This window comes from Cobetia sp. 2AS (assembly GCF_029846355.1).
Lineage (GTDB): Bacteria > Pseudomonadota > Gammaproteobacteria > Pseudomonadales > Halomonadaceae > Cobetia > Cobetia amphilecti.
Genome location: NZ_JARWKQ010000002.1, coordinates 576553 through 807238, shown reverse-complemented (window position 1 = coordinate 807238; position 230686 = coordinate 576553). Strand labels below are relative to the sequence as shown.

The window sequence follows — 230686 nt, the reverse complement described above, 5'->3', positions numbered from 1 at the left end:
TGGACGTGAAGGGTGACTCCTGCGTGATTCCGCCCAACTCCTTCGCGCTGGCCCGTACCATCGAGTACTTCCGCATTCCGCGTAACGTGCTGACCATCTGCCTGGGCAAGTCCACCTACGCGCGTTGCGGCATCATCGTCAACGTGACGCCGCTGGAGCCGGAGTGGGAAGGCCACGTCACCCTCGAGTTCTCCAACACCACCAACCTGCCGGCGCGTATCTACGCCAACGAAGGCGTGGCGCAGATGCTGTTCCTCGAGTCCGATGAAGTCTGCGAGACCAGCTACAAGGATCGCGGCGGCAAGTATCAGGGCCAGCGTGGCGTGACTCTGCCGCGTACCTGATACCCCTTGCTGCACGCCTGGGTATTGCGTTTACGCAAGTGACCTGCACGCGGCAAGACAAGAGTGTGGTAAGCCAGGAGCGCCTCCTTCGGGAGGCGCTTTTTTTGTGTCTGCTTGTGCCTGCTCGTGGCGACGTGTGACGACGGTGGCAAGAAAGAGACAACGGTGGCAAGAAAGAGACAACGGTGGCAAGAGAGACGCCGGTGGTAGGTAGCGAGAACGTGACACGCTCACAAGGCGCTGAGTCTTAGCCGGAAGTTGAACAAAACACGTGATTCAATCACTCGTTTTATTGCCTATGCTTGTCTGCAGGCCACCCCCAGAGTGGCTGCAGGACGGATACCTCCCACAAGCAAGGGGCACGCCATGCCATCGCGTTCACATCGCGCTGTATTCCCGCCGGCCAGCACCAGCGGCCTGGTCCGACGTTTCACCCTCAGCGGTCTCGCCCTCGCCATCAGCACCACCTTGCTGGCGACTCCCGCGCAGGCCTATTCCAATCTCTATCTCTTCGGCGACAGCCTGAGCGATTCCGGCCAGTTCCCCGATACCACCCTGGGTGGCCTCAACAGCCTGCGTTTCACCAACCGCAGCGGCCCGGATTATGAGAACTCGGCCTATGGCAGCGTCTCGACCCAGCTGCTGGCCACGGAACTGGGGCTGGCGGCAGAGCCTTCCACCTCGGTGATCTATCAGCTGGCCGGCTTCAGTGACGGCACCAACTACGCGGTGGGCGGCTATACCACGGCGCAGATTCTGGCCTCGGTGACCGACGAGAATGGCTCCGAGGTGGTCATCCCGCCGGGCAGCACCGGCGCGGGCACGGTGCTCAGGGTCGAGGATGGCTATCTGGTCAGCACCGGCGGCAGTGCTGACCCGGACGCCCTCTATTACGTCAACGGCGGTGGCAACGACTTCCTGCAGGGCGTGATCACCTCGCCGGCCACTGCGGTCGCCTCCGCCGGCAATCTGGCCTCCGCGGTGGAGGCGCTGGCAGCGGCGGGTGCCACCACCATCATGGTCTCCAACCTGCCGGATGTCGGCAGCACCCCGGCCGGCCAGTCGGCGGGCGCGGCGCAGGCGGCGGGGACCTCCGCGCTGGTAGGCGTCTTCAATGATGCGCTGGGCGCGCGGCTGGCGGCGCTGGATGGCGAGGTCAACATCATCCGCCTGGATACCGTCGGCATTCTCGAGGAGGTGCTGGCATCGCCGGCCGAGTTCGGCTTCGCCAGCGACGTGCCGCTGACCCAGGTGTGTTTCTCGGACAGCTGCAATGTCACGCCCTACGGCCTGGGCGGCGCAGCGGAAGACCCCGACAAGCTGCTGTTCAATGATGGCGTGCACCCGACCACCGCCGGCCAGGAGATTCTGGCCGACTACGCCTATGCGATGCTCGCCGCGCCCTCGGTGCTGGGGCTGGCGCCGCAGCTGGGCACGGGCGCGCTCAATGCCAGTCAGCGCAGCCTCGCCGATGAATTGCGTCCCGGTGCGCAGGACAGGCGCTCAGGGGAGGGCGTGCGCGTGTTCGCCATCGGCTCGGCGAGTGGCGGCACCGGCGATGGCGAGACCTCCAGCGGCCAGCAGGGCTTTGACAGCGAGCAGCGCGGTGCGGGTGTCGGCGTGATGCTGCCGCTGGACAACGCACTCGGCCAGGCCTGGGGCGGCGTTGCGGTCAGTCAGCGCAATGCGGACTTCGATGTCGATGATGGCAGTGAGCTTGAACTGGAAGGCCAGGTGTTCAGCCTGTTCGCGCGTCAGCAGCTGGGCAGGTTTGGCGTCCAGGCGGTGGCCAGTTACGGCGACTTCGATTACGACCTCGACCGCCATGTCGCACTGGGTCAGTCATCGCGCACCCTGTCCGGTGAGACCGATGGCGATGGCTTCAGCGCCGAGGCACGACTCGATTATCGCCTCACCGCCGCCGACTCGCTGTGGTACAACGCGCCCTTCGTGGCCTACCGCCATACCGAGTCCGACATCGATGGCTATACCGAATCCGGCTCCGCCGCCAACGCCCTGAGCGTCTCGGATCAGACGCTACGCGATCGCCGTGTCGAGGCCGGCTTCATGGTCGACCGCGCCATCACGGAGGGCTTCGGCCTCTACGGTGAGCTGGCCTACGGCAAGCGTCTGGATGACGACGCCGACAGCGCCGAAGTGCGACTGGCGAGCCTGCCGACCAATGCCTACCGCGCCGAGGATTTGGATCGCGGCAGCGACAACTACCTGCGTGTCGATGGCGGCTGGCGCATGCAGCTGGGCCGCAATGCCATGCTGCATCTGGGCGCCGGCATCGAGACCTGGGATGAGGTGACGGCGCGCGGGGAGGTGGGGGTGAGTTACACCTTCTGAAAGCGAAAGCCATCGAGAGAGAAGTGAAGCTTTAAAAACAAGAAGACCCCGCGACATCGGCATGTCGCGGGGTCTTCTGTTTTCAGCTCGCTGTCAGCTCAGTCGGCCTTGCCAGCAGACTGATCAGTCTTCTTCGCCTTCCGGCAGCTCATCGCTGAGCTCTTCTTCCACATCGGCGTGGGAGAGGCGCAGGCCGCCCACCGGCAGGTTGTGGCCGTCGAGCTTGGCCACTTCACCGTCGAGCTTCAGGCGGCCTTCGAGGAACCAGCGCACCGCGATCGGGTAGATCAGGTGCTCACGCGTGTGCACGCGCTCCTTGAGGCTGGCTTCGTCATCGCCTTCCAGCACGTTGGCGACGGCCTGGATCGCGACCGGGCCACCGTCGAGCTCCTCGGTGACGAAGTGCACGCTGGCGCCGTGTTCCTTCTCGCCGGCTTCCAATACCTTGCGATGGGTATCAAGCCCCGGCCAGGCCGGCAGCAGCGACGGGTGAATGTTCATCAGACGCCCGAAGAAGTACTGCACGAACAGCGGCGACAGGATACGCATGAAGCCGGCCAGCACGATGAGGTCCGGTTCATGACGCTCGATCACCTTGATCAGCGCGGCGTCATAATGCTCGCGGGACTCATACTCCTCATGCGGCAGCGCCACGGCATCGACGCCGGCGTCACGCGCACGCACCAGACCATAGGCATCGGCCTTGTTGGAGATGACCGCGACCACGTCGCCGCCCAGCTCGTCGTGTTCCTGTGCTTCCAGCAGCGCCTGCAGATTGCTGCCGCTGCCGGAAATCAGTACCACGACGCGCGGGCGAACCGGCGCATCGTCTGCCTCGAAACCGTTGCCGAAGCCGCCGAGAGTGTCACCGTTGGAGGCGTTGGTATTCGGTTCGATCATGCGGACAGATTCTCCAGCTGGACCTGCTCTTCCATGCCGTTGCGGGCGCGGATGCTGCCGAGGGTGAAGACGGTCTCGCCCTGGGCTTCCAGGTGAGCGCGCGCGGCGGTGGCGTCGGATTCAGCGACGACCACGACCATGCCGACACCACAGTTCAGCACGCGGTGCATCTCGTGTTCTTCGACGTTGCCCTGCTGCTGCAGCCAGTCGAAGACCGCCGGACGCTTCCAGCTGGCGACGTCGATCTCGGCGGTGCAGTCTTCCGGCAGCACGCGCGGGATGTTCTCGAGCAGGCCGCCACCGGTGATGTGGGACATGGCGTGCACGGACAGGCCGCTTTCCTTGAGCAGCGACAGCAGCGGCTTGACGTAGATGCGCGTCGGCGCCATCAGGGCGTCAGCCAGCGGCTGGCCGTCGATTTCCTGCTCCAGCAGGGAGGCATCGGCGACTTCGAGGATCTTGCGGATCAGCGAGTAGCCGTTGGAGTGCGGGCCGGAGGAGGCCAGACCCAGAATCACGTCGCCTGCGCCGACCTTCTTGCCGTCGAGGATCTCGGACTTCTCGACCACACCGACGCAGAAGCCGGCCAGGTCGTAGTCGCTGCCTTCGTACATGCCCGGCATTTCAGCGGTTTCGCCGCCGACCAGCGCGCAGCCGGACTGCAGGCAGCCTTCGCCGATACCGGTGACGACGTCAGCGGCGATATCGATGTCGAGCTTGCCGGTGGCGTAGTAATCGAGGAACTGCAGCGGCTCGGCGCCAGCGACCACCAGATCATTGACGCACATGGCGACCAGATCGATGCCGATGGTGTCGTGACGGTTGAGGTCCATGGCCAGGCGCAGCTTGGTGCCCACGCCATCGGTGCCGGTGACCAGCACGGGCTGGCGGTAGCCTGCCGGCAGTTCGCACAGGGCGCCGAAGCCACCCAGACCACCCATCACTTCCGGGCGGTGAGTGCGCTTGGCGACACCCTTGATGCGTTCGACGAGGGCGTTGCCTGCATCGATATCGACACCTGCATCCTTGTAGCTCAAGGAAGTCTTGCTGGGCGAGGAGTCCTGGGGGCGTTGCGTCATGTGAGGTTCCTGTCGGTGCGGCCTGGGCGGTGAGACACGATCGATCGCGGGAAAAGAAAGGCGGCCATTGTAGCATTGCGCTTCGCGGCTGACACTGTGCCGATTCACAAAACCTCATCAAAATGTGAAAAGGCCGCCACGCCAGTCATGGCAGGCCTTGTCGCGTCTTGGGTGGCGCCGGGGGAGGCAATGTCAGACGCGTGAGCGGCGCGTGTCTTGTGGGTGACTCGGCGACAGGCAACAATGGGTGATGCGTGCGCCGTCGGCAGTCAGCCGTCACGAGTGCCCCACGGCTTGTCTCAAGGAGTGAAGATGCAGCGTAAATGGTGGTTGCTGGCCGCAGGCGTGGCCTTCCTCGGCCTGTTGGTGATGCTCGAACCGATTCTGATGCCGTTCTTCATCGGCATGATTCTCGCCTATCTGGGTGACCCGCTGGCCGACTGGCTGGAAGACAAGGGCCTGTCGCGCCATCTGGCGGTCACGCTGGTGTTCAGCGTGCTCTCGGTGGTGCTGTTGATCGCACTGCTGGTGCTGGTGCCGCTGCTCGGGCGTCAGCTGGCGCAGTTGATCAGCTTCATGCCGGTGGTCTTCAACTGGATACGCGAGACGGTGCTGCCGGAAATCCAGTCATTCACCGGGCTGGATTTCAGCGCCGACTTCGATCAGGTCCGCTCGCTGCTGCTGGGCAACTGGAAAGAGACCGGCACCTTCGCCGCCGCGCTTCTGGGCACCGTCTCCAAGTCCGGGCTGGCGATGGCCATCTGGCTGGGCAATCTGGCGCTGATTCCGGTGGTCACCTTCTATCTGCTGCTCGACTGGGACCGCATGAAGGAGAAGCTGCAGGGCCTGCTGCCGCGCCATATGGAGCCCACCGCCACGCGTCTGGCGCATGACTGTGATGAGGTGCTGGGCGCCTTCCTGCGCGGGCAGCTGCTGGTGATGCTGAGTCTGGGCATCGTCTATGCCATTGGCCTGGCGATCATCGGGCTCAAGTTCGCGCTGTTGATCGGCCTGGTGGCGGGGCTTGCCAGCATCGTGCCGTATCTGGGCGTCATCGTGGGGATCCTGATCGCGGCCACGGTGGCCTTCTTCCAGTTCGGCGAGTGGTGGGCGCTGCTGGCGGTCGGCGGGGTCTTCGCGCTCGGTCAGCTGCTGGAAGGCGTGGTGTTGCAGCCGCTGCTGCTAGGCGACAAGATCGGCCTGCATCCGGTCGCGGTCATCTTCGCGGTGATGGCGGGCGGCCAGCTGTTCGGCTTTACCGGCATTCTATTGGCCCTGCCGGTGGCGGCCGTGATCATGGTGCTCTTGCGTTATCTGCATGATCGCTATAAAAACAGTACTTTATATGACCAACAGCGTGATTCTCGCCCCGCGGTGGCAGCAGATCAGCCAGCGCCGCCGGCGGCAGAGGATACCCAGTGATCGAGAGACGAGATCACGGCAACAACAATCAGCATGACGGATGGCAATGACTCAGGGACAGATGGCACTCGGCGTCGGGGTACGTGACGCCGCGACCTTCGACAACTACCACTTCACCTCGACCTCGCTGGCGGAGGCCCTCAAGGGGCAGCTTGCCGACGGTGGGGAGCCCTTCGTCTATCTGTGGGGCGGCGAGCAGAGTGGGCGTAGCCACCTGTTGCAGGCGGCCTGTCATCTGGCAGGCGAGCAGGGCAAACGTGCCTTCTATCTGCCGCTCAATGAGCTGGGCCACTTCCCGCCGCACATGCTAGAAGGGCTGGATGAGATGGACCTGGTCGCCATCGATGACCTGGATGTGGTGATCGGTCGTCAGCGCTGGGAAGAGGCGCTGTTCCACCTCTACAACCGCTTGCGCGACGGCGGGCGGCATCTGCTGGTCAGCGCCAGCTGCGCACCGCGTCTGCTGCCCGTCATCCTGCCGGATCTCGCCTCGCGGCTCTCCTGGGGCGTCACCTTCCACCTCTCGGGGCTGGATGACGCCCAGCGCCTCGAAGCGCTCAAATTGCGTGCACGTGACCACGGCCTTGCACTGCCCGACGAAGTCGCCCGCTACATCCTGCATCGCGGGCCGCGCAGCCTGCCGGGCCTGTTCGCGGCGATGAGTGAACTCGACAACGCCTCGCTCTCCGCCCAGCGCAAGCTGACCATTCCCTTCGTCAAGCAGACGCTCGGCTGGTAGGGCTGCGCCTGCGCGGGCCCGGTGGCCCAATCTTGCCTTCATCACGACCGCGGCACCGATATTGCAGTCTCTTTCCATCATCTCTGTCTGAGGACACGCGGCATGAACAGGTTAGATAAGCATCGGGAGCGCATGCACAAGCAAGCCAACTCGATCGGCAACTTCCTGGTCGAAGGCTTTCACTATCTCGGCCTGTTCGCCATCGGCGGCGCGATTGCCATTGCCTCGGTATCGGCCTTCTTCGAGATGTTCGCCAAGGGCTCGGCCAGCGTCGATGACATCCTGCTGCTGTTCATCTATCTCGAACTCGGCGCGATGGTCGGCATCTACTTCAAGACCAACCACCTGCCGATCCGCTTTCTGCTCTACATCGCCATCACCGCGCTGACGCGCTACCTCATCGGCGATGTCTCCCACCACAAGGCCCCCGATATCGGCCTGCTCTACCTCTGCGGCGGCATCTTCTTCCTCGCCCTCTCGGTACTCGCCGTGCGCTTCGCCTCCTACAAATACCCCTCCAGCAAAGCCATCGACCCGATGGGCGGCACGGTAGGGGACGAAGACTCGACGCGATAAGCCCGTGTTTCAGTAGCTCCTGAAGACTATCTGGATTCAAGTTGACAGTCTGGCACCGCTGATCGCTGCATGACTAAGCGCACGGGGTTTCTTGTTCTGGTGCTCTGCTTGGATGAACAAGATCTGCTTCATAAGATGGCTATGTCAGACGGTGGCGAGATGGTCAGATTCTACCCCGCCGGCGGTGATCCGGCGGTTACGGCGTGCTTTGTGTAGTGTTTCCCTAAATGACACTTCATCGGATATAATCATTCTTGTGAGCTCTCTATTTTTAGTGTGCGGAAATGACACTCAAAAAATTCTGACTCATCCCTTGGAGGGCCCATACATCGAGAGCTCCCTGCGGTAGCTATTCTAAATTGTGTAAAGATGTACGATTCTTATACACTTTTGTTATTTTATTATAGGGTTTTTACATTTATCTCTGCTACTGCAAATAGGTTCGCGCTGAGTTTATAGATATGATCGTACCTAGATGCTTAAGGCTAATGCTGACGGCTTAAGATAAAGATGAAATAGCTTTAAAGTGACTCAGACCATAGAGCCTCTCTGTAGCAGGAGTTTATGTTGAAAAAATCATCTGGTACTAACCGTTCAAAAATAAGAAAGCGTCAATATAGAACAAAAAAGTTTAAGTTAAAAAAAGCATTGGAGAGAAGTTATCTTGGTTCTTGGAATGAAGTTGAGAAAGCTAGAGATAATCTAAGGTTATTAAAGTACCCGAGGCATAGAGTTGTAAGGAAGAATGGGTTTTCATCCAATAGGCGAGTTAGATTTCTCGTTCCTGAAAGGATTGATTATTATCAAAAGAAAAAATGCGAGCTAATGAATTCTTTTTTGTCTCAAGTAAAAGATTGCGCTCTAGATAATAATCGTAAAATTTACTTGGATTTTACCAATACTACATATGTTAGTGCGGCTGCTATGCTTTCAATGTTAGCAGAGGTTGATCTTATTATTAGGAAAAGTGGATATGCGGCAAATGCCGTAGCATTTAATCATCCTAAAGATCCAAAAGTTGAAAGTATCTTGAACCAGGTTGGGTTTTATGATCTTTTGAAAAAAAACAAGCGTGTTACTAAAGAGTATGAAGATGTAACTTTCTGGAAGTTTACTTCTGGCATTTGTTCAGAGCCAATGTTGGCAAAACTGATGTTTAGCGAGATTAAAAGTGAGCTAAATGGTCCCGCAAGTAAGAAGTTGTATAGAGGTTTTGTGGAGGCGATGTCTAACTCTGTTGAACACGCTTATAGTTACGATAATGAAAACGGCGAGCAAGACAAAACAGCTAAATGGTGGACGTTTGCCGGTATAAAAGATTCCAAGTTGACTGTAGTGATATGTGATAAAGGTGTGGGGATTCCGAATACATTGCCTATAACTCAAGGCCCAAGTAAGTTGAGAGAATTATTTAGAGCGCTAGGGTTAAGGCCTGTTAAAGTTAAGGATTCAACCTTTATAAAAGCAGCATCGAGCCTCGCCAGCACTAGCACTGGAAAATCTAATAGAGGTAAAGGGCTTACCGATATAAAGTCTGTTATTGATTCTATTGGAGATGGAGTTCTCTCTATTTTCTCGAATCATGGGAGATATATTTACAAAGGAGATAATGGCGCCGTAAAAGAGATTATGCACGACTATAAACACTCAATTTCTGGCACTATTATTGAATGGTCCTTCCCTCTTAAGAGTGTAGAAAAATGAAAACTATCAAAGTGATGGATAGGTATCCTTGTCCCGGTCCTAGATATGCTTCCTTAGGCCCAAGCTCGGGTGAGGAATTCAAAAAGTGGCTTAAAAAAGAGTTAGAAAATAATGAGGGCTTAACCGTTGATCTTGATGGTACCGAGGGTTACGGTTCTTCATTCTTGGAAGAAGCATTTGGAGGATTAATTAGAGACGGTATAGATGCTAGTAAGGTCTTAGCCATTAAGTATGTTTCCAAAGAAGAGCCAGAGATAATAGATGAAATCAATGAGTATATAGAGGACGCAATAGGATTACAGGGCGATTCTAATGGATGAAGTTAAAAAATGGGTTCTTGTAGATGATGGTTGTCAGCTTGAAACTGAATGGGTTTGTGATATTTTAGTTCTATTTCAAGACGATAGTCAGTATGTTACATGGTTTCTTGTTTTTGTTGGGTGGGTTATAACTGCTCTTATTGCTTATTTGCAGTTTAAAAAAAGCGATGAATCTTCGAATAGCATTAGTCATAACGAGTGGGTGAGAGAATTTAGAGAAAAGCTCGAGGTTCTTGAAGATAATGCTTTGATATTTTGGACGAACAAAGCTAAGGCTGAAGATGATCTTATAACTTTAGAAAAACTCATTCGAAGCATAAAAGAGATTACGACGATTGCCGGGGATATAGAAAAAGTTGGTGGGGTTGAATATCCAAAGGAGACGTTTATGGAGCTGAGAAGAGCTATTACAAGTGATACAGAACTTGAAGACCGTCCGCTTCCAACTCATCACTCTAGGCCGGAATCTATTGTAAGATATAGCAAAAGCTTAAGGCGGCTATACAGGCGTAAATGTAGCTGAGCAGGATTTTATATAAGTAAATGTTGAATCTCATATGGCTAGCTATTGCGTGAAGGAATTATTCCAATGGCTTGAAACATCATCCATTGTCAATGGTTGATTGTAGGGGTATGCTTAATTAATAAGTGCGGCGCCCGAGGTGTCCAAGGCTCCAGCGACTTTTTGTCGACTAAGCTCTACATCACGACGTGCATGAATTTGGTATCTTCGGGTCTGGTGTAGCTGATGATCGTACATATTCCGTTTCACGTTGGTCGGTAAAGTTGAGAGGGTATCGGCACTGGTCCTATTGCTTCTACCGGATGACCTAAAGTGCTGCGCTTATTTTGTGAATTTAGGGGGGGGAGTTAACTTCAATGACCTTTTATAAGTCTTTTAATATCTCAAATTAGTCCCCTCACCCCTCACCCCTCACCCCTCAGCGTCAGACATAACCTGCGGCTGCCGCCGTGGTCGCGGTGTTCACCCAGCCAGATGCCTTGCCAGGTGCCGAGGGCGAGGCGATTGACGCCGCGGCGGGCTTCGACAGGCAGGGTGAGCTGGGTGCCGAGCAGGCTGGCGAGTACGTGGGCGGGCATGTCGTCATCGCCTTCCAGTGTGTGGCGGAAGTAGGGCAGGTTGCCAGGCACCAGGCGGCGCAGGAAGGCGTCCATGTCGTGGCGCACGTCGGGGTCGGCGTTCTCATTGAGCGTCAGCGAGGCGGAGGTGTGCAGCAGTTGCACATGCAGCAGGCCGACACTGACCGGCGACATTTCGGCCAACGCCTGCTCCACCTCGTCACTGATGAGGTGAAAGCCGCGCTTGCGGGCGGAGAGGGTGAGAGTGTCGCGTTGCCACATGAGAAGCCCTGCCTGTCGTTGATTCAGTACATGCTAAACATGACAAGCCAGAACGCAAAAGGCCAGCCCCTGAGGGCTGGCCTTTTTGCTGCGTGCCGCGCTGATACATGTCACCGCGAGGGTGAGGGCCAGCGTTGCACAGCTTGAATCAACCGGCAGTGGTGGCGGCTTCGCTGACGGTGCGGCGGGCGGCCTTGGCGGTGACGCGCTCCGGCTCTGACTTGCCGATCTCGCGAGCGAGCCAGTCGGCGAGCATGCGCACGCGGGTCGGGATCGGGCCACGCGGCAGCAGCATGCCGATCTCGACCGGCGGGATCTCGCTGCATTCCAGACGCTTGAAGGACTGGCCGTTGCGCTCGCTGAGGGTGTTGACCCAGTCGGTCGGCAGCACGGCACGAATCAGGCCATCGGCCACGTAGTCAGTGAGGACTTCGAGGTCATCTGACTGGATGTGATTCGGGCGCGGGTCTTCCGGGTGACGCGAGAGGGAGGTGCCGGACACCAGCGGTTCCAGCTCGCCCCACGGCAGTTCTTCCGGGTTCTCGACGTGAGAGGCCGCGTAGGCCGCCTGATGCCAGTGGGTCAGCGGGCGGAAGACGTGGGTACTGCCGGCCAGATGCGGGAAGCCGATCACCAGGTGCGGCTGGTTCTCGAGAATCTCGCGACCGTTGTGCCACAGCTTCAGCTTGATATCGACGCCTTCGTGTTCCGACAGGAAGCTGGTCAGCGCGTGACCCAGGAAGTGACGACCCAGCGACGGCGTGGCGTGGATACGGATGGTACCGGTGAGGTCTGACTGGCGGTCTTCGATGGCGCGGTGCGCTTCATCATCGAGATTGGCCATCGAGCGTGCGTAACGGTAAAGGGTCTCGCCGGCTTCTGACAGGCGAATGCCACGATGACCACGCTCGACCAGGCGAGTGCCGAAACGGCCCTCAAGGGCGTCGAGGCGACGGCTGACGGTGGACTTGGGCAGGCGCAGACGTTCTGCTGCGCGGGACAGGCTGCCGAGGTCTGCGACCATCAGGAAGGTGTTGTAGGCGTCGATATCGCTCATCGAATAGGTCCGGTTGTTCAGAGGGTCGGGGTGTGCCGTCAGGGAAACACCCACCTTGTACGGGCCAAACGGGCCCGTTGCAGCGCCAGTCGCTGCACAACGGATTGCCTGTCGATGACCGTGCCCCTCAGGCCGCAGGGGGATGCCCCCGGGCAAAGACGCGCTCATCGATCAACAACCGTCACTGCCAGCCGAGCACCTCAGCGCGCGGCGACAGGTCTTGCATCTGCTGCAGATATCCTCAGGGCCGAAGCCATGAGAGGGCACTGCCTTGGCGTGACAGCAAGCGCCCTTAATCTGAGCACGCTAACTATATCACTCTGCTCGTAGTGTTGCATCTAAAGTCGCATGCATTGCGCAAATCCGATCTCCGCAGGATGAAACTCTGCCGTGAAGCGAGAAATTTGCGTGGGTCAGGCACTTGTCGAGGCATGTCGGCTAAGACGTCAGTGGCTGGCGATGGTTCCGTATCTGATGACAGACAGGTGATAAAAAAGTGAATTTGGTGGCTGCATGGGTGAAAAAGTGTGCAAATCGGGCCGTTTTTGGCAGTTGAGGCACAATCCGGCGCTGCAAGAGGCGAGAAATGACGTGGCCAGATTGCAGAAGTTGCAGAGCGGCGTTGCAGGAAGTGTTGATGACGCAAATGTGCAAACGCGTGCATTATCTCGTTCGCAAAGAGAATCATTATTATTATTAATCTTGGGAACCCTCCGCTCATGATCGATCGCCTCTCTCCGTGCGTGGCAGCCAGCGCTTCCCGCGCCGCTGCTTTCACTCCGCGTCCGCTGGTGGCAGCCATTGCGCTGCTGTGTGCCAGTACTGCCAATGCAGAGACGCTGCAGATGGACACGTTGCAGATCGAGGACGATCGCCTCAACGCGACCGCGGTCATCGATAGCGAAGAGATCGCGCTGCATCAGGCGCATGATCTCAAGGATGTGTTCCGTGATACGCCGTCCGTCACCGTCGGCGGCACCACCGCCTCATCCGAGATGATCTACGTGCGCGGTCTGGAAGACACCAACCTCAACATCAGCGTCGATGGTGCCAGCCAGAACGGCTACCTGTTCCACCACAGCTCCAGCTTCAACATCGAGCCGGAACTGCTCAAGCGCGCTGAAGTCCAGGCCGGACCGGGCGCCGCCGACAATGGCCCCAACGCTCTGGGCGGCAGCATCAAGTTCGTCACCAAGGATGCCCAGGACCTGCTCGAGCCGGGTGAGACCTTCGGCGGCATGGTCAAGGGCAGCACCGAGTCCGCGGCAGATGCCGTCAAGGGCACGCTGTCCGTCTACGGTGAAGTCGCGCCGAACGCGGGCCTGCTGTTCTCGACCAGCGCACGCAACAGCGATGACTACCGCACCGGCGGCGGTGATGAAGAGGAAGGTACCGGCGGCCATCAGCGCAGCTACTTCGGCAAGTTCAGCCTGCTCGACCAGGGCGCGCACAGCCTGCGCATCAGTGCCGAGCACAACGAGGACAGCGGCATCTACTGCACGCGTCCCAACATGGAATGTCAGCCGTTCAACAACGTGAAGGTCGACACCGAGCTGAGCCGCGACACCTATACCGCCAACTATGACTATGAGCCGGGCTCGCGTCTGGTGGACGTGCACACCAACGTCTTCCACACCAAGACCGAGCTGGACCGCACCACCGTCTCCACCGGCGATAAGTTGAACGCCGATGTCGAGAGCTACGGCGGTGATCTGAACAACACCTTCCGTTTCGGCCCCGAGGACATGAACAACCGTCTGACGCTGGGTAGCGATTACGTCTACGACGAATCCAGCACCGGCAGCTTCGACGAGAAGGCCCGCAACCTCGCGCTCTACGCCCAGCACCGCATGACGCTGGGCGCGGTGGACCTGTCCTTCGGCGCGCGTGTCGATGACTACAAGACCGAATACGCCAATGGCGAGACGCTGGATGACACCGATGTCAGCCCGAACGCGAGCCTCAACTGGCGCGTCGGCGGCGGTGTCGAGCTGTTCACCGGTTACTCCACGGCAGTGCGCGGCAACAAGGGCCGTGAAGCCATCCTGGCCGACGATGGCGTCGGTGTCGGCGAGACGCTGACCGTCGAACCGGGTCTCGAGGCCGAGACCTCGCGCAGCACCGAAGTCGGCGCGCGCTGGAAAGGCAATGACCTCCTCACCCAGCGTGACCGCGCTGGCCTGGAAGTCACCTACTTCGATACCCACTTCGACAACTACATCACCGATGAGACCGTCGGCAGCGAAACCACCATCTACAACATGGAAGGCATCGTCACCAGCAAGGGTGTCGAGGCGCGTGCCACCTACGGGATCGGCGGCTGGGACATGACGCTGGGCTACCTGACCATGGACCTGGAAGACAATCAGGGCGAGACCGTGGTCGACGACATGGGCCTGGGCAACCAGACCGGTGATCGCTGGAGCCTGGACAACCGCTACACCTTCGTTGACCCGCAGATGACGATCGGCTGGACCGTGACCGCCTACGAGCGCCTCACCGACCTGCCGGATGATCAGAGCGAGCGCGCCGGTTACGCCACGCACGATGTCTACGCCAGCTGGGTGCCGCGTGACATGCAGGACCTGACCCTGACTGCCGGTATCTACAACCTGTTCGACAAGGAATATACCGACCAGAACACCTACTTCCTGGAACCCAACGATCGTCGCGGCATCACCACGGGCGCCATCACCAGTCCGGGGCGTGACGTGCGTCTGTCAGTGGCGTATCGCTTCTGATCAGAAGGCTCTGAACCCGCAAGTTCGCACCTGACAGGGATTCATCGCCAGCGGTCGTGATCCAGGCTCGCAACGCAGGATGCTTCACTGGCAAGACCCTCGCAGCGCCATCGTGTTCTTCACGGTGGCGCTGTTTTGTTTGCGGGGCGCACAGAAGGGCGGGGCTGCCAGCTCCTGCTGCCTGCTGCCTGCGTCTCGCGGCCACGCTGTGCTATCGATTCATCAGACCAGGCCCGCCTGCGTCTCGCAGGCGCGCTGTGCTATCGATTCATCACACCAGGCCCGCCTGCGTCTCGCAGGCGGGCTGTGCTACCATCGCGACCAAATGTCGGAGAGCGTCTGCGCGACTCTTCGCACTGCACTCACGTTCCCGTCACTGGCGGGTGATCGTTCGAATAAGGAAGGATGCATGGCGCTTCTGAAGATTTTTGTCGGCACGATGTATGGCGGTTCACTGGATGTGGCCGAGCAGGTTCAGCCGTTGTTCGAGCAGGCAGGCTACACGGTCGAGGTGCTCGACCAGCCGACACTGGCCGACCTGACTGACGCGCGCCCTGATCTGGCGCTGTTCGTCACCTCCACTACCGGCAGTGGCGATGTGCCGGGCAACCTGACCGGCTTCCTCAATGCGCTGTCTGCCGAGTCCCCGGCGCTGGATTGGCTGCGTTACGGTCTGATCGCCCTGGGCGACAGCTCCTACGGCGAGACCTACTGTGGCGCGGGGCGTCATCTGGATGAGCGTCTGGCCGACCTGGGTGCCACGCGTCACGGCGAACGCCTCGAGATCGATGCCATGGAAACCTTCATGGCCGACGACGCGGCGCTGCCGTGGGTCGAGAGCTGGATTCCGACCCTGCCGGCCACGGCCTGATCCTGCGGCGGTGGGGTCGCCCGCCGCCTGCTTCTTCTGTTGTCCGTTCTTTCATCGAGACTGCTTCACATGCCGAAACTGAATCCTGATCATCCGCGTGCCCGCAACCTGACGCCGCAGCGCGTTTCCGTGCTGGCGGGTCTGGCGGTGGTAATGGTCGCCAATATTCCGCGTTTCCTGATGAGTGGCGAGAATACGCGTCTGATGCTGATCGTCGGCTTTGCCGTCGCCGTCAGCGCGCTGGGCATCTATATCTATCGCCAGCTGTCAGAGACCGCCAAGGCCAAGGTGCCGACGATGATGCGTCGCCTGCTGGTCTGGCTGGTGGTGGGGCTCGCGGCGATGGCAGCGTTCAACTTTGCCGCGCCGATGCTCAACCGCCCTCAGGAAGGTGCGCTTGAGGTGCTGGTCGATGGCCTGACGCTGGGTCTGCTGGCGCATGTGATCAGCATGTGGATGCAGCGCCGTCGTGGTGAGGAAGGCTGAGCCTCGATTCTTGCGGCTCATGAGATGCTGTCAGCAAGATCTTCCCTACCAACAAGAACGCCCCGATCAGCGATGATCGGGGCGTTCTTGTGATGGCGCTCTTGTGATGGCTGATGAGGTAACGACACGCCTCAGCGTGCCATCACCGGGCCACTTACTTGCACAGGGTGTAGCAGGGCACGTAATCGCTGCCCGGCAGCTTCATGCGGCCCTGGGCGACGAAGGAGGTGAGCAGGGCGTCGAGACGCTCCATCAGCTCGGCTTCGGCGGTCAGGCGGAAGGGGCCGTCGCGCTCGATCTCCTCGATGCCTTCCTTCTTGACGTTGCCGGCGACGATGCCCGAGAAGGCGCGACGCAGGTTGGCCGCCAGTTCATGCACCGGCTGGTTGCGGTGCAGCGCCAGGCCCGACATGTTGGCGTGGGTCGGCGCGAAGGGCTGCTGGAAGTGCGGGGCGATATGCAGGCGCCAGTTGTAGTAGAAGGCATCCTGATGCTGGCGACGGAATTCCGCCACCTCGTCGATGCCACCGCGCATGGTGCGTGCCACCTCGACCGGGTTGTCGATGATGATGGTGTAGCGCGAGCGCGCTTCCTCGCCCAGGGTGTAGGCGATGAACTCGTCGATCTGCTTGAAGTACTCGGCGCTGGACGCCGGGCCGGTGAAGATGACCGGGAACGGCAGCTCGCTGTTTTCCGGGTGCAGCAGAATGCCGAGCAGATAGAGAATCTCTTCGGCGGTGCCCACGCCGCCCGGGAAGACGATGATGCCATGTGCGGTGCGCACGAAGGCTTCAAGGCGCTTCTCGATGTCCGGCATGATGATCAGTTCATTGACGATCGGGTTGGGCGATTCGGCGGCGATGATGCCCGGCTCCGAGATGCCCAGATAGCGACCTTCGGTGCGACGCTGCTTGGCGTGCGCGACGTTGGCGCCCTTCATCGGGCCCTTCATGGCGCCCGGGCCACACCCGGTGCAGATGTCGAGATCACGCAGGCCGAGGTGGTAACCCACGTCCTTGGTGTACTCGTACTCCTCGCGGTTGATGGAGTGACCGCCCCAGCAGGTGACCAGACTCGGCTCACGCGAGGACTTCAGCGCCCCGGCGTTGCGCAGGATATGGAACACCGCATTGGTGGTGCCTTCGGTGGTCGTGAGATCGAAACGCGGGGTGTTCTGGATCTCGTTGGCCACATAGACGATGTCACGCAATACGCTGGAGAGATGCTCGCGAATGCCGCGGATCATCTTGCCGTCGACGAAGGCATCGCCGGGCGCATTGTCGAGCTTGAGGCGAATGCCGCGGTCCTGCTGCAGCACCTCGATCTCGAAATTCTTGTGTGCGTTGAGCACCGCGACGCTGTCATCGGTCTGGCTGCCGCAGTTGAGCACGGCCAGCGCACAGCGGCGCAGGATGTCATGCAACCCGTTGGAGGAGGTATCGCGCAGGCGATTGACCTCATCCTGGGAGAGCACTTCCAGGCTGCCTTCCGGCGAGATGATGGTCGAGACCAGCATGGAGCTGGCATCACGTGAATAGGTCGTCGCTTCGCTGGTGACAGAATTCATGACTGTCTTCCTTGTGTCAGGCGCCCACGGTGGTCTGGGCGCGTTTCCGGGCTTCTGCCCAGAGTTCAGCAATGCGCTCGCGGTCGTCCACGCTCATGCTGTCCTGGGCAAAGGCGTGCTGCATCCACTCTTCAAAGGTGGCGTCAAAGTCTTCCGCGACCACATCCTCGGGATCGTAATCGGCGTTTTCCAGCACCAGTTCCACCTGGGGGATCATGTACCCCAGCGGGAACAGGTCATTTTCGGCACAGTCGCTTTCCATGGCGAGCAGCGCCTTGTGAATGGCTTCGCCGCGTGCAGCCAGAGCATCAGACATCTAAAGCATCTCGTGTTTCGGGCCAGTCCGAAGATTGGCCAGGACAGGGGTAAAGCGCCGGGCCCTGGCGCGTCGCCGTGGCGTTGAACACGGCAGACGCAGCCAAGGTGGCAGCTGGCATTGTCCATGATGCTAACACGCGAGAGTGGCGGGGCGCAGCGCTGCGCATGGCGGCCAGCTCTGGTAGAATCATGTGCTTTGCGGGTCGGTGGCACCTGTGCAGACATGGCAGTTGCGTCATGCAGGTCGTCGCCGGCAACACGATGCGCCGAGTCGCGTCCCCCGTTCGTGAGTGGTCAGTGCCTTCATGTTCAACGCCCAGTATTTTCGTACCTTCATCACACTGGTGGAGACCGGCAGCTTTACCCATACCGCGCGCAAGCTGGAGATGACCCAGCCCGGCGTCAGCCAGCATATTCGCAAGCTGGAGCAGTATCTGGGCCGCTCGCTGCTCAATCGCCAGGGACGCAAGTTCTCGCTGACCGCAGCGGGGCGTCGCTGCTATGACTACTCCATCAAGCTGTTCGCCGAGCACACCCAGTTCATGCACTCGCTGGATGATGACTCCCCGGACAGCGGCGAATGTCGCGTGGCCAGCCCCTCAAGCGTCGGGTTGATGTTCTACCCGTTCACGCTGGGCTATCAGCAGCAGCATCCGGGGCTGACGGTCAGCTACAGCTTCGCCTTCAATTCCGAGATCGTGCAGGACGTGCTGGCGGGTCGCTTCGACCTGGGCATCGTCACCGAGCCGGTCAAGCATCCGGACCTGAACTTCGAGCTGTGGCATCAGGAGCCGCTGTGCCTGGTGGTGCCCGCCGATTTCGCCGGCAACAGCCTCAATGAGCTGATGGCGCTGGGCTTCATGAATTACGCCGATGGCGTCAACAATGCCAGTGCCTTGTTGCGTGAGAACTTCACCGGTGAATTCCGTTCCATGAGCCACTTCCCGCAGCAGGGCTTTACCAACGATATCGGCATGGTGCTGGACGCCGTGGCGCGTGGTCTCGGCTTTACCGTCGTCTCGCGCACGGTGCTGGAGACCTCGCCGTGGCAGCGTCAGGTGCGCGAGATGCCGCTGACCGAAGCCGTCTACGAGAACCTCTACATCGTCACACGTGACAATGCCGAGGTGCCGCGCCGCTACGAGCAGCTGCTGGGTGAATTCCGCCTGCAGCGTCGCAACACGCTCTACGGCTACGCCGATGCGCCGGAAAGCTTCGACAACATGGACTTCGACAGCATGGTGTAACGCCTCGCGTCGTCATCTGCGCTTCCCGAAAGCCCGCTCTTCATGAGCGGGCTTTTTCGTGTCTCGCCGTCGCCATCTGCGCCGCGTGCTGCGTCGCCCTTTGTGCACCGCCTGGTTCCAGCCGCTGCCGCCGCCTTGCGACCAAGGCCTGATGCGGGGGCGGCGTACTGCATGGGATGCTGAAAGCCAGCGCCTGGTGATTACAGCTCTGGCTATTACAGACCTGTTTATTACAGCCCTGGCTATTTCAGGCTTGGCTATGCTGGGTCTTGCCAGCGCCTTGTTTGCTCATTTCGTGGTGTCTTGCCCATCAGGAGGTTCTGCCGTCGTGTCTTCATCCGGTTCTCGCTCCAGTGTCACGCCTCATGCTCCGTCAGCCTCCGCAGCCTCCCCATCTCCCGAGGCATCAGCCGCGCCTGCCGCATCAGCTGCATCAAGCGAGGTCTTCTCGCTGCTGGCGCGTATGGAGGTCGGCGAGCTGACCCCGGAGCAGCATGCCGAGGTCGCGCGTCGCTGCCGCTTGCCTGACTGGCAGTCGCGCCAGATGAGCGCCAGTAAGGCCGCCGAACTGATTCACGATGGCATGACGGTGGGCATGAGCGGCTTCACGCGGGCGGGGGAGGCCAAGGCCCTGCCGCTGGCGCTGGTTGAGAAGGCGCGCCGCGAGCCGTTCTCCATCACGCTGATGACCGGCGCCTCGCTGGGCAATGACCTCGACGGCCAGATGGCGGATGCCCACATGCTGGCGCGGCGCATGCCGTTTCAGGTCGACCCGGTGCTGCGCCGGGCCATCAATGCCGGCGAAGTCATGTTCATGGACCAGCACCTGTCCGAGACGGTGGAGCTGCTGCGCAATCACCAGCTGAGCGACATGAATGTCGCGGTGATCGAGGCCAGCGCCATCACCGCCGATGGCGGCATCGTGCCGACCACCTCGGTGGGCAATTCGGCCAGCTATGCGATTCTCGCCGACAAGGTGATCATCGAGCTCAATCTCGAGTCGCCGGCGGCGCTTGAAGGGCTGCACGACATCTACATCCCGCAGATGCGCCCCAGCCGCCAGCCGATTCCAGTGGTCGCGCCGGATTCGCGCATCGGCACGCCGTATATCCCGATGGATCCTGCCAGGATAGCGGCCATCGTGCTGACGCGTGGCAGTGACAGTCCTTCGACCTGCACGCCGCCGGATGACGGCACCCAGCGCATGGCGGGCCATCTGGTCGAACTGCTCAAGCAGGAAGTCGCATTGGGGCGTCTGACACCGGCATTGCTGCCGCTGCAGGCAGGCATCGGCAGCATGGCCAACGCGGTGATGAGTGGCTTGAAGGAAGGGCCCTTCGAGCACCTGACCATGTACTCGGAGGTGCTGCAGGATTCCACCTTCGATCTGCTGGATGCCGGCAAGCTCGATTTCGCCTCCGGCTCCTCCATCACGGTCACCGAGGAGCGTGGCCGCACGCTGTGGAAGGACCTCGAGCGCTATCGTGACCGCCTGATCCTGCGCCCGCAGGAGTTGTCCAATCATCCGGGCATCGTGCGACGCCTCGGCGTGATCGCGGTCAATACGGCGCTGGAATTCGACATCTACGGCAACGTCAATTCCACCCACGTCTGCGGCACGCGGATGATGAATGGCATCGGCGGTTCCGGCGATTTCGCGCGCAATGCCCAGCTGTCGGTGTTCATCACCAAGTCACTGGCCAAGGGCGGTGATATCTCGAGCGTGGTGCCGTTCGCCAGCCACGTGGACCACACCGAGCACGATGTCGATATCCTGGTCACCGAGCATGGGCTGGCGGATCTGCGCGGTCTGGCGCCACGCGAGCGGGCGGTGCAGGTGATCGAGAACTGCTCGGACCCGAGCTATCGCCCTGCGCTGCGCGCCTACTTCGAGGAGGCGTGCCAGCGTGGCGGCCATACGCCACATTGTCTGGAGCAGGCGCTGAGCTGGCATCGCGAGGTAGAGGTGAAGGGGCATATGCGCGCCATGCGCACGGCAGCCGAGCCAAGCCCGAGCCTTGCAGGAGCGGCCCCGTCGCTGCCGGACGCCACTGCCTGAGATAGCACATCAGGCAGGGCGCTCTCAGGCAGGGTGTTTGGGAGAAACAACCAGGACGAGCGCTGGCAGGCGGCCTACTGATCGAGGCCGTTTTCCAGGCGCTCGTCTTCGCATTCGGGGCTGCCCATCTCGTAATCGCGGCACAGCTGCGGGCGCCGGTCGTAGATGGTGCACATCAGCGTCTCGCGGTCGACGGCGGCACACCAGCCATCGTCGAGGCGGCGCATGACTTCGCCGCCCCATTCATCCTCGTCGATCAGGTAGTCCGGCACGCCGGTATCGGTGAGCAGGATGACCTCAAGCCGGCAGCAGCAGGCCTGGCAGTTGCTGCAGGCGATCTCGTGATTGGCGGGTGTCGCAGCGCCGGCAGTGGCCGGCGAGACGTCGGTAATCGGAATATTCATCGGGTCAGGGTCAGCCACAGTGAGTCAGGCGCCAACATCGGCACGCTTCAGCCGGCAGTGAAACACACTCACGCGCGGATTACTTGTAGACCTTGTCGATGCCTTCCCAGTAAGTCTCGGGATCACGATCGCGCGTCATGTCATACAGCTGATAGCGGCGGTTGAGGCGTGCGCCACCATCACGGGTCAGCGGTGCCCAGGCAAAGCCGGTGCTGCCCTTGCTCGATGTCGTGAAGAAGGCATCCAGCGGGATGCTGACGTAGAGTCCCTTGTCGAAGCTACCCTCGCCGTAGTCATCGCCGGCATCGGTCAGGGTCGCCCAGGCGCCGACGCTGACCCCGTTGGAGAAGCTGCGCGACAGGTCCAGCGTCGCGCCGACATCACCGGCCAGATAGCGCCCCACCGAGCCCTTGACCAGCACATCGTGCCAGCCGGACTGCCAGTAGGCGGTGGCGTGACCGGTGGTGACCGAGTAGTCACGCAGACCGAATTGCTGGTCGAACTCGCGCTGGCGGACGCGGTTGATGTCCAGCCCCAGCGCCAGCGAGCTGTTCATCGGGCGATAGAGCAGCTCGGCGCCGACCCCGGCATACATCATCTCGAGAATGCCGCCGTAGGCCTGGGCGTACCAGTCGCGCCCGAACTGGTGGGTGCGGTTGTACTGCAGGCTGGTGATGCCCAGGTCGGTTTCCTTGATGTATTCCCCGACGTAGGTGCGCACGCGCGGCAGCTCGGAATCGGCGATGTACTCGTAGCTGTCGAAGTTGTCGGCGAGCTGATAGGTCGCCACGCCGGTGAACCAGCCATTGCGGTCGGTGCGCCACAGGGCATCCAGCTGCAGGTTGAGCTGATAGAGGTAGCCATCGGGGCCGCCGAAGTTCTGCTTGAGACTCGGCGAGAAGCCCCAGCTGAAGCCGAACGGCTCGCGTGCCAGCTTGACGCCATCCCCTGTCGCCTGGCGTGTCTCTTCGTCTGAGCTATGAGGCGAGGCGGCATGGGCGGTGATGGAGTGCTCGTATTCGGCGCCGAAGCGACGGTCATTGGCGGCGGCCACGAAGGGCTGGCGCGGATGCTCATCTTCACGCAGCGCCAGACCATTGCTGCTCAGGCGATAGCGGAAGGTGGTGATCTCGGCGGGCAGGCGGTTATGCAGCACGCGGTTGGCGCGGCCTTCGGCCTGCAGGTCATCACGGAAGCGCGTCGCCTCGGCCTCGACGATCAGGGTGTCGCCCTCGACCCGCAGCTGTGACACCTCAAGGCCGCTCTGGGCGCGCAGGGTATCGGCCAGCGCGTCCCAGTCGACGTCGGCAAGGCGCGGGAGATCTTCTGCCTCTGGGCCGTCAGCTGCGCCCGGCTCGAGCGGGGAGTCCGCGGGCGCGCCGCCGAACGAGTCGAGTGTCAGCAGGCGGCCTTGCTGATCCTTATTCGCTGATGGCTTCTTACTTGCTGAAGGCTCTCCATGCGCTGATGGCTTTCTGTTCGCTGACGGCTCTTCATGGGCCGACGGCTCTGCAGCCACGCCTGCCGGTTGGGCCGTGCTGGCGGTGGAGGGCGCCGTGCCCGAGGAGGCGTCCGCATTGAGCGAGCGCACGCGGAAGGCCTCGGGTGTCTGGTCGTTGCGATAACGGCTGTGGGTGCTGGGGGCGACCGCTTCCGGCGTGCCGTCGTCCTTGGCCTGGGCGAGCCCGGCCAGATTGGTCGACAGTGACAGCCCCAGCATGGCGGTGTTGCCTCGCTCCCAGCCGCCATGCAGCGACAGGTTGTCATTGACCTTGACGGTCGCGCCCAGATTGACCGGCGAGTCCTGCTCGATCTCCACCGTCAGTGGCTCGTCGGAGTAGTCGTTGCCTTCGTATTCCAGCATCAGGGTCAGCGGGTCCCAGGGCGTCTGGTATTCGATGCCGCCGAAGACGGCCGGGCTGCCGCTGAACATGCTGCCGAGCTGGAAGTCGCCGCCGTCATCGCTGGTCGAGTCGCTGCGCGTCTCGAGGCTGCTTCTCACCACTGCCAGCGGATTGCTGAAGTCGCCGCGCGTGCCCAGATAGCCCCAGCCGAGGCCCAGGCTGAAGTCGAGGTCGCCGTAGCGCTTGCTGGCGACCAGGTACTCGGAGCTGAACAGGCCCGTACCGCCGAGATCTCGCAGGCCCACCGCGACTTCGGGCTGATAGCGGCCTTCCTGCAGCAGGCGGAACTTGGTGTCGAAGGATTTATCCAGGTAGTCGCGGTCCGGGGCGGCCGCGCCATAGCTGACGGTTTCCACCGAGACATAGCGAAAGCCCAGTTCCATCCAGTCGAAGGGCGCCGCATTGACGCTGAAGCGCTTGTAGGGCTGGGTGCGGCTGTAGGTGAAGCTCAATTCGCCCTGGGGCGCAAAACGCGCCGTGGGCGTCTGCATCAGGCCCACGCCACCGAAGTCGCTCTGGGATTCGCCAGTCGCCGCGTGGGCGATCTGCGCGCCCAGCAATCCGCCTGCCATGCCGAGTGCCAGCCAGCCATTGCGTGCCAGGGCAGGGCGCTGCTCGGGGCGTGAGTGCGTAACGTGATTGGCAGGGCGAAAAGGACTCGACATGGGCGTCTCGCATGCACGCAAGCCAGCGGCTCACGTACGTGAATAAGGGATTGGGTTCGCGGCCAAGCGCAGTGTGCTGCGCTGGGGCAGCCTCGCCGGCTAGCGCGGGGGCGTCGGCAGCTTCGCGGCGTCCAGCTGCCAGCTCTGGCAGGCATGGCCCGGCAGGCGGCTGGCAAGCCAGGCCGGTAGCGCCTCGTTCACCCACTGCTGCGCGGTGTCGATGCCCGGCGTGCTGATCACCACGCTGGCGCCGGGGGCAACGGGCAGGTCGGCGTCGCCGCTGGTCAGACGATTCCAGCTCGCCACCGGACGGGTCAGCACCTGGCCCTGTGGCGTCACCAGGCTGACCTCGATGGCTGGTCCGATGCCGCCGGCAGCGGCGCGCTCATCAATCAGCGCGTCCAGGCTGAGATTCGGCGTCCACTTGCGCTCGTGAACGCCGGTGGCGTCCAGAATCACCACGCTGCGCGGCGCCTGACAGGCCCCGACCACCATGCCCGGGGCGATGCGGATCGCCTGCGGGCCATCGCGCATGTCGCGGCGCGGGTCGAGCTGACCGGGCAGGCGTGCCACCACGGCGTCAGTGTCCGGCGCGCGGCCCTGCTCGACATAGGCCTGCCAGGCCTGCAATGCCTCGGCGTAACGCGCCTGAGGGCTGTCGTCCTTCGCGCCGACGGCGTAGCGCGCCGCGATCAGTTCGAGCTCGGCGCTGACGCGGTTGGCCCGCGTGGCCATCTGCTGGCGAATCAGCGGCGTGCTGACGAAGCTGTAACGCCAATCCAGCGCTTTGGATGTCGCCAGGCCATCCCATTGCGCCTGCAGCACCTGACTGGCCAGCGGCGTGCTCGCGGCGCTGAACGGCAGCGGCGTGTCATCGGCGCTCGCCAGGGGCGCGGCCAGCAGTGCGCTCAGCCCGAGTGGCAGCAGGAGGGCGGTGCTGTTCAGGCGGGCCAGCGATGACAGACGGGCCAGCGATGAGAAGACGGGGATCACCATGCCTTGGCGACCTCCCAACCGAACCGCGGGCCGTCGGGCCAGGCCGTCATGTCGGCCGCCCAGACGCGATTCTCGTCGCGCCACAGGTCATTGCGCGTGGTGCTGCCGTCGTCCCAGCTCAGAATCTCGCGGCAGTGCTGCAGCGGCAGTTCTGCCAGCGGCAGCGAATAGGGGGCGGCGGTCTCGCATTCGAGTCGCGCCGTGGCCTCGTGTACCTGCATCACGGCGACGTCGTCCTGGCGCTGGCTGCCGGTGGAGGCGGCATCCTGACGCTCCAGCCGACGCGGGTAGGGGGACAGCGCACTGACACTGACCTGATAGGTCGTGCCACTGGCCATCAACCAGGCCGGACGCGCCAGAGCGCGCCCGGTAGTACTTTGCTCACGCCTGTCTGCCACATCACGCGCAAAGCCTGAAGTGGCGGACAGGACGCCATCGCGCAATTCGAGGATGCCGCGGTCGCGACTCTCGAAACGCGCGATGCGCCCATTGCCTTCCAGCGTCGCCAGAACCACCAGCGCGGTGCTGTTGGCATGCTTCAGCTTGAGAGAGGCATAGGGCAGCTCGCTGGCACGTGTGGCGTCAAACTCGTCCTTGCCCATCACGTCACCGAGCGAACTCGAGACGATCTGGGCACAGCCGGAAAGCGACACCAGGCACGCGAGGGTGCCGAATGCCGCCAACGACCTGCTGCGCAGAGCACGGGAGACCACCGAGGTAGCCGCCGCGCCCCACGCAGGGCTTGAGAACGTGAAGCGTTGCGTCGCACGTGCCGTCTTCATCAGCGAGTCCCGGTTGAACCAGTGGTGCCGGTTGTCCCGGTGGTACCGGTCGTGCCAGTGCCGCCGCCGACGGTGCCGGTGGCCGCACCTGCAGCGACGCTGCCGCTGCTGGCGCTCGGCGTCACGCTGCCGGTGGCATTCTGGCTGGCAGTGCCGGTGCCGGCTGCGCTACCTGTCGGCACAGTGCCGGTAGTCCCAGTGGTGCCAGTTGTACCGGTGGTACCAGTAGTCCCAGTCGTGCCGGTAGTCCCGGTGGTGCCGGTAGTGCCAGTCGTGCCGGTAGTCCCAGTCGTACCAGTCGTACCAGTTGTGCCGGTAGTCCCAGTCGTGCCGGTCGCACCCTGAGGCGCTTCTTCTTCCGCGATGGCATTGCCAGCGAGAAGCAGGGCACCTGTCAGTCCGATGATGGCTCCGAGATGTGTCTTGCGCATGGATAACTCTCCTTGATGAGCATTGTCGGCGGTCAGCCGACCAGGAAGGGATGTCAGACCACGACGTGATGACTCAAGGACTGAGGCATCGGCGTCGAGGCTGCCAGCAGATGCTGGCGATCATCCAACCTGCTGCTGAAGATATCGATAGAGGAGAAGAGCGCCGTCCCTGACACCATCCCTGGCATCCTCCGTGGCGCGACCTCGTCCTGAGGTGTTCCTGTCATGACCGTATTCCCTGGTCATGCGCTTGCCGAAATTCATCGTTGCGCCTTGCTGTCTGCGTCTGACAGTCCTGTCAGGTGTCAGCCGCTGAGCGGTTGATGCAGGAAGTCCTTCTCCGCACAGACACAAAGCCGATGAGTCGTGGCAAAGCGAGGCTCATGTTAACGAGAATATGTGAACTGTCTAGCGTGAAGCCTTGCGTATTATTCGCGTTGATCGCTTGAGGATTATTTATGTAAAAAAGAGTAATCGGGGTGTGGATGATTGGCGACGTGGCTGTCGATGTTCCACCGGGCGCTACGCCAGAGGGGGCCCGCGTGGCGACTGGAATCCTGCGTTTGAGTGTGTCGCATTGCCGACGAAATGGGGCTTGGGGTGTCTGTAATTGGCAACGCGTCTTTCGTGGAAGTGGCGACATCGAGCGTACTTGCGGTGCTACAAACCAATGTTTTTATTGGATTTTTGTAACAGGGCGCTGATTGGCGGGAGACGTGTATCAGGTAAAATGCACGGCAGACAGGGTTTGGTCACCTTGCCAAAAACGCCACGAATGGCGTGATCCAATGCACGGCGATGCCACGGCATTGGCATTACTGATTCAGCGGTAAATCTTCTGGCAGCTCCATGGGTCGTGGGCTGCGGTCGAAAGAGGTGTGCCGCATTTCGGTAAAAAACTACAGAAAGTTTGCTCTGCAATGGCGCTGAAGATATTGCCCGAATGACAGCAAGAGTGGCATGAAGGCCGCCATGCAGAGAGTGGTGTCAGAGCCGCAAGTGGAAAGCGCATTGAATGCACCTGCCGTCTGAGCATCGTCGGTTGCGGTTCAGGGTCGTGTTCTGAGCATCTTGAACGATACGCCTACATTCTGACTGGGGATGACGGCGGGATATGACAAGCCATGTGCATGATTCATATGGCGGAAATATCGCTGTAAGCGTTGCGGATCACACTGGCGCAGCGTGAATGAGATCGCAGCAGCCAGTCGAAAAACGCAAGACGCAAGACGCAAGACGCAAGACGCCGAGACCGCCAGGGTCCGGTACCTAAATGCACGAGGGCCCACCCTCGGCAGCCGCGTGACAGCCAGGCAAGGCCGGCGACACGCATGACGCAGCAGGAACTGAAGACGTTATCGAATCCATCCCGGCGGCCATGTGCGGCGGGGGAAGGCGCGATGATCATGGCACTGGGGTGCCGGGTCATCGGGCCTGTCGACTCAACGGACTTCAGATGAAAAATGCACTGATAGCACGACTTCTGGGCGCCAGCTTGAGCATCGGCGCCCTCACCGGGCTCGCCGGGTGCGTCTTCGCCCCCGGTGGCAACATCGACTACGACACCAGCGCTGCGCCGGTGGACGACATCGTCGATGTGGAACCGATCACCTTTGGCCTGATCAAGGCCCAGGCGCGCGCAGACGCCGAATCACGCCAGTCCAGTGGCGATGACAAGCAGCGTCGTGAGCTTGAAAAGGCGCTGGCCCAGGAGCTCAACAGCAGCACGCGCGCCAGTCTGGCACCGGACTATCAGTACCGTGTCGGCCCCGGCGACATCCTGACCATCATCGTCTATGACCATCCCGAGCTGACCTTGCCGACCGGTTCCGAGCGCAGTGCGCAGGAAGCCGGCAACGTCGTGCACGCCGATGGCACGCTGTTCTATCCCTATGTCGGTCGCGTCAAGGTCAGTGGCATGACGCTGGACCAGATTCGCCGTGATCTCGGCGAGAAGCTGCAGCCCTACCTCAATGCGCCGCAGATCGACGTCAAGGTCGCCGCCTTCCGCAGCCAGAAGGTGCGGATTACCGGCGAGGTGCAGTCTCCCGGCGTGCAACCGATCAGCGATGTGCCGCTGAGCCTGCTGGACGCCATCGCGGCGGCGGGCGGTCTGTCCGAAGACGCCGATTGGCACAACGTGGTGCTCAAGCGCAATGGCGAAGAGACCACCATCTCCCTCTATGAGCTGCTGGCCGAGCGCAATGGCGCCAACGATGAGGCAGGCAATGATCGACTGCTCAAGGATGGCGACACCCTCTACGTGCCGGACGTCGGTACCCAGAAGGTGTTCGTGATGGGCGAGGTGGACAAGTCCATCAGCCTGCCGCTGGGCAGAAGCCCGATCTCGCTGACCGATGCCATCGCGCGTGCCGGCGGCATCAAGGAAAACTCCGCCGATGCGTCGGGCATCTTCGTCATCCGTCGTGATCGTGAAGACCCCGAGAAGCTGGCCACCGTCTATCAGCTGGATGCGCGCAATTCCACGGCGCTGATTCTGGGCGCGGACTTCGGCCTCAAGCCGCAGGACGTCGTCTATGTCACCGCCGCACCGGTCTCGCGCTGGAACCGTGTGATTACCCAGCTGCTGCCGACGGTGAGTTCCATCTACTACAGCACCGAAATCCAGGACAACCTCGATACCCTCGGCCAGTAAGGCGAGGGGTCGTCAAGGCGTCCCTGCCCGGCACCGCCGTGGCCGGGCAGGACACCAGGAGAGTGACCCAACGATGTCGAACCGCAATTCCCACACCACGCGTCAGGCCTCGGCCAGCGAGTCGTCAAGCGTGCCCGCGCGCACCAGTCTTGATCTCGGCCGCATGCTGGGCCAGCTGTATGACAGCCGTCTGACGCTGGCGCTGATCACCGGCACCTTCACCGTGCTGGCGGTGCTCTATGCGCTGCTGGCCACTCCGATCTACAAGGCCGATGCGCTGGTGCAGGTCGAGGAGGGCGGCGGCAACATGAACCCGCTGCGTGATGTCTCCAGCCTGCTGCGTGGCGAGGCGCCGCCGTCCGAGTCCGAGATCCAGATCATCACCTCACGCCTGGTGCTGGGCGAGACGGTCAAGAAGGAGCAGCTGGATCTGGTGGTCAAGCCGTATCAGTACCCGCTGATCGGCACCTTCCTGCGCACCCACGAATTCGCGCGTCCGAGCTGGCTTGCCGGGTCCAGCATGGTCTGGGCAGGCGAGTCGATCGACGTGGCCAGCCTGGAGGTGCCGGCGGCCTGGGACGATGTGCCGCTGACGCTGGTGTCGCTGGGAGAGGGTGGTGAGTACGAATTGCAGTACGACGGCGATGCACTGGGCACCGGTGTGGTCGGCGAAGCCTCACGCTTCGATGGCCCGCTGGGCGAGGTGACGCTCAAGGTCAGCGCACTGGACGCGGCCAGGGGCGCTGAATTCACGCTGATGCATCAGTCGACCCTGGAAGCGACCAACGCGCTGCGTTCGCGCTTCGCGGTGGCCGAGATGGGCAAGGAAACCGGGGTGCTGGGTCTGGCGCTGGTCGGCGAGGACCCGCTGCGCACCCAGCAGACCCTGCAGCGCATCACCGATACCTACAAGCAGCAGAACATCGAGCGTCAGTCCGCCGAAGCCGAGAAGTCGCTCGAGTTTCTCAAGAAGCAGGTGCCGACGGTGCGTGAGCGCCTCGAAGTGGCCGAGAACCGTCTCAATGCCTATCGCGGCAAGAGCGATAGCGTGAATCTGGATCTCGAGACCAAGTCGGTGCTCGAGCAGCTGGTCAATATCGACAATCAGATCAACGAGACCCAGCTGGAAGAAGCGGAGCTGTCCGGCAAGTTCAACCCCAGTCACCCCAACTACGTGGCGCTGCGCAAGAAGCGTGCGGACCTGCAGCGCACCCGCAAGGAGCTGGAGAAGCAGGTCGGTGATCTGCCGGACACCCAGCAGGAAATCCTGCGTCTGGAGCGTGAAGTCGAGGTCAATCAGCAGATCTACGTGCAGCTGCTCAACAAGACCCAGGAAATGAACATCGCCCAGGCCAGCACCATCGGCAATATCCGCATTCTGGACGAGGCTGTCGCACAGCCGCATCCGATCAGCCCGCGCAAGGCGATGATCGTGGTGATCGCGACTTTGCTGGGCGGCATGCTCGGAGTGGTCTTCGTGCTGCTGCGCTCCATGCTGCATCGCGGTATCGAGACGCCGTCGGAGCTTTCCGACCTGGGTCTCAATGTCCACGCGACCCTGCCGCTCTCCGAAGAGCAGGCCCGCCTCAACCGTCGTCTGGCGCGTGGCTTCAAGCGCTTCACCGGGCGCGGTGTCGCCGCAGCGGCCAATGACAACGTCGCGCCGGGTCTGCTGGCGATCCGCAATCCGGCGGATCTCTCCATCGAGGGCCTGCGCGGTCTGCGCACCAGCCTGCACTTCGCGATGATGGAAGCCCCCGACAATCGCCTGATGATCTGTGGCCCGAGCCCGGGCATCGGCAAGAGCTTCGTGTCCGCCAACCTGGCCGCCGTCTGTGCCCAGGCCGGCAACCGGGTGCTGGTCATCGATGCCGATATGCGCCGCGGCCATGTCCACCAGAGCATGGCGGGTGTCCAGCACAGCGACGCCGCACCGGGCCTGAGCGACTTCCTGCTCGGCAAGGCCGACCGCGACAGCATCGTGCGTGGCATCACTGATCCGAGTCTGGCGATGTCCGAGACCGCCGCTGCGGCGCTTGGCGAAGGGGTGGCCGCCAATGGCGCGCCGAGCAACCTGTGCTATGTGGCACGCGGCACCTCGCCCTCCAATCCGTCGGAGCTGCTGCTGCAGTCACGCTTCAGCGACCTGCTGACGTGGGCCAGCGCCAACTTCGACATGGTCATCGTCGATACACCGCCGATCCTGGCCGTCACCGATGCCGCCATCGTCGGCAAGCAGTGCGGTGTCAGCGTGATGGTGACGCGCTTCATGCATAACTCGCCCAAGGAAATCGAAGCAGCGCTGGAGCGCTTCGCCTCCAGTGGCGTGCACGTCGATGGCGCGATTCTCAATGCGGTCGAGCGCAAGGCCACCACGACCTACAGCTACGGCTACAGCTATCACGATTATCAGTACCAGGGTGGCGCCAAGGGTTAGCGGCCACTTGTATTAGAGCCCGCGAACCCGATGTCTGAGACTGCGTGCCTCGTTGGCAGTGGGGATCGGCAGTCGAGGCGAGAGCCGAGGCAGTACGGGTGAAGCATCGGGTAGCACGCCGTCGAGCGACGGCACCAGCGGCTCCGAGCGTGATGAACGGAACCACAACACGAACGCAAGCCAAGGGGGTAACGGCATATGAATACCACGACGAACCATGCAAGCTCCGGGCTGGAAGGGCGTCAGCGCCACTCCCGCATGTACGAGCGACTGATGTTCAACTCGCTGTGTCAGGCCATCGTCGGTCTGATTCTGGCAGTGGGTGTCCCGCTGCTGCTGATCAATGGCCTGCGCCCGTGGGTCAGCGATATGCGCATGCACAGCGTCATCGCCGCCAGCGGCGGCTTCCTGCTCGCATTGCAGGCGATTCGTCACATGTCGCGCTACCCCGGCGCCAAGGCCTTCGCCTATGTGCTGCCGGCCATCACCATCAGCTATCTGCTGGCGATGAGCGTGCTGATCGCGCTGGATCTGCGCTTCAGCCGCATCGTGCTCGGCAGCTCCTGGCTGGCGGCGATGCTGATCTGCTCCATCGGCTTCTGGGCCGAGCAGCGCACCCGCATCCGCAAGCTGGCCGTGGTGCCCTTCGGTGACTATCGCAGCCTGTTCACCACCCGTGGGGCACGCTGGAACCTGATGCGCGCGCCGGATCTCGGCGAAGAACGCTACAACGGCGTGGTCGCCGATCTGGAAGCCGACATGCCGGCAGAATGGCAGCGTTTCCTGGCCAACTGCGTGCTGCATCGCATCCCGGTCTATGACGCCAGCGAAGTCCGCGAGTCGCTGACCGGCCGTGTCGAGCTCGATCAGGTGCGTGAGAACAGTTTCGGTCAGCTGGCCCCCAACAGTGAATATGAGCTGTTCAAGCGTCTGTTCGACATGCTGGCCGTGCTCGCCGTGGCACCGTTCGTGCTGCCGATCTGCCTGGTGACCGCCGTGCTGATCCGTCTCGATTCGCCGGGTGGCGTGTTCTTCGTCCAGGAACGTGTCGGCCAGGGCGGTCGTCCGTATCGCATGTTCAAGTTCCGCAGCATGTGCCACGACAGCGAGAAGACCGGCGCCCAGTTCGCCCAGGCCAATGACATGCGCGTGACCCGCATCGGTCGCGTGATCCGCAAGACCCGCATCGATGAGCTGCCGCAGTTCATCAACGTGCTCAAGGGCGAGATGAGCCTGATCGGCCCGCGTCCGGAGCAGGTCAAGTTCGTGAATGAATTCGCCGAACAGATTCCGTTCTACAACTACCGTCACGTGGTCCGTCCGGGCATCACCGGCTGGGCACAGGTCACTCAGGGCTATGCCTCTGACGCCGACGAGACCCGCGAGAAGCTCGAGCACGACTTCTACTACATCAAGCGCTTCTCCGTGTGGCTCGACCTGCTGATCGTCGGCCGTACCATCAAGACCATGCTGACCGGCTTCGGGGCACGCTGAGCATGCTGACCGTCAGTGGCTATTACGTCGGCTTCATGGCCCTGCTGGTGGCAATCCTGCCGCTGGCCGCCAACGAGCGCACCCGCATGGTGGGTGCCTGGTTGGCCGGTGGGCTGTGTCTGGCGTTCATGGCATTGCGTTACGACGCAGGGTACGACTACTTCTCGTACCGCCAGATGGCCACCTGGCAGGTCGACCTGAGCTTTCTCGAGCCCGCACCTGCTGCCCTGGCACGCATGGCGCGGGCCTGGGGCGAGCCGCAGCTGTTCTTCATCATCACCGCCATCCTCTACGTGTCATGCTTCGTCTCGGCACTGGTGATGAGCCGTCGCAATCTGGCCTGGTGCCTGCTGTTCTTCGTCTGCCTGCCGCTGATCTATCTGTCGGCCTTCGGGTTCGTGAAGCAGCACGTGGCGATTGCGCTGTTCATGCTGGCGATGGCGTGTCTGGAGCGCGGCATGCGGCTGCCCGCGCTGGTGCTGATGCTCGTCGGCACCAGCTTCCACTACACCCTGGCACTCTATCTGCCCCTGCTGGTGATCTATCCGCTGCTGCGCCGTGCCTACCCGTTCTGGCTCTACCTGGGGCTGCTGCCACTGTGTTTCGTGGCCGGGCCGCTGGCCAAGAGCATTCTCAGTGCGCTGGGCCTCTATGCGCATTATTTCGAGGATTTCTCCGGCGGTGGCGAGAAGCTCTACGTCATCTACCTGTTGATCTGCCTGGGCACCCTGGTGCTGTGGAAGCACTTCCGCCTGTCACTGGACCCCTGGGCCTTCAACCTGATGTTCATCGGCGTGGCGCTCTACACCCTGTTCATCACCTACGGTGAGCATGTGGCACGTGCCAGCTATTATTTCCTGCCGTTCGCCATCTTCGTCATCTGTGACGTGATCGAGCATTTCCGCGACAAGCTGTTGCCCAGCCTGATCAGCGGCGTGCTGATGATGGCGCTGTTCTTCATGTCGCTGAAGGTGGCGGCCGGCAATCAGGACCACGATTTCTTGAACAACTACGAGTTCTATTTCCTCAGCGATGAAGCCCTGGTCGTCGGCAACGGAGGCCAGTCATGAGCGAAGCGCTGATCTTCTCGCTGTTCAATCTGATGGCGCGCGGCCTGTCCTCCGCCGCGGGCCTGCTGCTGGCGCGTGCCGTGGCGCCGGAGGCCTTCGGTGAATACGCGCTGGCCCTCAACTACGCGGTACTGCTGGGCGTACTGGCGCGCATGGGCGGCAACGAGGTGTTGCTGGTCACCCGCGACGGTGCCAGCGCGTCGGCACTGCGCCGCTGGATGGGCGTCGGCATCTCGCTGTATGCCTTGCTGGCGATCGGCTTCGCCGTCGGCATCGCGCCGCTGCTGGGCCTGTCGGCCTTCATCTTCGCCTTCTGTGCGCTGCGCGCCGCGGCGGAGCAGGTCGGCCTGCAGATGATCAACTCGCGCCTGCAGCGTCAGGAGCGCCTGGGTCGCGTCAATCTGATGACGGTGCTGATCTCGCTGGCGGTGGCGATCGCCGTCGCCTGCGCCGCGGGCCCGGCGCTCTATCATCAGGGCGTCGAGCTTGTGACCGGCGCCGAGTTCAGCGCTGACCTGACCACCCCCGCCGGCATGTTCGGCCTGGCGCCGGTGCCGACCTTCGTGATGGTCAGCGCCATCGCGCTGGTCATCGTGATGGCGCTGGGCATGTGGCTGTCGCGTGATGCGCTAGCGGATGCCCGGGCCGAGGCCGACGCGGCGGCTGGCCATGAGGGCGTGGGCCAAGAGGGCGTGGGCCAAGAGGGCGCGGGCCAGCGTCGCCTGCCGAGCAAGGCCGATTTCGCACGCGGTCGCGGCTTTCTCTACAACAACCTGATGTCGTTCGCCTACCTGCAGGCCTGGGTGATTCTGGCCGGGCTGGCGTTTGCGCCCGCTCAGGTGGCCAGTGTCTCGGTGGTGACCTCCATCGTGTTCGCGCTCTATGTGTTCCCCACCAGCCTGTATCGCTACTACCTGCCCAAGCTGACCCACGGTGATGCGCGCCTCAAGGAGTACCTGGTCATCGCCAGTGGCTTCGCGCTGCCGGTGGCGGGAGGACTGGCGCTGATCGCGCCGTGGCTGGCGGAACACTTCCTGAGCGGCGCCTACCCGCGCCTGACCCTGACGCTGCGCGCCTTCGCGCTGGTCTATCTGGTGCACGCCTTCGTCACCTGCGCCTTCACGCGCCTGGCCGCGCTGCGCCTCAACGGCAAGCGCCTGCTGTGCCAGAGCACCGGCGCCACGCTGGTGGTCGGCGGGGGCCTTGCGATCGCGGCGCTCAATCACTCGCTGGGCAACGCGTCCGGCGACACCGGCAGCCTTCTGGGCGTCGATCTCTACAGCCTCTTCCTGTGTGTGCCGGTCGCCGCCGAAGTGGTGATGCTGGCGATGGCGATCCTCTTCCAGCCATCCCTCTCCCGCGGGGGCAAGGCACACGAAGACAACGCTGCGGCGAGTGCCTGAGCCTGACCGGGCTTCACGAGCGCAGCAGGAATCGGAAGGTCAGCATCTGTGCCTTCCGGTTGATGACATGACGGCGATGCCGGGCATGCAGACACAGCCCTCAGGCATCGCGCGTTCGAATCGCGACATTACGGACAGAAGGACGAACAGCATGGCCAAGATATGCATGACGCACGGATGGCATGACGACAACAAGGGCGACTCCGCCATCCTGATGGGCACCATCGACTTCCTCGATCAGCTGATCGATGCCGAACAGGGCCGCAGCGATGTCTCCGGCGCCGGTGTGGCCAAGGCCGAAGGCCACCGCATCGACATCCTGCCCATTGATGATCAGGTGTTCGCCACCGAGCGCGGCCCGTTCCGCCATATCCGTCGCCGCTATCGTGAACGCGTCACCGTCGGCCAGCCGCTGATGCCGCCGATGCGTGACAAGCTGCGCTTCGTGACCTCGCTGCTTGGCCTGGGCGCCAAGATGATGTTCGGCAAGCAGGGCAAGAGTGGCAACGACATCATCGACGCCGCGGACCTGGTGGTCGTCAAGGGTGGTCATATCTTCCACAACGGCAGCTTCAAGAAGACGCTGTCCTCGTGGCTGGCGCTGATCGGCTATCTGGCGCCGGTGATGCTGGCCCGCAAGGCCGGCAAGCGCGTCTTGCTGCTGGGTCACTCCTTCGGCCCGTTCAAGACCCCGGCCCAGGAGCGCTTCTTCCTGCGCACCCTGAGCGATTGCCTGGTGGTCTCGCGTGAGGAAATCACCCACGCCATGACCCAGAAGGCCGACCCGAAGCTTCCGCACGCGCTGCTGGGCACCGACATGGCCTTCGCCATGGCCCCGCGCGCCAGTGACGAGCATGCCGCGGTCAAGGCGCCGAATGGCGTGGCCTCGCCGTACGCCGTGATCACCCTGCGTGACTGGTGGGGGCTGGATCAGCAAGCCTTCGCCGAGCGTGTCGAGGTGCTGTCGCGCTCACTGCTGGAATCCCGCGAGCGTCTGGGCATCGAGCGCCTGCTGGTGGTACCGCACGTGCTGGGCCCGACCGATATCGAGAATGACCAGCGCATCTCCCAGCTGGTGTTCGATCATCTGCAGAAGGCCTTGGCCTCGGCGGGCGGTGAAGACCTCGCCACGCGTATCGAGCTGGTGCAGGGCGACCCGAGCCCGGACGCGCTGGTCGATCTTTACCGCGATGCCCAGTTCCTGGTCGGCACCCGCTTCCACTCGGTCATCTTCGCGCTGATGTCCGGCACGCCGGTCTACGCGCTGTCCTACTGTGGTCCCAAGGCGCCGGGCATCATGCGTGACTTCGGTCTCGGCGACAGCGTGCAGGACATCGAGAACTTCGACCCGGCACGCATCGTGGCCGATATCGAACAGCTGGTCGCCGATAAGGCCTTCCCTGCGCTGGCCGAGAAGGTCATCGCCGAGAAGCTGGCGATCACCGCCGATATCACGCGTGACTTCCTGCGTCGTGCACCGGGACGTGCCGGCGTCTGGGGCCAGCGTGAATTGAAGCTCAATGACGCTGCCTTCCCGGCACCGGTGGCACCCAAATCAGCCACTGCTGAGGCGGCGGCCGCTGCCGTGGCAGCGGATGCGCCTGCCGGCGACAACAGCGCGACTGCCGCTCATGACAGCGAGCCTGTCGTACGAGGAGCCTGATATGGCACATGTCGCTCTGTTGATTCAGGACATCAGTGCCTGTGGTGGCGTCGAGAAGGTGATGCATGGTCTGGCGCGGGATCTGAGCGCCAGCCACCGGGTCACGCTGGTCTCGGTGCGCGAAGGCGAGCCGTACTGGGGGCGTCTGGAGGGTGTCGAATATCGCACCCTCGGACTGCCGGCCACCGGCACGCGCCAGAACTTCCGCCATTGGGTGACGCATCTGCGTCGCCTGATGCTGGAGGAGCGGATCGAGGTGATGGTCAGCGGCTATTTCGCCTTCCATCTGGCGGCGCAGCTGGCGGCACGCGGCACCGGTGGCGTCGATGGCGAGGGGCGTCCGCGTCCGCGCACGCGCATCATCGCCCAGGAGCACAGCGCCTATCATCACGACCGCCGTGCCAAGCGCATCGTCAAGCAGCTGGCCTATCGCCACCTCGACGTGCTGCAGGTGCTCAATGAGGTCGATGCCGAATGCTGGCGCCGCCGCGGCCTCACGCCGACGGTGATTCCCAATTATCTGGATGACCAGCGGGCGGACGAGGCACGCAGCGGCTGCGAGCATCAGGTCGATGTGGTGATGGTCGGGCGTCTGGCGCCGATCAAGCGCCTCGACCTGGCGATTCGTGCCTTCGCGGATTCCGGCTATCGTCGCGGTCGCCTGGTGGTGGTCGGTGACGGCCCGGAGCGTGAACGTCTGCTGGTGCTGTGCAACGAGCTGGGCCTGCGCGTCTTCCAGGGCGCCAACGACAGCACGGTGCCTGCCGGCACTCAGGTGCTGTTCACCGGCGCGCTCAGGGATGTCTCCCACGAGCTGCGGCGTGCACGCCTGTTGCTGCTGACTTCGGAGCGCGAATGCCTGCCGATGAACGTGATCGAGGCCAAGCGTGAGGGGCTGCCGTGCCTGTCGCGCCCGGTGCGTTCCGGTCCGCTGGCGCTGATCGAGCATGGCCGTGACGGGATGCTCAGCGCGGAAGCGGATGGCAGTGAGGATGCCGCCATCATCGCGGAGCTTGCCCACGAGCTGGCGCGCCTCGAGTTCGATGACGAGCTTCTGCTGCGTCTCTCGAACGGTGCCTGGCAGAGCTTTGACCGCTACAGCGCACACGCGGTGCTGCCGCAATATCAGCGTCTGATCTCGCGTCTCGCGCCGCCGACGCCCGGCGATGCGGCGACTACCGAGCAGGCGCGTCAGGATTCATCCGCAGACACGCGCCCAGACACACACTCGCGTCGCGTTCAGCGACAGCCGCTTGAGGAGAAGGCCCATGGCTGATGTCTCCGTCATCATGCCCAACTACGGCTATGACCGCCGCCTGCACGCCGCCGTCGACTCGGTACTGGCCCAGAGCGAGCCGGTACGCGAGATCCTGATCAGCGACGATGCCTCGCCGGATGGTGCCGCCAGTCGTCTGCGTGACGACTTCGCGGCGCTGGACACCGCTGGCGTCGAGATCCGCGTGCTGGAAACCGACACCAACGGTGGCCCGGGCCGGGCACGCAACCGTGCCATCGCCGAGGCCAAGGGCCGCTACATCGCCTTTCTGGATGCCGACGATGCCTGGCTGCCCGAGAAGATCGAACGTCAGATCGCCTTCATGCAGGACACCGGCGCCGGGCTTTCCTACACCGGCTACGAGATGGTCGATGAGCAGGGCGAGCACGTCTCGTACTTCGCACCGCCCGAGCGCCTGACGCGTGACGACATGCTGCGCTCCAACTCCATCGGCTGTCTGACCGCCATCTATGACGCCGGTCGCTACGGGCGCTTCTACATGCCGACGATCCGCAAGCGTCAGGACCTGGCGCTGTGGCTGATCATCATCGGTCAGCTGGGCCCGGCACAGGGCATGCCGGAACCGCTGGCGCGCTATACGCGTCGCGAGAGCAGCGTGTCGTCCAACAAGTTCAAGGCCGCCGCCTATCAGTGGCGTCTGTATCGTGAGGTGCTGGGGATGGATGTGATCAGCGCCAGTCGCAACTTTGTCCATTACGCGGTGAACGGTTATGCAAAACATCGTTGAACAGGATGTCGCGGCGTCCGCGACACCTTCCACCGAGTCCACGGCGGCTTCCCGCCATGCCGATGCAAGCGCGCAGTCGACCCTCGATTCGCGCCCGCGCGTGCTGGTCGGGGCACGCCAGGTGGATGACAGCGCGCGTCGCCAGGTGCCGGAGCTGACCTTCCTGATCTCGACCCTGGATGACGGCCTCTACAGCGTGCCGCGTCATGATGCGCTGCCCGGGGCGCGCTTTCTGATCGTGCATCAGCTGTCAGACCCCGCGCGCCGCGAGCAATACCGCGAGTACGCGCTGGCCAATTTCGATAGCCGTTTCGAGTACCTGGCGATCGACGGGCGGGGCCTGTCGAAGAGTCGCAACACGGCACTGGCTGCCTGTGCCACGCGCTACGCCTATGTGCTGGATGACGACATCGAGCTGCATCCCCAGGCTGTCGCGCTGGTGATGGAAGCCTTCACCTGCACCGAAGCGGCCGCGATCAGCTTCCCCCACGTCAAGGCCTTCCCGCTGCATGAGCGAGACCCGGATCGGCCCGCGCCGCCGGTGTCCTTCAAGACCCACAGCCTGATGTCACTGGCGCGCGTGCGCTCGGTCGACATGGCGCTGGATCTCTGCCAGTTCCATGCACGCTTCGATGAGCAGTTCGGCCTGGGCACCGATCAGCCCTCCGGCGAGGAGTTCATCGTGCTGAGCGATGCGCGTCGTCAGGGCGCGCGTCTGATGCGTGCCAATCTGGGCATCGTCGCCCATGCGGGGGTCACCTCCGGCAGCGACTTCTACAGCACGCCGGCCAAGGCGCGCACCAAGGGGCGCATGTTTGCCCGCGCCACCGGCAGTCGTTTCTCGCCGTTGTCATTGGCCTTTTTCCTGCGCAAGGCGCCGGTCGCCATGAAGCATGGCCACCTGGCGACCTTCGCGAAGCATTACTTTCGCTGATGGCTGCCGCGCCGCTGATGGCTCTCATTGACTGACGGTTCTGATTTGATGACGACTCTAGCGTGAAGGCATGGCCATCCATGAGGTGGCCATTGCCGCCCGGGTAGTCAATTGATCAAGCGGCATATCAGAGAAGTTGCGACAGGCAGGATCAGAAAGATAAGTCACAAGTTATATAGGGTCATGTTTTGGATCATATTGCGCCCGACAGGATGACTTTTCACGAAGTTGCTTTATAACAGAGCCACACTTCGGGCAGCGATGATTGCCCGTCACTGACTCAAGCGGCGCGTCTTTCCCCTGCGAGCTACCTGCAATCACCTGCGAGCCTTCTGGCCCGTGGGTTGGGTAACCTCGCGCCGCTGTCACGAAATATCGCTGTTCAATGGGGGTGGATCCTCTTGCACAGGACATTGTCGGCATTTCATTTTCGGCCAATGAAGGCGGGAAATTCCGCCTGCGAAGACATCTCTTGAGAGAGACCCAAGGGAAACCCGAGGGAGTCATGAGGGAGTCATGAGGGAACAGAACTTTACGGAGAAATGCCCTGGAGTCCGCCTCGATTGCCGCTGAAAAGCCGTCAGATGTGCACGAGATTCTGCCGCCATTGCCTCGTTTCACTTTGAGTATCACGACACGATCTGGCGACAAGGCCAGCAAGGATGACATCAATGAAGATCACGATTTTTGGAAGCGGTTATGTCGGTCTGGTCACGGGTACCTGCCTGGCCGACGTCGGCCACGACGTAGTGTGCATGGATGTGGACGCCGCCAAGATCGAGGGTCTCAAGCAGGGCGAGATTCCCATCTATGAGCCGGGCCTGGAAGGCATGTTGCTGCGCAACGTGGAAGCCGGTCGCCTGAGCTTCACCACCGACGCGCGTGAAGCCGTCGAGCATGGCGTGCTGCAGTTCATCGCCGTGGGCACGCCGCCGGATGAAGACGGCAGCGCCGACCTCAAGTACGTGTTGTCCGTCGCCACCACCATCGGCGAGCACATGAATGACTACAAGGTCATCATCGACAAGTCCACCGTGCCGGTGGGCACGGCGGACCGCGTCAAGGCGCGGGTCAATGACGTGCTCAAGGACCGTGGTGCAAGCGTCGATTTCGATGTCTGCTCCAACCCGGAATTTCTCAAGGAAGGCGCGGCGCTGGACGACTTCACGCGTGGCGCGCGCATCGTGGTCGGCACCGATTCCGAAGCGGTGCGTGAGCGCATGCGCGAATGCTACGCCCCCTACAACCGCAACCATGAAAAGCTGATGTTCATGGATGTGCGCGCCGCCGAGCTGACCAAGTACGCCGCCAACGCCATGCTGGCGACCAAGATCAGCTTCATGAACGAGATCTCCAACCTGGCCGAGCGCCTGGGTGCGGACATTGAGGAAGTGCGTCGCGGCATCGGCAGTGACCCGCGTATCGGTTACCACTTCATCTATCCGGGCTGTGGCTATGGTGGCTCCTGCTTCCCGAAGGACGTCCAGGCGCTGGCACGTACTGCCAGCCAGATCGGCTATGAAGCCGAGCTGCTGACCGCCGTGGAATCCGTCAACAAGCGCCAGAAGGTCACGCTGTTCGACAAGCTGTCACGCGCCTTCGATGGCGACCTCAAGGGCAAGACCATCGCCGTCTGGGGGCTGGCCTTCAAGCCCAACACCGATGACATGCGCGATGCGCCGAGCCGCACGCTGATGGAAGCGCTGTGGGCCGCTGGCGCGACCGTGCAGGCCTATGACCCGGAAGCCATGAAGGAATGCCGCCGCATCTACGGCGAGCGCGATGAGCTGGTGCTGGTCGCGGACCGTCAGCAGGCGGTCAAGGGTGCCGATGCGCTGGTGATCTGCACCGAGTGGAAGGAATTCCGCACCCTGGATGGCGAGTGGCTGAAGTCCCAGCTCGGCTTCCCGGTAGTGGTCGATGGCCGCAACCTGTTCGAGCCTTCTGCCATGAAGTCCGCTGGCCTGATGTACTACGCGGTCGGCCGCGGTGACACCCTGCTGCTGAATCAGGCTTGAGCTTGCGGCTTGGCATCACAGCCCGGGCATCAGTGCTCAAACGTCAGTGCTCAAGCGTCAATGCTCAGCCATCAAGGCTCCAGCAGGCATTGAACGTCACTGAAAGATTCAGCACGCGTACCTGATCTGCGTACGCACTCCCTGAAAGACATCCATTCAGTCGTGCCACGCTCTCCATGAGGGTGGCACGCAGTAGAGGAATTTCTCATGTGTGGCATCGTTGCCGGTCTGGCTCAGCGTGATATCAGCAAGATTCTGATCGAGGGGCTGCATCGCCTCGAATACCGCGGGTATGACTCCGCCGGCGTGGCGGTCATCGACCCTGCCGGAGAACTGCGTCGTGCACGTGCCGTGGGCAAGGTGCGTGCGTTGGAAGACGAGCTGCGCGAGGCGCCGTTGTCCGGCGCCATCGGCGTGGCGCACACCCGCTGGGCGACCCACGGGCGTCCTGCCCAGCACAATGCGCACCCGCACCTCTCCAGTGAGCGGGTCGCCGTGGTGCACAACGGCATCATCGAGAACCACGAAGCGCTGCGTGGCGAGCTGGAAGCTGCCGGTTATGTCTTCACTTCCGAGACCGACACCGAGGTGGTCGCGCACCTGGTCGATCGCGAACTGTGCAGCGGTCTGGCACTGCCGGAAGCCGTCAACGCGGTCACCGCGCGTCTCGATGGCGCCTTCGCGCTGGCGGTCATGGAGCAGCGCAACCCCGAACTGCTGGTCGGCGCCCGTCAGGGCAGCCCGTTGGTGGTCGGCGTGGGGATCGATGAGCACTTCATCGCCTCTGACCCGCTGGCGCTGCTGCCGGTCACCGATCGCTTCATCTATCTCGATGAAGGCGACATGGTCGCCATCACGCCGGCAGGTATCCAGGTGCTGGAACGTACCGGCGACCGCGATGAGCTGACGCCGGTCACGCGTGAAGTGGTGCGTTACGAACACAGCGTCGAAGCCGCCGGCAAGGGCGAGTATCGCCACTTCATGATGAAGGAGATCATGGAGCAGCCGCGCGTGCTGTCGCGCACGTTGGCCGAGCGACTGGACCCGCAGGGCGTGCGTCTGGAGGCCTTCGATGTCTCGCGCCACTCCTTCCTCGCGGCAGACAATGGGGCTGAGAAAGGCAAGCAGGTCGTGGATGTGGCGCGCCTGACGCAGCTGTTCGCCGATGTGCGTCAGGTACAGATCATCGCCTGTGGTACCAGCTATCACGCCGGCATGGTGGCGCGTTATTGGCTGGAAGAGGTCGCGGGCATTCCGGCTCAGGTCGAGGTGGCCTCGGAATTCCGTTATCGCGAGCGGGTCGCGGCGCCGGGGACACTGTTCCTGACTCTGTCCCAGTCCGGCGAGACTGCCGATACGCTGGCGGCGCTGCGTGACATCCAGAAGCTCAACCGTGAAGGCCCTCAGGCCGGTCACTATCTGGCAAGCCTTGCCATCTGCAACGTGGCGGGCAGCTCGCTGGTGCGTGAATCCGACCTGTCACTGCTGACCCATGCCGGGCCGGAAATCGGGGTTGCCTCCACCAAGGCCTTCACCACCCAGCTGGTAGCGCTGATGCTGACAACCCTGGCGCTGCGTCAGGCCAAGGGCGATGGTCAGACGGATGATCTGCTGAGCCGTCAGCTGCTGATGCGCCTCAAGGACCTGCCGCACGTGATCGAGCAATCCCTGGCGCTGGATGGGGAAATCGCGCAGCTGGCGGAGAAGTTCATGCACCGTCACCACACCCTGTTCCTCGGGCGTGGCAGCCAGTATCCCATCGCCATGGAAGGGGCGCTCAAGCTCAAGGAAATCTCCTACATCCACGCCGAAGCCTACGCGGCCGGTGAGCTCAAGCACGGACCGCTGGCGTTGATCGACGAAGACATGCCGGTGGTGGCGGTCGCGCCGATGGATGACCTGATGGAGAAGCTGAAGTCCAACCTGCAGGAAGTTCGCGCCCGCGGCGGTCAGCTGTTCGTGTTCGCCGACCCGGAAGTCAGCCTCAAGGCCGGTGAGGGCGTTTACGTCGTCACCGTGCCGGGCGTGTGCCGCTTCCTCGCACCGATCGTCTACGCGGTGCCGCTGCAGCTGCTCTCCTATCACGTCGCCGTGCTCAAGGGCACCGACGTCGATCAGCCGCGCAATCTGGCCAAGAGTGTCACGGTGGAGTGATCGACTGCGCTTGAGGCCATGAAGCAAACGAAAGGGACTGCCCATGGGCAGTCCCTTTTTTGTTGCAGGCTATATGGAGGGCTTTATCGCGAGCTTTCTCGAGGGCTTGGCCTCGGGAAATCCCGTCAGCGCTTCACATGAGCCAGCAGACGCTGCCAGCAGCGAATCATCAGCGACTGGCGATGCATGTCAGCGTCTGGCTCGGGCGCGTCATCAGAGTCTTCATCAGTCTCTTCAACAAGGGTTGGGCCGGAATGACGAATGCAGAAGCGCTCCCCCGACGGTGCCATCATCCAGCGTGAGCTGCCCGCAGGAAGGCGTCCCGCCTGCACGTCCTCATCGAGCTTTCTGCCCGCTGCCTTGATGGCGTCAATCGTGCTCTTTGAGAGTTCGATGAAGCCTTCATCTCCCGTTGGATCAGCCGCGTCATGGGCTGGTGGGGGCTGAGACATCAGATCAGGCCCTTGATGATCAGATTGACGCTCGAGACCAGCAGAATGGCATAGGCGACCTGACGCAGACGATTGTCACTCAAGGGCGGTGGGAAGCGACGCGCCAGCTCGGTGAAGAGCATCACGACGAGGGCGCCCGACAGACCCACGAGCAGCAGCTGGGGCAGGGTGTCGCCGATACGCCCCGGGGCCGCGATGCTGAGGGCCATGCGCACGATGCCGGTGACGATGAAGACACCGAACAGCGTGCAGCGAATGGCGATCAGGGTCATCGGCTGACGATAGAGCACGACCACCAGAGGCGGGCCATTGGCCGCGAATAGCCCCCCCATCAGGCCTGACAGCACACCGGCGGTATGAAAGTGCCAGCGTGGCGATGTCGTGGCACGCGGGCCCGGTTGAGCCAGCAGGGCGAGACAGGCGATCAGGATGACGATGCCCAGCAACATGCCCAGCAGAGGGGCTCTTTCGCTGCCCAGCCAGACTGCCAGGAAATAGCCCACCGGCAACATTGGCAGACTGGTGACCAGCAGGCGGCGTGCCAGGCGCGGATTGATCTCTCGCCAGTGCCCGCGCATGGCCATCCCGTTGTTGAACAGGCCCAGCAGAGTACACAGCAATGCGGCGCTCTCGATGGGCAGCACATCGAGGGTCGCCAGCAGGCCCATCACGATCAATCCGAAGGCGAAACCGGTCAGGGTCTGGATATAGCTGGCGAGTGCCAGACTCATCATGATGGCGACAAGTTGCCAAGGCTCCATGAAGTCTCCGTGGGCAAGGGGGGATAGAACAGAAAGGGCAGGGCGGCGCTGGCTCCAGCATGCGCGACGCCTGGCGCAGGCAAGCAAGGGCGCTTGAGAGCGGGCGCCCTGCGCGTACGGGGAGGCCGACCAATGTCTGCCATCATAGCCTGCATCGCGCTCTGTCAGTATGGCACTCGCGCAAAGTGCCCACGTTGATGTGCGTCACATAAGGCCGCGGGCATGATGGCTTTGATCGCGTTGGCTCAATTGGCTCAGTGGGCGGGGCGTATTTAAGTAGTCACTGATTCTCAGTATCTGGCATGAGTTGCCGGAGGATTGGCGCATAAACGCTCATGATTTCGGCTTTTGGCGACAGCGCAGCTTGTTTGGGCTGGGGGGGATTATTAGTCTGTGGTCAACGGCGGGGCAGGAAGTGTCGCCATTTGCTGCCACTTTCTGTCACTTTCTGCCACTACCTTTCTCACGAGCGGACATCCCGCCAGTGTCCACTCCTCAGGGTGACGTCGCTCACCTGTCATCTTCAGTCCAGGATCAGCTTCTGGCGGATGAACGGGACTCAAGCACTAAAATATAAGAAATTGCGAATAAAAGTCAGTCGCAAGAACTGACCCACTCTTCAGTGCAGTGTGTGCTCTGCTTCGAGGGCGCTGGTCGGCTGTGCTGGTCAATGACAGTGAACAATAAAGAAGGCAGGGCATGGAACGCTATACAGGGAAGTCGCCTTACTTTTCCATCGTGACGCCAAATCACAATTCAGGGGATGGTCTTGCGCGCTGTATCAACAGCTTGCGTGACAACCAGGCATCCTATGAACACATCATCATTGATGATTGCTCGACGGATGATGGGTTCCTGTGGGCTGAGCGACAGGCGCAGCAGCAAATGGAGCAGCAATCCTCAATGTCCACGCCGCCCGGCGAGACGCCTGACATCCCCGGGCGGCTGGTTCTGCGCCGCAACCCTCACAACATGGGGCCGGGTGGCACGCGCAATCATGGTCTGAGCCTGGTCAGCGGCCGCTATGTGCTGTTCTGTGACGCTGATGATCATTTCGCGCCTGGCGCGCTGGATATTCTGCAGGCCCGCATCGAGGCGTTCGACTCGCCCGAGGCGGTGGTCTTCCGCTACTGCCTGCAGGGCCCCAAGGGCGATCACGACAGCCTGGCATTCTGCCAGCAGGCCGAGGAGCGTCCGCTGGCCCGGGCCTTTCGTGACTTCATGCATGACATCATCGTGTCGTCTCCCTGGGGCAAGGCGATCCGCGCCGATCTGGCCTGCTCGCTGAGCTTCCCTGATCTGCCCGTGTCGCAGGATGGCCTCTATAACCTGGATCTGTTCGGACGCGCAGAGCGCGTGCTGTATCTGCCCGAGGTGCTGTATTACTTCGACAAGCGCAGTGACGGCTCTCTGACGCGCAAGCCGTTCAGCAACCAGGAACTGGACAAGTTCCACCGCAGCTGGCGGGTCTTCGCGGAGCATTATCGCGAGCATTTCTCCGCGACGCACGGCATGGCCCTGCTGGAAATCCGCGGCCTGCGGTTCGTCGGCGTCAGCTTCATCATGCGCCAGGCGATCAACAAGACGGCGGATGATTCGCGGGTGCGCAAGGTCGTGCTCGATCAGGTGCGACAAGCGTCCTGGTCATCTCTGCGCCAGCTCTCGCTGAAGGAGCAGGCGCTGTTGATGAGCTATGCAGTGAGCCCGGCATTGTCCCGGCAACTTGTCCGCCGGAGCCAATACGCCTCATGAGTACTCATAAACATATCCTGTTCTATACAGGTGCCCAGTCACGCACCGGCGGCACCGAACGTGCCAGCGCCGATACCGCCAACATGCTGGCCGCCAGTGGCGATTATCAGGTCGAGATACTCAGCGAATATGGCCCGGCGGAGAGTCCCTATCCGCTGCATGACGATATCGTGCACGAATCACTCTATCCCGAGCGCTCGCATCTGGGCGCCGTGCGTGGCCTGTGGTTGTTCCTGCGTCTGCTGTGGGTGGTACTGCGCAAGCGCCCGGACGTGGTGGTGGTGGTCGAGAGCATCGGCTTCCTGCCCTTCCTGCTGCCGACGCTGCTCTGTCGCCGCACGCGCTATCTGTGCTGGGAGCACTTCAATGCCACCTCGGATCTCGGCATTGCTCGCCGTGATACGGCGCGGCGTCTGGCGGCGCATCGCGCCGACCGCATCGTGGTGCTGTCGCATGAAGACCGCCACTACTGGGAGCGTCTGCATCCAGCCGCGCGCGAGCGACTCAGCGTGGTCCCCAACCTCAATCCGCTGGAGCATGTCGTTGCCGAGCGTCAGGCGCATCAGAGCCGTGAGAGCAGTGCTGAGCAGGTGGCGGACTTGCGAGACGCCAGGTCGCCCAGGGTGGCGGTGGCCGTCGGCCGCCTCGAGCCGCAGAAGGGCTTCGATCTGCTGCTTGAGGCCTGGGCGGCGTTGCCTGAGGCGACCCGTGATGGCTGGGTCTTGCGCATCGTCGGCGAGGGTGCAGAGCGTGGCGCCCTGATGGCGCAGGCCGAGCGCCTGAAGATCACCCATCAGCTGCAGATGCCGGGCCAATGCCGGGACATTCGGCGCGAATACGCCGCGGCGGACCTGTTCGTGCTCTCGTCGCGCTTCGAGGGCTTTGGTCTGGTGCTGGTCGAGGCGCTGAGCTGTGGCGTGCCCTGTGTCAGCTTCGCGTGCCCGGCCGGGCCGGGCGAGATCATCAAGCATGGCGTCAATGGCTATCTGGTCGCGCAGGGCGATGTGGAAGCCATGACCCGTCAGCTTGATGAGGTGCTGGGGGATGAGGCGGTGCTCGACAGGTTGCGCGCCAATGTGGATTACGGTCTGGACCGCTTCTCGCGCAATACCGTCGAGGCCAGCTGGCGCACGATGCTTGAGGGACTGGAAGCCCCGGCGCTGTTGAAGGTGATCTGATCGGCATGGCGACCGCCTGGATGACGGTGGTAAGCAAGGCAAGACAGTTAGTGGACAGACAAGTGAGGGCAGCCGCCCTCACTTTTTTCATGAACGACAGCAGGAGGCTATCGCCGTGAGAATCATGCATGTCATCTCGACTCCCGCCTCTGGCGGCGCCGAGGTCTACGTCAAGGACCTGAGTCTGGCGATGGTGGCCGCTGGCCACAGTGTGCATATCACCTTTCTGGAAACCGCCGCGGAATGTGGCCGTGACCTCGAATACGAGCATCGCTTTCTGAGCCAGCTGAGTGCCGGCAATGTCAGCTACTCGTTTCTGGGCATCGAGACACGCCGCCGCCCGTGGCGAGGCGTGACGAGGCTGCGCAGGGAAGTGACGCGCTTCGCGCCGGATGTGGTGCACTGCCACCTGTATTACGCACTGATGTTCGCCTTTGGATTGCCGCGTCAGTTGCCGGTGATGATGACGGTGCACAGCATCGAGCTGGGCGCGCCGGCCTGGATGTTCCGGCTGTTTGATCGTCGCGTGACGGCCTACGTCGGTATCTGTCGCGCCTGCACCGACAAGCTGGCGCCGATTGCGGCGCGTCCGGTGGTACAGATCGACAACGCCGTCTCCGGCGCGCGTCTCAAGGCCAGTGGCTGGCGGGAGGCGAATCAGCAGGCCCCGGTACAGTTGGCGGCGATCGGTCGTCTGACCGATGCCAAGCAATACCCCCTGATGCTGGAAAGCTGCGCCAGACTCAAGGCGCAGGGCCTGGCGTTCACGCTCAGGATCGCCGGCGAGGGGCCGCACAAGGCACAGCTGATGGCGCAGATCGAGGCGCTCGGGCTCCATGATGAGGTCAGCTTGCTGGGCAATATCTCGGATGTGGCGGGGCTGCTGGCCAGCGCCGATGCCTTCATCATGTCATCCGCCTGGGAAGGGCTGCCGATCTCGCTGCTGGAGGCGACGCTCAGTGGCCTGCCGGTGCTGGTCACCGATGTCGGTGGCTGTGCCGAGGTGGTGCATCGGGTCGGCAACGGCCTGGTGGTTGATCAGCACACGCCTGAGCGCTACGCCGAGGCGTTGGGGCGACTGGTGGGGGATGCTGAATTGCGGCGTGCCTTCGCCCGCAACGCGCGTCGTTACGGGGCCAGTTACCACATCGATACCGCCCTGAGCGGGCATCTGGCGCTGTATGGCAGCCACCAACCGGCGCAGGACATCTCGGGGCTGGAGGTGACGCCCTGAGTGTCCGCAGCGGACACCGAAGTGACGGAAAGGCATGTTCAGGAAAGGCATGTTCAGGAAAGGCGGCCACGTCGCGTCGCTCATGATCGCCATTGGAAAGGCCAGGAGGTGTCGCTGACACTCCCTGGCCTTTTCGTCCTTGGGGCGTGTCCAGGCGTGATAGAGGCATCTGCGCGGTATCTGCTAAACGTTTGCGGGGCGTATCCAGGGGTCTGCGGAGCGTATGTGGGGCCTGTGCAAAGTGCGATTGGGATTTCTCATTCTGCAAAGATGAGTCAGATGATGAGTTGCTGCTAAATTAAAGTAGTTTGATTTCGCAATTCGCATTAGATGCGCTAAGGGTAATCTGTCGTCTGTCAGGTACCTGACTGCCAATGATGAGGATTAGGGGAAGCAGCTTAAAGTTACCACCGCCAGTACAATCGTCTCGACGACCCGACAAGTCCTTGCTGTTGAAGTCAATTGATTTATTATCAGCCTTGTTGAAGAGGGGACAGTAATGTCGCTTATTGGCGAATCAGACGTCGCCGGTAAAGCGCCAGGTTCTCTTCGCTGCGTCGTGCGTCATGTCACGGCCTATCGAGGTCGTCGGGCATGGCCGAGGCATGCAGACAGCATGCGCAGGAGTCGAGCGACACAAGCGCGATACAAGCACGAGACAAGAGCAGGCCGGGCCTCGCAGATGGGCAGTCAGGCGGGTAGAGGTACCGCTCCAGCGTGCGACACCGGGTACGGCGAAATGCTTCATGAGAAGGCATCAAGTCCCGGGGTCGAGTCTGGGGTCGGGGCCATTGCCGCCGGGAGGTCAGTCAGACCCGAGCTTGCCACAGACGTACAGGATAGTGCGTCAGCTCAGGCAGAGAATGTCAGTAACATATTGTATTAAATGGATTTGATATATTGGACGTGATTGACGAAGCCGTCGGTGCCTTACGCGCCAGCGGCGTGTCCCTTGCCTTGCGGGGCATTGGGCGGTCGCCTCATTCGAGGTCGCGCTACCTGCCAGGTCGGGCAGATGGCGCAGGCGCATCCGGGCGATAGAGCGTTGCACCTCAATCATCGCACCTCTCCATGGAATGCATGCGGGCATGAATTCTCATCCCGTTCTGACGCTGCCGTGCCAGCTGACTCGCCAACGAGATCGTCAGGTCTCGCCTGCTTGAAGGGGCTGCACAAAGCTTCCGTCGACAGTGGCCCTGACAGGTTCAAGCAACGAGTCGCTTGAACAGAAATGTCAATAAAAGTGCAAGAAAGAAGTAATCAGTAATGTTGGCGCGATCAATCTTATAAGTATCGGTTAATCAAATGAGTCATGTTGTCTTGATCGATGAGAAAGTCGATCAATGCAATATGTTTCATGTGTTAGATGCCTGGTAGTGAATTACTAAAATACTAATAAACGTTCCATTTCGGAGTTCGGTCATGGGCATGTGTCATGGACACATGTCTGACGTGTGTCCGGGGATATCGCAGGGGTATCGAAGGGCAGGCGTGACCACTCCATGACAGATGACATGTACGCCAATAGGGCGCCGCTATCGGCAGCAGGGGAGAACGCCAGTTCCTCGGGGCGGTAGCGTGCCGAAACAGCGCCTGGCGGTATCGGTCAGGATCACAGGGGAAGAGACAGGATATGGATATACCGGTCAGAACGACGCTCCGGGCGTTCTCATTTGCCGCCGTGGTATTGGCGATGAGCGGGTGTGCCTTCGCGCCCGGTGGGCACATGGATTATGAAGCCGAGGTCGCGCCGCTGACCGACCAGGTGGAAGTCACGCCGATCACCCCCGGGCTGATCTCCAACTATCGCGCACGCCCCGCCCAGACCGCTCCCGCGCCACCTGAGCTGGTCGATGACATCAAGCAGTACGTCTACCGCGTGGGCGGCGGCGACATCCTGGCCATCAATCTGAGCACGCCGCTGGACCTGGCTCAGGAAAGCGGTGTGCAGCGTCAGACGGTCGAGGCGCTGACCTACATCGTCCAGCCGGATGGCACGCTGTTCTACCCCTATGTCGGGCGCATCAACATTCGTGACATGACGGTGGATGAGGTGCGCGCCGCGCTGGTCGCGGGGCTGTCCCGTTACATCACCGAGCCGCAGGTCAATGTCTCGGTGGCGCAATTCCGCTCCAAACGCGTCTATCTGAGTGGCGCCGTGACCGAGCCAGGCTTCGTGCCGGTCACGGATGTTCCGCTGACCCTGATCGATGCCATCAGTGCCAGCGGCGGGGTCACGGCACTGGCCAATACCCACAACATCACGCTGACGCGCGACGGCCAGCAGGAGCACCTGAGTCTCTATCAGCTGCTGCAGCAGGGCGACATGCGTCAGAACCGTCTGCTCAAGGATGGCGACGTGATCAATGTGCCGGTGGCGGAAGACCAGAATGTCTTCGTGCTCGGTCAGGTACTCAAGCCCGGCAACATGCCGGTGGGCAATGAACGTCTGAGCCTCACCGATGCGCTGTCGCGAGCCGGCGGGGTCGATGAGGACCGCGCCAATCCGTCAGGCGTCTTCGTGGTGCGTGAAAATTCGCCGGAGTCCGACAAGCTGGCCACGGTCTTCATTCTCGATATCTCGGATGCGACCTCGCTGATGCTGGGCGCGCGCTTCCCGCTGCAACCGCGTGATGTGGTCTACGTGACCGCCGCACCGGTCAGCCGCTGGAACCGTGTGCTGAGCCAGCTGCTGCCGTCCGTGACCAGTACCGGGGCCTTCGTCTCGGTCATCGATGACATCGAGGATTGAGGTCATGTCCCACTCCCGCATGGCAGGTCGCGTCGCGACCTGCCGTATCACCTGCCTGCCGGGCCTGAATCGTATACTCAAGGCGGCGTCATGAATCAGTACACCTCTCCCATGCCATCCTCTTCTGCACAGCCTGGCAAGGACACCACGCGCCGACTCGATTTCAGCACCATTCTCGCCTTGCTCTGGCATCGACGCTGGTGGCTGATCGGCAGCACGCTGCTGTTCACCCTCCTGGGCATCTATCTCGTCGGTAGCCAGCAGCGCATCTACCTGGCCGATTCCCTGATCCAGATCGAGGACAAGGGCGGCAGCGCCAGCCTGCTGGGGCCGCTGGCCGGTCAGGCGACCGGCAGCGATGAGAGCAGCACCAGCGATGAGCTGGAAATTCTCGCCTCACGACTGGTACTGGGCCAGGCCGTGGATCGCGAGCGCCTCAATATCGTGGTCTCTCCGGTGCGTTACCCGGTCATCGGTGACTGGCTCTCCAACCGCCATCTGCGCCTGCCGGCAAGCCTGGGCGGGCAGGACTACGCCTGGGGCGATGACACCCTCAAGGTCACCACGCTTGAGCTCGGCGGTCCGTGGCAACAGCAGACGCTGACCCTCGAGGCCCTGGGCGATGAGCGCTACCGCCTGCTGGATGCCGAGGGTCAGGCGATCGTCGATGGCAAGGTAGGTGAGAACGCGCTGGCGGAGGGCATCAAGGTCTTCGTGCGCGAGTTGTCAGCCGCGCCGGGGGCACGCTTCACGCTGACCAGCATCTCGGACCTGAGCGCCATCAATTCGCTCAAGTCGCGCTTCACCGCCGTGCGCAATGGCACCGACACCGGGGTGGTCACGCTGAGTCTGTCCGGCAGTGACCAGACCGCCATCGTCAACACCCTGGACACCATCACCAATGTCTTCCTGCAGCAGAACATCGAGCGGGAATCCGCCGAGGCGGACAATCAGCTCGGCTTTCTGGGCGACCAGATCCCGACGCTGCGTGGCCAGCTCGATGAGGCCGAATCGGCACTCAACGACTATCGCCGCCGTCGCGACTCGGTTGATCTGACCGCCGAGAGTCAGCAGGTGATGGAGAATCTCGTCGGGCTGGACAATCAGCTGACCGAGATCAAGCTGCGCCTGGCCGAGCTGTCCCGAGCCTACACCAGCGAGCACCCGGCCTATCGGGCGCTGGTGGCACGCCGTGATTCGCTCAATCAGGAGAAGGCGCGCGTGCAGAAGCAGGCCGAGCAACTGCCGGCCGCCCAGCGCGAAGCGCTCAACCTGAACCGCAATGTCACCGTCAGCCAGGAAATCTATGTCGCGCTGCTCAACAAGCGCGAGGAAGTGCGCCTCAAGAAGGCCGGCACCGTCGGCAATGTGCGCATCCTGGACCCCGCGGTGCTGCAGCCAGTGCCCATCTCGCCGAAAACGTCCCTGATGCTGGCCGTGTTCTGCATGATCGGCCTGATGCTGGGCACGCTGGCCGCGCTGCTGCGTCATGCGATGCGCAAGGGCATCGCCACCGCCGAGCAGATCGAGGCGCTGGACCTGCCCGTCTACGCCACGGTGCCGCTGTCGCCGCAGCAGCACAACATGATGCGCCGCGTGCGCCTCAAGGGCGAGAAGGGCGGCCGCGAGATCTATCAAGGGGTGCTGGCCACCTCCCAGCCGTCGGACATCAGTATCGAGGCCCTGCGCAGCCTGCGTACCAGCCTGCACTTCGCCCTGCTCGACAACCGCCGCAAGTCGGTGATGTTCACCGGGCCGAGCCCGGGCATCGGCAAGAGCTTCGTCAGCCTCAATCTGGCGGCGGTGAGCGCCGAGGCCGGTCAGCGCGTGCTGCTGATCGATGCCGACATGCGCCGCGGCCACCTGCATCACGCCTTCCAGCGTACCTCCGAGCAGGGCGGTCTGTCGGATGTTCTCAGCGGTGCCAGTCCGCTGGACAGCGTGCTGTATCACTCGCGCATCGACAATCTTGATTTCCTGGGCCGTGGCGTCGCGCCGCCCAACCCGTCGGAGCTGTTGATGCAGCCCAATTTCGCCGAGCTGCTGGAGCAACTCGGTGAGCGTTACGACCTGATCATCATCGACACGCCGCCGGTACTGGCCGTGACCGAAGCGCTGATCATCGGTCGTCACGTCGGCGCCAGTCTGATGGTGGCGCGCTTTGGCATGAACCAGGTGCGCGAACTCGAGCATGCACGCAAGAAGCTCGAGAACAATGGCATTCACGTCAAGGGCGCCATCCTGAATGCCATCGAACCGCAAGCTGGCGACAAGCATGGCTACGGTTATTACAACTACAGCTACGCCTGACATCGTCTCGCTTGGCAGCTCTCATGACGCTTGAATCACGGAGGAGGTAAGCACGATGAGCGGTATACCCTTGTCGATGGAGCACCAGCGGCGTTACTCGCATCACTACGAGCGCTTGCTGGCCAGCAAGCGATTGCAGCTGATCTTCGGGATGCTGGTGGTGGTCATCGCGCCGGCACTGTACCAGGCAGGGTTGAACCAGCTGATGCAGGGGGACACCCACTGGTGGCTGACCAGCGATGATCAGTGGCATGCCCTGTTGGGCACCGGCGTGGCGTACACCCTGTCGGTGACGGCGGTCAATCGCCTGTCCCGACTGCCGGGCACGCGCTCCTACCTCTATGTCGTGCCGGCGATCGTCATTTCCTATCTGACCTTGATGATGGTGCTGGGCGTGCTGGGGCTTGAGTATTCGCGTCACCAGGTCGGCCTCTCCTTCCTGCTCGCGGTGAGCCTGTGCACGGCCTACTACTACATCGATACCCGACTGCGCCGGATGCGCTTCGCGGTGGTGCCCTACGGCAAGGCGCCGAGTCTGTGCACCCGCCCGGGCGTCGAGTGGCTGTCGTTGCGCGGGCCTGATCTGGTCGGCCTGCCGCGTATCGATGGCGTGGTGGCGGACCTGCGCGGTGAGCTGCCCAGCGAGTGGGAGAGCTTCCTGGCCGACTGCACCATCCACCGTATTCCGGTCTATCACGCGACCCATGCCCACGAGATGATCACCGGTCGCGTGCTGCTGGATCACCTCTACGCCAACGAGTTCGGCTCGCTGACGCCGCGGGAGGACTATGAGGTCATCAAGCGCTGGATGGACTTCACCGTCGCCGCGCTCATGCTCCCGCTGCTGGCGCCGGTCATGTTGCTGACGGCGCTGGCGATCCGCCTCGACAGTCCCGGGCCGGTGATCTTCCGCCAGCCGCGCATGGGCTTTCACTGCCGCCCCTTCACCGTCTACAAGTTCCGCAGCATGTATGACGGCATGAAGGGCGCGGGCTTCACCCAGGAAGGCAGTGATCCGCGCATCACGCGAGTCGGGCGCTTCATCCGCAAGTGCCGTCTCGATGAGCTGCCCCAGCTGTTCAACGTGCTCAAGGGCGACATGAGCCTGATCGGCCCGCGCCCCGAGTCGATGAATCTGGCCGACTGGTATCGCAAGGATGTGCCGTTCTTCCACTACCGCCATGTCGTGCGCCCGGGCATCACCGGCTGGGCGCAGGTCGAGCAGGGTTACGCCGCTGAAGTGGAAGGCATGATTCGCAAGCTGGAATACGACTTCTTCTACATCAAGCACTTTTCCTTCTGGCTCGATCTGCTGGTGGTGATTCGCACCATCAAGATCGTGATCAGCGGCAACGGCTCGCGCTGAGCGGGCCTGCACTCTCTGTAGACGTCTGTAGACGAGTGTCTCCGCAGGCGAGTGTGCGGCACTTCTCTGAAACGTGTAGCGAGTCGCTGCCAGAGGAACCCGGCAGCGAACGCGCTGCACCGGCACTCGTCTGCTGTCAGAGCCAACCTTCATCTGATGTACGAAAGGAGTCGATATCATGATTACGGTGACGCGTCCCTACTTCCCGGAGCGGGAGAATTTCGACCGCTATGTGGATTCCATCTTCGAGGGGCGCTGGTTGACCAACCACGGCCCGCTCGAGCAGGAGCTCACTCGGCGTCTGGAAACCTACCTGGGCGTCGAGAACCTGCTGCTGGTCAGCAATGGCACCCTGGCGCTGCAGATCGCCTATCGCGCGCTGGGCATCGCCCAGATGCCGGGCCAGTACGAATCGGCGGAGGTCATCACCACGCCCTTCACCTTCATCGCCACCGCCAGCAGCCTGAAGTGGGAGGGCATGCAGCCGGTCTTCACGGATATTGACCCCGACACCCTGTGTCTGGACCCGGCGCACATCGAGTCGGCCATCACGCCACGCACCCGTGCCATCGTGCCGGTGCACGTGTTCGGCAATGCCTGTGATGTCGAGGCCATCGATGCGCTGGGCGAGGCGCATGATCTGAAGGTCATCTATGACGGTGCCCACGCCTTCGGCGTGACCTATCGCGGCAACAGCCTGCTGTCACATGGCGATGCCAGCACCCTGAGCTTCCACGCCACCAAGCTGTTCCACAGCATCGAAGGCGGCGCGATCATCTTCAAGCGCAAGGAAGACCTGGAACGCGCCCGCAAGTTGATCAACTTCGGCATCACCGGCCCGGAGTGCATCGAGGAACTGGGCATCAACGCCAAGATGAATGAGTTCCAGGCGGCGATGGGGCTGTGCGTGCTGGATGAGATCGAAGGCAATCTGGAGAGCCGGGCGCTGGTCTGGCATGCCTATGCTCAGGCGCTGCGCGGCAATGTCCAGCTGCAGACTCGCCAGACCGGCGCCAGCCTGAATTACGCCTACTTCCCGATCATTCTCGAAAGCGAAAGCATGCTGCTCGAGGTGATGCAGCGTCTGCAGCAGGAAGGCTATCTGGCACGACGTTACTTCTGCCCGTCGCTGGAATCGCTGTCCTTCCTCGGCCGGCCCGCCGCCGAATTGCAGGACGAGGATGTCATCACCCCGCAGATCGTGCATTCCACCGATATCGCCAGTCGTATCCTGTGTCTGCCGCTCTACTCGGGGCTTGAGGTCAGCGAGATCCTCGGGGCGGTGCGCATCATCGTCAATCGCCACGTCAAGGCCGCCTGATCATGAACATCGCGATCATGCAGCCCTATCTGTTTCCGCATATCGGCTATTTCCAGCTGATGCATGCCTGTGACGAGTTTCTTGTCTATGACGATGTCGCCTTCATTCCGCGTGGCTATATCCATCGCAACAATGTGCTGCTGGGCGGCAAGGCGCATCGCTTCACGCTGTCGGTACCCAAGGCATCGCCCAACCGCTTGATCAGCGAGCTCGTCTTCGGCCCGACACCGGACAGCCTGCTGACCACGCTGCATCACGCCTATGCCAAGGCACCGTATTACGCACAGGTGATGCCGCTGCTGCAGGCGGTGTTCCAGAATGAAGACCGCCGCATCGGGGCGCTGTGCAAGTACAGCTTCGAGCGGGTGTGTGACTACCTGGGGCTGGAGTGTCGCTTTCTGCTCACCAGTGAGCTTGAGCACGATCGCAGCCTCAAGGCCCAGGACCGTCTGATCGAGATGTCACTGATGCGCGGGGCCGAGGGTTACATAAACAGCATCGGCGGCCGCAAGCTCTACCAGGCGGCGCCCTTTGCGGCCAATGGCATCACGCTGTCATTCCTCGCCAGCCAGCCGAGTGACTACTGCCAGACACCGCTTGATTCGCGTCGCTCGGGGCGTCAGGCGGAGTTCGTCGCCGGCCTGTCGATCATCGATATGCTGATGTGGTGCTCACCGGGCGAGGTGCGCGACAGACTCGCCGAGTACCAGCTGCTGCCGGAAGACCTGGAGCTGCTGCGCGCCGCGGGCAATGTTGCGGACACGGCGTCTATGACGGGGCCGCTGGCGCGCGATGTCTCCGCCCACTCGGTTCAGGGAGGCCTCGCCTCGTGTCACTGAGCAACAAGACCGCCATCGGCATTCTGTGGAATTTCTCCGATCAGCTATTGCGGCGTGGCATGGCCAGTCTGGTCACGCTGCTGCTGGCGCGGCTGCTGGTGCCGGAAGATTTCGGGTTGCTGGCGATGGTGCTGGTCTTTCTGACCATCGCCTCGGCCATGATGGATTCCGGTCTTCAGCAAGCCATTCTGCGCATGCCGACCCTCGGGCCGCGTGATGCCAGCACCGCCTTCTTCAGCAATATCGCCTTCGGGGTGCTGGCCTACGGCCTGCTGTATGCAAGCGCCCCCCTGATCGCCGACTTCTATGCCGAACCACGCCTGATCGTGCTGGTGCGTATCGGCGGCATCGTGGTGCTGATCAACTCCTTCGAGGTCATTCAGGGCGCGATGCTCAACCGTGCGCTGGATTTTCGCACGCGCATGAAGGCTGGCATTCCCGGCAGCGTGGTGTCGGGCGGGGTGGCAGTGCTGCTGGGCTGGCTGGGCTTCGGGGTCTGGGCACTGGTGGGGCAGATGTTGACGGCGGCGCTGGTCACTACCGCCCTGATGTGGTGGTGGGGTAGCTGGCGGCCGCGGCTGGAATTCGATGTGGTGTCGTTCAAGGCGATGTTCCGCTTCGGCTACAAGATGTTCCTGTCACGCATGCTGGATGTGCTGTTCGTCAATCTCTATGTGCTGCTGATCGCCAAACTGTTCTCCGCTTCGGTGGCGGGGCTGTTCTTCTTCGCCGAGCGTCTCAAGGAGCTGGTGATCAATCAGCTGGTGACGGCGGTGCAGAACGTGACCTTCCCGGCGCTGGCGAGCATCCAGGCGGATCCCGTACGCCTCAAGAGTGCCTATCGTCAGATCCTGCAGGTCATGGTCTATCTGCTGTTCCCGGCGATGCTGTTGCTGGCGGCGCTGGCCGAGCCGCTGTTCCTGACGCTATTGCCCGAGCGGTGGCTGGCGGCGGTGCCTTATCTGCAGCTGATGTGCATCGCGGCCGTCATGTATCCCCTGAGCACGCTCAATCTCAATGTGCTCAAGGTCAAGGGGCGCTCGGACCTGTTCCTCGGGCTCGAGATCGTCAAGAAGGTATTGATCTGTGCGGTGCTGGCGGTGACCTGGCGCCATGGCGTGATGGCGATCCTGATCGGGCAGATCGTGGTGGCGGTGGTGTCCTACATCCCCAATGCCTGGTTCTCGCGGGAGTTGATCAACTACAGCATCCGCGAGCAGCTGGCCGACTTCCTGCCGGCTCTGCTGCTGGCCAGTGCGGTGGCGGGCACGACCTGGTGGGCCGTGCCTGCGCTGTTGGCCATCTGGCCGGCGCCGGTGGTGCTGGTGGTATCAGGCCTGCTGGCAGGGGCGGCCTATCTGTTGCTGTCCTGCTGGCTGCGCTTCGCGGCCTGGCAGTACGGCGCCGGCTGGATCCAGGAGCGTCTTTCACAACGGAAAGTGGGGAATACTGCATGTTAGAACTGAGTTATGCCCGGGCACTCGCGACGCCCCTCATGGATGGCACTCCGCAGTCAGGCCCCTTGCCTGTACCATCGGCGCCCGCCGAGGAAGCCGCCATCATGGCCGAGTGGGAGGGCGATCTCAGCGCCCCGCGCGTCTCGGTGATGTGCTTCGCCTTCAATCATGGCGACTACATTCGCATGGCGCTGGATGGCTTTCTGATGCAGCGCACGCGTTTTCCGTTCGAGATCGTCGTGCATGACGATGTCTCGACGGATGGCACGCGGGAAATCATCGAGGAATATGCGGCCCGCTACCCGAACATCGTGCGGCCGATCCTGCAGGACGTGAACCAGTACTCGCAGCATATCTGGCCGATCATCTTCTGCATGCCGGTGATGCGCGGCGACATCATTGCCTATTGCGAGGGCGATGATTACTGGATCAAACCCGACAAGCTGGCCCGTCAGGTCGCCTTGTTCGACGCCTATCCCGAGGCGACGGTCTGCTTCCACCCGGCGCTGGAATTCAATGAAGCCACCGGCGAGCATTCGCTCATCTGCCGCTATGCCGATAGCGTGAAGAAGATCTCTGCCGAGGCGGTGATCGGGCTGCGCGGCGCCTCCATTCCGTCACCGGCCTTCAGCTTCCGACGCGTCGATGCCACCGTCGACGCGATGATGGCGTCCTATCGCGGCGCCCCGATCATGGACTTCTTCCTGCAGTCCTACATGGCACTGCAAGGCGAGACTCTCTATTACGAAGATGCTGCCTGTGTCTATCGCCGCAATGCCAAGGGTTCCTGGACATCGCAGCAGCAGGAAAGCGAGGCCGAACAGCGCTATCAACGCGACATGATCTCGGCCATCGACGTCTTTCATGCCAATACCCGGCATATGCCGCATTCCGACAGCCTGTATATCCCGCTCTATCACTACTTCAAGCAGTACGTGATGGCGCCCGCGAGCCCCATGCAGCGCCTGGCCAACTTCCGCCAGGGGGTCGCGCTGCTCTCGCACATGGACCGCAGTCGGCTGCTGCGCCTCGTGCGCCAGGATGTGATGACCAAATTGATAGGCACTCGTCGCCGTCGTGTGACATCCGACAGCGCAGTGCAGAAGCGTAAAAGCGCCTGAATGCCCCCGATTATCGGGGGGATGAGGGCGAGAGAAGCGTTTGATGACAGGACGTCGTCAATAACATCAAAAAAGCGCTGCAACACACAAAAGCGCGAAGGATATCGGCCTTGGGCCGTCGTGAGTCGCAAGGGGACCGCAACATGAATTATCGCAGTTACGCCGACCTGAGTTCGGATATCGCCAGACAGTTGTCGCGCCTGCAGGCCGGGAATTTCGATCTGATCGTCGGAATCCCGCGCAGTGGAATGGTGCCGGCCTACATGATCAGCGCCATGCTCAATCGGGCCTGCACGGATCTCGACACCTTCATCGCCAACGGCTCGCCCGGCAAGGGAATGACGCGCAAGGTCCGGGGGGCGGCGCAGAGCGCCTGGGAAAATCAGCGTGTGCTGCTGGTCGACGACAGTTTCAACAGTGGAGCCTCGCTCAAGGCTTCCCTGGCGCGCATTCCGCAAGAATGCCCCTGTGACATCACCACCTGCGTCATCTATGCCAACCCGGCACCGGTGGTGGGGGTGGACATGTATCTGGTCGAGCTGGAGCACCCGCGTGCCTTCCAGTGGAATCTGTTCCATCACCCGGCGCTGGCCGATAGCTGCCTGGATATCGATGGCGTGCTGTGCCTCGACCCGACACCTGAGCAGAACGATGACGGCCCGCGCTATCGCGACTTCCTGACCAACGCGGCGCCTCTGCATATCCCGACCTACCGAGTGCACTCGCTGGTCACCAATCGGCTGGAAAAATATCGTCCCGAGACGACCGCCTGGCTGGCCCGGCACGGTGTCGAGTATGACCACCTGATCATGCTTGACCTGCCCAGCAAGGAAGAGCGCCTGCGTCAGAATCGCCATTCGAGTCACAAGGCGGATTACTACCGTGACTCCGGCTGTCGCCTGTTCATCGAAAGCGAGGTGGGGCAGGCCACCAACATCACGCGCATGACCGGCAGGCCCGTCTATTGCGTGGACGCCCACCAGATGATGACTCCCGAGTGGGCCTCGATGTCAGCGCAGAAGAAGGGCCAGGTGCTGGTGTGCACGTTCAAGCGCATGGCGCGCCGGGTCGTGACCTGGTTGCCGGCGCCGCTGGCCCGCCAGGCGCGCAGTGTCTATCAGCGCCTGGCCTGAACGCACCGAAGGAAGTGGGCTGACGTCGATCGCCATGTGCAGATGGCATGGCGGTCATCGTGTATTGACTCGATCAAGCCTGGCTCAAGGCTAACACTGGCGAAGGAGTGGCAATGAAGACGCATCGGATGGCGCTTTTGGTCGTGGCACGGCAGATGACCCTCGAGACTCGCCAGATGCTGGCGTTGGCGGCGGGGCTGACGCGTCTGGGTCACGAGGTGGACCTCATCGTGCCCCAGGCCCATGAGGAGTTGATCGAAGGTCTGGCCCATGGGGTGCGGCTGGTAGAGCTGGGCGTGCACACTGAGTTGACGGGCGTGCTGGCCCTGACGCGCTATCTGGCGCGTCATCGCCCATGTGTCCTGTTGTCCAGCGGTCTGGAAGCCAACCTCAATGCGCTCAAGGCGCGCCGTCTGGATCGTTGGCGCGTGCCGGTGATTGCGCATCATGCCGTGACACCGGCCAGTGAACTGGTGGTGGCGGGCAGCAAGGCGCGGGGCCTGAGACGCCGGATGGCGCTCAAGTATCCGCATGCGGCACTGGTGCTGGTCGAAAGCGATGAAGCCGGCTGCCAGGCACGTCACGAGGGCGGAATCGAGGCAGCGCGCGTCGTGACGTTGCCGTTGGCCCCTGATGAGGAGACGGGCGCGCTGAGCGAGCATCAATTGATGCAGTGCCTGTCGCTGATGCTGTCAGCAGCCGAGGTCGAGGGCGCGTCACCCTTCTCGTCCCGAAGCTGGCAGGTCAGCAGTGAGGGAGCTGCGGCTGGCCTCGCGCAGCCCTCGTCAACGCTCGATACCTCTGGCGTGGTGAGTCGGCAGGCCACCAGCGCTGATACCGGCGCGTCCGCGCCCCTCATGTCATCCGCCAGTCTGCAGGCCGAACTGGCCAACAGCGGCGCACGAGAATAAGTCTTTCCATGGAACACATTCTGCTCGACCTGCCCAACCTGCTCGTCTGTCTGGTACTGGTGATGGTGGGCTTTCTGCGTGGTTGGGTGACGCGCAATGTCGCGATCATCCTGAGTCTGAGCAGTGCGGTGCCGTACCTGTTGAACAATGTGCTGTTCGATGCCGAGTACATGCCGGACCAGTTCCGCTACTGGGAGCAGGTATTGGCCATGCGCAGCATGGACTGGGGAGCGATGGACCACTCCCTGACCGTCTCGGTCTCGTCGGGATTTCTGGCGCTGTTGCCGTTGCCGCTGGCGGAAACCATCACCAGCCTGGGCTTCTTCAACAAGTTCCTCTATATCGGCGCGCTGATGGTGCTGATTCGCCGCGGCATCATCTCCCACGCGGTACTGCTGTTCGTGCTGTGCTACCCGAGCCTGGTGCTCTACAGCTCACTGAGCCTGCGCGACACCCTGGTCACCGGCTTCATGCTCGGCAGCTTCCTGCTGGCCATCGAACGTCGGCCGATGTGGGCGCTGATCTTCCTGTTGCCGTTATGGATCATCAAGTTCCAGAACGCTCTGATCATGCTGATCTTCCTCGGCATCTACCTCCTCTACGACGTCAGCCGTCAGGGCCTGTCGACCAAGCGATTCTGCTGGTTGCTGGTCGGGCTGGCCGCGAGCGTGCTGGTCATCTATCCGCTGGCGGTGGACCAGATCAACTTCTTCCGCGCGGCCATGTATCTGGAGGATGGCGGCAAGATCGAGGATGTAGAGGTCATTCAGGGCTTCGGGGACTTCGTGGTGACGGGGATCCAAGGCGCGCTCTATTTCCTGATCAAGCCATTGCCCTGGGAAGCCGCCAATGCGCTGCAGTTGATCCAGTCGGGAGAGAACCTGCTGGTGGTCGCCTTCCTTGTCTGGCTGACCCTCAAGTGCTGGCAGGTCCAGCGTGAGAAGACGCTCTTCTGGCTGCTGTATCTGATCGGCGCCTTCACCATCTATGGACTCGTCGTCTTCAACTACGGCACCGCGGTGCGCTATCGCTTCCCGTTCCTGGTCATCTATGTGGTGTGCATGGCGCATGACACAGGGCTGGTGCGGCTGTGGCAGCAGCAACGCCGGCCTGCGTTGCTGGACTGACCTGCTGGACCGAGCCACGACGCCTTTCCTTTCGCGCTGGTGTCGCTTCACGATCGTTTCTCTTGTCGATGGCTCCCCTTATTCAAGGTTTCTCCCCCGGATGCTTCCGGTCGCGCGGGCTCATGCTCGCGCATGTTCTTCTTCGCATGACACGCAAGGAATGCCCCATGCCAACACATGATGCTCAGCCCTCCACGGTGGTGCTGGTCTCCAACTCGTCGTTCTTTCTCTACAACTTCCATCGCGGCGTCATCGAAGGGCTGCGTGACTCGGGGTATCGCGTGGTGTGCCTTGCGCCCACCGATGCGCATAGCGCGTACCTGGTGGACGAGCTCAGGGTCGAGCATCGTGCGCTGGGCATGGAAGGCAAGGGCACCTCGCTGATCGGTGAGGGCAAGAGTCTGCTGGCACTGCTGGGGACATTGCTGAAACTCAAGCCACGCTATGTTCTCAACTTCACCATCAAGGCCAATGTCTATTCGGGACTGGCCTGTCGGCTGCTCAAGATTCCCTATACCAACAACGTCTCGGGGTTGGGCACCGCCTTCATACACGACAGCTGGCTGTTTCGTCGGGTACGGGCGCTGTATGGCTTCGCCAACCGTGGCGCGCGTTGCGTGTTCTTCGAGAACCGCGATGACCAACGCCTGTTCATGCGCCTCGGGCTGCAGAAGTCCACGCCGTCTGTCGTGCTGCCCGGCGCCGGTATCGACCCGCAACGCTTCGCCTTTGCGCCGCAACCGCAGACGCCACCGCTGACCTTCGTGATGGTCGCACGCCTGATCGGCGACAAGGGGGTGCGGGAATACGTGACGGCGGCCGAGCGTCTGCATGAGCGTTATCCGCAGGCACGCTTCTGGTTGATCGGCCCGTCGGGAATCAGCAATCGCACCGCGATCAGCGATGAGGAAATCGCTGCCTGGCGCGAGCGCGGCATATTGCACTACCTGGGCGAACAGCGGGATGTACGCCCCTTCCTGGCCGAGGCCAATGTGCTGGTGCTGCCGTCGTATCGGGAAGGCATGCCGCGCACGGTACTGGAGGCGGCCTCGATGGGGCGTCCGGCGATCGTCAGTGATGTGCCGGGCTGTCGCAGCTCGGTCAATCCCGGCGTCACTGGCTGGCTGTGCGAAGCGGCCAATGTCGAGTCTCTTGAGCAGCAGATGCAGGGCTGTCTGGACATGCCGCATGCGGCATTGATGGAGGCGGGGCAGGCGGCACGCGTGCGTATCGAGCGTGAATTTGATCAGCAGATCGTGGTGCGTGCCTATCTGGGCTGTCTGCAGCACACACTGGATATCGAGTTGCGTAAGTCAGTACTCGCTACCGCCTGAGGCGGGACGCTAACATATTGACACCGTTGGATTTTCGTCAGGAAGATGAAGAAAATCGTTCTCGACAGTTGGGCAAATATCAGGAACTGCTGCTGGATTTAACGCGCATAATGGCCCCGCGAGTGAGAGTGACAGGCGCCTGCCTGGAGAGCTCAATCGGTCGGGACAGTGCTTCTTCTGGCAATGACACACCGCGTGTCGCTGAACAGGCCGTCTCGCTGGAACGCGATCGATCGTCATCAAAGGGAAGGATGCCCGTGAACACCATCAACAGAGAGCAGAATGTCGTCATGAGTGGATATCGTTTCTGCGCCCAATGCGGGGGCGCCAGCGTACATCGCGTAAAACGCCATTGGTGGCAGCGACTGGCCGGCAAGGCGCCGCTCTATCACTGTGAAGACTGCGGCATCATCCATCGCGTCTCGACTGAAGCCATCACTGCCAGCCGGACGAGCCAGCAGGACGCTGAGTCGTCGCACCCGATGGCTGGCCGCTGATCCTGTTGTCAGGTGCCAGCATTGAGCTATTGAGCTATTGAGCTATTGAGCTATTGAGCTATTGAGCTATTGAGCTGAGCCTGGCGCGCCGGCATTGGATTTACCTCTTCATCACCCATGCCGCGGCGCGCGTTATAGGTCCGCCTTGACTCAGTGCGAAGCGTGCCTCTCAAAAGGCGGGATCGGCAAGACGCGTTGAGCTGGCATCTCGCATGATGCCTGGCAGTGTTCGTTCAGCGCTCAGGCCGCTTGCTACTCTTGCTTTTCGAACTCGCTTTTCGAACTCGCTTTCCGTACTAGCTCCCCGTGCCCGCTTACCGCACACGATCCTCTTGCCGTTCTGTCTTGCTGACGCGCTGTCTTGCTGGCGCGTTTTCTTTCTAAATGTGCTGTCTTTCTGACGTACCGTCCGTCTTTCCAAAAAACTGCCTGAGGCATTGTTCTTCATGAAGCGGTAAAGACGTGGTGGCCGCCGCTCGTCTTGCTGTCAGCCGTTTTGCGCGACCGTTCCTGCGCTAGCATTCTGCATTAGCGTTCTGCGCTAGATCGCACCGCTTCATGTCATACCCCCCTATCTCCCGCCATCGACCCGCGTCGGTGGCGGGTTTTTTCTGCGCCGCAGTTGAGCATTTCGATCAAGCAAGGCGATATCTCGCCTGCTGCCGGGTGCCTCGCGGCGAGCATTTCTCTGTGGAGCGCATGAGCCAATGAAGATTCTGTTTGTCGTCGGTAATCTTTCCAGCGACGGAGGCACGGAACGTGTCACATGCGAAATCGCCAGCGGACTGGCGCGCTCGGGTCATGAGGTGATGATCGCGAGTCTGTTCGGGCCAGCGACCAGTTCGTTTTCTCTGGAGGACAGCATCACGACCTGTTGCCTGAATCTGAAGGAAGCCAGAGGCGGGGCCCGACGTTCGCTGGGCATCAGTTCGGCGTTGCTGACCAAGGTCCGTCATCAACAGGCCGATGTGGTGGTGCTGGTGGATTCGATCCTGTTTGCCTTCTGCGCGCCGTGGGCCCCGTTCCAGCGCGCCCGGATCATCTGCTGGGAGCATTTCAATCTCGCCACCGATCATGGTTCACGCCTGCGTTCGGTGGGCCGCTCGACCGCCGTGCGCCTGGCCGATGCCATCGTGGTACTCACCGAGCGGGATGCCGAGGCCTGGCGAGCGCGCTATCGCATCCGCGACAAGGTCGGCGCGATCTGGAATCCGGTACCGCACTTCCCCAAGCCCAGCGAAGAGGACGCAGCGTCGCGTACCGTGCTTGCCGTCGGGCGCCTGACGGAGCAGAAGGGCTTCGATGTGCTGCTGAACGCCTGGCACAAGGTCGTGTCGGTCCACCCTGACTGGCGACTGCGCATCGTCGGCTGGGGCGAAGATGAAAATGACCTCAAGGCCCAGGCATGGACATTGGGCCTGGGTGACAGCGTCGTCTTCGTGGGCCGCACCTCACAGGTGGAAAAGGAGTATCAACGCGCGGCGCTGTACGTGATGAGCTCACGCTGGGAGGGGCTGCCAATGACCCTGCTGGAAGCGCAATCCTTCGGCTTGCCGGTGGTCTCGACAGACTGTGAGACCGGGCCTGCCGAAATCCTGGCCGGCGGCAGCGGCGTGCTGGTGGATGTCGAGGACGATGAGGCACTGGCGCGCGAGATCCGTGATCTGATCACGGATGAAGCCCGCCGCAGCGAGATGTCCCTGCTGGCACGCGACAATGCCGCGCGCTTCGATGCGGACACCCTGTGCGGCGAGTGGCAGCAGCTGCTGGAGCGCCTGACCTCCGGTCGAACCCGCATCGCGGATGCCTCGTGAATCCTCCCAGAGTGTCAAAATCGGGCCGCAGAGCAGGGCGTGATCCACTCTGGTGAGCCTTTGGCTAAACATTCGCTGACCAGGCGCCCAGTCACGCCTGCCAGTGTCACCCCGATATGCTGATGGCCAAAGGCATGGATCACGCGTGGCTCATTGGGTGACGGGCCGATCACCGGCACGGAATCGGGCAGGGTGGGGCGAAAGCCCAGCCAGCGCCGGGCCACCGGGGCGTCAATGCCCAGCACCTTGCGCACCCGGCTTTCCAGATAGTCGAAACGGGCCGGGTTGGCCGGCCCCGCAAGCGAGCTCAGCTCCACGGTGCCGGCCACGCGCAGGCGCGCGCCCTCGGCACTGTGCAGTGGCGTCATGTAGAAGGCGCTTTCCACCGGGCAGGTCGGGCGGTTGAGCGGCGAGTGCTCGAGATCGAATTCGATGTGATAGCCACGCTCGGTATCCAACGGAATCCGGTCGCCGATCTGGCGCGCCAGCTGTGCCGACCAGGCCCCGGCTGCAAGCACCACTCTGTCTGCCATGAGTCGCCGGCCATCGGCGTACTCCAGCAGCATGCCGGAGGCCTGTCGGCTCAGGCGGGTGACCTCGGCGCTGACGATCCGGCCCTCTTCGCGCAGCGGGGTGGCCAGGGTGTCGATGAAGACCTGCGGGTCATCGAGGTGACAGGAGGAGGGGAACAGCACGCCACCCGCGGTGTGGCCTTCCATGGCGGGTTCCAGCGCGATCAGCTCGTCCGCCGTCAGCACCTGCTGGTGGATGCCGAGCTGGTCGCGCAGTCGGATATCGCCCTGTGCGGCCTGCAGGTTCTCGGCCTTGCCGTAGGCATACAGACAGCCCTTGCGCTGAATCATCGCGGCGGCGGCGGGGGCATCGTCCAGCAGCGGCTGGTAGTCCGTGTAGGTATGGCTGAGCAGCTGGGCCAGCATCTCGCTGTTGGCACGAAAGCGAGTGGCGTTGCACTGGCCCATGAAGCGCATCAACCAGGGCGAGAGCCTGGGCAGGCATTTCCAGTCGATGACGAAAGGCGAGTCAGGCGACAGCAGCAGCGAAGGCATGCTGCGCCAGATTTCCGGACGGGCGATGGGCAGGCAGCCGTAATCCGCCAGGGTGCTGGCATTGCCGAAGGAGGTGCCGCTGGCGATGCCTTCGCGTTCGATCATCGTCACCTCGTGGCCGCTGCGCCGCAGCCACAGGGCGCAGGCGACACCCACGGCGCCTGCGCCGATCACCGCCACTTCCGTGTGTTCGCTATCACTCATTGATCGCTCACCTTGTGGTCATCTTGTTGTTATCGAGGTGTTGTCATCCTGGCGTCGATATCGAAGCGTCGTCATCGAGGTATTCGCGCCGCAATGACGCACGCCCCGGGGGGAGGGCCGGGGCGCAGCAGGTGGCCTTTCGAGCATGCCTCGCGCGCGACAGCTCGGCAAGCGCGCTGTCACCGGGCGTGCGTGTCGTACTCAAGCGTTCCGGGCGTGGCGCAATCCAGGCCCTTCAAGACACGCGTTTCAAGATCGGCTCGGCTCCTCGAAGGGCAGCGGGATGTCATCACCGCGCCGGACGGCGAAGACATTCAGCGTCATCGCCACCAGGGCGTAATAGCCCAGCACCCCGATCAGCTCCACCACCACGGTTTCGCCGAACATCGCGACGGCCTCGCCGTACAGGCCATCATCGACGCGCCGCTCGGCGTAGAGCGCGCGGGTGACGCGATAGATCAGCCGCTCATCGTCTTGTTCAAACGCGGGTTCACGCTCCTCGCGCAGCGCCGTGATGACCTCGGGCGCGAGGCCGGCCTGCTCGGCAATCGGCGCGTGAATCTGCCATTCAGCCTGGGATTTCCACCATGCCGCCGTGGTGAGAATCGCCAGCTCGCTGAGGCGCAGCTCAAGGCCGGTGGCGTAGCGGCAGAAGGCTCCGAGGCGCTGGGCATGATTGGCAAGCTCGGGGCTGTGGATCCAGGCCAGGAAGGGGCCGTCCAGATTGCCGCGCGGGCCGCTGAGAATCTCGGCCAGCACCTCGCGCTGAGCCGCGCTCATGCTGGCGTCATCCAGTTCGGTCAGGCGCGATGTGATCGCCATGAAAGTCACTCCATTCAAATCCATTCAAAGATCGTTAGGTAGGCAATGCGCTTGCAGCTGAGCCGTCACAGGCTGGCAAGGGTGGTATCGATGGCTCGCCCCAGCTTGGTGGTGATCTCGTCCAGGTGCGACTCCTGCAGAATGAACGGCGGTGCCAGCAGGATGTGATCGCCCTGGCGGCCATCGAGGGTGCCGCCCATCGGATAGCACATCAGGCCTTCGGCCATGGCGGCCTTCTTGAGTCGCGCATGCAGCTTGAGGGAGGCGTCGAAGGGCTTTCTGGAATCGCGATCCGCCACCAGCTCCAGCCCCTGGAAGAGGCCGCGACCGCGGATGTCGCCGACATGGGGGTGATGCGCGAAGCGCTCGTTCAGGCGCGCCTTGAGCCCCTCGCCGAGGACATTGACACGAGTGAGCAGGTCGCGGGCTTCGATGGTCTGCTGGACTGCCAGCGCCGCGGCACAGGCGGTGGCGTGGCCGATGTAGGTATGGCCGTGCTGGAAGAAGCCGGAGCCATTGGCGATGGCATCACGAATACGCTGGCTGACCAGGGTCGCGCCGATCGGCTGGTAGCCGGCGCCCAGGCCCTTGGCGATGGTGATCAGATCCGCCGTGACGCCTTCCTGCTCGGCGGCGAACAGACTGCCGGTGCGCCCCATGCCGCACATCACCTCGTCGAGAATCAGCAGCACGCCGTAGCGATCACAGACCTCGCGGATGCGTCTGAAGTAGCCCGGCACCGCGGCGACGGCGCCCAGGGTGGCACCGACCACCGGTTCGGCCACGAAGGCCATCACGTTCTCGGCGCCCAGGCGCAGGATTTCCGCCTCAAGTTCCGCGGCAAGACGAATGCCCATCGCCTCGGGCGTCTCGTCGGGCTGCTGGTCCCGATAGGCGTAGCAGGGGCTGACGTGACTGACGTTGATCAGCAGCGGCTCGAATTGCTGACGCCGCCAGGCATTGCCGCCAGTGGCCAGCGCGCCCAGCGTATTGCCGTGATAGCTCTGGCGCCGCGCGATCAGGTGCTTGCGCTGCGGCTGACCGATCTCGACGAAATACTGACGGGCCAGCTTGAGTGCTGCCTCGACCGCTTCCGAGCCGCCGGAGACGAAGTAGACGGAGTCGAGCCCTGCGGGGGCGCGTTCGATGAGGAAGTCGGCCAGCTGCTCCATCGGGTCGCTGGTGAAAAACGAGGTGTGCGCGTAGGCCAGTTGGCTGACCTGGTCCTTGATGGCCTGCGCCACCGCCTCGTCGCTGTGCCCCAGGCATGACACGGCTGCGCCACCGCTGGCATCCAGATAACGGCGACCCTCGCGATCGACGATGTAGGGGCCATCGCCCTTCACGGCGGTGGGATACTCCTGATTGAGGTTGCGATGCAGTACGTGGCTCATGCGGGCTCCGTGGCGGCAGGGGTGCGAAGACGTAATGCAAATATGTAGTGCATTTTCAGTTTGTGCAATAAATAATTGCATATGGTCGCTTGTGCCTTCGGAATCGACCGGCCAGAGATGCTACCGTTGCCGCCATCTGTCCTGTCCCTTGCCAAGGAGGTATCCCATGCCCCCATCCTCCCGAGCCCCCGGGCCCGCATCCCCTGACTCGCCGCCGGAGACCCTGGAGGGGTTGAAGCAGTTGCTGGCGGCGATCGATCGTCGTGAGGTGGAGATTCGTCTCGGCGCGAGTTCCCGGCGCGTGCTGGCGGTGCTGATCGAGTCCCCGCAACGCACGGCGGTATCTTCCATCAGCCAGCTGGCGGAGCTGACCGGCGTGAACGCCTCGACCTTCTCGCGCCTGGCCCAGCGGCTGGGCTACGAGGGCTTCAGCAGGTTTCAGGACGTCTTTCGCCAGGCGGTGACGGATGGCGAGCATTTCTACAGTCAGCAGGCCTCGCAGCTGCTGGCGCGAGACGCCGATAGCAGCGCCATGGCCCAGCTTGCGCGGCTGGGACGTCAGGAGAGCGCCAACATCCTCAGCATGCTGGAGAGGGTGGATGCCGCGGCCTTCGAGGCCGCGACCACCTTGCTGGCCAAGGCGCCGCGCGTGCGCCTGCACGGCATGCGTCAGTTCAATTCCCTGGCACTGTTCATGGCCTATGGGCTGGGCATGCTGCGCCCGGACGTGGCACCGCTGGATGCCAGTCGTCAGGGTGTGGCCGATGCACTGGCCCAGCTGTCGGCCGGTGACGTGCTGGTGGTGGCCAGTTGCTTCCCCTATACCCCAAGCGTGGTGGCCTGCGCCGAGGTGGCGGTCAAGCGTGGTGTCGAGGTGATCGCGCTGACCGATTCGGCCAGCTCTCCGCTGGAGCCGCTGGCGCGTTACAGCTTCCATGTGCCCAATCACAGCCTCTTCTACAGCAACAGCATGAGCGCCTTCATGTTCCTCGCCGAAGGCCTGCTCAGTGAGGTGGCCAGCAAGCTGGGCGATGCGGGTGTGGCTTCACTCAAGCAGCGCGAGGCGATCATCACGGAGTTGGGGGGCGCACGCGGCTGATGTACGCGATGCACTGCACCGAGGGTGAACGCGGTCATGCGCCACGGTGGTGCGGGAGCAGGCCTGCGCAATGCGGCTTCAAGGCGCATGCAGGACCAAAGAGGCATGGAGGGAGATTGGCGTGATTCCTGCAAAACGACTGATATGAAATGACATCCGTCAGGGCAAGGAATTTCCCATGAGCCGCGAGTACCGTTACACCCTGGGCAGTCAGGTCCATCGTTTTGCCAATCTGGCCGAGATGATGGCCAAGGCGACGCCCGCCCGCTCCGGAGATCGTCTTGCTGGCGTGATCGCGGAAACCGCCGAGGAGCGAGTCGTCGCTCAGCTGTGTCTGGCGGAGTTGCCCCTCAAGACCTTCCTCGAAGACGTGCTGATTCCCTACGAACAGGACGACATCACCCGCCTGATCATCGATGAGCATGATCCGGTGGCGTTCCTGCCGATCGCGCATCTCACCGTCGGCGACTTCCGCAACTGGCTGCTGAGTGACCTCGCGACCCCCGCGGTGCTGGCGCAGGTGCGCGCCGGCATTACCCCCGAAATGGCCGCCGCGGTCAGCAAGTTGATGCGCAATCAGGACCTGATTCTGGTCGCGAAGAAGTGCGAGGTGGTCACCGCCTTTCGCAATACCATCGGCAAGAGCGGCCATCTCTCGACCCGCCTGCAGCCCAATCATCCCACCGATGACGTCACCGGCATCGCGGCCAGCATTCTCGATGGCCTGCTCTACGGCAACGGCGACGCCGTGATCGGCATCAACCCGGCCACCGACAACGTGGCTCAGAGCATCAAGCTGATGCGTCTGATGGACGAGGTGATCCAGAAGTACGCGATCCCCACCCAGTCCTGCGTACTGACCCACGTCACCAATACCCTCGAGTGCATCGAGCAGGGTGCCCCGGTGGATCTTGTCTTCCAGTCCATCGGCGGCACCCAGGCCACCAACGAGAGCTTCGGGGTCGAGCTCTCCGTGCTGGCGGAGGCGCAGCAGGCTGCGCTGTCGCTCAAGCGCGGCACGATGGGCGACAACGTGATGTATTTCGAGACCGGCCAGGGCAGTGCGCTGTCCGCCGATGCCCATCACGGCCTGGACCAGCAGACCTGCGAGGCGCGCGCCTATGCGGTGGCGCGCAAGTACTCGCCGCTGCTGGTGAATACCGTGGTTGGCTTCATCGGCCCCGAGTACCTGTTCAATGGCAAGGAGATCATCCGCGCCGGCCTCGAGGACCACTTCTGCGGCAAGCTGCTGGGCCTGCCGATGGGCTGCGACATCTGCTACACCAATCATGCCGATGCCGATCAGAACGACATGGATACCCTGCTGACGCTGCTCGGGGTGGCGGGCTGCAACTTCATCATGGGCATCCCCGGCTCGGATGACATCATGCTCAATTATCAGACCACCTCCTTCCACGATGCTCTCTATGCACGGCGGGTGCTGGGCCTGGGACCGGCACCGGAATTCGCCGCCTGGCTCGAGGAGATGCAGATCTTCACCGATGTCGCCACCCAGACACTGCCGAGCGAGATGCCCGACCGCTTCGCCAATTCACTGCGTCAGGTGACAGGAGGTGACGCATGAACCCTGACCAGCCCTCTGCTGACGCGGTCTCGCGCAGCCTCGAACCCGATGCCATCGTCACGCCCAATCCCTGGCAGCGGCTTGGCCAGTTCACGGATGCGCGCATCGGCCTTGGCCGTGCCGGCATCAGCCTGCCAACCAATCGTTCGCTGGAATTCCAGCTGGCGCACGCCCGCGCCCAGGACGCCGTCCACCTGCCGCTGGAGATTCCTCGACTGATCGAGGACCTCAATCAGCTCGCGGCGCTCGAGCATGCTCCGCAGATCCAGCGACTGCACAGTCGCGCCGTGGATCGCACCACCTACCTGCAGCGCCCCGATTACGGGCGGCGTCTCGATGAGGATTCGCGTCAGCAGCTGTCCGCCCTCGATGCCCAGCCTGCCGATCTGGCCATCGTGGTTGTCGATGGGCTCTCGTCTCTGGCGGTGCAGAACAATGCCGCGCCCTTCATCGCCGCATTGCTGGAATCGCTTGCCGAAGACGGGCCGGATGCCTGGTCCTTGGCGCCGATCAGCGTGGTGGAGCAGGGGCGGGTCGCGATCGGCGATGAAGTCGGTGAGCTGCTCAAGGCCCGTGCAGTGCTGGTGATGGTCGGCGAGCGTCCCGGCCTCAGCTCTCCGGACAGCCTCGGGCTCTATCTGACCTGGCAGCCGCGCGTCGGCCTGAGCGATGCCAGCCGCAACTGCATCTCCAACGTGCGCCCGGCAGGGCTCGACTTCGCCATGGCCGCCCAGCGTCTGCACTACCTGCTGCGTGAGGCACGCAAGCTCGGCCTCACCGGTGTGGGCCTCAAGGACAGAAGCGGCGAGACGGCGCTGGAAGGCGGCACCGGTATCCAGAACTTCCTGCTGTCCTGATGGGACGGCAGCGCAGCAGCGGGAAACTCCCGATCCAACAATGACAAATGCCTGAGGCATACAAGGCGGCACCATGACTCGCGACACGAAACACGGCACGAATGAGCAGGACTATCTGGCCAGGCGCCAATTGAAGAAAGGGACGGCAGGCTGGGTCCTGCTGGCGGGCCTCGGGGTCTCCTACGTGATTTCCGGCGATTTCGCCGGCTGGAATTTCGGCATCGGCGAGGCGGGCTGGGGCGGCTTCGCGATCGCCGCTCTCTTGATGGGCATCATGTACCTGGCACTCGTGCTGTCGCTTGCCGAAATGTCAGCGGCCATTCCGGCCGCCGGCGGCGGTTACAGCTTCGCCCGCCAGGCGATGGGGCCGGCAGGCGGCTACCTCACCGGTCTTGCCGTGCTGATCGAATATGCGCTGGCCCCCGCGGCCATCGTCATCTTCATCGGCAGCGCGGTGGAATCGTTGCTGGGCATCAATGGCCCGATCATCTACGCCATCTTCTATCTGGTGTTCATCGGCATCCACTTGGCGGGGGTCGGCGAGGCGCTCAAGGTGATGATGGTGATCAGCGGCCTGGCCGTGTTCGCGATCATCGCCACCGCCGTCGCGCTGATCGGCGACTTCGACAGCAGTCGCCTGTTCGACATCGCACCCACCGATGCCTGGGGGGCCAGCGACTTCATGCCCAATGGCTGGTATGGCATCTGGGCGGCGCTGCCCTTCGGCATGTGGCTGTTTCTGGCCGTGGAAGGGGTGCCGCTGGCGGCGGAGGAATCGCGCAATCCGGCCCGTGATGTCCCGCGCGGCATCATCGGCGCCATGCTGTTTCTGATGTTCACCGCCGTGCTGGTCGTCTTCCTGCTGGCCGGTGCCGCGGGGGCCGAGGCAATCGGCAGCAGCGCCGTGCCGCTGGTGGATGCCCTCAAGGCCACCGGCAGCGAGGGCCTGGCGACACTGGTCAATGTGCTGGCCCTGGCGGGGCTGGTGGCGTCGTTCTTCTCGATCATCTATGGCTACAGCCGTCTGGTCTTCGCGCTGTCGCGGGCCGGGTATCTGCCCAAGACGCTGTCGCTGACCAGCAAGCGCAAGGCGCCGACCTGGGCGCTGGTGGTGCCGGGCATCTTCGGGTTCCTGGTCTCGCTGACCGGCGAGGGCGATCTGATCCTGGGCATGGCGGTGGTGGGGGCGACAGTTTCCTACGCGCTGATGGCGGCCAGCCACATCCTGTTGCGCCTGCGTCAACCGGCGCTGGCACGTCCCTATCGCACGCCGGGCGGCATCGTGACGTCTGCCATCGCGCTGGTGCTCTCGCTGATCGCGCTGACCGGGGTCTATGCCTTCGATCCGCGTGCCTTCAATTACACCCTGGTGCTGTTCGTGGTGGGCATCGCCTACTACGCCATCTTCAGCCGTCATCGGCTGGTGGCGAAGACCGCCGAGGAGGAGTTCGCGCTGGTGGCGAATGCCGAGAGTGACCTGGCGGCCAGCTGATCCGCTCAATCAGCTCAATCAGTTCAGGTAGCAAAGACGACAACGCCCGCCATGGCTGACCATGGCGGGCGTTGTCGTGACTGGCGGGCTTGGATCCGCTCAATTCAGCTCAGTTCAGCTCATTTCTGATCAGTTCTGATCAGAACGGATACTGCGCCAGGAATTGCTGGGCGGCCGCGGCGGGATCTTCGGCACTGCACAGCGCCGAGACGACGGCGAGGCCGTCGGTGCCGCTGGTCAAGACTTCGCCGGCATTGGCCAGCGAGATGCCGCCGATGGCGACCGTCGGCAGCGGGCTTGAGCGCACGAGCTGCGTGAGTCCCTCGATGCCCAGCGGTGCGGCATGATCCGGCTTGGTCGGGGTGGCATGCACCGGGCCGAGGCCGAGGTAGTCGATGCGCTCGACATCGACGGCCTTGAGCTGCTCAAGCGTCTGGACCGACAGGCCGATCAAGGCGTCCTCGCCGAGACGGCGACGCGCCTCGACCGGGTCGCCATCGCTCTGACCGATGTGCAGGCCATCGGCGCCACTGGCCAGCGCGACCTCGATGCGGTCATTGATGATCAGCGGCACCTCGTACTCGTCCAGCAGCGCCTTGAGGCGGATGGCCTGGGCGATCATCTCCTCGTCGCTGGCGTGCTTGTCGCGCAGCTGCACGACACTGACGCCGCCGCGCACGGCGGCCATCACGGTGGCTTCCAGGCCGCGCTCTGCGCACAGCGCGGGGTCGGTGACCAGGTAAAGGGATAGATCAAGTGACATCGGTCAGCTCCAGACGAGAGGCTAGCGGGGTGGAATCGGCGTCGAGAGTATACAGGGCATCCATGAAGCGTGGCACGAAGCTACCCGGGCCTTGCGCCGACTGGCCCGCCGTCTCACCGGCCTCGGCGTAACAGGCCAGCGCGGCGGCGGTGGCGTGCAGGGTGTCGTCATGCCCGGCGAGGGAGGCGGCGAGGAAGGCGGCGACCACGCTGCTCAGCGCGCAGCCCATGGCAGTGACGCGGCCCATCAGCGCATGACCACCCTGCACCGTGATTTGCCGCTGGCCATCGGTGACGACATCGACACCACCGGTCATCGCCACCACGCAGTTCTGCGCGCGTGCCAGGGCGACGGCGGCCCGACTGGCGCGCTCCAGCGCATCCTCGCCGTCATCGCCGCTGTCCACGCCGCGACCCTGATTCATCTCACCGGCCAGCGCCAGCACTTCGGAGGCATTGGCGCGAATCACGCTGGGACGATATTCCAGCAGCGCGCGGCACGCATACTGGCGCAGGCTGGAGGCGCCGATGCCGACGGGGTCCAGCACCCAGGGTTTGCCATCGCGGTGGGCGCACATCGCGGCCAGCTGCATGGCCTCGATCCAGCTGGGTGACAGGGTGCCGATATTGATCGACAGCGCCGCACTGATGGCGGAGATCTCCTGAATTTCCTGCTGCGCATGCGCCATCAGCGGCGAGGCACCGATGGCCAGCAGGGTATTGGCGGTCGGCGTCATCGCGACATGATTGGTGATGTTGTGCACCAGCGGCGTGGTCTGGCGCAGGTGATTCAGCAGGCTGCCGGGAGAAAGGGATGACGATGGGGTCATGGGATCTCGTGACTGGAGAAAGGAAGCATCAGCGCTCGAGAGTAAAAGCTGGCGCTGAAAGGTCAAGTGGCAAGGTCCGGCGCTGACGGTGGTGTGACGTGCTAGCTCCCTGTCATCTATCAAGAGTCGCGCAAAGGATAATAAATAATATCGTGGTTCTATAAACCTTGACGACAAGCCCATAAGATACAGTCTCTTACGGTCTTTTGTGTACGAGTCATCAGTCAAGGGTCACGCAGTGATACGGATAGGTCAGCGCGGTAGCGTCAGCAATACGAGCAGCAGTCACCTGGATATCGCTGGCAACAGCAGCACAAGCAGCACGAGCAGCACGAGCTACAACAGCAAGCCCCCGCGCGGCTGGCAGCCGTCTGGCGGTTCTCGGCTTGAGCGCATCGCCAGAAGGGTAGTGATGGCAATGACAGTGCCCGTGCTGCTGGGCGCTGCGGCCAGCAGTCAGGCGGATGCGGTGATCGCCAGCTGGAATCTGAAGCATGCCGGCTGGAACAACGGCAAGCATCTCGAGCAGGTCGCGGCGGTGGCGAGCCATATGGACCTGATCGGCCTGCAGGAGGTGATGAAGGAGGAGGTTGTCAGCGAGCTCGAGCAGCAGCTTGAGGCGCTGACCGGCGATGAGTGGGATAGCCTGGTCAGCCATGCGGTCGGGCGCAGCACCTATACCGAGCGTTACGCCTATCTGTACCGCGACAAGTCGATCGCCTATCAGGGCGGAGCTGCCGTCTATCTCGACCCCGAGGATGTGTTCTCGCGCGAGCCGCTGCTGGCCACCTTCGTCGAGAAGGACAGCGGGCGGGCCTTCAGCGCCGCCAACGTGCATATCGTCTACGGCGACAGCAAGGCGGATCGAGCGCCGGAAATCCGTGCGCTGGCGGATATCTACGACCTGATGAAGGAAATCTCGCCCGGCACTCCGGCGATCATCATGGGCGACTTCAACATGGCACCGACCGAGCCTGCGTGGGGAGACCTGCGGACCCTCGGCCTGCGCCCGCTGATCACCGAGGGCGCGACGACGCTCTCCAAGACCGATGGCCGCTATGCCTCGCTCTACGACAACATCTGGTATGTGCCGAGCGAATGGCCCAGCGCCAGCGGCGATGTGTTCCGCTTCCCGGACTATCTGGGTATCAGTCATGAGGCGGCGCGTGCCGATGTCTCCGATCACGCCCCGATCTATCTGTCGGTGACCGGCGAGACACTGGCGTTGCTGCCGCTGGACGGCGGCCAGCCGCAGGCGGCGGGTACAGAGGTGGCCAGTCGTGCATCCAACGCCTCCAGTTCGGCGAGTCAGACCTGTATCGACCTCAATACCGCCAACGCCGATCAGCTGGATCGCCTGCCCAATATCGGGCCGGCACGCGCCGCCGATATCATCCGTCAGCGTCCGTGGAGTTCCAGCGGTCAACTGACCCGCATCAGCGGCATCGGCAAGGGTACGCTCAGCGAGATCGTCGCCAGCGGCATGCTGTGCAGCTGAGCTGTTTTTAGAGCGGGTCTGTTCTGAACAGGTCAGTCTGAATAGGTCTGGTCTGAACTGATCAGGCCTGAGCCTGAAGAGATCAGTCTCGGTCTCACTCGAAAATGACGAAGCCAGCCATCACGGGGATAGCGTGATGGCTGGCTTCGTTGCCTTGAGGCGGGCAGGCCGTCTTCCTGGTGCCGTCTGAGGTCAGCTCAGATACTTCTCGAACCAGGCAAGGGTTCTGTCCCAGGCGAGCTTGGCGGCCTGCTCGTCATAGCGCGGGGTGGAGTCGTTGTGGAAGCCGTGGTGGGTGTCCGGGTAGATGTAGGCCTCATAGACCTTGTCGTGTTCCTTCAGCGCGGCTTCATAGGCGGGCCAGCCGGCATTGACGCGCTCATCGTGCTCCGCATAGTGCAGCAACAGCGGGGCCTTGATGGCGGCGACTTCCTCGGCGCGCGGCTGGCGGCCATAGAAGGGCACGGCACAGGCAAGCTCCGGATAGGCCACGGCGGCGGCATTGGAGACGCCCCCGCCGTAGCAGAAGCCGGTGATGCCGATCTTGCCGGTGGTGCGGTCCTCGCTCATCAGGTAATCGATGGCGGCGAAGAAGTCGTTCATCAGCTTTTCAGGATCTACCTGTGCCTGCAGCTCCTTGCCCCTGGGGTCATTGCCCGGATAGCCGCCCACCGAGCTCAGCCCATCCGGGGCCAGCGCGATATAGCCGGCCTTGGCCACGCGGCGCGCCACGTCCTCGATATAGGGGTTGAGGCCACGATTCTCATGCACCACCACCACGCCCGGCAGCGGGCCGCTGGCCTTGGCGGGCTTCACCAGATAGGCGCGCACCTCGCCGTGGCCCTCGGGGGACGGGTAGGTGATGTATTCGGCGACGATATCGGGGTCCGTGAACTCGACCTGGGAAGCCAGCGCGTAGTCGGGGCTCAAGCTTGCCAGAATCGAGGTGGCCGTCATGCCCGCAACGGCAAAGGCCGCCGCGCGATCCAGAAACTGGCGGCGAGTGATGTTGCCATGCACATATCCGTCGTACAGCTCCAGCAACTCGGGAGCAAAATCCTTTGCAGTGAGGCGGGCCATGTCAGACTCCTGGGCAAGAGAAGGGGCGAGCGAGTCTTGAACATAGCAACCCACCATGACGCTACCAAGTTTTTGCCGGCCTGTTCACCGAGTCTGTCATTTTCCGGGTATGTCATTGGCTGTGTCAGGTATTTGCCGAGTCAGGTATTTGCCGAAGCGTGCGTGAGCCGGACGTGAGCCGGATTTGAACAGGGCAGGCGTGAGCAGGGCGGGTGTGGGAAGCACTGGTGTAGGAAGGTCTGGCGGCACCGCCTGGCTGGGTTGAATGGACGTGAGCCGAGTCGCGCATATCGCCAGTCGCGACCGTGCGCATTGTGACTGCAGGCGTCAATCATTATCATCTGCGCATGATTCATGCTGATAGCCGAGCTGCCTGGCGGCTCCGGTGGGCCCTGATGCATGGAAGTTCACTTCCTCCTCCTAGTGGCAGACCTTGCTGGTGATTGAAAAAAGTCCGATGTCTCCCCCCGCGCACGCTCAGGCCTCAGCGCCTGAGTCGTCGCCTACGCTCGCCCAGCAATACCGGCGCTTCGCCTGGAAACGTGTGGTGATTCTCGCCGCGCTGGGCCTGGCACTGCTGTTGGCCATCCTTGGCGACATCATGACCGGCCCTGCCGATCTCGCGCTGTCTGATCTGCTGGGCGAACTCATCAATCCCGGCTCGCACGGGCCGATCAATGAAGCCATCGTCTGGCAGATTCGCCTGCCGACGGCGGTGATGGCGGCGCTGGTCGGTGCATCTCTGGGGCTTGCGGGCGCCGAGATGCAGACCGTGCTCAACAACGCCCTGGCCAGCCCCTTCACACTGGGCGTGGGCGCCGCGGCGACACTTGGTGCCTCGCTGGTCATCATCCTGGATGTCGCCTTGCCGGGGCTGCCGCCCAGCTACACCATCGCGCTGATGGCCTTCGTGTTCGCGGCGCTGTCGATTCTGGCCATCGATGCCGTGGCCTCGCTGTATGGCGCCAGTCGCGAAGTCATCGTGCTGTTCGGCATCGCGCTGGTCTTCGTGCTCAACGCCGTCAATGCGCTGGTGCAGTTCGTGGCCCGTCCCGATGCGCTACAACAGCTGGTGTTCTGGACCATGGGCAGCCTGTCGGAAGCCTCGTGGGAGCGAGTCGCGATCATCGCAAGCGTCTTGGTCGTCTGCCTGCCCTTCGCCATGCGGCGTGCCTGGGCGCTGACAGCGCTGCGTGCCGGCGAAGACCATGCACGCAGCTTCGGCGTGCCGGTCACCCGCCTGCGTCGCACGGCGCTGTTGCGCGTCAGCCTGCTGGCGGCAGTGGCAGTGGCCTTTGTCGGCACCATCGGCTTCATCGGTCTGGTCGGGCCGCACATGGCGCGTCTGGCGCTGGGGGAAGACCATCGCTTCTATCTGCCCGGCAGTGCGCTGGCGGGGGCGCTGGCGCTGTCCCTGGCCGCGACGGCCAGTGAGTCGCTGGTACCCGGACTGGTGCTGCCGGTGGGGATCGTGACCTCGTTGATCGGTATCCCCTGTTTCCTCGCCTTGCTGCTCGGTCAGCGCAGGGGGCAGGGATGAGCCATCACGTCTTTGATTCGCAAGCATCCTTGAGGATCTCGCAGCTGACCACCGGCTATCAGCGGCGCATGATCTTCGATCAACTCGATCTGCCACCGCTGCCGGCGGGCTCACTGGTCGGTGTGCTCGGGCCGAATGCGGTTGGCAAGTCGACCTTCCTCAAGGCGATTGCCGGCATGCGTCCGGCCAAGGGCGACATCCACCTCGGCGAGCTGGCGCTGTCGTCGCTGCACGGGGCGAATCGCATGCGCCATGTCGGCTACCTGCCGCAGACGCTGCCGCAGCCGACCAGTCTGGTCGCCTATGAAGCCGTGGCCAGCGCCTGTCGTGCGGCGCGTGCCGAACTGAGCCGCGAGGCCACGGATTCGCTGGTCGAGCAGGTCTTCGCGCGCCTGTCGCTGCATTCGCTGGCCTTCCGGCGCATGGACACGCTCTCCGGTGGCCAGCGTCAGATGGTCGGCCTCGCCCAGGCGCTGGTGCGCCAGCCGCAACTGCTGCTGCTGGATGAGCCGACCAGTGCGCTGGACCTGCGCTGGCAGCTGGCCTTGATCGAAGGCGTGCGCGGTGTGGTGCAGGAGCAGCAGGCCATCTGTCTGATCGCGCTGCATGACATCAATCTGGCGCTGCGTTTCTGCGATCAGATCATCCTGTTCGCGCCCTCCGGCCTGCTGGCCACCGGGGCCCCGCGGGAGGTGATCACCGCCGAGCATCTACGTGAGGCCTATGGCATCGAGGCGCGGATCGAGAGCTGCTCGCTGGGCCATCCGGTAGTGCTCACCGACCGCGTCGCCGATTCGGCCCACGCCGACATTGGCCATATCACGCGCGATGTCGGAGCCAGACGATGATGGCGGTGCGCAAGACTGAGCCCAGAAGCGAGCCCAGAAGACTGGCAGGCGCTTGCCTGCTGGCACTCGCCACTGTCTTCGCTGGCGCCTTCTCGAACGCACCGGGCAACCTTGCCCATGCCGCCGAGCCGGTCGCCAAGGGGCAGACCCAGGCCAGCTTTCCGCGTCAGGTCACGGATCTCGCCGGGCGCGAGGTGACGCTTGCGGCCTCACCGCAGCGCATCTTCCTGGCCCAGCCGCGCCAGCTGTATGCGCTGCTGACGCTGCTGGATGCGCCGCTTGAGCGCATCGTCGGCTGGGCCTACCCCCTGGCGGTGTTTGATCCCGCGATGACCGAGCGTCTCGAAGCGCGCTGGCCACAACTGGCCACGCTGCCAGCGCTGAGTCGCGCCTCGACCCCGAGCCTCGAGGGCGAGGCCCTGCTGGCGCTGACGCCGGACCTGGTGCTGTTCGATCTCTCCCAGCGTTCACGTATCGAAGGCTCGCCGCTGGCGGCGCTGCTGGACGAGGTCGGCACTCCCTACCTGTATGTCGAGTTCAATCATCATCCGCTGCTGGATGCTCCGGTCAGCGTGCGCCTGCTGGGCGAGGTGCTCGGCGTCGAGGCGCGTGCCCGCGAGGTGGATGACACCATCGCGGCGCATCTGGCGCTGATTGACGAACGTCTGGCGACGATAGCCGAACGGCCGCATGTGCTGATCAACATCGCACCGGGCGTGAAGGTGGATTGCTGTCGTACCAATCTGCACAACGGCGTGGCGGACCTGGTCACGCGGGCTGGCGGGCGCAATCTGGCCGCTGAACTGGCGCCGGTCAGCGGTGCCACCCTCAGCAAGGAGTGGGTGCTGGCACACCCGCCCGAGGCGATTCTCAATACCGGCGGCCAGTGGGCCAAGGGCGATGGACTGCGTGCCGGCATCGGCATCTCGGGGGAGGATATCCAGCACGACCTGGAACGCATGGTGCAGACACTGCCCGGCTGGCAGTCGCTGGATGCCGTCAAGCAGGGCCGGGTGATGGCGCTGTGGCATGGCTTCCACCAGGGGCCCTATGCCATCGTCGCGCTGGAGGCCATCGCGCGCTGGCTGCACCCAGAGACCTTTGGCGACCTCGACCCCATGTCCACCTTTGCCTACCTGATGAATGACCCGACGCTGTCGCGCAGCAGCGGCCACTTCTGGGGCCAGCTGGCGCTTGAGGCGCCTGACACGCCCCAATGAGCTGATCGGGGCTGGTGCCTGCAGGTGCTCGGGGACGGAAGTCGTATTTTCTACTTGAGGCTTTCCTGAAACGATGGGGCGACGTTGTCATCGTCCCATGATGTTATCGCTCGGCGTAGTCATCGCCCGACGATGGCATCGCCCGAGGGTGTCATCGCCTGATGAAGACATCGGGCCAGCGACGGGAGGCCGCATGTCAGAGCAGGATGACCGCAAGCCCACAGCGACGGTCAGCCCGGTGCGCAGTGCGCAGCTGGTGGCAATCGTCCTGGCGCTGATCGAGCTGTTCCAGGGAGATTGGCAGGGCGCCCTGCTGCTGGGCGGGATAGGTTGGGTGATCGGGCTTTTCAAGCATCCGCGCTGATAGGCGGCGCGAGTGGTACGTCTTTTCCGTGACAGGAAATCAGGGGGTAATGTGGCCAAGACACGCATGGTGACCCAGTTCGGCATGGGCACCTCCATTCGCAGCCAGAACTACACCGAGGCGGCGGCACGTGGCATCCGCGATGCCCTGTGGCACAACTCGCTCAACGTGGCGGACGCCTTCGGCTTCCCCAAGGAGGCGATGCTGATCGAGGTCGAGATCGGCGTGCAGCAGCCCGACAAGGTCGACAGTGATGCCCTGCTGGGCATCTTTCCCTACGGTCAGCCCAGTGTGCGCGTGGTCAAGGGCGGGCTGGACGTCGCCAAGCCGGATGGCAGCGGGGTCAGCGTGATCGCCAATGTCGCCATCATCGTGTCATTCGACATGGCGGCCACCGGCGTGGCGGCCGCCGGCGCGGCGCCCACTTCTTCCACGGCCGGGCAGTCGGCAGGAGGTCAGTCATGAGCGAGCAACGCATCATTCTCGAGATGGGCACCGGCAATGACCTCTATGGCATGGACTACACCAAGGCCGCCTGCCGTGCGGTGCATGACGCCCTGCATCATTCCTCCATCGTGATGTTCCAGTCACTCGGCATCGATCACCACCAGATGCGCGTCGAGGTCACCATCGCGGTGCAGGAGCCGGACGCCGTGGATACGGACGCGGTGGCGCGCGAGCTTCCCCGTGGGCGCGCCGAGGTGACGGTGGTGCAGGGTGGCCTCAATGTGCATGACGAGGCCAGTGGCCAGACGCATGTCATCGCCTCGGCCGCCATCGCCGCCATGCTCGATATCGACCACGACGCCTGGCAGCTGTGTCAGCCGTAGGCAATGCGCGAGCGCGCTGACTGAGGTCGTGCCGACCAACGAAGAAAGCCCCCGTGCGTCAGTGACGCACGGGGGCTTTGCGGTACAGACCAGGTGGCGCAGGCGCTGATTACAGCGAGCTGATGCGCAGCACCGGCTTGACGGTCAGGCCTGATTTCGAATCCGCGAAGGCCTGTTCGATGTCATCGAAGTCATACATCTGGATCAGCTTGTCGAAGGGGAAGCGGCCTTCCTTGTAGTAGCCGACCAGACGCGGGATGAAGACGCGCGGCACGGCGTCGCCTTCGATCACGCCGATCATCGACTTGCCTTCCGCCATCAGGTCGTGGTGCACGTCCAGGGTCACATCGTGGGTCAGGCCGACGATGGCAGAGGTGCCCAGCGGACGCAGCACCTGCAGGGAGCTGCGCACCAGCATCGGTACGCCGGTGGTCTCGAGGGAGAATTCGCTGCCGCCATCGGTGATGCGCTTGATCTCGCCGACCAGGTCCTCGGTCTTGCCGTTGACGCTGTGGGTCGCGCCCAGCTCATGGGCCAGCTCCAGACGGCTCTCGTGCAGGTCGACCGCGATGATGTTCTTGCAGCCGGCGATTTTGGCCGCCATCACGGCACTCAGGCCCACGGCGCCACAACCGAACACGACGAGACTGTCACCGAAGCCCGGCTTGAGGCGATTGAGGATGGTGCCGGCGCCAGTCTGGATGCCGCAACCCAGCGGGCCCAGCAGGGCGAGATCGACATCGCTGTCGACCTTGACGGCATTGCGCTCGCTGACCACGGCGTGTGTGGCGAAGGACGACTGGCCGAAGAAGGTGGCGACGTCATGGCCGTCACAGCTCAGACGCTTGCCGCCATCATCCATCACGCCGCCGAAGTTGAGCTCACCGCCACGCTCGCAGACGGTCGGGTGTCCGGTCAGGCAGTGGCTGCAATGACTACAGTGCGCGAAGGACAGCACCACATGGTCGCCCACTTCCATGTCGCGGACATTGTCACCGATCTGCTCGACCACGCCGGCACCTTCATGGCCGAGCACGATCGGATAAGGGGCGATGCCCAGGTCGCGTGCGGCGGCATCGGTATGGCAGACCCCGGTGGCCACGACACGTACCAGAATCTCGTCACCCTTGGGGGACGCCAGTTCGACGTCCTTGAGGTCAAAGGGCTGGCCTTGGGTGGCGGTGACGGCGGCGCGAATTTTCATGGTGCTGATCCCTTTGATGATCGAGTGATGGCGTAGCGGCAACCTTCAGGGGCGTCGTTGGGCGGCGTGCCGTTCGGGGCTGCTCTCTTGACTGCTTCAGGGCTGTCGCAAGTCGTTCAGGACTGTCTAGCCTCGTTCAGGACTGTCTAGCCTCGTTCAGGACTGTCGCAAGGCGCTCAGGGCTGCTGGGTCGTGACATGGGCGATCACTGACATGCCGATGCGTACCTTGTCGAAGTCGGGCTGGTTCGGGTCGAACACGATCTTGACCGGCATGCGCTGGGTGATCTTGGTGAAGTTGCCGGTGGCGTTCTCGCTGGCCACGGCCGAGAAGGCGCTGCTGGAGGCCGGTGCGATGCTGTCGACATGGCCAGTGAAGGTCTTGCCCGGCAGGCTATCCAGCGTCATCTCGACCGGTTGGCCCGGCTCCATCTCGGCCATCTGGGTCTCGAGATAGTTGGCGACGACATAGGCTTCCTTGTGCGGCACGATGGCCAGCAGCGAATCACCCGGTTGCACGTAGGCGCCGACACGCAGTGAGCGCTGGGTGACGATGCCATCCTTCGGCGCACGAATGACGGTATAGCCGGTGTTCAGCTCTGCCTGCTCGAGCGCTGCACGTGAGCGTTCGACCTCGGCCAGGGCTTCCACGCGCTGGGCTTCAAGGACGCCGATCTGCTTTTCCGCCGAGCGCTGAGCCGCCTGGGCCTGCACGAGATTGGCTTCCCAGATGCCCTGCTGTTCATCGGCCTTTTCCTTGTCCTGCTGGGAGGCGGCGTTGGTCATGCGCAGGCTGCGGTAACGCTTGGCATCATTGCGCGCATAACGCAGCGAGGCCTGGGTGGACTTCACCTCGGCGATGGACTGCTGGACGACGGCGTGCTGACGCTCGATGTTGGCATCCAGGTCACCGACCGCTGCCTGCTGGGCAGCGAGATCGGCCTGGGCGGAGTGCAGGGAGGCCTGGTAATCGCGGTCATCCAGCGTGGCCAGGATCTGGCCTTCCTTGACCACTTCGTTGTCCTCCACCAGCACCTTGTCGATCTGGCCTGCGACGCGTGTGGTCACCATCACGCTATCGGCGCGCACATAGGCATTGTTGGTGGCTTCGCGGCCATCGTGGCCCTTCCAGTAGAGGCCCGCGTAGGTCGCGACCAGCAGGAGCGCCAGAACGCTCAACAGTAGGGTGGTACGTGTCTTGTTCATGTCGGTGTCGTATCTCGTCGTCTATGTCGAAGAAGGGGGGGAGTGGCTGAATCCTGGCTGGCGGGCAGCCGCCGGCTTTGTCTGTGTCTATGCCCCGGAGGGTTGTGCTTGAGGGAGCTGAGACTGAGGGGGCTGAGACTGAGAGCGCTGTGCTGGCTCTGGTTGAGGTGCCGGTGCCGGCGCCGGTTGGGGCGGATAGGCGCGGATCGGCAGCACCATGACCAGTATCAGCAGCGCCACCACGAAGGGGATGATGGCGAGGTAGGCATCCGCATAGCTCATCACGGAGGCCTGCTCGGAGATGCGCGTGGTGATATCGCTTGCCGCATCGACCTGGATGAGTCCGGCGGGCTGATTGCCCTGCAGGCCGAGTGCCTCGCCCAGGCGAGTGGTGTGCAGGGCTTCACGCGTGACGAGGAAGCTTCCGTAGACCGTGGAGGCCACCACCGTGAACAGGGCGCGCAGCGAGTTGACCATCGCGGTGGCGAACGGCCCTTCCAGCGGGCTGAGCGCCCCGGTGGCATTCATCAGCAGCGGTACCACCACCATCGGCTGGCCCAGGGTGTTGAGCACCTCGATGAGATAGAAGTTGTCGCGATTCCAGTCGCTGGTGAGCTGCGAGCCCAGCAGGCAGCTGATCAGGATCAACACCAGGCCCGTGGCCATCACGTAGCGGCTGTCGACGCTCTTGCGATTGATCAGCGTCGCCACCAGCGGTGCCAGCAGCAGCTGCGGCAGGGCCATGGTCAACATGACCGGGAACAGCTGCATGGGGCGATAGCCTTGCACTTCCCCCAGGAAGGCGGCGGGAATGGTGCCGGCGGCCAGGGTCAGGAACATGAAGGTACACAGGGTGATGATGCCGAAGGCAAAGTTGCGGCGTGCCAGCAGCTGCAGCTTGTAGAGCGGCATCGGGTGGAACCACTCATGGATCAGGAAGGTCACGAAGACCAGCCCGCCCGTGGTCAGCAGGGCGACGATCAACGGCGAGTTGCCCCAGTCGAGTCGCTCACCCTGGGTCATGCCGGCGACCAGCGCGCACAGGGCGGTGACGCCCAGCAAGGCACCGAGCCAGTCGAACTGCTTGCAGCGTTCCAGCTTGAGCGGGTCCTGCGGCAGGCCCCAGGAGACCAGTGCGGCGGCGAGAAGGCATACCGGCGCGGTTTCCCAGAACACCAGATTCCAGTCGCCCAGGTCGCCATAGAGAGCGGCCAGCGGTGCCGACAGATAAGGGCCGAAGGTGGCCGTCATCGCATAGGCCGACAGACCATAGAGCTTGCTGTGCCACGGCAGGAAGCGCAGCGCCGACATCATCAGCAGCGGCAGGATGCTGCCGGATGCCAGGCCCTGGGCAACGCGCAGCCCCGCCATCAGCGGAAAGCTGTCGGCCAGTGGCACCAGCAGCGAGAACAGGGCCAGTGACAGGCAGGCACCGATCGCGAAGCGGCGCAGGCTGAAGGTGACGGCCAGCCAGCCGGCGAGCAGCATCATCGAGACTTCCGCCGCGCTGTAGAGGGTGGTCAGCCAGCTGCCCTCATCGTGGGAGAAACCGAAGTGTCCGACCACATCCGTCAGGACGGTCTGCGTGACACGCTCTCCCACACCGGACATCAGCGATGCGAGCAGAATGCCCACAAGACCGAGTGCGAGTCGTAGATTGAAGGGTTGAGGAGCGGCCACTGTAGAGTTCCCGTTTTGAGGTGAAGCGCTAGACACCTTGGGTGTCTCGTTATGCGGTACACTGTACCACTTGGTGGTTTCGTTAGGCAAGTAGTTAGCTTGTTAAGGAGTTGTGTCTGTGTCCACAAGAGAAGGTAGTGGCGTGCAGGTCGTGGCCAGGGTGGCGGCGATTCTCAAGAGTCTGGAAGGCAGTGAGCAGGGCATGAGCCTGGGGGAGATCGCCGCCAGGAACGATCTGCCGCGCTCGACCGTCAAGCGGCTGGTCGATGCGCTGGCCCAGGAAGACCTGCTGGAAATCCACGGCCATGGCGGGATACGGCTCGGCTCTGCGCTGATGCGGCTGGCGCGCCATAGCCAGCTCGACATCACCACGCATGCCAAGTCGTTTCTGGAGGCGTTGAGCGGCACCACCGAGGAAACGGTGGTGCTCTGCAGTCTGAGCGGCAACGAGCTGCTGATACTGCACTCGGTGTTGTCGCCGCTGCCGCTGCGGGTATCGCCGATGGCCGGCAATTTCCTGTCATTGCATGCGACAGCCAGCGGCAAGGTGCTGCTCTCGCATCTCGAGGACGAGCAGGTGGAGCGCCTGCTGGGGACGGATCTCACGGCCTACACGAACAACACCCTTGCGATGCCGGCACTGCTGACGCAACTAGCCGAGGTGCGTCGCACCGGCATCGGCCATGATGAGGACGAGCATATGCAGGGAGTTGGCGCGATCGGAATCGGCCTGGAGACCAGCCAGGGCCATTACTCCGTGTCCGTGGTCGGCCCCTCGTGGCGCATCAGCGAGCGCAGGGCGGAGATTCAGGCCGCGCTGCAGGCGACCCGTGACGAGATGCTCAAGGCCTTCCGTTCACTCAAGTGAGGGCGTCCCGCCAAGGCAGCAAGGCTGCCATGTGCGGCGGCTGATCGAACGGCGAGATGGTGGAGAGGGCGAACAGGAAGGCAGGCACAGCAACGCCGCTCACCCGAATGGGCGAGCGGCGTTTATTTACGAGGCAGCACTCAGAGACAGAGCTGAGAAACTGAGCTTGGAAAGAGAGTTTGGAAAGAGAGTCTAGAAAGAGAGCTCAGAGGCCAGTGCTCGCTCAGGCCTCTCTGGCCGCGATCAGCTGGTCCGCCAGGGTCATCAGCTCCGCGGCGATGAAGTCCGGGGTCGGGACATTCTCGGCGGGCAGCACGGCATTGTGCGGGCGCGTCAGCAGGGCGCCCTGCATCCCGGCGGCCTGGGCACCGATGGTGTCCCACACATGGCAGGCGATCATGCACATGTCGGCCAGTTCGACGTCGAGCTGCTCGGCGACATGCTGATAGGTGGCCGGTGCCGGCTTGAACTGCTTGACGCTGTCGACGCTGAAATGCTGCTCGAAGGCCTCGCTGATACCGGCCTTCTCCAGCGGCTTCGGGGAGGCGCCTGCGGGGGAATTGGTCAGCGTCACCAGACGAAAACCAGCCTGCTTGAGGCGCTCAAGCGCCGGGGCGACATCGGGATGGGCCGGCATCTCGGCCATGCGCGACTTGAGCTCCTCGATATCGTCATCCGCGAGTCTGACCTGATGGATGTCGGCGACCATCTTGAGGGTGCCCACGCCGAGCGCCCCGAAAGGGGTATAGCGTTGTGAGAGCGTCATGGTCTGCGAGTACAGCACCAGCTGTGCGAACCATTCGCGCAACACGCTTTCATCACCGAACACGCGTGAGAACAACGGCGAGAGAGTGGTGATGTCGAGCAGTGTCTCGTTGACGTCGAATACCAGTACGTCGGGAAAGGTCGTGTCAGACATGATGACTCCTGGGGTGATATTTCAGACATGCAGTGGGCGCGAAGCGAGGTAGCCGACCGACGGGTAGCGTCAGGGGGGCAGTGCCAGCGGATCAGCGCCAGGGAATCAGCGCTGGCAAGCCCGCGTCACTTTCTTCATGACGCAAGACTACCCGTTGTTGAGCGATTGCTCAAATCATGGCCGTTGGCAGTGTGATGACGCCGGTCAAAGGTCTGGAATGGCACCGGCAGTCTCAGCGCCAGACGGCGGTCGATATTTTCATGATCAAATGTTGTACAAACATTGAATTTACGCCATATTGCGTCGCAGAAGGGCTGAAAAAACCAAGAAAACAGCAGGGGTAAGGGACAATGAGCAATATCGCTATCTGGATGGGGCTTGGCTTGGCCGTCACCTTTGTGCTGTTGGCGACTGGCGTCTTTGACAAGCTACTGACCCGTATCGAGCAGGATGATTCGGCGCGCAAGATGAAATGATCTGCTGGCGGTGACAGCCGAAGGGATTCACGTAAAACCCACCCTCCAGGGTGGGTTTTTTCATGCCCGTTTGGCGACAGAACCTGCAGGACATGCGCGCCTTGCGGTTTCGCGAGTCTGAAGCCGGCACGTCATCGGTCAGCGAATGTAGTCTTGCGTATCGCTGTGTAATCATGGAGAAGTGATTTGCTATCGGGGTGTTCGTCGTGGTCATGGTGACTGGCGAGTCGCGATGAGATCAACGTGCTGAACACGCCAGCAAGTTACCACTGGTTAACGTTTCGAGAAATGTCGCCCACAAGTGAGAGTTGTACAGATATCACATCATGGATAGTGTGAGTTCAGCGGGTTTTACAGAGTATGAGGGATGTTCACACCCGTAATGGTTACCTGAACGCGTGTGATCATTGCCGTGAATTCAATCAGTGTGGCTCCAGGGAATCGAATCATGGATGAGAAAGCCAACGCCGTTCTGTCCTGCCCGGTATGTAACTGCCTGAGCATGGATTACCAATATCATGAGCGCTCTGATGATTACCTGGTGCACTGTGGTGAGTGTGCCGAGTTCATCGGCACCTGGTCGTTGTTGCAACGTGAGCTTGCAGTGCAGAAGGCACGGATTGCCTTGCTCAGTCCGGAACTCGCCAGTCAGAGTCTTTACCGTCGTGTGCGCAGCATGCCCGTCATCCACTGAGGCGTGAGCGGGTGGGCTTTTAGTGAGCTCGCCCAACGAAAGTCATCGTGTGTTGCTCTCGAGGTTCCTGTCGGGATGTCTCGAGCATGAATGTCAGATACAGCAAGGCCCCGCCATGGCGGGGCCTTGCTGTATCTGACGTCTGCGGCCGTGCTCAGTTCTGGTAGGCACCGGCGGCGTAGGTCATTTCATAGCTGTGGCTATAGACCTCGAGGATATTGCCGAACGGGTCTTCCATGTAGACCATGCGGAACGGCTTCTCACCCGGGAAGTACTCGCGTACCGGCATGCGCTGCTTGCCGCCGGCGGCGACGATGCGCTCGGCCAGACCTTCGACGTCGGGGTCCTGGACGCAGAAGTGGAAGATGCCGGTCTTCCAGTACTCGAAGTTGTTTTCCGGCGTCTCGTGGTTCGGGAATTCGAAGATCTCGACACCGATACGGTCGCCGGTGGACAGGTGGGCGATGCGGAAGCTGCCCCAGCCCGGACCGAAGACATCGCTGCACATCACGCCGATGGCGGAGTCATCTTCGGTGATGGTGGTCGGCTCCATCACCACGTACCAGCCCAGCACTTCGGTGTAGAACTTGACCGCGGCTTCCACATCACCGACGGACAGGCCGATGTGGGAGAAGGTACGCGGATACGGTGTGTTCTTTTCGTTGCTCATGAGTCACCTCGATATGTGAGTCGTGAAGGAAATGGCTCGGTCACTGCCTGCGTGACGTTGGAAGCCATCTTGGGCGTCATGAGCAATAATGAAAACTACGTAGCTGTTATGATAATGATAAGACTTTCTTATTGCGGTAGGGGTTCACCGTCGCAGTCTTGCTGATGCTACTCCTCTGACGCTGACTTCCTGACTCTGCCCCCTGATCCTTCCAGCCCCCAGGAGCTTGAATGCTGCAACCCCAATGGCTACGCACCTTTCGCACCCTGGTGAGTGTCGGCAACTTCACGCGCACCGCAGAGCGGCTCGATCTGACCCAGGCCGCCGTCAGTCAGCATGTGCGCCAGCTGGAAACCCGACTTGGCACGCTGTTGATCCGTCATCCGCGCAAGATCGAACTGACGCCGGCCGGCCATGCTCTGCTGGATTTCGCGCGTGAGATGGAAACCGCCGAGCAGCGCCTGACCCTGCGGCTGGCGGGCAATGAAGACAGTCATGGCGACATTCGGCTGATCACGCCGGGCAGCATTGGCCTGGCGATCTATCCGCGCTTGCTGGCGCTTCAGCAGGAGTCGCCGGGCCTCAATGTCCACCATCGCTTCGCGCCGACGCGCGAGGTGGTGGAGGCCGTGCTGGAGAATCGCTTCGAGCTGGGGATCGTCACGCTCAAGCCGGATGACCCGCGCCTGAGCGTGACGGAGTGGGCGCGTGAGCCCCTTGAGCTGGTGGTGCCGGCGGGAGTCGAGATCCATGACTGGGGGGATCTCGAGACACTGGGCTTCATTGATCACCCGGATGGTCAGGACATGGCCTCGCGCCTGTTGAGTCGGCGCTTCCCGGGCAATCCGGGCATCAGCTCACTGCCGCGCAGTGGCTCCACCAACCAGATCAGCCTGATTCTGGAGCCGGTCGCCCGTGGGTTGGGCTTCAGCGTCGTGCCGCGCCATGCCCGCGAGGCCTTCCCTGATCATCAGGCCATCCGGGTGGTGCCACCGCCTGAGGGCAGCACGGAGGTGGTCGATACCCTATGGTTGCTCACGCGAGCGGAATGGCCGCTCTCGGCGCGCGCCAGACGGGTGTTGGAGTATCTGAAGGTGGCGCTGTAGCGCGCCGAGGCATTGACGCTCAGACCTCGGCGCTCAGGCATCGGCGCTCAGACCTCGACGCCGGGCATCAGCGCTCAGACCTCGACACTCAGGCAGCGACGCCTGGCATCAGCGCACTGATCAGCTTATGGAGCAGTTCATGAAACAGTTCATGGAGCAGCTTACGGCTGGCTCAGCGCGTAGACCTGTGCCGTCAGGGTGCTGCCATCTTCCAGCGTGATCGTGGCCGGCTGGCGAAGGTATTCGCTGCCTTCGAAATCATCCAGCGCCTGCCAGTGATCGGCCAGGTTGTCGGAGGAGAAGACGTGACCGCGGATGGTGTCGCCCGCCTCATCCAGTCTCAGCCCCGGAAAGCCCATCTCAGCCCCCCAGCCAGCTGCCTCCAGGCGGCCCTTGAGGGTGCCGGGTGTCCAGCTGCCGCCAATGTCGAGCATGACGTGTTCGTTGGGGCCGCCCGGGCCGAGGGTGCCGTAGATGAATAGATGCTGCATGGGAGTCTCTGTCGTTCGTCGGGGGAGAAGCCTGTCTCGGCGGCGCGCGCCGGACGGAGCGAGGGCTTGCGGCCGTTCACGGCTGCCTTGAGGTAGGCCCCGGAATCTCGAGGCCGGAAAATTCGCGTGTCAGCCAGCGGGTGATCGGTTGGATCACGGCACTGTTGGGATGGCGGACACTCATGCGATAGCCGTGGCGGTCCCGCGAGATATGCGGCGTCAGGGCGATCAGCGAGCCGTTGTCGAGCAGGTCCTGGATGACGTGGCTCCAGCCCAGCGCGACGCCCTGATGATTGACGGCAGCATTGAGCGTCAGCGGAAAGTTGTTGTAGGGGAAGGCCTTGTCGAGGCGCGGCACCGGCAGCCCCGCGTGGCGACACCAGGTGGCCCAGTCCAGCCAGCGGGTATCGCGCATGTCCAGATGCAGCAGGGTGATGCGCGACAGCGCTTCGGCATCCAGCCCCTTCTCGAGCCCATGACGTCGGGCGTAGTCCGGGGAGCAGACCGGGAAGGCGCGCTCCGCGACCACCAGCGTATCGCGATGATCGCCCGTCAGCGGCGGGCCGAAGCGGATCGCGATGTCGGCCTGCTGCATCTGCGGGTCTTCATCGCGATCGATCGGCAGCAGCGTGAAGTGACAGTCGGGAAAGTCCTGTTCCAGCCGCTCCAGGCGTGGGCGCAGCCAGACATGCGCGAAACCGGCGCCCGCGGCGATGGTGATGCGCGGCGTCGGCTTGTGCACCTTGCGACGTGCTTCCGTGACGGCGCTGCATACCTTGCCAAGTCCGCCTGCCAGTTCGGCATGGAAGCTCTCGCCGTAGTGGTTGAGGATCAGCCGGCCGCCCTGGCGATCGAACAGCGGATGGCCCAGGTGCTCCTCCAGCGCGCGGATGCGCTGGGAGATGGTGGGCTGGGTGGTATCCAGCTCACTGGCGGCGGCCGTCATCGACCCCAGGCGGACCGTCACGTCAAAGGCGACCAGCCCGCGCAGGGAGGGCAGGTCATCCAGAGGGCTTGCGCTTTCCAGCGGCGCTGGGGAGCTTGTCTTTCGGGCCGGCACGAGAGTCCTCACTGTGATGCGCTGTCGCGGCGCTCCTGTCGTACTGTTTTGGCCTGGATGATGGCCTGGCTGATGGCTCGGGAGATTGCCTGGATGAGGCATGAGAAGGCATCAGCCAAGGATCACCGGATACGAACAGGAGTGCCGCCTTGTATAGGCGGCACTTATACGCGACGCAGCGAATGACATCAACGCTCAGCCCGGCGGATCAGGCCATGAGGTCGCAACGGATCCTGACCAGCGTCGCATCGGATCCTGATCGATGGCGTTGCTGGTCCTGATTGACGCGCCGCCGATATCAGTCGGTGTCGCGCTCGGCAATCCGCGCATGCCAGGCGGCAATGCTCTCTTCAGGATACTCGGCGTGATGAGCATCACGCGCTTCGTGCGCGACTTCCACCCAGTTGCCCTTGCTGTCGAGCATGATGTGGACATGTTCCGGCGGCACGGGCAGCGGGGTGTCGATCGCCCCCGCCTGAGGATGGATCAGCTCCGGCCAGCGGGCATCGTAGAGCCACAGCGCACTGCCGCAGCGCTTGCAGAAGTGGCGTTCCGCCGGACTTTCGACCCCGTCAGTCACCGCGTGATAGATGGAGAGGTTGTCCCGGCCTTCCACCTGCAGGGTGTTGGCATCGCCCGCCAGGTTGATCGCGTAGCCACCGCTGCCCGCCGTCTTGCGACAGATCGAGCAATAGCAGCGCTGATACGGATAGGGGTGCGGCGATTCGAGCTGGAATGTGACGGCCTTGCAGTGGCAGGAACCTTCAAGCTGCATGAGGAATCTCCCTTGTGATGCATGAATGAGGACGCTGGCGCTGACTGGCCATGCATCGCCCGAAGGGCAATGTTACTCCATCCGGGCGTAAGGCGGCGGGCCGCCATTCATCACTTGCCACGATCAATCCATCACTAGCCACGATCCATCCATCTCTTGCCACGAGCCAGCAATCGCTATCCGTGCCACTCGTGAGTCTCACTGCGGCAGGGCGTAGACATAGGCCTCGAGTTCACGGTTGTCATCGAGAATGACGGTGGTGACGGTGCGCTGATAGATGGGACCCTCGAAGTCATCGAGGGCATCCCAATGCTCGGGCAATTGCGCCGAGGAGAACACGTGGCCGCGTATCACCTGGCCCGTGTTGTCGACGACCAGCCCCGGGAAGTTGTGCTCATCGCCGTGATCGGTGTTTTCCAGTCGGCCGCGTAGATAGGCCGAGCTCCATTCGCCATCGATATTGGCGATGATATGTTCGTTGAGGCCGCCGGGGCCCAGTGGACCGTAGATGAAGAGATGTTCCATGCGTCTGCCTGTCGGGTTGGGGAAGGGGGGATGATCCGCGAGGGAAAGACGGCCGTACCGGCACCGCCTTCATTGACGTTGACGTTAGCCAATGATGATGAAGGTTGAGTGGCGAGGTTCAACCCCTTGTTGACGTGAAGCACTCAACGCAACGCCCACAAACCAGATTGCCCCCACTGGGCGGGCCAGTGGGGGCAATGGTCAAGCGGGGGAGCCGAGCAGGTCCGGCGCGTTTCACGCACCCGCCTTCACATGCTCAGACGCGGCTGTCGAAACCGCCGGCCGGCTCTTCGCCGATCACGTCCGGATCGAAGGGCTTGCGCGCGAAGACGCGACGCAGTGCCGGTTCGAAGTGCTCCAGCGGCGGGGTCGGGTAGTTGGGATCGAAGGCCGCCTGATCATAACGCTCGCAGAAATCCACGCACTTCTGATACCAGGGGTGGTCCTTGTAGATCTCGCGCTCGTTGCGGTCCTCGCCGTAGAAGTGACCGTAGTAGAACTTCTGGAACAGGCCATGGTGATGGATGATCCAGGTCACTTCGGCACGCACGTACGGGCGAATGATGGCGGCGGCCAGCTGCGAGTGATTGTAGGGCGCCAGCTCATCGCCGAGATCATGCAGCAGGGTGGCGACGACCAGGTCGTCATCGGCGCCATCGGCCTCTGCGCGCGCCGCCGACTGCAGGGAATGCTCCAGACGGCTGACCTTGTAGCCGCTCAGGCCATCATCGAGCTTGCGCAGGGCAAGCTTGAGGCGCTCCACCAGCCCTTCATTGAACTGGTCTTCAAGACGCTCGAGCAACGCATAGTCTTCTGCGGTGCCGTCCTTCATCTGGGTGAATGAAACCTGATCCATTACGCCATTTCCTCACGGTTTTCTTGTTGTGCCTGCTGCTGACGCTGACGCATCAGGGTAGTGGCGAAGCGCTCACGCGGGCCATCGCTGTCCATGTAGCAGCCCTGCAGGTGGCGGTGCCCCTCATTGGTGTCGAACGCCGTACGGCCATGCAGCACGCGGGTGTTGTCGAACATCATCAGCTCTCCGGATTCGAGTTGGAAGCGAATCTCGTTGGCCGGGTCCTGGAACAGCTGCCCCAGACGCTGGCGGGCCTGATGGTAGCGGCGAGTGTTTTCCAGCGACATGTGCGGCAGGTGATCGAGGCGCGGGCTGTAGTTGACGCCGATGGGCTCACCATCGGAGTTCTCGCGAATCACGCAGCGACGCGTGGTCAGCTCGGTACCGGCGTCCAGGAAGCGGAAGCCGACCGGCGTGGTGCGCAGCAGTTCATAGCCTTCCGGCATCTCGGCCTTGAGCTGCTTGAGCGCATTGAGGCTGTCGACCAGCGTGGACAGGCCACCGGTGGTCTCGTTGACCAGGCAATGCAGCATCTGGATGCCCGGCACCGGATCACGATACGGGTTGTCGGTGTGCGGCCCGAGCGCCACGCTGCGGTAGGCCAGGTCATTGCCCGTCGGGCGCGAGTACACCTCGAAGTAGCTGCCGAAGTTGGTGTCCTTCACGTAGCCGAAGTGACCGGCCACTTCCAGAATGCGCTCCGGATCGGTCGGTACGTTCTGCACGATGATGTAGCCAAAGCGCAGATAGGCCTTCAATGCCTTCTGGAAGTCCTCATTGTTGCCCATCTTCTCCCAGTCGACGCGCTGCGCCTGCTGATCGATGCTCGCATCCCAGCTCTCGGGCTTGGGGAACGGCGTGATGCCCTGCAGTTCATGCGCCAGCATGGTGAGGTCATACACCTCGCAATGCCCGTCACTGAAGGTGAATTCCACGTGCGTCTCATCGACCGGGCGCGCCGCGGTCAGCTCGAGGTTGACGTCGATGGCATGCGAATCGAACAGACGCTGGGTGGTCACCTCATCGAGCTGCTCCGGGTCCTGGGTGCGCTCGCGCAGCCACAGCGGGCTGACCGGCTCCAGGCCTTCGGCGGTGATCAGGTTCAGTGACAGCGGCGACTCGCTCAGGGTCAGCGGCAGCGCATCGGACAGGGCATTGGTCAGGGACATGCAGGCATCTCTCCATTAGCACGGTTGTATATCGTGGCCATTATGGGAGCGAGGCATGGGACCTAAGTAGGGGGTGAGTGTTATCGGAGGGTATGCATTTTTCTTATGGGGTGGATGGAACCCGAGGAAATGGCCCGTGAAGCGTACTGGTGAATTGATACAAGGATTCAGTGATGTTCACTTCGAGCCGTTGCAGGGAACAGTCAACTGACTTGCCTGTTTCCTGCAGTGCGCTGCAGTGGAGGTGAGCTCTGAAAAGTTGTTCGTTTCGGTGTGTAGTTTCAGAGATTTCTGGTACTGACTTCGGTCAGACCTGATGGGCCTTTCCGCTTGCAGGTGCTCAGGCTCTGCTGAGCCCCGACACCATCCTTGAGCCATACCGACAACGAGCGCTGCCAACGGGCTGTCGCTCGGCCTCTTGTCGTGTGACAGGTGGTCTTGTCTCCCTGAACTTTTGAAGTTTCACTCGTATAGCCCTCCATGGCATCTCAAGAAAACTGATAGCGGGCGAAGAGTGGCATGAAAGAAGGCCCGGGGCCTTCGCCCCGCACCTCAAGCCTGTGGAGATTTATCCTTGCGCTCGCAGTTCGCTCGCTGCTCCAGCTGTTCCAGCGTTTCTTCATTCAATCCCAGGTTCTGCACGTATTGCCAAAGGGGGAGGCCGAGTGCGCGAGCACGTTGCTCCAGTATCGACTTGGTGGCTTGATCGATATTGGCGCGGGTCAGGTGATGCCGTGACTTGTAGCGGTATGCCCGAATACTGTCCCGTGCGCGGCGCCAGTCTTCATCGCAGGCCCAAGCGTTGACCCAAGCAACCAGCTCTTCCCCTTGCCAGACTTTCTGGAGTGCAGACAGTGCGTCCTTGCGCTCTTCGCAGATGGGCAAGCCCTGGAAGTAGCGAACGTACAGCGGCACCTCATCCCAAGGTGGTGGAGTCTTGTTCATTGTCATATGGGCCAGCCGCCGCGGCTGACCCATCCTCCCTGACAGTGGTGATTACGCGCTGATGTAGTCGCTGGCAAAGGTCTGCAGGGTAGATTTCAGATCACGTGCATCGATAGCGGCGCCGATGGAACGGAACTTCCAGTCGTTGCCATGACGATAGACGCTGCCCAGGATCATGCTGACGCGGCCGGAGAAGGATTTGTCGTTGGACACATCGAACTTGGCGAACACGTCGCCTTGGCCAGCGCGACCATTGTGGATACGGGCGTTGGCGAACGGGATGGCGTCGAACTTCTGCTGACTGAAGGAATTCAGCACCACCGCCAGGTGATTGACTTCCTTCGGCACGCGCATCAGGTCAATCTGGATGACTTCGTTGTCCTTGCCGTCATCGCCACCGGTGTCGCCGGTACGGTCATCGCCACTGTGCTTGATGGAGCCACACTTGGACTTGAGGTTGCCGAAGTAGACGATGTCCGTGCTCTTGCCGTTGGCATCGAACATGCCGATTGAGGCATCCAGGTCCACGGCAACGTTCTTCTTGCCGAAGAAGCCCTTCTTTTCGATCGCGCCCCAGTTCACGCCGATCTCGATGTAATCGAGCTTCGTGCCGTCATCCTTGGCGAGGCTGATGCGCTGACCCTTGGAAAGATTGATAGCCATGAGTGTCTGTTTCCTTTGCTGTATTGCGCGCCTGAGGCGGCAGTGGAAGAAGAGGCCGCCGCCGGCGGCCCCGGTGAATCAGCTGAAGAGCTTTCCGAACAGGCCTTTCTTCGCGCCGGCATCGGGAATATTGGCGAAGCGCTTGGTGATGTTGTTCTTCGCGTTGTACTTGGCTGCCTGACTCGCCTGAGCGCCCTTGAACACGGCAGGGCCGTTCAGGTTCAGGTCGATCGACGTGCCGTGCCAGGACAACCAGGCGGTGTTTTCGGTGCCAGGGCTGGCGGTCTTGCCGGACGGGGCCAGAATGACTTCGTCCTCGGTGACGATGGCGTAGCCGATCACGTAGGTGTAGATCCCGTCGACATTGGCACCGGGGTCCTTGGTGAAGTCGTATTCACAGACCACCTTCTGGCTGCCAAAGCTCATGGTCATGCGCGGGCGCAGGGTGGCCACGGCCACGGCGCCATTGGCCAGCGCGGAGTAGACGCTGAAGCACAGCGCGACCGGGCCGCCCATGCGCTTGGCAATGTCGCGGGCGACGGTGATGCGCTCCTCGCCCGGCGCATCGAGGCTGGCGCTCTGCACGTCACCATGGTGTTTCACGAACGGCAGTTCGGTCAGGCTGCCCGGGTAGGCACCGTCCACCAGATACTGCAGCTCATCCGGCATGAGGATGGAGCAACGGAGGTCCAGATCATCGTTGTCCTGGCCATCGCCGTTATCTGTCCACTGGGCTTGTACGAGTAGCTCGTTGCTGCCCTTGGTCAGGTCGATCGTGGCCGTTTCGTCTGCCTTGCTCAGATTGATCATGTTCAGTCCTTGTCAGCTAATGGCCTTCAGCTTCAGGGAGGACACGCGGCGTGCCCACCCTCCGTGACACGTCTTCTCGAGCATCTGTCCTTCATGTCGGAAGACGGCGGCGTCCGCATGCAGCAGGGCGTTCGCCTGATCTTGCTGGCGGGAGAGCGCACGGGTGAAGTGCGCTTCCACGACGTCAATCTGCGTCGGGTGAATGCAGGTCTTGGCGTAGAAGCCCCACGCAATGTCCTGGGCCAGTTCGCGCCCCAGCGTTTCCGGCTCATCGATCAGGTCACACACCGGTGCTGCCAGCTCGTACCCGGCAGGGCGGAAGGTGGTGACGATGCGCTCCAGGGTGCCGCGCAGCGGGGTGTCATAGACGGTCTGCCCCGGTTGACGCTTGATTCCCAGGGTGCCCAGCAAGTCGTTGGCGCCGATACGCAGCGCGATGACCGGGTTATGAAGCTTCTGGAGGGCGCACAGGACAGCATCGGCACCGGTGTCGCGGAACATGGCAGCCGTCTCGAGGGTCGGCATGACCGCCAGCTTCGGCGCATGATCCAGCACGGCCTGCCATTCGCCGGCGGTCTGGCCATCGAATTTCGGGATCACGACACCATCCAGGCGAGCCATGGCCTCGGGGGCCGCCAGCAGGGTGGCCAGTACGGCCGGTGAGCGGGGGCGCACGAAGCGCAGGTGCGGGACATCGTGGGGAGCCGCCTTCAATGCCTTGAGCAGGCGGTGCACGGCCCATGTCACATCGCTTTCGGCCACGGCATCTTCGGTGCAGATGATCAGCGAGCGAGCATGGTGGCAGCCCTCACGCAGAATGCTGTCGAGCTGCTTGTGCGTCGCCGGCACGTAGAGTGAGGCGCCGAGTGATCCATAGAGGCAGTCAGTCATGCGCCACCTCATGCGTCATGGCCTTGATCAGCGCGCAGGCGTGGAAGGGCATCTCGGGGCGCACGGCGACCGGGACGGATTTTTCCGCTGCCAGCAACATCAGGTGCTCGACGTCGGGGTGCTGGGTATCGCGCACCATCAGCAGGGCCGGGACACGGCGCAGCATCACGCGGGTCGCTTCGGCAATGCCTGGCTTGATGTGATTGATGTCGTCGACGGCGTAATCCTTGCGGATCTGCTTGAGCATCTCGCCCATGAGGGTCTGTTGACGCAGGCGCTCATTCTCGGCGATCGCCATTTCATCCGGCGTCGTGAATTCCCCGAGATGGGCCGCAACGCGCTCGATGAAGGCCTGGGACTGGTCATGCTCCGCCAGTTCGTCATAGACCACGCAGCCATGGAACGCGCCTGACGGCACCTGATCATTGAGCACCGAGCGCGACACGAGGCCGGAGACGGTCGCATTCAGGATGCCTGACGGGATCGCATAGTCCTCGTAGGTCGCCGCGTAGTCCGCGGTTCCCCCGATATCCGAGACCACGGCCAGTCGCGCCGGGACCGTGCTCTTGTGCCGGGCCTTGCGGTTGGCGTTGTAGCGGTTGATGTCGCGCTTGAGCTCGCCGGTGATGACCCCCTTGGCGGTCCAGGCATCCACGAACACGATCCGGCGCGCGGCCACGCCCACCTCATCCAGCAGGTAGTCCAGCGCGGCATGGTCGATGCCCCGGTCACGGATGATCGACACGCTGTAATGCTCGGCGGCCTGGCCTTCATGGTCGACCAGCGCGCGGCGCAGCAGCGCGCCCACCGGGGTGCCGGCCCGCACGAGGCTGATCAGCACCAGCGGCTCGTCACTGCGGCCGTAATCCAGCAGCAGTTGGACCGCCAGCTGGCGGACTTCACTGGCCAGACGCGGCGCATAACGCTCACACAGCGTCTCGAACAGGGTCAGGTAGTCGGCACTCGGTGCCGGCTCGCGATGAATCATCTCGCTGTAGTGGGCTTCTCCCGACTGGATGCGGCGTTCCTTCTCCTCGACCGAGAGGAACTGACCCTCGATCGGTGTCAGCAGGAAACGGCAATCGGCAGGCTGGTATGAGCCATGCAACGGTGCTGTGGGGGCCATCGTCGTCATTGGGCGAGTTCCTTGAGCTGATGCCAGATCTGGCTACGGGTCGGGATCACCGCCATGTCGCTGGCGGCCATGAATTTCAGGTCGGACAGGCTGTCACCCAGCGCGATCACGGTGTCCTGGGGTTGCCGCTGCAGCACATGCTCCAGCAGGTAGTCGCAGGTCGCGGCCTTGCAGGTGTAGCTGGGGCGCAGGGCGGCATTGCGCGCATTGCGATGCAGTGACAGGTCGTGCGCCTCTGCCACGGCCACCAGGCGGTCATGCAAGCCCGGCGGCAGGAAGTCGGGGGCCTTGATCGACAGGTAGACCGGCACCTCGAGGTCACTCAGCTCTCGCAGGCTCAGCGTGGTCGCCGGGAATTCCTCGGCCACCACAGCGGCCAGCGCCTGGCGAGCCAGCCCGATGTTGCGCTTGGCGGTGTCCAGCTCGCTGGCCAGCCGTGACTGCCATTGCGGTATCACCTGCCCATGCTGCAGCAGCAGGGCACCATGGCTGACCACCGAGTACTCGGCGTCAAAGTCGAGACTCACCCGATCCAGCGCATAGCTGGTACGCCCGGTGACCGGCACGATGATGTCGGCCTCGGCGCGGAACATGTTCCACAGACGCTGTTGCTGAGGGGTCTGGTAAGAGAGCGGTCTGCCCTCACCATCCACGGCTACCATCCGGGCGCGCTCGGCACCGGTGGGCAGGGAGCGCTCGCTGGCGAACAGGGTGTCGTCCAGGTCGGTGAGTACGATCAGGCGTCCTGACATCACGCGTTCTCCTCGACCTTGGCGCTGATGGTGCGGCTATAGGCCCAGTGCGCGCTGGTAAGGGCGGCATGCATCGCGGGCTCACCGGTGCCGCTGAAGGCCAGCGGATGGCGTTTGGCGTCCGGGTTGTAGAGGAAGTGGCGCTTGCCGTCGCGGCCGCTCTGACCAAGGGCCGGCATGTCGAGCTTGGCGGCAATATCATCCCCGACGGCTATCGGGGAGCGAGTCGAGCTCTGGAAGCGCACGTCATGGCCCAGGGACTCAAGTGCCAGGGCGAGACGGAAGGGCGCATCCAGGTATTCGCCCATGCCATACACGGCCAGCGGGCCCGTGGTCTCGGGATCGCGATTCAGCTCTGAGTAAAGCGCCTGGCACTCGCGTATACCCGCTGGCCACGGCTCATCGTCGAGACCGAGTACCTTGCCGAACAGACCATCCTGCTCGATGGGCAGGGGGGCGGTCGGGCGGCCTTCAGCGACCAGCGTCGCGCAGAAGTCGGTATCTACATGTTCGGGCAGCTCGGCCCGGTAGTCGGGATCGGGAGTGAAGGTGAAGGTGCCGGCCATCAGCTGGACGAAATGCACCTCGACATGTGACGGCAATTCCGCCAGCAGGGCGGCACGGGCCTCATCGGTCAGCCAGCTCACCAACGACACGATGTGCAGGTCCGTGACATGGACCAGCAGCTCGGTATTCAGCAGCTCTCGGGCCAGTTGGGCGAGCGTCTTGCCGGTCGAGATTTCATCGTCCACCAGCACGAGGTCACGGGACTCGGCCGCCAGCGCCGCAGACTCATCATTCAGGTGAGCGATGTGCATGGTGTCGGCGTGGGAGTGCGCCTCGCGAATGCGCAGCCACGGCTTCGGCACCAGAAAACGCGTGGTGTGCTGGTACACGGCCAGCGTCGTGCGGCGACCGAGATGCCGGGCTACGCCCGCTCCGAGGCCAATGGCGGTTTCCGCCATGCCCACCACGAAGGGGATCTTGCCGGCCAGGCAGAGGGTGTCCGCCAGCTCGGCATGAATAGCATCCATCTTGGACGGCAGGACAGGCACATGCTTGCCCAGCACCCTGGAGACGAAGAGGTAGCCCCGGCGCGGGTTGAGTCGAGACGCGAATGTCAGCAGCTCGTCGAGTCGCTCCGCTCCCTCAGTGAGTGACAGGTCCAAACGCCCGGCGGCAATGTCGATCTGCTTGGTGAGTGTCGAGGATGTCATTCGTCCATTTCCTGATAAGAAGGTGAGGTCGCGACTCTTTTTGCACGAGAGCGAGGTTTGCGACTTTTTCTTGCGTGCAGCGACGATAAATTGTGCGTCACGCTGCCGCGCTATCACGGCGTCGGAGTCTCTGGAAAGTTCGCTTGATGCCGATGGTCATGAGGTAGACGCACCAGCCAGAGATGCTGAGAGCGGCCACCAGAACCAGTTGGAACGACGTTGTAAGTCGGCCAAACAAGCTTTCCAGAAGCATCCAGATCGGGATGGCCAAGGCCATGGGGATGACCAGCACGTGCCACAGCATTTCCGTGCGGCTGAGTCGCGCGCGATACCGACTGAGCGTGATAGCCCACGGGCGGTGCAGGAAGGTGGCGGCGACCACGAGCGTGGCGAGGATCAGTGGCACCAGACACCAGACGGGATGGCCGTTGAAGCCCAGCCAGAAGCTGCTCCACGTGGTCACCAGCCAGAAAGCGCCTTCTGCCGCACTGAGAAGATCAGCACGCAGTTTGGAATGATTCGACATACAGGCTCCTGGCCCGGGAAAAGAGGCGGGGACGAATGCCCCCGCCATCAGGGAGTCAGCGCCGCTTAGCTGGCGGTGAGGCCATACTTGGCGGCCAGACCCGCCAGGCCGTTGGAGAAGCCCTGGCCAATGGCCTTGAACTTCCACTCGCCGTTGCGGCGATAGACTTCACAGAAGATCATCGCGTCTTCGGTGGAGTAGTCCTCGGACAGGTCGTAGCGAACCACTTCCTGGTTGGTCTCCAGGTTGACGATGCGGGCGAACGCATTCTCGACACCACCGAAGTTCTGACCACGGGATTGCGCATCGTGGATGGTCACGGCAACGGCCATGGCGTCGACATCGGCCGGCACCTTGGACAGGTCTACCAGGATGGCTTCGTCGTCACCGTCGCCTTCACCGGTACGGTTGTCACCGGTGTGCTCGATGGAGCCGTCAGCGGATTTCAGGTTGTTGTAGAAGATGAAGTCGTGATCGTTGCGGCACTTGCCTTCGGCGTTGAGCACGAACACGCTGGCGTCGAGATCGAAGTCGGCACCGGTGGTCACTCGGCTGTCCCAGCCCAGACCGATCTGAATGCGCGAGATGCCCGGAGACTCCTTGCTCAGGGAGATGTTGCCGCCTTTGGAAAGAGAGATAGCCATGGGTCAGTCGTCCTGTATTGCACTGAGTAGAGAGGTTTCAGGTCTTGCGAGGAGGGCAGGCGGCCAGTCAGCGCGCCTGCCCTGTCTGGCTTACTGCAGGCCGTAGCCTTTCAGGAAGGCCGCCAGGCCACCGGCGAAGCCGTCGCCCTTGGCGACGAAGCGCCAGTCACCGTCCTTCTTGTACAGCTCACCGAAGATGACGGCGGTTTCAGCGGAATAGTCTTCGGTCAGGTCGTAGCGCGCGACCGGCTCATCCTTGCCGTCCTGCAGGATGCGGATGAAGGCGTTGTCGACCATGCCGAAGTTCTGACCGCGGGAATCGGCTTCGTGAATGGTCACGACGACCACGATCTTCTCGACGGCGGCGTCGATCTTGGTGGTGTCGACGATGATGCTTTCGTCGTCGCCGTCACCTTCGCCGGTCAGGTTGTCGCCGGTGGAGGTCACGCCGCCACACGGGGAAGTCTGGTTGCCGTAGAAGACCAGGGATTTCTCGGCACCCACCGGCTTGCCAGCGGCATCCAGCATCAGGGCAGACGCATCAAGGTCGAAGTCTGCGCCATCGGTGATACGTGCATCCCAGCCCATGCCCAGAGTGAACTTGGTCGCGCCTTCGGCTTCTTTCGCCAGATTGATGCGGCTGCCTTTGCTCAGATCGATCATGAAAAAACTCCTGTGATTGGGGGTCAGTGCCGGTGGAGAGGCACTGGCAAGCACCCGGTGGATGCTTGCCAGTACCCCCTTGCGGGGATACCGGAACGCTTATGACTGATCCGTCTGGGCATCTTCCTTGCCCGGGAAGACCAGACTGGCGAGCACGCCACCGATGATCAGTGCCAGCACCACCAGCAGGCTGACTTGATGATCGATGTGGTACAGGCCGAGGGCTGACCCGCCGAGCTTGGCGGCGATGAACACCAGCACCAGTGCCACGGCCTTTTCGAGATGCACCAGGAACTTCGCGGCAGCCGCCAGCATGAAGTACAGGTTGCGCAGGCCGAGGATGGCGAAGATGACAGAGGCGTAGACCAGGAAGGGCTCCTTGGTGATGGCCACGATGGCCGGCACGCTGTCGAAGCTGAAGATGATGTCCGAGATCTCGATACACACCAGACACAGCAGTGCCGGGGTGGCGTAGACACGGGCCTTCTGTGCCAGCGTCATGCCCTCGCGGGTGGCGACTTCATCAGCCTGCTGACTACCGACGAAGAATTGCTTGCCGACCATGCGCGGGAAGACCGGAATGACTTTCTGGGTCCAGCGAACCGACCAGTGATCCGAGAAGTCTTCCGTGGAGTCCTCATCGCCACTGTTGGCGGTGAACATCTTCACGCCGGTCCACAGCACGATCAGGGCGAACAGCAGCTCGATCCAGTGGGAGACACCGAATAGGGCGGTCCCGGCGGCCACGAAGATCGCGCGGAAGACCAGTGCCCCGATGATCCCGTAATACAGGATGCGGTGCTGCATGATTCCCTTGATGCCGAAAGACGCAAAGATGGCGACAAAGACCATCATGTTGTCGACACTGAGCGCTTTCTCGAGGACGTACCCAGACAGGAACAGGCTTGCGGCCTCTTCGGAGTAACGGACATTCAGGTACCCGTAGAAGGCCAGCGCGAGCGCCACCCAGAAAACCGACCAGCCGAGGGCGTTCTTGAACGTTACCTCTTCAGCGTTGCGGTGAGAGAAGAGGTCAACCCATACCGAGGCTGCGACTGCCACGAGCAAGACCGTGACGGCCTCTGCGGGAAATCCAAAGTCCATGCGGTGTTACCCCTTCAAAGTCCGAAATCGGCGGGTGCCAGACCCAGCTCACGCGCGATGAGAGAAGCCTTGGCCTTCTCGTCTTCATCAAAGTCGCCATCCGCGCCACCGATGGCGATCGCCAGACGCACGACCATGCGGGCTTGGTCATCGTTCTTCTTGACCTTGCCGATGTCGTTGAGCGCGGTGATTTCTGCCAGATCAGGATCGGTGTCCGGATTGGCCGGGTCGAGCGAGTCCAGGTAGGTCTTGAACTTGCGAGCCACTTCCGCCGGATCGAAGATGCTGAGCGCTTCGTGGTTGCGCACGAAGGCGATGGTCTTCTGCTTTTCTTCACGGGAGATGGTGCCGTCGGCGACGGCAATCATGGCGCTGGCAGCCATGGCGGCATTCAGGAAGCTTTCAGACTTGTATTTCTTGGCTTCGGTCTTGAGTGAGTTGAATGACTCTTTGGCTCGGGAGACGATTGAGTTCAGCATGTTGCACCTCGTTGTTAGCGTATGACTCACGGTGTCGTTCACAGGGTACCGTAAAACCGAAGCCTGGCAATACGATATTCGGTGATTCAAACAAAAAAGCGGCAATCTATTCCAAGGGGTAGAACAAGCGATGAAGGTCAATATAAAAGTACTGGTTTCACAAGTAAGATGAATGTCAGGTGAACATCATCCTGCTCCGTGTCGGATTGCACAGTATTCGATCTTCTTCTCTTGTCTGGCGGGGGATGCAGGCCATTAATCCCTGATTTAACGAAGGTGCGAAAGCAGCGTGTCGGGCGGGTGGCCGCAGCGGAGCATCCAGCAAGGGTGTCTGTGTCTTCCCTGAGGTAAATGGTCCGTCAGTGCCGGGAGTGGAAGGTGTTGATTCAAGCGTTTGTCTTCCTTGAGATTTTCGCTTTTCTCGACTGAGTCTCAAAGGCTTGCCTGACTCACCTTATCCATGTCCCCGTTGTTCCCGCGAGCGGGCCGCCATCCCGTGCTGGCAGGCAGCGGCAACCCAGCGGATCACGACGATAGCAGGCGAGCTATCGATTTTCCGCAACAATAGCGTCCCCATAATAGAAAGGAGCGTTTCGTCGTCGTTCTCAGCAAGGGGCTGATGTTCGTTATGACAGGTACAAATATCCTTCCTTTCTATCGCCAGCGCTCCCACAATCATGGTGTGGGTTTTTTATGGACTGGTGAAAAAGAATAAACTGTAGAATATCGGGAATGTTGTTTTTAATATGTAGTCAGCCTTGAGAAATTGATACTGCATCACTCTCAGCACTTCAGGGCGTATTACACACTAGATAAACGCTATTCACAGTGGTGGCTGGGCGGGACAGTCATGTTGCCGACCGGGATACCGCATATTCAGACGTGACAAGGAGCTTCATTCATGGGAACCACACTGGTCTCCGGACAGAACACGGCGCTGACAGGTCATCAGTATATTTTTGATCTGACGGTCAACAACGCCGGCACTGCCACACTCGATGCCAGCGCCATTTTGGTGGACGCGTCCGGCAAGGCCCGGGGTGATGCCGACTTCATCTTCTACAATCAGCCGACTCACCCGACCGGCGCAGTACGCCAGGTGTCTGGCAGTCGGTTTGATGTGGATCTGGCCAAGCTCCCCGCCCATGTCGAAAAAGTGGTGTTTGTCTTCACGGTTGAGCAGGGGCTGTCGGTCCTGCCGCAAGGCTACGGCTTTTCCCTGGAAGGCGCTGGTCAGCAGGTGACCTTCCAGGTGCAGTCCGGTAACCGGCCTGAGAAATCTCTGATGCTGATGGAGCTTTATCGTCGCAATGGGGCCTGGAAGGTCAAGGCGGTAGATCAGGGCTTTGCCGGTGGCATGGGCCCACTGGCCGAGCACTTCGGTATCGAGGTCGGAGATAGCGCACCTGCCGCGACGCCGCAGCCAGCCCCCAAGCCTGCACCGCAACCCGCTCCCAAGCCGACGCCGGCCCCAGCACCTGCCGCCAAGCCGATCAATCTCAGCAAGATCACGCTGGAGAAGAAAGGCGAGACCATCTCGCTTGAGAAGAAATCCAGCTCCTTCGGCAAGATTCACGTCAATCTCAACTGGGAGCAGGGCAACGGCAAGAGCGGTGGTTTGCTGAAGAGCCTGCTTGGCGGCGGCAACAGCGCGATCGATCTGGATCTGGGCTGCATGTACAAGCTCAAGAATGGCAAGGGCGGGGTCGTGCAGGCGCTGGGCAACTCCTTCGGCAACCTGGAGCGTGAGCCCTACATCCATCTCGACGGCGACGACCGTTCCGGCCAATCCAGCGGTGGTGAGAATCTCTACCTCAACGGCCATCACTGGAGCGAGATCGACCGCGTCATGATCTTTGCCTTCATCTACGAAGGTGCCTCCAACTGGGCGCAAGCCAACGGCCGCATTCTGCTCAAGGCCCCGGATCAGCCGGAAGTCGAGGTGCGTCTGGACGCGGCGAGCGGGGGCAACTTCTGCGTCATCGCCATGCTCAACAACCAGAACGGCAGCCTGAATATCTCCAAGGAAGTGAACTACTTCCCGGGACACAAGCAGGCCGACAAGCACTATGGCTTCGGCTTCAACTGGACTGCAGGCCGCAAGTGACCCCTGATCGCCAGCCCACTACTGACAAGGGTCACTCATGAACTCCATTACTCCGGGTTCCATCGTCTTTCTTGCCATCCTCTGGTTCATTGCCTGCCGGTTCCTCTACAAGCCGGAGAACAAGCATGCCTGGGCAGATGTTTTCGTTTCCACGGGCTGGCGGCTAGGCCTCATGTACATGTTGGCTTCGTTCATTGAGGACAGCACATCCGGCATTCTCCATCCCTATTACGGCCTCAAGGTGGCAATCAAGGCCGTCATCGTGGCGCTGGTCGTCCTGTGGTTCTTCCGTCTCTGGTCAGGGCTACTGGATGAGCACACCAGCGTCGGGCGCTCAGTGACGGAATTCGCCGTGGCCTGCTGGGTACTCGATACCTCCACGGAGGTGCTGGGCGCACAGGGCATCGACACCGAAGGGCTGCTGTTCGTACTCCTGGAGGTGAGCGCGCTGCTCTGTGTGTTGATTGCGATCCACAAGGCCATCAGCAAATTCAAGAAGGTGGTATTGGAAGACAAGAGCGAGCGCTACCGAACCAATGTCGGCCGCCTGGTGACGGGCGTCGTGCTGGCACCTTTCGTCATCGCCCCGCTTTACATGGCCATTCTGGCGTATGAGGGGCAGTCCGAAGCCATTCTGGCGGTTGCCGGTCTGGGCAAGATCATCGCGATCTACTCGACAGCCACGGAATTCATTCTGGAGTACGTATGACGGCATGACGGGGAGGGCGCCGTGCTGCTGATCAGGCTGCTCGGCGTCTACCCCCGGCGCTTCCTATAACAACGACGCGGCTCTACAGGGGAGCTGCACTTTCGCAAGGGGACGACAGGGATGGGATTACCTCTCACGAGACAGCAGCGGCAAGTGGCGCTGCTGTGTAGCGTTCTGGCGGTGTCGCCACTGCTGCAAGGGGCAGGGCTCATGCGGGCGAGTCGGGAGCTGGCGGAGGCCGCTGTCCAGGCGGGGCAGGATCTCTCTCAAGCGGTAGCAGAACGCTGGGGGCGGGCCTTCGGGGATAACGATGTGGGCAGTGTCATACCGACCGAGGTGGCCAAGAACATCACACAGGAGGCGTTGCAGGAGGCCGCAGCCGCTGCCCCGACACAGGCCGCCGGCATTCGAGCGGCGTCGACCGGTGCAGCACTGGCCGGTAGCTCCCGTGCCAAGGCAGCCCCCTCCCGAGGACAGCTCACTATCGAAACGTCGCCTGCCGATGCCACGGTGCGCATCATGAACATCCGGCCCAAGTACCGCGATGGTATCTCGCTGTCGCCGGGGCGGTATGACGTGATGGTCAGTGCGGATGGCTACCGGACCAAGCGTTTCCCGCTGACCGTCAAACCCGGCTCGGTGGCCGTGGATGTCGAGCTGGCCCGACGCAGCGGCTTTTCCTGCGCCAACTCGCAATTTTACGACGGGGGCGACTCCATCAGTAATCATGGCTATCAGGTACGCACCGAAACCCTGCTGGAGAACACCACGCTGTATGAGGTGTATTCCTCCCTGGCGCAATCCCTGCAGCAGGAATCCCACTACCTGTTCAATGTGACCACGGATATTTCCGAGAACTATGCCTACCTCTCGGCGTGGCAGAGCACCAACCTGTCCCTGTCGGACATAGCCAAGAATCACGATAGCGATATCGGCCGCAGCCGCTCCCTACAAAACCACTATGGGTTGGAGAAGGTGGACAAGGACACGGTGCGTTTCATCCATGCCGCGCGTATCCCCGTCGGGGCACTCACCAGCGATCAATGGCTGCGCGAAGGCCACTGCCTTGGATTGGAGGACCTCTGATGGCTCGACTCTCTCTGATTTCCAGTGCACTGCTTCTGACCACACTCACCGGCTGCGCGGGCATCCCCAGCCCCGTGCTGATTCCGCGCGACCCGCTGCCCCAGTACGTGAGCCCTCTCGAGTACGAGGGTCAATCCTGCGAATCGCTCCAGTATGCCCACAGCACCTTCGAAGGCGTGCTGCGTTTTCTGAAGCCGGTGATGGACAGCTCGTCAATGGAATGGGACGTCAAGGTAGGCAATGGCAAGGTCCGGCGTTCGCTCAAGAAGCGCGGCTTCGATGTGCCGCCCGATACGTTGCTGTTCGATCTCTACACCGAATCCTGGGGCCGCTACATCGCTGTGCAGAAGATCAGTGATGACCAGCAGTGCGGCATCCCGGACACCGACGGCTACACGCCGTGGCAATCCGTTTACCAATGACACTCCGCGGCGTCACTCCCGGCGCCGCATCTTCACAATGAGGTGATTCATGCGTCGACTCCCCGTGTATTTGGTCACAGATACCTCGTATTCCATGTCAGGCGAGCCGATCAAGGCCGTCAATGACGGACTGGCCGGGCTGGTCGATATGCTCCGCCAGGACCCGCACGCGCTGGAAACCGTGCACCTGTCGGTGATCCAGTTCAGCAGCAAGGCGACCCAGACCATTCCACTGACCGATCTGATGACCTTCCAGGCCCCGACGCTCAAGCCGGATGGCATGACGGCACTGGGTGCGGCACTGACACTGACCGCCGAGCGCATTCAGGCCGAGGTCAAGCAGACCACGGCAGACACCAAGGGTGACTGGCGCCCGCTGGTCTTCGTCTTCACCGACGGGGCATCGACCGACACCCTGACCAAGGGCATCAAGGCCATCAAGGGCGTGAGCCTGGCCAAGCTGGTCGGCTGTGCCGCCGGCAAGGACGCCAGCATCGATGACTTGAAGTCGTTCGCTACCGATGTGGTGCAGCTGGACAGCAACAGCGCCGAATCCATCCGCGCCTTCTTCGCCTGGGTCTCCGCCAGCGTCTCGATGACCAGTCAGAACATCGAAGGCGGCGGCGGGGATGTGGGGGGTGAACTGCCGCCGCCGCCGAAGGAAATCAACGTCATCAACCTGTCCAAAGACTGAGCGAGGTCACCATGCAACGACGTCTACCGATCTATTTGCTGGTCGACTCCAGCGGCTCCATGCGCGGCGAGCCCATCCAGTCAGTGAATGTTGGCCTGTCAGCGATGCTGACCGCCCTTCGTCAGGACCCCTATGCGCTGGAGACCGTGCACCTGTCGATCGTCACCTTCGATAACAAGGTGAAGGATCTGGTGCCGCTGCAGCCGCTGGAAACGGCGCAGGTAGAAGATATCGAGCTGCCGAATTCAGGCGCCACACACATGGGGGAAGCCCTGAATCATGTCTGCGATCTGATTGACCGCGACGTGAAGATCTCCAGCGCCGATCAGAAAGGCGACTTCCGGCCGATGCTGTTCGTGATGACGGATGGCTCACCGTCTGACCTCATGGAGTTCGATGAGGCAGTGCGTCGCATAAAAGGCATGAAGTTCTCGGAGGTCATTGCCTGTGCTGCCGGGCCCAAGGCCAAGACCGACTACCTGCAGAAGTTCGCAACCCAGACGGTCAGTCTGGAAACCATGGACAGCTCCAGCTTCGCCACCTACTTCCAGTGGGTGTCCGCCTCGATCGCGGCCACCGCCAGCGGCCAGCAGGCCAGTGGCGCGCCGGAAGACATCACGCTGCCGCCGCCGCCCGCCGAAGTCCAAGTCGTCCTGTAAGGAGCTCACATGAGACGCCTCCCCATATTCTTCTGTCTCGACGTATCGGAGTCGATGGCCGGGGAACCCTTGATGCAGCTGCAGAAGGCCATGGAGAGCATCGTGGGCCAGTTGCGCCAGGACCCGCATGCTCTGGAAACCGTGCACATCTCAGTGATCGCCTTTGCCGGCCGCGCCGGCATGATCGTGCCGCTGGTCGAACTGATGTCCTTCTACCCGCCGCGTCTGCCCCTGGGGGGCGGCACTGCCCTCGGGGAAGCTCTCGATGAGGTGATGACGCGCATTGAAGTCGAGGTGAAGAAGACCACGGCGGACCAGCGGGGTGACTGGGAACCCATCGTCTATCTGCTGACCGATGGCCGCCCGACAGACCGGACTGACAGCGCGATTCGTCGCTGGCGGAAACACTTTGCCAGCCGCGCGCACCTGATTGCCGTGACTCTCGGCAAGGGGGCCGATACCCAGGTGCTGCAGCAGCTCACCGACGATGTGCTGTCACTGGAAGGCAGTGGCGGGGACGAGTTGACGCGGTTCGCTCAGTGGGTAACGGCGTCCGTCGCTGCCCAGAGCCAGGCGCTGGATCCCGGATCGGCCGCGCCGGGCATCTCACTGGCCAAGGCCGGTGATGCTGGTATCTCCTTGCTGAAGGCGGGCGAGGGCAAGCCGCCGGAGGATGATCAGGTTGTGGTGCTGACGGGCCGCTGCAGCAAGAGCCGCAAGCCGTATCTGCTCAAGTACCAGGCGCTGGACATGCCGGATGTGCTGGGCAGCTTCGGCGGCCAGGCCGCCACGGGCGTCTATGGGCTGGAAGGGTGCTATGGCCTCGAGGAGGACTATTTCGACTGGACGGCAGAGCGCACGGCGCCCGCCACTCAGGTGAACACCAATCAGCTGGAAGGGGTGGCGCCATGCCCGCACTGCGGCGCGGCGACCACCTTCGCGCTGGGGCGTTGCGATCACCTGATGTGCTGCGATGGCCCCGGAGAACAGACCTGCCCGTGGTGTGATGGAGAGGTCAACTTCGGTGCCGGCAGTTCAGACGGGTTTGATATTGGCAGGGGGCTGGGATGAAGCACTCGCAAGACTACTACGCGCAGATCTTCGCGCTGTTGACGACCGGGCGGCTCAGTTATATCCGCACGGAGGAGTTGGAGCGGTTGCTGTACCACACCGATGCGGTGGCCATGGTGGATCGCTTTGCAGAAGAGTTTCAGCACCACCTGAATCACGTGGCGGAAGATCAGGGCAATGGCCCGGATGCCCAGGCGCATGACACCGATCATCCATCGCTGGAAGAGAATGCCCACAAGCAGAAACCGTTGTCGTATGACAATGATGGCGCTGGTGAAGCCCCCGACCCTGAAGCGCTCGAAGCGTCCGCCAGCGTTCAGTCTGAGACACAGCCGCCAGAAGTCGCCGCCTGCGCTGAGACTGAAACTCCAGTGCCAAACACAGAGTCCAGCGCTGAGCCAGACCGTCACGAGCAAGCCGACGGATCGTTGTCATATGACAATCGTGACGTGGCCACAGAGGACGTTACTCGACGACAGGAAGCGGGTGTCAGTGCTGAGTCTGAAGCACAGCCGCCAGAGGCGACCGACGATGTCGAGACTGCAGCAGAGGTGCCGATGCCCCTGGCCGAGATACCCACACCTGCGTCACCCGAACCACTCGAGCTGCCCGATCTCCTGGTGGAGACGGCGACTTCGCCGAAGGATGGCGCCGTTCCCGCGCCACTGGCGCCCGGCGATGTCCCCTCAGTCTCGACCGCCCCCAAGGAGCCTGCCGTGAACGATTTCCGATGCAACATCCCCAATGGTCGATCAGGTGAGCCCTATGAGTGCGATCTGGGCGATCTGGCATCTACCCCGGCACCCGAGGGTGCCTACTTCGTGCTGGAGTCTGCCGGCGGCAATGATCTGACCATAGAAGGCGACCGATTGGTCGGCACGCTCGGCCCGGCCGGCAACACTGAAGTGAGGGTGAATGGCCATACCCAGGACGATCGGTTGATGGTTCGCTTCACACTAAAGCTGGCGGTCATTCCAAACCCCCGGGATCTCTGGAAGGATCTGCCCTCCGACCCTGACGCCCCCTATGCCAAGGCAGATTGCGACGTGGATCGCGTTGTGTCGGGGAACGGCTGGCGGATGCAGATGGCATCACAGCGGGGCCGCTCACATGCCCACAAGGGCTTGCAGCGTGACGACCATGGCCTGATCCGGGCCACCGAGACGGGCTGGCACATACTGATCGTGGCGGATGGTGCCGGGTCATGTGGTTTGTCGCGAGAGGGCAGTCGGTTGATCTGCACTCATGCTGGCGATCGGCTGCAGGCCTATCTCGAGGCGGACGACTGCCCACTGGAGTCAGCGGCCACCGAGTTCATTGAGCATGGTGACGGCACCATGCGGCAGTCACTCACCCAGGCGTTGCATGGCAGCGTGTTGACCGGTCTTCACGCGGGCTACCAAGCCATTGCCGCCGCCGCGCGCGAGTCAGGAGTGCCGGCCAAGGCCTTTTCCACCACCACCCTACTTGCGCTGCACAAGCACACGGAGCGGGGCAGCCTGGTCATTACCTTCGGGATTGGCGATGGCGGCATTGCCGCCCTGACACGGGGACGTGGCGGCAAGCTGCTCAACGACGTCGATGGTGGAGCCCATGCCGGCCAGACGCGCTTCCTCGATGCCAAGGTCTTCAATGCACCGGATGAGGACTTCTACCCGCGGATCAAGATCCACCGGTTTGCCGCGCTGGACGCTCTGGTACTGGCGACGGATGGCGTGACCGATCCTTTGTTCGATTCCGACAATGATCTGAAGAATGCACATCACTGGTGGTCGATGTTCGACACGCTGGCGCCAGTTCTGGGTGATCCAGCCCGACCGGAAGTGGTGGCAGAGGACCCGCTGGTGCAGTACCTGGACTTCTTCAAGGCCGGTCATCACGACGACCGGACCCTGGCTGTGCTGATGGTGCCGGACCCCACGGCAACCGAGCAGGCGCCCGAGCCATCGCCAGCCGTTGCTGAGCGGCCGGCAGAGCCATCTGTGACAGAGGAAACAACCGAGGCCGATGAGCTCCATGAGGAGAGTGTGGCCCCGGTAGAGGAGGCGGAACGCGAATCAGGTGAGCCTGCTGACCCACAGCGCAAGGAGTCTGATCAATGAGTGAGCCTATCGTGACCCTCATGGCATCCAATGGGGAGCAGGTGCAGTTCCGCGACAAGATCATCGCCACCGGTGGCATGAAGGACGTCTATGCCTCGCCGGACAAGAAGTACGTGGTGGCCTTCTATCGGACAGAGCTGGATGAGGCCTCACGCCAGCGCCTGCAGATGATCACCGGGCCGTACCGGGAGCGTATCTTCGGCGAGGCCAGTGGTGACTACTGGGATCAGATGTTCTGCTGGCCGACCGCCACCGTGGAGCACAATGGCCGTGTGGGTGTCGTCGCTCCGTTCTACCGGGATCACTTCTTCTTCGAGCACGGCTCGTTGAACAACGACATGCTCAAGATCCGCGGCAAGGACAAGGAGGGCAAGTGGTTCGCGGCGCCCAACAACCAGTTCAAGTTCCTGGATGAACGCGAGCGCGGTAACTGGCTGTCCTACCTGCAGCTGTGTCTGCGCCTGTCGCGCGCGATCCGCCGGCTGCATGCCGCAGGGCTGGCCCACAGCGATCTGAGCTACAAGAACGTGCTGCTGGCGCCCACCAGCGGCCAGGTGTGCATCATCGACGTGGATGGTCTGGTCGTGCCGGACCGGTTCCCGCCGGAAGTGGTCGGCACGCCGGACTTCATTGCGCCGGAAGTCGTGGCCACCAGTCACCTGGACAAGACCGACCCCGGCCGCGCGCTGCCGAGCATCTACACCGATCGGCATGCGCTGGCGGTCATGGTCTACACCCTGTTGCTGCTGCGCCATCCGCTGCGTGGCCGGAAGGTGCATGCCCAGGAGCCCGGTGAGGACGAACGCCTGACGATGGGCGAGCGGGCGCTGTTCGTGGAGCATCCCGAAGATGACTCCAATCGGGCCAACCCCGCAGAGGCCAAGCCAACGGAGCTGCCTTGGAAAGATCCCGAGGCGCTCCCGTACACCGTGGCGGGGCCGTATCTGAAGGAGCTGTTCGATCGTGCCTTCATCGAGGGGCTGCATGCACCCAAGAAACGGCCCAGTGCGGATGAATGGGAAGCCGCGCTGATCAAGACGGTGGATCTGATCCAACCCTGCCAGAACAGCGAGTGTGCCCAAGGGTGGTACGTGTTCAACAACATGATGGCGCCAGAGTGCCCATTCTGTGGGACGGCCTACGAGGGCCAACTCCCCATTCTCAACCTGTATTCGAAGCGCGGAGACAGCTACCGCCCCGACAACCACCGGGTCATGGTGTACTCCAACCAGAGTCTGTTCCCATGGCACATCGACCGCACGATCACACCGAACGAACGGCTGGCGGCCGAGCACCGCTCACGCGTGGGGTATTTCGTGCAGCATCAGGGCCGTTGGTTCCTGGTCAACGAGAGGATGCCGTCCCTGCGTAATGTCCAGAGCGGCGAAGATCTCCCGGTGGGCTCACAGATTGAGCTGAAGGAAGGCCTGCAGTTGCTGACCGGGACGTCCCCGGGGAGTCGACTGCTGCTGATACAAATGGTCGGGGGCTAGGTTACCCACCCCGGAGCAAGTGATCCTGTTACCGAGAATGACAAGGGATCGCGCGGTAGCGGCGCAAAGCTTGAGCGGTAACCGCCATTCTGCGAGAGCCACGGCGCCGTTATTTCATGAAGGAGATGTAACCATGAGAATCAATAACAAGCTGATCCAAGTGAACCAATATGGCATGTATAGTGCCAATGCCATATTCAATGCTTTAGATAAGCCCAGGGTGTCTCCAAATGCTTATATCCAAGAAATCAGTGAGCAAAATGTGAGTTCATACGACTCGGAGGAGTTGTATGAGGTCAAATATGGAAGCAAGCCTGGCGTGTTTCTGTGTGATTATCTCACCTACGATTTTCTATTACGAAATAAATATGAGCATCTTCTGAAAATCAAGGGCGAGATGGAGGCGGATAAGCTGGCTCAATTCATGATTCGCTTTAAGAATAGCGACGTGTTTCAGGATGAGCGAAGCAAGATATTCAATGAGGGGTATCAAAAAGGACAACAGGATTTTCAGGAGAAATTGAACAAGGATGGGATAAGCCGACCACTTGAAATCAGTCTATTAAAGCTTTGGAGTGACAGTGTGGGGCCAGAATCACATTATCTATACGAAGATTTTGTGAGACATGCGCAAATTACCTCATTCCTATTTCTGGATGCCGGGAAGGGCGAAGTGCTATCTCGCTATGATTGGGAGTCGGAGACATATTGGATCACCCCGGAATTCGGATTTTACTTATTGGCATTCTTCCCGGCGGTCTCCAGTGAAATGCGTAATGGACTTCGTTCGCTTATCAGTTACACAAAGGGTAATATCTGGCGGTACGATGTCGCGTAAGGAACCTCGAGTCTACAACAGGGGCACCAACGACACAGGCGACCCATGATTGCCATGAAGCGTATCACGCCTTGTCGTATCCTTAGAGGCGATTTCAGCGTCTAGAGTCAAAAATGAAATATTCCAAAATCAGGAGTTTGTAGGATGTTTGAATCTCAGGATGAGCACTTGGATCATCGAGAGCTTTATTATGCAATGAAGATGACTAAGTCACAGGGAAGGAAACTGAGAGCACTCGCAATCTGGGGGGTTATCACTACCGTAGTCAGTGCGGTATTTATATGGTTCATTCATACACACATGTATCTTGAGTCTCTTACAACTCTTATAATTGACTTGACTCTACTGGTGCTTGTGGTAAGCGGTGTCCTGATGACAGTGTTTGGCTGGTCGAGAAAACTCCAGTTGAATAAGCAGAGACAAACCGTGACGGGGGAACTGGAAAAATTCATCTCTGAAAATCAAAATGGTGCAAACAAGGAAACTTACTTCATTGATGACTGCCAAATCCTCTGGCCAATGGAAGCAGGGGATATACGCGACCAGGATGTCGGGCACGAGACTTCCATTTCTGGTGCCAGAATTGATGTGAATAGCGCAGTTGACCTGTCGTTTCTTCCGACTGGCGAAACAGGGCGAATGCTGAAGCCGGGGAGTTCACTGCTAATAGTATTAGATTATAAAAAGGACATTCATATAAGTAAGTTGCTCGAAAACTACGGTAAAGACTACTTTCAGCGTCGCTTTAAAATCAATCTGAAGAAATATTCAGCGCTCGGTGCTCTGATTACTCTTATCTTCGTGTTTTTCGGCTATCTGATATGGCATGGTTACGACGTAGAGTCTGGTTTTATTTTTGCGTTTGGCTCTTCTGCATTCCTTACTGTTCTTATGCTGACAAATCAAAAAAATCTCGATCAGTGGCTGGATAAACATGTGGATTATGGTTCGTCATCCCATACTGAGCGCCTTTCAGGAAAGATGCCTACAACAAGTGGGTCATAATCGAATATCCGTCAAATGGTTAAAAACCACTGAGTCGAAAGGCTCAGTGGGTTACATGCTCGATACACGTAAATTGATAGTCAGGGATGTTGATATGACAGATCCGCAGGATGAGTTTCTGGATCACCGGGAGTTATCGTATGCTGCCAAGATGACAAGGTCGCAAGATAAGCAACGCACAGTGTTATTGATCATTGGGCCGATAACACTCGCAATGATTGGAGCCGTTATATGGCTAATCAATCAACAAATACATCACTATGATCTAGAAAGCGTCAGTATCATTACAGCATTCCTGCTGCTTGAAGCCTTTTTTGCATTTATGACTCTAGTGATGTGGTCCAGGAAACTACGATTAAATAAGAAGAGACAGACCGTCACAGGATTGCTTAAAAAAATCACCATCAGGAACTCGAATGGGCCTGATTCGGAATCCTATTATATCGGAGACTGCCAGATACTCTGGCCCATGGAAGCAGGACTTATCCGTGAACAGGATGTCGGGCGCCAGGTATCGCTTTCAGGGGCCATGATTAATATTGACAGCACCTTGAATTTGTCTTTCATTCCGGCTGGACGATTGAGAACAATACTGAATCTAGACGGGACTATGCTGATTGTTCTGAATTATCAGAAGGGAATCGATATAAGCCGACTGCTTAGAAATTATGGAGTCGATTACTTCCAGAGACGATTCCAGACTAATGTGAAAAAATATTTTTCCCTTGCCGTGCTGATCGTTCTATTGTTTTCAATATTCATGTATTTAGCAATAGTCATCCAGACAACCCTGCTATCTCTAACTGTCGGTGTTGGGGGCTTTATTGTTTCAGTGTTGGGTCTTATATGGGTGTTGGTCGCCTATGATGAGAAAATAGATCAATGGCTGGACAAGCATAATGATTATGGATCGACGACTCATGTCGAACGGCTCTCAGGGAAGGTGTCACCAACCTCCGGCGGATCTTGACCCGTTGAGGCCGGCCAGCACTCGTCACATTCGTCTGGTTCCAGGATCACACGATATAAATCACGCAACGCTGAGGTTTGGTCATCGCAACCCCTATAGGGGCGAACTTCTTCCTCCGAATCTGTACCCTCGCCACGGCATCCGCCTCTGCCAGATCCTCATCGGGCAGGGCGGGTGCTCCACTCTATGTCCTTCCTTGGCACTCTATCGCGCCATGACGTCCCGATGTGGCGCCCTCGTGTGGAAGTGGTAATGCCCTGACGGTAAGGACCCAGAGCGTGTTGGCAGACGCGCAGCAGCGGATGCTGACAGCAGTGGGTAGCGGCTTATGGCATGGGCAGTGGGTCAAGGGATGGCCGAATACGTATGACAAGGAATGTGTGCCTCATGAAGAAAGTATTATTGACCATCCTCATTACAGCGATCGTGATAATAGGTGGTATCTATATATGGGTGGTAAACGCGCCGGCCCCGGCAACTGAGCAAGAGAAAATGGCAGCGGCGTTTACCATGATGGCGATCAAGGGGCAGCCAACGCAGGACGCCAAATGCAAGATGCTCTTCGAGAAGCTGGATGAATTCGAGGCTGACGGCGAGGCCAAGGTAGCGGAAATCACAAAAGCCATGCTGAACCAGAAGGCAGATGGCCTGGCAGATCAGTGCCTCGAGCAACGCAACGGCTGAATTTCCGCAGACTTCTCCATGCTCACCACGTTGACCTTGTCCGGGCCAGTGGTGGGCATCTCGCACAAGGACTCTCCCATTGGCTTTCTCTTCCCGCTCCAGCAGCCATAGCAGCTTCTCCCACTACGGAAGTTCAGGTCACTCCTCAGCGCCCTTTCCTGAGCCGGATTTTGATTTCACAACACTGATTATCCCTTCTCTTGTCCTGGCAGCAGTTTTCTTCTTTTATTCTCGCATCAGGCAGCTGCCCCATAAGACGTCCTTGATCAAGTTCATGTTGATCTGGGCGGGAATGGTGGTCATCTACTTGCTTGAAAATTATGGCAGGGCGGTGTGGTTTGATGCTAGAGGTCATTCAAACTATATGCTTGTCGGGCCCCTGCTGGGATTTGCTGCTTACATCGTGGCGAGACTGACACGCGAGCAGTGGCCTACCCAAGTTGATGCTTCCATTGGTCGATTATTGTTCCAAGCCATTGTTGCTTTCATGATCCCTGTACATATCATTCCGATGTTGGCGGTATTCATTGATATCCGGAGTATCTGGCAGACAATATTCCCTTACTGGGTACAAGCGGTGTGTGTTCCGCTGTTTGTCGTCCTGTTTTATGTCCAGCATAGGATTTATCAGCACTGGTCTGCGAAATTGTTCTCTGATAAGAGCGAGGCGACCAAGGCCCTGGTGAAGAAGAGATCGGATTGGGGAGTCACGGGATTCCTGATTATCACTCCTATGGCCATCATATTGATTCCGCTAATCATGCCGTTCTTGTTTTTACCGGTACTTTGGCTATCAGGGCTCTACCGTGCTATTTCAGATGGGATGATGTTGGTGTTGGGTTGATATCAGCTCAGATAACTCCCTCATGTGATGAATGAGGGAGTTTGCCAATGACATGGATTATTACCCAAGCATAAAGACGAAGGGTGTCGCGAAGTAGCCCAAGACCCCAATAATCGCATAGGCATAATGAATATGCGATTTGCTGATCAAGTAACCATTGCCGACAAGTGAGAGTCCAAGGTAGCCAAAGCCCGAGACCATCACCAGTACGATTGTATTGTACATATTGTTGCTATTGGCACTTAATCCCATGGCCAGTATCATAGCTGCTATTACTTGGCCGGCTATAATACAGTTACATCTTAGCTCGATCGTCTCTTTGATAGCTTCTTTATCTTTCAGCGTTGAGCCGTCATTTGTCGTTGCAGAGCCAGGGCCCGCCTTCGTGCCCGTGCCCGTGCCCGTGCCCGTGCCCGCGGCTGGAGGGGTTTCCGGTGCATTCTCCTGGTTGGCCGTACTCGCCTCATCGGAAGTTTTCCCAGGCTTCGCATGAAACCCGATATACATGATGACAATCCCAATCACCGCCAAAATACGTGACGGTGTCGGGTCTGTATTGGCGAAATGATGCCAGAAGGCACCTACGAGGAGAAACACGCCAGACCAGACCAGGATCGGATTGGGAGTTTTCTTCACCTTACGCTGTGTGGGGTTGCTCATGAGGCACTCCCCAACATGGCATCGAGCACCTCATCCTTCTCGACAAACGCGACACGGAAGGTGCATTCATCCAGCCACACCATCGACAGCTCGTAACCCTCGGGCACATCCTCGTCATCAAAGTCCAGTGCATCGATTGTTTTGGCCATGGTGGCTATCAGGTAGTTCTCGAGACTCTTTTTCTTGAGCGCCCCGGCCAGGCCACAGATCGCCAACCCCAGCGTGGCGACAGTGAGTCCGTTAGCCAGCAGAATCTGTTCGAATGTGGGCCCAAGTAGCACATTATAAGTCACTTCGTCGGGACCGAAGAAGAAAATGCCAATACCGATGGCAAGAATGGAATATCCGATAAAGTAGACCATCATATAAAACTCATTCTTCTCGGGGAGCGTTATTTTTACCGTGGCAGGTAAATCCTCAGCAGAGGCTTTGGAAAGTATTTTTTCGGGCATGACGCATTTCTCTGATAGAGGTGTTGTTTAGAGCTTCCGGTATTCAGTCCCAGATAGTACAATAAATTCCTAATAAAGTGAATGTAATTGCATGCAAGAAAGTCTAGTAAAGGTGGATATGTATGACAGAGTCGAACGACGAACTGTTGGATTATCGTGAGATGCATTATGCGCGCATGTGCATGAAAGACGCTCACAGATTCTTGACATTTGTATTGAGCATTGGTCTTGGTTCGATAATAGTAAGTATCGCCTACGTTACGTTTATTTCGTCGATCATGCCGTATATTGGCTGGATTAGCTGGCTTTCATATGCTATTGCTAGCGTTTTCTTTGTATTCGGTATTATGATGGTGTATGCCTCTTGTTACATTAGACCAGAATTAAGCAAGCAGAAAACCAAGCTTTCAGGGATTCTAAAGCGCCAAATCATCTATAATGCAAAAGGTAAGAATGGTGAAATATTCTTTGTGGGCGAGACTCAAATATTTTGGCCATATGGTGGAGCGCCGCTATGTTATCCGGACATTAATTCGCATGTCGTAGTGGAGGGAGTGGCGATTCGAGAAAAAAGGAATAACCATTTTCTGTTTCGCAAAAAGGCCAAACTGGTTAATACAACAAATAAAGACATAAGCACATTTATCGTTCTGAACTATGGTAAATATATCAATATAAGCGCCTTGCTAGATAATTACGGTCTAGGATATTTCAAAGAACGATTCTGGTTTGAGGTAAAGAAAGATTGCATCGTATCATTACCGATACTAGCCGCGACGGCATGGTTCCTATTTTCTGGAATTTATTTTCTGTGGTCAGTGGCAGTTCTTGTAGCAACCATTGTGGGTAGTATCTTTGTCGCCATCAAGTTCGACTCCAAGCTTGAGGTGCTATTTGGCAAGAAGACAGATTATCGATCAGCGTCCCATCTTCAGCGGCTGTCGGGTAAGCTGTCGAATGATAACTAAGAACTGGCGCTAGATTGCCTTTTCAATGTGTGATACCAAGTTTCTTGAGGTGTAATTTGTTAAAAGAAAATCCGGGATTATTAAGTTTTCGTGAGATACAGTATGCTGTAAAAGCGCATAGAAATACGAATTTAGCAGCGTATTTCTTATTCTTCGCAGGTGTTTTTCTTATTTTGGTGAGTGTAGCCTTTGAGTTATTCATGTTATTCGATGCCAGACGATTGGATGGCCAGGTCATTGGTGCCTCACTGATCATTTGTCTTATTGCTTTCTTTGGGAAGGTTCTGATAAATACTTCACGTACCTGTAAGTACGTCCTGCATAAAGAAAGAGCTCTTGTACAAGGGCCGCTTAGGAAGGTCGACATCAGTCATCCTAATGGTCCCACCGCGTCATTTTACTTCATTGGTAATTGTCAACTGATCATGCCGCCTGAGGCTGATTGTTTTTGTGAACTAAATGTTGAGAAGTATACTGAAGCCTCAGGCGTGTTACTGACTCGTGAAACAACTAGCGCAAGTAACTCATCTCGATTTAAAATCTCACAGAAAGCTGGTTTTGATGGCCCAAAGCTCGTTGTATTAAACTATTACGACCACGTCGATATTGATAGCTTATTGGAACGTCATGGACTAAATTACTTTACTTATTTGTTGTGGATACGGTTTATAACGGGTACTATCTTTATGACATTGTTCGGTATTGGACTGGCTTGGTTTACCTCTACTGGATTAAGATTAACATATCCGACGGCGACATTTATTGGATTAATGGTGGCAAACTGTATTCTATGTTGGGTAATTGACGTACAATTGGAAAATTGGGTATGTAAAAGAAAAAACTACGGAGACACTACCCATTTAAAAAGATTATCTGGAAAAGTGTAATATAATTACATTGCTTCAGGCCGACTCCGTTTATATCGAAAGCTCAGCCCGAGTCGCTTGGCATGCTTGGCAACCGTTACAATGCTGATGCCGAGCATGCTGGCCACGTCCTTCATGGTCTTTCCCGCGGCATGAGCCTCTACCAAAAGCGGGTCATGGGAATCGTTCCGCCAACAACACCGGTGACTCTCTGCCTGTGGGCTATTGGCTTTAGCCTCATGGGCCAGGCTGCGGCATTTATCGTGCCGTATGGTAGATCCATTACCTCCGCGAGAATGCCGGGGCCATGCTCTTCTTAGTACTTTCGCAAGAAGGACTTTTCATGGGGGAGAAGTCGATTCACCTTTTGTGCTGGTCCCCTGAGGGCGGACACATTTTAAGCCGCAGCTGCCAGTTAGATCTCCCTCGGTGACTGTTAGCTGAGGGGCGAGTGGAGCCGGCAGCCGTCATGCACCATCTCGAAATATTCGACAACATCGCTCCGTGCTGTCTGGCGAGTTTCATATCCTTGGTCAGCCAGTCGATCACTTTTCAGTGAGCCGAAGAAGGGCTCCATGAAGGCATTGTCCCAGCAATTCCCTGGGCCTGGAGCTCGTGCCGATCCAGCGTGGATCGGTAGTCATGCGATGAGTATTGGCTGCCTCGGTTGCTGTGATGGAACAACACACTCTTGGGCTGCCGGCGCCCCACAGCCATCTCCAGGGCGTCCAGAACCAACTGCGTGCACATGTGATTTGCCATTGCCCAGCCCACCAGCTGCCAGTCGTGGAGGTTGAGCACCGCCGCCAGATAGAGCCATTCTTCCAGCGTCCAGAAGGCTATGATATCGGCTACCTAATCCAAGTTCGGCGCCGCTACCATGAATTGGCCGTTCAACAGGTTGGGCGCCACCGGCAGGATGTGCTGACTGTCGGTCGCATGACGCCAGCATCGCCGTTACCGTGCCTCGGCGCCGGCTTCCCGCATCAGGCTGCGGATCTGGTAACGGCCAACTTGGCAGCCACGGCGCTCCAGCTCTTTGGTCATGCGGTGTCTGCCGTAGCTACCGCGCTTCCGGCGATGGATCTCTCTGGTCTTTCGGGGCAAGGCCTGTCGATGGCCATCAGGACCACACTGGCGCCAGGCATAGAAACCGCTCCGGCTGACCCGCATGACTCGACACTCCACGGCAACGGGGTAGGCGGCCTTCTGCGACTCGATGAACTGGTATCTCAGCTCGACTCTTTGGCGAAGAAAGCTGCCAGTTATTTAGAATGTCCTTGTCCACCTGAAGCTTATTAATTTCTTCGCGGAGTGTTTTTATCTTGCCGTTACGATCGTCCTCCTGCCGCTCGGGGTTGCTGGAAACCTGCTGATGGTGCTTGCGACACCAACGGTCTAGCATGCTGCGCTCTATTCCCAGGCGCCGGGCGGCCTCGGATACGGAATACCCCGATTGGTCACCAGGCTCACCGCATACGCCTTGAATTCATTGGACACTCGACATCGAGGTTTCTTGATTATGAACACTTCCATTGCCTCCATTAGGTGGCTTATCGATGTGTCCGATTCAGCTCTTGGCCTATCTGCTAGTGACAACCTAGAAAGGTTAACGATTGGAGCCCGGCGTAAGAAACAAGGTGGTTAAAGCGATTGGAATAACCGGCTACCACACGGCAGGGCCACAAATCGGCGCCACCTGGCAGAGCTTGAGAAGTGCTTTGATCATAAGTGAGTGATGGGTCAGGGATCATTAATTGGAGTGATTTACCTATGAACATTCAATATGCTAACTACAATTACAATGAAGCGAAGGCTTCGTGTTTGGCAAAACCTCCAAGGGTCTCGATGGGCTTATAGTCGTAGAAAAGTCCCGGTATTGGGAAGTTATACAGGAGCTGATCAGTCAATCACTTGGTGCGTACTCCTGAATTGAATAACACTCCGCGCGATTGGCTACCGTCCACGCAGAGGGCAACCCCCACGAGCTAGCCCAAGATAATCACAAGGTAGAAGGGCAGGAGTGGAGCAACTTCAGGATGCATGACGCCGGGCACTGACAGCCGGCAAGCGAGAGGATCTCGGGGAGCTCACCGAGGTCGCGAGTCTGGTGCTGGTCATCGCGGCATGGAATATCTGGCGGTTGCAGGATGGTATTGGCGCCAAGTTCCATCTGTCCGCTGCCGTCATGATGCTGTCGCTGCTCAGCCTGGCCTGCAACCTTCTGCATACAGTCAAGTATGAAGGGTGGCACTACGAAGACTATGCGTTCCAGAAGGGCGGGTTCGTAGCGCTGGATGTCGTGTTATTACTGTTGATCACCATCATGATTGGCATTGTGACCGTTACAGCATGGCTGTACGCGCCGAGGTCGTCATTGAATCGCTCGCTTATGTTCCGCATTATTCGGGGCAGTTGTTATTTACCAGCCTGCTGGCGGGCTATGCAGCGATGCGATTTTAGACACACTGGCTAGTTGACCTGACCGTCGGACCAAATCATGGCCTTGGCTGGGAGCGTGCCATGCAACGCAGTCTATAAAAATCCCGTTATCTTGCATATTTCTAGCCCTGCCACACGGTAGGGCTTATTTTTTAAAAAATGGGTTTGCTCATGGGCGTTTCTTGTTATATTGAACCCAGTCACTAATTAATTTTTGTCCCTGCTGTTCTGCCTAACGAGGTAAATCCCATGTCTGCAGTACTGAAGCGTTTTATTGAAGCGGAAGCTCGACTCAAGCAAGCCCAGCTCGATTACGAGAAGATGCAAAGCGACCCCAAGTTCCAGCGCGCGATGGAAGTGAAAGAAAAGCTTCATGCGCTGCAGGAAGAGTATCAAATGTCTGCGGACGAAATGGTCGCGCTGATCAAGCCGGAAGCGGTTGATGAATCTGCACCGAAAGCGTCTAGCACTCGCCAGAAGCGTCGCATGAAGAAGTACGTCAACCCGCATACCAACGAAGTGATCGAGACCCGTGGCGGTAATCACAAGGGCCTCAAGGAATGGAAGAAGGAATACGGTGAAGAAGAAGTCGAATCTTGGGGCGGCTTCATCGAGTGAACTTCGTCCGTAGCTGAAGTATGTTGAATGCCACAGGCCGTCCACCTGTGGCATTTTTTGGTCATGACTGACCCGTTATCGCCGTCGAAGATCGGTTATTGAGCCGTGCGACACTATCCTTGTTTGGAGGAATCATGATCAGTACAGAGACTGGCCGACAATATAGTATCTATGGCACTTGCCTTCTGCCGCGCATCACAGGCCAGGAAAAATTGACAGACACGGTGCTTGCGTGGGATTTGCGTCACTTGCAGCAAGTCATCGTGGACGGCGAGACCAGTGATCACCCTGTCCATAGAGAGCACCTATTAAAGAATGACAAAAATACTCTGGGTGCCGAACGACTAATTGGCGCTCGGCCTAAAATAATCGGCCTACTATTTCGGGACGGTCAGTATAGAACCTTCCGACGGCCCAGCCAGGACGAGATGCAGCAACTGGCCAAGCTACTGCAATTCATCGAGCCTCCCCTGGACGTGCCGATTCTCGATGAGCGGGGATACTGCTTCGAGGAGTGCGTCCAGATCGTCGCGGCTCGCAGCCCAACCCTTCCGATTCCGGCCATTGCCGTGACCGTCATGCTGTGCTTCGCCCCAACCGTACTGTCCAACGTTGGCCTGGTGGATACCGCATCACCGGGCTTCAGTGAGCTCAACTGGTGGCTATTCTTCGTCGTTCTGCCTCTGACAAGCCTGCCGTTCATGTACCTGCGCGCGAAAGCGTCGTTGGCCAGGTGGCAGCGTCGTTTGAGCGAAGAGGAGGCAGACTATCTGAATCGACTGGTGGCCGTCGGGGAACAGCAGGAGTTCTGAGGCGCCGGTGGCGGGGGCTGTGCGCGAGCCCCACGGGCACCCAAGCGAAGACGGGCTTGGGCGCCCTGTCATTGGCGAGGCTGGGTTACAGCAATGCGTTTGACTTCATCGTGCGCAGCCAACCGGGAAATTCATTGAGCAATTGCGCGTAGAGACTGTCATCCGTGACGTTGGTGAAGTTGTCTATGTTGAAGAAGTCAGAATTGTCGATGTCTCTGCCTTGGAGGTCATCCAGGTTCTCCAGGATGCCATAGTCCTGGCCGCCCAAGCCGACAAACTGCCAGAAAATCGGCTGTCTGCATGACTCCCGGATCACCTTTTCTATCTTGCGCGACTGTGTAATCCCCCCATCCGATATAAAGATCACCAGCACGGGTTCCGAAGCCCCGGCGAAGTGCCGGACTACGTCTTCCATGACATCCTTCTCATTATTGCCGGCGCCCAGCCCACGGAAGATAGTGAAGGGGAACAGTTTGCTGACATTCCGGGTCCGCTCGATGTAGTTCTCATAGTTGTTGACCGAGACGTTGCCGTACTTCTTGAACTTGGAGGCGAAGGCCCAGAATTCGATCTGGCCATCATTGTCTAGTTGAAGCGCCAGCGGCACGATACGCTCTAGGACCTGCTGAACATGGCCCTTATGGTACTGGGAATACATTGAACCAGAGCCATCGAGGACAAACGCCACACGGGCCGTGACATCCTCCAGGTTGTGCTTCTTGAGATTGAGCGCGATCGGCTTGGCGAAGTCGATCAGCTTGGGGGCGTGCTGCTCCAGTTTGACTGACAGCGCCTTCTCGATGTCGATTTTCGGGGCTGGGGCTGGGGCTGGGGCTGGCGCGGACGCGGGGGTCGGGGGCGGGGGCGGGGTATCAGCCTCTGACTTATAGCCGACGTGAACGCCATAATTGGTCGCCAGGGGGGCAAGGCCGCCTTCGAAGCCGGCACCGATCGCCTTGAACTTCCAATCGCTGTTATGGCGATAGAATTGCCCCAGGATGAGCGAGGTGACGGACAGGTTCTTGGGGTCTGGCGAGAACTCGGCGACACCTTTCACGGACAGCCGGATAGACGACGCTTTGCTGAAGGCTTCCTCCCCATCGAGCACGATCGTAATGGCCAGCCTTTCCACATCGGCAGGAACGCGCGACAGGTCGATCATGAACTGATCATTCGTCATCTTGACCGAGCCATCGCCCGTTTCCGGCTGGTTATAGAAAATGAAGTCGCTGTCGGAACGGACCTTGCCATCCTTGCCCAGCAAGAAGATCGATTTATCCACCTCGCCAGCGAAGCCCGGTGCGAACTCCGTTGTAATATCGACGGCGAGTTGATGGTCTTGCAGTGTCGTGTTCAATCCGGCAGTTAGCTGCTTCATGCGTTCCTCTGAAAGTGAATTATTCCGGTTCTCTTGCGCGAGTCATGGGGGCCGGTGCCGACTCCCTTCACCGCGCCTGCTGACTGTTGTTGAGGGCTTCTGCTGCCCGGCGCGCGCTCTCGGACGACTTGCCGGCGCAGTCATGGTTGAACTGACTGGATAAGCGACGCTGTTCGTCCACCCGCTGGTTATAGGCATTCACCGCAGACTGGTTGTAGAGATCCAGCGTGCGGGAGTCCTCGGAGAGCTGACGTTCCAGGTCGAGCATCTGGTTGTACATGATGATGCATCGCTCCATCGCCTCATCAGAGATATAGGCAGTGGACATACCGCTCGAGGAGGGTGGCACCTGGTACTCTTTGGCGATCGCCACAGCCGGCAGGGTGAACAGGGCTCCCAGGGCGGCCCCTGCAATCCATTGCTTCATTGTCGAGTCCTCGACATGTAGTTTGTAGTACTGCACGTGGCGGCCCCTCTGTCATTGTTCTCTCTGGGGCTGGGTTGCCTCAAACGTTCCAGTTGCTCCGCCAGCTCAGTGGTCATCACCACATCCCGGCAAAGCCCGCCGAAGCCGATGAACGTATAGGGCTCACCGTAGACTTAAAGGGCTCTTCGACATTTCATGTGTGGTTTGACTTTATCCAGCATACGCACAACGGGCTGCTGTTCAGGAAGATATCGCTATGCAGTTGCTTTCGTTTCGATAGCCGTGAACACGTGACCAGTCGGCTTGCAAAAGACCCTTCATGCTTATCGTTTACGGTTGACTGTCAGGACTCGTCTGATTTGTTATTCACTTGATGAATCACTGTGATTGTCGTAAATCAGACGAGGCCTGTAGGTTGTAGATAGTATATCGAGACCCGTAACGACATGCGATACAATCACCTTGGGTGAACTAGATCAAGCGTCATCATCACAAAACAGCTGTCGTTCAATCATGCTTATTTATAAGTTTTCCGGTGTCGGTAGCGGATCATTAGCATTACGATGACTTGCAAGGCGCTCGGCTTGCTTGATTTGTTCTGTAGACAGCCCCTTGGCGATATCCCTAAGTTCTGGCGCTGCATCCTGGTAACCTTTATCTTCTGCTATCATATAATATGCGTACGCTAATGTTTTGTTCTCAGGAAGAGACTTGCCATGTCTGTAAAGCTCTCCTAGGCTGATGTAACCGTTTACGTGCCCCTGAGAGGCGGAATTGCGATACCACTTGATTGCCAATTCCATATTTTTCTCGGTACCAAATCCGTGTTCATATAAATGGCCAAGCATGTTTTGTGAAGGGGCGTCTCCCCACTGCGCGGCTTGTTTGAATAGCTCAAGGGATTTACTATAGTCCTGTTCTACGCCAGACCCTTCAAAGTACATATGTCCAAGCGAAAACAGCGCTGGTTGATAACCCCTCAGTGTCGCTTGGCGATAGAATTCAGCGGCTTTTGCTTTATCTTTCGGTACGCCACGACCGGTTTGATACATATATCCCAGTAAATAGTTCGGTCTGGGCGTATCCGGCTGTACTGCTTTTTTTAACCAGTAAGCCGCTTTTTCATCATCATTAGGAACTCCAATACCATTAAGATAATGAGTGGCAAGTGTTACCTGTGCAGACCATTGCCCTTGTTCTGCTGCCAGTTCATACCAATGCGCAGCTTTACTGTCGTCCTGCGGTAAACCATATTCACCACTCGAGTAATATGTTGCTAAAGTCTCCTGTGCCTGGCTATTTCCTTCCTCTGCGGAAATCGTTATCCGCTGAATATATTCCTCAGGAGTTTCACTCAAAGCTGGTGTAGCAGCTGTGATCAGGAGGCATGCGACGAGTGCCGCCTTTGCTAGCAATTTCATATCAATCTACTCGTTACGATGTGAAGCTATATAATATAGGTTGCATATGTTTGTGTCACTTATGGACAGAGACGACATTATTGAGACTGTCATTCTCTGATACATTCTATACGTTGAGCCTACGTTTAACTCTTGTCGGCAGCCAAATACTCAGATCTCAGGACCGTTCGCTGACAAGCCTTTCAGTATTGATGCTCACTGGATCATCGATATCATCACTGGCCGATCTACCTCACCGCGCAAGGCATTCATGGAGTTGGCAGACAGTGTGAGTTCACACTGAAAATCCCCCCATTATCCTTGCAAACCGGGGCCGAGCGGCAAGAGGGGGGCTAAGCACCCAGGAAAAAGCGCCTATCCAAGGGTAGCGTCATCAGTCGTGATGAAACGCCCAGCAATTATCCAGGGCCTCTGTTCTCAAGGGTAGGGAATGCAAGCGTCTTGAGGCTCAGGGGCCATGTGAGCTGGAAGCTATGGCGTCTGCCCGCAATTACAAGCGTGAACCGAGTGGATGAGCCTTTGCGCCTCCTGGCACAAAATCTGGTTCATGTTGCTTCGATGGATTATGGGACATACAGATTGCGCTCATTCTTGTCGCTATCATTTCACCTGAGTGCTTCGAGAAAAATACTTTGAGTCGGGTGTCAAGCATATTGCGTCAGGCAGACAACGACTCACACCGCTGTGAGTCAATCGTGATGCCATAGGCCAGGAGCCAGCTCAGCCCCCCTCCATGACGAGCTGTCATGCTTTCACGGACAGAGCGCCCAAAATCTTGCTTCTGTTATAGAGGGCAAGAATCCAGGTGGTGAAATATCGTAGGCAATCTGCCTGTACATCTCCCTTGCCTTTCTATCCTCATTCACGGGCTTCATGGCGAATGCGCGCTATGGTTTCCTGCAACAGTTGCAATATGCGTCGCTGTGCTTCAGGCGAGGCGCCGCGGCTTTCATGCAAGGCAGCTTTCATGTCCATCCGCGCGGTCAGCAGCTCCTGTGCCAACGGCATGGCCTGCGTCTCGTCCGCGAGGCTGTGGCGCAAGTCAGCGAACAGGGCATTGAGCTTGCGGCCTGCCGAGTCCAGGCGGGACCTTACCTGTTGGGCGCTGGCATGGTGCTCCGTCAGATAGGTGCTGCCTTCCCGAGTCAGGCTGTAGTACTTGCGGCGGCCTTCACGTTGTTGCGTGATCAGCCCCTGCTCGGCGAGACGCCCGAGCACCGGATAGAGCATGCCGGGGCTCGGGCGATAGAAGCCATTGGAGAGCGCCTCGATGCGATCCCCAAGCTGACTGCCGTAGCTTTTCTCCGCGTCGAGCAGGGCGAGGGTCACCAGGCCCAGGTCATGGGCAGACAGCTTGCGTGTCGCCGGCATGCCCAGTGGCAGGGCATTGGGTACGTCAGAGGGTGGCAGGGAAGGGCCGTGATCAGAGTCAACCGGAGGAAACATCGAGACGCCTTTGGATGAAGAAAAGAGTGCGCGGCGCGCTGTCATGAGAAGCAGCGGATGGCAGTCAGGGCTCATCCGCTGCTCGGTGTTACGGGGTGTCAGACGCTTTTGGGTCGTATTGGTGCCCGAACGTCAGAATTGTACCTGTAGTCCGGTATTGAAGCGGCGGCCATCCAGCACCGTGCCATAGGTGTCCTGATCAATGGTCTTGTCGAAGAGGTTGTAGATGCCGCCGTAGAGTGTGACGGTCGAATTCAGTCGATGACGGACACCGACATCCACCAGGGTATAGCTGGGGTAGGCATCGCTTAGCCCGCTGTTGGTGGCGACCTGCTCTGCCTCTCCCTTGTAGCGAGCCTGGGACCATACCCGCGTGCGGGGAGAGGCCTGCCAGTCCAGCCCCAGGGTCGCGCGGTGGCGAGGCTGATCATTGAGCGGCAATCCCTGATTGTCACCGCTGCGCTGTTCGCTGTCAGTGAAGCTGTAGGTGGCTCGCAGGTCGACGCGTTCGCCCAACGGCATCCCCAGATTCAGTTCGACCCCATTGACGGTGGCCTTGTCGACATTGATGTACTGATAGATTGCGGTGTAGTCATCGCCCTGATACCGGCAGCTGGCATCGCCCTCGCGCGTGTCGCAGACCACGGGGGAGTCGATCTTGTCCCGATAATCGGTGTGGTAGAGCGTCGCGCCTGCACTCAGCCCATCATCGCCTTGCCATAGGGCAGCGATTTCATAGGTGGTGCTCTTTTCCGGCTCAAGGTCGGAGTTGCCGACATTGCGACAGTCTGCGCAACCAGGCCCGCCGCCACCCTCTATCCAGTTGGAATCGCCTTCCTTCAGATCCGGGGTTCGGTAACCCGCACTCACGCCACCCTTGAAGGTCAGCTGCGGTGTGGCGGTATAGACGCCGTACAGTCGCGGCACGATCTCATCACCGTAATTCTCGTCATCGACCCAGCGCACACCGGTAGTCAGGGCGAAACGCTCGGTCAGGAACCACTCATCCTCGGCGAACAATGCCATGTCCCAGCGCTCGAGATTCTCCTCGCCGAAGCCACGTCCCGGATTTTCCGTGCTCTGCTCCCGGTACTGGGCACCTAGCGTCAGCAGGTGAGCGCCGAAGGACATCACGGTGGCACTGTTGGCTGTCACTCGTTCGTAGGTGGAGTGATAGCTGTTGTCATCCTGCTCAAGCGTTTCACGTTGCAGATAGCTGCGAGTGGTCAGCCCATCTTTCCATTCGTGGGTATGCCGCAGAGTCTGGTGTTGGCGCTCGGTTTCCAGATCGTGGTCGCTGCCCGTGCGTTCGGCATCGGCCAGGGTGTCCTGGGTCCCTCGGCCGACTTCCAGCGAGAGCCGGTTGTCGGTGTCGGGGGTCCAGGCCAGCTTGGCATTGAGGTCGTGGCGCTCGTAGTCGCTGTAGCCACCTTCGCGATGGTCTTCATCGCGCTGCAGGGTGGAGCCGGTGATCGTCGCGGACAGCCGGTTCTCGATCAGAGGACCGCTGACGCGGAACTGGGCCTTCTGACGGTTGCCGGAATCGGAGTCTTCCTGGATCAGGGTGTCGAGATTCAGTGAGCCGCTCCAGTCCCGGCCGGTGGGGCGGGTAATGACATTGATGACTCCGCCCAGCGCATCGGAGCCATACAGGGTCGACATCGGGCCGCGAATTACCTCGATGCGCTCGATGGCCGAGATGGGGGGCAGCCAGCCGAACTCAGCGCCCGAGCCATAGCCGTTGTAATACGCCTGCTGGGAGCCCTGAGGGATGCCATCGACCAGGATGAGGGTGTACTTGGCATCCAGGCCGCGAATCGAGATCTCGCCCGTGCCTCCCTTGCTGGACGGACCATCGTCCACGTAGACGCCAGGCACATCCTGCAGCGCTTCGCTGATGTCCCGATATGACTTGCCCTCCAGCTGATCGCGAGTGACGACCGTGATGCTGGCGGGGGCATTCATGGGGTCCACGGCGTAGCCGGACGCTGAGGCAGAGGTGACGGTCATGGTCTCTAGCGATTCGAGGGTTTCCTGTGCCTGGACACTGCCAGCGAGACAGCACAGTGAGGCGCAACTGGCGGCAAGCCGACGAGAACTGACGGTGAGCGTATGGGGCTGGTTCATGAGGTGTGTGGGGTCCCTTGATCGTTATTGGTTTCAGGGAGTCACGGGGGCGGCATTGGAAGGCCGGCCTTCTTGAGGGCCGGCTCGATACTGCGCAGATATCAATCCTGATAGCGAGAAACGCTGAGCATGCCTTTGCCGAAGGGGATCAGGCGCGATGTGAAGTCTTCTGCGTGCTGGATCTCGTGGCGAAAATCACCCGGCACGCCCTCGAAGTGATCCAGATTGTCGGCGACCACGAAGGCGCCGGGCGCCAGGCGGGGTTTCAGCAGGGCCAGTACAGGGAGGTAGAGCGACTTTTCGCCATCGAGAAACAGGAAATCGATGCTGTCGCCAACATCCGCGAGGGTTTCCATCGCATCCCCGAAGCGAATGTCGACGCGGTGCTCAAGGCCGGCATCACGCAGGTTGTTAAGAGCGTGCTCTCGCTTGTTGGCGTAGTACTCGCTGCCGATCACCTGGCCGTCATTGTCTTCGGCAGCCGCGGCCAGATAGAGGGTGGAGATACCGAAGGAGCTGCCGAACTCGACGAAGTGACGCGCCTTTGCGGCGCGCGCCAGCATGTACAGCAATGCGCCCTGGGCCGGGTCGATGGACAGGTAGGCATGTTGAAAATGACTGGCGTCGCGGAAGTCTTTCCCGGAGCGGCGCAGCGCGGTGCCACTGTCACCGCTGGCTGCACGGGCCTCGCGTTCCTGGCGGCGTGTCTCCGCCTGGTGGCGCGCCAGGGCGTGTTCTCGTTCGAGGGTGTGCGCCACGTTGGCGCGATTCAGAGTGTCGGTCATGAGGGGGCCTTTTCGGGAGATGCCTGGGGTTCAAGAAAGTCATGCGACTCAAGAGGCTCTTGGGGTTCAAGAGCGTCATGCGGGGGGTGAGCGTGGTGGGTCGTGACGACCACCGGACAATGACGGTGAGGGTGAGACATCACGCAGACAGGCTGGCGGTAGACGCGGGACAGACGTTGCTGCTCCAGTACCTGCCAGGGTGTGCCCTGCGCGACCAGCCGGCCTTGATCGAGCAGGACCAATCGGTCGGCATGAGCGGCTGCGAGATTCAGGTCATGCATCACGGCGACCACGCAGTGCCCGCGTGAGGCCCACTGTGCGGCCAGTTGCAGGAGGCGCTCCTGATGGCGCAGATCCAGCGCCGCGGTCGGCTCATCGAGCAACAGCAGCGACGCCTCCTGGACGCGCACTCGGGCAAAGGTGGTGCGTGCCTGTTCGCCGCCGGACAGGGTCATGGCATCGCGGCTGGCCAGATGAAGGATTTCCACATCGGCCATGGCCTTCGCGATGCAGACGTCATCCTCGTTCGGCGGGAGGTCGCGCAGGGCGCGTCCCATGGCGACGACTTCATCGACTCGATAGGCGAAGCGCAGCACGTTGTCCTGTGGCATCACGGCGCGCCTGGCGGCAAGATCGCGAACGCTGTACTCCGCGATGGAGCGGCCTTCCAGTCTCAGTTCGCCCTTGCTTGGGAGACGATCACCGGCCATCAGTCCCAGCAGGGTCGATTTGCCTGCGCCATTGGGGCCGATCAGAGCGGTCAGGCTGCCGGCTGGGCATGCCAGCGTGATGTCTTCCAACAGCTGGGCGCCATTGAGCGTCAGTGACACCTGATGCAGATTCAACATGTCAGCTCGCCTCCGGGCCGCGTCGTCTGGCGACCAGCCACAGGAAGAAGGGCCCACCGAGCGTGGCGGTCAGAATTCCGATGGGAATCTCGTTGGGCGGGTCCAGGCTGCGGGCCCCCAGGTCGGCCAGCAGCAAGAGAATTCCGCCGCCCAGAGCGCTCAAGGGCAAGAGATGGCGGTGGCCGGGGCCAATCAGGGTGCGCATGAGGTGCGGAACGACCAGCCCGATGAAGCCGATGGTTCCGGTGAAGGCGACGGCGGCGGCTGTCAGCAACGCGGTCAGGGTAATGAGCTTGAGTCGCAGACGTTTGACATCGACACCGGCATGGCGGGCCTGGCGTTCGCCGAGGGCGAGCAGGTCCAGTGGCACGGCCTGACGTCGCAACAGCAGCAGACCCAGCAGCGTGAGTGGTGCGATGGTCATGACCGGCAGCCAGGAGACACGCGCCAATGATCCCATTGACCAGAACATAAGGCTTTCCAGCTGCTCGACACTGGCCAGATAGGTGAGGTAGCCGGTCAATGCGCCGGCAACGGCATTGATGGCGATCCCGATCAACAGCAGGCGCGAATTGTCACCGCCGTTGCTGGCGGGCTTCGCCAGCAGGTAGATCAACCAGGCGGTGACGAAGCCACTGCAGAAGGCACCGACGGGTAGCGTCCAGGCGCCCAGAGTGTCGATGCGCAACACGATGATCATCACGGCCCCGAGAGAGGCACCGCTGCTGACGCCGACGATGCCCGGGTCAGCCAATGGATTGCCGAAGAGCCCCTGCATGGCGGCGCCGGCCACGGCCAGAGCGGCACCGATCAGCAAGGCCATCAGGGCGCGCGGCAGACGAAGCTCCCACAGCACGGCGTGAGCAAGCGCGTGGTTGGCGTCGTCAGCCCAGGGGGCGGCCAGAGCAGACAGCACCTCATTGAGCGGCAGGGATACCACGCCTGTCGTGAGGCTGATGCCCAGCCCCGCCAGTGCCGCGAGTGCCAGCCCCTGATAGAGGCGTTGGGTGAGAGCAGGTCGCCGCAAGGCCAGTCCTGAGGTGAGATCCGTCATGGGGCGTACAGCGCCTCGGCGAGAGAATGGGTGGCAAGGCCGCTGCTGGCCCCATCGAATTTGATGGCGGCATGATCCAACACGATCAGGCGCTGCTCACGGGCCGCCGGTGTGTGCGCAAGCCCCGGGACCTTGGTCCAGACGCCTTGCTTGCCACCGAGCGCCGCTAGCTCGAGCTCCGACACCAGTACGGCGTCGGGCGCCATGGCCATCACCCCTTCGGCACTGAGGGTCTGATAGCGGTCAAGTCCGGCCTCGGCACCGACATTGATGGCGCCAGCACGTCGGATCAGGGCATCGGCAGAGGTGGCGGCGCCTGCTCCCGTGACGGTGCCGCTGGTACCGGCTCCGGCGCTGGAGATATGCAGCAGGCGTGGCGTGCCACCCGTCTCGCTCAACGCCTCGGCGCTGGCATAGTCGGCTTGGATACGCGTGACCAAGGCCTGGCCACGCTCTGGTTGCCCGATCAGCGCTGCGAGCCTTTCCACTCGTTCGACGGCGGGCAGGGTGCGTTCCAGCATCACGTGGGGGATGCTCAGTCGTTCTGCCTGCTCCATGACATTGGCGTCCCGCTGGGGATTGCCGCCAATCAGCAGGTCGGGATCATGGGCGAGCAGCCCCTCGATGGAGGGCTGACGATGAAAGCGCTCCACTCCCTGCAATCCCCGGGCGAGAGTGGGGTCCTGCGGTACCAGAACGAGTTGTTCCTCTGCGCCGAGCGCGACGATGATCTCTGCATGGCCGGGGTCCAGCACGGCAATGCGGGAAGCCGCCTGCGAGAGTTGAGGAATGGCCAGTGCTGATGCCAGAGACAATGCCAAGCACCATCGATGAAGTGGTGCCGTATTCAAGATATTGCGCATGGTGACGGTATCCCCCGGGTGGCGACGCAGATGGCGAAATATCTTACGATAATTTGAATGATAATCTATATCATTAATGTTTAAGGGGCTAGCGGTATGTGGCTGAAATGGCGAGCCCCAAGTTTCACTGCGGCTCGCATTGCCGACGCTCACTGCCATCAGCTCTCCCTGGCATACTCTCCAGCGTGCCCTCAGTGGGATGTCGTGCGTCGTTTCGCTGTGCGCAGGGCCTGCCCATATATGCTAAATAGATGATTTATAAATTGTTTTGTCTTTTTTGTTACCATCGTCGCGGACAAGGCGGATAGCGGTGGCGAATTGGCCCCAAACCTGCAGAGCGAAACGGTGATACCTGTCGTCAGTGAGTCAGTCGTGCTCTCGGGCGCGCGTGGCGCAAGGAGGATCACCGTTCTTGATAACTAGCATTTTGCATGCTCATTCAAATCGATAAATAACTGCTATCTCGCTTTGCTAAGCTAAGCAGATTCCCGCACCGACCGGCTTCCGTCGTGCCTGACGACTCTGATCTTTCGGAGTGCGCCGCGGTGTGGAGTCTGTGCAGAACACAATAAAAGCAAGGAGATCCCGCTTGGAACTGATCCAGTATGCTCTGGACAATCTGGAGCTCTTGACCACACGCACGCTTGAGCACATCTCGCTGGTCGGGGTGGCGGTGGGAATCGCCACCCTGACGGGCGTGCCCATCGGTATCGCGATCACCAAGAACGAGCGAGCCGCCAAGACCGTGCTGTATATCGCCTCGATCATCGTGACGATCCCTTCCATCGCGCTGTTCGGCATCATGATTCCGATCCTGTCGTTGATCGGGCAGGGCATCGGCTATCTGCCGGCCGTGATCGCCGTGCTGCTGTATTCGCAGTTGCCGATCATCCGCAACACCTATACCGCGATCAACAATGTCGATCCGGCGCTGCGCGAAGCCGCCAGAGGGGTGGGCATGAGCCAGAATCAGCGTCTGTGGATGGTGGAGATTCCGTTGGCCGTGCCGATCATCATGGCCGGTGTACGCACCGCCGTGGTGCTGAATATCGGGGTGATGGCGATTGCGGCCTATATCGGTGCCGGAGGGCTTGGCACCTTCATCAGTCGAGGGATTTCCCAGTCTGATCCTCGGCAATTGATTGTCGGGGCGGTGGCGGTCAGCGTGCTGGCCATCCTCGTCGACTATGCATTGTTGGCGCTGCAGAAGCGCCTGACGCCCAAGGGCATGGACCGCACCACAGCGGCCGCCGCCTGAGGCGTCATTCGCGCGCCATTCTGCCAACACGACAAGGAACGCTTCATGATCGAACTCGACAACCTGACAAAAGTCTTCGATACCCCGAAGGGCGCCGTGACGGCGGCTGACAATATCAGCATGAAGGTCCCGAGCGGTGAGATCTGCATCCTGCTCGGCCCCTCCGGCTGCGGCAAGACCACCAGCCTCAAGATGATCAACCGCATCATTCGCCCGACCTCGGGGCGAGTGCTGATCAACGGGGAAGATACCACCAATCTCGATACCCAGGAGCTGCGCCGCAACATCGGCTACGTGATCCAGCAGATCGGTCTGTTCCCGAACATGACCATCGAGGAGAACATCACCGTGGTGCCCCGGCTGCTGGGCTGGGACAAGACGCGCTATCGCGAGCGTGCCCGCGAGCTGATGCGCATGATCGCGCTTGAGCCCGATGCCTTCCTCAAGCGCTATCCGAGCGAGTTGTCCGGTGGCCAGCAGCAGCGCATCGGCGTTGCGCGTGCCCTGGCGGCGGACCCGCCCGTGATGCTGATGGATGAACCTTTCGGGGCCATCGATCCCATCAATCGCGCGGTGATCCAGGATGAGTTCCTCAAGATGCAGCAGGATCTCAAGAAAACGATCATGTTCGTCAGCCACGATATCGATGAGGCGATCAAGATGGGCGATCGCATCGCCATCTTCCGCGGCGGCAAGCTGGTGCAGTATTCACCGCCCGATGAGTTGCTGGCCGCGCCGAAGAACGAGTTCGTCGAATCCTTCCTGGGAGAAGACCGCGCTCTGAAGCGCCTCAATCTGGTCAAGGTGCGCGACCTGGCCAGTGAAGACATCGGCATGGTCACGCCGGATGACACCCTGACCACGGCGCTCGAGCGCATCGAGGCCTACGGCTACCAGAACAGCATCGTGATGGTGAACGACAAGCGTCAGCCGGTTGGCATCATCAGTGCCGCCATCGCTCGCACCTCCAAGGGCCATTGCCGTGATCACTTCCAGAGCGTGCCCGTCGTGGTCAGCCTGGAGGATGACCTGCGCAAGGTGGCCTCGCTGATGTTCGCCAATGACATGACCTGGATGCCGTGCGTCGATGACGAGGGGCGTATCGTCGGCCAGATCACCCAGCGCGCCATCACCCATCATCTGGGTTCGCGCTATCGGGCGCATGCGGGTGGCGGGGCTTCTGGCCAGCAGGGTGAGATGTCCGCGACCGCGCTGCACAAGGAGTAAGCCCATGCCGACACTGAAATTCACGGGCTTGCTGCGGCTGGTGGCCGTGGTCGCGATCTTCATGGCCGGGGTCTGGAGCCAGTCGAGCGGTGTGATCGAAGAGTTCCTCTTCTATATCCCCGATATTCAGTTTCTGACGGTACAGCACCTCTGGTTGACGGCGCTGTCCGGCGGGCTGGCGATCCTGGTCGCGGTTCCGCTGGGCATCATCCTGTCGCGACCGAGCATGACGCGCTACGCCGAATCCGCCATGCAGGTGCTCAACGTGGGCACCACCATCCCGACGCTGGCGGTGCTGGCCCTGTCGATGGGCTTTCTGGGCATCGGCACCGTGCCGGCGGTCTTTGGGCTCTTCGTCGCGACTCTGCTGCCCATCACCCGCAATACCTACACGGGGCTCAAGGGCGTGTCACCGGCCTTGAAGGAAGCGGCGGCCGGGATCGGCATGTCGCCCCTCCAGCGTCTGGTGCGGGTCGAGTTGCCCAATGCGCTGTATGTGATGTTCGCCGGGATTCGTACCGCCCTGGCGATCAATGTCGGCACGGTACCGCTGGCCTTCCTGATCGGCGCCGGTGGACTGGGGGAGCTGATCTTTACCGGGATCGACCTCTATGACCCCATCATGATGCTGTCCGGTGCCATCCCCACGGCGCTGCTGGCGATCGGGGTGGATGTGCTGGTGGCCTTCGTGGCCTTCCTCGTGGTGCCGCGAGGCGTCAACCCGGCGCGAGCATGAATGAAGACCCACGCGCCGACCCGCTCGGCGCGTGGTGACAGACTGCACGACCTGAACAACAACAACCGGCTGGACCGAAATTTCACAGGATAGGAGAACACCATGAAGACCTTGACGACTCTGCTGACCGGCGCGGCACTGGCCGCTTCACTTTCCACGGCGCAGGCTGACGAGATTGTGGTGGGTGGCAAGAACTTCACCGAACAACAGATCCTCGCCAGCATGACTGGGCAGTACCTGGAAGGCCTGGGCTATGAGGTGGAAGAGCGCTCCGGCATGGGCTCCGCCGTTCTGCGTCAGGCGCAGGAAAACGGCCAGATCGATCTCTATTGGGAGTACACCGGCACCTCACTGATCAACTACAACGATGTCAGTGAGCGCCTGAGCCCGGAAGACACCTATGCCCGCGTCAAGGAGCTGGACGCCGAGAAGGGCCTGGTGTGGCTGCAGCCGTCTGCGGCAAACAATACCTACGCACTGGCGATGCGTGAGGCGGACGCCCAGGAGCGCGGTATCGCCTCACTGTCCGACCTCTCACAGGCGGTCAATGACGACAAGGGGCTGTCCTTCGCGCTGAACGCCGAATTCTACGCGCGTGATGATGGCTGGCGTCCGCTGCAGAAAGCCTATGACTTCCGTGTCGGGCGCGCCGACGTCAAGCGCATGGATTCCGGTCTGGTCTACCAGGCACTGCGTGATGGTCAGGTCGATGTCGGCCTGGTGTTCGCCACCGATGGCCGCATCCCGGCGTTTGATTTCACGGTGCTCGAGGACGACAAGGGCTACTTCCCGGCCTACGCCCTGACACCGGTGGTGCGTGAGGAGTCGCTCAAGGCCAACCCGGAACTCGAGTCGCAGATGAATGCGCTGTCTGCCGAGCTCAATGACGACACCATGGCAAGCCTGAACGCCCAGGTCGATGTCGAGAAGAAGAGCATCGAGCAGGTCGCCGAGGACTTCCTGAAGGAACACGGCCTCAAGTGACCTTCAGGTACGCCTGATCCTCTGACAGCGAGGCTCAGGGGCCATGCCAGCACGACAAGGCCGCCTGCGGGCGGTCTTGTCGTCTCTGGCGGCCGCGTCTGCCTCGCTCGCAACTGTCCCCATCCCGTTGGTCATTTCCGTGTCTGCCAAATTGGAGAAGTCCCATGTCTGCTCCGGATTGCCTGCCTCAAGCTTTGCCCACCTCTCATGCTTTGCCCACCTCTCATGGAGCTGCCGAGGATGGCCTGGCACCTGCGCCGCTGTCCCTGATCCATGAATATGATGACACCCGTCTCAGCGCAGAGCAGCTGCACCAGGCCAAGCGCTGCCTGCTGGATCTGCTGGGCGTCGCGGCAGGTGCGACGCGGACTCCCCTGGCGGCCAAGGCGGCTCGCTACGTCACGCGTCAGCACGGCGGCGACTTGCCGTTGTTGTTTGCCAGCGGCACGGCCTCTTCCAGTGGTGTCGCCCTGCAGGGTGGCTGGTTGATCGATGCGCTGGATGCCCACGATGGCCAGGTGCTGACCAAGGGGCATGCGGGGGTAGCCTTGTTGCCCGGTCTGCTGGCGCTCCCGGAAACCCGGCAACTCAGCGGTCATGCGTTTCTGGCGCTGCTGGCCTATGGCTATGAGGTCGCCACGCGCGCGGGCATCGCCTTGCATGCCCAGAGTCCCGATTACCATACGTCGGGGGCCTGGAATGCGCTGGGCGTGGCCGCAGTGACTGCGCGCCTGCGCGGCTTTGATCGTGAGATGTTGCACCACGCGCTGGGCATCGCCGAGTTCTACGGGCCGCGTAGCCAGATGATGCGCTGCATCGATCATCCCACCATGCTCAAGGATGGCTCCGGCTGGGGCGCGATGACCGGCATCTCGGCGGCGCTGCTGGCGGAAGATGGCTTCACCGGAGCGCCGGCATTGACGGTCACGTCGCCGGAGGTCGCTGCGCTGTGGCAGGACCTCGGCCAGCGCCATTATCTGTTCGAGCAGTACTTCAAGGCCTATCCGGTGTGTCGCTGGGCGCAGCCGGCAGTGGAGGCGGTACTGTCATTGGCAGATGCCGTGTCTGAGCCTGACGACATCACGCGTATCGAGGTCATCACCTTCCATGAGGGCAAGCGGCTGCATGTCACGCATCCTGATACCACGGAGCAGGCGCAATACAGCCTGCCGTGGTCGGTCGCCTGTGCCCTGGGGCGGGGCAGCGTGGATGTGGAGGGCGTCTGCGATGCCCTTGACGATGACGGGCTCAAGGCGCTGGCGAGCAAGGTGGTGATCGAGGAGGATGCCGCATTCAATGCCCGTTTCCCCGCCGAGCGCTGGGCCCGTGCGCGAATCGTGCTGAAAAGTGGTGAGGTGCTGGAAAGCGCAGACCATGAGGCATTGGGCAATCCGGACAAGCCGCTGACGGATGCTCAGGTGCTGGCCAAATATCAGGCCCTGGCGGAGCCGGTGCTGGGAGACCGCGCGGCCAGGTTGCGGGATGTCGTGCTGGACCTGGAGTCACGCCCGGTCTCCGAACTGCTGGCGCTTCTGGGCGCTCCAGCTTGAATCTGGCGGCCGCGGCTGACATTCTGCGCGGCGCTTGATTCTCATTGGCCTGCTTTCTGGCCTTGGCCCTGGCCTTTCCCTTGGTTTTCTACCTGACCCTGACCCTGACCCTGACCCTGGCTTCTGCTGTTCGTTGCCTTCTCTTTTCATTACCGAGACTTGCCCATGCACCATCAAGATCACCTGCGCGTTGGCGCGGCCCAGATCAACGCCACCCTCGGCGATATTGAGGCCAATCTGGAACGTCATCTCGACATCATCCATCAGGCGCGGGATGTCGATCTGGACCTGCTGGTCTTCCCGGAGCTGTCGCTGACGGGCTATGGCATGGGCAGTCGGGTCATTGATCTGGCCTTTCCGCCGCATGACCCGCGCTTGCTGATGCTCGCGCGTGCCGCGGGCGACATGCAGCTGGTGGTGGGCTTTGTCGAGGAGGCCAGTCCGGGGGAGTACTATAACGCGCTGGCGATTCTGCAGCACGGCGCGCTGCAGGCCGTGCATCGCAAGCTGAACCTGCCGACCTATGGCGGGCTGGAGGAGGGCAAGCTGTTCACCCACGGCAGCGACCTGACCCAGAACGATGTGCGCGAAGGCTGGTCAGCCACCTCACTGATCTGCGCGGACCTGTGGAATCCGGGCCTGGTGCACGCCGCCATGCTCGCGCGTCCCACCGTGCTGTGTGCGCCGATCAATTCGGCCTCGGGCATCGTCAGCGATGATTTCTCCAACGAGCAGAACTGGGCGATCAACCTCCAGTTCTACGCCATGACCTACGGCACGCCGGTCATCATGGCCAATCGCTTCGGGCCGGAAGGCGGCAGTCACTTCTGGGGCGGGTCGCGAATTCTTGGCCCGCGCGGGGAAACACTGGCCCAGGCGGAAGACCGCGAGATGCTGATACATGCCGAGCTGTCGCGCACCGCGATCGCCAAGGCCCGTTTCGAGCTGCCGACACACCGCGACGCCGATACGCCGCTGGTGCGTGACCTGATGCTGGGCTATCGCTGAGCGATTGATGTTGAGCAATTAAGCCTGTCGAATAACAAGACGCCCGCGCCAGAATTCTGGCGCGGGCGTCTTGTTTGCGGTCTTGTTTACGTTGCCGGCAATACGGCTCAGGACGGGAAGCTGAACTGGGCGGCTTCCTGTGCACTGCGCTCAGGCCAGCGCTGGGACACGCTCTTGCGCCGGGTATAGAAGCGCACGGCGTCAGGGCCATAGGCGTGCAGGTCACCGAACAGCGAGTCCTTCCAGCCGCCGAAGCTGTGGAAGGCCACCGGTACCGGCAAGGGCACGTTGATGCCTACCATGCCGACCTCGATCTGGTCGGCGAAGCGGCGTCCTGCCTCGCCATCGCGGGTGAAGAGGCAGGTGCCGTTGCCGTACTGGTGGTCATTGATCAGCGCGATGGCGTCTTCGAAGCTTGCCACGCGCACCACACAGAGTACCGGGCCGAAGATCTCGTCACGATAGATGCTCATGTCCGGCGTGACACGATCGAACAGCGTGGCACCCATGAAGAAGCCGGGCGAGCTCTCGACCAGCGGGTGAGTGCGGCCATCCACGATCAGCTGGGCGCCAGCGCTGGCGCCTGCCTCGATATAGCCGGCGACCTTGTCGCGCTGCGAGGCATTGATCAGGGCGCCCATGTCGTGACCGGGTTCGGTGCCCGGGCCGATGCTCATGGCGCGGGCCTGAGGCGCGAGACGTTCGATCAGGGCATCCGCGGTCTCATCCCCCACGCAGACGGCCACCGAGATGGCCATGCAACGCTCGCCTGCGCTGCCGAAGGCGGCCCCGATCAAGGTGCTGGCGGCATTGTCGAGATCGGCGTCCGGCAATACCACGGCGTGATTCTTGGCGCCCCCCAGCGCCTGGATCCGCTTGCCCTGACGGGTGCCACCCTCGTAGAGGCTCCGCGCCACGGGTGTCGAGCCGACGAAGCTCATCGCCTTGACCTCCGGGGCCGCGATCAGCGCCTCGACGGCTTCACGATCACCATGCACCACGCTGAAGAGCCCTGCGGGCAGTCCGGCTTCTTGCAGCAGGTGGGCCATCTTGTTGGCCGCCGACGGACTCTGCTCCGACGGTTTGAGGATGAAGGCATTGCCGCAGGCCAGCGCCATCGGGAACATCCAGAGCGGCACCATGGCCGGGAAGTTGAACGGCGTGACACCGGCCACGATGCCCAGCGGTTGATGGTTGGACCAGGTGTCGATGCTCGGCCCGGCATTGTGGGAATACTCGCCCTTGAGCAGCTCCGGCACGCCGCAGGCATATTCGACGTTCTCGATGCCGCGCTTGAGTTCGCCCATGGCATCGTCGAGCACCTTGCCGTGCTCTTCACTGATCAGGGCGCAGATTTCCTGAGCATCCCGTTCCAGCAATGTCTTGAAGCGATACATGACCTGAGCGCGCTTGGCGGGCGGCATGGCGCGCCAGGCGGGCAGGGCATCCCTGGCGGTCTCTATCGCGCGTTGCACGATGGCGGCATCGGCCAGTGGCAGACGGCGCACGGCTTGCGCGGTGGCCGGATTGAGCACATCCAGGGTGCGTTCGCCAGTCACGGCGTCACCACCAATCAGGTGAGTCAGGGTATCCATCGGTCAGTTTTCAGCCTTGTGTTCAGTCGCAGAGAATGTGGCAGAGAAAGTCGCTGTCTTGAGCTGAGATTGCTGTGAGCCTGGGTTGACCAGTACTCAGAATTGACGCCCCTGCAGTGCCTCATCGAAGGGGTAGCGCGAGATCTTCTCGATGCCGGTCTCGGTGATCAGCACCTCTTCCTCCAGCTTGACGCCATCGGCAGCACCGACTTCGCCGATATAGCTTTCCACCGAGACGACCATGCCGGGTTCCAGCACGCCATCCTTGGAGAAGCGATCAAAGTCCATGTGGTGCGCGACCAGTGGCGTCTCGCCATGCATGCCGACGCCGTGGATGATCGAGGGGTAACGGCGGTCGAGGAAACGCTCGGGAATCTTCCAGGCGCTCTCGGCGATCTCGCGATAGCTGATGCCGGGCTTGAGGATCGACATGTTGTGGTGCACCTGTTCGTGCGCCATCTGGTACAGGCTCTGCTGATAGGCGGTCGGTCGGCCCGGCCCGACATGGAAGGTGCGTGAGAAGTCGGAGTAGTAGCCGTGGCAGCCGATGGTGTCGGTATCCAGCGCGACCAGCTCGCCGGGGCGAATCACGCGGTCGCTGGCCTCGTTGAACCACGGATTGGTGCGCGGGCCGGACGATAGCAGGCGGGTCTCGATGAACTCACCGCCTTGGCGGATGACATCGCCGTACATGATGGCGAACAGCTCATTCTCGGTGACACCGGGCTTGATGGCGGCTTCCACGGCGGCAACCGCGGCCTCGCTTCCGGCCATCGACTGGGCCAGACAGGCAATTTCCTCAGGCGTCTTGAGGCGGCGGCAATGCAGGGTGTCCTGCATGCAGTCGAAGACTTCCAGCCCCTGCGCTTCCAGCGAGCGCGCCAGATTCAGGGTGCAGCGGTCCAGCCCGACCTTGCGATTGCCGCCACCATGTTCCTCGACCAGCTGGGCAATCTCGATGCCGAACGGGTCGCTCGAGAGGTTGTCGCGCTGGTTGACGGCGGACCACACCACCTTGGACGTGCGCGCCTCATCGATGGTTTCAAGCCAGGTCGAGACGTGGGCGCTGCCAGGGTATTCGAACAGGATCACCGGCCCCTCGAGAGGCACGTAGATGTAGCGGGTGGAGTTGCGCAGGAAGTAGCCGAACATGTTGCGCGAGCCGGTGGCATAGCGCTGATTGTTGGGATCAAACAGCACCACGGCGGCGTAGCCCTGCTCTGCCATCATGGCGCGCAGGCGAGCCAGACGACCGCCGCGCAGCTGCACAGGGTCAAAGGCCGTGGGAATGCTGTCGCCATTGGCCATTGGCGCGGACGGCACGATCGGGAAGCTTGCGGGTTCACTGTCGGTCAGGCGTTCAAAGTCGACGATGCTCATGGTTGGTCTCGGCTCACGGTCTGGTGAAAAGGTCAGGAAAGGCGCTGGAAAAAAGAACTGGCACAGGCGCTGGTACAAGCGCTGGTACAAGAACTGGTAGAGGACAGGGCGCGCCGGGCTCGGGCATGTCAGTCCGCCAGGTTGTCGCTGCGCTGCATGCCTTCCTTGAGCAGGCGCTCGTGGATAGGTGCCATGCGGCCGAAGATTCGCTGGGCGCGCTCAGGGCGACCGATGAAGCCGGGCTCCTTGGCGTAAGCGAAGATCACGGTATGGCGTTCTCGCTCACCGCGAACCGGGGTGACGCGATGCAGGGAGTAGCGACCGAAGAAGATCTGCAGGTCGCCCGGCTTCAGATCGATGGCGGTCAGGTTCGAGCGGTCTCCGTCGAGCACCTTCTCGACGCCCTCGAAGTTCTCGCCCTCGGGACTGCGGATACCGGCGGCGTATTCGAAGCGGCCACCCGCATCGGACTTGCGGGTCATCATGGTGACGATGAATTCGTTGGTGTCGTAGTGCCAGGGATGCTGGCAGCCATCGCGCAGCACGTTGACGACCAGATCCGCGAGCGGGTCGGCATATTGGTGAATGTCGTCCATGCCGACGACGCTGGCGATGAAGTGCTGGAAATCGGGATGCGAGTAGACCTGGCGAATCAAGGTGTCCGAGCCGATGCGGTCCCCCGCCACGAAACCATTGGTGCGATCATCGAAGCGATTGCGCGGATGCGATGCAGGCAGTGAGTCATCACCGTCGCTGTTGTAGGGGTTGGTGACGGTCTGGTTGTAGTGCGCCAGCGGTGAAAGACGCTCCGTTTCCTGCTCCAGACGTGCCAGCGCCTCCTGCGGCACGAAGCCCTCCAGCACGACGCAGCCATCCTGCGTGAGCTGTTCGCGACATTGGCGCATCAGTTCGCGACCCCGCGCTTCTGTCAATCGATGGATGGGATAGTGTTCAAGATCTATCAGCCCATCGAGAGAGGTATCACTGTCCTGCTGCTGGATTGCGTTCATGCCCGGCCTCCTGTTCCCTGATCGCTAAATAACGTAGGAATAGGTTAGAGGGCGTGTTTTGATAATAGAAATGAATGGTCAAGATCAAATGCATTGCGAGGGCTCATAGATCATGGATACCGACCTGCTTCGTGCCTTTGTCACGGTGGCCGAATGTGAAGGGTTCAGCGCCGCCGGCAAGGTACTGCATCGCACCCAGTCTGCCGTCAGTCTGCAGATCAAGCGGCTGGAGGATCAGATGGGCGGGGCGCTGCTGTCCCGCACCAGCCGTCGGGTAGAACTCACGGCATCGGGAGGGCGGTTGCTGCCCTATGCGCGGCACATTCTCAAGCTGCAGGATGAGGCGCGGCAGGTGCTCGGGGTCGATCGCAAGAATGAGCTCATCCGGCTGGGCACGTCGGAAGAACAGGCCAGTACCTACCTGCCCGAATTGCTGTCGCGCTTCGCCGCGGATCACCCTGAAGTGCGCCTGGAGGTGACCTGCAAGATCAGCGCGTCGCTGGTGCATGATTTTCAGGAAGGCTTGCTGGACGCCGTGCTGGTGGTGCGTCACGGGCCGACCCAGACCGGGCGGCTATTGGGGCGCGAGCGCATGGTGTGGGTGGTTGCCGAAGACCAATCGCTTGCAGACTGGGAGGTACTGCCGCTCGCGCTCAATCCGGAAGGCTGCATCTTCCGCGCGCATGCCTTCGCCGCCTTGGGGCGGGATGATCGACAATGGGATGTGCGTTACTCAAGCCAGTCGCCAACGGGCATCAATCTGCCGGTGAAGGCCGGGCTGGCATTGACCGTCAAGACACCGCGCAGCGTGCCCTCCGGCTGTCGAATCGTCGGCGATGACGAAGGCTTGCCGCCGCTTGGCCATGTGGAAATCGAGCTTCATCGCTCGCCGGGCCATGTCAGCGATGCGCTGAGTGACTTCTGCGATCACCTGGAGGCCATCGTCACCGGCAAGGGCAAGCTTGAAGAGGTTGGGGCGCTGGAGGCGAGCGCTGGGGTTGGCACTGAGGCCATCCCTGAGGTTGGCGCGTCAGCGCGTGAGGCAGCGACCGCTGGTTGAGCAGTACTACCCGTGTTGCGAGCAGGTTGAGCTGGTGAGCATGGCGGGGTATCGATTCATGGATTAGACCCGGAGACATATCAGCCAATGGGCGGTGTAGCGCCCAGCGGGGCTTGCGGCGTGTATGGCCTACGCGCCCCCAGAATGCCCGCGCGCTGGATGATCTCGGGCACGAAGGCTTCCTGACGATGCGCCATGATATGCACGCCGCTGACGCCCTCGATCTCACGCAGCTGCTGGATCATCTCGATGCAGATATCACGGCCCTCCGCCTTCTGATCCCGGGCTCCCTCCAAGCGCTTGAGCACGTCATCCGGGATATGCACGCCGGGAACATGGCGGCGCATCCACTCGGCGGTGCGTGCCGAGGCCAGCGGGCCGACGCCGGGCAGGATGAAGCATTTCTCCAGCAGGCCCAGATCACGGGCACGATGCATGAAGTCCTGAAAGCGCTGCAGGTCGAAGCAGTACTGTGTCTGGATGAACTGGGCGCCGGCGGCAATCTTCTTGGCCAGGCGGTGAGGGCGAAACGCGAAGGGCGGGGCGAAGGGATTGGCGGCTGCGCCCAGAAATACCTGAGGCGCTGAGGTCAGTGCTCGGCCGCTGGCAAAGGCGTGCTTGTCACGCAGCCCGGCGACGATTTCCAGCAGTGACAGGGAGTCGAGGTCGAACACCGGCTTGGCCTCGGGGTGATCCCCGACCTGCACGCCATCCCCGGTCAGACACAGCAGGTTGCGGATGCCCAGTGCCGCGGCTCCCAGCACATCGCCCTGGATGGCGATGCGGTTTCTGTCACGACACGAGATCTGCATCACCGTCTCATGGCCTTCGCGGGCCAGCAGGGCACACATCGCCACGCTCGACATATGACAGTTAGCGCCCGAGCCATCGGTGGCGTTCATGGCATCCACATGGCCGGCAAACAATTGCGCGCGCGCATGCACCTCCTGTGGGGCGGCCGAGTCGGGCGGCGCCAGCTCGGCGGTGACGGCAAACTGACCGCTGCGAAGTACTCTCTCCAGGCGACCGACGTTGCCGTCGCGCTCGGCAGGTGGCAGCTGGAAGCTGTCCGGGATAGTGAGTCTGGAGGTCATTTCAGGCTCTCTCGGCGTTCAGCGGCTTGCCGGGCCACGCGCAGCCAGGATGAGGTGCCCTGCAGGCGATGATCCACCGGTAGCTGTATGATCTGGATCGCGTCGTTGTCCTTCATCCGCTGGCTGCCTTCCCAGGCTTCCACCCACACGCAGCGCGTGTCCGGTTCGACTTCACAGTTGCCATTCTGCATGACACCGCCGCAGGGGCCGTTGCGCAGGTGCTTGGGGCAGTTCATTGAGCAGGACATGCCGGTCGAACTCAGAATGCACTGGCCACACATCTGACAGTCAAACAGCAAGCCCTTGCAGGCTTGCTCCAGCCTGGCGACGGGCTTCTCGGCGCGTGCGTAACCGACGGACTTCCACAGCGGCTGCAGTTTGATGATCACCGGCTCGACGGCCTGATAGGTGAGCTCCAGCAGTCGCGCGTGACGTGCGGCCCACAGACGAATCGAATACACGCATGCCTCCTGTCAAAACCTGGCGGGGGTAACGCCCTGGGCGTTCTGGAGCGCTATCTTCGCATGGCCGCTGCCCGGGCCGACATCCCGTGGGCGACAGCGTCACTATCGAAAGGCGCAGGATAAGCGGGGAAAGGCCTCGTTGCTTGGATTGAAGCCAAAAAAGCCCCCAAAACCAAGAAAGCCCCCGAAACCCAGAAAGACGCCGGAGCATTCGCTGCTCCGGCGTCTTTTGGTGTCTACGTCATGTCTTCTTTCTCTGCTCTCAGGGCGTAAGGCCCGCGGCCTGCATGAAGCGGCGCAGTGCCAGAGAGACGAGCCCCAGCGTGGGGACACTTGTTTTAAGGCATGGCTCATGTGCTTCGTGTGTCAGTGTCTTGAGCAGACCTCATGTGTCCTGATTGTGCGTAACCTGATGCAGCAACGATGCTCTTTTCCGCTCGTCGTACGACACCGAGTTACCTCGAATACAGCTTCCCTCGGCCGTCCTGGTGGTTCCATGAGATGCGCTGACAAAAATGTGGTGGTGCTTGTTAATAAATGATTGTCAACCATTAACCATGGTGCTAGCTTTTGCTCATACCGCAGAAGGCATGCGGAGTTCATGTGTCCTGACATTCAGTGGAGGAAGCAGCAATGGCAGAATTTGAAGGGGCCACCTCGGCCAAGCCTCGCTTTACGCAAGATGAATGGAACGTTCGTGTCGACCTGGCTGCCATGCACCGTCTGGCGAATGTCTACGGCTACGATGACATCGTATGGAATCACATCACGGCGCGCGTGCCTGGAACCGACCATCACTTTCTCATGAACCATTTCGGTCTCCACAATACCGAGATCACTGCCTCCAATCTGATCAAGATTGATGAACACGGTAACGTGCTGGATGGCCCACCTGAGGTAAATACCGCTGGTTTCGTCATCCATCGCGGCATTCACCTGAACATTCCGAACGCCAAGTTCGTGTTCCACTCCCACGCCCCGGCGGGCCTGGCTGCCACCGCGATTCGTGATGTCGTGCACCTGGTGCAGGACTCTTCAATGCTTTACGGCAAGATTGGCTATCACGACTGGGAAGGACTCTCTGTGGATACCGATGAGAGCCAGCGTATTGCCGAAAGCATGGGCAACAACAAGTGCCTCATCATGCGCAATCACGGTTTCCTGACCGTCGGTGAAACCGCCGGTGAGGCCTTCATGAATATGCATTATCTGGTACGTGCCTGCGCCAACATGCTGCAGGTCTGTGCCACCGGTTTGCCGCTGGCCGAGACATCGCCGGAAATGTGGGAAAAAGCCGCTGAACAATATGCTGCCTTCGTGCCGGGCAAGTATGAATGGCCAGCGTTGCTGCGCCAGATAGACCGGATCGATCCTTCCTACAAGTATTGATGGCCCGCTGTAATGGGGTAGCAAGGAGCGGTTCATGCAGATTTTACTGGAAGGCAAGCGTGCCTTCGTCACTGCTGGTGGGGCTGGCATGGGACGCGCCACGGTTCTGGCCATGCACGCACTGGGAGCGCGGGTATTCACCTGCGATGTAGATGGCGAGGCACTTTCCAACTTGCCTGACGACATCACGACGTTCGTGTCTGATGTGTCAGACCCTGCTGCCGTGGATGCGATGTTCGATGAGTTCCTGCCCGGTGGCCTCGATATCCTGGTCAATAATGCGGGCATTGGTGGGCCGACGAAGCCTGTCGAGAATGTCAGCAATGAAGAATGGCGCGCCTGCATGGGCGTATGCATCGATTCACAGTTCTATTGTGCCCGTCGTGCTGTCCCGACATTTCGTGCCCAGAAGCATGGAGTGATCATCAATCTGGTGTCGGCCGCGGGCATCCACGGCTTCCCCAATCGCAGCCCCTATGTCGCGGCGAAGTGGGCAGTGACTGGCTTCACCAAGACATTGGCGATGGAGCTGGGGCCGGACAATATCTGGGTGAATGGTGTCGTTCCCGGCAACGTCAACGGAGAGCGCATGGAGCGAGTGATCCAGGCGCATGCCGAAGCCGAAGATATCGCACCTGAGGAAGTCCGCAGGCTCTATGGTATCGGCGTGTCAATGCAGTGCTATGTCGACCCGCAGGAGATTGCAGACATGATCTGCTACCTGTGTTCGGACTACGGACGGCATGTATCGGAACAGATCATCGGTGTCGATGGCAATACTGAGACGCTTTATCCACGTCAGTGATGAAAGGTCATCCTGCCTGATCTACCCGCGGGATGATGCAGAATTTCGAGCAAATGAACGGCCATCTGATATGGGAGAACAAGAATGAAAATAGCTTTCATAGGTCTGGGTAACATGGGTGAGCCGATGGCCGCCAATCTGGTCAATGCTGGCTTCGATCTGAACATCCATGACGTCGATCGCAACAAGGCCGAGAGTCTTGTTCAGGCCGGTGCGCATTGGGCCGACAGCATTCAGGCGGCCGTCAGCGAGGCCGATGTCGTAATGACCTCCTTGCCATCGCCAGCCATCATCAAGCAGGTGGCCAGTGCTGAGGATGGTCTGATTGCGCACATTCGCGAAGGCGCCATCTGGATCGAGCTGAGTACAAACAATCTGGATGTCTGGCGCGATGTACGTGAGATGGCAGCATCGAAGCAGGTGCGCACGCTTGATGCACCGATTTCCGGTGGTGCCGAAGGCGCGGCAGCTGGCACTCTGACCGTGCTGGTGGGCGGCGATCAAGCAACCTTCGATGAATGCCAGCCAATCTTCTCTGCCATTGGCAAGCGCATCGATTATCTGGGCGAGGCTGGCGCGGGTTATGTCGCAAAGATCGCGCAGGTCGTACTCTGCTATCTGCACTCGGTGGCCTTGTCCGAGGCGTTGATGCTCGGCGTCAAGGGCGGAGTGCCAGCTGACAAGATGCTGGCAATCATCCAGAACAGTACCGGCCGCAGTTACGTCGCTGATCGTTATGGTCCAAGTATCCTTAATGGGGACTACGATCCGACTTTCGAGTTGGGGCTCGCACTCAAGGATATGCGCCTGACACTGGAGTTGGCCGGCCAGGTCATGGCTGAGCTGCCGATGTGTCGTCAGGTCGAGCAGATGTATGGGCAGGCGGTCGACCAATTCGGTGGCAAGGCTCCGCACCTGATGGCCGTCAAATTGCTGGAACAGGCCAACGACAAGCCGCTCCGCGGCTGAATCATGCGCCCGATACGAGCACGCTGAAACATGAACATCTGAAGCCCTGGATTCCAGGGCTTTTTCATGTTTGTCACTTCTGATTTGGCGGTATGCCTTGAATCTCTTTCAATAGCGCTTGGCAGTACCAGCATCCGTGTACCGCCAACTGGGCCGTCACCATATAGGGGCAAGGTATAAATAAGCATTGCTGGTGACATGTGTATCCAAGGAGAGGAAAAACACAAGCATCTGAGCGACGATGATGGGGTATTGTCGTCGGTGTCGATGCGTCGTAATTGCAGATGACTTGGCAACTAGCCTGGCCATGAAACGTCAGTGTCGAGCCGTCTGAAATGCTTATAGTCAGCGCTATAAGGCCAGAATTATATAAATAAGGACCTGGAGGTCGGGAAGCGTATATTGAGACTGAGCAGGGTGGTGGGGAGGGCGAGTGAGGAGAGCAGGAGAGAGCATAGTGCGGGGATGAACAGCGAGGTAAAGAGGCCGGGATATAGATAAGCAGAGATAGGCGATGCTATTGGCCGAGTCACGCTGCAATGTGCAAGCCCCCGAGATGATTCCCGGGAGCTTGCGCGGCACAGCCAGGGGTGACGAGTTTAGCGATGATTTATATCATTGAGCTGACAAATTGACATCGCATCAAAACTCAATGATATAGCGCCGTCATTACCTTGTTCTTGTTGAGGTAACCAGTCAGGTTGGCATCATCGTCGAAGACCGCAAGATCGCTATCCGTTTCCATCAGCAATGGCATGATCTCCTCCAGTGATTGGCTCGCGCGCACCATCCCATGGCCCGCGGGTGGCGTCTGACTGAAATTCTCGCCTCCTTTCACCATGGCCAGCGGTTGTGCCTTGCGCATCACGTGGCCGACACGAATCGCCTTGTAGCGATTGACCCCGCCGATGAAGGATTTGACGTAATCGCCCGCTGGTTCCATGAGAATCTGTGCCGGAGTCCCTTGCTGAATCAGCTCACCATCCTTGAGCAGGGCAATGCGGTCTCCAATCTTGAGGGCTTCATCCAGATCATGCGTGATGAACACGATGGTCTTGTTGAGTTTCTGCTGCAACTGCAGCAATTGATCCTGCATCTCGCTCTTGATCAAGGGGTCGAGAGCGCTGAAGGCCTCATCCATGAGCAGAATATCCGGGTCATTGACCAGCGCACGTGCCAGGCCGACGCGCTGCTGCATGCCGCCGGAAAGCTGATGCGGGTAGTGTTCCTCGACGCCTGAAAGGCCGACCTGCTCAAGCCAGTAGCGAGCCTTTTCCTCACGCTGTGAGCGCTCGACACCCTGAATCTTCAACCCAAAGGCGGCATTCGCCAATACGGTAAGGTGCGGGCAAAGCCCGAAACGCTGAAAAACCATACTGATCTTGTGGCGACGATAATGCTCGAGTTCCTGCTTGTTGAACTGGAGCACATCCTGCCCATCGACGATGACCTGGCCGCTGGTGGGGTCGATCAAGCGGTTGAAGTGACGGATCAAGGTCGACTTTCCAGAGCCGGACAACCCCATGATGACGTGGATATGGCCAGCTTCAATGCCAAGTGATACGTCATTGAGTCCAACGACGCAGCGGGTCTGATCCAGGATGTCGCTCTTGCAGGTACCGGTCTTGATCTTGTCCATGGCAGTGCCAGGGTCGGCACCGAATATCTTGTAGATATTCTTGATCTCGATCTTGTAGTGGTTGCTCATAATCGTACCCATCAGCTGTTGGTGTGCAGGTGCGCCTGAGCGCGCTTTCCAGAGGCCTGGGTGATGCGGTCGAAGACCATGGCCAGGAGAACGATGGCAAGACCCGCCATCAAGCCGCGTCCTACCTCAAGGCGGGTAATGCCCTGCAATACCTGGAAGCCGAGTCCCTGGGCCCCGATCATAGAGGCAATGACCACCATGGAAAGCGCCATCATGGTGGCTTGGTTGATGCCGGCCATGATGTTGGGGAGTGCCAGAGGTGCCTGTACCCAGAACAGTTTCTGCATGCGGTTGGCGCCGAAGGATTGCACCGCTTCGACGATTTCCTTGTCGACCTGACGGATGCCCAGGTCAGTCAAGCGAATCAGCGGTGGCACGGCATAGACGACCGTTGCCAGGACTGCTGGGATCTTGCCAGGGCCAAAGAGCATGATCGCGGGAATCAGGTACACGAAACTCGGCATGGTCTGCATGATGTCCAGAATGGGCAGCATGATGGCTCTGAAACGGTCAGACCATGACATCAGGATTCCCATCGGGATTCCGATGATGATGGCGACAAAGGTACATACCAGCATCAAGGCAAGTGTGCGAATCCCTTCCTCCCATAAGCCGAGCAGGCCGATCCCCAGCATGGCCACGGTCAGGCCGATCGTCAGTGATATCTTGCGAGAGCTTGCGTAAGCCGCTGCAGCGACAAGGCCGACAATCAACCACCAGGGGCAATTGATCAGCAATGATTCAAAGAAATTGAGTGCCTTGAGAATGGGGTAGAACGATTCTTCCAAAAATGTCGCCCAATGGATGACGAACTGTTCTATCAAGTCGTCAATGGTGCCTCGTAGATGCCGCGGGTCAATCAGGTCAGGGAACATGATGAAATCACCTGGTAGTCATTATTGTTGGCAATGATTCATTTGTGACATTCGAACGATCGGGTCAATGCCAGTTACTTGAGCTTGGCAATGACTTTCTCGGCTACCTCGGCGGGAACCCAGGCGGTCCAGATTGCTTGTTGGGTCTTCAGGAAATGCTCAGCTGTCTGCTCAGGGTCTGCGTCATTGTCTGAATTCCAGGCCAGCAGCGTGTTGACCATGTCATTCTCGAACTGGACCTTGCTCAGGAATTGATAGATCGAGGGCGCATTATCCTTGATGTTGTTGGCCACCAACGTATTGACTGCTGCGGTACGGAAGCCACTGGTCGTCGGGTTCTTGCAGTTCTGCTCTGCATTGCAGGAGTCATTTGCTGGGTCATAGGGGGCCATGTCCAGCTGTACCATGTCGTACTTGCCAAGAATGGCGGAAGGACCCCAGTAATAGAAGAATATCGGCTTCTTGCGCTTGTAGTTCGAGACAATGGCAGCATCAAGTGCCGCACCGGAGCCAGCCGAAAACACCTCGTACTTGTCATCCAGACCATAGGCATGCATCAAGTTGGTGCTGCGTGTCTCCGTGGTCCAGCCCGGGATGCTGTTGTAAAAACGCCCCTTGTCAGAACCGTTGGCCGCGAAGAGTTCGCTATGCCTTGCCATGTCCTCGACTGACTTGATGTCCGGGTATTGATCGACGATATAACGCGGTACCCACCACGCATCCACTCCGCCACCTGCAAAGACATCACCTGCCACCACGGCAGTGCCTTTTTCCGCACCTTCTTCGAGCAGGGCCTTGGCGTTGCTGCTCCAAAGCTCAGGCGCGATATGCGGGCGTCCTTTCTTCACCATCGTGGTGGCCGTGGTCACGGTCTCGCCCGGAATCAGTTGAGTTTTGCACTCAAAACCATTCTCGAGAATCTTGGCTTCTATGTGGGCGATCGTCGAGGCGGAAACCCAGCTCATGTCGGCAATCTGGATGGTTTCGTCCAGCTCGCAACTCGCCTGAGCCTGGTTCGTGAGTGCCAGCGAGGAAACGATACAAGCTGCCAGCGTCGTAGCGGTTCTGACGGACTTATTCATGCTCAACCCCTTGTAATTGTTGGTATCTGGTCTTGCCGATCCAGCGACTCGCATGTTGCTCATCACCCTTGTCGCCCATCAGAGGAACGGCGATGTCAGGCGTTATGCAACGCGTCTGGTGTTACAGCCTACCAATCTTGTAAATCGATAATTGATGATTGTCAACCATTGTCAGGAGTTCTATGCTGAGCCTCAGAAAGCCAGACAGCAATGGCCCGATGGCACCCAGTGAGAGCGTGGCCAGGACAGCGCAGCGCCTCGGTTGACGCTTAAATTCAGTGAGTCAGGAAGCGTACAAATGAAGATTACGAATCTGCGTACCGTGTTGGTTGAGGTGCCGCTGGAAAAGCCGCTCATCACGGCGATACACGAGACGCGCTCGGTAGGCTGCGTGTTGATCTATCTGGAAACCGATAGCGGCCTGGTCGGCGAGAACTACATCTTCACCTTGAATAGTGCTCGCTTGAGCGTATTTGACAGCATGATCAAGAGCCTGGCCCATCATGTCATTGGCCAGGACCCGCATTATGTGGAGCGCATGTGGGATGGGATGTGGCGCGAGATAAACCCCATCGGGCATGAGGGGATTACCATCGGCGCAATGTCGGCACTGGATACGGCGTGTTGGGACCTGATTGGCAAGGCGGCCAATCAACCGGTCTACAAGTTGTTCGGCGCCTATCGTGACTCGGTCAAGACCTATGCCAGCAGCGGCTTGTGGCTGTCGCAGACCACCGATGAACTGGTCGAGGAAGCTCGCGAGTTCATGTCGCAAGGCTTCCGCGCCATGAAGATGCGGCTGGGCAAGCCCCGCATGGCGGAGGATGTCGCTCGCGTGGCGGCGGTACGTGAAGCCATTGGCCCGGACATCGAGCTGCTGGCGGATGGCAATCAGGCATTCACGCCGTCACAGGCAATACGGCTGGGGCGGATGCTGGAACCTTACGATCTCGGCTGGTTCGAGGAGCCGGTGGCTTCCTATGACCATCAGGGGCATGCCGATGTGGCGGCCGCACTTGATATGCCGATCGCCTCGGGAGAGACCGAGTACACCCGGCATGGCATGCAGCGCATGATTCAGGCTCGGTCAGCGGATGTCTTGATGCCAGATCTGCAGCGAATCGGCGGCCTGTCCGAATTCCGTCGCGTGGCCAGTCTGGCAGCGGGGCACAATATGCCCATTTCCACTCATATCTTTACCGAACAGAGTCTGAGCCTTGCCGGCTCAGCTCCCAACTGCCTGTCGGTCGAGCATGTCTCCTGGTTCTCGCCGCTTTACCGGGAAAAGATCGAAATTGTCGATGGACTGATCACCATCCCTCAGCGCCCCGGTCTAGGGTTCAGCTTCGATGCCGATGCCGTGGATCGTTTGCGTGTTCGGTGATGTCAATTCCGTTCTTTGATGGAGGCCACTATGGCATTGCTGTTTAGTTATGCAGGCGCAGACCCGGAAGACTGGCGCCAGGAGTTCACGAAGCACTTGCCCGAGATTGAATTCCGGGTCTATCCCGAGGTGGGGGACCCGGCCGAGATTGAATATGCGGCCATCTGGATGCATCCGGTGGGGGACCTGTGCCGCTATCCGAACCTCAAGGCGATACTGTCCTTCGGGGCAGGGGTCGAGCACATCATCCGTGATTCGGACCTGCCACAGGGTGTCCCCATCGTACGTCTGGTCGATGACCTGGTCGTGCGTGACATGGCGATGCATGCCGTGCATTGGGTGATCCATTTTCATCGCCACTATCATCGCTATCAGCAGGATCAGGCGCGAACCCTCTGGCAACGACATCCTCACCGTGCCCCTGCCCAGCGTCGCGTCGGTTTTCTTGGCATGGGTGCCATGGGCGCCGTGGCCGCCGGTTTCGTGCGTGAGCTGGGTTTCTGCGTGGCAGGTTGGGGACGCGATGTCGTCGACATCGAGGGTGTCGAGTTCTATCAGGGGGATGCGCGTCTTGACGAGTTTCTGCAGCGCACGGATATCCTGATCAATGTGTTGCCGCTGACACCCGCCACCCAAGGGTTGCTCAACGCCGAACGCTTCGCACAGCTGCCTCAGGGGGCCTGCGTCATCAATATCAGTCGTGGTCCCATTCTCGTGGAAGACGACCTGGTGGCAGCGCTGGATAGTGGCCATCTGGAGGCTGCCGCGCTGGATGTATTCTGCAGTGAGCCTCTCGTGGCAGAGAGCCCCTTGTGGCGTCACCCCAAGGTGCATGTGACGCCGCATATCGCCGGCATCAATTACACCCACTCGGCTGCCAGGCTGATGGCTGACAATATCAAGCGCATCCAGCAAGGCGAGCCACCTTTCCCTATCTATGACCCGGTGCGCGGTTATTGATTCTTCTCGGACGAGAACAACTCTCCGGCGCTTGTCGTTGCTCCCAACGTCAGGCGCCTTTTGGTGTGTCAACGATATCGGACGGGAATTGAAGCGTTAGGCATACGATGCGCGGGGTCGCGTTGCAGGCAGTAAGAGCATGAGCATAAGAGAGGAGCGCAGTAGGCAGCAGCGCAGTAGGCAGCAGGGAATGGACAGCAGGCAATAGCAGGGCTGATGCAGAGAAGCAGGATAAGGAAAGAGCAGCAGGGTATAGGGCGAATAGAGGAAGAGACAGAGAGCGGGACGTGGAAAGAGGATTGTAACGAAGCAGATAGCGGTAAAGAGAGGGCGTCGAAGCGAGTCGTAGCCAGAGGATTACCGCGAAGGGTGTTGGTGAAAAGCGAGCGTTAAAGAGCAAGGCTTACCGAGTCTCTCAATCAACAAGACGCCCGCCTTACCGCTGGCGGGCGTCTTGAAAGGTGATTTTCACTCAGTCAAGCAGCGAGTCAGGACGCTTGGCTTCACGCTCATAATGGATCGCTTCTGCTCGGCCATAGAACTGCTTGGCACGCTCGGGTCGATTGACACTGAAGGGGTCCAGAACATACGTCGGCAAGGCGATATAGCGGGGACGACTGCCCTCGACCTTCGTGACTCGGTGCATCGAGAAGCGGCCCTTGAAGATCTGCAGGTCACCCGGCTGGAGGTCCAGTACTTGAACCGGGCCACGATCCCCGCGCAGTACCTGCGTGACAGCCTCAAGATTCTCGTTTTCCGCGCTGCGAAGGTCCGGACAGTACTCGAACATGCCGCCTTTCTCCGCCGCCTGCACCAGGATACTGATGGTGAATTCATTGCCATCGAAGTGCCAGGAGAACTCATGGCCCGGGTCCATCACGCTGTAGGGATTGCTACCCAGCGGGTCAGCCCAGCGATAGATGGGGGAGACGCCGAGACACTCGGACACGAAGTTCAACATCTCATCCGAGTCGTAGGCGCCTCGCAGGACGGAATCTGACTCGAGAATGTCGGAATTGATGAAGCCATTGCTGCGTTTGTTGAAGATTCTCTTGGGGTGGTCTTCCGGCAAGGAAGGATCATCCTGGGTCATGTAGGGGTTGTTGGAGTTTTCGGACCAGTAAGTCTGAGGCTTGAGGCGCTCAGCTTCGTCAAGCATGCGGGCGATGGCTTCAGGACGAATGAAATTGCGTACGCAACAGCAGCCGACGGCATCAAGTTCGGCTCGACATTGCTCTATCAGCGCCACGGTCAGGGGGTTGTCTGGCTGCTCGATAGGGTACCGCTCGAGGTCGATGATTTCTTCCAGTGCGAGGCGGGTATCGGGCTCAGCGAGGAGAGTTGCGGCTTGATGCATTGCAGTGCCTCCGAAGTTATTGTCGTTTTGTTGACTTCAATGGTTGTCGTCTTGATTACATCGCGTGATCCACCCCCGAATCATCTGAAAAACCGGGAAATTAGAAAAACGATTTTATTCGCTGGCCTCCATTGAAATATTCGATGCAATCAGGAATACACCTTGAATATCAATCATATGAAAGCATTCATCGAGGTCGCCAAGAGCGGTGGATTTCAGTTGGCAGCGGATCGCCTGCACATCACCCAGTCGACGGTAAGCGCTCGGATCAAGGTGCTGGAAACTCAGCTGGGCCGACAGTTGTTCGTCCGCAAGCGTGAAGGCTGTGAATTGACGGTGGCCGGACGGCATTTTCATCGCTTTGCCTACACCGCTGTGCGCGCATGGGAGCAGGCACGTCAGGAGGTAGCACTGCCTGAAGAGCTCAATGCCGTCGTCACGTTGGGTGTGCAGATGAATCATTGGGAGCGGATCGCGCCTGCCTGGGTCGACACCATGCAATTGCGTGCACCGGATGTGGGGACGCGTGTCGTGGCGGATTACTCGGAGAACCTGCTGACGGACCTCAGCGATGGACTGATTGATCTGGCCATCACCTATATTCCGCGTCAGCAGGCAGGTTTGGCCTGTGAATTGTTGATGGAAGACCAGCTGGTGCTGGCTTCGACCGCACCGCGCAAGGTCACCAAGCATTGGCAGCAGGACTATGTCTTCGTCGATTGGGGGGCCGAGTTCCGAGCCGCACATAGCCTGGCGTATCCAGAGACTCGTGCGCCGCGGCTGTCGGTGGGGATGAGCATGATCGGTCTCGACTACATCCTGAAATATGGCGGGGCGGGCTACTTTTCCGCGCGCACCATCGAGCCATTGCTCAAGACTGGTCAATTGCACCTGATCGAGAAGGCGCCAACCTTCCAGAGACCTGTCTATCTTCTGCACCCTCTGGTCGCCATCGACGCCGAGCTATTGGAAGTTGCCAAGAAAGGTCTGAAGGATGTCGTGACGGATAAGGTAAATCAGTCATCTGGGAGTGATGACGACATTTGAGGAGTCGAGACACCAGCCCCGTGAGGCAGGGGGCTGGTATGAGACGCATCACTTGCCATGAGGTATGACGAGTGTGGGGGAAGGCACTTATTGAGTTTCCAGCTGACGCAGGCTGCTGATGAGCTCATCGCCTTGCGTAGCATTGTGCTCCTTGGCCAGACGTTCAGCCGTATCAGCATCGCCCGCCAGAATCGCCTTTATCAGCGGGTCGTGGCGTTTGCCAATATTCTTGTAGTCCGAGAATTCCGAGTCGCAGGAAGCGATGAATACGCGAATCTGCTGCTCCGTCAGCGTGTAATGTTCCTGCAGGCGACGATGGCCTGACAGCGCGACGATCAGCTTGTGCAATTCGAAATCTGCATCCGCGATATCTCTCGGGTCACCGCTATCGCAAAGCCCGCATAACTTCTGATAGGCGTCTTCCAGCTTCTTGGCACCTTCAGGCTCGATACGCTCTGCAGTCAATCGAGCCGCCAGTCCATCCAGAACACGACGCAGGTTATGCAGCTCCCAGGCATCCTGTGCATCGAGTGCGATGACATGCCAGCCTGTATAAGGTACCTGAGAGACGAGGCCTTCATTGTTGAGTTTCTGCAGGGCTGCACGAATCGTGCCGCGGGAGACGTGGAATTGTTCGGTAAGCTTGGCTTCTGTCAGCCGTGAGCCTGCCTCAAGACTGCCTGTCACAATCATTTCGCGCAGAATATTGGCGGTTTGAACATCAAAGCTTTGTTTTGAAATCATGCTGTTGCCAGGCATGTATGGCGCTCCAATCATGAATGCGGTGTAAGCGGGATCAGTCATCCATCCTGTTATTAAGCGATTATCGTATAATGGTCAACAATTGTCATGTGCTGTTGCCATCATGCTGATTGATGGACAGGCTGGAATCTGCCCATGGCACTTGGGTGCTGATATTCCTGCGGAAACGCCAGGCGGGGTAGCGTCGTGATCCCCATCCCGGTGACCAGCGTGTCTGTCAGCGAAATCATGTTGGAGATATACAGGGCATGCATCTCAAGCAGTGATACGGCCGCCGTGCCCTGAAACAACCGAGAGATGCCGTTGCCGATCAGGGACTCTGTCTCATGAAGAATCGAAGCTGGTCTCCTGTTGCCAACGTGCGATGCAGGAAGGTATCTAGGTGGGTGACGAGCTCTGGTCACGCCTGAAAGCACTCTTGACACGCCTGGAGTCGAGGTAATGGAACAGTCTCGTAGTGGTGCCGGTGATGCTTCAGTCGAATACGACTCACTTCGCTGACTCAGGTGCTGATCTATGTGACTGATCGCGAGCACCTGGCGACAGTGAATAGCCTCTATGCAGAATATGTGCGTGAGCCCTATCCCAATCGGGCTGCCATCATCGTCTCCGGGTTTGCACGCGAAGAGATGCTGGTCGAGATGGTCGCCTACGCCACACTGGAGGTGGATGTCTAGAGCCACCGGCATGCGGGCGAGGAAGTGACCCGTCACGTTTGTGCTCTGCATTGACAGGTCATTCAGGTCCATCGGTTCACTAAGCCCCCAGGCCAACAAGAAAGACGCCGGAGCATTCGCTGCTCCGGCGTCTTTTTTTGCCTACGTCATGTCTTCTTTCGCTGCTGTCAGGGCGTAAGGCCCGCGGCCTGCATGAAGCGGCGCAGTGCCAGAGAGACGAGTCCCAGCGCGCTGACGCTGCCTCCCCAGATCACCACCAGCCAGCCGATCTTGCTGAGCCAGCTGGCTGGGCGCGCGGGCGTCCCGGATGGCTCGTCGTCGAGTCTGGTTATGGGGGCATGTAGTGGCGCTGAATGTGTCTCGCGAGTCGGGGATGTCATGTCAGCACCTCTCAATGGTAGCCATCGGTATGACGGACCTTGCCCTTGAACACGAAGTAGCTCCACGCCGTGTACACCAGGATGATCGGCAGGATGAAGAGCGTGCCGACGAGGGCAAAGCCCTGGCTTTGGGGCGGAGAGGCCGCTTCCCAGATCGTCACGTGACCGGGAATGATGTCAGGCCACATGCTGATGCCGAAACCGCTGTAGCCCAGGAAGATCAAGGCCAGCACCAGCAGGAAAGGCTGGGCATGATATTCAAGGGCGACGGCGCGGATCAGCGCATAACCGGCCAGCACTACCAGCACTGGCACCGGCAGGAACCAGAACAGCTGCGGCAGCGTGAACCAGCGCTCGGCGATGGCGGGGTGTGCCAGCGGAGTCCACAGACTGACGGCCGCGATCATGATCAATACCCACAGCGTCAGCGGACGCGTCAGGGCAAACATGCGCGCTTGGAGAATACCTTCGGTCTTCATGATCAGCCAGGTGCTGCCGAGCAATGCATAGGTGAACAGCAGCGCCACACCGCAGAACAGCGGGAAGGGTGACAACCAGTCCAGCGAACCACCGCTGAAATGAACCCCATCGAAGGCGATGCCCTGGATATAGCCTCCCAGTGCGACACCTTGACTGAAGGTAGCCAGCACCGAGCCACCCACGAAGGCCTTGTCCCACCAGTGGCGGCTCACGTCCGAGGCCTTGAAGCGAAATTCGAAGGCGACACCGCGGAAGATGAGGCCGATCAACATGGCGACAAGAGGAATGCTCAGGGCTTCCAGCAAGACGGCGTAGGCCAGCGGAAAGGCCGCAAATAGACCCGCGCCGCCCAGCACCAGCCATGTCTCGTTGCCATCCCACACGGGGGCTACGGTATTCATCATCACATCGCGGTCCACCTTTTCCTCCACCCACGGGAAGAGGATGCCGATGCCCAGATCAAAGCCGTCCATGATCACGTACATCATCAGGCCGAACAGGATGATGCCCGCCCAGATGACAGAAAGGTCGATACCCATAGCGTTCATCGCTCCGGTCAGTGAGTGGTGCCGTCGAGAGATTCCTCGATGGCCGACAGTGGACGGGAAGGTGTGCGTGGCTTGCCGGGGCCGCCGCTGGGGGCGTGGCTGTCATCACCCGCAGGCCCTTTCTTGATCAGCTTGAAGATGTAGTTGATCCCCGTGCCGAAGACGATGAAGTAGACCGTGACAAAGGCCGTCAGGCTGATGCTGAGGTGAACGGCGCTGTGGGCAGAGACGGCATCTTCCGTTCTCATTAAGCCGTAGATCACCCACGGCTGGCGGCCGACTTCGGTGGTGAACCAGCCCGCGAGTATCGCGATCAGACCGGCCGGCCCCATGGCGACGGCCAGCCTCAGCCAGCGCCGCGAGGTGAAGAGCCTGCCCTTGCGGGCCAGATAGACACCCGAGAGGCCGAGCAGAATCATCGCAAGGCCCAGGCCGACCATCAGGCGGAAGCTCCAGAACACGACGGTCGAATTGGGGCGGTCGGCGGCGGGGAAGTCCTTGAGTGCCGGTACCTGCTTGTCGATGTCATGCATCAACAGCAGGCTGCCGAGGGCCGGAATCTCGAGTGCGAAGCGCGTCTCTTCGCGCTGCATGTCGGGCACACCGAACAGGATCAACGGCGTCGGTTCCCCATTGCTGTTGTCCCAATGGCCTTCGATGGCCGCGATCTTGGCCGGCTGGTGCTTGAGCGTATTCAGGCCATGCATGTCGCCGACGAAAGCCTGCAGCGGGGCGGTCACCATCAACATCAGCACCGCCATGACCAGCATCTTGCGCACTTCCGGGGTGTCGCGTTTCTTGAGCAGCAACCAGGCGGCGGAGGCAGCGACGAACAGCGAGGTGCTCAGGAAGGAGGCCAGTGCCATGTGGGCCAGGCGATAGGGGAAGGAGGGGTTGAAGACGATCGCGAACCAGTCGACCGGCACGACGATGCCATCGATGACCTCATGCCCCTGTGGGGTCTGCATCCAGCTGTTGGAGGATAGGATCCAGAACATCGAGACCAGGGTGCCGAGAGCGACCATGCAGGTCGAGAAGAAGTGCAGGCCGCGACCGACGCGATTCCAGCCAAACAGCATCACGCCGAGGAAGCCGGCTTCGAGGAAGAAGGCGGTCAGCACTTCATAGGTCAGCAGTGGTCCGGTCACGCTGCCGGCAAAGGCCGAGAAACCGCTCCAATGCGTGCCGAACTGGTAGGCCATGACCAGTCCTGACACCACACCCATCGCGAAGTTGACCGCGAATATCTTCGACCAGAAATGATAGAGGTTGCGGTAGACCTGTGTGCCCGTCTTCAACCACATGCCTTCCAGCACCGCCAGATAACTGGCGAGGCCAATAGTGATGGCCGGGAAGATGATGTGAAACGAGATGGTGAAGGCGAACTGTATCCTGGCCAGGTCGATGGCCTCGGTGCCGAACATGGCAATGTCTCCTGAGTAGGCGGCAAGGGGGACGGCCCTGCCTGAATCTTCGCCGCTACTCTAGGGAGCCGCCGAAAGCCATAACAGGCTCAGTTGTGCGAGAAAAAACCATATCAGTTGCGCGCGGAACCTTGGCCGGGCGTTAACTGCCCGTGAGACAGTCAGCCGGCTAGCCAGGTGGTATGGCGAGAAGCCAGCAAGGCGAGCCGAGCAGGGGGGCACACTCTGATTCACGTCAGCACCATGTCAGTGTCAGGTGCTTGTTGTATCGCCCTTGGCGGCAGGCCCCGCCATGGCGGGCTATGGCGCTTCCTTAAGGGGCACGCGTGCGGCATCAGGGCGTGCAATCAAGGTACGCAACAAGGTGCGCAAGCAAGGCGTGGCAAGCGGCTGGCGCGCGAGTGACATGCGCCGCATAAGGCTGTTTTCGCCCCCGCGGATAACGCGTGAAGACTGTGTGGCAAGGCGGCCACAAGGGCTGCGGCATTTGCGCGCACTCATGCACACTCGTGCGCGCACATACTCAAGTCGCTCTTCGTACCTCGCATCTCGTATGCAGCCTGAGCGGTCCGCGTTTCAGGCTGCCTTGAGCAATTCACCCAATGTCTGCATGGCGCGCTCTGACGCCGCATCCCACGGGTGGCCGTAGCTCAAGCGAATGCAATGCTTGAAGCCCTGGGTGGCCGAGAAGATGGGCCCCGGTGCCAGACTGATGCCGTGGGCCAGCGCCTGTTGAAACAGGGCCAGCGAGTCGATGTGCTCGGGAAGCTCGCACCACAGGAAATAGCCCCCGTGGGGATGGGTGACGCGGGTGTCTTCTGGGAAGTAGCGATCAATGGCTGCCAGCATGGCCGTCTGCTGGGTCTCGAGCGCCAGGCGTAGCTTGCGCAGGTGGCGGTCGTAGCCGCCGTTCTGGAGGTAGTCGGCCAGGGCTACCTGGGCAGGCAGCGATGGCGAGATGGTCGTCATCAACTTGAGGCGCGAAATCTCCCGGGTATGCCGCCCAGCGGATATCCAGCCCACCCGATAGCCCGGCGCCAGGCACTTGGAGAACGACCCGCAGTGCATCACCAGACCCTCGACATCCAGCGCCTTGACGGGTTGCGGGGGCGACACCTCGGCACGTTGATCGAAATACAGTTCCGCGTAGACATCATCCTCCAGCATCGGTAGCTGATGACGGCAGAGCAGCGCATACAGTTCGGCCTTGCGTGCATCGCTCAGGCTGGCCCCCAGCGGATTCTGCAGATGACTCATGAACCAGCAGGCCTTGATGGGCAGCGTCTCCAGACGATTCTCGAGTACCACGAGATCAATCCCGTCGCGTGGGTGTACCGGAATTTCCACCGCGCGCAGCTTGAGCCGCTCAAGCACCTGAAGCGTGGCATAGAAGGCCGGCGCCTCGATGGCGACAAGGTCCCCGGGCTGGGTGACACATTGCAGGCCAAGATTGAGCGCCTCCATGGCGCCATTGGTGATCACCAGCTCCTCCGTCGGCAGCTGCATGCCGTTGACCATGTAGCGCTGAGCGATCTGTCGGCACAGGTCAGGATGGCCTGTGGTCATGTCGGAGATCACGGCATGCGATGACAGTTGGCGCAGCCCACGCGTCATACTGGTCGCAAGCCGCGCGAGGGGGAAGAGCTCCGGGCTCGGGAAGGCAGAGCCGAAGGGGACGGTATCGTTGTCGCGCAGTGAGCCCAGCACCGAGAACACCAGTTCACTGACGGCGACATCGGAAGGGGCTTGCTGCTGCAGGGCGGCATGCGGCTCATCGAGTATCCGCGAGGCATTGTCACGCACGAAATACCCTGAGCGCGGCCGCGCACTGATCAGGCCCTGATTCTCCAGCAGGTAATATGCCTGGAAGACGGTGGAGGGGCTGATGCCATGCGCCTTGCTGGCCTGACGCACCGACGGCACGCGCTCACCCGGTGCGAGAATGCCGGTACGAATCAGGTTGGAGATCTCGGCGGCAAAGCGTTCATAACGCTTCATGGGGGATTTCCTGACGGGGAGAGAGAAAGAGAGAGGGCAAGGATACCGCAGTGTTGATAGACAGTGACGTTTGGGCGTCGTAGTGGATGCACCAATCTCACCAGCTTCCATCGCTTACGTTCGGCCTGATGGGAGGCCCTGTCGGCGGCGAGCGCCACGCCCTGCACCACGCACAGGGCCACGCCCAGTGCTCTTCTCACCCATCTGGTGCAAGGCAAGGCGAGGGCTTGTGAGAAGCGCATCATACTGGTGCAGCGCTGCGCTTGAGCAGTGTCGCTGTGCTTCGCTCGCTCTCATCATGTCTCGCGTTTCTCTTCATCCTTTCTCGGTCTTTCCACTGTTTTTGCCCAGACTTTCTCCCTGTCTTTCTGCCCGTCTCTCTCCCTGTCTCTCTTCTATCTCGCCGCTGTCGCTTTCTTGTCTGGCCGCTGACCGGCGGCGTCAGTGTGCGGCTGGCACATCGATTGCACTACCTCAGTCGGGACAACAAGTACAACAAGTACAACAAGACACGAGGGAATGTCGTGAACAAGAAAATCGCTGCCGCAATGCTATCCGCCTGTGTCGGTTTCTCGCTGGCCAATGTCGCTCAGGCAGAAGAGGGGCCGATCAAGGTCGGCATCCTGCATTCACTGTCCGGCACCATGGCGATCAGTGAATCGACACTGAAAGACACCATGTTGATGCTGATCGAGAAGCAGAACGAGCAGGGCGGGCTGCTGGGACGCAAGCTGGAGCCTGTCGTGGTCGATCCGGCCTCCAACTGGCCGCTGTTCGCCGAGAAGGCGCGTGAGCTGCTGGCGCAGGACAAGGTCGACGTGATCTTCGGCAACTGGACGTCCGTCTCGCGCAAGTCAGTGCTGCCGGTGGTCGAGGAGCTCAACGGCCTGCTGTTCTACCCGGTGCAGTATGAGGGCGAGGAGTCCTCGGAGAATGTCTTCTACACCGGGGCGGCGCCCAATCAGCAGGCGATTCCGGCAGTGGATTACCTGATGAACGACGTGGGCGTGGAGCGCTGGGTGCTGGCGGGCACGGATTATGTCTATCCGCGTACCACCAACAAGATCCTGGCCGCCTACCTCAAGTCGAAGGGCGTGGCGGACGCGGATGTGATGGTCAATTACACCCCCTTCGGCCATTCCAACTGGCAGTCCATCGTCTCGGACATCAAGTCCTTCGGCAGTGCCGGCAAGAAGACGGCCGTGGTGTCCACCATCAATGGCGATGCCAACGTGCCGTTCTACCGTGAGCTGGCCAACCAGGGCATCAATGCCGAAGACATCCCGGTGGTGGCCTTCTCGGTGGGCGAGCAGGAACTCTCGGGCATCGATACCGCGCCGCTGGTTGGCCACCTGGCCGCCTGGAACTACTTCATGAGCGTGGACAGCGACACCAACTACGACTTCATCGATGAGTGGATCGATTACACCGGCAAGGAAGATGCGGTCACCAACGACCCGATGGAAGCCCACTACATCGGCTTCAACATGTGGATGGAAGCCGCGCGCAAGGCCGGCAGCGTCGAGGTCGATGCGGTCAAGGACGCCATCATCGGTGTCTCGGTGCCCAATCTGACCGGCGGCTACGCCACCATGATGCCCAACCATCACATCACCAAGCCGGTGCTGATCGGCGAGATCCAGGACAACGGCCAGTTCTCCGTCGTCTGGCAGACCCCGTCCACCGTGGCAGGCGATGCCTGGTCTGACTATCTGGAAGGTTCCAAGGACCTGATCAGTGACTGGCGCAAGCCGATGGAATGCGGCAACTACAATGTCGTGACCCATTCCTGTGGGGCTCAACAGAGCGTGGCGGCGCAATGATGCGTAGCACGTTCTGAGAGCGAGGCGGCGTGCAGGTGAGCCTGCATGCCGCCTCGTTGAGTGTCAGCTTCGAGGCCGCGATGCCCTCGGAGACTGATGACGCCTTTGCGCGTTCACCATGGATGGCCTTCTTGATGTCTATCTCCGTTGCAACGATGTTCCGCGGGTGCTGGCAGTGGATGCTGCTGGTCTGTCTTCTGTCATTCCCCCTGTTTGCCGCTGCCCAGTCCGAGTCCGCGACTGGCCAGTCTGCGCGCCTGTCCGATGGCGCTGCTCAATCCCTGTTGACTCGGCTTGCCGAGGCACGCAACCCGGCCAAGCCGGCCGTGATCGATGAGATCGCGATGAGCGGCGATGCACGTGCACGTGGCTGGCTGGAAGCCTTTTCTGCCAGCAAGCTGGCTCGTCTCAAGGACGCCGAGCGCTTCTTGATCATCGACAACAATCGCGGCCGCGAATGGGCCGTCTCCGACGCCCTGTCGGGAGAATCGGCGGGCAAGGTCTCGCGCCGCGACCTCAAGGCACTGCGCAGCAACAACTCGCTGCGTGGGCATATCGATGGCGTGCTGTCGATGATCGACCTGTCTTCTCCGGATGCCGAGGTCAGACTCGCGGCGGCGCGCGGCCTGCGCGGCAGTGTCGATGAGGCCATGGCCGAGCGGCTGCCGAGCCTGATCGAGCAGGAAGGCGATGACGCTATCCGCGCCACGCTCAAGGAAGCGCTCGCTATCCAGCAGCTGGAAGCCACTGGCGACCCCGCAGCGCTGGACACACTGTCCGGCAGCCTGAACGCCGCCGCGATCGCCGCCATCAATGGCGCCGCGGCGAGTGATGATCCGCAGCTGGCCCAGGCCGCCAAGGTGGCGCTGGCCGGTATCGAGCAGAAGCTTCAGCTCAACAGCGGGCTCGAGACACTCTATTTCGGCCTCTCGCTGGGCTCGGTACTGGTGCTGGCCGCCATCGGGCTTGCCATCACCTTCGGTGTCATGGGCGTGATCAACATGGCGCATGGCGAACTGATCATGCTGGGCGCCTACACCACCTGGGGCATGCAGCAGCTGCTGCCCGGGCAGCCGGGTCTGGCGCTGCTGCTGTCGATTCCGGCGGGCTTTCTGGTTGCGGCGGCGGTGGGTGTGATCATCGAGCGCAGCGTCATCCAGCACCTCAAGGGGCGTCCGCTGGAGACCCTGCTGGCCACCTTCGGCATCAGCCTGATCCTGCAGCAGCTGGTGCGTACCACCATCTCGCCCTTGAATCGCATCGTGGTCACGCCGGAGTGGATGAGTGGCTCGCTGATGATCAACGAGGCGCTGTCACTGACGCTCAATCGCCTCTACATCATCGGCTTCGCACTGTTCGTGTTCGCCGGTCTGATGCTGATCATGCGCCGTACCCGTCTCGGCCTTGAAGTACGTGCGGTGACCCAGAACCGTGCCATGGCGCGCTCGATGGGCATCAAGGCGACCCGTGTCGACATCATGACCTTCGCGCTGGGCTCCGGCGTGGCCGGCCTGGCTGGTGTCGCGCTCTCCCAGATCACCAACGTCGGGCCGAACCTGGGCCAGAATTACATCATCGATTCCTTCATGGTCGTGGTATTCGGCGGGGTCGGCAATCTGTGGGGCACGCTGGTGGCCGGCATGTCGCTGGGGCTGCTCAATCAGTTCCTCGAGCCCTGGGCGGGTGCGGTTCTCGCCAAGATCGTGGTGCTGGTCTTCATCATCCTGTTCATTCAAAAGCGCCCGCGGGGACTCTTCCCGCAGAAGGGCCGCGCCGCGGAGGGTTGATCCATGCCTGATTCACGTTCCTGGCTGGCGCGCCCCTTCACGGAGCGCTCCACCCAGATCTTCCTCGCGGTGCTGACGCTGTCGGTGCTCGCGATCACGCTGCTGCATGTGCTGCTGCCCGAGGGGCATCCGCTGCATGTCAGCACCTTCACCGTCACCCTGCTGGGCAAGTACCTGTGCTATGCGCTGCTGGCGGTCGCGGTAGATCTTGTCTGGGGCTACCTGGGTATTCTCAGCCTGGGTCACGGCGCCTTCTTCGCGCTGGGCGGTTACGCCATGGGCATGTATCTGATGCGCGAGATCGGCGACCGCGGCGTCTATGGCAATCCGGAACTGCCGGACTTCATGGTCTTCCTCAACTGGCAGGAGCTGCCGTGGTTCTGGCAGGGCTTCGACATGCCGGCCTTCGCCTTCCTGATGGTGCTGTTGGCGCCGGGGCTGCTGGCGCTGGTGTTCGGCTTCCTGGCCTTCCGCTCCCGCGTCACCGGTGTCTATCTCTCGATCATCACCCAGGCGCTGACCTTCGCCTTGATGCTGGCGTTCTTCCGCAACGAGATGGGCTTCGGTGGCAACAACGGCCTGACCGACTTCAAGGACATTCTCGGCTTCGATCTGCGCACGGATGCGGTGCGCATCGCGCTGTTCATCGCCAGTGGTGTGGCGCTGGGGCTGGGCTATCTGCTGTGTCGTGGCATCGTCGGCTCCAAGCTGGGGCGTTTGAGCATCGCCTGCCGCGACGCCGAGGCACGCACGCGCTTTCTGGGCTACCGCGTCGAACGTGTGCAGCTCTTCATCTTCGTGGTCTCGTCGATGCTGGCCGGGGTCGCGGGGGCGCTGTACGTGCCGCAGGTCGGCATCATCAATCCCGGCGAGTTCTCGCCGCTGTTCTCCATCGAGGTGGTGGTGTGGGTAGCGCTCGGTGGCCGCGCGACGCTCTACGGCGCCGTACTGGGCGCGCTGATCGTCAACTACGCCAAGACGGTGTTCACCGGCATCATGCCGGACGCCTGGCTGTTCGCCCTCGGCGGTCTGTTCGTGCTGGTCACCGTGCTGTTGCCCAAGGGCATCGCTGGCCTCTTTGCCCAGCGTGGCTGGGGCAGGCGTTCGCAGTCCTCCAGCGCGAAGAGCGAACCGCCGTCCGAATCGACATCCGGTTCCCGTCCCATCGAGGAGGCCACCGCATGAGCCTGTTGAAAGAGATGGCCACGCGTGACCGCGTGTTCGACTTCCTGACCCCGCGCATCTCGCCGGTGGACGTGACCCACGGGCCGATCCTCTATCTGGAAGATGTCAGTGTCAGCTTCGATGGCTTCAAGGCGATCAATGACCTCAACCTGACCATCGATGATGGCGAACTGCGTTGCATCATCGGCCCCAACGGCGCGGGCAAGACCACGATGATGGACATCATCACCGGCAAGACGCGCCCCGACAGTGGCTCGGTGTGGTTCGGCAGCCGGCACGATCTGCTGCGCATGAGTGAGCCCGAGATCGCCACCCTGGGCATCGGGCGCAAGTTCCAGAAGCCCACCGTCTTCGAGGCGCTCAGCGTGTTCGAGAATCTCGAACTGGCCATGGCCACCGACAAGCGCATCTTCCCGACGCTGGCGGCCCGCATGAGCGGCGAGACCCGCGCCAGGATCGAGGAGGTGCTCGAGACGATTCACCTCAAGGAGTGGCATGCGCGCGAGGCGGGCATCCTGTCCCACGGCCAGAAGCAGTGGCTGGAGATCGGCATGCTGTTGATGCAGAAGCCGCGTCTGCTGCTGGTCGATGAGCCGGTGGCCGGCATGACCGAGCAGGAGATGGAGCGCACCGCGGAGCTGCTGACCAGTCTGGCGGGACGCCAGTCGGTGGTGGTGGTCGAGCATGATATGGGCTTCGTGCGCTCCATCGCGCGCAAGGTCACGGTGTTGCATCAGGGCGCGGTGTTGGCGGAAGGCAGCATGGATGCGGTATCGAGCGACCCGAAAGTCGTCGAGGTCTACCTGGGAGAGAGTGACGGATGACGCAAGCGCTGAACACCAAGGCACCGATGCCGAGCGGCGAGTCGCTGCTGCTGACCATCGACACGCTCAACCAGTTCTATGGGGAAAGCCACACGCTGTGGGACCTGACGCTGGAGATTCCCGTTGGGCAATGTACCTGCGTGATGGGCCGCAACGGCGTCGGCAAGACCACGCTGATGAAATGCATCATGGGCGAGGAGAGCGTCCGTGACGGCAAGCTTCTGTACCGCGTCGATGCCAGTGGCAGCGATTCCAGTCGCGATACCAGCAGCAATGAGCCGCTTGATCTGACGCGGCGCAAGCTCGAGGAGCGCGCGCGGCTGGGTGTCGGCTACGTCCCCCAGGGGCGGCAGATCTTCCCGATGATGACGGTGGAAGAGAATCTGCGCACCGGGCTTGCCGTGCGTCGCGATGGCCTGCGCCAGATACCCGAGCGCATCTATGAGCTGTTTCCCGTGCTCAAGGAGATGCGTCACCGCCGCGGGGGCGACCTGTCCGGTGGTCAGCAGCAACAGCTCGCCATCGGCCGCGCGCTGGTGATCGAACCGCGCCTGCTGATCCTCGATGAGCCCGGTGAGGGCATCCAGCCCAATATCGTCGCCCAGATAGGCGAGGTCATCCGCCGCCTGATCAAGGAAGACGGCCTGACGGTGCTGCTGGTCGAGCAGAAACTGCCCTTCGCGCGCAAGTACGCCGACCGCTTCGTGATCATGGATCGCGGCCGCCGGGTAGCCGAAGGCGAGATCGCGGCGCTGTCCGATGAACTGATCAAGCAGCACCTGACCGTATGACGATCCGATGCGTGATTCCCGTTGATGGCGCGACGGATGCCGCGCGCAGTGAGGCCAATGCCTCCGGCCATCGCTTCGATGACCAGCGCCAGTGGCAGGCCGCGCTGGCGCTGCGGTTCGAGGCAGATGCGCGCGACACCAGTGATTCCGGTCGCGCCATCACCCGCCTGACGCGCAGACGCCATCATGGCCCGCTGCGCGTGCAGCGCCCGTTCTACCCTGAAGGCCGCCACGGCTGCTGCCACGTCTATCTGCTGCATCCACCGGGTGGGCTGGTCAGTGGCGATGCGCTGCAGATCGAGGCCGAGGTGGAGGAGGGCGCGCATGTGCTGTTGACCACGCCGGCGGCGGCCAAGCTCTACAAGGCCGACCGCAACGGCGTGGCCTGGGGCCAGCATACCCATCTCAAGGTCGCCGATGGGGCCACCCTGGAATGGCTGCCTCAGGAGACGCTGGCCTTCAATGGCTCGCGCGGCGAGCAGACCACCACCCTCGAGCTTGCCGGCTCTGCGCGCTGTCTGGGCTGGGAAGTGCTGGCACTGGGCCGCCCGGTCGGCGAGCTGCCCTTCGTCAGCGGCCATCTCGAACAACGCTTTCGCCTGACCCGCGACGGCAAGCCAGTGTGGATCGAGCGCCAGTCGCTGGACCCGCTGCATCCGCGCTTCACCGGGCGCTGGGGGCAGGGCGGTTGCAGTGTGCAGGCCACGCTGTGGGCGGTCGGACTCGAGGATGAGGCGGCGGCCATCGAGGCCCTGCGTGAGGCGATAACTGCCTCCCCGCGTTGGGCGGTGACCCGCCGCGAAGGCGTGTTGCTGCTGCGCTATCTGGGCCATGAACGCAACGAGGCCTGGACGCTGTGCCAGCAGGCATGGCAGCTCCTGCGCCCCCTGATGACGGGGCTTGAGGCACAGGTGCCACGTATCTGGCTGACCTGATCTCGAGAGACCCCACTGAATGACAACCACAAGAGCCATGACATGGAACTGACGCCAAGAGACAAGGACAAGCTGTTGCTGTTCACCGCAGCGCTGCTGGCGGAACGCCGCAAGGCCAAGGGCCTCAAGCTCAACTACCCGGAATCCATCGCCTTGATCAGCGCCGAGATTCTGGAAGGCGCACGCGAAGGCTTGAGCGTGGCCGAGCTGATGGGGCGCGGCGCGGAGGTGCTGACCCGTGATGATGTGATGGAAGGCATCGCCGAGATGATTCCCGAAGTACAGGTCGAGGCGACCTTCCCGGATGGCACCAAGCTGGTGACCGTTCACAACCCCATCGTGTGAGGCGAGCAATCATGATTCCCGGTGAATATCTGGTGGCGGACGGCGAGATCTCTCTCTGCGAGGACCGCCTGCGCACCACGCTCTCGGTCGGCAATACCGGCGACCGACCGATCCAGATCGGCTCGCACTATCACTTTGCCGAGGCCAACCCGGCGCTGGTGTTTGATCGCGAGGCCGCCCTCGGGCAGCGCCTGGACATCGCCGCCGGCACGGCGATTCGCTTCGAACCGGGGCAGACGCGTGATGTCACGCTGATTCCCTTCGCCGGCAGTCGCCATATCTATGGCTTCCGCGGCGAGGTGATGGGGCAACTCAAGGATGACGGCAGTGTCGAGCGTTGAGCGAGCGATGCTCCTTCCGGCAAGACGTCAGGCAATGGCGCTGACAGGCATTCAGTTCGGAGCTCACATGGCGACTGCAGTTCAGAAATTGCGGCTTAGCAACTGCAGCTCAGAAGCGTTGGCTTGGAAGCTGCAGCTCAGGGATCAAGAGGCAACCCATGAAGATAACGCGACAGGCCTATGCCGACATGTACGGACCGACCACCGGGGACCGCGTGCGTCTGGGCGATACGGCGCTGTGGATCGAGGTGGAGAAGGATTTCACCCATTACGGGGAAGAAGTGAAGTTCGGCGGTGGCAAGGTGATCCGCGATGGCATGGGCCAGAGCCAGCGCGCCGATGACAGCGTGATGGATACCGTGATCACCAATGCGCTGATTCTGGACTGGTGGGGCATCGTCAAGGCGGATGTCGGTCTCAAGGCCGGGCGCATCGCGGCCATCGGCAAGGCGGGCAACCCCGATACCCAGCCTGACGTGGGTATCGTGATCGGCCCGGGCACCGAGATCATCGCCGGTGAGGGCAAGATCCTCACCGCCGGTGGCGTCGACCCGCACATCCACTTCATCTGCCCTCAGCAGGTGGAAGAGGCGCTGATGAGCGGCATCACCACCATGCTCGGCGGCGGCACCGGGCCGGCCACCGGCACCAATGCCACCACCTGTACGCCGGGGCCGTGGCATATCGGCAAGATGCTGCAGGCGGTGGACAGCCTGCCGATGAACATCGGCTTTCTCGGCAAGGGCAATGCCTCGCTGCCACAGGGGCTGGAGCAGCAGATCGAGGCCGGCGTGATCGGCCTCAAGCTGCATGAGGACTGGGGCACGTCGCCGGCCTCCATCGACAACTGTCTGACAGTTGCCGATGCCTATGACGTGCAGGTGGCGATCCATACCGACACCCTGAACGAGTCGGGCTTCGTCGAGGACACCCTGGCGGCCTTCAAGGACCGCTGCATCCACACCTTCCACACCGAAGGTGCCGGTGGCGGCCATGCCCCGGACATCATCACCGCCTGCTCGCGCCCCAACGTGCTGCCGTCTTCCACCAACCCGACGCGTCCCTACACCGTCAACACGGTGGATGAGCATCTCGACATGCTGATGGTCTGCCACCACCTGGACCCGAGCATTCCCGAGGATGTCGCCTTCGCCGATTCGCGTATTCGCCGCGAGACCATCGCCGCCGAGGACATCCTGCATGACCTGGGTGTCATCTCGATGATGTCCTCGGATTCCCAGGCGATGGGCCGCGTGGGCGAGGTGATCTGCCGTACCTGGCAGACGGCGCACAAGATGCGCGAACAGCGCGGCCTGCTGGCAGAGGACAGCGAGCGCGGCACCGACAACTTCCGTGCGCGTCGCTATATCGCCAAGTACACCATCAACTCGGCCATCACCCACGGTATCGCCCATGAGGTCGGCTCCATCGAGGTTGGCAAGCTGGCGGACCTGGTGCTGTGGTCGCCGGCATTCTTCGGCGTCAAACCGGCCTGCATCCTCAAGGGTGGCATGATTGCTGCCGCACCCATGGGCGACCCGAATGCCTCGATTCCCACGCCGCAGCCGGTGCATTACCGCCCGATGTTCGGCGCCTTCGGCAAGGCGGCCAGCGCCACGCGCCTGACCTTCGTCTCCCAGGCGGCGCTCAAGGCCGGTGTCGGGGAAGCGCTCGGGCTCGACAGCCCGCTGTCCGCCTGCCGCGACGTGCGTCAGGTGCGCAAGTGCGACATGAAGCTCAATGACGCCTGCCCGGAGCTCAAGGTCGACCCCGAGACCTACGAAGTCTTCGCCGATGGTGAGCTGCTGACCTGTGAGCCCGCCAGCGAGCTGCCGCTGGCCCAGCGCTACCACCTGTTTTGAAGGCCTGTTCTGAGGGCCTGTTTCAAGTGCCTGTTCTGATTCCCTATTCGAGATTGACGCCATGATGGAACTGATACATCGCCTGCCAGACGCCAGTGGATCAGGCAACCCAGCGAGCGCTCACACCGATGCCGAGCCCCTCGATACCCTGACCCTGCCGCTGGAGCTGCGCATCCGCGGGCGCCTGCGTGCCACCACGGACGGCGGCCGCGAGGTCGGCCTGTTTCTGGATCGCGGCCCGGTACTGCGTGACGGCGATCGGCTGGCCTCGCGCGAGGGCGAGGTGATCCGCATCCGCGCCGCAGATGAGCCGGTAGTGACTGCCCACATCGCCGCCGGGCGCCCGATGGCCGCGCTCTGCTATCACCTCGGCAATCGCCATGTGCAGCTCGCCATCGGCATGCAGACGCCTGACGCTGGCAGTAGTGAAGGAAAGGCCGAAGCAAAGGGCGAAGCAGAGAGCGCAACCGGCTGGGTGCGCTTCCCGCCGGATCACGTGCTGGAAGAGCTGGCCGAGCGACTGGGCGCGACCCTCACCCATCACGAGGCGCCCTTTGACCCTGAGCCGGGCGCTTATGCCCAGGCGGGGCAGGGGCATGCTCATTCTCACGGCCATGGCCACGGCCACTCACATGCTCACGACCATGCCCATGATCATGAGCATGAGCATGAGCACAGCCACGGCCATTCTCACAACCACGCCCATGAGCACACGCATGAGCACTGATGCCATGGCGGGCCTGCCGGCGCAGGAGGATCTGGCGCTGTTGGGGCTGTTGCAGCTGGTGAGCCCGGCCTTGCCCATCGGCGCCTTTGCCTGGTCTCAAGGGCTGGAGAGTGCCTTCGAGCTTGGCTGGGTCACTCAGGAGCAGGAGCTTGGCGAGTGGATCGACGGCGTGCTGGAAGACGGGCTCGGCCGTTGCGAGCTGCCACTGTTGGTGCGTCTTCAGCAGGCGTGGGCCGCGGGGGATGCACCGGCGCTCGACGAGTGGGATGGCTGGCTCAAGGCCACCCGTGAAACCGCCGAACTCAGCGATGAGGACGCGCGACTCGGGGCGGCGCTGCTGCGCCTGCTCAGAAGTCTCGAGCTCGAACCGCCAAGCGCGCTGATGCCGCAGGCGCCCGGCTACGTGACGGTGTTTGCCTGGGTGGCGCATCAGCGTGGAGTGCCACCGCGTCAGACCTTGATCGGCTTCGCCTGGGCCTGGCTCGAGAATCAGCTGGCGGTGGCCTGCAAGGCCATGCCGCTGGGGCACACCGCCGCCCAACGCCTGACCGAGCAGCTGCGCCCCCGCGTGGTGGAAATCGTCGCTCAGGCGCTTGAGCATTTGGATGGTGAGCTTGGCCCGATATTGCCGGGGCTGGCGCTCGCCTCCGCCCAGCACGAAACCCAATATTCCCGTCTGTTCAGGAGTTGAGCCAAGGCGCCTGTCTTGAGGCGGTGGCGCCTGAACCGACCGACATGAACGTCTGATATCTCACGAGAAAGGAAGCTGCCATGAAGCATTGTCTACGCGTAGGAGTGGGTGGGCCGGTGGGCTCCGGCAAGACGGCGCTATTGCGCCAGCTGTGTCTGGCCCTGCGCGATCATTACGACATCGGGGTGGTCACCAATGACATCTACACCCGCGAAGATGCCGATTTCCTGCTGCGCCATGAAGCGCTGGACGCGGACCGTATCCTCGGGGTCGAGACCGGTGGCTGCCCGCATACCGCGATTCGCGAGGATGCCTCGATGAATCTGGCGGCCATCGATGATCTGCAGGCGCGTCACCCGGACATGGAGCTGGTGCTGGTAGAATCCGGCGGCGACAACCTGTCCGCGACCTTCAGCCCCGAGCTTTCCGATCTCACCCTCTATGTGATCGATGTCTCGGCAGGCGACAAGATTCCGCGCAAGGGCGGGCCGGGCATCACCAAGTCAGACCTTCTGATCATCAACAAGATCGACATCGCCGAGCAGGTGCATGCCTCGCTCGAGGTGATGGACCGCGATTCGCGCAAGATGCGCGGTGAGCGGCCCTTCGTGTTCGCCAATCTGTATGACGGTGTCGGGCTGGAGGAGATCATCGCCTTCATTCTGGATCGCGGCATGCTGCCGGAGCGTCGTCCGCAAAAGCTGGCGGCACAGGCCTGACCGCGCAGCGTTTTCTGCCGCTGGCTTAGGGTTCATTGTCTCCCGGCATTCGTCTCACCACGGGTGTCGGGGGATTCATCATCATCTTGTTCAGGAATGACACATGAAGCGTTCTCACTTCGCACTGCTTGCCACTTCTCTGCTACTGGTGGCGACCTCGGCTTCCGCCCACCCCGGCCATGATGCCCAGGGGCTGATGGCGGGCCTGTCGCATCCCTTCACCGGGCTGGACCACCTGCTGGCCATGCTGGCCATCGGCATCTGGAGTGCGCGTCAGTCGCGGGCCTTTAAGCTTGCCACGCCGCTGTTGATGGTCGTCGGCATGCTGGCGGGGGCGGGCATCGCGCTGCTCAGTGGTGGTCAGGCGCTGCATGCGCTGATCGCCGAGCAGGGCATTTTGCTCTCGGTGCTGGCCTCCGGTGCGCTGGTGGCGCTGCTGCTGCGTCTGCCGACCCTGGCTGGCGCCGTGATGGTCGCCGGCTTCATGGCCTGCCACGGCTTCGCCCATGCGCTGGAAATGCCGGCGGCTGGCAGCGCCTCGGGCTACATGGCGGGCTTCGTGGTCGCGACGCTGGCCCTGGCGTTGCTGGGCCGTGCAATCGGCCAGCGCCTGATGGGGGTACCTGCCATCGCTTCCCGTCTGGTGGGCGGAGCGGTGATGGCCTCTGCCGTGATCATGGCGGTCTAGGACGATTTCAGGTTGAGGGAATTCATGACGATGACATGAACTCTCGCATTGGATTCATTGCGCTATCGACGCCCCGCTGACCTGTCAGCGGGGCGTTTTTTGTCTTCTGGAGGCAGGGGGTAAGGGATTGCCTTGTAGAAATGTTATAACGTATCATTTTGGGGTCGAGTGGATGATGGCGCATTCCTCGACCTGCCGCGCAATCGTGCTTGCTGATGCAAGCCCTCTGTCAAGGGCTCTGACAAGGGCTCTGTGAGACAAGCCCTCATGGGCGTCATGCAGCAAGTGATTAGGCGTGATGCCCCCTCATGAATTCAAGGCAATGACTGATGACAACTCTGCAATCGACTTCCTCTCCTGACAGGCCCGCTTCACTGCTTCCGGCGCTGCCAGTCACTGTGCTGTCCGGCTTTCTGGGCGCCGGCAAGACGACGCTGCTCAATCACATCCTTGCCAATCGCGAAGGGCGTCGGGTGGCGGTGATCGTCAATGACATGAGCGAAGTCAACATCGATGCCGTCATGGTGCGTGGCGCGCCCGGTGCGGACAACGAGGTGACGCTCAATCGTGCCGAGGAGCAGCTGGTCGAGATGAGCAACGGCTGCATCTGCTGCACGCTGCGTGAGGACCTGCTCATCGAGGTACGGCGACTGGCCGAGGAAGGGCGCTTCGATTGCCTGGTGATCGAATCCACCGGCATTTCCGAGCCGCTGCCGGTGGCGGAAACCTTCACCTTCGAGGACGAGGACGGCCAGTGCCTCTCCAGTGTCGCGCGTCTCGACACCATGGTTACCGTCGTGGATGGCGCCAACTTCCTCACCCAGTATCGCGAGGCGCAGTCACTGGCGGAAGCGGGGGAAAGCCTCGGCGAAGACGATGAGCGCAATGTCGCCGACCTGCTGGTCGATCAGATCGAATTCTGTGATGTGCTGTTGATCAGCAAGACGGATCTGTTCGATGCCTCGCAGCTTGCCGAGTTGAGCGCGGTGCTGCGCTCGCTCAACCCGGAGGCCGAGATTCTGCCCATGACGAAGGGTGCCGTGCCGCTTTCCAAGGTGCTGGACACTGGCCGCTTCAGTTTCGATCGCGCCCAACAGGCACCGGGCTGGCTGAAGGAGATGCGCGGCGAGCACATGCCGGAGACCGAGGAATATGGCATCTCTAGCTTCTCCTACCATGCGCGTGTGCCGTTCCATCCCGAGAAATTCCACCAGCTGCTCCACGGAGACTGGTTCGGCGGCAAGCTGCTGCGCTCCAAGGGCTTCTTCTGGCTGGCCACGCGGCCGCAGTTTGCCGGACAGTGGAACCAGGCCGGCGGCATCGCGCACTACGGGTTCGGCGGCATGTTCTGGAAGGCAGTGCCGGAGGTCGAATGGCCAGAAGACCCCGAGTATCTGGAGTCGATCCGAGAAAAGTGGCAGGAGCCGTTCGGCGACATGCGCCAGGAGCTGGTATTCATCGGTCAGAATCTGGATGAAGCCCGTATTCGCCAGGCGCTGGACGAGTGTTTGCTCGATGACGCCACGCTGCTGGCGGGCAAGGAAGCCTGGCGTGACCTGCCGGACCCTTTCCCCGCCTGGGAATGAGCGACGGCCTCTGAGTCCCTGATCTGCTGACACTCGCCAAGACCCCCCACTGATCCGCGATCAGTGGGGGGTCTTCATTGTTGGCGCGTCTTTGGCGCTCCTGATCGGCACAGTCGTGCTGATCAAGAAGGGAGGGGCCGTCACTTTCCTCGAGCAGACGCTTCGCTGCCGGTCTGTGAGACAAGGCGTGAGACAAGGCGTGAGATGCGTGCCGCTGCACTGCTCAGGGCAAACAGCAGGGTGGCGAGGCACACGATGGTGGGGCCGGTGGGCGTATCCAGCCAGTAGGCCGCCTGCAGTCCGCCGGTGGTGGAGACTCCGCCGATGAGGGCGGCGGCGATCGCCATCAGCTCCGGAGTGTGACAGAAGCGGCGCGCCGTGGCGGCCGGGATGATCAGCAGTGCGGTGATCAACAGCGCGCCGACCACCTTCAATGCAACCGCGACCACCACGGCCAGCGACAGTGTCAGCACCAGCTGCTCGCGTCGCGGGTTGATGCCGCTGGCACGCGCCAGGTCCTCATTCAGGGTGGCGGTGAGCAGCGCCGACCAGCGCCAGTAGATGAGGCCGATGACCAGCACGCCACCTGCGGCGATGATCAAAAGGTCTGTCTTGCTGACCGCCAGAATATCGCCGAACAGATAGGCCATCAGGTCAATGCGTACGCCGGGCAGGAAGGAGACGGCCACCAGGCCGAAGGCGAGTGCGGAGTGCGCCATCACGCCAAGCAGGGTGTCCATGGCGTAGCCGCGTCCGCTGAGCAGCGTCACCAGGGTCGCCATGATCAGCGAGACGACGAGCACGCCAGCCAGAATCGAGGTGGACATCAAGAGCGACAGCGCCACGCCGAGGATCGCGGCATGGGCCGTGGCGTCGCCGAAATAGGCCATGCGTCGCCAGACGACGAAACAGCCCAGCGGCGCTGCCGCAAGCGCCACGAATATCCCGGCCAGGGCGGCGCGGAGCATGAAATCATCCAGTATCAAGCCATTCGGCATCAGTCCCTCCAACATCAGTGACATCCCTCTGCGGTCGGTGCGATGAGCTGGAGCGCTGGCTCCCGACGCTGCGTTGTCTGCTTGAGCACAGGCTTGGCTGCAGGCGCGTGTGCAGGTCTGGATGCGGGCCGACAGGTGGGCGCAGCGTCAGCGGGCGAGTGGGTGCGAGAGTCAGAATGATTGTGAGAGCGAGCAGAAGAGTGATCGTGAGAGTGAGCAGAAGAATGCTCATGGCGATAGAAGGCCAGGGCGTCAGCGGTATCGAGCCCGAACAGATCCTGGTAGGCCGGTGAGGCCATGACACGCTCAGGCGTGCCCTGACAGCAGACGTGGCCATGCAGGCAGACGACACGGTCGGAGGCGCGCATCACCACATGCAGCTCATGACTGACCATCAGTACCCCGCAGCCGAGGGTGTGGCGGACACGGTCGATCTGGCGGTAGAAATCCGCGATGCCACGGTGATCCAGCCCCTGGGTCGCCTCATCGAGCAGCAATATATCGGGTGAATCCATCAGGGCACGGGCCAGCAGAATACGCTGGAACTGTCCCCCCGAAAGATCGGCGATCTGCTGTTGCTCGACACCGGGGATGCCGGCCTGCGCCAGGGCATTTGCCACCGCCGCGCGCGAATGGCGATGGGGCAGATTCAGGAAACGCACCACCGTCATCGGCAGTGTCGGGTCCAGGCTCAGGCGCTGGGGCACGTAGCCAATTCTGCAGCCTTGCTGACGATGAATCCGCCCGCTCGTCGGGGACACCGCCCCGATGATGCTGCGCAGCAACGTGGACTTGCCTGAGCCATTGGGGCCTACCAGGGTAACGATTTCGCCGCGCTCAACCTCGAGATCGATCGCATCGAGGATGCGATGCCTGCCGAGCGTGACACACAGATTCTTGATCGATAACAGCGACATGGGGACCTCTTGGCGCTGAAGAGTTGACGGGTCAGTGATCATTAATGTTATGTTATAACATATTGAGAGTGGCCATTGCAGCCTTCGATGTTCCTTCCGTGATTTCGCTTCTATTGGAGAACCGCCATGCGCCATCGGTTACTGCCTTCCCTCTCTCTGCCCCTGATGCTGGCACCTGCCGTGGCAGTGGCCGAGGTGCCATCGGTCGCGGTGGACATCCCCCCGGTGCACTCACTGGTGGCACGTGTCATGGGGGAGCTGGGCAGCCCCGATCTGGTCATCCAGTCAGGCGCCTCACCGCATGGCTATTCCATGCGACCTTCCGAGGCCAGGGCACTGTCCGATGCGGATGTGGTGTTCTTCGTCAGTGATGAGCTGACGCCCTGGCTTGCCAAGGCGCGTGCGTCGCTGGCCGCGGATGCCGCTGCCGTCGAGCTGATGGAGGTGCCCGGCACCCTGCACCTGAGCTATCGCGAGGGGCCCACCTTCGAGGCACATCATCACGCTGATGAAGCGTCTTCCGCACATGGCGAAGAGCAAGGTGAAGAGCACGACGGGCATAGTGGCCACGAAGCCCATGACGAGCATCATGATGGCGATCACGAAGCCCATGCGGATGACGATGAGCATCACGACGAGCATGGTCACGACGGCGAGAATCCCCATGGCTGGCTGGACCCGGTGAATGCTCACACCTGGCTGGGCGCCATTGCGGAGTCACTGGCGGCACAGGACCCGGAGCACGCGGCGACCTATCGCAGCAATGCCCAGGCGGGGCAGCAGGAGCTCGAGGCACTGACCGAGTCACTGTCAGCGCGTCTGGCTCAGGTGCAGGGCACTCGCTACATCGTCTTCCATGATGCCTATCAGTACTTCGAGCATCGCTTCGATGTGCCGGCGTCTGGTGCCATCTCACTGGGCGATGCCTCCACCCCCAGCCCGGCCCGCGTCAAGGAGATCCAGGCGCGCGTGAAGCAGGACGACATCCAGTGCGTCTTCCGAGAGCCACAGTACAACCCGGCGTTGATCGAGAGCGTCTTCGAGGGGACCGGCGTCAAGACCTCCATCGTCTTCGAGCCGCTGGGTGTCGGGCTGCCGCTGGGCGAGACGCTGTATCCGCAGCTGATCGAGCGCCTGGGGCAGGGCATCCTGCGTTGCGCCGACGCCTGATCGCCCCGTGACACGACGACGGGGGCGCTGTCGGCCCCCGTCTTTCCTCAAGAGCCTCATCCTCAAGGGAGAGCCACCGCATGCCCCACCCGACATCCCCACCGCTGAGTGAGCGTGACGCAGAGTTCTGCATCAATGCCGCGACGCGCACGCTGGAGCGCTGGGCGATCGCCGTCACTCGCGGGGAGAAGGAGACGCTTCTCTCGCTGTATGCAGAGGACGCGATTCTGGTGCCGACGGTCGCCGATGATGTGCGTGAGAATCGCCAGCAACGCCAGGCCTACTTCGATGGCTTTCTCGCCAATGAAGCGCTGGCCTGCGAGTTGGGGGAGTACTCACCCCGAGTCAGTCGCAAGCTGGGTACCGTCGTGATTGGAGGGCACTACACCTTCGAATATCGCGCCGCTGACGAGACGGTCACGATTGCGGCCCGTTTTCTGTTCACCTTCGAGGAGATTCTCGGCGAGTGGAAGATCACCGGCCATCATTCCTCGCGGCTGGCGGGATGATCCTGCGCTGACGACGAGCCGTCCGCGCTCTATTCCTTCGGTCTCTGCTTTTGCAGCGCTCTGTTCTTTGCCTCTCGCTACACTCCCCACACTTCGGCTGAGCTCAGTGCCGCCTTCCTGCATCCTGAGGGAGGCGGTCACTGACGAGGGCCGCTTTGGATATCTGACGAATGACCGCAATACTCCCCGACGTTTCCCTGACTGAGCGCTCGCGCTCCCTGAGTCCCCTGGAATGGGTGGGCATGCAGGGGATCGATCTGCCTGTACTCATCGAGGAGGGCGATTATCGCCGTGAATTGCATGCCCGAGTGGATGCGCAGGTCGACCTGCCGATGCCGCACACCAAGGGCATTCACATGTCGCGCCTTTACCGCCTGCTGGATGGGCTGGCAGAGGGCAAGCCACTGACCCCGGGCAATCTGCAGGAGGTGCTCGCTGCGATGGTGGCAAGCCATCACGACTGCGCCTCGCGCAATGCCCGCGTCAGGTTGGCATTCGCGCTGCTGGTGAAGCGTCCGGCGCTAGTCACGCCTAAGCTCTCAGGCTGGAAGTCCTACCCCGTCACGCTGGAGGCCAGTCTGCACGAGGGCAGGTTCACGCTGCAGACCAGTGTCACGGTGGACTATTCCTCCACCTGTCCGTGCTCGGCGGCCCTGTCGCGCCAGCTGATCGAGCAGGCCTTCCTGGCGGCTCATCGCAATGCCACCACGCTGTCGCCTGAGCAGGTCGCCGAGTGGCTCACCCATAACGCCACCCTGGCCACGCCCCACAGCCAGCGTAGCGAGGCGCAGGTCCAGGTCGAGCTGAAGCCCACGGCGCAGGATCTGGGGTTGATCGCACTGATCGATGCCATCGAACAGGCCGTGGCCACGCCGGTCCAGACGGCCGTGAAACGCGCCGATGAGCAAGCCTTCGCGGCGCTCAATGGCCAGAACCTGATGTTCGTCGAAGACGCCGCACGCAGGTTGATTAATGGCCTGGCGATCTCAGACGGCGAGGCACATGTCCACGTGCGGCATATCGAAAGCCTTCATCCGCACGACGCTGTGGCTTGGGGTCGCCGTGACTGAGCGACGACGTGGCTGAGTGACGCCCAGCCGTGCTCTTGCCTGGCGCTCAATTCGCGTTCTCCAGCCCTATTCTGCCGTTATGCCCTTTTTCGAGACGTTGGCGTCTCTGGTCCGCATGCAAGCCCCGCCGAGGAAGTCGGCGGGGTTTTTGGTTTTGCAGGGCTGAAAAACTCCAGAAAACGCGGCTGACGACATCAGATGATTGATGTCGGCATGTGGTTTGCCATCCAGTCCAGATAAGGTTGTGGAAGGGGGATTGTTGCGTGTTTCGCTAGACAAAGGTCTATTTCTGCGGCGCTTTGATTGACCGATGCGGCGGTGGACGTCTAAGTTTTGCTTCATCTGGTATGGTTTGCAGTCCACTTGAGGGAGTGGAGTTTGAACGTGATGCACGTGAGTCAGTCTCGCCAACACAGACTCAGGTCCGGAGCGATCAAGCGGCAAGCCAGATCCGATACGTCCATACCCCACAACAGAACAATCAAAGGGATTCGACAATGAAGCGAGCCATGCTTGCCGCCATGCTGTTAGCCGCCGCCCTGGGTACCACCACTGCGCATGCCGAGAAGATCGTGTTTGCCATCGGCGGTAGCCCCAACAGTCTGCAAGGTCTGACTGCACAACATTTCGCCGATAGTTTGCAGGCACGACTCGGGGATGAGCATCAGGTCGAGTACTACCACAGCGGTCAGCTGGGCGATGAGCGCCAGCTGATCCAGAAGCTGCGCCTCGGCACGGTCGATCTGGCCGCGATTTCCTCGGTGATGTCATCCGTCTCGCCAAGCTTTGCGCTGTTTGACATGCCGTTCATGGTCAAGGATCGCGAGCATCTCAAGCGCATCGATGACGAGATCGTGATGACGGACCTGGCCGAGGATGCCAAGGCCAAGGGCCTCAAGCTGGTCTCCACCTGGGAGAACGGCTTCCGCCAGATCACCAACAATGAACATCCCGTGGTGGAGCCGAAAGACCTGGACGGGCTGAAGCTGCGCACCCCGCAGAGCGAATGGCGTACCGGCATGTTCACGGCGTGGGGTGCCAATCCGACACCGATGGCCTTCTCGGAAGTCTTCGTGGCACTCCAGACCGGGGTGGTCGATGGCCAGGAGAACCCGCTGTCCAACATCGATGGCGCCAAGTTCCAGGAGGTCCAGAAGTACCTGTCACTCTCCAATCATGTCTATTCGCCCATCTGGCTGACCAGCAGTCAGGCCGGCTGGAGCAAGATGCCCGAGGACGTGAAGGCCGCGATTGACGAAGTGTCCGCCGAGACCCAGAGCTGGGCCTTCGCCAAGGGTGCAGAGCTGGATGACAAGCTGCTGGCAAGCCTCAAGGCGGGTGGCATGGCCGTCAATGAGGTGGACCGGGATGCCTTCGTCACCGCGAGCGCGCCGGTCTATCAGGCGTTCTCCGACAAGGTCGACGGTGGCCAGGCACTGGTTGACCGAGCCATGGCACTGGCCAAGGAGTAAGTCATGAGCTCGCATTCCCATGCGGCCAAGGCAACCTTCCCCACCGAGAGTGGGGAAGGACTGACGGCCACGGCTGACGTGACGCTGCTGGACAGAGTCAATCGGGTGGTGGAACGCTGCCTGGAAGTATTCACCGTCGGGTTGCTGCTCTCGCTGACGGTGATCGTGCTGGCGGCGGTGGCCTTGCGCACCTTCGGTGGCTCCTTGCCCTGGTATGACGAGGTCGCCTCGATCAATCTGGCCTGGCTCAGCTTCTATGGCGCTGGTCTGGCGGCTCTGAAGCGTTCCCATATGGGCTTCCCTGGTCTGATCACCAAGGCGCCCATCGCACTGCGCAGTACGCTGTTCATTACCTCTGAGCTAATCGTGATCGGATTCTTTGCCGTGGTGGGCTGGTTCGGCTATCAGGTGCTGGACGTGCTGGCCTGGGACTCCCTCATCGCCTTGCCGACCATCGGTCTGGATGTCACCCAGTCGGTGATTCCGATCAGTGCGGCGCTCTTCATTCTGTGTGAACTGCTGAGTCTGCCTCATGCCTGGCGCAAGATGTGTGCAGGCGTCAACAGCGAAGAGGAAGAGATCGCGGAAGCCATCCGTCTCGCCGAGCAAGACCTCAAGGAGCACCGTTCATGACGCTACTGATCATTATCGCGGCGCTGTTCGCACTGGTGTTGATCAACGTGCCCATTGCGGTCGCCATCGGCACCGTCGGGGTCGTCGGAGTGGTGATCTTCATGGGCGTGGATGCGCTGGTGAACGTGCCGCTGACACTCTTCAATGGGGCCACCAAGTTCCCGCTGATCGCGATTCCGCTGTTCATTCTGGCCGGCGCGCTGATGAATACCTCGGGCATCTCCATGCGACTGATCAACCTCGTCACCGCGATGGTCGGGTTCGTGCGCGGTGGTCTGGCCATGGTCAATGTCGGGGTATCGCTGTTCTTCGCCGAGATTTCCGGCTCGGCTGTCGCGGACGTGGCAGCCACAGGGTCGGTGCTGATTCCCGAGATGAAGAAGCGCAAGTACACGCCAGAGTTCTCGGCGGCCATCACGTCATCCTCCGCGTCATTGGCAATCATCATTCCGCCGTCGCTGTCGATGATCCTGTATGGCGCCATCGCGGATACCTCCATCGTCAAACTGTTCGTGGCGGGAATCATTCCGGGCCTGTTGGGGGGATTCGGCCTGGCAGTGCTCTGCTACTACTACGCCCGCAAGTACGACATGCCGCGTGAGGCTGCCTTCTCGCTGTCGACACTCGGCAAGGCGTTCCGCGAGGCCTTCTGGGCCCTGACGCTGCCGGTCATCATTCTGGGCGGCATCTTCGGCGGCTTCGTCACCGCTACCGAAGGCGCGGGCATCGCCGTGCTGGCGGCACTGGTCATCGGGGGCCTGGTCTACCGTGAGCTGAACCTGCAGGTGCTGTATCGCGCGGTGATCGATGGCGTGATCCAGACCTCCGTCGTGATGCTGCTGGTCGCCACCTCCGCGGTGCTGGGGCTCTTCCTGACCGAGATGCAGCTGCCGCAACAGCTGGCCCAGGAGATCACCGCGATCACCACGGACCCGGTGGCAGTGCTGGCGTTGCTCAACATCCTGCTGCTCCTGCTCGGCATGTTCCTGCATGGTGCCGCTGCCATCATTCTGGTGGTACCGATCGTGATGCCGTTGATCCAGCAGATCGGCATCGACCCCATCCACTTCGGCCTGATCCTGACCCTCAATCTGGCCATCGGTCAGCAGACGCCGCCTGTTGCCTCGGTACTGGCCACCTCATGCTCCATCGCCAAGACGGACATGTGGGAAACCACCAAGGTCAATCTGCCGATGATCTTCGTGCTCTTCCTGGTGCTGATGCTGGTCACCTACGTGCCGGCGATTCCCATGAGTCTTGTCGAGCACTTCTATGGTTAAGCACTATGGCTGAGAGGGCAGTGGTGGAGACTGCCCGCCAGACATGCCAAGGCCGCCCTTTGAGGCGGCCTTGGCATGTCTGAAATAGGTGAGTGAAATAGGCGAGTGAAATAGGCGAGTGAAATGTGCGGGGAATGACCATCGGCCAACCCAGGCTTCATCAGGCGGGGTATTTCACTGATCTGATCCCGTAACAGGTACGCCTTTCGCAACCTCCCGAGGGCCGGGCACACGCTGCTCGGCGCGCAGCGTCCACATCACACCGCCGAGAATCAACAGCATGCCCAGCACTTCGTTGCTCTGCGGCCATTGCCAGGCAAGCAGGTATCCGTAGAGCAACGCACAGCAGGTCTCGAAGACGATCATCTGTCCGCCTACCGACACCGGCAGGCGCTGGGCCGAGGAATTCCACAGGGCGTTGGCGATCCAGGAGCCCCCGACCGACATGAACAGGGCTGCGGCAGCGAAGGCCAGCCAGCGTTCAGACGAGAGCTCCAGCGGCAATATCCGCGGCTGCAAGACGGCGACCAGCACAAGAATCATCACTGCCACGACCCCGGTCGCGATGCCTTGCAGGGTGGACCACTCTCGCGCGGAAAAACGACCGGCCTTGAGCTGCTGGGCATTGCGCAACGCGAACCATGCCCAGGACATCACGCCGAGCGAACCACACAGCACGCCGATCAGGTCTCGCCACTCTCCCGCGCCCTGCAGGAAACGAAGCAGAACAGCCACGTTCATGCAGACGATTCCCACCCCGATCAGCGTCAGGGACAGGCTCACGGACAGGCGGCTCGCCTGAATATGGCGTCTCCCGATCAACATCACCGCCACCGGCACCAGCCCGTTGATCAAGGCCGCGATGGCCACGCCGGCATATTGGACGGCCGCCGTCAGCAGGATGAAATACGCCACATTGCCTGTCAGTGCCAACTCCAGCAGCAAGCGGGTATCGCGTGTAGTGAGGCGAGCGGCCAGACGGCGAGCATGGGGCAACGCGATCGCCGCGGCAAACAGCCCATAGAGCCCGAAACGCGCGCAGCTGATGACTACTGGATGGATGTCGCCAAGCAGTGAGGGCAACACGATGACGCCTCCCCAGAGGGCGCCTGCCATGCCAGCATGGACTATTGCTTTCTTCATGATGAGTCGCCCTTGTCTTGATCAAGGGGCCACTCTAATGCGTTACTTCGTGATCAAGCAGCGACTTTGCCGCATCAAGCCATTCCATCAAGGAATGTGCGGCGAGAGAGCTGCCTGGAGCCATCCGCGCGAGCGCAATGACGAAGACAGACACAATTCCAAATACAGGGAGCCACCATGGCAGGACGTTTCCGCCATCTTCCCCCACTGGAGGGACTCGCGGCCTTCGAGTCCGTGAGTCGCTTGGGAAGCTTCACCCGCGCCGCCGATGAGCTGTGCCTGACCCAGAGCGCCATCAGCAAGCAGATTCGCGCGCTGGAAGCGTCACTTGGCACGCCGCTGTTCGTGCGCAAGGCGCGCGGTGTCACGCTCTCCAAGGTGGGAATGCTCTACCAGCAGCACATTCTCCCGGCGCTGCAAGGGCTCGAGATGGCCGGACAGCGCCTGCGCGCGCTCCAGCATCCTGACACCGTCAGCGTGCTGGCAACGCATGCCGTCTCCCAGTACTGGCTGTTCCCCTGCCTGTTGCGCTTCAGCGTCGAGCACCCCGAGATCACCGTGCACATCCACGCCAGCAACGAGATGGATGCCAGCATGGTGCCGGACCATGATCTCGCGATCCTCTATGGCGACGGCGAATGGCCAGCGTTGGGTGCCACGCCGCTGATTCACGAAGATATCTATCCGGTGGCGCCCGGATGTGATCAAGGAGCAGGGACTTTCGCTGGAAGAGCTGGCCCAGCGTCCGCTGATTCAGCTGGACTCCTCCTGGAACTGCATGGACTGGTCTCATTGGTTCGCCCATTTCGGTATTCGCTACCGCCCGCCCAAGTCCGACATCACCTTCAATCAGCTGACGCTGACCTACGCCGCCATTCAACGAGGTGCCGGCATCGGGCTGGCGTGGGACTTCATGGCGGCGGACGCCATCGCCAAGGGCGAGCTGGTACGTGTCACGGATCATCGCGCGATCACCGGCCTCGCGGAGCATCTCGTGTTTGATCTCGATCGACCGCTCTCGGCCTCCGCGCGACTGTTCCGGGATTGGCTGATCGCCAAGGCTGGGGAGGGCGGTGTGACAGGGCAGAAGGACTGAGCAGAAGGACTGAGCAGGAGAACTGAGCAGGAAGGCTGAGTACCGTGTCTCTACATGAGTCCTGAAAGTGAAAGAGCCACCCCGTGGGGTGGCTCTTCTGGCATGCGTGAACTGCACTACACCTTGTTCAATGGCGGGGTATCACCCCTCTCGCTTGCCATCCACCAGTCGACTGATGTCGGAGGGCGCGTCGTGCTTGAGCTCCGGTGGCAGCAGGGCATCCGGCAGGTCCTGATAGCAGACCGGACGCAGGAAGCGGTGAATCGCGGCGGTGCCCACCGAGGTGGTGCGGCTGTCGGAGGTGGCGGGCCAGGGGCCGCCGTGGACCATGGCGTCACAGACTTCGACCCCTGTCGGCCAGCCATTGACGAGGATGCGTCCGGCGCGGCGCTCCAGCGCCGGCAGCAGCTGACGTGCGGCATCGTGATCGGCGTCATCCAGGTGCAGAGTGGCGGTCAGCTGGCCTTCCAGCGCGCTGCAGACCTGCTTGAGCTGAGCGAGATCATCGCATTCGATGATCAACGAGCTGGAGCCGAAGACTTCCGCCTGCATGGCCTCATTGGCCAGGAAGTCACTCGCCTGGGTGCTGAACAGCTGGGTCTGGCAGGGGCTGGCGATGGGCGAGTCGCTTTCGCCACTGGCCAGGCAGGTGATACCGGGCTGTGAGGACAGGCTCGCCACGCCTTCGGCATAGGCCTTGTGGATGCCCGGCGTCAGCATGGTCTGCACCGGACTTGCCTTGATGGCGGGAATGGCAGCTTGCTTGAAGCGCTCCAGTGCTTCGCCCTTGATGGCCAGCACCAGTCCCGGGTTGGTGCAGAACTGACCGGCGCCCATGTTGAGTGAGCCGACGAATGCGCTGCCCAGCGCTTCGGCGCTGGCTTCCAGTGCGGCCGGCATCAGGATGACCGGGTTGATGCTGCTCATCTCGGCATAGACCGGAATCGGCTGCGGGCGCGCCTGAGCGAGGGCCAGCAGGGCGGTGCCCCCGCTGCGCGAGCCGGTAAAGCCGACCGCCTGGATCTCGGGATGCTTGACCAGCGCCTGGCCGACCTCATTGCCCGGGCCAAATAGCAGCGAGAAGACACCTTCCGGCATGTCGCAACGCTTGGCGGCGCGCGCCACGGCCTGGCCGACCAGTTCCGAGGTGCCCGGGTGAGCCGAATGCCCCTTGACCACCACCGGACAGCCTGCGGCCAGCGCGGAAGCGGTATCGCCACCGGCCACCGAGAAGGCCAGCGGGAAGTTGCTGGCCCCGAAGACGGCCACCGGACCCAGCGGGATCTGACGCTGGCGCAGGTCGGCACGCGGCAGGGGCGCACGTTCCGGCAGCGCAGGATCGACGCGCACATCCTGCCATTCACCGCGGCGCAGTACCTTGGCGAACAGCTTGAGCTGCCCGCAGGTGCGGCCGCGTTCACCGTTCAGGCGTGCCTCGGGCAGGCCGGTCTCCTGCATGGCGCGCTGGATCAGGGTATCGCCCAGTGCATCGATTTCCTCGGCGATGGTCTCGAGGAAGACGGCTCTGGCGTCGGGCGATGTGGCGCGATAGGCATCGAAGGCCTGGCTGGCCAGCTGGCAGGCCTCTTCCACCGTACTCGCGTTGGCACCCGGATAGGCAGGCTCCAGACGTTCACCCGTGGCCGGATTGATGGCGTGGATCGCCTCGCCCTGAGCGGCGAAGCTGCGTTGACCGATAAGCTGATGACCGTTGAGTGACATCGTGTCTTCTCCTTGATAAGTGAAGCCCTGAGGCAGGTTGAGTCAGGCCGTGGGTGTCGTGTGGGTTGCAGTAGAGGACTTAATAGAAGGTGTAGTAGCGGTGGAGCTGGGGACAGCGGCAGCATCCGTAGGCGTGGCAATCGCGGCAATCGGCAGCCGATACCAGTGAATGGCGTTGTCGTGCAGTACCTTGTCGAGGGTGTTCTGGCGCAGATCGGCGCTCGTCATTTGTTCAATGGCGCTGGTCACCAGCGCTAGCCAGTCACCATAGCTGACCTTGAGGCCGGAGACCGGGAAGTTGCTGGCGAACAGGCAGCGCTGGGCACCGAAGATATCCAGCACTTCACACAGCAGCTCGCGATTGGCACCGGCATCCCAGGCATGCCAGGGCGTGCCCAATTCCGACAGCTTGACGGCGACATTAGAATTGTCAGCAAGCGCCCGCATGCCTGCGCGCCATTGGGCAAGGCCCTGCGGCGTGCGATCCCACGGCAGCCCGCTGTGGTTGAGGATGACGCGCAAGCCGGGGAAGCCCTCAAGCGTCGCGGCCGCCTCTTCTAGATGCCAGGCGGGCACGCGCAGGTCCCAGCTCAGGTCACGCTCCTTGAGCAGCGCCAGTCCCTCGCACCAGCGCGGGTCCTGCAGACTGCCGCTGGTGCCCGCCACCGATTGGCGGGCCTGCGGCGTGGCAGCGGTGACTGGCTTGGCGCGAACGCCACGAAACAGCGGCGATTCACATTGAGCGTCCAGCTGTGCGGCGCACTCGTCAGTGCCGAAGGCGGCCCAGCCGACATGCGCGCTGGGTAGTGCATGAGTGGCCTGCTGTCGGGTGATCCAGCGCGTCTCTTCCAGTGCCTGCGAGCGTGCGGCCTCGGCTTCACAGTGCATACTGCCCACCAGCCGGAAGCCCTCAGGCACCAGGCGCTTCAAGTCCGCGGCCACAAAGGGTCGGCGGATCGCGGCGTAATCGCCGAGAAAGAAGTTCTCCACCGGTGACTCTTCCAACCAGGGGTACGCCACCTGGCCATCCAGTGCCCAGAAGTGATGGTGCGCATCGATCAGCGGCTGACTGTGTGAAGGCTCGTGCCTGAATGTGGTATCCGTCATGACTGGCTCATGTCCTGGTTGGAAGCATCAAGTGCCGATTGACTCAGTGGTCACGCACCAGCAGGCAGGACACGTCCGGCTCGGCGCGTGTCGCGAAGCTTCTGCGTACCTGGCCGCTCTCCAGATCCAGCACCGCGATGCGATCGCCCTTGAGCGAAACGAAGGCTTGCTCGCCATCCGGGTGGAAGCTCATCGCGATGGGAATTGCCTCAAGCTGGATGGTGCCCAGCGGCGCCAGCGCCTCATCGAACAATGACAGCGAGCTTTCCCCGTAATTGGTGGTGATCAGGCGCCCCTTGGGGTCACGGTAGATACGGTTGGGATCTCGACCGGTGGTCGCCGAGGCGCGCACGGTCATCGATTCGGTATCCACCGCCACGATGCTGTCGTCATCGCGGTTGCTGATGAACAGGGTATGGCCATCGGCGGACAGACTGTTGCCCTCCGGCTTGCGGCCCGGAATCATCGCGATGGGCGTGAAGGTGGCATCGTGAGGCTTGAATTTGGTGATGGTATTGCTGAGCAGATTGATGCCGTAGGCCCAGTCGCCGGTCTTGGTGAGCGCGAACAGGTGGGTCTTGTAGCCACCGGAGGACACGGCCAGATCCGGCGTGGTCTGGGTCAGGGGCGTGTTGAACAGCAGCAGGGTGTTGTGGCCTTCGCTCATGGCGTAGAGGCGGTCCTGGTCATCGATGCCCAGGCCGTGGATGCGATAGTACGGCCAGGTACTGAGCGTATTGACCAGCGTGAAGGTCTCGAGATCGACCACGAATACCGAGCAGCCGCCCTGGTCGCCGATACAGTCGGCACCGAGGATGCCGTAGTGACCCACGAAGGCGTAGCGGCCGGTGGAATCCACCACGAACTCATGCGGGTAATCCGGCAGGCGCAGGTGGTGGAGTTCCTCGCCGCTGGTGGCGTCGAACAGACTCAGGGTGTGCGCACATTTCTGGTTGAGCAGCAGAACATCTCGGGACATGACATTTCTCCAATCAGCGAGGGTGCCGTCAGGGCCTGGTTATCAAGGACTTGCGCCCTCGCTGGGGTGACAGATAGGGAAATCGAAAAAGCGCTTGGGCGTTACTGCGTCACGGCGGCCGTGGTCTTCTGCGTGCCTTGCGGCTCGACCTTGGCATCAACACCGACATCGGCGCTGGCCTGGCTGGCGCCCTGAATGGCATCGATCCAGTCGCGACCATTGGCGGCGATATAGCTGTCCCAGGTCGGCAGCACGACCTTCTGGAAGGCGGCGGTATCGACGTCGGTCTCGATCTTCATGCCCTTGTCGGCCAGTTCAGCGAGAATCTTCTGCTCGTTCTTCGCGTTCAGTTCACGCTGATAATCGCCGGCCTCCCGCGCCGCGCTTACCAGTACCTGCTGATATTCTGGTGACAGGCTTTCGAACTTGTCGTCGTTCATCACTATCAGCAGTGAGGTGTAGGCCTGGTTGGTCAGTGACAGGTAGTCCTGGACCTCATAGAAGCCCGCCGACCAGACGATGCTGATCGGGTGGTCCTGTGCGTCGACCGTGCCGGTTTCCATCGCGGTGTAGAGCTCGCCCAGCGGCATCGGCACCGGATTCGCCCCCAGCAACGAGAAGGCCTCGATCAGCGACTTGTTGGAGTTGGTGCGCATCACCAGGCCATCGACATCGGCGGGGGTCTTGATCGGGTGCTTGGAGTTGGTCATCGCGCGGAAGCCGACCTCCCAGAAGGCCAGGCCCTTGAGGTTGTCTTCCTTGAGCAGAGCCAGGGCATCGTCGCCGACCTTGCCGTCCAGCACCTGATAGGCCGTCTTGCGGTCAGGGAAAATGTAGGGCAGATCGAAGGCGCCCAGCGCCGGCTGCAGACCCGCGAAGTTGGGGTTGCCGGACATCTCGATATCGATGGTGCCGCTGCGCACACCGGCGATCATCTGCTGGTCGCCCCCGAGCACACCATTGCCGAAGATGTTGACGGTGATCTCGCCATCCGTGCCTTCCTTGACCAGCTCGGCGAAGCGCTCGGCTGCCTGCTGCTGGGTATCGGTGGTCGGGGCGGCGTGGGCCAGCTTGAGCGTCATCTGGGCATGGGCAGCACTCAGCGGGGCGATCAACAGCAGGCTGGCGAGGGTCGTCTTGATCATGGGTGTCATTGAATGGCTCTCTTGTTGTCTTTGTTGGCGGCTGTCTTAGCGGGCTGCTGTCTTAGCAAGCGGCATGTCGTTGGCGTCTTGCCTTCTTTCTGTCGTCTTTTGCGGCTTCGTGGTTGTGGTTGTCACGGAGTCAGTCGGTCATCCAATAAAGGGGCGCGGTGATGATCTGCGGGAAGGCGACGAACAGCAGCAGAATCACTACATAGGCGAGGGCGAAGGGCGCGACGCCACTCACCGCCTTCTCGAACTTGAGGTTGCCGACGCTGGTGATCACGTTGAGCACGTTGCCGACCGGCGGGGTGATCAGGCCGATGGCGCAGTTGAGGACGAACATGATCCCGAAGTAGACCGGGTCGATGCCGGCCAGCTTGACGATGGGCATCAGGATCGGCGTGAGCACCAGAATGGTCGGCGTCAGGTCCATCACCATGCCGACCACCAGCACGATGCCCATGATGGCGAGCATCAGGATGCGCGGGTCATCGGCGAGCGGCTGCAGCAGTCCGGCCACCATCAGCGGCAGCTGGGCGATGCTGATCAGCCAGGAGGCGACCATCGCCGCGGCGACCAGGAACATCACGATGGCGGTGCTGCGGGCGGCCTGGGCGAGCACGGCGTAGAGCTGGCTGAGGTCGAGTTCGCGGTAGACCACGGTGGCGACGAAAATGGCGTAGACCGCCGCGACCACACCGGCCTCGGTCGGGGTGAAGATGCCGCTCTTGATGCCGCCGATGATGATGACCGGCAGCATGATGGCCCAGAAGCTGTCCTTGAGTGCCTTGAGGCGTTCACGCCCGCTGGCCTTCTTCGTGACCACCAGATCTTCCTTGCGGGTCATGAACAGCCACATCACCACCAGGGTCACGCCCATGATCAGGCCCGGCACGATGCCGGCGAGGAACAGCTTGCCGATGGAGATGCCACCGGCGACGCCGATGATGATCAGCGGAATGGAGGGCGGGATGATCGGCGCGATGATGCCACCGGCGGCCATCAGGCCGGAGGAGCGGCCCAGCGGGTAGCCGGCCTTGCGCATCATCGGCAGCAGCATGCTGGCCAGCGCCGCGGTATCGGCGACGGCGGAACCGGACAGGCTGGCCATGACGATGGCGGCGAAGATGGCGACGAAGCCGAGCCCGCCCTTGCGGTGGCCCACCAGTGACATCGCCAGCGTGACGATGCGCTGGGAAAGTCCGCCGCGCGACATCACTTCGCCGGCGGTGAGGAAGAAGGGAATGGCCAGCAGAGTGTAGCTATCGGCGCCATTGACCAGGTTCTGGGCCAGGATCTGCGAGTTGAACAGATCCAGATGCAGCATCAGCACGATGGCACTGACCAGCAGGGCGAAGGCGATGGGGAGGCTCAGGCCGATGGCGGCCAGCAGGGAGCCGAGGAAAAGCCCGATGGTCATGGCGTATCTCCTTGCGAATCAGAGGCGTGGCTCGGCGCGACGCGCGGCGTGACAGCATGCAGTGCCAGCGGCGTCAGCAGACGCCAGAGCAGAATCAGGGACATCAGCACGCCCGCCATCAGGCCGGCGAGATAGAAGACGCCGACCGGAATGCCGCTGATGGGAGAGAGGTTGCTCCAGTTGAGCACCGTCTGGGCGTAGCTGCCCTTGAGCAGCATCAGGCAGCAGCCGAGCATCGCCAGGGTCACCAGCCGATCCAGCCCGGCGCGCATGGCCGCAGGCAGCTTGTCGGCGAAGGTATTGACGCTCAGGTGCTCCTGGCGGATCAGCGCCGTGACTGCGCCCATGAAGGTGACCCACACGAACAGGAAGCGGGACAGCTCGACACTGATCGAGATGCCGCTGTTGAAGCCGTAGCGCAGCACCACATTGACGAACACCAGTACGATCATCGCCACCAGCGCCAGCACCATCAGCAGGGTCAGGGTCTTCTCGAGTCCCTTGAACAGCGCCGTGATGCCGACGGCAATGCTCGAGGGGGTGGCCGTGTCCTGCGGGACTGTCTTTTCCTGCACAGTGGTCTTGTCCTGCGGAGCTGCCGTGTCCTGCGCAGCGCCAGCGGTCTTGCGGGACTCGGCGTGCGTGGCAGAGGGCGGTTTGATCGACATGGATAACGGCATCTCTTGGGTCAGTTTGTTCATGGTGTCATCCCCGAAGGAGGCATCTCGATGACGGTGCGGCAGCGCTGTCATTGCGCCCCTCTGGTTGCAGCGAAAAGGGCACTGCCGCGTGTCGGTGGCTGGGACTGATGTCAGGGACTGATGACACAGGCGCTGATGACCGGGGCTGATAAAAGTGTTCAGCGCGCGTCGGCCAGGGCAGTCTGGAACTGCGTCACCACGTCTGCGTCAAGTGCCTGGGTGTGCTGCTCGATCACCGGTGCCAGGGCCTCACGCATGCGCTGGCGCTCACTATCCGCGACCACGTTGACGGCCATCTTCTTCTCGAGGGCACTCAGCAATTCCTCGTTCAGGGCGCGGCTCTGTTCGCGCTGATAGAGCGTGGCTTCACGGGCGGCCTCGCGGACCAACTGGCGCTGCGCCTCATCGAGTGACTGCATGAAGTCGGCCGAGGCGACCACCACCAGGGCGTCATAGGCATGCGCGGTGCGCGAAAGATACTTCTGGACCTCGAAGAAGCGCTTGGCGTCGATCACGGTGTAGGGGTTTTCCTGGCCATCCACCGTGCGGGTCTCCATGGCCGTGAACAGTTCATTGACCGACATGGGCACGGCGTTGGCACCCAGCCCATTGAAGAGGTCGATGTAGAGCGCGTTCTGCATGGTGCGAATCTTGAGGCCTTCGATGTCCTCGAGCGTCTCGATGGGGCGGCGGCTGTTGGTCATGTGACGGAAGCCGTTTTCCCAGTACTCGAGTGCCACCAGCTGCTTGTCACCGAGGCTTGCGAGCAGGGCTCGGCCGGCCTCGCCATCCAGCACCGCGTCCGCATGTGCACTGTCATCGAACTGGAAGGGCAGGCTGACGATGTTGAAGTCAGGATTGAGACTGCTGAGGGTCGCGGTGGACGGTACGGTGAAATCCAGGGTCCCGGACTGCAGCATCGAGGTCATGTTGACGTCGTTGCCCAGAATGCCGTTGGAGAACACCTTGACGGTGATCTCGCCGTCGGATTTTTCCTCGACGAGTTGTGCGAACTTCTTGGCCCCCAGCGTCTGGGGGTGGGCATCCGGCAGGCTGGTGCCCATGCGCGCGGTGATCTCGGCGTGGGCAGTGGTCGCGAAGGTCAGCATCAGTCCCAGCGCGGAGACTGCCTTGAGCAGGCCTGTCTTGAGCAGGGCTTTGTTGATCAGAGCTTTATGGCAAAGGGCGTGGTGGGTAAGCATGGCGAATTCCTTGCAAGTTGTTGTTATAGAGAATGTTCTCATGGCAATCGCTGGCGTGGCGATCGTCGTCATTCCGGCCCGTCGGTAGCGTTCAAGCGGTAGCGTTCAAGCGGTAGCGGCGCACGGCGTTGTCGCAGAACAGCTTGAGGCGGTGTTCGGGACTCAAGGAGCGGCTGAGGTCCTTGAAGGCTTGCAGCAGCGTATCGAGCGAGGTCACCAACCCATCGACCGGGAAGTTGCTGGCGAACATCACGCGGTGGACCCCGAAATGGCGCAGCACGATGGCAAAGACCTCACGGTTGTCTTCCAGCCGCCAGGGCTGACCCGCGATGCCAAGCCCCGAGAACTTGATCATCACCTGGGGCCAGGCGGCGACCTTGGCGAGGGCCCGTGACCACTGACGCAGGGTGTCGGGATGACGGTCACCGGGCACGCCGGCGTGATTGATCACCACCGGCATCTCGGGGTGACGGTCCAGCAGTGGCAGCAGTTCCTCGAGGTGCCACCAGGGCACCTGCAGCTCGAAGATCAGCCCGCGCCGCGCGACTTCACTGACGCCGTACTGATAATGCGGGCAGCGCAGCGAGCCGGGCATGGCGTGGGTGGCAAGCCTCGGATCGTGACGTTCCAGCGCGGCCGGCTTGTGGCGAATGCCCATGACCAGGCTGCCTCTGGGGGTAGGTGGCTCACACAGCGTTGCGAGTTGCTCGGCGATGTTGTCCTGATCCAGCCAGGCCTGGGCGATCATGGCATTCGGCCAGCCGGTCTCGCGGGCAGTCTCCTCGACCCAGCGCACTTCCTTGAGCGCATCGCCCCGCGCCCATTCCGCTTCCATGTAGACGCAGCCCATCACGCGATGCGCCTCTCCCGCTGCCATGAGGTGCTCGGCGGGCATGTAGGGGCGACGAATCGCGGCATAGTCGCCGTAGCGGAAGGCAATCATCGGCTCATCGCACAGCCAGGGGTGGTAATTGCGCGTCGGGTCCCAGACATGCATGTGGGCATCGATGATCGGCAGGTCATCATCCTGCTGCGTGGCCAGATAGCGCTCGCGTTGCTCGCCCAGTTCGGCAAGAGACGCAGGCATCACCGGGGATTGGAGTGAGTCAGAGAGCATGGCGAGCTTCCTTCCAGTGGCGAGTCAGGCGAGCGTGATCAGTGGGCGAGAGCGGCGTCGATGCGTTCCAGCAGCTCGCTGCCGTGCTTGGCGGTGAACTCGGCGCGTACCGGCTCGGCGACCTTGGCCCGCATGCTGGCGGTATCGGGCTCGCGCACGACCTGCATGCCCTGTTCCTCGAGGAAGGCCAGATCGCCCTGTTCATTGTCATGATTGAGCTGGCGCTGATAGCGGGCCGCTTCGCGGGCTTCTTCCTTGATCAGCGTCTGCAGTTCGGGGGCCAGGCTGTCGAACGTCTGCTTGTTCATGATCAGGGGCGCGGCGGTATAGGCATGCGCGGTCAGTGACAGATGGTCCTGCACCGAATACAGGTTGGCGGAGCGAATCAGGCTGACCGGATTCTCCTGGCCATCCACGGTGCGGGTTTCCAGCGCGGTATAAAGCTCTGCGAAAGGCATCGGGGTCGGATTGGCACCGAGGGCCTGGAAGGCAGCGATATGCGCCGGGTTCGGGGTGGTGCGCAGCGTCAGGCCGCTGATGTCATCGGCGGTCTCTACCGCGCGGCGTGAGTTGGTCAGGTTGCGAAAGCCGATTTCCCAGAAGGCGAGCCCTTCGATCTGCTGAGGCTGCATGGCAGTCAGCAGGTCCTGACCGACCTCGCCGTCCAGTACCTGATAGGCCTGTTCGCGGGTATCGAACAGGAAGGGCAGGTCCAGCACGTTGAGCTCGCTGACCAGGCCACTGAAATAGGGATTGCCGGAGAGCTCCAGATCGATGGTGCCGCTGCGGACACCGGAAATCATCGCCTGGTCATTGCCCAGCTGGCCGTTGGGGAAGATCTTGACCGTCAATTCTCCCGCGCTGCGCTCGGCGAGACGTTCGGCGAAGCGCTCGGCGGCCAGATGCTGCGAATCGGTGACCGGGTGGGCATGCGCGAAGGTCAGCGAGGTGGCGGCAGTGGCGGTGCCTGTCATCGCCAGGCTGAGCAGGGCGGCGGACAGGAGGGTGGCGGTGGTGTGGTGGCGTGAGGTTGTCATGGCGAAACCCTTTTCTCGTTATTGTCGTGATGCGTTGGCGGCGTGGTGCTGCTGTTGGTGCTATTGGTACTGCTGGTGCTGCCGGGATCAGGGCCGTGTGATGGCGGAAATCTCAAGACCCTGATCCTTGCTCTACTTGTTGTGCTGATCGGCAGTGTTCACAGCACTGCCATGGCGGATGGCATCTCAACGTCGTTGTCGTGGGACTCGAAGGCGACCGGGTTGCGCAGTGCGCGCCCGAAGGCCGGCAGTTCGATCTCGAAGCGGTCTCCTTCCTGCACCTTGATCTGGTCGGCGAAGCTCAGCGTGGCGGTGCCGAAGAAGTGCACATGCAGGTCACCGGGCGCGCGGAACTGGGCGTACTTGAAGTGGTGGTGTTCCAGATTGGCCAGGCTGTGCGCCATGTTGGCCTCACCGGTCAGGAAGGGCTTCTCCCACAGGGTCTGGCCTTCGCGGGTGATGCGGCTGGTGCCTTCCAGGTGCTGGGGCAGTTCGCCGATCAGCAGCTCAGGTCCGTAGCTGCAGGCGCGCAGTTTGGAGTGGGCCAGCCACAGGTAGTTGGCGCGCTCGGTGATGTGGTCGGAGAATTCGTTGCCCACGGCATAGCCGATGCGGTGCGGCTGGCCATTGGCATCGTTGAGGTACAGGCCGACCAGTTCGGGCTCCTCGCCGGCATCCTCGGCGAAGGCCGGCACGCTGATCGCGGTTTCCGGCGCGACCACGATGCTGCCGTCACCCTTGTAGAACCACTCCGGCTGCGCGCCGACCTGACCCGCGGTGGGCTTGCCGCCCTCGAGGCCCATGCGGAACATGCGCATCGAGTCGGTGACGTTGGCGTCATCCTCGCGTTGTGCCTGAGCGGCGGCATGCATGGCATCGCGGGTGTCAGCACTGCCCAGGTGGGTCAGGCCGGTGCCGGTGACGGTGCAGCGCGCGCGGTCGGGGTGGGTGACCGGCGGCAGAAGTTCGCGGCGATCGATCGCCTGCTTGTAGTCGACCAGGGTGTGTGAGTAGTGCTGTTCGATCAGCGCGCTGAGCCCGATGCCCAGCTCGATGGCGCGGGTGGCCAGCTCATAGGTGCCACCGGGGAAGTCGAGCATGCGCAGCTGGTCGCGGCTTTCGACCACGGCGACCCGCGGGCCATTGGCGGTGCGAAGTTGGACGAGTCTCATGATGGCTTCCTCACTCGATGATGTTGAACTGATCGAAGTAGTCGCTGTTCAGCTCGAGGCCCAGCCCCGGGGTCTCTTCGTCGAGATCGATGAAGCCGTTCACCGGCTCCGGGTCGCCCTTGAAGATGTAGTAGAAGAGCTCGTTGCCGATCTCGACATCATGCACCGGGAAGTACTCGCTCATCGGAGAGGCCAGTGAGGCCATGGTCAGGTGGTAGTTGTGCATCTGGCCGGCGTGCGGAATGACCGGCACGCTGAAGGACTCGGCGAGGGCGTTGATCTTGCGCGCGGCGGTGATGCCACCGACCCGGTTGGTGTCGTACTGGATGACGGAGACAGCGCGCTTTTCCAGCAGCTGGCGGAAGCCGTAATGGGTGAATTCGTGCTCGCCGCCGGAGATGGGAATGCTGGTCAGCTGATTGAGTTCGGCGTAGCCATCGATGTCATCGGCGATCACCGGCTCTTCCAGCCAGCGCGGCTGGAAGCGTTCCAGCTTCGGCAACATGCGCTTGGCGTAGTCCAGGTTCCAGCCCATGTAGCACTCGAGCATCAGGTCGACATCCTCGCCGATGACTTCACGCACGGCGGCCACGCTATCCAGGTTGGCACGCACTCCCTCGACCCCATCACGCGGACCGTAGCCGAAGCGCATCTTCATGGCGGTGAAGCCTTGGTCCAGATAGGACTGGGCCTCTTCCTGCATGCCCTTGAGGTCGGTGCGGTAGAGCTTGGAGGCGTAGCAGGGAATCTTCTCCTTGGTGCGCCCGCCCAGCAGCTTGAAGACCGGCTTGCCGACCGCCTTGCCCATGATGTCCCAGATGGCGATGTCGACGCCGGAGATGGCGGCCATGCCGATGCCCTTGCGACCCCAGGCGTGAGTGGAACGGTACATGCGCTGCCACAGGTATTCGTAGTCGAAGGGGTCCTGACCGATGATCAGCGGCGTGAGGTACTGATCGATGATCGCCTTGGCGATGCGTGGCGCCAGCGCCACATTGCCCAGCCCGACCAGGCCGTTGTCGGTCTCGATCTCCACTACTGTCCAGCCGTGGAAGCGGAAGGTGCCCATCGAGTCGCCCTTGTCCCACAGCTCGTCCATGGCGTTGGAGCAGAAGTGAGCGGTCGGGGGGACGGTGTGGCCTTTCCATTCGAAGACGCGAGTTCTGACGTTGGTGATCTTCATCGAATTATCCTTGTTGTGGATGGCGTTGATTCAGGTTCATGAGCGAGAGGCGCAAGCGCATCAGGCAGAGGCGGTCTCGAGACGCAGTGCACGCAGGTTGGTGCCCATGCGCTTGGCGATCGCGAAGGCATTGCGGGTCGGATTGACGTCCGCCTTGCCCTGACCGGCGATATCGAAGGCAGTGCCGTGGGCCGGCGTGGTGATGGGAATCGGCAGGCCGCCCTGGACGGTGACGCCGGACTTGAAGCCCAGCAGCTTGATCGCGATCTGCCCCTGGTCGTGGTACATGGTCACGATGGCGTCGTACTCGCCATCGCGCGCCTTGATAAATATGGTGTCGGCCGGGAAGGGGCCCTCGACCGGGTAGCCCTGTTCATTGCAGCGCGCGACGGCCGGCGCGATGACGTCGATTTCCTCGCGGCCACAGGTGCCACCTTCACCACCGTGGGGATTGAAGGCGGCGACGGCGATGCGCGGGCGTTCGAAACCGGCCAGTTTCAGCGAGTCATGAATCAGCTGGCTGGCGGCGATGATGCGCTCCTGGGTGACGTACTCGGCGGCGTCCTTGAGCGGAATGTGCGAGGAGATGCGCGAGGTCCAAAGGGTCCCCAGGGTGTTGAACTCGCAGAAATAGCCTTCGACTCCCAGTTTCTCGGCGAAGAAGTGCAGCTCGTCCTCGTGGCCGAGGCCACCTTTCTTCATCGACAGCTTGTTGAGCGGCGCGAAGCAGATGGCGTCGACTTCCTCGTTCTGGGCCGCCTCCAGGCAGCGGGACAGCACCGCGAGGGTCGAGGCACCACAGGCGGCGCTTTCCTCGGCCAGCGTCACATCCTGCTGCGCCACGCTTTCCACCAGCATCAATGACAGCCCTTCATGCTCGCGGGCCTCGGCGAAGCTTGCGACGCGCGGCAGCTGGGTGAAGAGACCGGCCTGGCGTTGGCCCTGCTCCCACAGCCACTGATCGCCGACCAGCACGCTGTGGGTCTCGGCGAACTGCTCGGGTTCCGCGACCAGGCGCGCGATCAGCTCCGGGCCGATACCGGCGGGGTCACCAAGGGTGAGGGCAATGACAGGGCGTGTTTCGGACATGTGAATTCCAGCCTTGTGAGAGTTGGCGTTGTTGTTGGTTTCTTCAATCAATTCGCACTTATGGTCTGCTGGTTGGTTTACCGGACCAGTTGAGATAAAAATTAGCCGAGGCCACGCTGATCGGTCAAGGTTTTCTCGAAAATTGCGACCATGGTCGGTTTGTGGATGCGTGATATGCGGTTGTCGGTTATGCTGGTATGAAATCTATACCAGTGGAGGCTGCATGAAGCAGACGCCTTTCGCCTTCGAGAAAGCGCTGAAGAATCAGACCAAGAAGGAAATTCTCGCCGACAAGCTCATCGAGATGATCCTGACGGGGCTGCTGCGCGATGGAGATGAGCTGCCTAGCGAGCGTGAGCTGGCGCAGTTGTTTGAAGTGAGTCGTGAGACCGTGCGCGGGGGGCTGGCGCTGTTGACGGGCTATGGCCTCTTGAATGTCTCGCACGGCAGCAAGTCACGGGTCTGCGCCAGTGAGGCCGTGATCGACAGCTTCCGCAATCATCCCGCGCGTCAGCAGGGCGATGAGCTCAACAACCTGGATATCGAGAGCGTCTTCGAGAGCCGGATCGTGGTGGAATCGGCCATCGCGCGACGTGCCGCGCGACATATCGATGAGGTAGGGCTCAAGAAGCTCGACGCCTTGCTGGAAGCCCAGTCACAGCACTTCGACTCGCCGGTGAACTTCCAGCTCTCGGATCAGAACTTCCATCACGTCATCGCCGAATACTCGCGCAACGAGATCCTGATCCGCTATGCCGATGAGCTTTATACCTACGCGCTCAACATTCGCCGCCAGGTCATGGCCGAACATGGCTCGATCAAGCGCAGCTATGAAGAGCACGTACGTATCGTCGAGGCGCTACGTGCCGGTGACCCGGACGCCGCCGAACGCGCCATGCTCTCGCATATCGACAGTGTCTATTACACGACGCGAGACAAGATGCCGCGCTGATTGATGGTGTTTATATCGGCTAACCCTAGCAGGCGGAGTCGACTGTCATATCGCAGTGCTAGCTCGCTCACCGGCTATTGGTGAGTTGCCAGGCCCACATGATCCCCTTTGGGATATGGCGGTCGGATTGAGTAATGATAAACGCTCAGGTCTTACTCTACGCACAGATGATGGCCAGACCTTTTCCAGAAATAGAGTTCACATGAGGTGGTAGCCAGTGGGATAGTTCGATGACTTTCCTGTGGGCACTGATTTTACAGTTGGGTAATGTCTTCCACGCCAACTTCGTAAGTCTCTTGAGTGCGGCCAATGTGTGCATCCAATAGCGCGCGCAGAGCGGTGATGTCCTTGTCTTGAACAGCGTCGACTATCTCGGTGTGTTCTCTGAGCGAAAGGCGGGTATGGTCCGGCCGGGTTGCCAGGTGAGTGCGTAGGGCAGCGATCTTTCCAGCGTACTGCTCGTAGGAACTCTTTAAATAGGCGTTTCCACAATGGTTGAAGAAGGCCATGTGGAAGTCCGAATCCAGATCCAGGTAATCGGTTATGCGCCCAGATCCATGTGCTACTTGCATCTGGCTTTCTACCTGTCGGAGCTCGTGATAGAGGCCAGGCTGATCAAACTCGATTGCCAATGCCAGGGCGGCTGGCTCCAAGGTACGGCGAAAGGTACAGATGTTGCCGACTTCGCGGGCGCTAAGGGTGAAGACCTGAGCACCGGACTGCGGCTTAATGATGACCAGGCCTTCGTGCTTGAGTCGGGTCAATGCTTCACGCACCGGCGTCTTGGATACATTCAGCAGTGCCGATATACCGCGTTCGGAGATAGCTTCGCCCAAGGCAAGCTCCCCTCGTACGATCATGTTACGTACGTGATCAGTGACGAGAGCTCCTAGGGAGGGAGGGCGTTCAAAGTCCTGCATCTCGGTCCTTTTAGGCTGTAGTGTCGGCCCGAGAAGGGCCATGGAATTTTTCCACAGAGTAGCACAGACGACTGGAATACCAGATGCCTATGCCAGTGGGAAGATTGACCTCAGATTTTAGACTTATGGCAGCAGGGGCGAGCAGGCATATGAACTTGATTTCCAATCCGTGTGTCAGTAAGGACGGGCGTGTTCACGTAGAAAATCGCGATCGATGGTAAACCCGAGGCCGTCACCTGTAGGGACGTTGACCCAGCCTTCACTCTGGGTGATCGCTGCGGTGACCAGATTGGATCGGAAAGGATGGCTCGAGGTGTCGTACTCGAAGATCGGACCGCTGGCTGCCAAGGTGGGATTGACCAACGGCATCGCGGCGATGGCATGCAGCGATGCATACTGACCGATCGCGGTCCCCCAGACATGGGGGTTCACCTGGATACCGTTGGCGAGGGCCAAGGCGGTGATATGCGTCATCGCGGTCAAACCGCCGGCCATGGCCACATCTGGCTGAGCGATATCGATACAGCGCCCGGCCAGTAGGTCGCGAAATCCGAAGAGGGTGAATTCTGCTTCGCCACCGGCTAGGGGGATCAGAGTCTTCTGCTTCAACAGACGATAGCCCTCCTTATCATCGGGGTTCACCGGCTCCTCGAACCATCGCAACCCGTATGTCTTGAGGCCATCTGCCAGCTGTGCTGCCTCGCTGACGGTATAGGCGTGATTGGCATCAATCATCAGTTCGACGTTATCGCCCACAGCATCACGTATATCGGTCATGACTTTGATGTCATTGGCCACCCCGAAGCCCAGTTTGATCTTCATGCTGACAAAGCCTGCGTCACGGTGGCGACGCGCTTCTTCGACAAGACTAGCAGTGTCTGTACCAAGTTCGATACGAAAGAAGCCAGTAGCGTAGGCTTGCACCTGTTTGCGAAAACCGCCGCCAAGTAGTTCAAAGACAGGTCGTTGCGTGATCTTGCCCTTGAGATCCCAGAGTGCGATATCGAGAGCACTGATAGCAGCGATGACGATTCCCTTACGACCGTAGTCTCGAGTGTGATTGTAGAGCTCATGCCAGATGACCTCGCTATCGAACACTGAACGGCCGATCACTAATGGCGTAATTATGTACTTGAGGACTGAAGCGGACAGCTCCGGTTCCAGCAGCCCTGAGCATAGCGCTTCGCCCCAGCCGCTTTGTCCATCCTGAGTTACCACTTCCACCAGCGTTGCAGATCGACGGGTGATCCATTGCTGGGAGAATGCGAAGGGACGTGGCAGCTCGGATGTCATGGTATAGACGTTGATTTGCTTGATGATCATGGAAGTGCTCAAGCTGAGGTAAGGGGGTTTGCAGGCGCGTTGTGCTATCTATTGCTTGGCAGTCGCAGCCCAGCTGGCGTGAGCTTCGATAAATGCTCTTGCTCGCCTGGCGACCTCCGTATTGGCGATGCCAGGTTGATAGAGCGCGCCGCCGAGGCCGAACCCCCGTGCTCCTGCCTCGAGGTAACCCGCCATGGTGGCCGGCGTTATGCCACCCACCGGCAACAACGGCGTTGTCACGGGTAGCACAGCACACATGGCCTTGACTGCTGCAGGCGAGATCGCCTCGGCAGGGAATAGTTTAAGAAAGTCGGCACCGAACTCGATGGCAGTGAAAGCCTCACTGACAGTGCCTACGCCGGGGCCGTAGATCAGCCCTCTGACCGTGGCTTCGCTTGCGATCCGGGGGTCCAGGTTAGGGGCAATTATCAGGCGGCCACCTGCCTGCTCAACATCGGCTACGCGATCTGGCGCGGTGACTGTCCCTGCTCCTACTAGACCATCGTCCCCGACATGGGCTGCCAGGCGACGAATGCTTTCCAGTGGGTCGGGAGAATTGAGTGGGACCTCGATTAACCGGAAGCCTGCCTCAAGCAGGGCATCGGCTACCGGTATGACTTCCTGGGGTTTGATACCGCGCAGGATGGCGATGAGAGGGCAGGCGTCGAAGGCCTGTTGCCAGTTCAGCATGTAATCAGCTCCGCGGCTCTTGCGATGGCCAGCTGCCCGTGGCGTGACAGACCGGGCGTCGCCATAGTGGAGGGTAGCGACAGAAAGTCGGTGGCAATACGGTATCGCTCCGCAAGATCATGGCGGCCGATGATGGTGACCTTGCCAGGGGCTGACCCCTGTTGTAATTGGCCGAGGCATTCCTCGCCGATTAGCAGGCCTGAGAGATAGTCAGCGCTTTGCTCTGGGGATAGCTGGTCGAATAGGTGAAGCGCGCGAGTGGTGAACAGGGTCGCTAGCAGTTGTCCGGGGTGCTGGCGGGCGGTCTGTAACCCACGCTGAAAGGCTTCTGGTGAGAACTCGCCTTGGCGTATGGTGCGGCCAAGTAGTGAGTGCTCACGAAGAATCGCATAGAGTTCGCCGGTCATGCAGGTGACAAAACGGGTGATCTTATCGTGCTCGACCGTCAACCATTTGTTATGTGTTCCGGGTAGTAGGAAGGTGCCATTGCTGACATCTTGGGTAGACAGATAGCCGACTATCTCGGTTTCTTCACCGCGTATGACATCGGGGCGCTCGCCATCGAGCGACTGCACTGCGCCAGTGACGAAGTGCACCTGACCGAGGTCGGGAACGGTTTCACAGACCAAAGCATTGGCCAGCTCATTGATCCCCAGAGGGAGAGGTTGGTAGGGCGTCTCAATCCAGCCATTACGGCTGGTGATCATGCCCGAGGCAAGAATCGGTATGCCGGGGAAGTCGGTCAACCAGCTTTTTATGCTGTGACGAAGGAAACCTGCAAAGTCCCTGTCGGATACCGCGAGAATCCCATTGGGACTCTCGCGGGTATCGAGGGCCTCGCCGTGACGATCGACGAGGCTTGCACGAAACGATGAGGTTCCCCAGTCGATGCCAATCATAAGGGGATGCGACATCCTAGATTCTCCCGAACTCGGCCAGCAGGTCTTCGACGGTCTTGCCTTGCTGAACCCATGCGCGGGTAGCTTCCTCACGCTCGGCCTGCTCCAATGCCAGTTCGACTACCTCGGCTGCTCGGGCCAGCGGAATGACGGTCACACCCATCACATCGGCCACGATGAAATCACCAGGATTGACCGGTACGCCGCCACAGGCGATAGGCACGTTGATCGACAGCTCCTCCTTGCGATCGGAGAACATGGTGTGGGTACCACGCGGAGTGATGGCGCGTGTCCAGATCGGCCATTGGATATCTTCGAGTTCATCGGTATCACGTCCCGCGCCGTCCACTACCATGGCTCGAATGCCACGATTCTGGGCCAAAGCGCCCATCAGACCACCACACACAGAAGTGTTGGGATCCCCACCGGCATCGACAACGATGATATCGCCTGGCTGGCCCATCTCCAGTGCCTTGAGGGGATCGACCAGGTCGCCCTTCGATAGCTGAACGGTAATTGCTTGGCCACAGACCTTGGCGCGGAAGGCGGGTTTGATGCCGCTATCCATCACCCCGGTGCGATATTGGGAGTCGGCGAAGACAGCCGTGGCGGAGTAGTAGGACAGAACTTTGTCGAATTTCTCGAGCAGTGCCGAGTCACGCTTGAAATCATTGAATTGCTTGAGCATAAGAACGTTCCTCTGATCGTTGTAGTGGTGTGCTTTTCAGTGAGACGGTGTATTGACGGGGTTGTGTGGTGACTGGCCAGCCAGCACTCGGGCGACTTCCTTGGCGGCGATAGTGCGGGCCGCACGCAGTGATTCCTCCGAGTAGTAGGCGGCATGAGGGGTCACGATGACGTTGGGGAGCGAGAACAGAGGATTGTCGTTGGGGGACCAGTGTTTACGTTTGGCTGGCTCCTCCTCGGGATCATCGAGGCCCGCCCCAGCTATCCAGCCCTCTGACAACGCCTTGTAGAGCGCGCGGTTATCGATGGTGGGGCCGCGGCCAGTGCAGACCACCAATGCGTTGGGTTTCATTGAGCGAAACTCCTCCTCGCTCAAGAAGTGACGAGTTTCCGTTGTCATTGGCACCTGCATCATGACCACGTCTGACTCTGCCAGCAGTGCGCCCTTGCCCACTGCTGCAACCTGATGGGCCGCGATGGTTGCGCTATCGACGTAGGGGTCGTGAATGATCACCTGAGCCCCGAAGGCCTTGGCACGCTGCGCGATGGCCTGGCCGATGGCGCCAAAGGAAACGATGCCAACAGTCTGGCCACGTAGACGATGTAGAGGAGCCGCACTCTGCCAGCGCCATTCACCTCGATGAGTGGCCCGGTCGTAGGCGAACAGCCCGCGCGCCAAGGCCAGCCAGAGACTGATAGCGTGGTCAGCAACTTCCTCGGTGCAGTAATTGCGCACGTTGGTGACTTGGATCCCCCTGGCGGTGGCCGCCGCCACGTCAACGATGTCGGTACCGACGCCGTAACGGGCGATGACCTGGCAGCGCTGCATGGCGGCGATGGTGCTGGCACCGATGTAGGCATATTGGTTGATCATGGCAGCGCAGTCGGCAGCGTGTTCTAACAGGTCCTGCTCCGATTTGGCTTGCAGGGCTATCACTTGGGCTCCAGCCTTCTCGAGAATTTCGCGCTCCAACTCGATATCGGCGAAGTCGTGATCAGTGATGATCACCTTCGGTCTGGTGGGCATGGCACTACCTCGTAATTGTTCGTTGCTGTCTTTTGCTCAACTGGTGTACCAGGCACCAGATGGAGTGAAATATACAAGCTAGCGTCGAGCTGTCAAAGAGGATCGATTGATAACGTCATTAGACATTGGTCATGTGAAGTACAGTAGCTACGGTGCCAAAGTCACCATCTTAAGGTATTGGGTATCGATGGGTTATTCTCTTTTTTATTCAATAATTATTCATTAAAAACAAAGCCTTATCTGTGTTTTTCAGAAAGCGTGACGCCACCGATTTGGCGGGAAAGTAAGTCAATGCAAAACAGAGGTAGATCGGGTGGGTAGCGATAGCGCCATGGCGCTTTCTTGACAGATCCTTTTGGCATCAATCAATCTTCATACCGAAATCTGGAATACCAGTTTCGGATTGACTCCTTAATAACAATAGTGAGAGTTCGCCATGATCAAGAAATGGATGCTTATCAGCCTGCTGGTCGCCGCCACGCCGGCTCAGGCCACCACTGTCATCAAGCTGGGACACGGGACCAATGAAAATTTCCATATGGCGCGAGCGATGGTGGAGTTCGAACGCCTGGTGGAAGAAGGGGCTAATGGCGAGATTGACGTACAGATCTTCCCGTCATCCCAGCTGGGGGGGGATCGATCCATGATTGAAGGGGTGCAGACCGGCATTCTGGAAATGGCGGTGTCACCGTCGTCGTTCTTCACCAACTGGGACCCCGCTTTCGGCGTGATCGAACTGGCCTATATCTATCCGGACAAGGACACTGCGTTGGAAGTACTCGATGGCCCAGAAGGGGATGCCATGCTGAAACGACTTGATCGGATCGGCCTGAAGGGGTTGGGCTGGGTCGAGAGTGGCATGCGTCACCTGACCAATAATGCTCGCCCGATCAAGGCTCCTCAGGATCTGGAGGGCATCAAACTGCGCACCATGAAGGTGCCTGCCCATGTCGATACCTTCAAGGCGCTGGGGGCCAACCCGACACCGATGAATTTCGGTGAAGTCTATTCCGCTCTACAACAGGGAGTCATCGATGGGCAGGAAAACCCGCTTTCGTTGATCGACACGCAACGCTTCTATGAGGTGCAGAAGTACCTGACCCTTACGGCGCATATCTTTACGGCCTATACGCCGGTTATCTCCAAGACCTTCTTTGACTCCCTGCCTGAAGGACAGCAGCACTTGATTGAGCAGTCGATGGATCAGGCTATCGCCTACGATCGTGAACTGGTAGCAGAGGAGGATGCCGATCACCTAGCGCGTATCCAGAATTCTGGTGTTGAGATAAACAAACTGTCCGATGAACAGCATCAGGCCTTTGTTGATATCGCTGCAGACGTTAACGCTCAATATCGCAAGCGTATCGGTGCAGATGTCTTTGATGGGTGGATGGCTGCCATCGATCGCGCCTCTGAACAGTGATTAAGCACAGAGCCGGCACGCTAATCGCGAGGGGCGCCCAACTGGAAGAGATCCCTCACTCATTACGTGAAGCCGGAAAGTCGAGGACATGCCGATGATTCGTTGGCTGAATGAAAGGTTGGAAGAGTATCTGTCAGTTGTGCTGCTAGCACTGATCGTCGCACTGGTATCTGCCAATGTGCTGGCGCGCTATGTGTTCAACGCGTCCCTGTCCTGGGGGGAAGAGCTGGTGGGTTGGCTCTTCATCTGGTTTATCTGGATAGCAGTGAGCTACGTCTTTCGTCAGGATAAGCATATCGAGATTGCCTTTCTGAAGGAGCAGCTGCCTGAAGCGATACAGCGTTACTTGACACTAGTGGTTAGGCTGATCGTGGTTGCGTTTTTGATCACCATCAGCCTCTACTGCATCCAGCTGATGCTTAATCCCATGGTGCGGTATCAGGTATCGGTGGTGCTCCAGATACCGATGCCGCTTTACTACGCCTCGGCGCCCGCCGGCGCGCTATTGTCAGCGTTTCGCATTCTGCAACATTGTTGGCTGGCATGGCGATTTCCTCGCACCAGCCTTGAAGGAGGTGCCCTATGATCGCTGTTTCACTGATCGGCATGTTATTCGCCTTTATTGCTGTTGGCATGCCAGTGGCCATGGGGATGGGGCTTGCCACGCTGCTGGTGATATTGCTGGTCGATGGTGCGCCACCAGTGGTGCTTCTAGCGCGTTCGCTGGTAACAGCAGCGGACTCCTTTCCGCTGATTGCCGTCCCCCTTTTTGTGCTGGCCGGCGATCTGATGCAGATGGGGGGCATGTCACGACGCATCGTCGGTTTTGCCCATTCGCTGGTAGGGCATGTCAAAGGCGGTTTGGCCTATGTCAACGTGCTGGCATGCTGCTTCTTTGCTGCCATTTCCGGCTCGTCACCGGCTACCGTGGCAGCGATTGGGTCGAACATGGTGCCGGAGATGGAAAAGGTCGGTTATCCACGACGCTTCTCGTCTGCTCTTACGGCAGCCGGAGGCATGGTGGGGGTGATGATTCCACCGTCCATTCCCTTCATCATCTATGGCGTATCCGCGGAGGTCTCGATCGGCAAGCTATTCATGGCCGGGATCGTCCCTGGCATCATGTTTGGTATTGCCTATATGCTGACCGCACGACTGATGCTTAGGCACAATCGTAAGTTGTTGGAGGAGCGCACTAGCTTCTCGAGCAAGGCGGTGACCACTTCGCTGCGCGATTCGATCTGGGCGCTGCTGGTCCCGGTCATTATCTTGGGTGGGATTTATGGTGGGATATTCACTCCTACCGAAGCGGGTGGGGTGGCCGTCATCTACTCGATCATCATTGGCGTCTTCGTCTACGGTGATATCCGCTTGTCGGAGTTGCCCAAGGTGTTTGCGCGTAGTGCTTCGACTAGCGGACAGATCCTGATCCTGGTAGTGGTGGCCGGTGGCTTTGGCCAGTTACTGACCATTGCCCAAGTGCCGAAAGATCTTGCGGCTGCCATTACCGGGTTTTCGACCAACCCTTTGGTACTACTACTGATGATCAACCTATTGCTACTGATCGTCGGCATGTTTATGGAGACCATTGCAGCAATCATCATCCTGACACCACTTTTATTACCGGTAGCGATTGCCGCGGGCGTCGACCCGATCCACTTCGGGGTGATCATGACCGTAAATCTTGCCATCGGCTTTTGTACGCCACCTCTAGGGGTCAACCTGTTCGTTGCCTCATCGGTGTCCGGTGTCAAGATCATGGAGGTGTCAGCGGCGATCATTCCTTACTTCGCGGCCATGATCGCGCTGCTGCTGGCCATAACCTATCTGCCGGGCATCTCGATGTTCCTTGCGGGCGGCTAGCTGCACCAACGGATATTTCACACCGTTGCATGCACTCTTAAACCGGCGCTTCGATCCAGTATCGTGTGCCGGTTTTTGTATGTGGTCGCATATCGATACTTGGCTTCTCCTCGATATAGCATGTCGAATCAGCGAGTTGGATCAGTGAGGGCTTGCTGTGTGGAGAACTTTCGCGAAGGAGCAATACTCGAACGCGGCACAGCGTTGGGCTTAGCGAGGCGACCTCCCAGCTCCCTTTTCAGAACTAGCCTGTTACCCCATTGCGGTCAATACTCGACGCCCGTCATCACCCAGACGATGCGGGTCTCGGTCTCACCGGGGTTGCGAATCCAGTGGGGTTCTTCCCCGGTCAGCGAGAAGCTGTCGCCCGGGTTGAGCAGGAAGACCTGCTCGCCGATGGTCAGCTCCAGCTGGCCACTTTCCACATAGCCCGCTTCCTCACCGCGCCGTTCACGTGGCGTCTCGCCGCCGCTGCCACCGGGCTGCAGGCGGGTCATGATCAGAATGAGCTGACCACTCAGGCGGGGGGAGAGCAATTCTTCCCGCGCGCCGATGGCGCCGAGGTTCATGGCGCGGCGCTGATCCGCGCGCACGATAGTTTCCTGCTCGGCCGCCGAGTCACTGCCGCCCGGCTGGAAGAACCAGCTGACGCGCACGTCGAGGGCGTCACTCAGCGTCTGCAATACCCCGATGGGCAGCGAGGAGACGCCGCGTTCCACCTGGCTGAGATAGCCGACGGATTTGCCGACGCGTTCCGCCAGTTGGCTGAGGGTCAGCTGGCGGGACTTGCGCAGGTCGCGCAGCTGCCGGCCGATACGGCGGTCTTCCTGTTCTGCATTGCTGAGCGTGCTGCCGATTGAAGCCTGTGAGGAGTCTGAGTCCGTGGTCATCCGGTTTCCTCTTGGCAATGGGCGCTGGCGGTCAATGAGTGGCGTTTCATGTGGATGAAAAGCATGCAGCGGTTTTCATCAGCAAGATTATCAGCATGCGGCGTCGAGAGATAAGCCTGTGTCGTTATCAAATCGTCGTGTCGAGGCGGGGATTGATAGGGGGTTGGCGGATCTTGATGAGGGGGTTGAGATAGCGGCTTCTGAGATAACGCTTGAGACGCAAAAGGCCAGTCATCACGACTGGCCTTTTGCGTCTGTGCTGCGCGTGACGATCACGCGGCTGGCGTAAAGGCCGGTCGCTGCTTGCGGAAGGCCTGTTTGCGGGTGATCTTGCCCTTCTCGAGGGTGAAGAGATCCACGCTATCGGCCTCGACACGCAGACCATCGGGCTGGGTCGCCATGAAGGTGCATTCGGAGACGACGCGCTGATCGGCGAAGAAGAACTCGCCCTTGGCCCACTGCACATCGGGCATGGTCGTCCAGGTATTCACGAAGGCGTCGCGCACGGCGGCCTTGCCGACGATACGCGTGCCGTGCGCCTCATCGCCGGACACGGTGTCGAAGACCACATCGTCGGCGAAGTATTCCATGACCTCATCGATGGCGTGGCGATTGAAGGCATCGAACATGGCGGTCATCTGTTCACGATTCATGGTGCGTCTCTCTGGTGCTTGCATGCCGCAAGAGGCATGTCAGTGGGAGGTGCCGCGACGGAATTGGAGTGCGCCGCGGCGTGTCGGGAAGTGATGGCAGGAAGTGATAGGAGCGATCAGTGGCGCAACTCGCGCGGGGCGTGTCTCAGCTCACCTTGTCCAGCACCTGGAAATACTTGTAGAGCAGGTGTTGGCCCATGCGCCGGATAGGTCTGAGCGGATGGGCGGGCAGCGGCGAGTTGAAGATCGGCAGATGGGCTTCCGGCAACGACTGTCCGGCGATCAGCGCGGCCAGCTGCTTGGAAGCATAAGCCGAGAACGACACGCCGTTGCCGCTGTAACCCTGGGAGTAGAAGATCTGCTGCTTGGGGTCCGGCTGCACGATGCGCGGCATCATGTCGTGAGAGATATCCATCCAGCCATGCGAGAACCACGGCGTCTCGATACCGGCCAGCGCGGGAAACTTGCGCGCGATGGCCTCATGCACCACATCCAGATGCCGGGCGTTCTGCGCATCCGCGCCACTGATGGCGCTGCGCGTTCCGATCTGCAGGCGCTTCTCGGGCAGCAGTCGGTAGTAGTGGCGCAGCTTGCGGGTGTCCGTGGCGAAGATGGTGGAATGCAGGCCGCAGGCCTCGATCTCCTCGTCAGTCAGGGTGCGCGTCCACACCGAGTTGGCCATGATCGGCATGTTGCGATAGGCGGTCAGCGAGTGAAGATTGGGGCTGGTATAGCCCGCCGTGGCGATGCCCACCGCGCGCGCCTTGACCGTGCCGCCCGGCGTCTGCAGATAGTGGATGCCGTTCTCGGTCGTCCAGTGCTGCACCGGGCTGCTGGTGTGGATTCGGGCGCCATGGCGGCGCGCGATACGCGCATAGCTATAGGCCAGCTTGAGCGGCTGCACGGCGATGCCCTCGGGCTCCAGCATCGCGCCGTGACTCTCCTGATCGCCCATGAAGTCACGATGCACTGACGCGCGGTCCAGCGTTCGGGTCCGGTAGCCGAGGATGTTGTTGCACAGGCGCGATTCGGCCTCGAGATGCTGCATGGCCTGCGGGCTATGGGCGATCAGCAGATTGCCCAGTGGCTGAGGCTCGCAGTCCACCTCCGGGTCCTGGGTCAGGGACTTGAAGACCTCGAACCCCTCCAGGCTATTGGCGTGCAGCTGGCGCGCCATGTCGACGCCCCATTTCCTGACCCACTGGCTGCGGCTCAGGCGCCCCCAGGCCAGATGCCCTTGGCCGCCATTGCGGCTGGTGCAGCCCCAGCCGATCTGATTGGCCTCCAGCACCACCGCCTTGATGCCATGCTCACGCGCCAGGAACATCGCCGTGGCAAGGCCGGTGAAGCCGGCGCCGATCAGCACCACGTCGGCCTCCATGTCGTCAGTGACCGGGCCATCATCCTCGGGCGGCGGCCCTGCATGGTAGCGCCAGTAGCTCGGCGCATAATCCACGCCTTCGCCCGGGGAGCTGTCCTTGAGAGGGTCGTAGTGAGGGTTGTAAGGCTGCTTGACAGTCATCGTGGGTCACCATCCGTCTTGTTGTTGGCGATCGTTGTCATTGGTGATCGTTATTGGTGATCAGTGTCATTGGCGATCAATGGCGGTGCTGGTTCGTGCGCGTTGCGTTCTGGTGGCTTGCCTGCTCGAGTCGACGTGTGCCCGTCATGCCGCTCAGGTCGCGCCCGGGATGGGCTGGCTTCCCGACCCCGGGATGGCGGGCGGCGTAGCCGTGGTACTTGTCGATGTACTTGGCGATGTAATGGGCGTGCTAGCTGGCGTGGCGGGTGTCACAGCGCTGGAGGCTTCCGGCTCAGCGGCTTCGGCAGGCAGAGGCTTTACCTGAGGGGCTGGCTGCATGGCCGTCGCGGGCTGTTCATGGGTCGCCTTGAGCATGCGATAGACCGAGAACATGTAAGCGATGCTGACGAGGAAGAAGGGCGCGCCGACCACGATCGCCAGGCTCTTGATGGCGTTGAAGCCCCCGGCGAGCTGGAAGACGATACCGGTGACACCGATGATCACGCCCCACAGCAGGCGCATCAGGATCTTCGGATTCTCGTTGCCATTGGAGACCTGCATGGCCGAGAAGAACGAGGCCGAATCCGAGGTAGTGACGGCGAAGACGACGATGTTGAACAGCACCGCGAGGCACAGCCACCAGCCGCCGGGCATGCTCTGCAGCAACAGGTAGATGCCGGATTCCGGATTGCCCTGCACGCTTTGCCACAGCGGCACGATCTGATTGACCTCGGCATAGCCCGCCGAGCCGCCCCAGATGCTGAACCACACGATCGACAGCAGCATCGGCACCACCACCACGCCGAACACGAATTCGCGCAGGGTGCGGCCGCGGGAGATGCGCGCGATGAAACCGCCGCAGAAGGGAATGTAGGAGATGTACCAGAGCCAGTAGAAGATCATCCACCAACCCACCCACTCACGCTGTTCGAAGCTGCCTGCGTCGGTCCAGAACTGGTTGACGAACACCGAGCCGAAGTAGTCACCGAACTGCTGGGTGATCATGTTCAGCAGGTACTGCGCCGGGGCGTGACCGAAGGCCAGCAGCGCCAGCAATATGGCGCCGGCCATGATCATGTTGAGCAGGCTGAGGTACTTGATGCCGCGCTCGATGCCGGTCGCCGCCGATGCCACATAGGCGATGATGATCACCAGCATCACCATGGCCTGACCGAAGGCGCCGAACTCGAGTCCGAACAGCACCTTCAAGGCATAGCTGATGGAGGTGACGCCCAGCCCGATCATGGTGGCATTGCCGCCGATGGTGCCGATCACACCAAGCCCGTTGGCAAGCTTGCCCCACAGACTGCTGTTGCAGCGCTCCCCCAGAAGACCGTAGAGACCGGTGGCGACCGTCAGCGGCTGCCCGAGGCGATAGGCCGGGAAGGCGATGGCCCAGGCGGCCACGGCAAACAGTGCCCAGCCATTCATGCCCCAGTCCATCAGCGTGTTGCGGATCGCGGTCGATACCCCGGCCTGCTGGCCGACTTGATTGAGGTCCTGCACATGCGAGGAGGTGTAGAGGTGCGTCAATGGCTCGGCGACGCTGAAGAACACGAAGCCGATGCCCAGCCCGCAGCTGAAGATCATCGAGATCCACGCCACATAGCTGAACTCAGGACGTGAATCATCCGGCCCCAGCCGGATGCCGCCAAAGGGACTGAGCAACAGATAGAAGCTGAAGATCAGCGTTGCGGCGACACCGAGCACGAAGCTCCAGCCGAAATTGAAGATCAGGAAGTCGCGTATGCCGGACAGCGCCGCGCCGGTCTGCTCCGGCGCCGCCAGGGCATAGATCATGATCAGGGTGTAGATGCTGAGAACGGGCCAGAACAGCCCTTTATCGTAGTCGCCAAGCAGACCGGATGAGCGCGGAACGCCGTTGCTGCCAGCGCGCTCAGCCGCTGCGGGATTGCGTGTTGCTGTCACTGGGGTGCCTCCAGGAAGGGGCCCTGATGCTCCACGCCAGATCTCGTCAGACACCTGACAAGCCGACAGGAATATCGAGAGCAGATTTTATTGTTGTCATGGGAGCGGGGGCTGGGACGTCGCCCTTCATCGAACCGGCTAGGTCCCCATCCATCGTCAGTGAATGCGCTGCAGCTGATACAGCACTCGATGAATCTTCTCGCGTCACAAATGAAAATAGACGGCGAGTAAAATCGCGCAAGTGAAATTTTTAAGTATTTTTTCATTTATATGTAAATTGATTGTCTTCCGACATTAACTTCTTGAAATACAGAGAAAATAACGCCACTGCGCAGCCTGGCCCGATGGTGGCAGGCCAGCGAACAGAGGCAGGAGGGGGATAGAGAGCGGAGTCGAGGTAGGAGCAGGGAGGGGAGCAGGGAGTGGAGCAGAGAGGGGGCAGCAGAGAGTGGAGCAAGAAAGCGAAAGGCAGCCAAGGGATAAGCCAATGGCGTGAATCAACAAGGTCAGAATGCTTCGAGCCCCTCATCACTCCCTGATGAGGGGCTCGAGTCTATGGGCTCTCACAAGTTGCTTGCGCCTCTCGGGAAGGTCGGTATAGAGTTAATGTGTACTGTATACAATTCTAAGAAGGTGCAGTCATGACAACTGAAAACCCCTCCGTCCCGGAGTTGAACGGGGCATCCCTGTCGGGAATCTTCCTGGCATTCTGTCTATTGATGTCCAGTGTCCTGCTGCTCAAGGTGCCGGTGGCACTGGCGTTGTTCGCTGCCTGGTTCCTGCTGATGCTGTGTGGCTGGATATTGAAGGTGCCGTATCCCAGCCTGCAGGCGGGCCTGATGAAAGGCATCATGCGTGGCATGGAAGGCGTGCTGATCATTACCTGTGTGGGCGCGGTGGTCGGCTCCTGGATTGCGGGCGGCATCGTGCCGACCGTCATCTATTACGGCCTGAGTCTCGTCCACCCGGGTACCTTCCTGCCCATCGCGTTTCTGGCCTGCGCCTTGACCAGCCTGGTCACAGGTACCTCCTTTGCCTCGGTGGGGACTGTCGGCGTCGCGATGATGGGCGTCGGCGCGGGGTTCGAGATTCCGCTGCCCTATGTGGCAGGGGCCGTGATCTCTGGCGCCTACGTCGGTGACGCCATCTCCCCGCTGTCCGACACCACCATCCTGTCGTCCTCTCTGTGTGATGTCTCCCTGATCGATCATGTGCGCTCCATGGCCTGGGTTGGCTTGCCTGCCGGTGTGCTCGTACTGGGCGGCTTCTACCTGTTGGGCATGGATTCCGCGGCATCCAGCCAGGCCATGCAGTCCGCTCAGGTGATGTTGAGTGACCTGGATGCCCTGTTCGTGATCAGCCCGATGTTGCTGTTGCCGCTGTTGATCACACTCGGCCTTCTGATGGCACGCAAGCCCGCCATTCCGGTGATCGCGATAGGGGCCTTTCTCGGTGTGCTGTGTGCCTGGTGGGTGCAGGGTGCAACGCCTCTCGAAGCTGCCATGTCGCTGTATCAGGGCTATTCCCAGACGCTGGAAGGTTCCACGATCGGCGGGATTCTCAGCCGTGGCGGAATCCAGTCCATGTTGCCGGTGGTCGTCATCGTCATCTTCGCGCTCGGGCTCGGCGGGTTGATGGAAAGCCTCGGCGTCATCCGTTCGGTGGGCAATCGTCTGTCGCGGATGGTGAAGGGGGACGTCAGTCTTACCCTCATCACCGTGACCTGCGGATTCTTCGGCTCAGTCTTCGGTGGCGCCGCCTATGTCTCGCTGTTCACGGCCTCGGCCATGACTCGCAATCTCTATGAGCAGCAGGATATCGAGCGACGGGTGCTCTCGCGCAATTGCGAGGCCGGCGGCACCTTGTCCTGCCCGATGATTCCCTGGACCAGCGGTGCTGTCTTCATGGCGGCCACCACCGGCGTGGCGACCCTCGATTACCTCCCGTACCTGTTCTATCACTTCGCCTTCATGGCTGGCTGTCTCATCAGCGCCATGACCGGGCTCGCGTTCTGGAAGGGGCGCCGCGCCCTGAATTCCACACATTCCGTCACAACTTCACCTCTTTCTCAGGAAGCTTGATCATGGCCATGTCCACTATCAGTTCTCAGGCGTATGTCACCGATCCGCGCAACGATAACGTCCTCATCTACGTCAATGGCGAGTTCAAGAAGCGCAACGAAGCGACGGTTTCCATCTTTGACAGTGGCTTCGTGCTCGGGGATGGCATCTGGGAAGGGATGCGTCTCATCAATGGCAAGCTGCTGGCGATTGATGCGCATATGGATCGTCTGTTCGAGGGTGCCAATTCGATCGATCTGGATCTTGGCATGAGCCGCGCCGACATGATCGGCATCATCCGCGAGACGCTGCGCGTCAATGACATGCACGATGGTGTTCATATCCGTCTGATGGTGTCGCGTGGCTTGAAGAGCACGCCCAACCAGGACCCGCGCTTCGTGCTCGAGGGCCCGACGGTCGTGGTCGTGGCGGAATACAAGAAGATCGATGTCGAGCGCAAGCAGAAGGGCATCAAGCTGTTCACCTCGACCTTCCGCTGCAGCACACCGGATGTCTTTGATCTGCGCCTGAATTCCCACAGTCGTCTCAACTTCATCCAGGCATTGATTCAGGCATTGCACGCTGGCGCGGATGAAGCCTTGATGCTGGATAGCCGTGGCTTCGTGGCCAGCTGCAACTCCACCAACTTCTTCATCGTGCGCAAGGGTGAAGTCTGGACCTCCACCGGCCTTTGCAACTTCAATGGCCTGACCCGCAAGGCAGTGATCGACCTGGCGGCCAGCAACGGCCTGGTGGTTCGGGAAAAGGACTTCACTTTGGCTGAAGTGTATAGTGCTGATGAGGCCTTCGTGACCGGTACCCTGGGCGGTCTGACCCCCGTCGTGTGCATTGATGGTCGCACGATCGGAACAGGGGAAATGGGGCCGGCCTATCGGCAGTTGAATGCCTTCTATGAAGCCTATCTCGAGGAGACGAAGTGACCAGAGGGATTCGCAAGGCATGAATGATTTCAGCAAGCTGCATCGCCCTGACACCCTGTGGTCGGGCGTGGCTGAGCAGATCCAGGACCTCATCGCGTCGGGCACTCTTGTCCCGGGCATGAAGCTCACTGAAGCCTATCTCTCCAAGGCACTCGGCGTCAGCCGGGTGCCGGTACGAGAGGCCTTGCGCCATCTGCTGAGTACGGGGTTGCTGGTCAGTGAGCCCTACAAGGGCGTGCGAGTCCGTCATTTCGATCATGCCCATCTCGCCCAGTTGTACGCCTATCGCGCGGGGCTGGAGAGAATGGCCTTCAATATTCTCTGGCCGATCAAGACCGTGCAGATGACTGACGAGCTGATTCGACGTCAGCACGCCTTGAGCGACGCCATCGGGCGGCGTGACAGTGAAGGCGCCATCATCGCCGAGCTGCATCTGCATGGTTGGTGCCACGAGGTCTCGGGCAATGAATTCCTGCTGGCGGATTGGGAGCGTATACGACCGCATCTGCAGTGTTATTTCGTGCTTCACCAGCGGGCCCATCAGCGGCCCGGCCCATCGCGTGAAGCCCATGACCGCTATGTGGCGCTTGCCACCGGTGACTCGCTGCCGGACATGCTCGCGCATATCGATGAGCATATGCACCAGGGCATGAGCAAGGTGCTGGAATTGGTCGAGTAGGCACGTGCCGCGTACCACCTATCCCTTCTGGACTGTCCTCTGACGGTCTTTTTCGCCTCTTGCTTCACTCCCGCTGGCAGCACTCTGTCCCGCGGGCAGTGTCTGCACGCTGTCTCTTTGACCCATCACACGCAACGCGGTGTGCCAGCGTGAGTTTCGTGGCTGGCCATTGTTTTCCGCGGCTTGGACCCAAGGTCTTGTTCACTGTTTATTCGAATGAGTGAATGCATTGCTCATCCTGACCCGAAAGCTCACCGGAAAAGGAAAGCACCTCCATGGCACTAACCACATCTTCGTCAGCGTCCGTCTCCGAGATCATCGTCGATTCATTGCTTGAGGCTGGCGCCAAGCGTTGCTACGGCATCGTGGGTGACACCATCAACCACTTCACCGACGCCATTCGGCGCTCTGAGATGGAGTGGGTACATGTGCGGCACGAGGAGGTGGCCGGTTTCGCGGCAGGGGGCGAGTCTTTCATCAGTGGCGAGCTTTCCTGCTGTGCCGGAACCTGTGGGCCGGGCAGCACGCACTTTCTGAATGGTCTGATCGAATCACACCGCAATGGCGCGCCGGTGGTGTTCATTGCCTCGCAGATCGATACCGCCGAGATGGGCGTCGGCTTCCCGCAGGATGTGGATCAGAAGGCGCTCTATTCCCAGTACAGCGTGTTCTGCGAGTACCTGACCAATCCCGAGAATGCCCGCCGCATGGTCGCCATCGCGGCGCAGAAGGCGCTGGCGGAAGGCGGGGTCGCGGTGCTGATCGTGCCGGGGGATCTGTTCACCCAGAAGCCCAAGGGCTCGCTGCCGTGGCGTGCCCATCGCTTCGCGCCGGTGATTCGCCCCGGCGAGCAGGAGCTGGCTGCCGTGGCTGAAGCGCTGAATGCGCCGGGCAAGGTCTCGATCTATGCCGGTATCGGCTGTCAGCACGCGCAGGAGGAAGTACTGGCGCTGGCACGACGGCTCAAGGCGCCAATAGCCTGGACGTCGCGCGCCAAGGACTTCATCGAGCCCGATAATGAGCTCGAAGTCGGCATGACCGGCGTGTTCGGGCTGCAGGGCGGCTACGAGGCCGTTGCGGAGTGTGACACCTTGCTGCTGCTCGGCTGCAGCTTCGCCTGGACACAGTTCTATCCGGACAAGGCGACGGTGATTCAGGTCGATCTGGACCCCGGCAAGATCGGTATTCGCCACCCGGTGGATCTCGGGGTCGTCGGTAGCGTCAAGGACACCTGCGCGGCGCTGCTGACCCGTGTCGACCCGCGTGATGACAGCGCCTGGCTCGACAGCTGCCGCAAGAAGTATCTCGAGGCGCGTGACGATGCCGCCGTCACCTCCGATGACGAGCGTCTGATCCACCCGCAGGAGCTGACACTGGCGCTGGATCGCCACGCCAGCGAAGACGCCGTCTTCACTGCCGATGGCGGCAGCCCGATGGTGTGGTGCCTGCGTCATATTCGGGCCAACGGCAAGCGCCGCACGCTGCCGAGCCTGATGCACGGCACCATGGCCAATGCCTACCCTCAAGCCATCGGCATCCAGAAGGCCTACCCGCAGCGTCAGGTGATCGCCATGTGCGGCGATGGCGGTCTTGCCATGCTGATGGGGGACCTGCTAACCCTCAAGCAGGAGAAGATCCCGCTCAAGATCGTCATCTTCAACAACAGCACGCTGGGCTTCGTCGAGCTTGAGCAGAAGGTCGAGGGTATCCTGGATACCTACACCGAGCTCGAGAATCCAGACTTCTCGCTGCTGGCACAGTCCATGGGGCTGTGGGGGCGTCGCGTCGAGGAGAAGCACGAGCTGGATGAGGCGGTGCAGAGCCTGCTGGCCCAGGAAGGCCCCGGGGTGCTCGAGGTCAAGGTCAATCGCATGGAGCTGGTGATGCCGCCGCATGTGGAAGCCGGCCAGGTCGCCTCCACCGCGCTCTACTCCGCCAAGGCGGTGCTCAATGGTCGCATGGATGATGTGGTCGACCTGGTGCGCAACAACTTCACCAAGCGCTGAGCGAATGACATGAGTCGGTAAGCTGCTCAGCTGTCTGTGCAAAGCTGATGCGAAAGAAGGCCCCGATCCTGTGGATCGGGGCCTTCTTGTGGGTGCGGCTATTGCCCTGTGACTTAGCTCAGCTTATTACATAGCTC

At 61.1% G+C, this 230686-nt stretch carries 209 protein-coding genes and 1 pseudogene (1 of these 210 cut by a window edge); 117 read left to right on the top strand and 93 right to left on the bottom strand.

From position 1 onward, the window contains the following. Positions 1 to 344, top strand: the 3' portion of a protein-coding gene (gene dcd / locus QD356_RS08555) for a dCTP deaminase (RefSeq protein ID WP_043334107.1). The gene continues 223 nt to the left of window position 1, outside the view; 344 of the gene's 567 nt are visible here — the last part of the coding sequence; its start codon lies beyond the left edge, outside the window; its stop codon occupies positions 342 to 344. Positions 345 to 710: 366 nt separating this feature from the next. Further along, positions 711 to 2696, top strand: coding sequence for an autotransporter domain-containing protein (locus QD356_RS08550; RefSeq protein WP_192837649.1), 1986 nt, complete (start codon positions 711 to 713; stop codon positions 2694 to 2696). A gap of 123 nt (positions 2697 to 2819) precedes the next feature. On the opposite strand, the gene purN is transcribed toward QD356_RS08550, so the two are convergent. Together purN and purM are read right to left on the bottom strand one after the other, a co-directional pair. Beyond that, positions 2820 to 3596 (bottom strand): phosphoribosylglycinamide formyltransferase, encoded by a 777-nt coding sequence (gene purN / locus QD356_RS08545; protein WP_054556275.1) that lies wholly within the window; start codon positions 3594 to 3596, stop codon positions 2820 to 2822. Next, the gene (gene purM, locus QD356_RS08540; RefSeq protein ID WP_054556274.1) at positions 3593 to 4675 is read right to left on the bottom strand and encodes a phosphoribosylformylglycinamidine cyclo-ligase; all 1083 of its coding nucleotides are present in this window, start codon (positions 4673 to 4675) and stop codon (positions 3593 to 3595) included. The genes purN and purM overlap by 4 nt, the downstream gene beginning before the upstream one ends. Before the next feature lie 312 nt (positions 4676 to 4987). Here purM and QD356_RS08535 point away from each other — a divergent pair, with 312 nt between their 5' ends. The 6 genes from QD356_RS08535 (at position 4988) to QD356_RS08510 (ending at position 9959) form a co-directional block, all read left to right on the top strand. Beyond that, positions 4988 to 6097, top strand: a complete 1110-nt coding sequence (locus tag QD356_RS08535) for an AI-2E family transporter (RefSeq protein ID WP_043334110.1) — start codon at positions 4988 to 4990, stop codon at positions 6095 to 6097. 40 nt (positions 6098 to 6137) lie between these two features. Further along, positions 6138 to 6836, top strand: coding sequence for a DnaA regulatory inactivator Hda (hda, locus tag QD356_RS08530; protein ID WP_043334111.1), 699 nt, complete (start codon positions 6138 to 6140; stop codon positions 6834 to 6836). A gap of 102 nt (positions 6837 to 6938) precedes the next feature. Beyond that, positions 6939 to 7412 carry a phosphate-starvation-inducible PsiE family protein gene (locus QD356_RS08525; RefSeq protein WP_107336345.1) on the top strand — a complete coding sequence of 158 codons (474 nt, stop codon included), beginning with the start codon at positions 6939 to 6941 and terminating at the stop codon, positions 7410 to 7412. A gap of 567 nt (positions 7413 to 7979) precedes the next feature. After that, positions 7980 to 9116 carry a hypothetical protein gene (locus tag QD356_RS08520; protein WP_225996325.1) on the top strand — a complete coding sequence of 379 codons (1137 nt, stop codon included), beginning with the start codon at positions 7980 to 7982 and terminating at the stop codon, positions 9114 to 9116. Then, positions 9113 to 9436 (top strand): STAS-like domain-containing protein, encoded by a 324-nt coding sequence (locus QD356_RS08515; protein WP_192837651.1) that lies wholly within the window; start codon positions 9113 to 9115, stop codon positions 9434 to 9436. The genes QD356_RS08520 and QD356_RS08515 overlap by 4 nt, the downstream gene beginning before the upstream one ends. Further along, positions 9429 to 9959, top strand: coding sequence for a hypothetical protein (locus tag QD356_RS08510; protein ID WP_192837652.1), 531 nt, complete (start codon positions 9429 to 9431; stop codon positions 9957 to 9959). The genes QD356_RS08515 and QD356_RS08510 overlap by 8 nt, the downstream gene beginning before the upstream one ends. 404 nt (positions 9960 to 10363) lie before the next feature. On the opposite strand, the gene QD356_RS08505 is transcribed toward QD356_RS08510, so the two are convergent. Continuing rightward, a complete protein-coding gene (locus QD356_RS08505; RefSeq protein WP_192837653.1) occupies positions 10364 to 10798 on the bottom strand; it encodes a secondary thiamine-phosphate synthase enzyme YjbQ in 435 nt (144 codons plus the stop codon). A 148-nt stretch (positions 10799 to 10946) separates the two neighbouring features. Then, positions 10947 to 11855: a LysR family transcriptional regulator gene (locus tag QD356_RS08500; protein WP_043334115.1), complete on the bottom strand. Its 909-nt coding sequence runs from the start codon at positions 11853 to 11855 to the stop codon at positions 10947 to 10949. A 719-nt stretch (positions 11856 to 12574) separates the two neighbouring features. On the opposite strand from QD356_RS08500, the gene QD356_RS08495 reads away from it, so the two are divergent. The 3 genes from QD356_RS08495 to QD356_RS08485 all read left to right on the top strand — a co-directional run bounded on the left by QD356_RS08495 (position 12575) and on the right by QD356_RS08485 (position 15953). Beyond that, on the top strand, positions 12575 to 14596 hold the full coding sequence (locus tag QD356_RS08495) for a TonB-dependent receptor (RefSeq protein ID WP_192837654.1): 2022 nt from the start codon (positions 12575 to 12577) through the stop codon (positions 14594 to 14596). A gap of 409 nt (positions 14597 to 15005) precedes the next feature. Then, the gene (locus QD356_RS08490; protein WP_043334117.1) at positions 15006 to 15467 is read left to right on the top strand and encodes a flavodoxin domain-containing protein; all 462 of its coding nucleotides are present in this window, start codon (positions 15006 to 15008) and stop codon (positions 15465 to 15467) included. 69 nt (positions 15468 to 15536) lie between these two features. Continuing rightward, the gene (locus QD356_RS08485) at positions 15537 to 15953 is read left to right on the top strand and encodes a hypothetical protein (RefSeq protein ID WP_052384630.1); all 417 of its coding nucleotides are present in this window, start codon (positions 15537 to 15539) and stop codon (positions 15951 to 15953) included. Positions 15954 to 16107: 154 nt separating this feature from the next. Here QD356_RS08485 and ppnN read toward each other — a convergent pair whose 3' ends face one another. Then, the gene (gene ppnN / locus QD356_RS08480) at positions 16108 to 17520 is read right to left on the bottom strand and encodes a nucleotide 5'-monophosphate nucleosidase PpnN (RefSeq protein WP_277876238.1); all 1413 of its coding nucleotides are present in this window, start codon (positions 17518 to 17520) and stop codon (positions 16108 to 16110) included. Positions 17521 to 17536: 16 nt separating this feature from the next. Next, positions 17537 to 17836 (bottom strand): hypothetical protein, encoded by a 300-nt coding sequence (locus QD356_RS08475; RefSeq protein ID WP_043334118.1) that lies wholly within the window; start codon positions 17834 to 17836, stop codon positions 17537 to 17539. A 307-nt stretch (positions 17837 to 18143) separates the two neighbouring features. Here QD356_RS08475 and QD356_RS08470 point away from each other — a divergent pair, with 307 nt between their 5' ends. Together QD356_RS08470 and QD356_RS08465 are read left to right on the top strand one after the other, a co-directional pair. Further along, a complete protein-coding gene (locus tag QD356_RS08470; RefSeq protein ID WP_192837655.1) occupies positions 18144 to 19085 on the top strand; it encodes a LysR family transcriptional regulator in 942 nt (313 codons plus the stop codon). Positions 19086 to 19548: 463 nt separating this feature from the next. After that, positions 19549 to 21144, top strand: a complete 1596-nt coding sequence (locus tag QD356_RS08465) for an acetyl-CoA hydrolase/transferase family protein (protein WP_192837850.1) — start codon at positions 19549 to 19551, stop codon at positions 21142 to 21144. Positions 21145 to 21218: 74 nt separating this feature from the next. On the opposite strand, the gene QD356_RS08460 is transcribed toward QD356_RS08465, so the two are convergent. The 5 genes from QD356_RS08460 to QD356_RS08440 all read right to left on the bottom strand — a co-directional run bounded on the left by QD356_RS08460 (position 21219) and on the right by QD356_RS08440 (position 26326). Next, positions 21219 to 21548, bottom strand: a complete 330-nt coding sequence (locus QD356_RS08460) for a YkgJ family cysteine cluster protein (RefSeq protein WP_054556269.1) — start codon at positions 21546 to 21548, stop codon at positions 21219 to 21221. A gap of 79 nt (positions 21549 to 21627) precedes the next feature. Further along, a complete protein-coding gene (locus tag QD356_RS08455) occupies positions 21628 to 24117 on the bottom strand; it encodes a YjbH domain-containing protein (RefSeq protein WP_192837656.1) in 2490 nt (829 codons plus the stop codon). 99 nt (positions 24118 to 24216) lie between these two features. Beyond that, positions 24217 to 25113: a hypothetical protein gene (locus QD356_RS08450; protein ID WP_192837657.1), complete on the bottom strand. Its 897-nt coding sequence runs from the start codon at positions 25111 to 25113 to the stop codon at positions 24217 to 24219. Continuing rightward, positions 25107 to 25895: a YjbF family lipoprotein gene (locus tag QD356_RS08445; protein WP_192837658.1), complete on the bottom strand. Its 789-nt coding sequence runs from the start codon at positions 25893 to 25895 to the stop codon at positions 25107 to 25109. Before QD356_RS08445 ends, QD356_RS08450 begins: the two co-directional genes overlap by 7 nt. Beyond that, positions 25895 to 26326: a hypothetical protein gene (locus tag QD356_RS08440; protein ID WP_192837659.1), complete on the bottom strand. Its 432-nt coding sequence runs from the start codon at positions 26324 to 26326 to the stop codon at positions 25895 to 25897. Before QD356_RS08440 ends, QD356_RS08445 begins: the two co-directional genes overlap by 1 nt. 1456 nt (positions 26327 to 27782) lie before the next feature. On the opposite strand from QD356_RS08440, the gene QD356_RS08435 reads away from it, so the two are divergent. The 11 genes from QD356_RS08435 to glmS all read left to right on the top strand — a co-directional run bounded on the left by QD356_RS08435 (position 27783) and on the right by glmS (position 44179). Beyond that, positions 27783 to 28982 (top strand): polysaccharide export protein, encoded by a 1200-nt coding sequence (locus tag QD356_RS08435; protein ID WP_192837660.1) that lies wholly within the window; start codon positions 27783 to 27785, stop codon positions 28980 to 28982. Between the two features lie 73 nt (positions 28983 to 29055). Then, complete coding sequence (locus tag QD356_RS08430) at positions 29056 to 31419, top strand: GNVR domain-containing protein (RefSeq protein WP_052384634.1); 2364 nt, start codon at positions 29056 to 29058, stop codon at positions 31417 to 31419. A 198-nt stretch (positions 31420 to 31617) separates the two neighbouring features. Further along, positions 31618 to 32913 carry a sugar transferase gene (locus QD356_RS08425; RefSeq protein ID WP_225996326.1) on the top strand — a complete coding sequence of 432 codons (1296 nt, stop codon included), beginning with the start codon at positions 31618 to 31620 and terminating at the stop codon, positions 32911 to 32913. A gap of 2 nt (positions 32914 to 32915) precedes the next feature. Next, a complete protein-coding gene (locus QD356_RS08420; protein WP_107336356.1) occupies positions 32916 to 33983 on the top strand; it encodes an EpsG family protein in 1068 nt (355 codons plus the stop codon). Then, complete coding sequence (locus tag QD356_RS08415; protein ID WP_192837661.1) at positions 33980 to 35386, top strand: hypothetical protein; 1407 nt, start codon at positions 33980 to 33982, stop codon at positions 35384 to 35386. The genes QD356_RS08420 and QD356_RS08415 overlap by 4 nt, the downstream gene beginning before the upstream one ends. Before the next feature lie 151 nt (positions 35387 to 35537). Next, positions 35538 to 37049: a polysaccharide pyruvyl transferase family protein gene (locus tag QD356_RS08410; protein WP_192837662.1), complete on the top strand. Its 1512-nt coding sequence runs from the start codon at positions 35538 to 35540 to the stop codon at positions 37047 to 37049. 1 nt (position 37050) lies between these two features. Then, on the top strand, positions 37051 to 38325 hold the full coding sequence (locus QD356_RS08405) for a glycosyltransferase (protein WP_192837663.1): 1275 nt from the start codon (positions 37051 to 37053) through the stop codon (positions 38323 to 38325). Next, complete coding sequence (locus QD356_RS08400; RefSeq protein ID WP_043334128.1) at positions 38318 to 39073, top strand: glycosyltransferase family 2 protein; 756 nt, start codon at positions 38318 to 38320, stop codon at positions 39071 to 39073. The genes QD356_RS08405 and QD356_RS08400 overlap by 8 nt, the downstream gene beginning before the upstream one ends. Next, positions 39057 to 40007, top strand: a complete 951-nt coding sequence (locus tag QD356_RS08395; protein WP_192837664.1) for a glycosyltransferase family A protein — start codon at positions 39057 to 39059, stop codon at positions 40005 to 40007. The genes QD356_RS08400 and QD356_RS08395 overlap by 17 nt, the downstream gene beginning before the upstream one ends. Before the next feature lie 671 nt (positions 40008 to 40678). Then, the gene (locus QD356_RS08390; RefSeq protein WP_192837665.1) at positions 40679 to 42025 is read left to right on the top strand and encodes a UDP-glucose/GDP-mannose dehydrogenase family protein; all 1347 of its coding nucleotides are present in this window, start codon (positions 40679 to 40681) and stop codon (positions 42023 to 42025) included. Between the two features lie 207 nt (positions 42026 to 42232). Beyond that, complete coding sequence (gene glmS / locus QD356_RS08385; RefSeq protein WP_192837666.1) at positions 42233 to 44179, top strand: glutamine--fructose-6-phosphate transaminase (isomerizing); 1947 nt, start codon at positions 42233 to 42235, stop codon at positions 44177 to 44179. 451 nt (positions 44180 to 44630) lie between these two features. Here glmS and QD356_RS08380 read toward each other — a convergent pair whose 3' ends face one another. Beyond that, positions 44631 to 45392 (bottom strand): sulfite exporter TauE/SafE family protein, encoded by a 762-nt coding sequence (locus QD356_RS08380; RefSeq protein ID WP_192837667.1) that lies wholly within the window; start codon positions 45390 to 45392, stop codon positions 44631 to 44633. Between the two features lie 699 nt (positions 45393 to 46091). Between QD356_RS08380 and QD356_RS08375 the strand changes: the two genes are divergently transcribed. The 16 genes from QD356_RS08375 to QD356_RS08300 all read left to right on the top strand — a co-directional run bounded on the left by QD356_RS08375 (position 46092) and on the right by QD356_RS08300 (position 67538). Then, positions 46092 to 47144, top strand: coding sequence for a glycosyltransferase family 2 protein (locus tag QD356_RS08375; protein ID WP_192837668.1), 1053 nt, complete (start codon positions 46092 to 46094; stop codon positions 47142 to 47144). Then, positions 47141 to 48322 carry a glycosyltransferase family 4 protein gene (locus tag QD356_RS08370; RefSeq protein ID WP_192837669.1) on the top strand — a complete coding sequence of 394 codons (1182 nt, stop codon included), beginning with the start codon at positions 47141 to 47143 and terminating at the stop codon, positions 48320 to 48322. The genes QD356_RS08375 and QD356_RS08370 overlap by 4 nt, the downstream gene beginning before the upstream one ends. Positions 48323 to 48446: 124 nt before the next feature. Continuing rightward, the gene (locus QD356_RS08365) at positions 48447 to 49556 is read left to right on the top strand and encodes a glycosyltransferase family 4 protein (protein ID WP_225996370.1); all 1110 of its coding nucleotides are present in this window, start codon (positions 48447 to 48449) and stop codon (positions 49554 to 49556) included. Between the two features lie 1633 nt (positions 49557 to 51189). Continuing rightward, positions 51190 to 52308, top strand: coding sequence for a polysaccharide export protein (locus QD356_RS08360; RefSeq protein WP_054556249.1), 1119 nt, complete (start codon positions 51190 to 51192; stop codon positions 52306 to 52308). Between the two features lie 90 nt (positions 52309 to 52398). Then, positions 52399 to 54618, top strand: a complete 2220-nt coding sequence (locus QD356_RS08355) for a polysaccharide biosynthesis tyrosine autokinase (RefSeq protein ID WP_192837671.1) — start codon at positions 52399 to 52401, stop codon at positions 54616 to 54618. Between the two features lie 55 nt (positions 54619 to 54673). Next, on the top strand, positions 54674 to 55984 hold the full coding sequence (locus tag QD356_RS08350; protein WP_225996327.1) for an exopolysaccharide biosynthesis polyprenyl glycosylphosphotransferase: 1311 nt from the start codon (positions 54674 to 54676) through the stop codon (positions 55982 to 55984). Positions 55985 to 56162: 178 nt separating this feature from the next. Then, complete coding sequence (locus tag QD356_RS08345) at positions 56163 to 57305, top strand: DegT/DnrJ/EryC1/StrS family aminotransferase (RefSeq protein ID WP_192837672.1); 1143 nt, start codon at positions 56163 to 56165, stop codon at positions 57303 to 57305. Positions 57306 to 57307: 2 nt separating this feature from the next. Then, entirely contained in the window at positions 57308 to 58144 is an 837-nt protein-coding gene (locus QD356_RS08340; RefSeq protein ID WP_192837673.1) for a WbqC family protein, read from the top strand. Continuing rightward, complete coding sequence (locus tag QD356_RS08335) at positions 58135 to 59604, top strand: lipopolysaccharide biosynthesis protein (RefSeq protein ID WP_153636194.1); 1470 nt, start codon at positions 58135 to 58137, stop codon at positions 59602 to 59604. Before QD356_RS08340 ends, QD356_RS08335 begins: the two co-directional genes overlap by 10 nt. Further along, on the top strand, positions 59598 to 60722 hold the full coding sequence (locus QD356_RS08330; protein ID WP_192837674.1) for a glycosyltransferase: 1125 nt from the start codon (positions 59598 to 59600) through the stop codon (positions 60720 to 60722). Before QD356_RS08335 ends, QD356_RS08330 begins: the two co-directional genes overlap by 7 nt. Positions 60723 to 60865: 143 nt before the next feature. Then, positions 60866 to 61855 carry a phosphoribosyltransferase family protein gene (locus QD356_RS08325; RefSeq protein ID WP_131432407.1) on the top strand — a complete coding sequence of 330 codons (990 nt, stop codon included), beginning with the start codon at positions 60866 to 60868 and terminating at the stop codon, positions 61853 to 61855. 113 nt (positions 61856 to 61968) lie between these two features. Beyond that, the gene (locus QD356_RS08320; RefSeq protein ID WP_192837675.1) at positions 61969 to 62766 is read left to right on the top strand and encodes a glycosyltransferase family 4 protein; all 798 of its coding nucleotides are present in this window, start codon (positions 61969 to 61971) and stop codon (positions 62764 to 62766) included. A gap of 8 nt (positions 62767 to 62774) precedes the next feature. Then, positions 62775 to 63893 carry a hypothetical protein gene (locus QD356_RS08315; RefSeq protein WP_052384903.1) on the top strand — a complete coding sequence of 373 codons (1119 nt, stop codon included), beginning with the start codon at positions 62775 to 62777 and terminating at the stop codon, positions 63891 to 63893. A gap of 167 nt (positions 63894 to 64060) precedes the next feature. Then, positions 64061 to 65227: a glycosyltransferase family 4 protein gene (locus tag QD356_RS08310; protein WP_192837676.1), complete on the top strand. Its 1167-nt coding sequence runs from the start codon at positions 64061 to 64063 to the stop codon at positions 65225 to 65227. A 17-nt stretch (positions 65228 to 65244) separates the two neighbouring features. Then, a complete protein-coding gene (locus tag QD356_RS08305; RefSeq protein ID WP_153636191.1) occupies positions 65245 to 65724 on the top strand; it encodes a hypothetical protein in 480 nt (159 codons plus the stop codon). Between the two features lie 707 nt (positions 65725 to 66431). Further along, complete coding sequence (locus QD356_RS08300; RefSeq protein ID WP_192837677.1) at positions 66432 to 67538, top strand: glycosyltransferase family 4 protein; 1107 nt, start codon at positions 66432 to 66434, stop codon at positions 67536 to 67538. A 14-nt stretch (positions 67539 to 67552) separates the two neighbouring features. Here the strand turns inward: QD356_RS08300 and QD356_RS08295 are convergent, their stop codons facing one another. From QD356_RS08295 to QD356_RS08285, 3 genes are all read right to left on the bottom strand, one after another. Continuing rightward, entirely contained in the window at positions 67553 to 68809 is a 1257-nt protein-coding gene (locus QD356_RS08295) for an FAD-dependent oxidoreductase (protein WP_192837678.1), read from the bottom strand. A 249-nt stretch (positions 68810 to 69058) separates the two neighbouring features. Next, positions 69059 to 69631 (bottom strand): carboxymuconolactone decarboxylase family protein, encoded by a 573-nt coding sequence (locus tag QD356_RS08290; protein WP_192837679.1) that lies wholly within the window; start codon positions 69629 to 69631, stop codon positions 69059 to 69061. Positions 69632 to 69696: 65 nt separating this feature from the next. Beyond that, positions 69697 to 71025: an aspartate aminotransferase family protein gene (locus tag QD356_RS08285; RefSeq protein WP_192837680.1), complete on the bottom strand. Its 1329-nt coding sequence runs from the start codon at positions 71023 to 71025 to the stop codon at positions 69697 to 69699. Between the two features lie 166 nt (positions 71026 to 71191). Here QD356_RS08285 and QD356_RS08280 point away from each other — a divergent pair, with 166 nt between their 5' ends. The 4 genes from QD356_RS08280 (at position 71192) to eat (ending at position 76058) form a co-directional block, all read left to right on the top strand. Beyond that, the gene (locus QD356_RS08280; RefSeq protein WP_192837681.1) at positions 71192 to 72124 is read left to right on the top strand and encodes a MurR/RpiR family transcriptional regulator; all 933 of its coding nucleotides are present in this window, start codon (positions 71192 to 71194) and stop codon (positions 72122 to 72124) included. 178 nt (positions 72125 to 72302) lie between these two features. Then, complete coding sequence (locus QD356_RS08275; protein WP_192837682.1) at positions 72303 to 73709, top strand: ethanolamine ammonia-lyase subunit EutB; 1407 nt, start codon at positions 72303 to 72305, stop codon at positions 73707 to 73709. Continuing rightward, positions 73706 to 74566: an ethanolamine ammonia-lyase subunit EutC gene (eutC, locus tag QD356_RS08270; RefSeq protein ID WP_192837683.1), complete on the top strand. Its 861-nt coding sequence runs from the start codon at positions 73706 to 73708 to the stop codon at positions 74564 to 74566. Before QD356_RS08275 ends, eutC begins: the two co-directional genes overlap by 4 nt. Positions 74567 to 74639: 73 nt before the next feature. After that, positions 74640 to 76058, top strand: coding sequence for an ethanolamine permease (gene eat / locus QD356_RS08265; protein WP_192837684.1), 1419 nt, complete (start codon positions 74640 to 74642; stop codon positions 76056 to 76058). A gap of 139 nt (positions 76059 to 76197) precedes the next feature. Here eat and thiE read toward each other — a convergent pair whose 3' ends face one another. Continuing rightward, on the bottom strand, positions 76198 to 76821 hold the full coding sequence (gene thiE / locus QD356_RS08260) for a thiamine phosphate synthase (RefSeq protein WP_192837685.1): 624 nt from the start codon (positions 76819 to 76821) through the stop codon (positions 76198 to 76200). Further along, positions 76811 to 77650 carry a hydroxyethylthiazole kinase gene (gene thiM, locus QD356_RS08255; RefSeq protein WP_192837686.1) on the bottom strand — a complete coding sequence of 280 codons (840 nt, stop codon included), beginning with the start codon at positions 77648 to 77650 and terminating at the stop codon, positions 76811 to 76813. The genes thiE and thiM overlap by 11 nt, the downstream gene beginning before the upstream one ends. A gap of 418 nt (positions 77651 to 78068) precedes the next feature. Here thiM and QD356_RS08250 point away from each other — a divergent pair, with 418 nt between their 5' ends. Next, positions 78069 to 79148 (top strand): endonuclease/exonuclease/phosphatase family protein, encoded by a 1080-nt coding sequence (locus QD356_RS08250; protein ID WP_225996328.1) that lies wholly within the window; start codon positions 78069 to 78071, stop codon positions 79146 to 79148. 192 nt (positions 79149 to 79340) lie between these two features. On the opposite strand, the gene yghX is transcribed toward QD356_RS08250, so the two are convergent. Further along, the gene (gene yghX, locus QD356_RS08245) at positions 79341 to 80228 is read right to left on the bottom strand and encodes a YghX family hydrolase (RefSeq protein ID WP_131432393.1); all 888 of its coding nucleotides are present in this window, start codon (positions 80226 to 80228) and stop codon (positions 79341 to 79343) included. Positions 80229 to 80685: 457 nt separating this feature from the next. Here yghX and QD356_RS08240 point away from each other — a divergent pair, with 457 nt between their 5' ends. The 6 genes from QD356_RS08240 to QD356_RS08215 all read left to right on the top strand — a co-directional run bounded on the left by QD356_RS08240 (position 80686) and on the right by QD356_RS08215 (position 85030). After that, positions 80686 to 81768: an iron ABC transporter permease gene (locus QD356_RS08240; protein WP_192837688.1), complete on the top strand. Its 1083-nt coding sequence runs from the start codon at positions 80686 to 80688 to the stop codon at positions 81766 to 81768. Further along, entirely contained in the window at positions 81765 to 82616 is an 852-nt protein-coding gene (locus tag QD356_RS08235; protein ID WP_054556228.1) for an ABC transporter ATP-binding protein, read from the top strand. The genes QD356_RS08240 and QD356_RS08235 overlap by 4 nt, the downstream gene beginning before the upstream one ends. Then, on the top strand, positions 82613 to 83836 hold the full coding sequence (locus QD356_RS08230; RefSeq protein ID WP_225996329.1) for an ABC transporter substrate-binding protein: 1224 nt from the start codon (positions 82613 to 82615) through the stop codon (positions 83834 to 83836). The genes QD356_RS08235 and QD356_RS08230 overlap by 4 nt, the downstream gene beginning before the upstream one ends. Before the next feature lie 193 nt (positions 83837 to 84029). After that, positions 84030 to 84200, top strand: a complete 171-nt coding sequence (locus tag QD356_RS08225) for a hypothetical protein (RefSeq protein ID WP_160317865.1) — start codon at positions 84030 to 84032, stop codon at positions 84198 to 84200. Between the two features lie 51 nt (positions 84201 to 84251). Next, positions 84252 to 84665: a Lin0512 family protein gene (locus QD356_RS08220; protein ID WP_192837689.1), complete on the top strand. Its 414-nt coding sequence runs from the start codon at positions 84252 to 84254 to the stop codon at positions 84663 to 84665. Next, on the top strand, positions 84662 to 85030 hold the full coding sequence (locus tag QD356_RS08215) for a Lin0512 family protein (protein ID WP_192837690.1): 369 nt from the start codon (positions 84662 to 84664) through the stop codon (positions 85028 to 85030). Before QD356_RS08220 ends, QD356_RS08215 begins: the two co-directional genes overlap by 4 nt. Positions 85031 to 85139: 109 nt before the next feature. On the opposite strand, the gene QD356_RS08210 is transcribed toward QD356_RS08215, so the two are convergent. From QD356_RS08210 to QD356_RS08200, 3 genes are all read right to left on the bottom strand, one after another. Continuing rightward, positions 85140 to 86234, bottom strand: a complete 1095-nt coding sequence (locus QD356_RS08210; protein WP_192837691.1) for an NAD(P)-dependent alcohol dehydrogenase — start codon at positions 86232 to 86234, stop codon at positions 85140 to 85142. Positions 86235 to 86410: 176 nt separating this feature from the next. Beyond that, on the bottom strand, positions 86411 to 87439 hold the full coding sequence (locus QD356_RS08205; protein ID WP_192837692.1) for an HlyD family secretion protein: 1029 nt from the start codon (positions 87437 to 87439) through the stop codon (positions 86411 to 86413). 87 nt (positions 87440 to 87526) lie between these two features. Beyond that, entirely contained in the window at positions 87527 to 89119 is a 1593-nt protein-coding gene (locus QD356_RS08200; protein ID WP_279877454.1) for an MFS transporter, read from the bottom strand. Positions 89120 to 89237: 118 nt separating this feature from the next. Here QD356_RS08200 and QD356_RS08195 point away from each other — a divergent pair, with 118 nt between their 5' ends. Further along, a complete protein-coding gene (locus QD356_RS08195) occupies positions 89238 to 89987 on the top strand; it encodes an IclR family transcriptional regulator (RefSeq protein ID WP_197738678.1) in 750 nt (249 codons plus the stop codon). Positions 89988 to 90210: 223 nt separating this feature from the next. Here the strand turns inward: QD356_RS08195 and QD356_RS08190 are convergent, their stop codons facing one another. Then, positions 90211 to 90906 (bottom strand): haloacid dehalogenase type II, encoded by a 696-nt coding sequence (locus QD356_RS08190; RefSeq protein ID WP_192837693.1) that lies wholly within the window; start codon positions 90904 to 90906, stop codon positions 90211 to 90213. Positions 90907 to 91256: 350 nt separating this feature from the next. Between QD356_RS08190 and QD356_RS08185 the strand changes: the two genes are divergently transcribed. Together QD356_RS08185 and QD356_RS08180 are read left to right on the top strand one after the other, a co-directional pair. Beyond that, positions 91257 to 91382: a hypothetical protein gene (locus tag QD356_RS08185; protein ID WP_263643033.1), complete on the top strand. Its 126-nt coding sequence runs from the start codon at positions 91257 to 91259 to the stop codon at positions 91380 to 91382. 448 nt (positions 91383 to 91830) lie between these two features. Continuing rightward, entirely contained in the window at positions 91831 to 92076 is a 246-nt protein-coding gene (locus QD356_RS08180; protein ID WP_043333917.1) for a hypothetical protein, read from the top strand. 154 nt (positions 92077 to 92230) lie between these two features. On the opposite strand, the gene QD356_RS08175 is transcribed toward QD356_RS08180, so the two are convergent. Beyond that, positions 92231 to 92746 (bottom strand): lactoylglutathione lyase family protein, encoded by a 516-nt coding sequence (locus tag QD356_RS08175; protein WP_043333918.1) that lies wholly within the window; start codon positions 92744 to 92746, stop codon positions 92231 to 92233. Positions 92747 to 92976: 230 nt separating this feature from the next. On the opposite strand from QD356_RS08175, the gene QD356_RS08170 reads away from it, so the two are divergent. Next, positions 92977 to 93852: a LysR family transcriptional regulator gene (locus tag QD356_RS08170; RefSeq protein ID WP_192837694.1), complete on the top strand. Its 876-nt coding sequence runs from the start codon at positions 92977 to 92979 to the stop codon at positions 93850 to 93852. Positions 93853 to 94013: 161 nt separating this feature from the next. Here the strand turns inward: QD356_RS08170 and QD356_RS08165 are convergent, their stop codons facing one another. The 18 genes from QD356_RS08165 to QD356_RS08080 form a co-directional block, all read right to left on the bottom strand. Next, the gene (locus tag QD356_RS08165) at positions 94014 to 94343 is read right to left on the bottom strand and encodes a gamma-glutamylcyclotransferase family protein (protein ID WP_153636169.1); all 330 of its coding nucleotides are present in this window, start codon (positions 94341 to 94343) and stop codon (positions 94014 to 94016) included. 76 nt (positions 94344 to 94419) lie between these two features. Further along, entirely contained in the window at positions 94420 to 95403 is a 984-nt protein-coding gene (locus QD356_RS08160) for a LysR substrate-binding domain-containing protein (protein WP_165873978.1), read from the bottom strand. A 298-nt stretch (positions 95404 to 95701) separates the two neighbouring features. Then, entirely contained in the window at positions 95702 to 96178 is a 477-nt protein-coding gene (locus QD356_RS08155) for a GFA family protein (RefSeq protein WP_192837695.1), read from the bottom strand. Between the two features lie 198 nt (positions 96179 to 96376). Then, a complete protein-coding gene (locus QD356_RS08150; protein WP_192837696.1) occupies positions 96377 to 96703 on the bottom strand; it encodes a gamma-glutamylcyclotransferase family protein in 327 nt (108 codons plus the stop codon). A gap of 256 nt (positions 96704 to 96959) precedes the next feature. After that, positions 96960 to 97559, bottom strand: a complete 600-nt coding sequence (locus QD356_RS08145) for an HD domain-containing protein (RefSeq protein WP_192837697.1) — start codon at positions 97557 to 97559, stop codon at positions 96960 to 96962. Next, entirely contained in the window at positions 97559 to 98728 is a 1170-nt protein-coding gene (locus tag QD356_RS08140) for a TauD/TfdA family dioxygenase (protein WP_054556214.1), read from the bottom strand. Before QD356_RS08140 ends, QD356_RS08145 begins: the two co-directional genes overlap by 1 nt. A gap of 552 nt (positions 98729 to 99280) precedes the next feature. Further along, positions 99281 to 99673 carry a hypothetical protein gene (locus QD356_RS08135; RefSeq protein WP_192837698.1) on the bottom strand — a complete coding sequence of 131 codons (393 nt, stop codon included), beginning with the start codon at positions 99671 to 99673 and terminating at the stop codon, positions 99281 to 99283. Between the two features lie 51 nt (positions 99674 to 99724). Next, entirely contained in the window at positions 99725 to 100336 is a 612-nt protein-coding gene (locus QD356_RS08130; RefSeq protein WP_192837699.1) for a TerD family protein, read from the bottom strand. A gap of 78 nt (positions 100337 to 100414) precedes the next feature. Continuing rightward, positions 100415 to 101146 carry a hypothetical protein gene (locus tag QD356_RS08125; protein WP_192837700.1) on the bottom strand — a complete coding sequence of 244 codons (732 nt, stop codon included), beginning with the start codon at positions 101144 to 101146 and terminating at the stop codon, positions 100415 to 100417. A 12-nt stretch (positions 101147 to 101158) separates the two neighbouring features. After that, a complete protein-coding gene (locus tag QD356_RS08120; protein WP_192837701.1) occupies positions 101159 to 102037 on the bottom strand; it encodes an aldolase/citrate lyase family protein in 879 nt (292 codons plus the stop codon). Further along, positions 102030 to 103172, bottom strand: a complete 1143-nt coding sequence (locus QD356_RS08115; protein WP_225996332.1) for a cysteine protease StiP family protein — start codon at positions 103170 to 103172, stop codon at positions 102030 to 102032. The genes QD356_RS08120 and QD356_RS08115 overlap by 8 nt, the downstream gene beginning before the upstream one ends. Further along, complete coding sequence (locus tag QD356_RS08110; RefSeq protein ID WP_192837702.1) at positions 103169 to 103924, bottom strand: hypothetical protein; 756 nt, start codon at positions 103922 to 103924, stop codon at positions 103169 to 103171. The genes QD356_RS08115 and QD356_RS08110 overlap by 4 nt, the downstream gene beginning before the upstream one ends. Continuing rightward, a complete protein-coding gene (locus tag QD356_RS08105; RefSeq protein ID WP_192837703.1) occupies positions 103924 to 105141 on the bottom strand; it encodes a phosphoribosyltransferase domain-containing protein in 1218 nt (405 codons plus the stop codon). The genes QD356_RS08110 and QD356_RS08105 overlap by 1 nt, the downstream gene beginning before the upstream one ends. Before the next feature lie 97 nt (positions 105142 to 105238). Beyond that, entirely contained in the window at positions 105239 to 105667 is a 429-nt protein-coding gene (locus QD356_RS08100; RefSeq protein ID WP_192837704.1) for a hypothetical protein, read from the bottom strand. 65 nt (positions 105668 to 105732) lie between these two features. Continuing rightward, positions 105733 to 106311 carry a TerD family protein gene (locus QD356_RS08095; protein ID WP_192837705.1) on the bottom strand — a complete coding sequence of 193 codons (579 nt, stop codon included), beginning with the start codon at positions 106309 to 106311 and terminating at the stop codon, positions 105733 to 105735. A gap of 90 nt (positions 106312 to 106401) precedes the next feature. Continuing rightward, positions 106402 to 106974 (bottom strand): TerD family protein, encoded by a 573-nt coding sequence (locus QD356_RS08090; protein ID WP_192837706.1) that lies wholly within the window; start codon positions 106972 to 106974, stop codon positions 106402 to 106404. Positions 106975 to 107073: 99 nt separating this feature from the next. Then, positions 107074 to 108078 carry a TerC/Alx family metal homeostasis membrane protein gene (locus tag QD356_RS08085; protein WP_192837707.1) on the bottom strand — a complete coding sequence of 335 codons (1005 nt, stop codon included), beginning with the start codon at positions 108076 to 108078 and terminating at the stop codon, positions 107074 to 107076. A 14-nt stretch (positions 108079 to 108092) separates the two neighbouring features. Then, positions 108093 to 108557, bottom strand: coding sequence for a TerB family tellurite resistance protein (locus tag QD356_RS08080; RefSeq protein WP_192837708.1), 465 nt, complete (start codon positions 108555 to 108557; stop codon positions 108093 to 108095). Positions 108558 to 109458: 901 nt separating this feature from the next. On the opposite strand from QD356_RS08080, the gene QD356_RS08075 reads away from it, so the two are divergent. The 14 genes from QD356_RS08075 to QD356_RS08010 all read left to right on the top strand — a co-directional run bounded on the left by QD356_RS08075 (position 109459) and on the right by QD356_RS08010 (position 123241). Beyond that, complete coding sequence (locus tag QD356_RS08075; protein ID WP_192837709.1) at positions 109459 to 110664, top strand: TerD family protein; 1206 nt, start codon at positions 109459 to 109461, stop codon at positions 110662 to 110664. 37 nt (positions 110665 to 110701) lie between these two features. Further along, entirely contained in the window at positions 110702 to 111373 is a 672-nt protein-coding gene (locus QD356_RS08070; protein WP_192837710.1) for a hypothetical protein, read from the top strand. Positions 111374 to 111583: 210 nt separating this feature from the next. Further along, positions 111584 to 112459, top strand: coding sequence for a carboxypeptidase-like regulatory domain-containing protein (locus QD356_RS08065; protein ID WP_192837711.1), 876 nt, complete (start codon positions 111584 to 111586; stop codon positions 112457 to 112459). Further along, the gene (locus QD356_RS08060; protein ID WP_192837712.1) at positions 112459 to 112881 is read left to right on the top strand and encodes a hypothetical protein; all 423 of its coding nucleotides are present in this window, start codon (positions 112459 to 112461) and stop codon (positions 112879 to 112881) included. The genes QD356_RS08065 and QD356_RS08060 overlap by 1 nt, the downstream gene beginning before the upstream one ends. A gap of 49 nt (positions 112882 to 112930) precedes the next feature. Next, complete coding sequence (locus QD356_RS08055; protein WP_192837713.1) at positions 112931 to 113575, top strand: VWA domain-containing protein; 645 nt, start codon at positions 112931 to 112933, stop codon at positions 113573 to 113575. A gap of 11 nt (positions 113576 to 113586) precedes the next feature. Continuing rightward, entirely contained in the window at positions 113587 to 114234 is a 648-nt protein-coding gene (locus QD356_RS08050) for a VWA domain-containing protein (protein ID WP_192837714.1), read from the top strand. A 9-nt stretch (positions 114235 to 114243) separates the two neighbouring features. Further along, a complete protein-coding gene (locus QD356_RS08045) occupies positions 114244 to 115305 on the top strand; it encodes a TerY-C metal binding domain-containing protein (RefSeq protein WP_192837715.1) in 1062 nt (353 codons plus the stop codon). Beyond that, positions 115302 to 117407, top strand: coding sequence for a PP2C family serine/threonine-protein phosphatase (locus QD356_RS08040; protein ID WP_192837716.1), 2106 nt, complete (start codon positions 115302 to 115304; stop codon positions 117405 to 117407). Before QD356_RS08045 ends, QD356_RS08040 begins: the two co-directional genes overlap by 4 nt. Next, positions 117404 to 118900 carry a kinase gene (locus QD356_RS08035; RefSeq protein WP_192837717.1) on the top strand — a complete coding sequence of 499 codons (1497 nt, stop codon included), beginning with the start codon at positions 117404 to 117406 and terminating at the stop codon, positions 118898 to 118900. The genes QD356_RS08040 and QD356_RS08035 overlap by 4 nt, the downstream gene beginning before the upstream one ends. 133 nt (positions 118901 to 119033) lie before the next feature. Beyond that, complete coding sequence (locus QD356_RS08030) at positions 119034 to 119738, top strand: hypothetical protein (RefSeq protein WP_192837718.1); 705 nt, start codon at positions 119034 to 119036, stop codon at positions 119736 to 119738. Between the two features lie 144 nt (positions 119739 to 119882). Next, positions 119883 to 120743 (top strand): hypothetical protein, encoded by an 861-nt coding sequence (locus tag QD356_RS08025; protein WP_192837719.1) that lies wholly within the window; start codon positions 119883 to 119885, stop codon positions 120741 to 120743. 94 nt (positions 120744 to 120837) lie between these two features. Continuing rightward, complete coding sequence (locus tag QD356_RS08020; protein WP_192837720.1) at positions 120838 to 121713, top strand: hypothetical protein; 876 nt, start codon at positions 120838 to 120840, stop codon at positions 121711 to 121713. Positions 121714 to 122100: 387 nt separating this feature from the next. After that, entirely contained in the window at positions 122101 to 122397 is a 297-nt protein-coding gene (locus tag QD356_RS08015) for a hypothetical protein (protein ID WP_192837721.1), read from the top strand. Positions 122398 to 122476: 79 nt separating this feature from the next. Next, positions 122477 to 123241: a hypothetical protein gene (locus tag QD356_RS08010; protein WP_192837722.1), complete on the top strand. Its 765-nt coding sequence runs from the start codon at positions 122477 to 122479 to the stop codon at positions 123239 to 123241. Between the two features lie 60 nt (positions 123242 to 123301). Here QD356_RS08010 and QD356_RS08005 read toward each other — a convergent pair whose 3' ends face one another. Beyond that, positions 123302 to 123901 carry a hypothetical protein gene (locus tag QD356_RS08005; protein ID WP_192837723.1) on the bottom strand — a complete coding sequence of 200 codons (600 nt, stop codon included), beginning with the start codon at positions 123899 to 123901 and terminating at the stop codon, positions 123302 to 123304. Next, positions 123898 to 124353, bottom strand: coding sequence for a hypothetical protein (locus QD356_RS08000; protein ID WP_192837724.1), 456 nt, complete (start codon positions 124351 to 124353; stop codon positions 123898 to 123900). Before QD356_RS08000 ends, QD356_RS08005 begins: the two co-directional genes overlap by 4 nt. Before the next feature lie 122 nt (positions 124354 to 124475). Between QD356_RS08000 and QD356_RS07995 the strand changes: the two genes are divergently transcribed. Both QD356_RS07995 and QD356_RS07990 read left to right on the top strand, forming a co-directional pair. Then, the gene (locus QD356_RS07995) at positions 124476 to 125321 is read left to right on the top strand and encodes a hypothetical protein (RefSeq protein ID WP_192837725.1); all 846 of its coding nucleotides are present in this window, start codon (positions 124476 to 124478) and stop codon (positions 125319 to 125321) included. 56 nt (positions 125322 to 125377) lie between these two features. Further along, entirely contained in the window at positions 125378 to 126208 is an 831-nt protein-coding gene (locus tag QD356_RS07990) for a hypothetical protein (RefSeq protein ID WP_192837726.1), read from the top strand. 415 nt (positions 126209 to 126623) lie between these two features. On the opposite strand, the pseudogene QD356_RS07985 reads toward QD356_RS07990, so the two are convergent. Further along, a pseudogene (locus QD356_RS07985) lies at positions 126624 to 127711 on the bottom strand (IS3 family transposase). A gap of 586 nt (positions 127712 to 128297) precedes the next feature. Here QD356_RS07985 and QD356_RS07980 point away from each other — a divergent pair. From QD356_RS07980 to QD356_RS07970, 3 genes are all read left to right on the top strand, one after another. Beyond that, the gene (locus tag QD356_RS07980; protein WP_192837727.1) at positions 128298 to 128663 is read left to right on the top strand and encodes a hypothetical protein; all 366 of its coding nucleotides are present in this window, start codon (positions 128298 to 128300) and stop codon (positions 128661 to 128663) included. 215 nt (positions 128664 to 128878) lie between these two features. Next, a complete protein-coding gene (locus tag QD356_RS07975) occupies positions 128879 to 129247 on the top strand; it encodes a histone-like nucleoid-structuring protein, MvaT/MvaU family (RefSeq protein WP_192837728.1) in 369 nt (122 codons plus the stop codon). A gap of 428 nt (positions 129248 to 129675) precedes the next feature. Then, positions 129676 to 130059 (top strand): hypothetical protein, encoded by a 384-nt coding sequence (locus QD356_RS07970; protein ID WP_192837729.1) that lies wholly within the window; start codon positions 129676 to 129678, stop codon positions 130057 to 130059. A gap of 85 nt (positions 130060 to 130144) precedes the next feature. Here the strand turns inward: QD356_RS07970 and QD356_RS07965 are convergent, their stop codons facing one another. The 9 genes from QD356_RS07965 to QD356_RS07925 form a co-directional block, all read right to left on the bottom strand. Continuing rightward, positions 130145 to 131437: a VWA domain-containing protein gene (locus QD356_RS07965; RefSeq protein ID WP_192837730.1), complete on the bottom strand. Its 1293-nt coding sequence runs from the start codon at positions 131435 to 131437 to the stop codon at positions 130145 to 130147. Between the two features lie 67 nt (positions 131438 to 131504). Then, a complete protein-coding gene (locus tag QD356_RS07960) occupies positions 131505 to 131864 on the bottom strand; it encodes a hypothetical protein (protein ID WP_192837731.1) in 360 nt (119 codons plus the stop codon). Positions 131865 to 132385: 521 nt separating this feature from the next. Beyond that, positions 132386 to 133285 (bottom strand): tetratricopeptide repeat protein, encoded by a 900-nt coding sequence (locus QD356_RS07955; RefSeq protein WP_192837732.1) that lies wholly within the window; start codon positions 133283 to 133285, stop codon positions 132386 to 132388. A gap of 858 nt (positions 133286 to 134143) precedes the next feature. Then, on the bottom strand, positions 134144 to 134731 hold the full coding sequence (locus QD356_RS07950; protein WP_192837733.1) for a PadR family transcriptional regulator: 588 nt from the start codon (positions 134729 to 134731) through the stop codon (positions 134144 to 134146). A 132-nt stretch (positions 134732 to 134863) separates the two neighbouring features. Then, the gene (locus QD356_RS07945) at positions 134864 to 136858 is read right to left on the bottom strand and encodes a TonB-dependent receptor (RefSeq protein ID WP_192837734.1); all 1995 of its coding nucleotides are present in this window, start codon (positions 136856 to 136858) and stop codon (positions 134864 to 134866) included. 101 nt (positions 136859 to 136959) lie between these two features. Further along, the gene (locus tag QD356_RS07940) at positions 136960 to 137643 is read right to left on the bottom strand and encodes a class I SAM-dependent methyltransferase (protein ID WP_192837735.1); all 684 of its coding nucleotides are present in this window, start codon (positions 137641 to 137643) and stop codon (positions 136960 to 136962) included. Next, on the bottom strand, positions 137640 to 138491 hold the full coding sequence (locus QD356_RS07935; RefSeq protein ID WP_192837736.1) for a heme ABC transporter ATP-binding protein: 852 nt from the start codon (positions 138489 to 138491) through the stop codon (positions 137640 to 137642). Before QD356_RS07935 ends, QD356_RS07940 begins: the two co-directional genes overlap by 4 nt. Before the next feature lies 1 nt (position 138492). Beyond that, positions 138493 to 139518, bottom strand: coding sequence for an iron ABC transporter permease (locus tag QD356_RS07930; protein WP_225996333.1), 1026 nt, complete (start codon positions 139516 to 139518; stop codon positions 138493 to 138495). Positions 139519 to 139541: 23 nt separating this feature from the next. Further along, entirely contained in the window at positions 139542 to 140360 is an 819-nt protein-coding gene (locus QD356_RS07925) for an ABC transporter substrate-binding protein (protein ID WP_192837738.1), read from the bottom strand. 637 nt (positions 140361 to 140997) lie between these two features. Here QD356_RS07925 and QD356_RS07920 point away from each other — a divergent pair. The 6 genes from QD356_RS07920 (at position 140998) to QD356_RS07895 (ending at position 147171) form a co-directional block, all read left to right on the top strand. Continuing rightward, entirely contained in the window at positions 140998 to 141666 is a 669-nt protein-coding gene (locus QD356_RS07920) for an ABC transporter permease (protein ID WP_176677398.1), read from the top strand. A gap of 45 nt (positions 141667 to 141711) precedes the next feature. Continuing rightward, positions 141712 to 142893 carry an ABC transporter ATP-binding protein gene (locus QD356_RS07915; protein WP_192837739.1) on the top strand — a complete coding sequence of 394 codons (1182 nt, stop codon included), beginning with the start codon at positions 141712 to 141714 and terminating at the stop codon, positions 142891 to 142893. 4 nt (positions 142894 to 142897) lie between these two features. Then, positions 142898 to 143629, top strand: coding sequence for an ABC transporter permease (locus QD356_RS07910; protein WP_192837740.1), 732 nt, complete (start codon positions 142898 to 142900; stop codon positions 143627 to 143629). Positions 143630 to 143731: 102 nt separating this feature from the next. Then, entirely contained in the window at positions 143732 to 144613 is an 882-nt protein-coding gene (locus QD356_RS07905) for a glycine betaine ABC transporter substrate-binding protein (RefSeq protein WP_192837741.1), read from the top strand. Between the two features lie 164 nt (positions 144614 to 144777). Continuing rightward, a complete protein-coding gene (locus tag QD356_RS07900) occupies positions 144778 to 146163 on the top strand; it encodes an MmgE/PrpD family protein (protein ID WP_192837742.1) in 1386 nt (461 codons plus the stop codon). Between the two features lie 165 nt (positions 146164 to 146328). Further along, positions 146329 to 147171 carry a nitrilase-related carbon-nitrogen hydrolase gene (locus QD356_RS07895; RefSeq protein WP_131432377.1) on the top strand — a complete coding sequence of 281 codons (843 nt, stop codon included), beginning with the start codon at positions 146329 to 146331 and terminating at the stop codon, positions 147169 to 147171. Positions 147172 to 147278: 107 nt separating this feature from the next. Here the strand turns inward: QD356_RS07895 and QD356_RS07890 are convergent, their stop codons facing one another. From QD356_RS07890 to QD356_RS07880, 3 genes are all read right to left on the bottom strand, one after another. Next, positions 147279 to 148766: a CoA-acylating methylmalonate-semialdehyde dehydrogenase gene (locus tag QD356_RS07890; protein ID WP_192837743.1), complete on the bottom strand. Its 1488-nt coding sequence runs from the start codon at positions 148764 to 148766 to the stop codon at positions 147279 to 147281. A gap of 96 nt (positions 148767 to 148862) precedes the next feature. Then, the gene (locus tag QD356_RS07885; RefSeq protein ID WP_192837744.1) at positions 148863 to 150146 is read right to left on the bottom strand and encodes a Xaa-Pro peptidase family protein; all 1284 of its coding nucleotides are present in this window, start codon (positions 150144 to 150146) and stop codon (positions 148863 to 148865) included. Positions 150147 to 150274: 128 nt separating this feature from the next. Then, positions 150275 to 151156 carry a phytanoyl-CoA dioxygenase family protein gene (locus tag QD356_RS07880; protein WP_192837745.1) on the bottom strand — a complete coding sequence of 294 codons (882 nt, stop codon included), beginning with the start codon at positions 151154 to 151156 and terminating at the stop codon, positions 150275 to 150277. 112 nt (positions 151157 to 151268) lie between these two features. Here QD356_RS07880 and QD356_RS07875 point away from each other — a divergent pair, with 112 nt between their 5' ends. Further along, complete coding sequence (locus QD356_RS07875) at positions 151269 to 152216, top strand: LysR family transcriptional regulator (protein WP_192837746.1); 948 nt, start codon at positions 151269 to 151271, stop codon at positions 152214 to 152216. Positions 152217 to 152296: 80 nt separating this feature from the next. Here QD356_RS07875 and QD356_RS07870 read toward each other — a convergent pair whose 3' ends face one another. Together QD356_RS07870 and QD356_RS07865 are read right to left on the bottom strand one after the other, a co-directional pair. Continuing rightward, positions 152297 to 153310: a methylenetetrahydrofolate reductase gene (locus QD356_RS07870; protein WP_192837747.1), complete on the bottom strand. Its 1014-nt coding sequence runs from the start codon at positions 153308 to 153310 to the stop codon at positions 152297 to 152299. Then, positions 153307 to 153771, bottom strand: a complete 465-nt coding sequence (locus tag QD356_RS07865) for a methylenetetrahydrofolate reductase C-terminal domain-containing protein (protein ID WP_192837748.1) — start codon at positions 153769 to 153771, stop codon at positions 153307 to 153309. Before QD356_RS07865 ends, QD356_RS07870 begins: the two co-directional genes overlap by 4 nt. Before the next feature lie 636 nt (positions 153772 to 154407). Here QD356_RS07865 and QD356_RS07860 point away from each other — a divergent pair. The 3 genes from QD356_RS07860 (at position 154408) to QD356_RS07850 (ending at position 156937) form a co-directional block, all read left to right on the top strand. Next, positions 154408 to 155163 (top strand): class II aldolase/adducin family protein, encoded by a 756-nt coding sequence (locus QD356_RS07860; RefSeq protein WP_192837749.1) that lies wholly within the window; start codon positions 154408 to 154410, stop codon positions 155161 to 155163. 34 nt (positions 155164 to 155197) lie between these two features. Next, entirely contained in the window at positions 155198 to 155968 is a 771-nt protein-coding gene (locus QD356_RS07855) for an SDR family oxidoreductase (RefSeq protein ID WP_192837750.1), read from the top strand. Between the two features lie 84 nt (positions 155969 to 156052). Further along, positions 156053 to 156937, top strand: a complete 885-nt coding sequence (locus QD356_RS07850; protein WP_192837751.1) for an NAD(P)-dependent oxidoreductase — start codon at positions 156053 to 156055, stop codon at positions 156935 to 156937. Positions 156938 to 157586: 649 nt separating this feature from the next. Here the strand turns inward: QD356_RS07850 and QD356_RS07845 are convergent. The 3 genes from QD356_RS07845 to QD356_RS07835 all read right to left on the bottom strand — a co-directional run bounded on the left by QD356_RS07845 (position 157587) and on the right by QD356_RS07835 (position 160602). Next, positions 157587 to 158657 (bottom strand): betaine/proline/choline family ABC transporter ATP-binding protein, encoded by a 1071-nt coding sequence (locus QD356_RS07845; RefSeq protein ID WP_225996334.1) that lies wholly within the window; start codon positions 158655 to 158657, stop codon positions 157587 to 157589. Then, positions 158657 to 159520 (bottom strand): proline/glycine betaine ABC transporter permease, encoded by an 864-nt coding sequence (locus QD356_RS07840; RefSeq protein ID WP_192837752.1) that lies wholly within the window; start codon positions 159518 to 159520, stop codon positions 158657 to 158659. Before QD356_RS07840 ends, QD356_RS07845 begins: the two co-directional genes overlap by 1 nt. 74 nt (positions 159521 to 159594) lie before the next feature. Next, on the bottom strand, positions 159595 to 160602 hold the full coding sequence (locus tag QD356_RS07835; protein WP_192837753.1) for an ABC transporter substrate-binding protein: 1008 nt from the start codon (positions 160600 to 160602) through the stop codon (positions 159595 to 159597). 262 nt (positions 160603 to 160864) lie between these two features. Here QD356_RS07835 and QD356_RS07830 point away from each other — a divergent pair, with 262 nt between their 5' ends. Both QD356_RS07830 and QD356_RS07825 read left to right on the top strand, forming a co-directional pair. Continuing rightward, the gene (locus QD356_RS07830; protein WP_225996335.1) at positions 160865 to 161986 is read left to right on the top strand and encodes a mandelate racemase/muconate lactonizing enzyme family protein; all 1122 of its coding nucleotides are present in this window, start codon (positions 160865 to 160867) and stop codon (positions 161984 to 161986) included. Positions 161987 to 162016: 30 nt separating this feature from the next. Next, complete coding sequence (locus tag QD356_RS07825; RefSeq protein ID WP_192837754.1) at positions 162017 to 162946, top strand: glyoxylate/hydroxypyruvate reductase A; 930 nt, start codon at positions 162017 to 162019, stop codon at positions 162944 to 162946. A gap of 472 nt (positions 162947 to 163418) precedes the next feature. Here the strand turns inward: QD356_RS07825 and QD356_RS07820 are convergent, their stop codons facing one another. Further along, positions 163419 to 164303, bottom strand: coding sequence for a hypothetical protein (locus QD356_RS07820; RefSeq protein ID WP_192837755.1), 885 nt, complete (start codon positions 164301 to 164303; stop codon positions 163419 to 163421). A gap of 162 nt (positions 164304 to 164465) precedes the next feature. Here QD356_RS07820 and QD356_RS07815 point away from each other — a divergent pair, with 162 nt between their 5' ends. Further along, a complete protein-coding gene (locus QD356_RS07815) occupies positions 164466 to 165350 on the top strand; it encodes a LysR family transcriptional regulator (RefSeq protein ID WP_192837756.1) in 885 nt (294 codons plus the stop codon). 87 nt (positions 165351 to 165437) lie between these two features. Here QD356_RS07815 and QD356_RS07810 read toward each other — a convergent pair whose 3' ends face one another. Beyond that, positions 165438 to 166109, bottom strand: coding sequence for a GntR family transcriptional regulator (locus QD356_RS07810; protein ID WP_192837757.1), 672 nt, complete (start codon positions 166107 to 166109; stop codon positions 165438 to 165440). A 485-nt stretch (positions 166110 to 166594) separates the two neighbouring features. Here QD356_RS07810 and QD356_RS07805 point away from each other — a divergent pair, with 485 nt between their 5' ends. Further along, positions 166595 to 166789 (top strand): RidA family protein, encoded by a 195-nt coding sequence (locus QD356_RS07805; RefSeq protein WP_347882116.1) that lies wholly within the window; start codon positions 166595 to 166597, stop codon positions 166787 to 166789. A gap of 167 nt (positions 166790 to 166956) precedes the next feature. Here QD356_RS07805 and QD356_RS07800 read toward each other — a convergent pair whose 3' ends face one another. The 4 genes from QD356_RS07800 to QD356_RS07785 all read right to left on the bottom strand — a co-directional run bounded on the left by QD356_RS07800 (position 166957) and on the right by QD356_RS07785 (position 171619). Beyond that, positions 166957 to 167169: a DUF2474 domain-containing protein gene (locus QD356_RS07800; RefSeq protein ID WP_153636156.1), complete on the bottom strand. Its 213-nt coding sequence runs from the start codon at positions 167167 to 167169 to the stop codon at positions 166957 to 166959. 11 nt (positions 167170 to 167180) lie between these two features. Beyond that, on the bottom strand, positions 167181 to 168188 hold the full coding sequence (gene cydB, locus QD356_RS07795) for a cytochrome d ubiquinol oxidase subunit II (protein WP_192837758.1): 1008 nt from the start codon (positions 168186 to 168188) through the stop codon (positions 167181 to 167183). A 17-nt stretch (positions 168189 to 168205) separates the two neighbouring features. After that, positions 168206 to 169621, bottom strand: coding sequence for a cytochrome ubiquinol oxidase subunit I (locus tag QD356_RS07790; protein ID WP_192837759.1), 1416 nt, complete (start codon positions 169619 to 169621; stop codon positions 168206 to 168208). A 576-nt stretch (positions 169622 to 170197) separates the two neighbouring features. Then, a complete protein-coding gene (locus QD356_RS07785; protein ID WP_192837760.1) occupies positions 170198 to 171619 on the bottom strand; it encodes a PLP-dependent aminotransferase family protein in 1422 nt (473 codons plus the stop codon). Between the two features lie 548 nt (positions 171620 to 172167). Here QD356_RS07785 and urtA point away from each other — a divergent pair. From urtA to zigA, 14 genes are all read left to right on the top strand, one after another. After that, positions 172168 to 173442 (top strand): urea ABC transporter substrate-binding protein, encoded by a 1275-nt coding sequence (gene urtA / locus QD356_RS07780; protein ID WP_192837858.1) that lies wholly within the window; start codon positions 172168 to 172170, stop codon positions 173440 to 173442. A gap of 134 nt (positions 173443 to 173576) precedes the next feature. Continuing rightward, a complete protein-coding gene (gene urtB / locus QD356_RS07775; RefSeq protein WP_225996337.1) occupies positions 173577 to 175229 on the top strand; it encodes an urea ABC transporter permease subunit UrtB in 1653 nt (550 codons plus the stop codon). 3 nt (positions 175230 to 175232) lie between these two features. Beyond that, a complete protein-coding gene (urtC, locus tag QD356_RS07770; protein WP_192837761.1) occupies positions 175233 to 176414 on the top strand; it encodes an urea ABC transporter permease subunit UrtC in 1182 nt (393 codons plus the stop codon). Beyond that, complete coding sequence (gene urtD, locus QD356_RS07765; protein WP_175089551.1) at positions 176411 to 177238, top strand: urea ABC transporter ATP-binding protein UrtD; 828 nt, start codon at positions 176411 to 176413, stop codon at positions 177236 to 177238. The genes urtC and urtD overlap by 4 nt, the downstream gene beginning before the upstream one ends. Before the next feature lie 47 nt (positions 177239 to 177285). Then, a complete protein-coding gene (gene urtE / locus QD356_RS07760; protein ID WP_192837860.1) occupies positions 177286 to 178029 on the top strand; it encodes an urea ABC transporter ATP-binding subunit UrtE in 744 nt (247 codons plus the stop codon). An 11-nt stretch (positions 178030 to 178040) separates the two neighbouring features. Further along, entirely contained in the window at positions 178041 to 178964 is a 924-nt protein-coding gene (locus QD356_RS07755; RefSeq protein ID WP_279877431.1) for an urease accessory protein UreD, read from the top strand. 42 nt (positions 178965 to 179006) lie between these two features. After that, positions 179007 to 179309 carry an urease subunit gamma gene (gene ureA / locus QD356_RS07750; RefSeq protein ID WP_024952521.1) on the top strand — a complete coding sequence of 101 codons (303 nt, stop codon included), beginning with the start codon at positions 179007 to 179009 and terminating at the stop codon, positions 179307 to 179309. Between the two features lie 11 nt (positions 179310 to 179320). After that, complete coding sequence (locus tag QD356_RS07745; protein ID WP_107336426.1) at positions 179321 to 179650, top strand: urease subunit beta; 330 nt, start codon at positions 179321 to 179323, stop codon at positions 179648 to 179650. Positions 179651 to 179808: 158 nt separating this feature from the next. Further along, positions 179809 to 181512 (top strand): urease subunit alpha, encoded by a 1704-nt coding sequence (gene ureC / locus QD356_RS07740; RefSeq protein ID WP_192837763.1) that lies wholly within the window; start codon positions 179809 to 179811, stop codon positions 181510 to 181512. A gap of 61 nt (positions 181513 to 181573) precedes the next feature. Next, positions 181574 to 182239: an urease accessory protein UreE gene (locus QD356_RS07735; RefSeq protein ID WP_192837764.1), complete on the top strand. Its 666-nt coding sequence runs from the start codon at positions 181574 to 181576 to the stop codon at positions 182237 to 182239. Beyond that, positions 182229 to 182930 carry an urease accessory UreF family protein gene (locus QD356_RS07730; protein WP_192837765.1) on the top strand — a complete coding sequence of 234 codons (702 nt, stop codon included), beginning with the start codon at positions 182229 to 182231 and terminating at the stop codon, positions 182928 to 182930. The genes QD356_RS07735 and QD356_RS07730 overlap by 11 nt, the downstream gene beginning before the upstream one ends. 80 nt (positions 182931 to 183010) lie before the next feature. Then, on the top strand, positions 183011 to 183649 hold the full coding sequence (ureG, locus tag QD356_RS07725; protein WP_175089557.1) for an urease accessory protein UreG: 639 nt from the start codon (positions 183011 to 183013) through the stop codon (positions 183647 to 183649). 103 nt (positions 183650 to 183752) lie between these two features. Continuing rightward, a complete protein-coding gene (locus QD356_RS07720) occupies positions 183753 to 184337 on the top strand; it encodes a HupE/UreJ family protein (protein ID WP_192837766.1) in 585 nt (194 codons plus the stop codon). Positions 184338 to 184666: 329 nt separating this feature from the next. Then, complete coding sequence (zigA, locus tag QD356_RS07715; RefSeq protein ID WP_192837767.1) at positions 184667 to 185923, top strand: zinc metallochaperone GTPase ZigA; 1257 nt, start codon at positions 184667 to 184669, stop codon at positions 185921 to 185923. 140 nt (positions 185924 to 186063) lie between these two features. Here the strand turns inward: zigA and QD356_RS07710 are convergent, their stop codons facing one another. Next, positions 186064 to 186936, bottom strand: a complete 873-nt coding sequence (locus QD356_RS07710; RefSeq protein ID WP_225996338.1) for an iron chelate uptake ABC transporter family permease subunit — start codon at positions 186934 to 186936, stop codon at positions 186064 to 186066. Next, positions 186936 to 187838 carry a metal ABC transporter ATP-binding protein gene (locus QD356_RS07705; RefSeq protein WP_192837768.1) on the bottom strand — a complete coding sequence of 301 codons (903 nt, stop codon included), beginning with the start codon at positions 187836 to 187838 and terminating at the stop codon, positions 186936 to 186938. The genes QD356_RS07710 and QD356_RS07705 overlap by 1 nt, the downstream gene beginning before the upstream one ends. A 126-nt stretch (positions 187839 to 187964) precedes the next feature. Here QD356_RS07705 and QD356_RS07700 point away from each other — a divergent pair, with 126 nt between their 5' ends. From QD356_RS07700 to QD356_RS07675, 6 genes are all read left to right on the top strand, one after another. Continuing rightward, positions 187965 to 189008, top strand: coding sequence for a zinc ABC transporter substrate-binding protein (locus tag QD356_RS07700; protein ID WP_192837769.1), 1044 nt, complete (start codon positions 187965 to 187967; stop codon positions 189006 to 189008). An 80-nt stretch (positions 189009 to 189088) separates the two neighbouring features. After that, the gene (locus QD356_RS07695; RefSeq protein WP_192837770.1) at positions 189089 to 189517 is read left to right on the top strand and encodes a DUF4440 domain-containing protein; all 429 of its coding nucleotides are present in this window, start codon (positions 189089 to 189091) and stop codon (positions 189515 to 189517) included. Between the two features lie 170 nt (positions 189518 to 189687). Then, a complete protein-coding gene (gene folE2 / locus QD356_RS07690; RefSeq protein WP_192837771.1) occupies positions 189688 to 190587 on the top strand; it encodes a GTP cyclohydrolase FolE2 in 900 nt (299 codons plus the stop codon). A gap of 497 nt (positions 190588 to 191084) precedes the next feature. Further along, positions 191085 to 192059, top strand: a complete 975-nt coding sequence (locus QD356_RS07685; protein ID WP_192837772.1) for a TRAP transporter substrate-binding protein — start codon at positions 191085 to 191087, stop codon at positions 192057 to 192059. A gap of 3 nt (positions 192060 to 192062) precedes the next feature. Then, positions 192063 to 192692, top strand: coding sequence for a TRAP transporter small permease subunit (locus QD356_RS07680; RefSeq protein ID WP_192837773.1), 630 nt, complete (start codon positions 192063 to 192065; stop codon positions 192690 to 192692). Continuing rightward, positions 192689 to 193972 (top strand): TRAP transporter large permease, encoded by a 1284-nt coding sequence (locus QD356_RS07675; protein WP_192837774.1) that lies wholly within the window; start codon positions 192689 to 192691, stop codon positions 193970 to 193972. The genes QD356_RS07680 and QD356_RS07675 overlap by 4 nt, the downstream gene beginning before the upstream one ends. A gap of 174 nt (positions 193973 to 194146) precedes the next feature. Here QD356_RS07675 and QD356_RS07670 read toward each other — a convergent pair whose 3' ends face one another. Then, complete coding sequence (locus QD356_RS07670; RefSeq protein WP_192837775.1) at positions 194147 to 195115, bottom strand: DMT family transporter; 969 nt, start codon at positions 195113 to 195115, stop codon at positions 194147 to 194149. 324 nt (positions 195116 to 195439) lie between these two features. Further along, positions 195440 to 195724, bottom strand: coding sequence for a hypothetical protein (locus tag QD356_RS07665; protein ID WP_225996378.1), 285 nt, complete (start codon positions 195722 to 195724; stop codon positions 195440 to 195442). Positions 195725 to 195815: 91 nt separating this feature from the next. Here QD356_RS07665 and QD356_RS07660 point away from each other — a divergent pair, with 91 nt between their 5' ends. Then, positions 195816 to 196211, top strand: coding sequence for a LysR substrate-binding domain-containing protein (locus QD356_RS07660; protein WP_279877418.1), 396 nt, complete (start codon positions 195816 to 195818; stop codon positions 196209 to 196211). 141 nt (positions 196212 to 196352) lie between these two features. On the opposite strand, the gene QD356_RS07655 is transcribed toward QD356_RS07660, so the two are convergent. From QD356_RS07655 to QD356_RS07600, 12 genes are all read right to left on the bottom strand, one after another. After that, positions 196353 to 197933: an aldehyde dehydrogenase (NADP(+)) gene (locus tag QD356_RS07655; protein ID WP_192837776.1), complete on the bottom strand. Its 1581-nt coding sequence runs from the start codon at positions 197931 to 197933 to the stop codon at positions 196353 to 196355. A 42-nt stretch (positions 197934 to 197975) separates the two neighbouring features. After that, positions 197976 to 199040, bottom strand: coding sequence for an amidohydrolase family protein (locus tag QD356_RS07650; RefSeq protein ID WP_192837777.1), 1065 nt, complete (start codon positions 199038 to 199040; stop codon positions 197976 to 197978). Positions 199041 to 199083: 43 nt separating this feature from the next. Then, positions 199084 to 200019: a YncE family protein gene (locus QD356_RS07645; protein WP_192837778.1), complete on the bottom strand. Its 936-nt coding sequence runs from the start codon at positions 200017 to 200019 to the stop codon at positions 199084 to 199086. Positions 200020 to 200120: 101 nt separating this feature from the next. After that, positions 200121 to 201173 carry a TRAP transporter substrate-binding protein gene (locus QD356_RS07640; RefSeq protein ID WP_192837779.1) on the bottom strand — a complete coding sequence of 351 codons (1053 nt, stop codon included), beginning with the start codon at positions 201171 to 201173 and terminating at the stop codon, positions 200121 to 200123. Between the two features lie 130 nt (positions 201174 to 201303). Continuing rightward, entirely contained in the window at positions 201304 to 202584 is a 1281-nt protein-coding gene (locus QD356_RS07635) for a TRAP transporter large permease subunit (protein WP_192837780.1), read from the bottom strand. Continuing rightward, the gene (locus QD356_RS07630) at positions 202581 to 203285 is read right to left on the bottom strand and encodes a TRAP transporter small permease (RefSeq protein WP_192837781.1); all 705 of its coding nucleotides are present in this window, start codon (positions 203283 to 203285) and stop codon (positions 202581 to 202583) included. The genes QD356_RS07635 and QD356_RS07630 overlap by 4 nt, the downstream gene beginning before the upstream one ends. A gap of 158 nt (positions 203286 to 203443) precedes the next feature. After that, positions 203444 to 204487 carry a TRAP transporter substrate-binding protein gene (locus QD356_RS07625; RefSeq protein ID WP_192837782.1) on the bottom strand — a complete coding sequence of 348 codons (1044 nt, stop codon included), beginning with the start codon at positions 204485 to 204487 and terminating at the stop codon, positions 203444 to 203446. A gap of 91 nt (positions 204488 to 204578) precedes the next feature. Then, on the bottom strand, positions 204579 to 205604 hold the full coding sequence (locus tag QD356_RS07620) for an amidohydrolase family protein (protein ID WP_192837783.1): 1026 nt from the start codon (positions 205602 to 205604) through the stop codon (positions 204579 to 204581). A gap of 38 nt (positions 205605 to 205642) precedes the next feature. Further along, a complete protein-coding gene (locus QD356_RS07615; RefSeq protein ID WP_192837784.1) occupies positions 205643 to 206641 on the bottom strand; it encodes a TRAP transporter substrate-binding protein in 999 nt (332 codons plus the stop codon). A 158-nt stretch (positions 206642 to 206799) separates the two neighbouring features. Further along, positions 206800 to 207813: an AraD1 family protein gene (gene araD1 / locus QD356_RS07610; RefSeq protein ID WP_192837785.1), complete on the bottom strand. Its 1014-nt coding sequence runs from the start codon at positions 207811 to 207813 to the stop codon at positions 206800 to 206802. 10 nt (positions 207814 to 207823) lie between these two features. Beyond that, positions 207824 to 208996, bottom strand: a complete 1173-nt coding sequence (locus tag QD356_RS07605) for an L-rhamnonate dehydratase (RefSeq protein ID WP_024952543.1) — start codon at positions 208994 to 208996, stop codon at positions 207824 to 207826. Between the two features lie 60 nt (positions 208997 to 209056). Next, positions 209057 to 210085: a 4-hydroxythreonine-4-phosphate dehydrogenase PdxA gene (locus QD356_RS07600; RefSeq protein ID WP_192837786.1), complete on the bottom strand. Its 1029-nt coding sequence runs from the start codon at positions 210083 to 210085 to the stop codon at positions 209057 to 209059. A gap of 223 nt (positions 210086 to 210308) precedes the next feature. Between QD356_RS07600 and QD356_RS07595 the strand changes: the two genes are divergently transcribed. Next, a complete protein-coding gene (locus QD356_RS07595; protein WP_192837787.1) occupies positions 210309 to 211037 on the top strand; it encodes a FadR/GntR family transcriptional regulator in 729 nt (242 codons plus the stop codon). 254 nt (positions 211038 to 211291) lie between these two features. On the opposite strand, the gene QD356_RS07590 is transcribed toward QD356_RS07595, so the two are convergent. From QD356_RS07590 to QD356_RS07565, 6 genes are all read right to left on the bottom strand, one after another. Further along, positions 211292 to 211957, bottom strand: a complete 666-nt coding sequence (locus QD356_RS07590) for a GntR family transcriptional regulator (RefSeq protein WP_192837788.1) — start codon at positions 211955 to 211957, stop codon at positions 211292 to 211294. A 174-nt stretch (positions 211958 to 212131) separates the two neighbouring features. Continuing rightward, positions 212132 to 213280: a mandelate racemase/muconate lactonizing enzyme family protein gene (locus tag QD356_RS07585; RefSeq protein WP_192837789.1), complete on the bottom strand. Its 1149-nt coding sequence runs from the start codon at positions 213278 to 213280 to the stop codon at positions 212132 to 212134. Between the two features lie 48 nt (positions 213281 to 213328). Then, complete coding sequence (locus tag QD356_RS07580; protein ID WP_192837790.1) at positions 213329 to 213970, bottom strand: 2-dehydro-3-deoxy-6-phosphogalactonate aldolase; 642 nt, start codon at positions 213968 to 213970, stop codon at positions 213329 to 213331. Continuing rightward, positions 213964 to 214884 (bottom strand): 2-dehydro-3-deoxygalactonokinase, encoded by a 921-nt coding sequence (locus tag QD356_RS07575; RefSeq protein WP_192837791.1) that lies wholly within the window; start codon positions 214882 to 214884, stop codon positions 213964 to 213966. The genes QD356_RS07580 and QD356_RS07575 overlap by 7 nt, the downstream gene beginning before the upstream one ends. A 1-nt stretch (position 214885) precedes the next feature. Then, on the bottom strand, positions 214886 to 215557 hold the full coding sequence (locus QD356_RS07570) for an RraA family protein (RefSeq protein ID WP_192837792.1): 672 nt from the start codon (positions 215555 to 215557) through the stop codon (positions 214886 to 214888). A 36-nt stretch (positions 215558 to 215593) separates the two neighbouring features. Then, positions 215594 to 216583 (bottom strand): C-terminal binding protein, encoded by a 990-nt coding sequence (locus tag QD356_RS07565; RefSeq protein ID WP_192837793.1) that lies wholly within the window; start codon positions 216581 to 216583, stop codon positions 215594 to 215596. Positions 216584 to 217019: 436 nt separating this feature from the next. On the opposite strand from QD356_RS07565, the gene QD356_RS07560 reads away from it, so the two are divergent. From QD356_RS07560 to QD356_RS07550, 3 genes are all read left to right on the top strand, one after another. Further along, a complete protein-coding gene (locus QD356_RS07560; protein ID WP_192837794.1) occupies positions 217020 to 218006 on the top strand; it encodes a TRAP transporter substrate-binding protein in 987 nt (328 codons plus the stop codon). Between the two features lie 88 nt (positions 218007 to 218094). Continuing rightward, entirely contained in the window at positions 218095 to 218592 is a 498-nt protein-coding gene (locus tag QD356_RS07555) for a TRAP transporter small permease (RefSeq protein WP_192837795.1), read from the top strand. After that, a complete protein-coding gene (locus QD356_RS07550) occupies positions 218589 to 219869 on the top strand; it encodes a TRAP transporter large permease (protein ID WP_192837796.1) in 1281 nt (426 codons plus the stop codon). The genes QD356_RS07555 and QD356_RS07550 overlap by 4 nt, the downstream gene beginning before the upstream one ends. 266 nt (positions 219870 to 220135) lie before the next feature. On the opposite strand, the gene QD356_RS07545 is transcribed toward QD356_RS07550, so the two are convergent. The 4 genes from QD356_RS07545 to QD356_RS07530 form a co-directional block, all read right to left on the bottom strand. Then, positions 220136 to 220759, bottom strand: coding sequence for an XRE family transcriptional regulator (locus QD356_RS07545; RefSeq protein WP_192837797.1), 624 nt, complete (start codon positions 220757 to 220759; stop codon positions 220136 to 220138). Between the two features lie 272 nt (positions 220760 to 221031). Next, the gene (locus QD356_RS07540) at positions 221032 to 221412 is read right to left on the bottom strand and encodes a nuclear transport factor 2 family protein (RefSeq protein ID WP_216060339.1); all 381 of its coding nucleotides are present in this window, start codon (positions 221410 to 221412) and stop codon (positions 221032 to 221034) included. Between the two features lie 145 nt (positions 221413 to 221557). Then, entirely contained in the window at positions 221558 to 222934 is a 1377-nt protein-coding gene (locus QD356_RS07535) for an FAD-binding oxidoreductase (RefSeq protein WP_192837799.1), read from the bottom strand. Positions 222935 to 223087: 153 nt separating this feature from the next. Then, positions 223088 to 224863 (bottom strand): BCCT family transporter, encoded by a 1776-nt coding sequence (locus QD356_RS07530; protein WP_192837800.1) that lies wholly within the window; start codon positions 224861 to 224863, stop codon positions 223088 to 223090. 641 nt (positions 224864 to 225504) lie between these two features. Here QD356_RS07530 and nhaC point away from each other — a divergent pair. The 4 genes from nhaC to QD356_RS07510 all read left to right on the top strand — a co-directional run bounded on the left by nhaC (position 225505) and on the right by QD356_RS07510 (position 230549). After that, positions 225505 to 226944 (top strand): Na+/H+ antiporter NhaC, encoded by a 1440-nt coding sequence (gene nhaC / locus QD356_RS07525; RefSeq protein ID WP_192837801.1) that lies wholly within the window; start codon positions 225505 to 225507, stop codon positions 226942 to 226944. A 2-nt stretch (positions 226945 to 226946) separates the two neighbouring features. After that, positions 226947 to 227864, top strand: coding sequence for an aminotransferase class IV (locus tag QD356_RS07520; protein WP_225996339.1), 918 nt, complete (start codon positions 226947 to 226949; stop codon positions 227862 to 227864). 19 nt (positions 227865 to 227883) lie between these two features. Then, positions 227884 to 228543 carry a GntR family transcriptional regulator gene (locus QD356_RS07515; protein WP_176677352.1) on the top strand — a complete coding sequence of 220 codons (660 nt, stop codon included), beginning with the start codon at positions 227884 to 227886 and terminating at the stop codon, positions 228541 to 228543. A 275-nt stretch (positions 228544 to 228818) separates the two neighbouring features. Further along, positions 228819 to 230549: a thiamine pyrophosphate-dependent enzyme gene (locus tag QD356_RS07510; protein WP_192837803.1), complete on the top strand. Its 1731-nt coding sequence runs from the start codon at positions 228819 to 228821 to the stop codon at positions 230547 to 230549. The last annotated feature ends 137 nt before the right edge of the window (positions 230550 to 230686 follow it).

Excerpts from the sequence above, each read along its gene's own strand:
- QD356_RS08035 (WP_192837717.1), top strand. The coding sequence starts at position 117,404 with ATGAGTGAGCCTATCGTGACCCTCATGGCATCCAATGGGGAGCAGGTG.
- purM (WP_054556274.1), bottom strand. The coding sequence starts at position 4,675 with ATGACGCAACGCCCCCAGGACTCCTCGCCCAGCAAGACTTCCTTGAGC.
- QD356_RS07580 (WP_192837790.1), bottom strand. The coding sequence starts at position 213,970 with ATGCTGAACTGGCAACAGGCCTTCGACGCCTGCCCTCTCATCGCCATC.
- QD356_RS08475 (WP_043334118.1), bottom strand. The coding sequence starts at position 17,836 with ATGTCTGATGCTCTGGCTGCACGCGGCGAAGCCATTCACAAGGCGCTG.
- thiM (WP_192837686.1), bottom strand. The coding sequence starts at position 77,650 with ATGACCCCATCGTCATCCCTTTCTCCCGGCAGCCTGCTGAATCACCTG.
- QD356_RS08170 (WP_192837694.1), top strand. The coding sequence starts at position 92,977 with ATGCTGCAACCCCAATGGCTACGCACCTTTCGCACCCTGGTGAGTGTC.
- QD356_RS07630 (WP_192837781.1), bottom strand. The coding sequence starts at position 203,285 with ATGAACAAACTGACCCAAGAGATGCCGTTATCCATGTCGATCAAACCG.
- QD356_RS08370 (WP_192837669.1), top strand. The coding sequence starts at position 47,141 with ATGAGTACTCATAAACATATCCTGTTCTATACAGGTGCCCAGTCACGC.
- QD356_RS08355 (WP_192837671.1), top strand. The coding sequence starts at position 52,399 with ATGAATCAGTACACCTCTCCCATGCCATCCTCTTCTGCACAGCCTGGC.
- QD356_RS07655 (WP_192837776.1), bottom strand. The coding sequence starts at position 197,933 with ATGTCACTCAACGGTCATCAGCTTATCGGTCAACGCAGCTTCGCCGCT.
- QD356_RS08465 (WP_192837850.1), top strand. The coding sequence starts at position 19,549 with ATGGAGGTCGGCGAGCTGACCCCGGAGCAGCATGCCGAGGTCGCGCGT.
- QD356_RS07880 (WP_192837745.1), bottom strand. The coding sequence starts at position 151,156 with ATGAACGCAATCCAGCAGCAGGACAGTGATACCTCTCTCGATGGGCTG.
- eat (WP_192837684.1), top strand. The coding sequence starts at position 74,640 with ATGACTCGCGACACGAAACACGGCACGAATGAGCAGGACTATCTGGCC.
- QD356_RS08550 (WP_192837649.1), top strand. The coding sequence starts at position 711 with ATGCCATCGCGTTCACATCGCGCTGTATTCCCGCCGGCCAGCACCAGC.
- QD356_RS07555 (WP_192837795.1), top strand. The coding sequence starts at position 218,095 with ATGCCGATGATTCGTTGGCTGAATGAAAGGTTGGAAGAGTATCTGTCA.
- QD356_RS08030 (WP_192837718.1), top strand. The coding sequence starts at position 119,034 with ATGAGAATCAATAACAAGCTGATCCAAGTGAACCAATATGGCATGTAT.
- QD356_RS08405 (WP_192837663.1), top strand. The coding sequence starts at position 37,051 with ATGGCACATGTCGCTCTGTTGATTCAGGACATCAGTGCCTGTGGTGGC.
- QD356_RS08450 (WP_192837657.1), bottom strand. The coding sequence starts at position 25,113 with ATGGTGATCCCCGTCTTCTCATCGCTGGCCCGTCTGTCATCGCTGGCC.
- QD356_RS08495 (WP_192837654.1), top strand. The coding sequence starts at position 12,575 with ATGATCGATCGCCTCTCTCCGTGCGTGGCAGCCAGCGCTTCCCGCGCC.
- QD356_RS08130 (WP_192837699.1), bottom strand. The coding sequence starts at position 100,336 with ATGGCTATCAATCTTTCCAAGGGTCAGCGCATCAGCCTCGCCAAGGAT.
- QD356_RS07710 (WP_225996338.1), bottom strand. The coding sequence starts at position 186,936 with ATGTTGGAGGGACTGATGCCGAATGGCTTGATACTGGATGATTTCATG.
- QD356_RS07940 (WP_192837735.1), bottom strand. The coding sequence starts at position 137,643 with ATGACCGACACTCTGAATCGCGCCAACGTGGCGCACACCCTCGAACGA.
- QD356_RS07950 (WP_192837733.1), bottom strand. The coding sequence starts at position 134,731 with ATGTTTCCTCCGGTTGACTCTGATCACGGCCCTTCCCTGCCACCCTCT.
- purN (WP_054556275.1), bottom strand. The coding sequence starts at position 3,596 with ATGATCGAACCGAATACCAACGCCTCCAACGGTGACACTCTCGGCGGC.
- QD356_RS08110 (WP_192837702.1), bottom strand. The coding sequence starts at position 103,924 with ATGTCAGGACGCCTGATCGTACTCACCGACCTGGACGACACCCTGTTC.
- QD356_RS07520 (WP_225996339.1), top strand. The coding sequence starts at position 226,947 with ATGGCCATGTCCACTATCAGTTCTCAGGCGTATGTCACCGATCCGCGC.
- QD356_RS07810 (WP_192837757.1), bottom strand. The coding sequence starts at position 166,109 with ATGCCTGGCAACAGCATGATTTCAAAACAAAGCTTTGATGTTCAAACC.
- QD356_RS08510 (WP_192837652.1), top strand. The coding sequence starts at position 9,429 with ATGGATGAAGTTAAAAAATGGGTTCTTGTAGATGATGGTTGTCAGCTT.
- thiE (WP_192837685.1), bottom strand. The coding sequence starts at position 76,821 with ATGTCACTTGATCTATCCCTTTACCTGGTCACCGACCCCGCGCTGTGC.
- QD356_RS07560 (WP_192837794.1), top strand. The coding sequence starts at position 217,020 with ATGATCAAGAAATGGATGCTTATCAGCCTGCTGGTCGCCGCCACGCCG.
- QD356_RS08505 (WP_192837653.1), bottom strand. The coding sequence starts at position 10,798 with ATGTGGCAACGCGACACTCTCACCCTCTCCGCCCGCAAGCGCGGCTTT.
- QD356_RS07720 (WP_192837766.1), top strand. The coding sequence starts at position 183,753 with ATGAAGCGTTCTCACTTCGCACTGCTTGCCACTTCTCTGCTACTGGTG.
- QD356_RS08125 (WP_192837700.1), bottom strand. The coding sequence starts at position 101,146 with ATGATCAATCTGAGCAAGGCAGACGAAACGGCCACGATCGACCTGACC.
- QD356_RS08040 (WP_192837716.1), top strand. The coding sequence starts at position 115,302 with ATGAAGCACTCGCAAGACTACTACGCGCAGATCTTCGCGCTGTTGACG.
- QD356_RS08290 (WP_192837679.1), bottom strand. The coding sequence starts at position 69,631 with ATGGCGATCACATCGCGCCTGACCGAACTGGATGACGCCAGCATGAGC.
- QD356_RS07845 (WP_225996334.1), bottom strand. The coding sequence starts at position 158,657 with ATGGGTACGATTATGAGCAACCACTACAAGATCGAGATCAAGAATATC.
- QD356_RS07850 (WP_192837751.1), top strand. The coding sequence starts at position 156,053 with ATGAAAATAGCTTTCATAGGTCTGGGTAACATGGGTGAGCCGATGGCC.
- QD356_RS08325 (WP_131432407.1), top strand. The coding sequence starts at position 60,866 with ATGAATTATCGCAGTTACGCCGACCTGAGTTCGGATATCGCCAGACAG.
- QD356_RS08230 (WP_225996329.1), top strand. The coding sequence starts at position 82,613 with ATGATGGCGGTGCGCAAGACTGAGCCCAGAAGCGAGCCCAGAAGACTG.
- QD356_RS08415 (WP_192837661.1), top strand. The coding sequence starts at position 33,980 with ATGAGCGAAGCGCTGATCTTCTCGCTGTTCAATCTGATGGCGCGCGGC.
- QD356_RS08425 (WP_225996326.1), top strand. The coding sequence starts at position 31,618 with ATGAATACCACGACGAACCATGCAAGCTCCGGGCTGGAAGGGCGTCAG.
- QD356_RS08360 (WP_054556249.1), top strand. The coding sequence starts at position 51,190 with ATGGATATACCGGTCAGAACGACGCTCCGGGCGTTCTCATTTGCCGCC.
- QD356_RS08210 (WP_192837691.1), bottom strand. The coding sequence starts at position 86,234 with ATGAAAATTCGCGCCGCCGTCACCGCCACCCAAGGCCAGCCCTTTGAC.
- QD356_RS08045 (WP_192837715.1), top strand. The coding sequence starts at position 114,244 with ATGAGACGCCTCCCCATATTCTTCTGTCTCGACGTATCGGAGTCGATG.
- QD356_RS08350 (WP_225996327.1), top strand. The coding sequence starts at position 54,674 with ATGAGCGGTATACCCTTGTCGATGGAGCACCAGCGGCGTTACTCGCAT.
- QD356_RS08050 (WP_192837714.1), top strand. The coding sequence starts at position 113,587 with ATGCAACGACGTCTACCGATCTATTTGCTGGTCGACTCCAGCGGCTCC.
- QD356_RS08140 (WP_054556214.1), bottom strand. The coding sequence starts at position 98,728 with ATGTCCCTGACCAATGCCCTGTCCGATGCGCTGCCGCTGACCCTGAGC.
- QD356_RS08120 (WP_192837701.1), bottom strand. The coding sequence starts at position 102,037 with ATGACTGACTGCCTCTATGGATCACTCGGCGCCTCACTCTACGTGCCG.
- QD356_RS08225 (WP_160317865.1), top strand. The coding sequence starts at position 84,030 with ATGTCAGAGCAGGATGACCGCAAGCCCACAGCGACGGTCAGCCCGGTG.
- QD356_RS08065 (WP_192837711.1), top strand. The coding sequence starts at position 111,584 with ATGCGGGCGAGTCGGGAGCTGGCGGAGGCCGCTGTCCAGGCGGGGCAG.
- QD356_RS08000 (WP_192837724.1), bottom strand. The coding sequence starts at position 124,353 with ATGCCCGAAAAAATACTTTCCAAAGCCTCTGCTGAGGATTTACCTGCC.
- QD356_RS07835 (WP_192837753.1), bottom strand. The coding sequence starts at position 160,602 with ATGAATAAGTCCGTCAGAACCGCTACGACGCTGGCAGCTTGTATCGTT.
- QD356_RS08460 (WP_054556269.1), bottom strand. The coding sequence starts at position 21,548 with ATGAATATTCCGATTACCGACGTCTCGCCGGCCACTGCCGGCGCTGCG.
- QD356_RS07535 (WP_192837799.1), bottom strand. The coding sequence starts at position 222,934 with ATGACTGTCAAGCAGCCTTACAACCCTCACTACGACCCTCTCAAGGAC.
- QD356_RS07650 (WP_192837777.1), bottom strand. The coding sequence starts at position 199,040 with ATGACGGATACCACATTCAGGCACGAGCCTTCACACAGTCAGCCGCTG.
- QD356_RS07975 (WP_192837728.1), top strand. The coding sequence starts at position 128,879 with ATGTCTGCAGTACTGAAGCGTTTTATTGAAGCGGAAGCTCGACTCAAG.
- QD356_RS08175 (WP_043333918.1), bottom strand. The coding sequence starts at position 92,746 with ATGAGCAACGAAAAGAACACACCGTATCCGCGTACCTTCTCCCACATC.
- QD356_RS08430 (WP_052384634.1), top strand. The coding sequence starts at position 29,056 with ATGTCGAACCGCAATTCCCACACCACGCGTCAGGCCTCGGCCAGCGAG.
- QD356_RS08375 (WP_192837668.1), top strand. The coding sequence starts at position 46,092 with ATGGAACGCTATACAGGGAAGTCGCCTTACTTTTCCATCGTGACGCCA.
- QD356_RS08180 (WP_043333917.1), top strand. The coding sequence starts at position 91,831 with ATGGATGAGAAAGCCAACGCCGTTCTGTCCTGCCCGGTATGTAACTGC.
- QD356_RS08525 (WP_107336345.1), top strand. The coding sequence starts at position 6,939 with ATGAACAGGTTAGATAAGCATCGGGAGCGCATGCACAAGCAAGCCAAC.
- cydB (WP_192837758.1), bottom strand. The coding sequence starts at position 168,188 with ATGGGTATCGACCTTTCTGTCATCTGGGCGGGCATCATCCTGTTCGGC.
- QD356_RS08105 (WP_192837703.1), bottom strand. The coding sequence starts at position 105,141 with ATGACATCCTCGACACTCACCAAGCAGATCGACATTGCCGCCGGGCGT.
- QD356_RS08295 (WP_192837678.1), bottom strand. The coding sequence starts at position 68,809 with ATGAGTGATAGCGAACACACGGAAGTGGCGGTGATCGGCGCAGGCGCC.
- QD356_RS07620 (WP_192837783.1), bottom strand. The coding sequence starts at position 205,604 with ATGCTCTCTGACTCACTCCAATCCCCGGTGATGCCTGCGTCTCTTGCC.
- urtC (WP_192837761.1), top strand. The coding sequence starts at position 175,233 with ATGCCTGATTCACGTTCCTGGCTGGCGCGCCCCTTCACGGAGCGCTCC.
- QD356_RS08275 (WP_192837682.1), top strand. The coding sequence starts at position 72,303 with ATGAGCCGCGAGTACCGTTACACCCTGGGCAGTCAGGTCCATCGTTTT.
- QD356_RS08445 (WP_192837658.1), bottom strand. The coding sequence starts at position 25,895 with ATGAAGACGGCACGTGCGACGCAACGCTTCACGTTCTCAAGCCCTGCG.
- QD356_RS07680 (WP_192837773.1), top strand. The coding sequence starts at position 192,063 with ATGAGCTCGCATTCCCATGCGGCCAAGGCAACCTTCCCCACCGAGAGT.
- QD356_RS08320 (WP_192837675.1), top strand. The coding sequence starts at position 61,969 with ATGAAGACGCATCGGATGGCGCTTTTGGTCGTGGCACGGCAGATGACC.
- ureC (WP_192837763.1), top strand. The coding sequence starts at position 179,809 with ATGAAGATAACGCGACAGGCCTATGCCGACATGTACGGACCGACCACC.
- QD356_RS08340 (WP_192837673.1), top strand. The coding sequence starts at position 57,308 with ATGAACATCGCGATCATGCAGCCCTATCTGTTTCCGCATATCGGCTAT.
- QD356_RS08150 (WP_192837696.1), bottom strand. The coding sequence starts at position 96,703 with ATGGAACATCTCTTCATCTACGGTCCACTGGGCCCCGGCGGCCTCAAC.
- QD356_RS08365 (WP_225996370.1), top strand. The coding sequence starts at position 48,447 with ATGCATGTCATCTCGACTCCCGCCTCTGGCGGCGCCGAGGTCTACGTC.
- QD356_RS08025 (WP_192837719.1), top strand. The coding sequence starts at position 119,883 with ATGTTTGAATCTCAGGATGAGCACTTGGATCATCGAGAGCTTTATTAT.
- QD356_RS08070 (WP_192837710.1), top strand. The coding sequence starts at position 110,702 with ATGAACTCCATTACTCCGGGTTCCATCGTCTTTCTTGCCATCCTCTGG.
- QD356_RS08535 (WP_043334110.1), top strand. The coding sequence starts at position 4,988 with ATGCAGCGTAAATGGTGGTTGCTGGCCGCAGGCGTGGCCTTCCTCGGC.
- QD356_RS07570 (WP_192837792.1), bottom strand. The coding sequence starts at position 215,557 with ATGCTCAAGCAATTCAATGATTTCAAGCGTGACTCGGCACTGCTCGAG.
- QD356_RS08075 (WP_192837709.1), top strand. The coding sequence starts at position 109,459 with ATGGGAACCACACTGGTCTCCGGACAGAACACGGCGCTGACAGGTCAT.
- QD356_RS07875 (WP_192837746.1), top strand. The coding sequence starts at position 151,269 with ATGGATACCGACCTGCTTCGTGCCTTTGTCACGGTGGCCGAATGTGAA.
- QD356_RS07565 (WP_192837793.1), bottom strand. The coding sequence starts at position 216,583 with ATGCCCACCAGACCGAAGGTGATCATCACTGATCACGACTTCGCCGAT.
- QD356_RS07895 (WP_131432377.1), top strand. The coding sequence starts at position 146,329 with ATGCACCATCAAGATCACCTGCGCGTTGGCGCGGCCCAGATCAACGCC.
- QD356_RS07665 (WP_225996378.1), bottom strand. The coding sequence starts at position 195,724 with ATGGTCCGGCACCATGCTGGCATCCATCTCGTTGCTGGCGTGGATGTG.
- urtD (WP_175089551.1), top strand. The coding sequence starts at position 176,411 with ATGAGCCTGTTGAAAGAGATGGCCACGCGTGACCGCGTGTTCGACTTC.
- QD356_RS08315 (WP_052384903.1), top strand. The coding sequence starts at position 62,775 with ATGGAACACATTCTGCTCGACCTGCCCAACCTGCTCGTCTGTCTGGTA.
- QD356_RS07905 (WP_192837741.1), top strand. The coding sequence starts at position 143,732 with ATGAAGACCTTGACGACTCTGCTGACCGGCGCGGCACTGGCCGCTTCA.
- QD356_RS07670 (WP_192837775.1), bottom strand. The coding sequence starts at position 195,115 with ATGAAGAAAGCAATAGTCCATGCTGGCATGGCAGGCGCCCTCTGGGGA.
- QD356_RS08250 (WP_225996328.1), top strand. The coding sequence starts at position 78,069 with ATGACAGTGCCCGTGCTGCTGGGCGCTGCGGCCAGCAGTCAGGCGGAT.
- QD356_RS08205 (WP_192837692.1), bottom strand. The coding sequence starts at position 87,439 with ATGAACAAGACACGTACCACCCTACTGTTGAGCGTTCTGGCGCTCCTG.
- glmS (WP_192837666.1), top strand. The coding sequence starts at position 42,233 with ATGTGTGGCATCGTTGCCGGTCTGGCTCAGCGTGATATCAGCAAGATT.
- QD356_RS08005 (WP_192837723.1), bottom strand. The coding sequence starts at position 123,901 with ATGAGCAACCCCACACAGCGTAAGGTGAAGAAAACTCCCAATCCGATC.
- QD356_RS07685 (WP_192837772.1), top strand. The coding sequence starts at position 191,085 with ATGAAGCGAGCCATGCTTGCCGCCATGCTGTTAGCCGCCGCCCTGGGT.
- QD356_RS07590 (WP_192837788.1), bottom strand. The coding sequence starts at position 211,957 with ATGCAGGACTTTGAACGCCCTCCCTCCCTAGGAGCTCTCGTCACTGAT.
- QD356_RS07825 (WP_192837754.1), top strand. The coding sequence starts at position 162,017 with ATGGCATTGCTGTTTAGTTATGCAGGCGCAGACCCGGAAGACTGGCGC.
- nhaC (WP_192837801.1), top strand. The coding sequence starts at position 225,505 with ATGACAACTGAAAACCCCTCCGTCCCGGAGTTGAACGGGGCATCCCTG.
- QD356_RS07860 (WP_192837749.1), top strand. The coding sequence starts at position 154,408 with ATGGCAGAATTTGAAGGGGCCACCTCGGCCAAGCCTCGCTTTACGCAA.
- QD356_RS08500 (WP_043334115.1), bottom strand. The coding sequence starts at position 11,855 with ATGAGCGATATCGACGCCTACAACACCTTCCTGATGGTCGCAGACCTC.
- QD356_RS07635 (WP_192837780.1), bottom strand. The coding sequence starts at position 202,584 with ATGACCATCGGGCTTTTCCTCGGCTCCCTGCTGGCCGCCATCGGCCTG.
- QD356_RS08400 (WP_043334128.1), top strand. The coding sequence starts at position 38,318 with ATGGCTGATGTCTCCGTCATCATGCCCAACTACGGCTATGACCGCCGC.
- araD1 (WP_192837785.1), bottom strand. The coding sequence starts at position 207,813 with ATGAGACTCGTCCAACTTCGCACCGCCAATGGCCCGCGGGTCGCCGTG.
- QD356_RS07695 (WP_192837770.1), top strand. The coding sequence starts at position 189,089 with ATGCCCCACCCGACATCCCCACCGCTGAGTGAGCGTGACGCAGAGTTC.
- QD356_RS07965 (WP_192837730.1), bottom strand. The coding sequence starts at position 131,437 with ATGAAGCAGCTAACTGCCGGATTGAACACGACACTGCAAGACCATCAA.
- QD356_RS07910 (WP_192837740.1), top strand. The coding sequence starts at position 142,898 with ATGCCGACACTGAAATTCACGGGCTTGCTGCGGCTGGTGGCCGTGGTC.
- QD356_RS07785 (WP_192837760.1), bottom strand. The coding sequence starts at position 171,619 with ATGAAGCGTTATGAACGCTTTGCCGCCGAGATCTCCAACCTGATTCGT.
- zigA (WP_192837767.1), top strand. The coding sequence starts at position 184,667 with ATGACAACTCTGCAATCGACTTCCTCTCCTGACAGGCCCGCTTCACTG.
- QD356_RS07890 (WP_192837743.1), bottom strand. The coding sequence starts at position 148,766 with ATGGATACCCTGACTCACCTGATTGGTGGTGACGCCGTGACTGGCGAA.
- QD356_RS07550 (WP_192837796.1), top strand. The coding sequence starts at position 218,589 with ATGATCGCTGTTTCACTGATCGGCATGTTATTCGCCTTTATTGCTGTT.
- ureG (WP_175089557.1), top strand. The coding sequence starts at position 183,011 with ATGAAGCATTGTCTACGCGTAGGAGTGGGTGGGCCGGTGGGCTCCGGC.
- QD356_RS08515 (WP_192837651.1), top strand. The coding sequence starts at position 9,113 with ATGAAAACTATCAAAGTGATGGATAGGTATCCTTGTCCCGGTCCTAGA.
- QD356_RS08055 (WP_192837713.1), top strand. The coding sequence starts at position 112,931 with ATGCGTCGACTCCCCGTGTATTTGGTCACAGATACCTCGTATTCCATG.
- ppnN (WP_277876238.1), bottom strand. The coding sequence starts at position 17,520 with ATGAATTCTGTCACCAGCGAAGCGACGACCTATTCACGTGATGCCAGC.
- QD356_RS07510 (WP_192837803.1), top strand. The coding sequence starts at position 228,819 with ATGGCACTAACCACATCTTCGTCAGCGTCCGTCTCCGAGATCATCGTC.
- QD356_RS08165 (WP_153636169.1), bottom strand. The coding sequence starts at position 94,343 with ATGCAGCATCTATTCATCTACGGCACCCTCGGCCCGGGCGGCCCCAAC.
- QD356_RS08080 (WP_192837708.1), bottom strand. The coding sequence starts at position 108,557 with ATGCTGAACTCAATCGTCTCCCGAGCCAAAGAGTCATTCAACTCACTC.
- QD356_RS08215 (WP_192837690.1), top strand. The coding sequence starts at position 84,662 with ATGAGCGAGCAACGCATCATTCTCGAGATGGGCACCGGCAATGACCTC.
- QD356_RS08310 (WP_192837676.1), top strand. The coding sequence starts at position 64,061 with ATGCCAACACATGATGCTCAGCCCTCCACGGTGGTGCTGGTCTCCAAC.
- QD356_RS08090 (WP_192837706.1), bottom strand. The coding sequence starts at position 106,974 with ATGATCGATCTGAGCAAAGGCAGCCGCATCAATCTGGCGAAAGAAGCC.
- urtA (WP_192837858.1), top strand. The coding sequence starts at position 172,168 with ATGCTATCCGCCTGTGTCGGTTTCTCGCTGGCCAATGTCGCTCAGGCA.
- QD356_RS08435 (WP_192837660.1), top strand. The coding sequence starts at position 27,783 with ATGAAAAATGCACTGATAGCACGACTTCTGGGCGCCAGCTTGAGCATC.
- QD356_RS08330 (WP_192837674.1), top strand. The coding sequence starts at position 59,598 with ATGTTAGAACTGAGTTATGCCCGGGCACTCGCGACGCCCCTCATGGAT.
- QD356_RS07970 (WP_192837729.1), top strand. The coding sequence starts at position 129,676 with ATGCAGCAACTGGCCAAGCTACTGCAATTCATCGAGCCTCCCCTGGAC.
- QD356_RS07820 (WP_192837755.1), bottom strand. The coding sequence starts at position 164,303 with ATGCATCAAGCCGCAACTCTCCTCGCTGAGCCCGATACCCGCCTCGCA.
- QD356_RS07935 (WP_192837736.1), bottom strand. The coding sequence starts at position 138,491 with ATGTTGAATCTGCATCAGGTGTCACTGACGCTCAATGGCGCCCAGCTG.
- QD356_RS08285 (WP_192837680.1), bottom strand. The coding sequence starts at position 71,025 with ATGAGCCACGTACTGCATCGCAACCTCAATCAGGAGTATCCCACCGCC.
- QD356_RS07640 (WP_192837779.1), bottom strand. The coding sequence starts at position 201,173 with ATGACACCCATGATCAAGACGACCCTCGCCAGCCTGCTGTTGATCGCC.
- QD356_RS08345 (WP_192837672.1), top strand. The coding sequence starts at position 56,163 with ATGATTACGGTGACGCGTCCCTACTTCCCGGAGCGGGAGAATTTCGAC.
- QD356_RS08490 (WP_043334117.1), top strand. The coding sequence starts at position 15,006 with ATGGCGCTTCTGAAGATTTTTGTCGGCACGATGTATGGCGGTTCACTG.
- folE2 (WP_192837771.1), top strand. The coding sequence starts at position 189,688 with ATGACCGCAATACTCCCCGACGTTTCCCTGACTGAGCGCTCGCGCTCC.
- ureA (WP_024952521.1), top strand. The coding sequence starts at position 179,007 with ATGGAACTGACGCCAAGAGACAAGGACAAGCTGTTGCTGTTCACCGCA.
- QD356_RS07605 (WP_024952543.1), bottom strand. The coding sequence starts at position 208,996 with ATGAAGATCACCAACGTCAGAACTCGCGTCTTCGAATGGAAAGGCCAC.
- QD356_RS08240 (WP_192837688.1), top strand. The coding sequence starts at position 80,686 with ATGTCTCCCCCCGCGCACGCTCAGGCCTCAGCGCCTGAGTCGTCGCCT.
- QD356_RS07745 (WP_107336426.1), top strand. The coding sequence starts at position 179,321 with ATGATTCCCGGTGAATATCTGGTGGCGGACGGCGAGATCTCTCTCTGC.
- QD356_RS08155 (WP_192837695.1), bottom strand. The coding sequence starts at position 96,178 with ATGCAGCTTGAAGGTTCCTGCCACTGCAAGGCCGTCACATTCCAGCTC.
- QD356_RS08395 (WP_192837664.1), top strand. The coding sequence starts at position 39,057 with ATGCAAAACATCGTTGAACAGGATGTCGCGGCGTCCGCGACACCTTCC.
- QD356_RS07515 (WP_176677352.1), top strand. The coding sequence starts at position 227,884 with ATGAATGATTTCAGCAAGCTGCATCGCCCTGACACCCTGTGGTCGGGC.
- QD356_RS08190 (WP_192837693.1), bottom strand. The coding sequence starts at position 90,906 with ATGTCTGACACGACCTTTCCCGACGTACTGGTATTCGACGTCAACGAG.
- QD356_RS07675 (WP_192837774.1), top strand. The coding sequence starts at position 192,689 with ATGACGCTACTGATCATTATCGCGGCGCTGTTCGCACTGGTGTTGATC.
- QD356_RS07900 (WP_192837742.1), top strand. The coding sequence starts at position 144,778 with ATGTCTGCTCCGGATTGCCTGCCTCAAGCTTTGCCCACCTCTCATGCT.
- yghX (WP_131432393.1), bottom strand. The coding sequence starts at position 80,228 with ATGGCCCGCCTCACTGCAAAGGATTTTGCTCCCGAGTTGCTGGAGCTG.
- QD356_RS07885 (WP_192837744.1), bottom strand. The coding sequence starts at position 150,146 with ATGAGCATCGTCGACTTTGAACGCCTGACCGACAGTGAACCCGCAAGC.
- QD356_RS07870 (WP_192837747.1), bottom strand. The coding sequence starts at position 153,310 with ATGACCTCCAGACTCACTATCCCGGACAGCTTCCAGCTGCCACCTGCC.
- QD356_RS08470 (WP_192837655.1), top strand. The coding sequence starts at position 18,144 with ATGTTCAACGCCCAGTATTTTCGTACCTTCATCACACTGGTGGAGACC.
- QD356_RS07960 (WP_192837731.1), bottom strand. The coding sequence starts at position 131,864 with ATGAAGCAATGGATTGCAGGGGCCGCCCTGGGAGCCCTGTTCACCCTG.
- QD356_RS07595 (WP_192837787.1), top strand. The coding sequence starts at position 210,309 with ATGAAGCAGACGCCTTTCGCCTTCGAGAAAGCGCTGAAGAATCAGACC.
- QD356_RS07645 (WP_192837778.1), bottom strand. The coding sequence starts at position 200,019 with ATGTCCCGAGATGTTCTGCTGCTCAACCAGAAATGTGCGCACACCCTG.
- QD356_RS08100 (WP_192837704.1), bottom strand. The coding sequence starts at position 105,667 with ATGTCGAATCATTCCAAACTGCGTGCTGATCTTCTCAGTGCGGCAGAA.
- eutC (WP_192837683.1), top strand. The coding sequence starts at position 73,706 with ATGAACCCTGACCAGCCCTCTGCTGACGCGGTCTCGCGCAGCCTCGAA.
- QD356_RS07540 (WP_216060339.1), bottom strand. The coding sequence starts at position 221,412 with ATGAATCGTGAACAGATGACCGCCATGTTCGATGCCTTCAATCGCCAC.
- QD356_RS07625 (WP_192837782.1), bottom strand. The coding sequence starts at position 204,487 with ATGCTTACCCACCACGCCCTTTGCCATAAAGCTCTGATCAACAAAGCC.
- QD356_RS08380 (WP_192837667.1), bottom strand. The coding sequence starts at position 45,392 with ATGGAGCCTTGGCAACTTGTCGCCATCATGATGAGTCTGGCACTCGCC.
- QD356_RS08135 (WP_192837698.1), bottom strand. The coding sequence starts at position 99,673 with ATGAACAAGACTCCACCACCTTGGGATGAGGTGCCGCTGTACGTTCGC.
- QD356_RS08095 (WP_192837705.1), bottom strand. The coding sequence starts at position 106,311 with ATGGCTATCTCTCTTTCCAAAGGCGGCAACATCTCCCTGAGCAAGGAG.
- QD356_RS08390 (WP_192837665.1), top strand. The coding sequence starts at position 40,679 with ATGAAGATCACGATTTTTGGAAGCGGTTATGTCGGTCTGGTCACGGGT.
- QD356_RS08015 (WP_192837721.1), top strand. The coding sequence starts at position 122,101 with ATGAAGAAAGTATTATTGACCATCCTCATTACAGCGATCGTGATAATA.
- QD356_RS08020 (WP_192837720.1), top strand. The coding sequence starts at position 120,838 with ATGACAGATCCGCAGGATGAGTTTCTGGATCACCGGGAGTTATCGTAT.
- QD356_RS08185 (WP_263643033.1), top strand. The coding sequence starts at position 91,257 with ATGAGCAATATCGCTATCTGGATGGGGCTTGGCTTGGCCGTCACCTTT.
- QD356_RS08280 (WP_192837681.1), top strand. The coding sequence starts at position 71,192 with ATGCCCCCATCCTCCCGAGCCCCCGGGCCCGCATCCCCTGACTCGCCG.
- QD356_RS07575 (WP_192837791.1), bottom strand. The coding sequence starts at position 214,884 with ATGTCGCATCCCCTTATGATTGGCATCGACTGGGGAACCTCATCGTTT.
- QD356_RS08410 (WP_192837662.1), top strand. The coding sequence starts at position 35,538 with ATGGCCAAGATATGCATGACGCACGGATGGCATGACGACAACAAGGGC.
- QD356_RS07700 (WP_192837769.1), top strand. The coding sequence starts at position 187,965 with ATGCGCCATCGGTTACTGCCTTCCCTCTCTCTGCCCCTGATGCTGGCA.
- QD356_RS07955 (WP_192837732.1), bottom strand. The coding sequence starts at position 133,285 with ATGAAATTGCTAGCAAAGGCGGCACTCGTCGCATGCCTCCTGATCACA.
- QD356_RS07705 (WP_192837768.1), bottom strand. The coding sequence starts at position 187,838 with ATGTCGCTGTTATCGATCAAGAATCTGTGTGTCACGCTCGGCAGGCAT.
- QD356_RS07790 (WP_192837759.1), bottom strand. The coding sequence starts at position 169,621 with ATGTTCGGCACCGAGGCCATCGACCTGGCCAGGATACAGTTCGCCTTC.
- QD356_RS08235 (WP_054556228.1), top strand. The coding sequence starts at position 81,765 with ATGAGCCATCACGTCTTTGATTCGCAAGCATCCTTGAGGATCTCGCAG.
- QD356_RS07615 (WP_192837784.1), bottom strand. The coding sequence starts at position 206,641 with ATGACAACCTCACGCCACCACACCACCGCCACCCTCCTGTCCGCCGCC.
- QD356_RS08300 (WP_192837677.1), top strand. The coding sequence starts at position 66,432 with ATGAAGATTCTGTTTGTCGTCGGTAATCTTTCCAGCGACGGAGGCACG.
- QD356_RS08440 (WP_192837659.1), bottom strand. The coding sequence starts at position 26,326 with ATGCGCAAGACACATCTCGGAGCCATCATCGGACTGACAGGTGCCCTG.
- QD356_RS08085 (WP_192837707.1), bottom strand. The coding sequence starts at position 108,078 with ATGGACTTTGGATTTCCCGCAGAGGCCGTCACGGTCTTGCTCGTGGCA.
- QD356_RS08485 (WP_052384630.1), top strand. The coding sequence starts at position 15,537 with ATGCCGAAACTGAATCCTGATCATCCGCGTGCCCGCAACCTGACGCCG.
- urtB (WP_225996337.1), top strand. The coding sequence starts at position 173,577 with ATGTCTATCTCCGTTGCAACGATGTTCCGCGGGTGCTGGCAGTGGATG.
- QD356_RS08420 (WP_107336356.1), top strand. The coding sequence starts at position 32,916 with ATGCTGACCGTCAGTGGCTATTACGTCGGCTTCATGGCCCTGCTGGTG.
- QD356_RS07585 (WP_192837789.1), bottom strand. The coding sequence starts at position 213,280 with ATGATCATCAAGCAAATCAACGTCTATACCATGACATCCGAGCTGCCA.
- QD356_RS08145 (WP_192837697.1), bottom strand. The coding sequence starts at position 97,559 with ATGGATCAGGTTTCATTCACCCAGATGAAGGACGGCACCGCAGAAGAC.
- QD356_RS07855 (WP_192837750.1), top strand. The coding sequence starts at position 155,198 with ATGCAGATTTTACTGGAAGGCAAGCGTGCCTTCGTCACTGCTGGTGGG.
- QD356_RS07735 (WP_192837764.1), top strand. The coding sequence starts at position 181,574 with ATGATGGAACTGATACATCGCCTGCCAGACGCCAGTGGATCAGGCAAC.
- QD356_RS07945 (WP_192837734.1), bottom strand. The coding sequence starts at position 136,858 with ATGAACCAGCCCCATACGCTCACCGTCAGTTCTCGTCGGCTTGCCGCC.
- QD356_RS07840 (WP_192837752.1), bottom strand. The coding sequence starts at position 159,520 with ATGTTCCCTGACCTGATTGACCCGCGGCATCTACGAGGCACCATTGAC.
- hda (WP_043334111.1), top strand. The coding sequence starts at position 6,138 with ATGGCAATGACTCAGGGACAGATGGCACTCGGCGTCGGGGTACGTGAC.
- QD356_RS07915 (WP_192837739.1), top strand. The coding sequence starts at position 141,712 with ATGATCGAACTCGACAACCTGACAAAAGTCTTCGATACCCCGAAGGGC.
- QD356_RS08455 (WP_192837656.1), bottom strand. The coding sequence starts at position 24,117 with ATGTCGAGTCCTTTTCGCCCTGCCAATCACGTTACGCACTCACGCCCC.
- QD356_RS07995 (WP_192837725.1), top strand. The coding sequence starts at position 124,476 with ATGACAGAGTCGAACGACGAACTGTTGGATTATCGTGAGATGCATTAT.
- QD356_RS08115 (WP_225996332.1), bottom strand. The coding sequence starts at position 103,172 with ATGACGACGATGGCCCCCACAGCACCGTTGCATGGCTCATACCAGCCT.
- QD356_RS07800 (WP_153636156.1), bottom strand. The coding sequence starts at position 167,169 with ATGACATCCCCGACTCGCGAGACACATTCAGCGCCACTACATGCCCCC.
- QD356_RS07600 (WP_192837786.1), bottom strand. The coding sequence starts at position 210,085 with ATGTCCGAAACACGCCCTGTCATTGCCCTCACCCTTGGTGACCCCGCC.
- QD356_RS07545 (WP_192837797.1), bottom strand. The coding sequence starts at position 220,759 with ATGACCACGGACTCAGACTCCTCACAGGCTTCAATCGGCAGCACGCTC.
- QD356_RS07730 (WP_192837765.1), top strand. The coding sequence starts at position 182,229 with ATGAGCACTGATGCCATGGCGGGCCTGCCGGCGCAGGAGGATCTGGCG.
- QD356_RS08060 (WP_192837712.1), top strand. The coding sequence starts at position 112,459 with ATGGCTCGACTCTCTCTGATTTCCAGTGCACTGCTTCTGACCACACTC.